Here is a 230,686-nt window from a genome sequence, read left to right on the forward strand (position 1 = left end):
TACCAGATGCACCTTCTTTTAATGTTGTTGGCGAAATTAGAGGAACTGAAACTCCAGAAAACATTGTTGTAGTTGGTGGTCATTTAGATTCTTGGGATTTAGGAGATGGAGCTCATGATGATGGCACCGGAATTGTACAATCTTTAGAAGTTGCTTATTTGTTTAAAAAAAACAACATCAAACCTAAAAACACGTTGAGAGTTGTCTTTTTTATGAACGAAGAAAACGGAACGAGAGGTGCAAAAAAATACGCAGAATTAGCAAAATTCAATAAAGAAAATCATATTGGAGGGTTAGAATCTGATGCTGGAGGTCATACTCCAAGGGGATTTTCTATAGATGCAAATACGGTTAACACCAAACTATTACAAAGCTGGAAAAAACTATTATCTCCTTATGGATTGCATGATTTAGATAAAGGTGGTTCCGGTGCAGATATTGGTCCTTTAAAAGGAGATGATGTAACATTAGTAGGTTACAGACCAGATTCTCAGCGTTATTTTGATTATCATCATACTAGTACAGATACTTTTGATAAAGTCAATAAACGTGAACTAGAATTAGGAAGCGCTTCCATGGTGAGTATTATTTATTTAATGGATAAATATCTATATGCTGATGCTCCCGTAAAACCTTAATTTAATGAGTATTTTAACCCTAATTCTTAGAATTATTTTTGGAGTATTTTTTGCCTATGCCGGGTTCATGCATTTCAAAAAACCGAATTTTTTTAATGGATTTATTCCAAATTTCTTACCAAAACTCGCCGTAAACTATGTATTTGGCTTTATAGAGTTCATATTAGGAATTGGCTTATTTTTTAATCAAACAGTAAAAAACTCAGCATTAGGAATTTTTATTTTAATGATGCTATTTTTACCAATTCATATTTGGGATTTCACAAAAAAGCAACCCGTAATTGGTTCTAAAAAACTAGCTTTTATTAGAATTCCAATTCAATTTTTATTAATGTATTTATCATATTTAATATACATACACATATGAAAAACCTAGTATTACTTGTACTATTTTTAACTTCATTTTTCTCTTGTGAAAAAGAAAAAGTAGACCTCATTGTTCTCAATTCAAACACCTATACTGTTAACGAAAAATTTGATAATGCAGAATCATTTGCCATCAAAGACGGGAAATTTGTTGCAGTTGGAAGTGCTGAAGAGATACATGCTCAATATACATCAGAAAATCTAATTGACGCCAAGGAGCAGACCATTATTCCTGGTTTAATTGATGCACATTGCCATTTTTACAGAATGGGTTTACAACAGCAAAAAGTATCTTTAGAAGGAACAAAAAGTTATGAGGAGGTACTAGAGAAAATTGTCGCTTTTCAAAAAGAGAAAAATCTTACTTTTATTTCAGGGCGTGGTTGGGATCAAAATGATTGGGAAATAAAAGAATTTCCAACAAAAGAGAAATTAGACAAGTTATTTCCTACAATTCCTGTCGCAGTTGGCAGAGTTGATGGTCATGCCCTATTAGTAAATCAAGCGGCTATTGATTTATCAGGCATTACAAAAGACACGAAAATTTCAGGAGGAGAAATCATACTGAAGAATGGAAAAATGACAGGTATTTTAATTGATTCAGCAATGGATTTTATTAAGTTTCCTGAAACTTCAAGTCAAGCAGCAAAAAAAGGTTTATTGGCGGCACAAAAAATTTCTTTCTCCTATGGCTTAACAACAGTTGATGATGCCGGTTTAGATAGAAACACGATAGAATTAATTGATGATTTACAAGAATCAAACGAATTAAAAATACGTGTTTATGCAATGGTTTCCGCGGATAATCAAGCACAAATTGATTACTACATAAAAAAAGGAATTACAAAAACTAATCGCTTACATGTGCGTTCTTTTAAAGTTTATGGTGACGGAGCTTTAGGCTCAAGAGGAGCTGCAATGCGTAAACCATATTCAGATAGAGAGAATCATTTTGGAGCCTTAATTTATTCCCCTGAAAGATATCAAGAAATTGCAAGACAAATTGCTGCATCAGAATTTCAAATGAACACACATGCTATTGGAGATTCTGCAAATACTTGGTTGTTAAAAACCTATAAAGATGTTTTAAAAGATGTTAAAAATAGACGCTGGCGTATTGAACATGCTCAAATTATTTCTGATGGAGATTTTGATAAGTTTAATAATATTATTCCCTCTGTGCAACCAACTCATGCAACTTCAGATATGTATTGGGCAGAAGATAGAATTGGAAAAGAGCGGATGAAGGGAGCTTATGCTTTTAAAAAATTATTAAATAGATATGGTAAAATTGCTTTAGGAACCGATTTTCCTGTAGAACAAGTCAATCCATTTTTAACATTTTATGCAGCGACCATGAGAAAAGACATCAACAACTATCCAGAAAGTGGTTTTCAAATGGAAAATGCTCTAAGTAGAGAAGAAACCTTAAAAGGGATGACTATTTGGGCGGCATATTCCAATTTTGAAGAGAAAGAGAAAGGTTCAATAGAAGTTGGTAAGTTTGCTGATTTTGTAATCTTGAATCAAGATATAATGCAAGTTAACGGAAACGAAATTCCAAAAACAAAAGTAGTGTCAACTTATGTAAATGGAGAAAAGGTTTATTAAAATAATCAAAGTATATTCGCTTAAATTTAAAAACTACAAAATGAAATCATCCCTATATCTATTATTGTCAATATTTGCGTTTCTTTCTTGTTCTGATAATGACTCTAATTTTGAGCCTCAAAATGAAACAGATATTTTAAAATATATTAAAGATAATAACCTAGATGCGACAAAAAGTAGTTCTGGTTTATATTATGTAATCGATAATGAAGGCAATGGTGCAAGACCAACAAGCAGTTCAAATGTTACTGTGGCTTACAAAGGATATTTCCTAAACGGCAAGGTGTTTGATCAAAGTAATTCTGGAGGCATCTCTTTTGGATTAAATCGGGTAATTACTGGCTGGACAGAAGGAATAACTTACTTTAAGGAAGGTGGAAATGGTGTTTTATTAGTCCCTTCTAATTTAGGGTATGGACCAAATGGCAGTCTTTCTATTCCTGGAGGCGCAGTGCTAGTGTTCGACGTAAAACTAATTAAGGTAAACTAGAAGAATAGGTTTAAAACTAATCAAAAAGGCGAAACATATTAAGTTGCGCCTTTTGCATTTATGAAATAATTGGTTGTATAAAATCATCAATTTTATCAATACCATTTTCACCTAAATTCTTTATAAAAGCAGAACCAATAATGGCCCCACTCGCATAATTACAAGCAATATTAAAAGTAGATTTATCAGAAATACCAAAACCAACAATCAATTTACTTTTTAAATTCATTTCTTTTATTCTTTCAAAATAGGAAATTTGATTTTTAGAAATAGCACCTTTTGCTCCAGTTATTGAAGCTGAAGCGACTACATAGATAAATGCTTTGGTAAAAGAATCTATCTTTTTAATTCTATCTTCTGATGTATGAGGTGTAATTAAAAACACGTTTGTAAGTCCGTATTTATCAAATAATTCTTGATAGTGATTTTCAAATTCTACCATTGGTAAATCAGGAATTATTAAGGTATTTATTCCACAATCTACGGCTTTTTGACAAAATTTATCTTCACCGTATTTTAAAATTTGGTTTAAATACCCCATTAAAACTAAAGGTGTATTATTGGTTTTTTTAATTGACATTAACTGATCAAAAACAATATCTAAATTAATTCCGTTTTCTAATGCTCTCTGGCTACTATCTTGTATTGTTGGTCCATCTGCTAAAGGATCTGAATACGGTAAACCAACTTCAATAAAGTCTACTCCACTCTTTTCTAAAGCTGAAATTACTTTCGTTGTATCCTCCAATTTTGGGTATCCACAAGTAAAATAAATGGATAATAAGTTTTTGTCTTTTTTCTGAAATAATTCTTGCATCGAATTCATAGCCTACTCTTCTAAATGTTTGATATAAATCTCCAAATCTTTATCTCCTCTTCCAGATAAATTTACCACTACAACCTGATCTTTTTTGAACTTAATTTTTGATAAAACTGCCAAAGCATGCGCGGTTTCTAAAGCAGGAATAATTCCTTCTATCTTTGTTAATTCAAAGGCCGCATCTAACGCCTCTTTGTCTGTTGCATTCATAAACGTTGCCCTTTTACTTTCGTATAAAAAAGCATGCAAAGGTCCAACTCCTGGATAATCTAAACCTGCAGAAATAGAATATGGCTCCTTAATTTGCCCATATTTGTCTTGCATTAAAATAGTTTTACTTCCATGAATAATACCAACTTCACCTAATTGAGATGTGGCAGCACTTTCTCCTGAATTCACTCCTAAACCCGCAGCTTCAACAGCTATTAATTCAACATCTTCATCATCTAAATAATGATAAAAAGCACCAGCCGCATTGCTACCTCCGCCAACACAAGCAATAATTGTATCAGGATTTTCTTTTCCTGTTTTCTCTTTTAATTGCCATTTCATTTCTTCCGAAATAATTGCTTGCAAACGGGCAACCATATCTGGATGTGGCGCAGGACCAACAACAGAACCAATTAAATAAAACGTTTCTGGATGCTGAATCCAATATCTTATCGCTTCATTTGTAGCATCTTTTAACGTTTTAGACCCACTCGTTGCAGGAACCACTTTTGCGCCCAACATTTTCATTCTGGCAACATTTGGTGCTTGCCGCACAATGTCTTTTTCACCCATAAAAACAGTACACTCTAATCCCATTAATGCACAAACTGTAGCTGTCGCCACTCCATGTTGTCCTGCTCCAGTTTCTGCAATAATTTTAGTCTTTCCTAATTTCTTAGCAATTAAAATTTGACCAACCGTATTGTTTACTTTATGGGCTCCAGTATGATTTAAATCTTCTCTTTTTAAATAAATAGTAGCTCCGTATTTTTCTGATAAACGTTTAGCTAAATACAAAGGTGTTGGTCTACCCACATAATCTTTCAATAAAGATTTATATTCTTTTTGAAACTCTTCCGATTCAATAATTTGAATATAATTATCCGCTAATTCTTGTACGTTAGGATGCAATAATTCTGGAATAAATGCACCTCCAAATTGTCCAAAATATCCGTTTTTGTCTGGGTGAAATTTACTTTTCATTGTTTCTATTATTCTGTCAACGCTATGAACGAACCAATCTCTATTATTAAAAACAGATTAATATATTTCACAAACATAGGATGACGTTATTTTTAAATTCTTTTAATTCTTCTATTTTCTTTACTCCTGGTTCAATTTCAAATTTACTGTTCACGTCTAATGCATAAATTGGTAAATCTGAATTAATCATTTTTTGAACTTCTGGAATGTCTTTTAATCCGATACCTCCGCTTAAAAAAAATGGTTTTTCAAAAGGATATTTTTCTAAAACAGCCCAGTCAAATTGAATTCCATTTCCTCCCCTTTCTTTTCCTTTTGTATCAAACAGAAAGAAATCTACAAACTCTAAGTATGATTTTAAAGCATCGAAATTAAACTCGTCTTTAATCCCAAAAACTTTAATAATTTTAACTCCTTCATTCGAAATAAAGTGTTTGTTTTTTTTCTTCTTCTGATGTTTATTTTCTTCAATAAATAACACTCTTCTTTCCGCTAATTGGTTTTGTAATTCTTTAACATATTCCGAAGATTCATCACCATGCAATTGAATCGCATCTAACTGATATTCCTCTACCAAAGAAATTACAATCTCTGAATATTCATTTACAAAAACACCTGTTTTTTGAATAGATTTTGGAAGTTCTGGAATAATGCCTTCAAAATTTCTCTTTGATTTTTCATAAAAAATAAAACCCAAGTAGTCAGGCTGCAATGCTGCAACTTGCTCTATATTTTCTACAAATTTCATTCCGCAAACTTTCAGTTTCATGCCTATCTAATATGATTTATAAAATTTTGACAAGCTTCCCCTGGATTTTCTTCCTTCATAAAATTTTCACCAATTAAAAAACCTTGAAAACCATATTCTTTTAAACCCATAATAATTCTTGGGTCAGAGATACCGCTTTCAGATATTTTTACAGAAGTATCCGGAATTTGATCCGCTAATTTTATAGAATTATCTAAATCCACTTTAAAAGTCTTTAAATTTCTATTATTAATACCTATAATTTTATTATCCAAATCATTAATCTTGTCTAAATCCTGCTGCGAGTGCACTTCATATAGAACTTCCATTCCTAAATCTGTGGCAAGGTTTCCATAGTTTTTTAATTCTTCGGAAGTTAAACAAGATGCAATTAGTAAAATAACATCAGCACCAATCGCTTTTGCCTCTACAATTTGAAATCCATCAACAATAAAATCTTTTCTTAAAATTGGCTTTTGCTGGTTGATAATTCTTGCTTCCATCAAATCTGCCATGGTTCCCCCAAAAAACGAAGTATCTGTTAAAATAGATTGTGCTGCAATATTTGCATCTAAATATCCATTGGTAACTTCTGCGATGGTAGCTGTATCGTTTATAATACCTTTGGATGGTGACTGTCGTTTAAATTCCGCTATAATCCCTGTCGAACCAACTTCTAATAAAGATTTTTTCAAAGAAATAACTTCTCTCTTAAACAGTGGACTTTCTACTAATTTTTTTACCGGAACATCTGCTTTTATTTTCGCAATTTCCTTCTTTTTAAATGCTATTATTTTATCTAAAATTGTCATACTAAGACTTTGTTTTACTACTATTTTTATTTCTAAATTTTAAAAAAAAATAAACTATAATTCCGACAATCAAACCAATAACAGCATGTTTCGTTAAGTTTTTTGTCTGAATACCAACTGCTGCCCCCATTAATAAAAATGCGGGAATAATTGAAATTAAGTTCTTCTTTTTTTTCATTCTAAAGACGTACTAATTTTTCTAAAGTTTGTTTTGCTTTTAAACCAAAAAGCGAATCTTTTGCTTCTGAAAAAGCAGTTTCAAAACTCTTGGTTTCATCCACTATTTTTAAAGCAAACGCAGCATTTGTTAACACCACATTATTCTGAGCTTCTGTTCCGTTCCCTTCTAAAATAGTTTTAAAGATTTTAGCAGCATCGGAAACTGAATTCCCTCCAAAAATTTCTGATTGTTGTATTCTTTTCTGTCCTAAATCTTCTGGGTTTATAATTTGTTCTCCATTTTTAGTAAACAATTTAAATCCGCCTGTTAATGATATTTCATCATAACCATCTAACGCATGAACAATACCATAATTGATATTTTCTTCCTGTAAAATATAATTATACAAACGCGCAATTTCCATGTTAAAAGTTCCTAGTAGTTGATTTTTTGGTGAACTTGGGTTTACTAAAGGTCCTAACATATTAAAAAACGTTTTTAAAGCCAATGCTTTTCTAGTTGGTCCGACAGCTTTCATCGCCGGATGAAATTTTGGTGCGTGTAAAAAACAAATATTTGCTTTCTCTAAATGTGCCTTCAAAACACTTTCATCGTTCGTAAATTGATACCCAAAACTAGCTAACATATCTGAAGAACCAGATTGAGAAGACACTGAGTAATTACCGTGTTTTGCTACTTTCTGACCCGTTCCTGCTACGATAAAGGAAGTTAATGTTGAAATATTGAAAGTATCTTTTCCATCTCCTCCGGTTCCAACGATATCAATAGTACTATAATCTGATAAATCTACTTTTATAGAAAGTTCTTTTAAAGCCTCTCTAAAACCCGACAGTTCCTGAACCGTAATTGGACGCATCATAAAAACAGTCATAAATGATGCTAAATGTGCGTCATTGTATTTCTCTGCAGCAATATCTATTAATATTTGTTTTGCTTCAGATTTCGACAATCTCTCATGATTATATAATTTATTTAAAATTGCTTTCATTATGAATTCGCATTGATAAAATTAGTAACCAATTGCTCACCAACATCTGTTAAAATAGATTCTGGGTGAAATTGAACTGCTGAAATTGGAAATATTTTATGCTCAATGGCTTGAATTAACCCATCTTCATCTCTCGCTGTTACTTGTATTTCTTTAGGAAAACCTTCATCTGTTGCTGCCCAAGAATGATAACGTGCCGCCATAAACGTTTCTGGAACATCTTTAAAAATAATGGCTGAAGTGTCTGCGACCCTCATTTCTGTGGCAACTCCATGAAAAACATCTTCTAAATTAATAATATTTCCTCCGAAAACTTCTGTAATTGCCTGTAAACCTAAACAAACTCCGAATATTGGTTTTATTCCTGCGTACGTTTTAATTACATCTTTTAAAATTCCTGCTTCATCTGGAATTCCAGGTCCAGGAGACAACATAATCATATCATAGTTTCCTACATCTGCAATATTGATTTCGTCATTTCTAAAAACTGCTGGAAAATTTCCTGTGATTTTTTCCACCATATGAACTAAGTTATAGGTGAAAGAGTCGTAATTATCTAAGATTAATATTTTCATATTCTTATGTTGTGTAATCGTTTAATTGTGGATTTGTTTCATTGTAATCAAATCTCTATTAAATTTCTCAGCTTGCGTTAAGGATTGAAACGGCATCCTTTTTTTCTTTTTTGGAAAAAAGATATAGTGGAAAGCCTGTTAAAACGCCCTAAATATTCTCTGCTAAAATCAGCGCTTTCTTTAACGCTGCTAATTTATTATTTACTTCCTGTAATTCCTTTTCTTCATCGGAATGGATCACAATTCCCGCTCCCGCCTGATAATACAATACATTATTTTTACTCACAAAAGAACGAATTGCAATTGCCAAATTCACAGAACCATCTAACCCGATAATCCCGACTGCTCCGCCATAAAAACCACGAGTTTGATTTTCATATTTGTCAATCAACTTCATTGCTTTGTACTTTGGTGCTCCGCTTAAAGTCCCTGCAGGAAAAGTGTCTCCAACTATTTCAATCGGATTTCCTTTTAACTTCCCAGAAACTGTAGAAACCAAATGAATTACGTGACTGAAATATTGTACTTCTTTAAATACATCAACAGTAACATTATCGGCATGTTTACTTAAATCATTTCGAGCTAAGTCTACCAACATTACGTGTTCTGCAGTTTCCTTTTTATCTGCAGCTAATTTTTTCCCCAATTTAATATCCTCTGCCATATCACCGGTTCTTCTGAAAGTACCAGCTATTGGGTTGATGATCGCTTTTCCTTCAGAAATTTTGATCTGTGCTTCTGGTGAAGACCCCATCAACTTGAATGAACCGTAATCGAAATAAAACAAATATGGTGATGGATTTATAGAACGCAATGCTCTATAGACATTAAATTCATCTCCTTTAAATTTTTGTTGAAATTGACGGGATAAAACCAATTGAAAGACATCTCCTCTTTTACAATGCGACTTTGCTTTTCTAACGTAATCTATAAATTCTTCTCCAGTTGTATTTGAAGTTTCTTCTCCTACAATTTCAAATCTCTGTGTATTAAATGCTTGAGCATCTATAATAGTTTGAATTTCTGTAATACGCGATTCCGTTCCTTCTTCAATATTTTCTATTAAGGTCATTTCATCGTTAAAATGATTGATAGCGATAATAAAACGATAAAAACTGTATTGCATTTCTGGAATTGCAGAAGGTGCTTTCTTGTTTTTAAATTGAATATTTTCGAAATATTGAACAGAATCGTACGTTGTGTAGCCGTATAAACCATTAAATGATTTTAATTCGGCAGGACAATCTAATGCTATTGAATTTGTGAATTTATCAAATAACTCGTAAAAATTTTTATTGATGGGTTGTTCATCAATTTGTGTTCCTTTATGAGAAACCGAAAACTGATAATTATCTACTTTCAAAGAAATAATTGGTTCAATAGCGATAAAAGAAAAACTTTCTTCTTTACTATGATAATCTGAACTTTCCAAAAGCAAAGTATTTGCATATTTGTCTCTGAAACGCAAGTACAAGCCTACTGGCGTAATTGTATCGGCTATCTTGGTTTTAAAAATTGTCTTAAATTGTATTTTTTTCATTTTGATGCTGAATTGAATTCAGTATTTTTATTTGAATGATAAAAATTTATCATAAAAAAAGGCTTATCATGAGATAAGCCTTTTTTGTTATGTTGTATACATATAGGATTGTTCTCACTTATTTTCTAAGAGAGCTCCACCACCAAATGTTATGTTGTTTTTTCATTGAACTACAAATGTAGCCACCAAATTTTATTTGAACAAATTTTATGCAAGTTTTTTTCTTTAATTTCATCGATAAATAAAAAACGAGTCATAAATTAGATTTTAAACTACACTTAAAAACCATATTGTTAATATTAGTTTTAAATTATAACTAATTTAAAAAATATGATGTAAAATAACAATAAAAAAACGGTAATTTGCCCTCGAAAACAACTTGTTTGAATTGAATTTACTGAATTAATGAACGCACCAATGATTTACACCATAAATTGTTGGTGTGTTTTCTTTATTTTATACTTTAATCAGAAACAAAACTTTTGTAGTTTTGCCGCCTTAAAGTTTTAATATAAAACTAAAATAAAAAGAAAGATGAGTAAAATTATGACAGTAGACGTATTGTCTAGTATTAAAGGAGCGCAGCCATCTGAGTCTGTAAATAAATTATTTGAAGCCATTAAAAACGCCAATTCAATAAATAATAATTACTTTAATAACAATCATAATAATGCAGTTTCTTTAAATGATTTAAGAGAAGATTGTATAATCGAAAGTTCTCAAATCGAAAAAGAAATTATAATAGAAAACTTTCCAAAAGAAAAGAATGGCTATTTAGTAGTTTCTAAAGTAATAGAAGAATAGTTATGGAATCTCAAATACATAAAATTCATCAGCAATTGGTGAATAAAAAAATTACTTGTACAGCATTAGTGCAAGAAAGATTAGATTTATTAAAATTGAATACTCATAATACCGTGAATTCAATTTTAGATGAAATCGCTTTAAAATTAGCAACAAAAGTAGATGCTAAAATTAAAAACGGAGAAGAAATTGGTTTGTTAGAAGGAATCCCGTTCGGAATTAAAGACGTATTCATGCTGCAAGGCACTTACGCAACCGCAAGTTCTGATTTATTAAAAAATTACAAATCTCCATATACGGCAACGGCCATTCAAAAATTGCTAGATGCTGGCGCAATTCCATTAGTAAAAGAAAATTGCGATAGCTTTGGGCATGGTTCATCATCTGAAAACACCATTTTTGGAGCTGTGAAAAATGCCATAGACCCTACTTTAGTTGCTGGAGGCTCCAGTGGAGGCTCTGCAGTAAATGTTGCAAAAGACTTCACTGTTTTTTCTATCGGCGGAGACACAGGAGGTTCTATTCGCCAACCTGCAGGTTATAATAATGTTTTCGGTTTTAAGCCAACGTATGGTAGAATTTCACGTTTTGGATTGATGGCCTACGCATCCTCAACAGATTGTGTGGGACCGATAGCAAAATCTATAGAAGATATTAGAATTGTATTGAATGTAATGAGCGGAAAAGACTCCAAAGATCAAACTACAAATCAATCTAAAAGCATCTCACAAGAATCGATTGTGAATGCTGATGATATAAAAACAGTTGGGTATTTTAAGAACTTTATAGAAAATGATGCCATTGATTCAGAAATAAAAACAGCTTTTTTAACCTCCATAGCGAAGATAAAAGCGCAAGGAATTCAAGTAAAAGAATTAGATTTCTTTGAATCAGAGACCCTAGTTTCTGCTTATTACACATTAGCAATGGCGGAAACTGCGTCTAATTTATCAAGACTAGATGGCACAAATTACGGTCATAGAATTGAAGGTGCTAATTTAAAAGAATCGTATTCAATAACGCGTTCAGAAAATTTTTCAGAAGAAACAAAACGTAGAATTGTTGGTGGAAATCAGTTGCTATCTCAAGGTTTTTCTGATGAAATTTATTTAAAAGGATTAAACTTGAGAGATCAAATTGCTGAAAATTTTGAAAAAGATTTCAAAGAAGTAGATGTTATTTTATCACCAGTCACTCCAAACAAACCCCCAAAAATCGGAGAAAGTTTAAAAGATCCTTTGTCCATGTATTTGTCAGATGCGTTTACAGTTGGTTTTAGCTTAGGACAACTGCCAACCATAACTGTACCTCAAGGAACAGCAACAGGTTTACAAATTACAGCTGCAAAAAATAAGGATAAACTCGTTTTGAAGTTTGCTAACTTCTTAAAAGATACGATATAATGGAACTAGAGCAATTAAATAAATTACTACAAGCCCACGATCTAGAGCTAGTAATTGGACTAGAAACCCATGTTCGATTAAATACAAACTCTAAGTTATTTTGTTCTTGTGCAAATCAAGAAATAGAAAAACCTAATCAGAACATATGTTCTGTTTGTACTGGCCAAATGGGAGTTTTACCTTCCCTTAATAAAGAAGCTATTAAGAAGGCTATTTATTTTGGAAAAGCAGTGAAATCTACTTTTAATAATGAAGTGATTTCTTGGGATAGAAAACATTACGAATATCCAGACAATCCAAAGAACATTCAAATTACGCAGTTTCACAACCCCATAATTCCAGATGGTGAAGTTTCTTGTTTTAGAAATGATGGTTCTCAATTTACCGTAAATTTAACGCAAGTTCACATTGAAGAAGATGCGGCTAAATTAATACACGAAAAGAAAGTTTCTTTAGTTGATTTCAACAAAGCTGGAGTTCCGTTAATCGAGATTGTAACAGAACCGTGTATTCGTAATATTGAAGATGCTTCAACATATGCACAATACATTCAGCGAATTGTTCAGAATTTAAAAATATCTGAAGCAAACCTTGAAAAGGGAGAATTTAAGTCTGATGTTTCTGTATCACTTCGTAAAAAACATAGCTATAATTTAAATCCTCGTACAGAAATTAAAAACTTGAATTCGTTTAAGTTTATGGTGGAAGCTTTAAAGGAAGAAATTGAAAAGCAACTAAATTATTATATAGAGAATAGAGAATTTAGACCCGAACAGACTACGGTTTTGTGGGATGCTGACTTAAAGCAAACCAAAACGATGCGTACAAAAGAGTTTGAAGCTGATTATAGATTTATTTCTGAACCAGACTTACCCCTTGTAAACATTAAACAAGTTGTAGAAAATATCGAAGTTGATTTAAGCGCATTACCTTTTGCCGTTGAATCTATTTTGATAAAAGGTGGCGTTTTACCACAAGATGCAAAATTTTTTACCGCAGATTCTTTGCGTTCAAAAACTTTTGTTGCTATTAATAATGTAATTAAAGACCCTTCTTTTGTTGCAAAAACATTAGTCAATAATATTGGGGCAGAGGAATATGCAAACATTCATAGCGTAGCCCACTTAACTGAAATTTTTCAGTTATTTAAGGAAGAAAAAATTACAGCAGTTTTAGTCCAAAACGGAATTATAAGTTACTTAAAAGACAGAACTTTTGATTACAAAAAGTACTTTGAAGACAACACAATTTCTGAGGATAAAATCAAAGACGCTGTTCAAAAAGTAATTGCAAAAAATGAGATAATTGCCAACGATATTAAAGCTGGCAACCTTGGTAAAGCAGGAATTCTTGTAGGTAAAGTAATTGCTATTATTGGAAAAGGAGCTTCAGGTAAAGTTATTAGACAAGAAATTTTAAATTCTCTTTCTGATGAAGCTGCAAATGAAAAAGCATATCCTAAGAAAGAACAAACTACAACGAATGGTGCAAAGCAAAAAACAAAAATAGAAGAAGAAGCACTCCCTGAAATTCCAATTATCATAAAAGAAGAATACAGAACACACAAAATTTCTCAGTTATCAGAAAATTCAATTAACGAAGAAATAACTTTGTCAGGTTGGGTGGCAAGTGTTCGTGATCATGGAGAATTAATTTTTATTGATTTACGCGATTCAAGTAACCAAATTTTTCAAGTACGCTTAAGTAGGGAAACGTTTCCTAACTTGGATGAACTTGTAAAACTAAAACCGGAAACTGTAATAATGGTTGCGGGAATTGTAGTTCAAAGAAATGAAGATGATTACAACGCAGGTTTAAGAACTGGTAAAGTTGAATTAGAGACAGCTGCTTTAGAAATATTAAACTTATCTAAAACGCTTCCTTTTGAAATAAAAAGAGCGACTAAAACAAATGAAAATGTTCGTTTTCAATACAAATTTTTAGATCATAGAAATGATGATGTTCGAAAAGCAATTGTAAATCGTCATAAAGTAATTAAACTTTTACGAGATATCTTGGACGAAGAAGAATTCTTAGAAATTGAAACACCAATTTTAACCGCAGGTACAGATGAAGGAGCAAGAGAATTTATTGTTCCTACAAGAAAACAAGTGGGTTCTTTTTATACTTTGCCGCAAGCTCCGCAGCAGTTTAAGCAAATGCTAATGGTTGGTGGATTTGAAAAATATTTTCAAATTGCACGTTGTTTTAGAGATGAAGATTCGCGTGGAGATCGTCAACCAGAATTTACGCAATTAGACATTGAAATGGCTTACGCAAGTATGCAGCAAATCATAAATTTAAACACGAAAATGTTTAATGAAGTTGTAAAAAAAATCTATGGTAAAAAATGGATTCTACAACCTTTTGAAGTGATTACTTACAAAAATGCGATGGATAAATATGGTTGTGATAGACCAGATTTACGTTATGGATTGCAAATGCAAGATATTACAGATATTGTAAAAGACACAACATTTCAAGTTTTCAGCAAACCTATTGATGATGGAGGAATTGTAAAATGCATCAAAGTTTCTGCAAAAGAACAAGGAAACAAACGCATGTCTAAAGGTCAAATTGAAAACTTAACTGCCATTGCACAACAAAATGGCTTAGGTGGTTTGGCATATATAATTGTAAATGAAAATGATTTACAATCGCCAATTATTAAGTTTTTAGGGGAAGAAATTGCCGCCAACATTATAATAGCAACTGATGCTCAAATTGGTGATATTGTCTTTTTCTCAGCAGCAGATTATGCAACAGCAAACAAGGCTTTAGATGCTGTTCGCCAAGAAATGGGCCGCATTTTAAAACTAATCAATCCTAAAGAATTACGCCCAGCTTGGGTCGTAGATTTTCCAATGTTTGAAAAAACAGATGAGGGAAGATGGACATTTACACACAATCCATTTTCCATGCCTGCAATCTATGATTTAGAAAAGCACCTGAATGGAGATGGAGAAGAAATTGGAACCATCATTGCTCAACAATATGATTTAATATTGAATGGTTATGAAATTGGCGGAGGTTCAGTTCGTGCGCACAAAGCAGAAATTTTAGAAGCAACCTATAAAAATATGGGGTACAACAAAGAAGAAATGATGAAAAGTGTTGAAACCATGTATAAAGCATTTCAATATGGAGCACCTCCTCATGGTGGAATTGCTTGGGGTGTAGATCGTTTAATGATGATCTTAGAAAAGAAAGCCTCTATAAGAGAGGTAATGGCCTTTCCTAAAACAGGAACTTCTGAAGATTTACTTTTCAATGCTCCTTCTATTTTATCGGATAAAAAAGTAGAAGAAATGAATGTGAAAATTATTAGAAATTAGAGATCATTTCTTTGATTTTAAAAAATAACATCTTTAAAAATCTCGCAAATGCGAGATTTTTTTAATTTATGAAATTACATTCTTCATCAAAATTTAAGGAATTAAAATTAAACTCATTTTTAAGCCTTTTAAGAGCTTTTTTTGTTTTTAACAAATGTTGATAATTTTAAAACAAAATCGCTAAAAAGACTTTAAATCAATTGATAAAACCGTAAATTTGAGTTCAATAAGTTCGTTCTGTAAGACGGATTTCATCAACCTAAAAAATTAATAATTCACTTTTATAATGAGCGAAGACAAAAAAAATAATTATGATGCTTCCAGCATTCAGGCATTAGAAGGAATGGAGCATGTAAGAATGCGTCCATCTATGTATATTGGCGATGTTGGTACCAGAGGTTTACATCATTTAGTATATGAAGTTGTAGATAATTCTATTGATGAAGCAATGGGTGGTTATTGTGATACGATTAATGTTACTATTAACGAAGATAATTCTATTACCACTAAAGATAATGGACGTGGAATTCCTGTAGGAATTCACAAAAAAGAAGGCGTTTCTGCATTACAAGTTGTGATGACAAAAATTGGTGCTGGTGGTAAATTTGATAAAGATTCTTATAAAGTTTCTGGAGGATTGCATGGTGTTGGTGTAAGTTGTGTAAATGCATTATCACAACATTTAACAGCAACCGTTCATAAAGAAGGGAAAGTATGGCAACAAGAATATTCTCAAGGAAAAGCGTTGTACCCAGTGAAAACAATTGGAGAAACGGATTTTACGGGAACTATTGTTACTTTTTCACCAGATAAAACAATCTTTACACAAACCACTGACTACAACTACGATACGCTGGCAACCCGTATGCGCGAATTGTCTTATCTAAATAAAGGAATTACAATTACTTTAACGGATAGACGAAGCACTGATGATGAAGGAAATTTTACAACAGAAACTTTTCATAGTGATGAAGGTTTACCTGAATTTATTAGATACCTAGATTCAACACGTGAGCAATTAACGGCGAATGTGATTTCTATGGAAGGTGAAAAAAATGGAATACCGGTTGAAGTTGCGATGGTATATAATACGTCTTATGCAGAAAACCTACATTCTTATGTAAATAACATTAATACCCATGAAGGTGGAACGCATTTATCTGGTTTTAGACGTGGTTTAACTGGAACATTAAAAAAATATGCTGACAACTCTGGATTACTTAAAAATGTAAAATTTGAAATTGCTGGTGACGACTTTAGAGAAGGTTTAACTGCAATTATATCTGTAAAAGTTGCAGAACCACAATTTGAGGGACAAACTAAAACTAAATTAGGAAATAGAGAAGTAACTTCTGCGGTTTCGCAAGCAGTTTCAGAGATGTTAACTGATTATTTAGAAGAAAATCCTAATGATGCTAAAATAATAGTTCAAAAAGTAATTTTAGCAGCTACAGCGAGACACGCAGCGCGTAAAGCTCGTGAAATGGTGCAGCGTAAAACAGTCATGAGTATTGGTGGTTTGCCTGGTAAATTATCTGATTGTTCAGAAACAGATCCAGCACAATGTGAAATTTTCTTAGTTGAGGGAGATTCTGCAGGTGGAACAGCAAAACAAGGACGTGATAGAAATTTTCAAGCCATTCTTCCACTTCGTGGAAAAATCTTGAATGTTGAAAAAGCAATGCAACATAAGGTTTTTGAAAATGAAGAGATCAAAAATATGTTTACGGCTTTAGGTGTTTCTATCGGAACAGAAGAAGACCCAAGGGCTTTAAACTTATCTAAAGTTCGATACCATAAAGTGGTTATTATGTGTGATGCCGATGTAGATGGTTCTCACATTGCAACACTTATTTTAACCTTCTTCTTTAGATATATGAGAGAAATGGTAGAGCAAGGATATATCTACATTGCTACACCCCCTCTATATTTAGTGAAAAAAGGACAAAAAAGAGAATATGCTTGGGATGATAACCAACGCGACTTAATTGCTCAAAAATTAGGAGGTAGTGTTAACATTCAAAGATATAAAGGTCTTGGAGAGATGAACGCAGAACAACTTTGGGACACAACCATGAATCCTGAATTTAGAACCTTAAGGAAAGTTGTCATTGATAACGCAACTGAAGCAGATAGAGTTTTCTCAATGTTAATGGGAGATGAAGTTCCACCGAGAAGAGACTTTATTGAAAGAAATGCCAAGTATGCAAATATAGACGTTTAATACACTAAAACCCATACAGTTTGCGCACACTTCTATCCATGAAGTGTGTTTTTTTCTTTATATTAGCACCAGATTTAATCAAATTTTAATAATTACTAATCAAAAAACTACAATAATGAAAAAGTGTAATTTAATTTTTATGGTCGTATTTACCCTGTCATTCGCCACAAAAGCCCAAGATGGTTTTGAAGGAATTCTTCTTGCTGAAGGAAGTGATGTAAACAAATTAATGGAAGGATATTTTGCTCCGGCCATGGAAGGATTTATATATGGTATGAATAATGGATGGGCTCACACAGCAAAAGTTCATAAAGTACTTGGTTTTGATTTAACTATAGGGCTAAGTGCTTCTGCGGTTCCCTCTGAAAGAGAAATTTTTAGTTTAGCTGGTCTTTCTTCGATCTCCGGAGCTAATTCTGCACCCACTTTTGCTGGCGAAGATACTCAAACTGCATTGACAGTAACAAGAACACTAACAATTCAGGACGCCAGTTCTCCAGCATTTGGACAAACACAAACTGTAACTGCAGATTTAACAATGCCAGGAGGTATTAAAGATGATTTAATATTGAATTCTATACCAGCTCCTATTGTTCAGGTAAATGTTGGTTTACCTTGGGAAATGGAAGGTATGTTAAGATTATTACCTAAAACTGACGTTGGTGATGATGGTGGTCAAATAAACATGTTAGGATTAGGTCTTAAAAAAGAAATTACAAGCTGGTTTGGGCCAATGGAAAAAACACCTTTACATGTTTCTTTGTTAGCTGCTTATACTAAAATGAATGTTACTTATGGAATTGAAGATGTAAATTCTGGCGATTTAACTATTAACAATGGTGGTGCAGAATTTGACTTAAAAGCATTTACTGTTCAAGCTATAGCCTCTTTAAACTTTCCAATAATAAATTTATATGGTGGTTTTGGATATAATAGTGGAAGCTCTTCTTTATCTATGAAAGGAACTTACCAAGGTAATTATAACTATTCAATTAATGGTCAACAATATACAGAAACAATTGCTTTATCTACTCCAGACTTAAGCTTTAATGCAAGTGGATTGTCTACTACTGTAGGAGCTAGATTAAGTTTAGGATTCTTTAAAATATTTGGAAGCTACACTTTACAAGAATATAATACTTTAAATGCTGGTATTGCAATTAGTATTAGATAAATAAATTATAACCTTATTTTAAAAAGACATCAAAAATTGATGTCTTTTTTTATGATATATCACATTAAAATATTTTTAAAATTGTATTTTTACACCACTAAAATATCATAAAAATAAAAAACAAAAAAATTATGAAAGTTACCGTAGTTGGAGCAGGCGCAGTGGGTGCAAGTTGTGCAGAATACATAGCAATTAAAAATTTTGCTTCTGAAGTTGTTTTGTTAGACATTAAAGAAGGTTACGCAGAAGGAAAAGCAATGGACTTAATGCAGACGGCTTCTTTAAATGGTTTTGACACAAAGATTACTGGAAGTACAAATGATTATTCAAAAACCGCAAATTCTGACATTTGTGTAATTACTTCTGGAATTCCTAGAAAACCAGGAATGACTCGTGAGCAATTAATTGGTATCAATGCAGGAATTGTAAAAACAGTTTCTTCAAGCTTAATTGAACATTCTCCAAGCACAATTATCATTGTTGTTTCTAACCCTATGGACACAATGACTTATTTAGTTCATAAAACTACTGGCTTACCAAAAAACAGAATTATTGGAATGGGTGGTGCTTTAGATTCTGCTCGTTTTAAATACAGATTGGCAGAAGCTTTAGGAGCTCCTATCTCTGATGTTGACGGAATGGTTATTGGAGGTCATTCTGATAAAGGAATGGTACCTTTAACTAGATTAGCTACTCGTAACTCTGTACCTGTTTCTGAATTTATTTCTGAAGAAAGACTAGCGCAAGTTTTACAAGACACCAAAGTTGGTGGCGCAACTTTAACTGGTTTATTAGGTACTTCTGCTTGGTATGCCCCCGGAGCTGCAGTTAGCGGATTAGTGCAAGCCATAGCCTGTGACCAGAAGAAAATATTTCCATGTTCAGTTTTGTTGGAAGGTGAATATGGTTTAAATGATTTATGCATTGGAGTACCTGTTGTTTTAGGTAAAAACGGAATTGAAAGCATTGTTGAAATTAATCTGAGTAATGATGAAAAAGCTCACATGCAAGAATCAGCAGCTGGAGTTTCTAAAACAAACGACTTATTAGAATTATAAAATACCGTTAATTTTATTTCAATAAACGGACAGTAAAAAACCAGCTAAAAAGCTGGTTTTTTATTATAATCAATAATTTTATATTTCGCTTTTAATCCCGTAATTAAGACAGACCCGAAATAACACCATTATTATCAATCGTCATATTTTCTGAAGCTGGAGTAGAAGGCAAACCAGGCATTCGCATCATTTTTCCTAATATGGGTATAATAAATTGTGCGCCCGCTGCAATTTCAATTTCTCTCACCGTTACAGTAAACCCTTCAGGTCTTCCAATTAAATTCTCATTATCTGAAAAAGATTTTTGTGTTTTAGCCATACAAATAGCAAAATCATTAAATCCTAATCTATCTATTCTTCTTAAATTTAATTGTGCTTTCTTACTATACTCCACATTTTTTGCTCCGTAAATTTCCTTAGCAATCGTTTCTATTTTTTCAGTAACTGGAGATTTCCAATCGTATAAAGGTCTGTATTTAGTAGCTTTATTTTCTACTACACGTACAACCGCCTTTGCTAATTCTTTAGTTCCTTCTCCTCCTTTCGCCCAACCTTCAGATAAAACTGCCTCTACACCCAAACTGTTACATTTTTCAATTACAAAACTGACCTCTTGATCAGAATCAGAAATAAAAGAATTAATGGCTACCACGGGTTCAATATTATATTTTCTAATATTCTCTATATGCTTTTCAAGATTTCTAAAACCTTCAATAACCTTAGCTAAATTTGGCGTATTATATGCCTCAGGTTTTGCACCTCCATGATGACGTAACGCCCTAATTGTAGCCACCAAAACAACGCATTTAGGGTTCAAATTCGCAAATTGAGACTTTATATTCAAAAACTTCTCTGCACCTAAATCCGCCCCAAAACCTGCTTCTGTAACCACATAATTAGACAAAGACAATCCCATTTTAGTAGCAATAATTGTATTCGTCCCTTGGGCTATATTTGCAAATGGCCCTCCGTGAATTATTGCAGGGTTCTCTTCTAGCGTTTGTACTAAATTAGGTTTTATAGCATCCTTTAATAAGATTGCCATGGCATTTTCAGCTTTTAAATCACGCGCAAAAACTGGTGTATTATCATATCTAAAACCTATAAAAATATCACCTAACCTTTTCTTCAAATTACCTAAATCTGAAGCCATACATAAAATAGCCATCACTTCTGAAGCTGGTGTAATATTAAAACCATCTTGTCTTGGAACTCCATTTGTGGTGCCACCTAAACCAATGGTTATATCCCTTAAGGAACGATCATTCATATCTATAACCCGTTTCCAAAGAATTGTTCTAGGATCGATGTTTAGATTATTGGTTTTACTTTGTATGTTATTATCAATTAAAGCAGACAATAAATTATTAGCTTTTTCAATAGCATTAAAATCGCCAGTAAAATGTAAATTAATATCTTCCATTGGCACTACTTGCGAATATCCCCCACCAGCGGCTCCTCCTTTTATTCCAAAAACAGGACCTAAAGATGGCTCTCTTAAAACGACTGTAGCTTTTTTTCCTATTTTATTTAAACCTTCGGTTAAACCAATAGAAACAGTTGTTTTACCCTCACCTGCGGGAGTTGGCGTTAATGCAGTTACTAACACTAAATTATTTTCAGCAACCTTGGCGTCGTTAATTAAAGAAAGGGGAAGCTTCGCTTTAAACTTTCCATACATCTCTAAATCATCTTCATCAACCTTTAATTTTTTCGCAATATTTTTTATATGCTGCAGCTTTTTTGCTTGCGCAATTTTAATGTCAGATAAATGTGTCATATTTATAATTTAAGTATCGTTATATTATCAATTTCAGCAAATAAATATAGTCAATTTTTGGAGTTCATAATATATTAATATTATGCCACTATAAAATTACGAATTACACAACAAAACTATTAATTCACATCACTAAATAAGATTGTACATTTCAGAATTTAAAAGCAATATTTTTATATATTTGGCAGATGAACGCAAAATGGTACATTAGTACTTTATTTTTAATATTTTCTCTTTTCGGAGCACTTCAAGAGCAGGTGTCAATACCTAATCAAGAGATTGTGCTAGAATTTGTTGATACTAAAATCAATAGGCAAAATATTGAAAATACAATTGCTAACGTAAGAAAAAAATTACGAAATATTGGTGCTTCTAATATCACCTTAAGAGAAACTAAAAATGGCACTTTAAAAATTTCTTACTTTAGCATTGTTGACGTTGAGAATATTAAAGAAGCTATAATAAAAGGTAATAAATTTGTTTTAGATAAAAACACTGAAAACAAAGATAAAAACAATACCACTTCTGATTACAGCATTGATATTTATGAGTTAACAAAGAGCTCTGACATCTCTAATTTAGATTTCAAGTTTGTTTTTGAAATCAAACAGCATTCTGATAGATTTACAACTGATAATTATTTTGCTTTAATAAAAAAAAGAACACAATGTAAAAGAGATCAACTTTTTAAGATTACTTATAAAATACATAAAAATAATCCTTTTACTAAAGATAAAACTTCACATGAGGAGCCAGAAGTCAGAGCTGGACCAAAAAACTACAATAGCTAAAAAATGTAATCGTTTATATTTTTTCATGCCCCCTTTAAATTGATGAGTATCCCACTCATATTAACAAAAACAATCAAAAAAAATAATTGTCAGGTTCTACGAGAAGCTATATATTTGCTCGTTTTTAAAAAAACTTTGACTTTAAAATAAATACAAAATGCAAAACAAAGGACTTATAAAATTATTTGCAATCCTTTTTGGATTGGTAAGTTTATATCAATTATCATTTACTTTTTTAGCCAATAAAGTAGAAGATGATGCAACTACTTACGCTAAAAGTAAAGTAACAGAAAATGACGCAAGACAAAAAGCTACTTTTGAAAGAAAGTATTTAGACAGTGTTGCCAATAAAAACATCATAGATATTGGTGTTGCAGCGTATAGCTACAATGATGTAAAAGACAAAGAAATGAATCTTGGTCTTGATTTAAAAGGAGGTATCAATGCAATTTTACAAGTTTCTGTAAAAGAAGTTTTAAAAAGTTTAGCAAATGACTCTAAAAATGAACCTTTCAATAATGCATTAAGCGCAGCTGATGAAAGACAGAAGAATAGTAATGCAAATTACTTAGACTTATTTTTTGAGGAATTTGAAAAAATTGCAGGAACTACAAAGTTGAGTGATCCATCTATTTTTGGAACAAAAGCTTTAAGCGAAAAAATTTCTTTTGATGAAGTGAATGCCACAGTTAAAGAAACTTTACAAGAAGAAATCAACAGTTCGATTGGTACTGCTTTTGAAGTATTAAGAAGTAGAATTGATAAGTTTGGAGTTACACAACCTAATATTCAACGAATTGGAAATTCTGGTAGAATACAAATTGAATTGCCAGGAGCTAAAGATATTGAGCGTGTTACAAAGTTAATTACAAGTAAAGCTGAATTACAGTTTTGGGAGGTGCACACAAACGCAGAAGTTCAAAATTTCTTCTTTGCAGCAAATGCTAAAGTTGCTGAATTATTAAAAGACGATTCTGCATTAGAGAAAGAAAAAGATTCTGTTAAAAAAGATGATATTGACGATTTGTTAGGTGAAACTGCAGATTCTACGAAAGTTCAAAAGAATTTATTTACGTACTTATTCCCAAATGTTGCACAGTCTCAACAACAGCTGAGTTCTTTAGTTGCACAAGCTAGAGTTTTAGATACAGCAACCGTAAACAATTTACTTGCCAAAAAAGAAGTAAGATCTTTATTGCCAACTGAATTAAAGTATGCTAAATTTTTATGGGATTACAAATCTACAGATGGAAATGATGGTTCAGAATTAATTGGTTTATATGCAATTAAAGGGAATAGAAATGACAAACCGACTATTGAAGGGGATGTTATTTTAGATGCAGGTCAAGTATTTGATCAATTAAACAAACCAGAAGTAAGCATGACAATGAATAGTTCTGGAACAAAACAATGGGCTAAAATGACCGCTGATAATGTTGGTAATTTTGTTGCCGTTGTTTTAGATGATTATGTTTATACTGCTCCTTCTGTAAACCAAGCCATTACAGGTGGAAGAACTTCTATCTCTGGAGGCACCATGACCGTTGCAGAAGCAGAAGATATTTCAACAGTTTTAAAAGCAGGTAAATTACCAGCGGCAGCAAGAATAATTCAAGCAGAAGTTGTTGGACCTTCTTTAGGACAGGAATCCATTGATGCTTCAATAAATTCATTTGGTTTAGCAATTATTTTAGTTTTACTATGGATGCTTTTATACTATGGTAAAGCTGGTTTATATGCTGATATTGCTTTAGCAGTAAACATCTTATTTATATTCGGAATTTTATCATCCTTTAATGCTGTGTTAACGTTACCTGGAATTGCAGGTATCATTTTAACAATTGGTATGTCTGTAGATGCTAACGTAATTATCTTTGAAAGAATTAAAGAAGGGTTATTCAAACAAAAAGGATTAAAACAATCTGTAGAAGAAGGTTTCTCTGTAAAAGGAGCTTTATCCGCAATTATTGATGCAAATATTACTACTTTATTAACAGGTATTATTCTATACATTTTTGGTACAGGACCAATTAAAGGTTTTGCTTTAACCTTAATGATTGGTATCGCTACTTCTTTATTTACCGCTGTATTTATTACCCGTATTTTAATTGACAGATCTGTAAATAAAGGAACTAATTTAACTTTTAATACTTCAATTTCTAAAGGTTGGTTCCAAAATATAAATGTGGAGTTCCTGAAGAAACGTAAAATTGCTTACATCATTTCTGGTGCAATTATTATTTCAGGAATTGTTTCTATATTTTCTATCGGATTAAAGCAAGGAGTAGATTTTAAAGGAGGACGTTCTTATGTCGTTCGTTTTGATCAAGATATGAATGCGACAAAAGTTGCTTCAGATTTAAAAGACGCTTTCGGTACTGCTCCAGAAGTAAAAACGTATGGTTCAGATAATCAATTAAAAATAACAACAGTATATAAAATTGATGAAGAAGGTCAAGAAGTAGATGATCAAGTTCAAAGTGCTTTATTTACAGGATTAAAAGAGTATTTAGGAACTACTTCATACAACGACTTTAAACCTGGATTTGAAAAAGAAGGAGCTGGGGTTATGAGTTATATGAAAGTAGAACCAACGATTGCAGATGATATTAAAACATCAGCTTTATATGCAGTATTTGGCTCACTACTAGTAGTGTTCTTGTACATCTTATTAAGATTTAGAAAAGTATCTTTCTCAATTGGAGCAGTAATTGCAGTTTTCCATGATGTTTTAATTGTGCTAGGGGTATTCTCTATTACTTACAACATTATGCCTTTCGACATGGAAATTGGGCAATCATTTATTGCTGCGATACTGACAGTAGTTGGTTACTCTCTAAATGATACCGTGGTAATTTTTGATAGAATTAGAGAGTTTGCAGGCTTGCACCCAAATTGGAAATACAGTGACGTAGTAAACAAGGCATTAAGTTCTACCCTAGGAAGAACTATAAACACTTCTTTAACAACATTATTAGTAATGTTGGCGATCTTCACATTTGGTGGAGATTCTATTAAAGGTTTTATGTTTGCTTTAATTATTGGTGTAGCTGTAGGTACCTATTCATCATTATTTGTTGCAACACCAATTATGTATGACACTTCTAAAAAAGAAGAAAAAAAATAATTATATCTTAAACAAATTAAAACCGTTTTTAATTCCTGAATATCAGATTAAAAACGGTTTTTTCATTCAAGATATAGCGCCTATATTTGTATTCTCATGAAAATTATTAAACTTCACGACTTATACTTTAAACCTTACATCCATAAAGGTGAAATTTCTGCAATTGTAAAATTTCTAGCCCAACAAGTAAAATCAGATTTACCAAAAGATGAAGTTCCTCTATTTATTGGAATTTTAAATGGATGTTTTCTTTTTGCTGCAGATTTCATTAGAGAATTTAATGGAAACTGTGAAGTTTCATTCGTAAAACTAGCCTCCTATGAAGGCACTTCTTCTACAGAAGACGTAAAACAGCTAGTTGGTATTAATGAAGATTTAACAGGAAGAACTGTAATTATATTAGAAGATATTATAGACACTGGTAATACGCTTCAAGAAATTTACAATATATTTAGAGACAAGAACTTAAAACAATTAAAAATTGCAACGCTATTTTTTAAGCCAGATGTATTTAGAAAAGAATTACCAATAGATTATATCGGAAAAAGTATTGAAGATAAATTTATTGTTGGTTACGGTTTAGATTACAATAATTTAGGTAGAAATTACCCAGCAATATATCAATTATCAACACAACCAAAAATGAAAAATATTGTATTATTTGGTCCTCCAGGAGCAGGAAAAGGAACACAAGCAGAATTTTTAAAAGATATTTACAATTTAGTACATATCTCTACTGGTGATGTCTTCCGTTTCAACATTAAAAACAAAACTGAATTAGGTTTGTTAGCCAAAAAATATATGGATGAAGGAGATTTAGTACCTGATGAAGTTACCATTAATATGCTAAAGGCTGAAGTTGAAAAAAATGCAGATGCGAAAGGTTTTATTTTTGATGGTTTTCCAAGAACAGAATCTCAGGCAGAAGCTCTAGATGTTTTTTTAGCTCAAAAAGGTGAACAAATAAACGGAATGGTGGCTTTAGAAGTGCCGGAAGATACCTTAGTAACTCGTTTATTAGAGAGAGGAAAAACTAGCGGTAGAATAGATGATACTGATGAAGTAAAAATCAGAAATCGTTTTAACGAATACAATACTAAAACAGCTATTTTAAAAGATTATTTTGAAGCTCAAAATAAATACTATGGAATTAATGGTGTGGGTTCTATTGAAGAAATTACACAACGAATTTCAAAAGTATTTAATACTTTATAAATTGTTTTATAACTAAACTTTTATTCTTAGACAGTATAACAAACAAACGCATACACAGAAAAAATGACTGAAGGAAATTTTGTCGATTACATAAAAATATACGCTTCCTCGGGAAAAGGCGGACAAGGTTCTGTGCATCTTCACAGAGAAAAGTTTATTACCAAAGGTGGACCTGATGGTGGAGACGGCGGTCGTGGAGGACACATTATTTTGCGTGGAGATAAAAATATGTGGACGTTATTTCATCTAAAGTTTAAACGCCATTTTAGAGCTGAAGGTGGAGGAGCAGGAAGTGCAAGTAGAAGTACAGGTCATGATGCAGAAGATATTTATATTGATGTTCCTTTAGGCACAGTAATTAGAGATGCTGATACTGACGAAATTATTTTAGAAATTACGGAAGATCAAAAAGAAGTAATTTTATTAAAAGGAGGAAAAGGTGGTCTTGGAAACTGGAATTTTAAATCATCTACAAATCAAACACCTAGATATGCACAACCTGGTATTGATGGATTAGATGGTTGGTTTCGAATGGAATTAAAGTTATTGGCTGATGTTGGCTTAGTTGGTTTCCCAAATGCCGGAAAATCAACTTTATTATCCGTTTTAACAGCTGCAAAACCTAAAATTGCAGACTATGCTTTTACAACCCTAAAACCAAACTTAGGAATTGTAGAACACAGAAATCATCAAACATTTGTAATAGCAGATATTCCTGGAATTATTGAAGGTGCTGCAGAAGGAAAAGGATTAGGTCATCGTTTTTTAAGACATATAGAACGTAACTCTGCCTTGTTATTTTTAATTCCTGCGGATAGTGATGATATCAACAAAGAATATGAGATTTTGTTGAATGAACTAAAAAAACACAATCCTGAGTTATTAGATAAAGATAGATTGTTAGCCATTTCTAAAACAGATATGTTAGATGATGAATTGAAAGCAGAAATAAAAGCGGAGTTGCCAAAAGGTGTGGATGCTCTATTTATATCATCGGTAGCTGAAATTGGTTTGCAAGAATTGAAAGATAAACTTTGGGATATGTTGAACTAAGCAACACAGTTGCATTTTGTATGAGCTTGATTCTACAAATAGAACCTCATCACTTTATTGTAAAATAGCAATTAGTCTTTTAACGAAATCCGAATAGGTAATCTATACTTTGTAGTTACTGGAATTCCTCTTTTAATAGCTGGATAAATAGCAGATAATTTCTGAACACTTTGTTTAAGTATACTATCTAATTGAGGCAATTGCTGTTTTAAGTTCTCTGTGGAGGAAATTTCTTGAAGAATAATTTCTCCTTTTGAATTAATTACAACGTCCATAAAAACAACTTCATCGATAGAATCTTTTACCGTAAAAGGAAATTTCTGCAGCTCCTCTCCTATTTTTTTGTGAATGGTATTTCTAAAGCAATTGGATTTTTTAGCTTTATCAATAAGAGAATCACATACTTTAAAAGACGGAGAAAAATCAACTGAGGTAAAGTCAACAATGGTATCTAATACTTGCTTTTTATCCTTTTTTGAAAAAGGTAACTTATCGCAGGAAGTACAATAAACAACTATTAATAAAAAAGAAAAAAAACGCAAAAACATCATTTTAAATTATTATGTGAAAATAGTGAATTAAAAAATACCAAATCAATTTTTATTTTTTCTTTCTTCTTTTTTCCTTCTTACTTTTCTCCAAGTTTTTGTTCGTTCTAAATAAACATTCTATAGACCGCAGTCGAGGTAATTTTGACCCTTTATTTTCACCAATCTTCTTCTTTCTAGAATGATCCGTTGTTACTAGTTATTATTCTACTTTTTCGAAATTTTTCGGCAAATTATGCTCTTATCTGCAGTCTAAATACAAGTTCCCCAATTGATGTTTTAAAACCAGGTTTAAATATTTTATAGATATCATTTCCTATTGACCTTCACCTAAATAGTTAACTTAACAAATAGCACTAAAAAGGAAGTCTAAACTGATTTTTTAGTTTAGAAGATATAACAAAAGCCTCATAAAAGAGTTATATGAATAGAAATCGTTGTTCCTTAAGAAAAATAATTGGAATAATCTGATTAAAAATAAGTATTAAAAACAGATTACGTCGTGCCCCACAAAAATCCAGCATTCAAAACAACAAAATAAACAATGGATATTTTCTTAATACTAATAGGACTTGTATTTCTAATACTAGGGATTATTGGTTCATTCTTGCCCGTTTTACCCGGACCTTTAACAAGTTGGATAGGCCTATTGCTATTATACATGACAAAAATTATTCCTTTAGATTGGACATTTCTAGGAATCACTTTAGCCATTGCTGCATTCATATGGGGCTTTGATTATTTTATTCCTGCCATCGGAACAAAACATTTTGGAGGTACAAAATATGGGGTATATGGCACCACAATTGGTTTAATTATAGGATTGCTATCACCGATTCCTTTTGGAATGTTATTAGGTGCTTTCTTTGGTGCTTTTTTCGGAGAATTAATACACGACAGTAAAGACACCGATAGAGCTTTAAAAGCTTCATTTGGTGCCTTTGTAGGTTTTTTAGCTTCTGCTACTATTAAATTTTCAATAGCCGCAATGTATCTAGTTTTATTCTTAGGAAAGGTTTGGGAATATAAAAGTGAATTCTTTTAAACCGTTTACTCTTTTTCAGCCATTTTCTTTACATAATCAGTGATGATTACAATCTGCGTGGGACCAACTTTACCTTCTATATATTTAGCATTTTCATGATCTAAGGAAATTCTTCTTACTGCAGTTCCTTGTTTTGCAACTAAACTAGAACCTTTTACTTTTAAGTCTTTAATCAAAACCACAGAATCTCCAGCTTGTAAAATAGCGCCATTAGCATCTCTGTGAATGATTTTTTCACTATCATCTAAATGATCTCCAGATTCTTTTGCAAAACGTAAATCATCGTCTTCCATATACATCATCTCCAACAAATCTTTTGGCCAACCTTCATTTCTTAAACGAGACAACATTCTCCAAGCAACTACTTTTACAGCTCTGAACTCACTCCACATAGAATCGTTTAAACAGCGCCAATGATTTGCATCTGTATCATCAACATTATCAATTTGGATACTACAAGTTTCACACGCTAACAAACTTCCATCAACTCCACCTCCACCCGTAATTGATGGTTTTACATCGTAAATTGATAAATTATTTGTTGACGCGCACAATTCGCACTGGTTTCCACTTCTAGTTTGTAAATCTTGTTGTAAACTCATTATATTTTTTTATGTTGATGTTGGCAAAAGTAGTGTTTTAAATTAGTTTTGTCGTTCCCAAGAAGCTTGTACTAAACATAGTAAAATATCGGGAATGTCAAAATAGTTATTCTATTTCCAAAGAAGTAAATTTAAATTTGGTGCCATCAAACAATCCTTTATCACTTAACTTTAAAGACGGTATTACCAAAAGCGCCATAAAAGACAAACTCATATAAGGCGCGCGCAATGTACTTCCCATTTGTTTTGCCATTGCATCTAATGCTGCATAAGCTTTTCCAATCTCTTCAGCAGATTTATCTGACATGATTCCGGCTACTGGTAAGGAAACAATTTTTTCTTCAGATGCATTTACGGCGCAAACGCCTCCCCTATTTTCGATAATTAAATTTACAGCTTTGCAAATCGCTTCGTCAGAAACTCCAATGGCAATAATATTATGAGAATCATGCCCTACAGAACTTGCAATGGCACCTTCTTTAATTCCGAAGTTTTTAATGAAAGCAATTGCTGGTACATCATTTTTATATCGATTTACAACGGTCATTTTTAAGATATCTGTGGCCGCATTTGAAACTAAATTTCCATCTATAATTAAAGAATCTGCTGCTATCTCATTCGTCACCAATTCTCCGTCTAAAGCCTCAATGACTCTAATTTTTTCGGATGACGATGCAAATCTAAAATCTTCTACTTTCTTTGTATCAGTATCAAAATTATTCAAAACATCAAAAGGAACAGACTGCACAAAACTTTCTCCGTTTTTAGCAACTAATTCTCCGTTAATGTAGGTTTCTAAAACATTGAATTCTTTTAAATTATCAACTAAAATAAAATCGGCAGCATCTCCTTTTTGCAACAAACCAACCTCTAAATTATAATGTTTTACAGGATTTACACAAGCCGCCTGTAACACTTTAAAAACATCAATTCCTTTGGCAACTGCGCGTTCACATAATTGATTAATGTGCCCTAACAACAAATCGTCAGGATGTTTATCATCTGAACAAAACATCATATTTTCAAAATGTACTGGCAACAAATCAATTAAAGCTTCGAAGTTTTTTGCGGCACTCCCTTCACGAATTAGCACCTTCATTCCTTTTTGCAATTTTTCTAAAGCCTCTTCATAGGTAAAACACTCATGATCGGTAGAAATTCCTGCAGCAATATATTTGCTAACATCATCTCCTCTTAAGCCTGGAGCATGACCATCGATGGGTTTATTGTTGTTTTTTGCATGTTGAATTTTTTTTAATACTTCCGTATCATCAAACAAAACACCCGGGTAATTCATCATTTCTGCCAAATATTTGATATTTGGGTTTTCCATCATCAATTTAATATCATCAGCATTAATTACAGCACCAGCACTTTCAAAAGAAGTGGCAGGCACACAACTTGGCGCTCCAAAATTGAATTTTAACGGAACTTTCTTTCCGTTTTCAATCATAAAATCAACTCCTTTTACGCCCAAAACATTGGCAATTTCATGCGGATCAGAAACCGTAGCTACCGTTCCGTGTACAATAGCAATTTTTGCAAATTCAGAGGGCACTAACATGGAACTTTCAATATGAATATGAGCATCTACAAAACCCGGTAAAATATAATTTTCTACTGCGTGATTTACTTCTCGGATAGCCGAAATATTTCCATTTTCTATAATCACTTCACCTTTAAAAATTCTTTTATTAAGAATATCTACAATGTTCCCTTTTACATTCATAATCTTGCTATATTTAGAACAAATTTACAAAGAATAAAAAGGGTTTTTATTCAACTTTATCCTATTTTTAAATTATGAATTACGCTCAACAGAAAATAACCATAGCAGAAGCAGAAAAAATTCTTTTTGACTTGTTTAATATCAAAGGAACTGCATCTTCTTTACCCGGTTATGTTGATTTTAATTTTAGAATTAAAATAGAGAATGAAGAAGGCTATATTCTAAAAATTTCTAGAGTTGAAGAAAACAAAAAGTACCTAGAATACCAGCAGCACTTATTGCAATTTATTGAGCATAGTGGTGAAAAATTAATTGCTCCAAAAGCGGTTACAGATAAAAATAACAATTTAATTTCTGAAATTAAAGATCGTTTCGGCAAAACGCGTTGTGTACGTTTACTCACCTGGGTTTCTGGAAAAGTTTGGAGTGCTGTAAATCCACAATCCGCAGATTTACGCTGCAGTATTGGAACGCAATGTGGTATTTTAACAAAAGCATTGCAAGGTTTTAAGCATCCAGAAGCGCATTATAATTTTGAATGGGATATTGCCCAATCTCTTTGGACAAAAAAGCACCTACATTTATTTGAAGCTCCTGAAAAAGAAATATTAATGCTGTTTCAACATAAGTTTGAAGCCTATCAACCCTCCTATACCAGTTTAAGAAAAAGCATTATACACAATGATCCAAATGACAATAATATTATTGTTACCAATAACCTATTGCAACCAAAAGCAAAGGCAGCAATAGACTATGGAGATGCCATGCACACACAAACCATTAATGATCTAGCAATACTCTGTGCCTATGGTGCAATGGGTCATCATGATCCTTTAGAAGCGGCTCTTGCATTTATAAAAGGCTATCATAATTCTTTTCCTTTATTAGAAAAAGAGCTAGCTCATTTATTTAATGCCATTGCCATGCGGCTTGTAATTATTGTTACCAGAGCTGCTATGAGTAAAATTGAGGAACCAGACAACGATTATCTATGGATTAGCGAAAAACCAGCTTGGGAAGTATTATATAAATGGCACGAAATTTCTGACGATTTTGCCCATTTTAGTTTTAGAATTGCATGTGGTTTTTCTGCACACCCGAATGAAACTGAATTTGAAAAATGGTCACAAAACAATACGTTTAAATTATCAGAACTTTTTCCTTCAATAAATAGAAATGAAATCCATCATTTAGACTTAAGTGTTTCTAGTACTTTTCCCGGTCATCAACAAGAGTTTAATAATTTAGATTTATTTCAATTTAAAATTGATCAATTACAGAAAGAAGTTCCAAATAAAATTTTAGCGGGTGGTTATTTAGAACCAAGAAATTTATATACCTCTACAGAATATGACACGGTTGGTAATTACGGCAAACAAAGCAGAACAATTCATTTAGGAATCGATTTTTGGCTAGCAGAGAACACGCCAGTTCATGCGCTTTTTGATGGTGAAGTTGTTGTTGCTGTTGATGATGCTGGCAATAAGGAATATGGAGGTTTAGTAATTTTAAAACATCGTCAACAAAATTTTAGTTTTTACACCTTATATGGACATAATACTGTTAAAAGTGTTCTAAAACACCAAATTGGCGATACCATTAGAAAAGGAGAGCAAATATCAATTTTAGCCAATTATCCTGAAAACGGAAATTGGGCACCTCATTTACATTTTCAAGTAATGTTGTCTTTATTAGATTACAAAACAGACTTTCCTGGAGTTGGGTACTTTAACGAAACTGACGTTTGGAAGAGTCTATGTCCTAATCCGAATTTGTTATTTAAAATTGATGGTTTTAAAGAAAATTTAATTCCTGTTTCTAATGAAATTTTAGCTTTTAGAAAACAGCATTTAGGCAAAGGCATGAGTTTACAATACAAAACGCCATTACACATTGTAAAAGGTACTAATCAATATTTAATTGATGCTGTTGGACGCAAATATCTAGACACCGTAAACAATGTAGCACATGTTGGTCATGAAAATTTTAAAGTTGTAAAAGCAGGTCAGAATCAAATGGCCTTATTAAATACAAACACCCGTTATTTACATGAAAACATCAATACACTAGCGAAAGAAATTCTCAAAACTCTCCCCAAAGAATTGTCATTTTTACATTTTGTAAATTCAGGAAGTGAAGCAAATGAGCTCGCTATTAGAATGGTTAAAACGTGTACAAATTCTGATGAAATTATGGCTAGTGAACATGGGTATCATGGAAACACAAATGGTACGATAGGTATTTCTTCCTATAAATTTGATGGAAAAGGCGGAAAAGGAAAACCTAAAAACACCCATATTTTTCCAATTCCTGATGCTTTTAGAGGGAAATATAGAGGAGAACATACTGCAGATAAATACGCACGAGAAGTGCAATTTTTAATTGATGAAATTCATCAACAAAACAAAAAAGTTGGTGGTTTTATAATAGAACCTATTATCTCTTGTGGAGGACAAATTGAATTACCAAAAGAGTTTTTGCAGCAAGCGTACAAAAAAGTAAAAAAGGCGGGTGGCTTTTGTATTTCTGATGAAGTACAAACTGGCATTGGAAGAATGGGAAAAACTTTTTGGGGATTTCAGTTACACGATGTCGTGCCCGATATTGTAACTATTGGAAAACCATTAGGAAATGGGCATCCAATTGCAGCGGTTGCGTGTACAAAAGAAGTGTCTGAAAAATTTGCAAACGGCATGGAGTTTTTTAACACCTTTGGCGGAAACCCTGTTTCTTGTGCGATTGCAACTGAAGTTTTACAAGAAGTAAAAAGAGAAAAATTGCAAGAAAATGCTTTGAATGTTGGTAAATTTTTAAAGTCTGAATTAAAACAACTATCCAAAAAATTTCCAATTATTGGGGATGTTAGAGGTCAAGGTTTATTTTTAGGCCTTGAATTGGTAGATGAACATTTAAAACCGCTTGCAGAACAAACAGATTACATTATCAATAGAATGAAAAAACATGGAATTTTAATGAGTTCTGATGGTCCAGATCATAACGTCATCAAAATAAAACCTCCACTTACATTTACAAAAGAAAATGCCAAAGAGATACTTTTTTACTTAAAAAAAGTTTTTAATGAAGACTTCATAAAAAATAAACATTAAAATATAAATCATACCTTTAAAAATAAATAACAAAACCCATAAATATGCGTAAAATTCACTTAATACTTGTTCTATGTTTATTTTCACTGAGTGTTTTATCACAAAAAAAAGAAACTAAAAATTCCAAAAAATGGGATGTAAACAATCCTCATAAGGATTGGAAATACAATACTTTTAATTTAAAAACAACTGAAGGAACCTGGATGAATTTAGATGTTTCTCCAGATGGAAAAACCATTGTTTTTGATTTGCTAGGTGATATCTATACAATGCCTATTTCTGGCGGAACAAGCACCATTTTACGTTCAGGTTTATCTTATGAAGTTCAGCCCAGATTTAGCCCTAATGGAAAATATATTTCTTTTACAAGTGATGCTGAAGGTGGTAATAATATTTGGGTAATGACTGCAGATGGTAAAAACGCAAAAGCTATCACAAAAGAAAAATTCAGATTATTAAACAATGCTGTTTGGACACCAGATGGAAAATCTCTGGTTGCAAGAAAACACTTTACCTCATCACGCTCTGTGGGTGCTGGGGAGATGTGGCAATATCCACTTTCTGGATCAGCAGGGTTGCAAATCACAAAAAGAAAAAATGACCAACAAGATGTAAATGATCCCTCTGTATCTCCAGATGGTAAATTTTTATATTATGCTGAAGACATGTATCCCGGAGGATTTTTCCAATACAACAAAGATCCAAACAAACAGATTTACGTCATTAATCAATATAACTTTCAAACAGGGAAAACAGAAAGAATTACGGGCGGTCCCGGAGGAGCTGCAAGACCAGTAGTTTCAAGAGATGGTAAATTATTGGCCTTTGTAAAACGAGTAAGAACAAAGTCGGTTTTGTATATTCATGAATTAGAAACTGGTAAAGAATGGCCTATTTATGAGCATTTAAGTAAAGATCAAAGTGAAGCTTGGGCTGTTTTTGGGGTATATCCTCATTTTGCTTGGATGCCAGATAGTAAAGATTTGATTGCATGGGCACAAGGAAAAATTAATAAAATTAATATTGAAACAAAACAAATTTCAAATATTCCTTTTCAAGTAAATCAAGAAATAAAATTAGCTAAAACACATCGTGTAAAAAGAAAAGTTTTTGAAGAAAATTTCACTTCAAAAATGATTAAAAATGCACAAACTTCTGCTGATGGAAAAACGTTAATATTTACTTCTCTAGGGCATATTTATAAAAAAGAATTACCCGAAGGAATTCCTACAAGAATTACAAGTTTATCTGATTTTGAGGCAGAACCTAATTTCACTGAAGATGGCAAATCAGTGCTGTTTGTAACTTGGAATGATGAAAACTTAGGTGCAATTTACCAAGTAAACATCGATGGTTCTGATTTGAAGAAAATTACCCAAGAAAAAGGAATTTATAGAACTCCTTCTTCTAACAGTGCTGGTTCTAAAATTGTGTACAGAAAAGAATCAGGAAATGGAGACCAAGGTTTTGATTATACTAAAAAAACAGGAATTTACATTGCAAACGCAGACGGAACGTCACCAAAAAGAATATCAAAAAATGGTGAATTTCCCGCTTTTTCTTCAGATGATAAAAGAATTTTCTTTCAAACAGGAGGTTCATTTTTTGGAGGATTGACAAAAAAATTAAAAAGTGTTGATTTGAATGGTAAGGAAGAAAGAAGTCATTTTTCATCCAAATTAGCCAATAGATTAGTACCCAGCGAAGACAACAAATTCGTTGCTTTTATTCATTTACATAAATTATTCGTTGCTCCTTTTGTGATGAATGGAAGTGAAATTAACGTAGATCAAAATACAAAATCTTTCAAAGTAGAAAGTTTGTCTAAAAATGCAGGAATCAATTTGCATTGGTCCGCAAATAACAAAAAAATACACTGGACTTTGGGTGATGAATATTTCTCAAAATCTATTGTAAATAATACTACTAATCCTTTTGCAAAAACAAACTTAACGGCGGATAAAGCCACTGGCATTAAAATTAACTTAAAAGAGAAATCTGACATTCCTGAGGGAAGAATTGCTTTTAAGAATGCCCGAATTATTACGATGGATGGGAATGAAGTGATTGAGGATGGAACGATTATCATCAACAAAAACAAAATAGAAAAAGTTGGTAAAACAAGTATTATTACTATTCCTTCAGATGCAAGAGTATTTGATATGAATGGAAAAACCATTATGCCAGGAATGGTAGATGTACATGCTCATGTTGGTGCTTTTAGAAACGGATTAAGCACTCAAAAACATTGGCAGTTTTATGCAAATTTAGCTTTTGGCGTTACTACTTCTCATGATCCTTCTGTTCATACAGCAGCTGCTTTTACCTTAGAAGAATTGCAAAGAAGCGGTCAAATAGTGGGACCGAGACTATTTTCTACAGGATTTATTTTATATGGTGCAGAAGGCGATTTTAAAGCTGTTGTAAATAGTTTAGAGGATGCGCGTTTTGCAATTGCAAGAACCAAAGCTTTTGGCGCGAAATCTATTAAAAGTTATAATCAACCCAGAAGAGAACAACGTCAGCAAATTATGCAAGCTGCTAAAGAGCTAAGCGTAAATGTAGTTCCTGAAGGTGGCTCTAATTTCTACTCAAACATGAGTATGATTTTTGATGGACATACCGGAATTGAGCATAATATTCCTGTAAATCCAGTGTATAAAGATGTCTTATCACTTTGGAAAAACAGTAAAACTGGTTATACTCCTACTCTAATCGTAAATTATGGAGGAATGAATGGAGAGATGGAATGGTATCAAAAAAGTAATGTCTGGGAAAACAAAACACTTTTAAAATATACACCAAGATATGTGGTTGATGCCAGATCTAGACATAGAATTATGATTCCTGAAGAGGAATATCAAAACGGACATATTTTAACTTCGGAAACGGTTACTGCTTTGGCAGATGAAGGTGTAAAAGTAAATTTAGGTGCACATGGCCAATTGCAAGGCTTAGGCGCGCATTGGGAATTATGGATGTTACAACAAGGAGGATTGAGTAATCATGAAGCCCTAAAAGCAGCTACTATAAATGGTGCTGGCTATATTGGTGTTGCTGATGAGTTGGGTTCATTAGAAAAGGGGAAATTAGCAGATTTGATTATCATGGATAAAAATCCTTTAGAGAATATTAAAAACTCAAATTCTGTAATATACACAATGGTGAATGGACGTTTGTACGATGTAAATACCATGAATGAAATTGGAAATTACAAGACAAAAAGAAGCAAATTTTATTTTGAAATGGATGGTTATAATCAAGGAGTGCCTGTAAATATGAAAACCAATAGTTTTACAACGCCTACTTGTAGTTGTCATTAATTTGTTATTACACGGAGATACGACATGGCAATATTTTTATTTGTAGTCTTAATCTTGGGATTACCTCGGTCATGCTTTTTAGGTAGTGACGGTGTGCGTGTTTATGTGTTATCATTAATACATTGAAAATTTAATATCGATTTTTAAACTCAAAACTTTCTATCTATATGAAAAGGGCTTAAGTCTAAAGATCTTTTTTTATCTGAAATAATTTCTGAAACCAATTTACCCGTAGCTGGACCTAAACTCCAACCCATCATGGCGTGACCTGTTGCAAAAGTTACATTTTTACATTTAAATGATTTGCCTATGTATGGCAATCCATCAGGAGAACAAGGTCTTAAACCACATTTTGCCGCTTCTTTTTCCTGCTCATTAACCCTTAAATTAGGATAATAAGATTCAGCGGCTTTGGCAATTGCATCGACACGAACAGGATTTATGATATCATTTATTCCGCCAATTTCCATAGTTCCTGCAAAACGTGTAAATCCGTTCATAGGCGTTACAGCTACTTTTGCTTCCATTAAAATAGCTGGAATGGTAATATTTGTCTCACTTTTTGTGTTCACTCGGTATCCTTTTCCTGCCTGAATAGGAATATCAACGCCTAATTTCTTTGCTAAATTTTGCGACCAAGAACCTGTAGCAATTACAAATTCATCTGATTTTATATGAAGATTGGTTGTTTTAATTCCTGTTATTTTCTGATTAGCAACCATAATATCTAACACCTCTTCATTGCCTAATATACTTACTCCGTTCTTTTTTAAATAGGTTTTTAATTGCGGCATAAACTCATTGGGCGTCATATGCGCATCCGAATGATAATAGACAGCACCTTTGATATTTAAGTCTACATTTTTTTCAATTTTTTGAACTTGTTCTTTTGATAGGTTTTCTACTTTTAAACCCTCTTGAATTGCTCTCTGGCCCACTTTCCATTCTTCTTCGCCTGCTTTTTCTGTTTGATAATACATCAACAAACCTTTGTGCTGATAAAAAAAATCAAAATCACCAGAAGATTTTAAATCTTCATATAATTCTCTGCTTAATAAATTAATATCTTTTATCACAGGAATTGCTTTCTCTACTTTTTGGGCTGTTGCCGATTTTTTAAAAGCCCAACTCCACTTTAGAAAATCATAATTCAATCTTGGTTTTACATAAAACGGACTTTCTGAATTGAACATCCACTTGATGCCTTTATTAATCGTTCCTGGTGCAGCTAAAGAAATAATATGACTTGGTGTAATATAACCTGCATTTACATAAGATGCACCTGATGTAAAATCTGATTTATCAACTACAGTTACTTTATGTCCTTCTCTTTGAAGATAATAGGCTGAACATAAACCTATAATACCACCACCTATAATGATTACACTTTTTGCCATTTTATTTTTAAATTAAGATGCTCAATAGATTCTAAAATATCTTTATAATGATTTGATTTCACCCATCAAATCACCTGAAAACCCAAAGCGTAAGGATCATCTTGGGTATCAATTGTAATTATATTTTTCCCGTAGATTTTTGCCCAACCTTTTATACTGGGGATAATTGCTGATTTTCCAGCTAATAGTGTTTCTTCTTCCACTACGCCTGTAAAAGTGCTACCAATAAAGCTTTCATGAATAAATTCTTGACCAATTTTTAGTTTTCCTTGAGCATACAATTGTGCTAATCTTGCAGATGTTCCTGTTCCACAAGGACTTCTATCAATAGCTTTATCACCATAAAAAACAGCATTTCTTCCATGAGAAGTTGCATCAATTGGTGTTCCTGTCCATAATAAATGTGTTACATTTTTGATGCTTTCATGATCTGGATGTATAAATTTATCTGGATATTTTTCGTTAATCCGATCTCTAACAACTTGTGAATATTGAATAATTTTTGCGGCTGTAAAATCTTGAATACCACTAAAATTTTTCTGTGGATCTACAATGGCATAATAATTTCCACCATAAGAGACATCAAAAGTAATTTCTCCCAATTCAGGACATTCTACGCTTAAATTTTCTGCTGCTAAATAACTTTTTACATTCGTTAATTTTACCCAATCTACTTTATCATTTGTTCGCTGATATTCAATTTCTACCAACCCTGCAGGTGCTTCCATTTTTATTTTACCCGGAGTTTTTGGAATAAACAACCCCTCTTCAATGGCGATAGTAATGGTACCGATGGTTCCATGACCACACATAGGTAAACAGCCGGAAGTTTCTATAAATAAAATAGCAAAATCATTTTCTGGATTGTGAGGTGGATACAAAATTGAGCCACTCATCATATCATGACCTCTTGGTTCAAACATCAAACCTTTACGAATCCAATCATATTCTTTCAAAAAATGCAAACGTTTTTCGTTCATTGTTTCCCCAATTAGTTTTGGTCCTCCGCTTTTAATTACTCTTACAGGATTTCCACAAGTATGCGCGTCTATACAAACAAAAGTATGCTTACTCATTTTTTCTTTTGTTAATATGATTATTGACTCTACCTTCTAAAATTGCTAACGTAACTGTGCCTTGTTCTAAAACTACTTCGTGAAAATCTCTAACATCAAATTTATCTCCTAATTCTTTTTCGGCTTTTGTACGCAATTCTCTAATTTTTAATTCGCCAATTTTATAAGACAAGGCTTGTCCAGGCCAAGAAATGTATCTGTCTGTTTCTGTATTAATTTCATGTAAAGAAAGCGCTGTGTTTTCTGACATATACGTTACAACTTGTTCTCTAGTCCATCCTTTTGCATGAATTCCTGTATCTACCACTAATCTGCAAGCGCGCCACATTTCATACGTATACTTTCCAAATTGTTCGTAAGGAGTGGTGTACATTCCCATTTCATCTGCTAAAAACTCAGAATATAAACCCCACCCTTCACCATAAGCAGATAAATATAAATTTCTACGAAACTGGGGAATTGAATCTCCTAATTCGTTATTTAAACTTCCTTGTAAATGATGACCAGGAACCGCTTCATGCACGGTTAAAGAAGGCAAAGTATACAAAGTTCTGCTTGGTAAATCATACGTATTTACCCAATAATAACCGGGCTCTGTGTTATTTTTCGAAGTACCTACATAACGTCCTCCTGTATATTTTGGTGCAATTGCATCTGGCACAGGTGCAACCCCGTACGGTTTTCTTGGCAAGGTTTTAAAAAATTTTGGCAATTGCGCATCTGCTCTTTTTGCCATATCCCTGGCGATCATTAAAATTTCTTTTGGTGAAGTTGCGTAAAATTGTTTGTCGGTTCTTAAGAATTCAAAAAAGTCTGCAAAACTTCCTTTAAAGTTTAGTTCCTTGATTATTTTTTGCATTTCTGCTTTTATTCTAGCGACTTCTCTTATACCAATTTGGTGAATATCATCAGCAGAATATTGAGAACTTGTTGTGTAAAAATCAATTCTATTTTTATAATAAGCTTTTCCATTTAGGGTTTCTGAAACACCTAAAGTTGTTCTTGTTTTTGGTAAATATTCAGTTTCAAAAAAAGTTTTGATTCTTTTAAATTCAGGAACTACAATTTGCTCAATAGTATTTTTTGCAACTGTTAAAACAGAATCTCTTTGACTCTGATTCAGACTAGCTGGCAAATTTTGAAATGGTTTATAAAATGGACTTTCTTTAAAATCATTAACAATATGATCATTATATGTAGATTCATATCCTTCAAAAATCACTTTAGGCTGCGAAACCCCTCTTTCTAAACCTTCTCTTAAATTCACGAAATGCTGTTCTACAAATTCTGTTAAACTGTTTAGTTTTCTCAAGTATTCTTTTACTTCCCAATAATTATTTAAAGGTCTAATTTGATAATTTAAACTACTATGAAAACCAGAATCCGACAACAAAGGATTAAGAAACCTTTCAAATTTATAATAATCAATTTTATCTTGTAACACGAATTTTAGCAGCTTCGCTGAAATTTGATCTGTTTCAGAAAGTTCATTTATTTTAATACAACCAAAGTATTGCATTTGGTCTTCTGCATATTTTGCTTCTGCTTTGTAATATTCTCTTGTAAATAGCCCCAAAGGATACTCGTCTTTGTCATAAGATTCTCTTCCTTCATAAGATTCAATCATTATATCTAATTCTTTGACAGAACTATTACAAACTTTATCTGAACCATTACAGGAACAGAATAGCACAACCACTAAAAAAAAAAGCACTTTAAAAACTCTCATACACTAAATTTTATTTTTTACTCTTGCGCCATCAACTGACCTAAAAATTTCTAATGGATTTTCATTTTGCAATTCTTTTGGCAATAGATTATTTGGCCAATTTTGGTAGCTAAATGGTCTTACCCAACGTTTTATAGAAGTAATACCTACTGCAGAAAAACGACTATCTGTAGATGCAGGATATGGACCACCATGCACCATAGATTCGCAAACCTCAACTCCTGTTGGAACTCCGTTAAAAATAATTCTACCAACTCTATTTTGCATTGCAGCAATTACTTTTTGAAAATTAGTAATTTCATCATTATCAGAAATTATAGTACCTGTTAATTGGCCTTCTAAATTTGCAATAATGGTTTCTAATTCTTCCTTATTGGCGCATTCAACCACCATAGAAAAAGGACCAAAAACCTCTAAATGCAAAGTTGGGTTTTCTAAAAATGATTTTCCGTCAACTGAGACAACAGCCTGTTGTGCATAATTATTTTGAACATCTGATTCATAATTTGCAGTTATGGACACTTTAGCTTGAGCAACTACTTTATCTTTATTTGCATCGTATCCTTTTTTAATATTTGGATGCAACATACAAGAAGGATTTATATCCATAATTTCTTGTGATAAGTGATTTCTAAAGACACTCAAAGAATCACTTTTGATGCCTAAAATTAAACCAGGATTTGTACAAAATTGCCCTGCTCCTAAAGTAATAGAACCTGCGTATGTTTTTGCAATTTCTTCATTTCTATTATCTAAAGCTTTTGGTAAAATAACCACAGGATTGATGCTCCCCATTTCTGCAAAAACAGGTATTGGTTCTTCTCGTTTTGCTGCTATATCCAATAATGCTCTTCCTCCTTTTATACTTCCTGTAAAACCCACTGCTTTTACTTTTGAATGTGACACTAGCTCCTGACCAACTTCTATTCCGCTTGAATTTAAATTGGAGAAAACACCATTAGGCATTCCTGTTTTTTCAGCAGCTTTTATAATTGCTGATGCTACCAATTCTCCGGTTCCAGCGTGCATTGGATGTGATTTTACAATTACAGGGCAACCTGCTGCTAACGCAGCAGCAGTATCTCCACCAGCAGTGGAATAGGCTAAAGGAAAATTACTGGCTCCAAAAACTACCACGGGTCCTAAAGCGATATTCATTTTACGAAGGTCTAGTTTTGGCATTGGTTCTCTATTTGGTTGCGCTGTATCTATAGTTGCTTCTACCCAAGACCCTTCTGCAACCAACGTTGCAAAACTTCTTAATTGACCAACAGTTCTTCCTCTTTCCCCTTTTGCTCTGCCCTCAGGTAAGCCTGTTTCTGAACAATACATTTGTATTAATGTATCATCTAAAGCTAAAATTTCATCTGCAATTGTGTTTAGAAACGTTGCTTTTTTTATTCCAGAAATAGTACTGTATTCTTTAAAGGCTTCTGACGCTAAATTTACGGATTCTCTAATTTCTTCTGATGAAGCTTCTGTAAAAACAGCATCATTTTCTTTGTTTAATTCTGGATTAAAGGTTTTAAATGTATGGTCTCCTTTAGCTGATTGTAAATTGCCTATATAGTTTTTTCCTGTCATAATTTTATTTGAGATTTGCTCATTTGTGTTAGGTGTTGAAACGAAATCCTTTTTTAGCCTATTTGAAATAGCGTCATTACGAGGAACGAAGTAATCTCTTTTAATTCAGAGATTTCCAAAGTTTACAAAAAAGTAAACTTCGCAATGACAACTATAAAAAGATATAGTGAAAAACCCAACCTTTGGGTAACACCCTACTTCTTTATAAATTTTTATAATCTGGTAATGTTGGTCTTAGTGCCAAAGCATCTGTAATTATTTTTTCTATCCTCCCTCTTTCTTCACCTTGCAACACTAATCTTGGCGCTCTAACATATTCATTTCCAATACCTGTATGAACCGATGCTGTTTTAATATATTGCACTAATTTTGGATGAATATCTAACTCCAAAAGCGGCATGAACCATCTATAAATTGTAATTGCTTCTTGAATTCTGTTTGCTTTGACCAACTCATAAATAGCCACAGTTTCTGCCGGAAAAGCGTCTACCAAGCCTGCAACCCAGCCATCTGCACCTAAAACCAAACTTTCTAAGGCCAAAGTGTCCACACCTGTCATAATTGCTAATCTGTCTCCAAATTTGTTCTTAATTCTGGTAATATTAGTAGTATCTCTGGTAGATTCCTTGACTGCTTGAATATTCGGACAAGCATCTAAAAGCTCTTGAAACATGTCTAAAGTTACTAATAATTTATAATCTACTGGGTTGTTATAAATCATAATGGGCAAAGAAGTGCTATTGGCAACGGTTTTAAAATATGTTACCACTTCTGCATCACTAGCTTTGTAGCGCATAGGAGGTAACATCATTAAACCACTTGCACCATCTGCTGCTGCTGTCTGTGCCAAAGCAATTGCCGCTTTTGTAGTCTGTTCTGCAATGTTCATTAAAACAGGTACTTTTCCATCTACAAAGGCAACCGTTTCTTTTGTTAACCTTCTCCCTTCTTCATCTGTCAATGTGCTGGCTTCTCCTAAAGTTCCTCCTAAAACAATACCGTGAACTCCAGCATCTAGTTGTGCTTGGATGTTTATTTTAAACATTTCCATGTCTAACTCATCAGTAGAAGTAAACTGTGTTGTTACGGCTGGCATTACGCCTTTCCAATTAAATTTCATTTTTATACTTTTTTATATATGCTAAAATTAAAGAAATCAAGTTTTTAAAAATAGCCTTAAATTACTCTAATTTGATATTATATTATCTAAATTAATACTTAATGTAATTTATTTGAATATTTTTGTATTATATAACTTCTCATTATGAGATACTGAAACAAATTTCGTAGAGATGAAAGTTTTTCCATTTAAAATTCCGAAACCAGCAAATATTGGATTGATTTATCAGGAAGATATTGAAATTTTATTTTATGATAAACTACATCAACATGATGAAATTCAAATTAGTTTTATAGAGAGAGGAAGCGGAACTTTATTTATTGGCGATAAGATTTGTAATTATACTCAAGGCAGTGTTTTTGTAATAGGAAGTAACATTCCGCATGCTTTTAAAAGTGATAAAAATGTTGCACAAAAATCTAAAATGTTGAGTTTGTTTTTCACAAAATCTTCTTTCGGTGAAACATTTTTTGAATTAGATGAGTTTGCTGAAATTGATATTTTTTTTGAGAAATCTTCTCGCGGTTTTGTTTTAAAATCTAATATTGATGCGATCATTTTTATTTTCTTGCAAATGAAGAAGGTTTCTAAAATAAAACGATTTATGCATTTCTTAGAAATCTTACAACTATTAGCTATATCAGAAACAACCCCACTTTCTAGTTTTGTGTATCAAAAAATATATTCTGATATGGAAGGAAAACGGATGCGTACTATTTTTGAATACACCTTAGAAAATTATCATCAAAAAATAACTTTGCAAGAAGTCGCAAATAAAGCAAACATGACAAAAAATGCTTTTTGCAAATATTTTAAAAACAGAACAAATAAAACGTATTTCAATTTTTTAAATGAAATACGAATTGAAAATGCTAGTAAACTAATTATGATTAAAAAAGAAATATCTATCAATGAAATTGCTTATATTACAGGTTTTAATAACATTTCTAATTTTAATAGAAAATTTAAAGAAATTAAGAAAATGACGCCTTTAAATTTTAAAAAATTACAAATTATCTAATTCAAGTTTCAGCGCTTTAGTCAATCCCCTGAAAATCATATCATAAAAATGATTGATGAATTCTCATACTGAATCAACTGTTAAATCATTAGAATCGAAAAAACAAATCAAATAAATTTCAGTACTTTTAATAACATGATTGTTACATAACAAACTTAAAAACGAGTAATTTTTAAAAAATGATTAATCCTAGACATATTAATAAGAATAGATATAATATTACAAACATAAAACTTAAATTAGTTTTATGTTGCTTAGTGTGTATTTCCTTTTCTAAAGTGTATTCGCAACGTGATTCACTTAGAATCATTTATACAGATGTAAAACAAACGGATTCTGTGAGATTCATGGCTTTAGACACCTTGTTTTTTAAGTATTATTATAAAGAACCAGATTCTACTTTAAAAGCCATAAATTACCACAAACAGCTTGCTGAGGAAAACAATAATAAAGAAGAGATTTGTAAATCTCTAATAAGAGCGGCACTGATATACGGACCAAAGCGCGAGTATGAAAAATGCTTAAGACTATTCAATGATGCATTAGTAATTGCAAAAGAGCTTAATAAACGTAATCTTGAAGCTATAATAATTTCAAGAAAAGCACTATTATTTCAGGAAACATATAAGTATCTAGAGGCAGTTCAAAGTGGAAATGAAGCATTGGTTATTTTTAGGGAGTTAAAAATGAATAGCGAGGCAGCCTGGGTATTACAAAATTTAGGCAGTATCAATCTGTATTTAGGTAATTATGACCTAGCTTTAGAATATTTTCAGCAATATCAAACAGCTCATGATACGTATAACTTTCCAAACGACCAATCTTTTGCTTATAATCAAGAGCTAATTGGAAGGGTTTATCTTGAAAAAGAATTATACGAAGACGCTCTAATTTATTTTGAAAATGCGTTCAAACATTTTACGTCGCTCGAAATAAAGTATAAAATGAAAGATTCTTCTAAATTTTTAGCGATAATACATACAAAGTTAAACCAACTTGACAAAGCAACCAATTATGCTCAAAAAAACTTAGCACTTAGCAAAGAACTTAAATCCGAAATGGATTTAGATATGGCAGAATTCATACTTGCTGAAATTACCTTTAAAACCGATATACCTTCTGCATTAAAACAAGCAAAAGCTATTTTAAACCGTCTTCCTAATGATGGATTTTATAGTATTAAAAAAGACATATACAACCTACTTTACAAAGGCTACAAGTCACAAAATAATTCAAAGTTAGCTGTAGAAATGCTCGAACGCTCTACTGTTTATAAAGATAGTATAAACTTAGAAATAGATCGTTTAGCCGTTACGAGAGAATTGGTAAAACAAGACTATGAGCATCGAATCTCTGAAAGTAAACTAAAAAGCGAAAACGAAAAAGCAGCACTCAAAATCACACAACTTAAAAGAACGTTTGCCGTAGTCATAATTTGTGCCCTATTCATTTTTTGTGTTATTTTCTATTTTAGATCTAAAACCAAAAAAGATAAAGCAATACGAGCTGCAATGTTGGATGAAATAATGCGTCTCAAAAACAGTTCAAATCAAGTTGTAGCTGCTACTACTGTATTTGAACTGGTTAGAGAAAAAATTGAGCACTCCATTAAAAGAAAATTAAATGAAACCGATTGGAAGGTGCTAAATGTATTATTGGTAGAGCCCGTAATGACCAATAAAGAAATTGCCCAGAAAGTTTTTTTAAGTGCAGATGGCGTTGGTTCTTCGCTTCGCAGAATGTATGAGTATTTTAATATCAAAGAATCGAAGTATAAAAAAGTTTCATTGTTACTGGAGACAATCAAGCGCTCCAATAGCTAGCATAGACCGCTATAATTACAAATAATTTCTACCCAAAGCAACTTTTCACCCTTAGGCCTGAAATACTTTGAAAACAATTTTAAGAAATTTATGTAACGCTCAATGGTTGTAATTTCTATTGAATATAATTTATAGCAAAATAAAACTCTACAAGCAATCTTGTTTGTGGAGTTTTATTTTATCTGATAATCTTATTGAAACATAATGCTAAGGGCATAAAATCATAAAATTAATACACAACATGATTAATTTAAAGCACCGTCCTTACCAATAAAGAAATCTCTAATAAAGTTTATTAAAGTATTGATGGAATTGGTTCTTCTCTTCCGAGAATGTGAGAGTATTTTAATCTTAAAGAATCCAAGTATAAAAAATTTTCATTGTTACTAGTAGGAATCAAGGGCTTCAACGGCTAGTATATAAAACAGTAATTATCAATAAATTTAGACCAAATAATTTTCACTCCTAGGCGTGAAAATGGCCATATTCACGCCTAGGCGTGAAGTTCTTTTGAAACAATTTAACGTATTTTACTTTATTGTTTAAGATTAAGACAAGGATTGATATCTTTCTACCATGAAAGTTCATAATTGGATTCCAACATGACCCATGGAGAAAAAAATATAGAATTGGCAACAGTAAAAATCCAATCTGTGGGGGTTTATGATTTTGAAGTTTAGCCATTTAGTGAGCAGTCCACTTTTCAAATAAGTGGATTGTTTCACTATTCAGTTTTATCGTTTAACAGCCATAAAATTAATGATAAATTAAACAAATTTCCTCACACTTTTAATGCATGACATAAACATGAAAGTAAAAAAATATTCGAGCCAATAGCACTTATTTTTGATATTCTAAGAACAAGCCATAATAACAAAGTAACTTTAAACATGAGCAGTTATTCACCAAGATTAAGAAATTTCTAAGAATTGCATTAATCTTTCTCGGAATTTTATTCAGGCAATATTATATTTTGAGTCGGACAGGAGGTTTTAAAGTTTATAGCAATACAACATCTAATTTAACAACCTTAGAATTGAATTCTAAAAGAGTCGCTTCGAATCTAATGGAACCGAAAATTGGAGATTTTGTTTGCTACAAAGGCCTAAATGGAAGATCAGGAATAATTCAAGAACTCATAGACTTTCCGGAATGGAAAATGAAACTTTAGAACGCCCTTATCTGCTATTAACTTTGCTGCCGGCTCTATTAAAAAATATTGGACAAAGATGTAACCAATTAAAATAACACAAAAACTGAAGAGAATAGGAAATCAAGTATTACATATGACTAAATTGTTTGATGATATTTTAATTATTGGACAGACTGAAGCTAGTAAAAACAAATACAATCCATTAGAGATTAATCTAGGGGGATTTATGTGTGAAATAGTTGATGAAGTAAGTAATGCTATAAAAAACTCGCAGAAATTAATATTAATTGATCCCGAAGAATTAAAAAACGTAACTATTTTTATTGATGAAAAATTAGGACGAAATATTTTTATAAACCTACTTAGTAATGCTGTGAAATTTTCTTCTGAAGACAATTATACCATTATTTCAGTTACCGATTTTGGTATTGGAATTCCTAGAGCAGAGCTTTCAGATATATGTAAACCTTTTGCTAGAGGAAAAAACGTAGATTTAATTCAAGGCTCAGGTCTTGGATTATCGGTTGTAAAAGATGCCATAGATCTTATTGAAGGAAAAATAATTGTTCATAGAAATATTGGAAATGGAACTTTCTTTATTGTAAAAATTCCAAAAAAGCCAAACACATATTATGTATAAAATTTTAATAGTTGAAGATACATTATCCATTAGAGAAGAAATTTTTGATATTCTAACAATGGAGGGATACACCGTTTTTCAGGCTGAAAACGGAGAAATTGGTTTTGAAATGGCTTTAAAAGAAAAGCCAGATCTTATTATTTCTGATATACTCATGCCAGAAATGAACGGTTTTGAAATGTTTGAAAAACTGAATAAAGAGAAGAAAACAAAAAGTATTCCATTAATTTTTCTTTCTGCAAAAGGCGAAAAAAGGGATATTAGAATTGGTATGAATCTTGGAGCCGAAGATTATTTAACAAAACCAGTAAATATTGATGATTTGGTGAGTGTCATCAAAAATAAAATTCAATAATAATTTTGCTTTCGAATAGGTATACTCAAAAAGACAAATTTGAATTAAGATGCATAAAAGCAGGCAAAATGGAGAAAAACTCGATAGTTCAAGAAATATTCAAAGAAAATTGGAATTTAGATAATTTTGGACCTCTTAAAATACCGACTAATAAAATTTTTGTTTCAGAAGATACTAGGGACATATCAGAAGATTCAAAAATTGTTTGGAAGATTGTGCTATTAATCGTTATGATTGTGACATTCTTAATTAGTTATAAAATTTAGTTTAGCATCTGAAGAGTATAAGAATTGTTAAAATATATTCATAAAAGAATTTAATAAACAGGGAATGAAAAAAGAAATACATAAAAAAACAAAAACTCTAACCGTTATTGCAAGAGGTATTTTAATTACACTTTTTGCTGTAGTATCGTTTTTCATATTGTAATGCTTATCCCATAGGAAATTATTAATGCATACGTCTAAATTTTGTTGATAAACGAAATAAGATTTATTTTTAGATTATAAACTAAGAAAATAACCTAATGAACAAGGTGGCATTATAAACTATCTTTGACGCAACAAGTCTGAGATAGTTGAAACTGTAATCATAAAATAACGTTTTATTACTGCAGAGTATAAGAATTGTTCAAATAAACTAATAAGAGAATCTAATAAACAGGGGAATGAAAAATAACAAAAATAACAAAACAGAAACTCTAGCTGCTATTGCAGGAGGTATTTTAATTGCACTTGTTGCTACAGTCGCTTTTTTTATATTATTACCTGCGGTACTTTTTTTCGGCAAAAATATTATTAGTAATGATTATGGCTATAAAATTTGAGATAGCTGATAACGAAAAGAAACAATGAAGAACAACTAAAAGTGTGTGTGATTTTTAGCACCATGATTAGCATTACCTTTATACTTTGCTTTATGTCTTTTTTAATTGCACACAACTAGCCTAAAGAACAAATACTGCATTAGTTACAAAAATATTGCTTTTAACAATTTGCATGATTTATTGCTAGTGAACGCATACTTAATAAAATCTTGACGGCTTTTCTATTCAGTTTATCTTATATGAATTCGTTTCTGAAAGAAGTAATGAAATGATATATAAGCATGAAACATACTTTCTGTTTTTAATTTCGATAATTTATCGCTAAGGTTTAAAATTAATTGTAGATGCCAGCATATAGATGATTGGTTATCTAAAAGAATTATTATCTCCAATACTAAACTGTACGATCGCATTTGATCGAGTACAAGCATTAAAATTTGCTAAAAAACATAGTATGACATTATCTTAACCGATTTATGAATGCCACTAATGGACGGGCACGAATTAAAGACGGCAATGAACAAAATTGAAAACTATTAGTGAAGTTTATATGCTACAGGATTAAATAGCCGTTCAATTTCAATAAAGTATTTGAAAACGTTATGGATTGATACCTGGAGAACTCATTAAAAAGCTAGAAGTAGAAAAAATGAATATAAACCTAACGATTCTAGTTACGTGAACAAACTTTATGAGAAAATGTTCTGTGACTCCTTTTTTTTTGCGATACAAAAATTGCGAAATTATACTATGTGCATAAACTCTTCGTTTTAAAAATCTTTTTTTTCCAATTTAAAAAGTATCTTTATCTATCAAATTTACAACTATTTTATACGATGGAAAATGAATTTTTAGACAATACATCCCTAATTAGCTATTCTAATAATATTTATGAAAAAACTGATTTTACAGCAATTTCAGAAATTAAATTAACAGAAAACAAAGGAGTTATAAAATGGGTAAACACCTATGGCATTCATTACCAAGAAGCTTATAAAAAAGTTATTTATCAAAATAAATTAGACGATTTTTTAATAAAATTATTGAGCGATGAAGAGCATCCCAACAAGGTAATCTTGCTAGATGACTTATTATTTGTTACCACACGTGTTTTAATAACAGAAAGTCAAAAATCAGATTCTGAACAGATGATTTTTATTGTTTCTTCGGATTTTTTATGGTCTATTCAAGAAAAATCGGGTGATTATTTTAATTGGATTCGGGAGCGTTTAGAGGGAAACAAAGGTATTGTTAGAAAGAAGAAAGCTGATTATTTATTGTTTTTATTGTTAGAATCTATTGTTGATAATTATCAGGACACTTATGAAGAAAATGCAGAACTAAGTGCTGATAAGCTAAACTCTACGCACATCAAACCAACTCCAGAATTTACTTCTTTAGTAGAAAAAAGAAAGCAAGAATTATTCAATTTTAAAAAAGCAACTTTGAGCTTAAAAGATACCATTACTAAATTAGAAAAAATGGAAATTGATGGTTTTGAGGTGAAGTATTTTAGCGAATTAAAAGAACAAACTACCAACTTGATTTCTAATATTGATTTTGAATTACAAGAGTTAGAAAGCAAAATAAATTTAATTTTTAGTATACAAGGTCATCGTTTAAATGAAGTAATGAAAACATTGACTATTTTTTCCGTCATTTTTATTCCGTTAACTTTTTTAGCAGGAATTTACGGAATGAACTTTGAGAATATTCCAGAACTTAAATTTAAATACAGCTACTTTATTTTACTAGCAGCTATGGTAATTATTACCCTTATTTCTGTTTGGTATTTTAAAAGAAAGAAGTGGTTTTAGTTGATTAGTTTTGAAAAAAAGAAGAGCCTAATACTCCAAAAAACCATTCAAAGCCTCCAAACTTTCAGCTGGATTTTCTTCCATAGGCACATGACCAGAATTTTCTAAAATAACTAATTTAGAATTTGTTAGCATACGGTCCATTTGTTTGCCATTATCCAATGGAATCCAAGAATCTTGAGCTCCCCAAATTAATAATGAAGGAGTTTGTATACTTTTTAGTTTTTCTAAATTTGCTTTTGCCCCTAATTTAAAATCAGTTTTTGCTCTGTCTATAAAGGCTTGTCTGTTACCCACTCTCAAAGCCATTTTATGATACCGCGTAATTATAGCATCTGTAACCTTACTATTATCTGCATATACTTCTTCCATATTTTTTTTAATAAAAAACTTCGGTGTAACATACAAAAACAAGGAACTTAACACAGGTGTTTTTGCCATCTTAAATACAGCAGGCTGTGGTTTATTTGTTGGTAAGCCACTTGCATCAATTAAAATCAATTTTTCTATTTGTTCAGGATGTTCAGCGGCATAGTTCCACGCAATATTACCTCCTAAAGAATTACCTGCCAAATGAAATTTAGCAACATTTATTTTCATCAAAAACTGTTGTAAAAAATACGTGTAATTTTCTATGGAATAATCTGCATTTTTGTTGGGACCTGTAATTCCGAATGCTGGCAAATCCATTCTAATAACTCTATATTTTTTTTTGAGGTCTTTTGTCCAGTCATTCCAAGTATGCAAGGAAGAGGCAGTACCATGCACTAAAACGATCGGAAAACCCTGCCCTTCGTCTCTGTAATGCACTTGCATTCCATCAATTTCTATAAATTTAGAAGCTTCGTTTGTGTATTCCTTTTTTAATTCTTCTAAAGAAACATCTGAGTATATAGCGCCCTTTATTAGCATTATGGTTATTACTGCAACTGCATAGAAAATATATCTCTTTTTAAAATTTTTCATAATAAATTACTTCATAATTTTATATAGCATGGGCTTACTGGGTGTAGCATCATTTTCAAAAGGAGCAATCATTAAATTCAATAAATACTCTCCATCTTCAACAGTATTTGGAACGTATATAAGCTCTGTAATTGTGGCATCCATTCTTACTTCTCCTGCTGTATTCCAAAAAGCATTATGAGCCAATAATTTTCCTTCATCTTTTTCTTTATCTACAGAAGGGAGATCAATTAACAAGTGTTTAATTCCTTTTTCTCTTAAATAGATAGCCCCTTTTTCAGATAAATACGTTGGATTTGTATTTGAATACTGCATACTCTTTTTATCCTCTAAATTGGGCAATGTACGAATTACGATAGCATCCCGTTTCTTGTTTCGTAAGGCAGTTCTCAATTGTTTTACTCCAATTAGAAAATCTCCATTATGATGCAAAGGAGCTATTGTAACTACCTCAGCAACAAAGAAATAATGTTTTAAGTTTTTATTAATAGAATGCACTTTTTCAGTGATATGCCCTACACATTCTGTATGTGTAACATGTGCATGAGGATTAAAATGAATGGTATTAAAATTAACTACTGCACCATTTGCAACACTTACCTCATAATCATCTATTTTTTCAGGAGCAATTTTTGGATCCTCGATATACCAAGCATTTACATTTTGTTTTGAAGTATCTATAGGTATAGAAATATCTAGAGGTTTTGATACATCGATTTGTATTTTTCTTGAGTTGTATTCAATAATTGCTTTCATTTGTGGTATAAATTACTTTTTTAAATCAAGTTTATCATAAATAAATCGGATGCAATTCCATCAGATAAAAACTTTCCTTTATGGGTTGTTTTTAAAACTTTATTTTCAATATACAATAATTTTTGTTCAATGTATTTTTTCGATTGCATCTTTAAATATTTCGTGTAATTTTCTCCAAAATCTGTATCAATTTTATTGAAAGAAACTCCCCAAATTGTGCGTAAACCAGTCATAACATATTCATTATATCTATCTGTAACAGAAAGCGTTTCTCTTTGAATCGGCAAATCGTTTTGGGCAATACTTTTAATATATTTTGTGTTATTTTGTACATTCCAACTTCTCCGCTTACCATCAAAAGAATGCGCGGAGGGTCCGATACCCAAATAGCTTTTCCCTAACCAATAAGAAGAATTATTTTTGCTAAAGAAATTTTCTTTTCCAAAATTAGAAGTTTCGTAATGTATAAAATTAGCTTTGGTTAATTCATCAATTAAAATATTGAATTGTGCTTCTGCTTTATCCTCATCTACATTTTTAATAACTCCTTTCTCTATAAAACGTTCTAAAGCTGTTTCAGGCTCTACCGTAAGTGCATAACTAGAAATGTGTGACACTCCGAAACTTAAAGTAATTTTTATATTTTCACACCATTCTTGATCTGTACAATCTGGAACGCCATAAATTAAATCTACCGAAATATTATCGAAATATCGCGTTGCTATAGACAAAGATTCTCTTGCTTCTTGTGCGTTGTGCGCTCGATTCATCAATTTTAAATCTTTCTCAAAAAAAGATTGAATTCCGATACTTAGTCTATTGATCGGTGATTTCGAAAATTCAATGATTTTAACTTCTGATAAATCATCAGGATTTGCTTCTAAAGTAATTTCTGGATGATCGATAACTGCATGATTTTTATAAATAGCATCCAATAACAATTGAATTTCATTCACCGATAAAACGCTAGGAGTGCCACCTCCAAAATAAATTGTTTCAATGATTTCGTTTTGTATTTCAGCTTTTCTTAATTCGATTTCAAGAATTAAAGCAGCAATCATTTCTTCTTTCTTTTTTAGAGATGTTGAAAAATGAAAGTTGCAATAAAAACAAGCTTGCTTGCAAAATGGTATGTGAATGTAGATTCCGGCCAATATAATTTTAAGTTTACAGTTTAAGTTTGCAGTTTAAGTTTGCAGTTGCTTAACTGCCAATTCACTGGAGTTATTAATCTTCTAACTCATGAACTTACTTATTTTAAATATTATTTCTTAACTCGTTTTTCATTTTGTTTCACAAAGCTCGCCCAACCTGTGTAGCTTTTACCTCCAACTACCTTTCCTGAATTATAAAAATGACAAACTGCTGCTGCTAAACCATCTGTGGCATCCAAATTTTTGGGCAGGGTCTGTAAATTTAATAAAGATTTTAACATTAAAGCTACCTGTTCTTTACTAGCATTTCCATTTCCTGTAATTGCCATTTTAATTTTCTTTGGCAAATATTCTGTAATTGGTATTTCTCTGGACAAGCCTGCGGCCATCGCAACTCCTTGCGCTCTGCCTAACTTTAACATAGATTGCACATTTTTTCCAAAAAAAGGTGCTTCAATAGCAATTTCATCTGGATTGTAAGTGTCTATCAATTCAATTGTGCGCTCAAAAATAAGCTTTAGTTTTAGGTAATGGTCGTCATATTTTTTAAGAAGTAATTCATTCATCTGAATAAACTCCATCTTTTTACCCACTATTTTTATAAGTCCAAAACCCATAATGGTCGTTCCGGGATCAATGCCTAAAATAATTTTTTCTACTACCACGATTTCAAATTAATTTTTCTACCATTAAAACAATGCATTCATTATTTCGTCTGCCTTAAACCAAAGAACGACTACAATAACTAATAGTAAAACAAGCAATAATCCTTTTGTAGGTTTTGATTCTTTCTGTCTACCAAACTTTCTTTTAAATTCCATTTGTATCTGTAATTAATATAATAAGCAAATCTAGTCATTCTTCAAAGACCCAACTAAATTGCCATTTATAAATGAACACTGCTAAACGCCCACCACTTTTCTTGCCCTTAGCATTTCTCTTTTTCCCGGAGGACCAGGTAAACGTTCTACGACAAAACCTACAGCCTGCATGGCTCTTCTTACACTTCCTTTAGCTGAATAAGTAACTAAAATTCCGTCATTTTTTAATGCATTATACATTTTTAAAAAAATATCTTCAGTCCATAATTGTGGTTGAACACGAGCGCCAAATGCATCAAAATAAATTAAATTGAAAGTATCTTTATCATCAATATCTTCAAAAAATTGTTTTCTTTTTGTGAGTGAAAAATCATTTGTAATCTGATGTTTTTCATTCCAAGAAACATTATGTATTTTACTAAAAACTGTGCGATCTTTTTCAGCATCTAACACAGCTATAAAATTCATTTTTTCAACTTCTTCAGCAATAACAGGATAAGCTTCTACACCGACATAATCAATTAATCTTTTACTTTCTAAATACGTAATAAAACAATTTAAACCAGTACCAAAACCTATTTCTAGAATGGAAACTTCATCAGATAAAACTTCTTTTAATCCACTATTAATAAAAACATGATACGTTTCATTAATGGAACCATTTTTGGAATGATATTGTTCATTCCAATCTGGTAAATGGATGGTTGAAGAACCATCTGAAGTAATTAATATTTCTCTTTTCATACGTATTGAGTTAATATTTGTTTTAAGTCTTTATATTTTTTTCATTAAAACGCCATTCGCTTCAAAAGAAAATTCAGTTTTAGGTGCTGTAATTTTTGCAATTTCTTCTTTGGTTTTACCCGCATCTTCTGCATAATGTTGTAATTCTTTTACAGAAGTTTTTTGCACAAAAGCCTTACCTTCAACAATAACTTCTCTATCATTAGCATCTAAAGGCATAAAAAAACCATAATCTTTAAAACGCACCATGGTTTCAGTCTTATCATCTAAAAGTAATTTCATCCAACAGCCTTTTTTAGAACAAACTTCCTTTATGGTCGAAGAAAATTTCATATTAATTGTATCACCTACTTTCAAATCGTAATACTTTGCTAACATTTCATCTGAATTTAATGCTGCATCTTTTGTTATTTTAGTTCCAAAAGAATCAAACGCTATAATTTCTTGCACTAACTCTTGCTTTGTTTCATTGGCTACTTTTTCATTTTTACACCCTGTAAAAATCAACAAAGTAACTGCACAAAATTTAATCAAATTTTTCATCGTATTCAAATTTAGTAGAATTACTACAAATGTAAGAAAATTGCAAGTGCTCATAGACAATGGATAAATAAATTATGTACATTTGTTTCTGAAATTAATCAACAAAAAAGAATGAAATCGAAGATAGAAATTCAACGTGTAGAAAAATCGAAGATAGACTCTGTAGATTTTGATAATTTACCTTTCGGTAGTGTGTATTCTGATCACATGCTAGAATGTGATTTTAAGAATGGTGAATGGCAAACTCCGGTAATTAAACCATACTCGCCAATAACTTTAGATCCTTCTGCCAAAATTTTTCATTACGGACAATCTATTTTTGAAGGGATGAAAGCCTACAAAGATGCTGATGAAAATATGATGCTTTTTAGACCCTTAGAAAATTGTAAGCGTTTAAATAAATCTGCGGAACGTTTGGTTATTCCTCCAATCCCTGAAGATATTTTCATGGAAGGTTTAACGAAACTACTGGAGGTTGATAGCGATTGGATTCCTAAAAATGAGGGAAGTTCCTTATACATAAGACCATTTATATTTGCTTCAGGTAATGGTTTTCATGCTTCACCTGCAGATGCTTACAAATTTATAATTTGTACAGCTCCTTCTGGTGCTTATTTTGCTGGTAAAGTAAAAGTTTTAATTGAAGAAAAATTTGCACGTGCTGCAAATGGTGGTGTTGGTTTTGCCAAAGCTGGCGGTAATTACGCCGCACAATTTTACCCAACTCAATTGGCAATAGAAAAAGGATACAATCAGGTAATTTGGACCGATGACAATACCCACCAATTTATAGAAGAAGCAGGTGCAATGAATATTTTTATCAGAATAAATGATACTTTAATTACGAGCCCAACAAGCGATCGTATTTTAGATGGCATTACTCGTAAAAGTATTTTGCAAATTGCAAAAGACGCTGGTATTAGCACAGAGGTTCGAAAAATTTCTGTAGGAGAAGTTGTAGAAGCTGCTAAAAATGGAACGTTGAAAGAAATGTTCGGAACCGGAACTGCTGCCGTAATATCGCCAATAGCCGGTTTTGGATATCAAGAAAAAGATTATGACTTACCAGAGTTAGACAATCCTTTTGCGGCGCAACTAAAAAAACAAATAACAGATATACAAACAAACAAAGCAAAGGATTTTTATGGATGGCGAGTTTTTGTGTAGTTTTAAAAAGTATTAAAATAGTTAAAAAGCATCAATTTAATAATTGATGCTTTTTTTGTAGATTTAAAAATTATATACTGTTTCATGAAAAATATATTTTCTGCATTTTTAATTATGTTTATTTTCTCTTGTTCAAAGAAACAACCGTATTTAGAATATCAAAAAAAAGCAATAAATTTAAGGAACAATATTACCGTTTTTAACAATCGTAATGAAACCATTAGCTTTGATTTTGGAATGTGGATGTTTAATGAAAGAAAACTAGAAGTAGATGCTATTGCAAACTGGATAGGCATAAAACAAAAAGGCAAAAGTATTTTAGAACCTATTAACATAATTTGGGTCGATTACAAAGCTAATACTAAGAATGAAGCACGAGAAAATATCACCACCTTTTTAAATGCCAACGATTTTCTTATCAGAAATGGATCGTCTGTTGGTTATTACGGGTTATTTGAAAACAATAATTGGATACCGCAATACAAAGAAACATGGTCAGATAAAGAAGACCCAAAAACAATCAATAATCATGGAAGAATTTTTCCCGCACATAAAATAACAAGTAATTTAAATAACCCTGTTTTCGTGTCTACTGGAGCTTTCAGTATTGAGGACGAACTGCATTATCTTGTTTCTTTTAATGAAGCTTTAAAGAAAATGAAGGAAACTAAAGAATGGAAAGTTTTTAGAAATAGGTTTAAAGCAGCTAATATCATTCAAGAAAACAATTACACAACCTTTGACCATGAAGGCATAATAGTCTTTGTCCTAAATTAAGAATAAGGATGATAAAAAAACTAATTTATTTTAGCATTGCATTAAGTTTATTTACCTGCAATGAAAGAACAGAACTCAAACAATACATCACTATTTTAGGAGTTGCGCAAGATGGAGGTTACCCCCATATTGGTTGTCAAAAAATATGTTGTGCTGATTTTTACGATGAAAAAAAAGACAGAAAAAGTGTCGTTTCTTTGGGTTTGATTGATTTAGAGAATCAACAAAAATGGTTGTTTGAAGCTACTCCTGATATGCATACCCAATTAGCGAAGTTGGAACAAAATCATCTTAAAAAATCAGCCATTATTGATGGCGTATTTTTAACACATGCTCATATTGGACATTATACCGGCCTAATGTATTTCGGACGAGAAGCTTATGGTAAAAAAAACATTCCTGTTTTTACAATGCCAAAAATGAAAAATTTTTTAACGAATAACGGTCCATGGAGTCAGTTGGTTTCTCTTCAAAATATTGTTCTTAAAAATTTACAGCACGATTCTACCATGGTTTTAAATCAGAAACTAAAAGTAACGCCTTTTTTAGTGCCACATAGAGATGAATTTTCTGAAACTGTAGGTTACAAAATTGAAGGTTCAAAAAAAACAGCTTTGTTTATACCCGATATTGATAAATGGAAAACATGGCATAAAAATATTATTGAAGAAGTTAAAAAAATAGATTATGCTTTTTTAGATGCCACTTTTTTAAATCAGTATGAAGTAAAAAGAGCTATGTCTGAAGTTCCTCATCCATTCGTGCAAGAAACTACAACCTTATTTCAACACGAAACTTTAGCTACTAAAAATAAAATTATTTTTATTCATTTTAACCATACAAATCCTGCACTGCAAGAAAATAGCAAAGAACGAAAGCGAATTGAAAAGCTAGGTTTTCGTTTTGCCAACGAAAATGATAATTTTGACTTGTAAATAAGTCTATTTTTAATCACTATCCCACTGAAATATTGGATATATAACTTCCTAATTCATGTAAATGAGGCCATTAAGAATCTACTAAGATTATGAGTTTTACATTATTGATAGAAAATGGAATTGTTTAATTATTTCTAAGCCCAAAACACCACTCAAAGAGAATTAATAATTGAAATATTTGAACTCAATGAATTTGCGAAGACATATTCAAAAAACATATGCCAGCATTGATTAAAGAATACATTCAAAAAGACTTAAATCATAAGATATTCCATATTACAAAACACTTACTAAAAAAAGAGGCTGCAAACCGCAAATAGCTAAAAAAAAAGCTTAGGATTGTAAAAAAAAATTAAGAGCCCTAAAAAGGACTCTTAATTTTTAGTTTCTAATGATTGTGGTTTGAATGGTCATCTTCTTTCATTTCAACAGCTTGATTCATTACCATTTCGTGGTCGTATTTGCAACAACCTGGCAAACCTTCGTAAGCTTCTGCATTTCCCAAAACTTTTTCAGTATCATAACCAGACGCCGCAATTGCTTTATGAATTGCCTCTGAATTTGTTTTTGTATCATCAAAAGACACCTCAATTTTCTTTTTATCAACATTCCAAGTTGCCTTCGCAACTCCTTCAACACCATTGGCTGCTTTTTCGATGGTATTTTTACACATTCCGCAGTTTCCTCTCACTCCAAAAGACAGGTCTGTCATAGCTATTTCTTTAGATACTTCGGTAGTTGATGTTACTTCTTTTTGTTTGGTTTCGTTTTTGCAACTTATCAAACTCATCGCTATTATTACAGCTACACTCAAAATTACTTTCTTCATTATTTAAAAATTTAATTAATATTATTCTATCACTTGTTTTACTTCTCCACAGTTTAGCATTACACTCCCAAAATAAGGATTAATTACTTTTTTTTCTTTACTCAGCCAAAATGCACCATTATTATTATCTGCCATAGGACAAAATTGATGATATACCTTTTCATTAATCCCAAATACCTCAATCGCATTCGTTAAGCCTAATGAAAGACTTTTGAAATTATTTCTTTGTCGTTTTATTTTAGCTGTGTTTAAAATTGAAGTTGCTGCTATTTTTATTTCTTTTTCCAATGACATCCAGTGCTTCTGAGCTTCTTTATCTGTTACTAGTTTCATCTCAACTTTTGATAATTTATCTAATAGTCTTTTTGATTCTATAATTACATTATTTGAATCCTCTTTTACGAAAGCATCCTTCAACTTAATATAATCATCAAAAACTGCTTTCAATTGGTTTTGAAAGGCAACTGACACTTTTACGCGTTCACTCCCCTTGGAATACTTCTCAACGTTTTTTGAAGCAGTTTCTTCCATTCCAAGATGTCCCTCATGACCTGTCATCACTCTCTTGCCTTCTTTATTCATCATTGATTTTTTTCCTTGTAATTGCGCTGCTGCATCCACGGTGAACGCACCGTTTGTTACTATTTCGTCGCCATTATTCAAACCTTCTAAAACCTCATAATTATCACCAATTTGATTGCCTAGCGTAATTTCACGCATTTCAAAAACAGGCTGGTCAGGATTTGGTTTTACATACACCACAGAACGTTCACCTGTCCATAAAACCGCAGTTGATGGAATTGCTAATACTTGACCTTTATTTGATGTGATTCCTTTTATTTTTCCCTCTACAAATTGTCCTGGCTTAAATACATCAGATTTATTGTTAAGTACAACTCTTAATTTTATGGTTCTCGTTCTAGTATCTAAAACAGGATCTATAAAATCTACATTTCCTTTAAATTCTTTATTAGCGCTCGTATTGGTAGTTATGGTAATGTCTTGACCTTTTTTAAATAAGTTGATTTGATTTTCATACACATCAAAATTTGCCCAAACGGTACTTAGATTTGCAATTTTAAGTAACGATTGCCCTTGTTTGATATAATCGCCTTGTGCTACTAATTTTTCTGAAACGGTTCCAGAAACGTTTGCATACACAGGGAAGTTTTCTTTTACTTTACCCGTTTCTTCAATTTTATTTATCTGACTTTCAGACAATTTCCAAAGTTTTAGTTTATTACGCACTGCTTTGTATAATTCAGGCTGCGATTCTTTCAACGATGCTGCTATTATTAATTCCTGCTGCGCTGCATATAATTCTGGGGAATAGATGGTTGCCAGTAGTTGACCTTTCTGCACTTCTTCACCCGTGAAACTTACATTAAGTTGCTCTAGTCTCCCTGAAAAATAACTGACCTGAACGGCATTAGCTTCTTCATTTTCTACAATCTTTCCAGATAATTTAATAGTGTTATCTTCTATTTTACCATTTCCGACAACAGACGTTTGGATGTTCGCCAATGCCATTGCATTTTCAGTAAGCTTAAATTGGTCTACTCTTAATCCTTCAGAAGTACTTGTCGCAGGAATTAAGTCCATTCCACAAATAGGACAATTACCAGCTTCTTGTTGCATAATCTGTGGATGCATTGAGCACGTCCACATTTTATTCGTTTCTTGAATTGTATCGTGATTAGGATTTGTTTCATTATTAGATGAACCGCCAAAAAGGAACCAACCTAAAAGTAAGCCAATAGCTAATATTACAACATAAATTAGTATCTTTTTCATCTCTTATTTTTTATTTCGTTTAAATAACTTTTTAACTGATGGTGATGATGTAAACCAAAGCAAGAATCCGCTTAATACAGTGATCAGTCCTAAAAGCGAAAAGGCTCTTAATATAATTGTATTAAAGTTATCTCTCCCTTCATAGTCCATTGTATGTGTCATCCATAAAAAATCAAACCAACGCCAAGCTCTATATCTTACTGTTTGAAATTTTCCATCATTAATAGATACATAAGCCTTAATTGCTTCATCTGTTTTATACGAGATTACATAAGCTGGTAAAAGTTTCTCTCTATACTCGTGGTGTTTGCCTGTTTCATTAATCTGTTCAATAGACGCTACTACTAATCCACTTTTTAGATTGAGCTTTGCTATATATAAAGCTTCTTCTTTTGTGATTTTAGTTTTTAAACTCCCATCAATCGCATTATATAGCTGCTTTTTGTTAATCCAATAATATGGCAAATTATTAATGTCCCTCAATTCAATAGTTTTAACTCCTTTTGAAACATTAAGTTCTGATGGACTAATAAGGTCATTAAATGCCTTAGGTTCATATTCCAAGTTTTTAAATTGGTCTCCATGAATCTCATCAATATCTGTCCAACTAAAGTATAGACCACTAATGGTCCAAAACAAGAATTGAATCCCGAGAAACAGACCCAAATAACGATGTGTTTTTCTAATTTTTAATGCTGTATGCCTATTTACCATAATTAGTTATTAATTTTAAAAGGAAAGCTAATTGTTACCTTTTCCCAGGCTAGAGAAATAGTGCCTTCTGTTGCACTAATTTTATTTACTTTATAGTCTAAATGCTCGGTAATTTCTTCAGAAATATTTGGTGTTACTTTAAATCGAATAACATCATCATTCTGATCATAATCATCTTTACCGTGTTGATTCCAATTTTTATTAATCATTATAGTCCAATCGTCTTTCGATGGAATTGTAAAAAATCCATATTTTCCTTTTGGTAGCAGCTCTTCATTTATAACTAAATCTTTATTAGTTTCTATCCACGTGGCATTATGTGCACCAGCTTGCCACACATTGTCATAACCAACTAATCCTCCAAAAACAATTCTACCTCTAACTCCCGGTGATGAGTAATCTATATGAATATGAGCATCCCCAATCATTGCCATAGCAGATGTATGCGGACTTAATACTTTCTTTTTTGGTGCTTCTTCTTTTTTTACTGGGGTAACATGATTTTCATGTTGCTCTTTATCGGTTTGTTTTGTTTCATTTTTACAACTCAAAACTGATAGTATTACTGCAAGTACTATTATTAAATTCTTCATGATTATATAATTATATTTTAATATTTCGCAATCTTAATGCATTGGCTATTACTGATACTGAACTAAAACTCATGGCTAATGCCGCGATCATTGGAGAGAGTAATAAGCCAAAAATCGGATATAAAACACCTGCGGCAATTGGAACGCCCACCACATTATAAACAAATGCAAAAAATAAGTTCTGTTTTATATTTTTAACCACACCGTGACTTAATTTTTTAGCTTTTACAATCCCTTGTAAATCGCCTTTAACCAATGTTATTGTTGCACTTTCAATGGCTACGTCTGTGCCAGTTCCCATAGCGATACCGACGTCGGATTGTGCTAATGCGGGTGCATCATTAATACCATCGCCTGCCATCGCAACAATTTTGCCTTGTTGTTGAAGTGTTTTTATTTCCTTGAGTTTATCTTCCGGAAGACATTCGGCTTTATAGTGTTTTAAATTTAACTGTTCCGCTACCGCTTTAGCTGTATTCTTATTATCTCCAGTTAACATGATGACTTCAACACCATTATTTTGTAATTCTTTAATAGCCTTTTGACTTGTTTTTTTAATAGCATCGAAAATAGTAACATAACCTACCGCTTCATTTTCTACTGTTATGTATGATACTGTTTTTCCTTGTTCTTGTTCAGCCTTTACTTCTTTTGCTAAACTTTCAGTTATGACAATAGAGAATTGTTCTAATAGTTTGGCATTTCCTAAAGCCACTTTTTTATCACCGACTTTACCAATAACACCTTTACCTGTAATAGCTTCAAAATCGTTTACTTTACTAATTGATACTTTTTTTGATTTACCATAGTTCACGATTGCTTCGGCTAAAGGATGCTCACTATATTGGTTCAAGGATGCTATGTAATGTACTAACTTAGTTTCTTTCACAGCACTAGTTGCTATTACCTTTTCAACTGATGGCTTTCCTTCTGTAATCGTTCCTGTTTTATCTATAATTAATATGTCTACTGTATTCATTTTCTCTAATACTTCTGCATTTTTAATCAAAACACCAGATTGTGCACCTCTTCCAACTCCAACCATTACTGACATTGGTGTCGCTAAACCTAACGCACATGGACAAGCAATAATTAATACCGCAATTGCATTTATAAAAGCATAAACATAAGGTGGTTCTGGACCAAAATTCACCCAAACAGTAAAGGTTATTAACGAAACTAATAATACTATAGGAACGAAGTATTTAGAAATTCTATCCGCCAATTTTTGAATAGGGGCCTTTGAACGACTTGCTGTATTTACCATCTGAATAATTTGAGAAAGTAAAGTTTCTGAACCTACTTTTTCAGCTTTCATTATAAACGACTTTGTGCCGTTAATTGTTCCTGAACTGACTTTATCACCAATATTTTTATCTACAGGAATAGGCTCACCAGTAATCATGGACTCATCAACACTACTATACCCCTCTGTAATACTGCCATCAACGGGTATTTTTTCTCCAGGTTTTACACGTAATAAATTACCTTGTTCAATTTTATCAATAGCTATTAGTCTATCGACACCATCTGCAACCAAGGTCGCTGTTGATGGCACTAACTTTAATAATTCTTTTATAGCACCACTGGTTTGACTATGTGCTCTTGCTTCTAATAACTGGCCCAATAACACTAATGTAAGAATGACAGTAGCAGCCTCAAAATACACAAATACGTTACCATCAGATGTTTTAAAATCTTGCGGAAACACCTCAGGAAACAACATGGCAAAAACACTAAATAGCCACGCTATACCAGAACCAATTCCAATAAGCGTAAACATATTTAGATTCACTGTTTTAATAGAAGTCCAGGCACGTTTAAAAAACATCGAAGTGGCATAAAAAACCACTGGAAAAGACAATCCAAATTGAATCCAATTCCATTGCTTTTGATCTAAAATAGCATACAAAGGATTGTTATATATCATTTCGGACATTGCTATTAGAAATATCGGCACAGTAAAGGCGACTGCAATCCCAAACTTTTTTAAAAGCCTTTTATATGTTTTATCTTCTTCGGAAACATCTGCTTCCAAAGCGACTAAATCCATGCCGCAAATGGGACACGAACCTGGTTCATCCTTCATGATTTCTGGGTGCTTTGGGCAAGTGAATTCTGTGCTTTTCGAGGTTAAGCTAATTTCTTCAACCAGATCCATTCCGCATACAAGACAAACGCCTGATTTATTATAGATTTTATCGACTTCGCAATGCATTGGACAATAAAACACCCCTGTACCTTTCCCTATTAGTTGTTCTTTTTTTTCTTCTTTAGAATGTTGATGATCCTCTACTGAATTATGAATACTATATCTATCACCATCATTTTTTAAGGCTTCTTGAAAACTTTCTAATGAAATATGTGATTCCATTTCAATTGTGGCTTCTGCCTTTTCTAAATCAACCCTAGCTTTTGAAACTCCCTCTACTTGTGATAGTGTTTCTTCAACATGACTGCGACAACCCTTACAAGTCATTCCGTGTATATGATAAGTATTTGTCATTATTGCTGAGTTAGATAATTAATAATCGTGGTTTGCACATAATAGGTCTTTACCGCTTCTATTTGATTCATTTGAAACTTCAATTGTAATTCCTGAATATCTAATACATCATTAAAATCAATCGTACCTGTTTCATAGCTTTTAATGAGAATTTCTTCTGCATCTTTCGCCTGATTTAAGTTTTTTGTTTGGGTGGCATGTCGTATTCTTGATGAAACTCTATCGTTAATCGCTTTATTTAAAAGGGTTTCTAACGTATTCGATCGTTCTTGTTTTTGGAATTCAATTTCCTGCTGTTGCAAGTCGTTTTGCTTGCTTTTCGATTTGTATTTTTTGTTAAAAATAGGTATTGATAATGAAACCATTGGCATAATAATGTCTTTACCATTATCTCTAAAATCCATATTAGGACGCTTGTCTACGCTGATATAATCTAATCCAAAACCAACCATTGGACTGCTTTCGTTTTGGTTCAACAATTCAGATTGTTCTACTGAATGATAGAGCTTATCATATTTAAGTAATTCAGGATGTAATGCTAAATTTTCCAAATATATTTCAAAATCTTCTGAAGGAATATTCAATTTATATATCACATTGACTATAATAGCTTTGTCCCGATTTAAGAGTTTATTAAAAGTGGTTTGTTCAGAAAGAAATTGTTGCCTTAAAATAGCTAATGATTGTTGCATTTCATTCTGACGCATTTGTAATCGTAATACATCAACTGCTGAAGCTTTACCAACTTCAACGGAAGTCAACGCCAATGTTTCATAGGTATCCAATAATTTGATGTTTTCTTTTAATACTGCCTGTTTCGCTTTATTTGCATAGAGATTGTAATAGGATTTTGAAACTGAGGCCATTAGTTTCCGCTTAGCAATAACAATATCCTCGTATTTAGCATTTGCCAAAGCACTCACATAATTCTCTCTTGTAGTAATATTGCCAAACCAAGGCAACATTTGTTTAGCTGAAACTTTAAAGCGTTGTGCACCTGTGCGTGTTTCTGGTTCGCTTAAAAAATAACCTATACCAAATTCAGTATTTGGTAACGTATTTACCTCATTTATTTTTTCAGAAGCAATATTGTATTGCAATTCAAACTTTTGAATTTCTGGATTATTTGCTAATGCTTCTTCAATAAAGGTTTCTAATTCTTGTGCATTTCCTAAAAGACCCAAGAAACAAAAACCAAGAGCCAAGACTAATTTTATATTGAACTTGTTATGTTTCATTTTGCTGTTCTTTTAAGTTGAAATTCTTGTTTCCAGCTGTACAAAACTGGAACAACAAATAATGTAATTAAAGCGATTAGCATGCCACCAAAACTTGGGATTGCCATAGGAATCATAATATCACTTCCTCGTCCTGTTGATGTTAAAATAGGTAATAAAGCCAGTATCGTTGTTGCTGTAGTCATCAAACACGGACGAATACGTTTTTCTCCTGCCTCAACTATTGATGCTCTAATTTCTTTCTTGTTTTCTGGCGTATTTCTGGCGAAGGTTTGTTTTAAATAAGTCGCCATAACTACACCATCGTCGGTTGCTATTCCAAATAAGGCTATAAACCCAACCCAAACGGCTACACTTAAATTAATAGGGTGCATTTGAAGTAAATCTCGCATATTTTCCCCCAAGAAATTGAAGTTTAAAAACCAATCTTGACCATAGAGCCAAATCATTATAAAACCACCTGCAAATGCTACCGCGATTCCTGTAAATACCATAAGCGATGTAGTGACAGAACGGAATTGAAAGTATAAAATCAAAAAGATAATGACTAAAGCTAAGGGCACTACAACTGATAACGTTTTTTCTGCTCTTAATTGATTTTCGTAAGTTCCAGTGAACTTGTAGTTGATGCCCTTTGGCACTATTAATTCACCTGAATTAATTTTTTGCTGAATTAAAACCTGTGCATTTTCAACAACAGTCACCTCGGCAAAACCATCTAATTTATCGAATAAAACATAGCCTACTAAAAACGTGTCTTCACTTTTAATAACTTGCGGACCTTGTTCGTATCGAATGGCTGCCAATTCACTTAATGGTACTGAACTACCTTTTGCAACAGGAATATATATTTGCTTTAAATCGGTTGGATTAGCACGTAATTCTCTCGGATAGCGCACACGAACTCCGTAGCGTTCTCGACCTTCAACGGTTTGGGTTAATACCATACCACCAATAGCAACTTTTAATACATCTTGCACATCCTGTATGCTTATGCCGTAGCGCGCAATTTTGGCTCTATCAATATCGATTAGCAAATAGGGTTTACCAACGATACGGTCTGCAAAAACTGCTTCTTGTTTGACACCTTCAGCTTGTTTAAGTATGTTTTCTAATTGAACTCCAAATGCCTCAATTTGTTTTAAATCTTGCCCTTTTACTTTTATACCCATAGGTGCTCGCATTCCTGTTTGAAGCATCACTAATCTAGTTTCAATGGGCTGCAACTTTGGTGCTGACGTTACACCAGGTAATTTGGTAACTCTTACGATTTCATTCCAAATATCATCTGGTGATTTAATTTCTGGTCGCCAATTCCGATAAAACTCACCATCATTATCTGAAATGAGTTGTTCTTTTGCATTGAAAGATTGCCAAGCTTCGCGTTGTTCCGCTCGCAATGCCATTCCGTTTTTTAATACATATTCGCCATCATCATTAACTTTGTAGCGCTGGCGAACCCCTTCGGCATTCAGCATATATTCAGGTTTATACTGAATAATGTTTTCATACATCGATAATGGTGCTGGGTCTAGAGCAGATTCGGTTCTACCTGCTTTACCAACTACCGTTTTAACTTCTGGAATACTAGCTACCGCCATATCCAATTGTTGTAAAACACGCTTATTTTCTTCAACACCAGAATGTGGCATTGAGGTTGGCATTAATAAATATGAGCCTTCATTTAAAGAGGGCATAAATTCTTTACCAGTATTCTTCATGATAAAAAATCCAGCAATAACAATAGCTGTTGGCACTGACAAGAACAACAACTTGTTATCTAAACACCATCTTAAAATACGTGTATAATACCTCTGAAATAAAATAAAAACACTTAATAATCCAAAGCAAATAATACTTACAAAAATGAGATTCCAAAAGATGCTTTTATCTACACCTAAAGGTCTCCAATATTCAGCTAGAAGAAATACAATTGCAGCTACGGAAATGATGATATTGATACCATTCGTAAGCTTTTCATTTAATTTTTCTTGAAGTTTTAATGCGCCTGTAATTCCAAAACCTATCAAAATAACGCCTAACCAATAACTATAGATAACTCCTAATATTCCCGCCAAAATTAAAGCTGCGTTTATAATGTAACTGAAATTCTTTTTTATGCTTTTTCTTCGAAATAAAAAGGCAGCAAAAGGCGGAATTAAAAACAAAGCCACAATAATTGAAGCGGTTAAAGCAAAGGTTTTTGTATACGCTAATGGTCTAAATAATTTTCCTTCTGCACCAATCATCGTAAAGACTGGAATAAAACTAATGATCGTTGTCATTACTGCTGTGACTATGGCACCAGAGACTTCTGCTGTAGCATTATAAACTACCGTATTTATTGGTAGTTTACCATCGTCTTCATCGAGGTGCCTAATAATGTTTTCAGAAAGTATGACGCCTACATCGACCATTGTACCAATAGCAATAGCAATACCAGAAAGTGCTACAATATTAGCATCAACACCAAAAAGCTTCATGGCTATGAACACCATCAACACAGCAGCGGGCAAAAGACCTGATATTAATATAGAAGCTCGTAGATTAAATACCATAATGATAATCACAAGAATGGTTATTAGAATTTCTAAGGTTAATGCTTCATTTAGTGTTTCTAATGTTTCTTGAATTAATTCTGTTCTGTCATAAAAAGGAACAATCGTGACTTGAGAGGTTCTACCATCTGCTAACACTTTAGAAGGTAATCCTGCGCTTAACTCATTGATTTTTTCTTTTACATTATTAATGACTTCCATCGGATTAGCTCCATATCTGGCTACTACAACGGCGCCAACAACTTCAGCACCTTCTTTGTCTAATAAGCCTCTGCGTGCTGCAGGACCTAACGATACTTTACCTATATCTTTAATTCGTATGGATGTATAATCTTCAGAAGAAACCACTGCGTTTTCTATATCCTCAATAGATTTCACATAGCCTAACCCACGCACTAAATATTCTGCTTGGTTAATTTCTAAGGTTTGTGCACCAATGTCTTTATTACTTTCCTTGACTGCTTTTACAACTTCACTTAAATCAATATTGTATTGTTGCATCAACTCCGGATCTACATCTACTTGATATTCCTTTACGTAACCGCCAATAGAGGCTACTTCAGAAACGCCGCTTGCAGATGACAATGCATATTTTACATAGTAATCCTGTATGCTTCTTAACTCTTGTAAGTCCCAACCACCTGTAACGTTTCCGTTTTCATCACGCCCTTCAAGTGTATACCAAAAAATCTGTCCTAGTCCTGTGGCATCTGGACCCAAAGCAGGATTAACATTTTCGGGTAATAATCCGCTTGGTAATGAATTCAGTTTTTCGAGGATGCGACTACGACTCCAATAAAACTCCTTATCTTCTTCAAAAATGATATAAATACTTGAAAACCCAAACATAGAAGAACTACGAATCGTTTTTACACCAGGAATACCGAGTAAAGAAGTCGTTAGAGGATAGGTAATTTGGTCTTCTATATCTTGTGGTGAACGACCATCCCATTTTGTGAAGATAATTTGTTGGTTTTCACCAATATCTGGAATAGCATCTACGGCTACAGGATTGCTTGGTAAAAATCCTGTATCCCAATTGAAAGGTGCATTAATAGTTCCCCATCCCACAAAAAGGACGAATAGCAGCACCGCTACCAATTTATTTTCTATTAAAAATTTGATGCTTTTATTTAGCATTAGCTTTGATTATTAAACAGTTACACATTCGTGTTAGAAAAATACCGAACACAACAATTCACCCTTATAACATGCAAGTTATAGGATGATATAATCTATTGTTTAAAAATCAAATTAAATAGGTCTCGTCTAGCTTGTATAGGGGTCTTATGACGAGTGGTGGTTTGTATACTTCATAAGGCGATATATTCCTATCGAAACCTGAGAAAAGGTTATGGTAAGTATACACGAATGATGCAATAAATATCTGGTGTTCTAAAGAAATGACATCAATTTGAGATTGTAATTTATCTTGCCCTTCAAGAACTAATTGTTCATTTTTACAACAGTTCTTTTTTGCAAAGGCACAAGCTTCAGTAGAAGGCTTTTGCATTTCCATACCACATCCTTTTGCTTTTTGAAACATAGCAGTTTCTACCAAAGTATCGCCACAATAATGCATATTAATCGTAAATGACATTGTAGAAAATAACACTACAAAAGCCATTAAAATTGACATTATTTTACGGAAGACTTGTCTCATACTAAAAACAAAGTTACAAAATTTTAATAAACGAAATTTTTGTTTAACAGAATTTTAAACCTAAAAAAAGGCTATTCTTCACTTTACAACTATTTTATGCAATCTAAATCTGTGTTTTTTTACTCTAGTGGTATTTCTAGCGTGCATTTTTTAATGATTAAAAAAAAATCTTATCTCTCCTTTAAAATTTTAGTTTTTACTGTCGACCTGAACGTCAAAAACTATAACCGCCACTTTATACCGCAACCCATGCTTGGTTTTTGATTTTCTATAACAGCTCTATTTTCTATTAAATTATTTAAAGAATCTCGTAAATCATTTCCCGTAACAGGTTTTCCGTTTCCAGGTCTTGAATTGTCTATTTGACCGTGATAAACGGCTTTTAAACCTTCATCAAACACATAGATATCTGGAGTACAAGCAGCAGCATACTTTTTTGCTACTTCCTGAGTTTCATCATACAAATAAGGAAAAGGATAGTTTACATCTTTAGCCAGTTGCTTCATTAGATCTGGAGCATCTTCCGGATAATTTTCAATATCATTAGAACTTATTGCAATAAAATTAACACCCTTTTCTTGGTACTCATTTGCCATTTTCACCAATTCATCATTTACATGAATTACAAACGGACAATGATTACAAATAAACATAATAACAGTTCCTTTTTCGCCTTTTGCCTCGCTCAAAGAAAGCGCTGTGTTATCAACTGTATTCAACAAAAGAAAGTCTGGCGCTTTTCTTCCTAAAGGAAACTCATTTGATGCTGTTAATGCCATAATTTATTTTAAACTTTTAGGAACCTCGTTAATAAAATTAATTTAAATTTTTAGTCTTGTGCCAATGCATTTGCACAAATATAACCACCCGTCCAAGCATTTTGAAAATTAAAACCACCAGTAACTGCGTCAATATTTAACACTTCACCCACAAAAAAGAGGTTTGCATGTTTCTTGCTTTCAAAACGTTTAAAATTAATTTCTTTTAAATCAATTCCGCCAGCAGTTACAAATTCATCTTTAAAAGTAGTTCTTCCATTTGCATTAAAGACACCTTTTGTAAGTTGATTTGCTAAATTTTCTAATTGAGAATTATTTAAATCTGCCCAGTTTTGAGTTGGTTTAATGCCAGATGCGACTACAAAACGTTCCCACAATCTTTTAGAAACTTCTGCAAATGGCGACTTTAAAATTACGGTTTTACGAGGTTCTTTCTTTTTTAAATTTAGAAGAACATTCAATACTTTATCCTTTGGTCTAGATAACCAGTTTACTTCTACATTGTATTGATAATTTTTATCTGCTAAAATTCTTGCCCCAAAAGCTGAAAGTTTTAAAACTGCGGGACCACTCATTCCCCAATGGGTAATTAATAAAGGACCTGAAGCTTCTAATTTTGTGTTTACAATTTTTACGGTTGCATTCGGAACGGCAGTACCTAGTAGATCTAACAATCTCTTATCGTTAATATTAAACGTAAATAAAGAAGGCACCGGTGGTATAATCCCATGATCTAAGCTTTCACACAACTCCCATACTTTTTTAGAACTTCCTGCTGCAATTACTAATTTATCAGCTTCAAAAATTTGTTCTTTCGTATTAACAATCCATTTGCTTTCTTGCTGAAACACAGAATTCACTCCATGATTTGTTAACACTTTAATCTTTAATTTATCAACAGCTTTTTGAAAACAATCTATAATTGCTTGACTAGTATTTGCTTCCGGAAAAACACGACTATCATCTTCAATTTTTAAAGGCACTCCTCTATCATCAAACCACTCAAAAGTATCTCCCGTCATAAATTGATGAAAAGGACCAAGTAATTCTTTTTCTCCTCTTGGATAAAATTTCACTAATTCTTTTGGCTCAAAACACGCATGGGTTACATTACATCTTCCGCCTCCAGAAATTTTTACTTTTTGTAAAACATCTTTCCCTTTTTCTAGGATAGTAATATCTAATTCGGGATTATTTTCTTTTGCATTTATTGCTGTAAAATATCCTGCTGCTCCACCTCCAATAATTATTACTTTACTCATAAAACCATTTCTGAATATGTAAGAATTGTTTCAAATCCTTTATTTTTAAAATAAGCAGGTGTCGCTGAATTCCCTGTTGCTAAAACAAAATCTCCTCCCCATGCTCCTAAACTTTTTATTTCTCCAAAATAATCCGAAAATAATTTTTCTTTTACAGGTTTTACCTTGATAATTGAACTGATAATTCTTTCATGCTCTATAATTAACCTATCAAAATCTTCTATTAATTCTACCTTTAAAAACGCATCAGAAATAGCTGAAATCATTTTAATTTCTTTTTCAATATCCTGATTACTTTCCCTAAACTTCGCAATTCCTTCTTTAGAATCTTGCTTTTCATTTAGATGCACAAAAAACAAATTTTCTTTAAAAATTGGATTAAACGATACTTGTTCAACCATTGGTTTTTCATCCTTTATTTCATAAAAAATTGACATATCATTTTGAGCACAAGCAATATCGTAACCACTTCCATTAAAGGAATTCCAAAGTAATTTAAAAGCATCTACTTTTGCCCAAGAGGCAATCGAATTTATTAACGTTGACGAACTTCCTAAGCCCCAATTTCTGGGAAAAGTCAGTTTGGTTTTTACAACAAATCCACTTTCAGAATTCAAAAATTCAGGATTTAAGTTTCTGGCTTCTTTTAATATTTCTAAAAGTGTTTCTGCTATAAAATCTGCATTTCCCTCTGTATCAGAATTAAATGTGCAACTTACTAAACGTAACTTCTGCAAATCAAAAATAGCTTCAAACCAACATTCTCCTGTGTGTGCAAAACTTCCCCAAATTAGCTGTGTTTCTTTAATTTTTTCAACACTTAAATCTTGACCAAATTTAGTAGGGACAGCCAACGATTTTGCACCGTCTAAAACGAGGTATTCTCCTGTTAACAAAAGCTTCCCGTTGGAATAAAAGTTTTTCATTTTCTTATTTTGAAATTTAGTTTACACCAAATTAAATTGTTTAAAATGATGTGTAAAATGTTTTACTTGAAACTTCTTCCAATACTCAAAATCTAACTCACCAAAAAACGGGTGAACTACTGTTCTATTTTTATCTTCCATAAAAACGGTGGTAAATATTTCTATCTGCTTTATTAAATCATTAATTGATTCCTTAATAGAACTAAATTTTAATTTATCAGGCTCTTCTGCTAAAAAAGAAGCTTTAAAACCTATTTGCAATTCGTTTTTTGTCTCTAAAAATGGTTTTCTACGAGCGGCCTTTGTATCTGAGACAAAAACATCCACGTTCCAATTTCCGTTTGCAATCTGAGTTACATCACTTAAATGTTCTATCATTTGTTGGGCATTCATGCTCCCAAAAATAGGTTTGGTATTTTTATTTAATTTTGATAATTGAACTCTTACAAAATCTTCATCTAAAAAATTAACCCAATTAATTTGAGGCTTTCTTAAGGCATTTATTTTTTCGACCACAGCAGAATGCGTAACTGTTCTTTTATCAAAATAAGCCGTAACAATTTCTTTTTCTTCTTCATTTGCTTCAAACTGATTTAAAATATTTTGCAAATGCATTTTCATGTGTCCATGCTGAATTCCCTTTGTTGTTAAAGCTCTTAAAGCTGCAAAATTCTGCGCTAAACCAGCTGAAGCCATAATTTGCATCAAGGTTCTTGCAGATGGTTTTTGTAACATTTCTAAAGATAATTTTGCCATTGGATGCAATGCCGTTAAACCACCAACAGTTCCTATAGCTAATGGGATTTCTATCCAAAATTTAAAAATATCATTTTTAATTTCACAATGAGACAAGCTAGTATATTCTCCAGATCTTGAAGCATATGCATGAGCACCTGCTTCTATCGCTCTAAAATCATTACCTGTAGCTAACACAACAGCGTCAATTCCATTCATAATTCCTTTATTATGTGTCACTGCCCGATAAGGTTCTATTTCTGCAATTTTAACTGCTTGATAAAATTTTTCTGCAAACTTCTGAGGATTATTACCCCCTAAATCATCAATCTTACAACTTACCTCTGCTCTTACTAAACATTTTGGAATATAATTTGAAAGGATACTCATTACAATTTCTATGTCCTCTTTTTCAAATTTTGTTGCAATAGCTTCTAAACAAGAATTTATAAAATTTGCTCCCATTGAATCTTTAGTCTCAAAGGATACGTGCAATTGATAATAATTCGATAATTTATTTGTTTTGTCAACTAATTGGATATCTAAAATTCCACCTCCACGCTTTTCCATATTTTTGGTAATGGAAGCTGTTGAGGCAAATAGTTCTGTTTTATTTTGATTGAAGTAATTTTCTAAATCACTTTTATCACCAGAAAACATAAAGTGTACTTGACCAATTTTTTCAGTACCAATAACTGTCGTTTTAAAACCTCCTCTTGTACTCCAAAATTTTGCAACTAACGAAGCAGCTGCTACCACTGAACTTTCTTCTACAACCATAGGAATCGCATATTCCTTATCGTTAATTATAAAATTGGGGGCAACCCCATAAGGCATATAAAAATTAGAAATTGTATTTTCTATGAAATCATCATGAAGTTGCTGTAAATCCTTGTCACTATTCCAATATTGGGTAATAATTTTTACTGTTTCAGCTTCATTCTGAAAGTAATTTTCGGTTAACCAATTTATTTTTTCTTCCTTACTAAACTTAGAAAATCCTGAAATAAGTTTGCTCATTTATGTATCTGTAAACTATCAACAACAAATATAATTTAAACCAATCAAAAAATATGAATTAATCAAGATTTCTACTTTTTACAACTATTTTTTGCAGATTTTTACGTAAACTTGGCAAACATTTATGAAATCTAACGTTTTAAATGAAAAAAATACTCTTTTTAACAGTCATCACACTTTTAATAGGTTGTAATAAAACTCCAGAAAAATCTTCAAATTTAACATTAGGATCTAAAGAAATTACACTCGAAGAAATTTGGAATGACACGTTTTCACCGGTAAGAATGAATGCGTTAAACTCTATGAATGGCAATTTTTATTCTTTATTAAATACGGATAAGGAAACAAACGAAACAACTGTAGATAAATACAGCTATAAAACTTTAGAAAAAGTTGAAACGATTGTAAGTAGCAATGATTTAAAAGACTTAGAGAGTTTTTCTTCTTACAGTTTTAACAATGATGAAACTAAAATTATCTTAGGTACTGACTTTCAAAAAATCTTTAGACGTTCTTTTAAAGGAACATTTTATGCTTATGATATTGGATCAAAAAAACTCACATTAATAGGAAAAAATATTCAAGAACCTATTTTTTCTCCTGACAATCAAAAAGTTGCCTTTGCGAAGAATAATAATATTTTTATAAAAAATATTAAAAGAAATACCATCAGTAAAGTGACAAAAGATGGTGAAATAAATAGTATTATCAACGGAATTACTGATTGGGTTTATGAAGAAGAATTTGGTTTTGTAAGAGCTTTTGAATGGAGTAATGACAGCAAAAATTTAGCTTATTTACGCTTTGATGAAACAAATGTTCCTACCTTTTCTATGGATTTGGTTGGCACCGGAAACTATCCTAAGCAGCAAGTTTTTAAATACCCAAAAGCTGGGGAGAAAAATGCAAATGTAACGTTGCACATGTATACAGTTTCTTCAAATAACACCAAACAAGTAGCATTGGGTGATTATGAATACATTCCAAGAATTAAATGGTCTAATGATGCTAATATTTTAGTTGCAACTACTTTAAATCGTCATCAAAATAATTTAAAATTACACAAAGTAAACGCTTCAAAAGCGAACGCCACTTTGTTGTTCAATGAAACTGACAAAGCATATATCGATGTCACAAATAATCTTACTTTTTTAAATGACAATAGCTTTATTTGGACAAGTGAAAAAGACGGATTTAATCATATTTATCATTATAATTTTAAAGGAAAACTTATCAATCAAGTTACAAAAGGAAACTGGGAGGTAACACAGTATTATGGCTTTAACGAAAATAAAAATACTATCTACTATCAATCTGTAGAAAATGGATCTACAAATAGAGGTGTCTATGCTATTGGCATAGATGGCAAAAAGAAAAAGTTATTGAGCAATAAAGATGGTCAAAATACTGCTGCTTTTAGCAAAAACTTAAACTACTTTATCAATACGTTTTCATCTGCAGAAATTCCACCAATCTATGCTTTATTTTCTGGTGAAGGAGAAATGTTAAAAGTAATAAAGGACAACACTCAATTAAAAGAAGATTTATCAGCCTATAAAATGAGTCCTAAAGAGTTTTCAACGATTAACATTAATGGAAACGATTTGAATATGTGGATGTTGAAACCTGCAAATTTTGATGAAAATAAAAAATATCCAATGTTGATGTTTCAATACTCGGGTCCAGGATCACAACAAGTGGCAAACAAATGGAATGCAAGCAATGATTACTGGCACAATATGTTAGCACAAACAGGCATGATTATAGTTTGTGTAGACGGACGTGGAACTGGTTTTAAAGGCGCTGACTTTAAGAAATCTACGTATTTAAATTTAGTAAAATATGAAACAGAAGATCAAATTGCTGCAGCCAAAAAATTAGCAGAACATTCTTACATTGATCAAAATAATATTGGTATTTGGGGCTGGAGTTTTGGCGGTCATATGAGCACCAATGCGCTTTTAAAAGGAAATGATATTTTTACAACCGCCATTGCTGTTGCACCCGTAACTTCTTGGCGTTTTTATGATACCGTTTATACAGAACGATTTTTAAGAACTCCTCAAGAAAACCCGGTAGGTTATGATGAAAATTCGCCTGTAAATTATGCCGAAAAATTAAAAGGGAATTACTTATTAGTGCATGGAACAGGAGATGACAATGTACATGTACAGAATTCCTATAGAATGATAAATTCTCTAATTGAAGCTAACAAACAATTTGAAATGTTCATGGTTCCAGACAGAACACATGGAATATATATAGGAAAAAACACACGCTTAAATTTGTATACTAAAATGACAAATTTTATACAAAAAAATTTAAATAAAAAGTAAACTAAATTAATAGAAATAAAAGGATAAACTTATGTCAGATACTACTATGAAATTACCGCATCAAAAAGAGCTATTTGGGCATCCAGCAGGCTTATATGTTTTATTTTTTACAGAAATGTGGGAACGCTTTTCTTATTACGGAATGCGAGCAATATTAGTGTTATACTTGGTAGCAAAAACTCAAGGTGAAAACTCAGGGCTAGGCTGGACCAATGGTGAAGCCTTATCTTTATATGGAACGTACACTATGCTAGTATATGTTGCTTCTATTCCTGGTGGCTGGATCGCAGATAAATTTCTTGGACAAAAGAAATCTGTACTCTATGGTGGAATACTTTTAGTTGCTGGACATAGCGTTTTGGCTATTGAAGAAATGTGGGCGTTTTATTCAGGATTAGGCCTAATTATTGCTGGTGTAGGCTTGTTAAAGCCAAATATTTCTACGATGGTTGGTGGGTTATACAAGCAAGGAGATATTAGAAGAGACAAAGGTTTTACAATTTTTTATATTGGAATTAATGTAGGTGCATTTCTATCCAGTTTAATCGTTGGTACCGTAGGAGAAGTTTATGGGTGGCATTATGGGTTTGGACTAGCCGGAATAGGAATGGCAGCAGGTTTAATTCAATATCTTTTTGGACAAAAATACTTAAAAAGCGTTGGTAACTTTCTTGGAGCATCAGAGAATAGAGCTGATAAAGACCTAATGAACAAACCTTTAACTAAAATAGAAAAAGATAGAGTAGTTGTTTTATTACTTTCTTTTCTATTGGTTATTATATTTTGGGGAGCATTTGAACAAGCTGGAGGTTTGATGAATCTTTATGCATCAGATAAAACTGATAGAGTTTTATCTTTTTCTCTACCTTTTATAGGGAATGAAGTGCCAGCATCTTGGTTTCAGTCCTTAAACGCGATGTTTATTATATTTTTAGGAACTACAGTGGCAGGATATTGGGCAAATAGAAAGTTAAAGGGGAAAATTTCTACATCCTTATTTAAAATGATACTAGGTCTAATTATCATGGGAACAGGATTCTTTTTTATGACGGCTGCTGCGGCACAATATGAAACCAATGGAGCTTCCGCTATGTATTGGTTAGTTTTAGCGTATTTGTTCCACACAGTTGGTGAGCTCTGTATTTCTCCAGTTGCTTTATCTTACATTACAAAACTAGCTCCTGTAAAATACGCCTCTTTGATGATGGGAGTTTATTTTGCAATGACAGGCTTTGGTAATAAGATAGCAGGATGGTTAGGTGAAGCTTCTGAGAATTTAGGTGAATTTGTGATTTTCACAGGAATTGCTATTTTGTGTGTTATTTTTGGTTTTGTGGTAATGTTATTCCGTAAGAGATTGGAGAAATTAACGCATGGCGCTGAAGACAATGAGCATATAATTCATGACGAAACAGAAGGTTTCGAGTTGGCAGACAACTAAAATAAAAACCATTAAAACCTTCAAAAATTGAAATTTATGAGGGTTTTTACTTTTTCAAAAAATTATTATGAGCACAACAGTTACTTCAAAAGAATTTAGTTTATTAAATCATAAACCTGCCCTTTTTGTTTTGTTTTTCACAGAAATGTGGGAACGTTTTTCTTATTATGGAATGCGTGCCATTTTTGTATTATTCTTAACAGCTTCGTTCTCTGATGGTGGCTGGGAATGGACCAGAGAAAGAGCCATTGGTCTTCTAACTATTTATACTAGTTCTGTTTATTTAACACCTTTAATAGGGGGTATTATTGCTGATAAATTCTTAGGGTATCAAAAAGCTGTGGCTCTAGGTGCTTTGGCAATGACATTTGGGCATCTTGCTATGTCTTTAGAAACAGAAATTACTTTATATATTGGTATAAGTCTACTAATTATAGGAAATGGATTGTTTAAACCGAATGTTACTTCTATCGTTAGTGGTTTGTATGATAAATATCCTGAACGTAAGGACGGCGCTTTTACTATTTTCTATATGGGTGTAAATGCTGGTGGATTCCTAGGTGTTCTCTTATGTGGATTTTTAGCAAGCAACCTAAGTTATTCTTGGGGCTTTGGTTTAGCTGGTATTTTTATGTTTTTAGGAACTTTACAATTTTGGTTTGGTAGAGAAATCTTTGAAAGTATTGGAGTAACTCCCTCTAAAAAAGCTGATATTTCTAATGCAATTACTGATGCTGAAATCACTGAAGAACAAGTTCCCGAAAATATTCAAAGAGATCGATATATTGTGGTTGCTATTTTGGCTTTTTTTACAGTTTTCTTTTGGGCTGCTTTTGAACAAGCAAGTGGTTCTATGAATATTTTTGCAAGAGATTATACTCAAAGGGCATTAACCGGAAACTCAGCGCTAATATTTAAAATTGTAGATGTATTAGTTTCCACAGTTCCATTGCTTATTATTTCTTGGGTTTTATTAAAGTTATTTGGACAAACATTTAAAAAAATATCTTTATCAAACATTGTATTAGGAATTAGTTTTTTAAGTATCTGGGGTATTGTAATTTGGAAGCTTAATGTAATTATTACTCAAGAAAACACAGAAATTGAAGCTTCTTGGTTTTTAATTTTAAACTCATTATTTATCATCTTTTTAGCGCCATTATTTTCTAAATGGTGGGAAAGTAAATTCAATCCTTCTGCAGCTGTCAAGTTCGGAATTGGAATGATTCTTTTAGGAGTTGGTTTTGGAGCTTTAGCTTATGGATCTAGTGGTATTGAACAAGGAGCTAAAACAGCTTCTGTAAGTTTAATATGGTTAGTTTTGGCATATTTATTGCACACAATGGGAGAATTGTGTGTGTCGCCAGTTGGGTTATCTTATGTATCAAAATTAGTTCCAGCGAAAAAGATAGGGATGATGTTTGGTATTTGGTATTTAGTTAACTTTTTAGGAAACCTAATCGCTGGTTTAGTAGGAAGTTCTATCGATACGATAGTTGCTAAATATTCGATGTCTCATTTCTTTTTAATATTCACTGTTATTCCTGGAGTAGTCGGTTTAATCTTTTTAGTATTAAATCCACTAATCAAAAAACTAATGCATGGAATTCGATAATTTATATATTTGGCATATCAATTGCAATCAATAAAATATGAAAAAAATTATTTTTACGCTATCAATCATCGCTTTTACTATTCATCTAAAGGCACAAGAAATCAATTGGATTTCTTTAAACAAAGCTTTAGAGCTTCAGAAAAAGCAACCTAAAAAAATAATGATGGATGTTTACACCAATTGGTGCGGCCCTTGTAAGCTATTGGACAAAAAAACTTTCCAGAACGAAGATGTTGTCGCTTTTGTAAATAAAAATTATTACGCCGTTAAATTTAATGGTGAAGGAAATGATAGCATACAGTATAAAGGAAACGCTTATAGCAATCCTAATTATGATAAAACAAAAGCCAACAAAAGAAATAGCTCACACGGATTTGCAAATTATATTGGAATAAGTGCGTATCCTACAATTGCTTTTTTAAATGAAGAAGGTGACTTTATAATTCCTTTAAAAGGTTTTTATGGACCACAACAATTAGAGTTCTATCTTAAAATGTTTTTAAACGATGAGCATAAAGAATTAAAAAGTCAAGAAAAATTTGACGCTTACTACAAGACTTTTAAACCAGTATTTAAAACAGATTAATCTCTGTTTATTCGTAAAACATAAGCTCCATTTTTACCTGTATAGTAAAATGGAGTTTTTTGTTTATTACAAATAATCTCCCATCTATTTACATCACTTTTATAATTGCTACCATCAGCAATAATTAGTTTCGGTTGCATCGTTTTTATCAACCTTTCCATATTTATTTTAGGTGAATACTGCAAAACTACACTAGGGTTCTTCAAATTATTAAGTTGATAAACGCCCAAACTATCTACCAATAAAATATGTTGTTTCTCAAATTGAAAAATAGAAGAGTTATAAGCTTTAAAGTGCTGCTGTACATTTTGTCCAATTCTATAGGAAGCCATTAAATTAGACTTTTCAATTTCTAAACTATCTAAATTATGATACACTAAAAGCTTCTCACCTGCTCTAATTCCTATCACAGAACTTCTGCTTTTTTGAAAAATGATAAATTCAGATTTTACTTTCTTTTGATGCCTTTCAAATACAAAAACAGTTTGGACTATAAGTATTGAAATCAAAAAGTAGATCATTTTTTTAGGTGATTTATCAATCAGAAAACGGATAAGAAAAATGATAAAAAGATAGGAAGCTATCATCACCAAAAATGAAAATGAAATATCTTTCAATAAAAATTGTTCTTGATGAGAAACCCAACTTACAAAATTGTTCATTTCAGTAATTACAAATCCGTAAATAGTTGCTAAAGGCTGTGGTAAAAAACCAAATAATGCAAGAGAAATAATTACAATTCCACCAATTAAAATACCTCCTAAAAAAGGAATTATAATTAAATTAGACAACCAAAACAAACTTGGAAATTGATGAAAATAGTACAAACTCAATGGTAAAATTCCGGCTTGAGCGGCAAAAGAAACTGTTAGTAATTGCCAAAGTTTATCAACTATCTTAGGTTTTGGTTGGTAAATTTTATACAGTTTAGGTTGTACCCAAATAATACCGAAAACAGCCAAATAACTTAATTGAAAACCTACATCAAACAAAAACATAGGTTTTAAAACCAACAAGAAAAACATGGATGAAATTAACGAAAATTCAACCACATTCTTCCGTTGAAAAGACAACCCGATTGCTAAAAAAGTAAACATAGTAACTGCTCTCACAACCGATGCCGACAGCCCCGCAACAAAGGCGAACATCCAGAGAAATAAAACCACTAAAAGTGTTTTGAATTGTTTTCCTCTTTTTAGTCTTTCTAAAGGTTTAAAAAACCACGTTAAAATGAGTAAAATAATACCCACATGCAAACCAGAAACTGCCAAAATATGAATGGTTCCAGCTCTTGAATAATCGATAATTAATTGTTTAGAAATTTCTTTTCTTTCCCCTAACAACAGCGCATTTATTACCGCTAATTCATCTGATTTAAATTGATAATTATTCAGTGACTCTCGAACATGGTTTCTGAATTTTGCTGAAAGGCCTTGTATAGAAAAACCGTGTGAACCGATTCTTTTAAACTCCTTGTTTTCTAAAAATAACTGTTGATGAATTCCTTGTTTTGCTAAATAGTCTTTGTAGTTAAATTGATGTGGATTTATTGGTGGACTTACTTTTTGAAAGACTGACTTCACATAAAGCAAATCATCAACATCTAGCAGTTCTCCTAAACTATCTTCTTGTATATTTAACAGTACCTTACCTCTAGTTTTTATGCTATCAATCTGTATGACTTCTACTTCATATTTATCATTAAAAAGACCAGATTTTAATACTTTATCAACTCTTAAAACTATAATAGAATTCTTTTCTGCATAATTTTGATAGTAGTCTTTATAATTTACATCGTTATTAAAATAAACCGCAGAGACTCCTATCAAATAGAACAAAAGAAAAGATAAAATAGTACTTATTTTCTTGTGATTTAAAATCACCAAAAACATCAAAAGAATAGCAATTAAAATAACTATTTTTAGAAATCCAACTTTCCAAAATTGATCGTAAAATTGCGAATAAATTCCTAAAGATAGGAGTACCACAAAGTGGAAGGGTAAATAATTAAGTAACCTTTTCATAGCGAAATAAAGTTACAAAATTATTATTAGAAAAAACTAAAGCACTTTTGTCGCTTTTACAAAAGCTTTTTTCCAGTATTTTTCTAATAATGAAGAAATAATGACACCTCTAGAACTAGTAGCATGAATAAAGCGAATTTGGTCTTTTTTCTTAGAAATTATTAAACCAACATGGTTAATACTTCTTCTGCTATTGCTCGTTTTAAAAAACAACAAATCGCCTTTTTGGGTTTTACTTAAAGAAATTTTATGGCCTCTTTTTGCTATATCTCTCGAGATTCTTGGCAACTGAAAATTCTCGTCTCCAAAAGCCACATAAATTACCCCAGAACAATCCATTCCTCTCTTGGTGGTGCCTCCAAATTTATATTTTACACCTTTAAATTTCAGCGCATTTCTAACAATTTTATCTGCTTTTGAAGCATTCTTTTTATTGTTTGTTCCTGCTATTTTAGATGATGAACAAGAGCTCAAAATAACAGCAAAAATAATTGACAAAAACAGCGCTTTTTTCATTGATAAATTATGCTTTTAAATTTTTAATAATCAATTTTGCTGTTTTTTCTGAAGCGCCCTTTCCTCCTAGTTTTTCCTCTAATTCAAAATATGATAAGAATAATTTTTCACGATGCTCTTTGTCTAAAATTTTAGAAAGCTCCCTTTTTAGATTTTCCTTTGTAAAATCATTTTGGATTAACTCCGTCACTACTTCTCTATCCATGATTAAATTAACCAAAGAAATAAACTTTAATGTGATAATTCTTTTTGCAATTTGATATGAAATATTTCCTCCCTTGTAACAAACTACTTGAGGCACTTTAAACAAAGCAGTTTCTAAAGTTGCAGTGCCAGAAGCTACTATTGCCGCGTTAGCAATACTTAATAAATCGTATGTTTTATTGTTGATAAAACTCACTTTCCTATCACCAATTATTTGCTGATAAAAAGAAAAATCTTGACTTGGAGCACCCGCAATTATAAATTTATATTCAGAAAAATCAGTAACTAAAGATAACATTACAGACAACATTTTTGTAATTTCTTGCTTTCTACTCCCTGGCAATAAAGCAATAATTCGCTTATCTCCTAGATTATGTGCTGTTCTAAATTGATGCGCATCAACTTGCTTTCTATCAGCAATTGCATCAATTAAAGGATGCCCAACAAAAGCCACCTCATACTCGTGTTTTTTATAAAACGCTTGCTCAAAAGGAAGAATCACAAACATTTTATCAACATCTCTTTTAATGTCTTTAATTCTGCCTGCTCTGCTTGCCCATACTTGAGGTGAAATATAATAATTGGTTTTAAAACCATACCTTTTTGCCCATTTAGCCACCCTTAAATTAAAGCCAGAATTGTCGATGAAAATAATTACATCTGGCTGGTATTGAGCAATATCTTCTTTACAAAGTTTAATAAAACCTAGTACTTTTGTGAGGTTTTTTAATACTTCGAAAAAGCCCATAAAAGCTCTTTCTTTAAAATGACTAACTAAAGTTCCGCCAACTTTTTGCATTAAATCACCACCCCAAAACCGAATGTCAGCATTTGTATCTTCTTTAAACAATGCCTTCATTAAATTAGCACCATGTAAATCTCCTGAAGCTTCCCCTGCAATAATGTAATATTTCATTTAGAAAAACTTTAAAATTAATGTTGTTAACGCAATTAAAATTGTCGCCAATAAAACTCCTTTTGCTCTACTATCTTGTTTCTTTTTAATAAAAATAAAGAATACAAACAAATTAGGAATGGCGGCTAACGACAATACTTTTCCATATAAATCTCCTTCACCAATCATTTTTAAAGTATCATTAAAACTGTACTTGGAAAAATATTCTATGTAGAAAAAAATTCCTGCTGCAGTTGCAAACAGAGAAATTAAAAAACCAATAAGAATATTTTTTTTTAAAGTTCCCAAGAGTTTAATTTTTGAATCATATGATGCGCAGTCATATCAAATTGAACAGGAACTATTGAAACATATCCATTTTCTAACGCATATACGTCTGTATCTTGACCTTTATCTTTATTAATAAACTCGCCGGAAAGCCAATAATATTCTTTTCCAAATGGACTCTTACGTTTGTCAAAATTCTCTTTCCAAACGCCATTTGCTTGCCTGCAAATTTTGGTGCCTTTTATCTCCTCTGCTGGCAAACTAGGAATGTTTACGTTTAAAACAATTCCTTCTGGTAGACCGTTCAATAAGGTATTTAAAGTTATATTTTTAACAAATTCTTCTGCAGGTTTAAAATCTGCATGCCATTTAAAATCTAATAATGAAAAACCAATGGCAGGAATCCCCTCTATTCCCGCTTCAACAGCAGCACTCATTGTTCCTGAATAAATAACATTTATAGAAGAATTTGCGCCATGGTTTATGCCTGAAACACATAAATCTGGTTTTTTATTCAGAATCTCACTAATTGCCATTTTTACACAATCTGCAGGAGTTCCCGAACATGTATATTCTAGCTGTGGACCGTCATCAATCGTAATAGGATTACAAGTTAATACATTATCAACCGTAATTGCGTGCCCCATTCCGCTTTGTGGACTGTCAGGAGCAACCACAACAACTTCCCCAATTTTATTCATTATTTTGATGAGCGCTCTAATTCCAGGAGCCGTAATTCCATCATCATTCGTTATTAAAATTAAAGGTTTTTCTTGCATCCTTGTTGTTTTAAATACAAATGTAATTTATTTAAACGATTTTCTTTTTAACATTTTGTAAAGAATAGAACGGTCTAAAATTATGTAACATTGTAATGGTATATTATTTATCGACAGGTGTTTTTTTTTGAGAGCATTAGAAAAACTTAAAACCATAAAAAAATAATGTCGCTTTTAAAATCGTCAAAAGATTTTTTTTAAAAAAAAGAAATAAAATTTAGACATTTGGCACTATTTTAGTTCTAGAAAAAAAAATAAAAGAGAAAATAAAGGAAAAAAGATTTATGAAAATTAAAATTAAGTTTAGTATTGTATTTTTAGCACTGGCATTATTAGTAAACAGTTTTGCAATAAATGCATCTAATAAAAATAACGTTGCTGATCCTGAAAAAGATAAGGTGCTAATTTATGTATTAAAAAACATTTTAACGCGAGGTCATTTTGTGGTGAAAGACATGAATGATGATTTTTCTGAACAAGTTTTCAACTCTTTTATAGATGGTTTAGACCCTAGTAAACGTTATTTTACACAAGAAGATCTTAAAGAATTCTCTCAATATAAATATGAAATTGACAATCAATTACTGCAAGACGATTTAACTTTTTACAAATTGGTGTATAATCGATTCTTAACTAAAATTAAGAATGCTAAATCTTATTACGAAGCTTTACTTGAAGAACCTTTTAACTTTAATAATAATGAAACGATTGATTTAAATTATGAAGAAATTCCATTTGCAAAAAACGACAATGAATTAGTTGATTACTGGAGAAAACAATTGAAATTACAAACACTAGGTAGAGTTCAAGAAGAAGCAGAACTTCAGAAAGAAAAAGTAAAAAAAGACAAAAAATTCAAAGTGAAATCGCTTGCTACTTTAGAAAAAGAAGCAAGAACAGAAGTTCTAAAAAACATGGATGAATTGTACATTAGAATTGAAGAATTAGAGCACGAAGATTGGTTTTCTACTTTCTTAAACTCTGTGGTTGGTGCGTTTGATCCACATACCACTTATATGGCTCCAAGAACTAAGGAGCGTTTTGATCAAAGTATGTCTGGGAAGTTAGAAGGCATTGGAGCTCGTTTGCAGAAAAAAGGAATTTATACACATATTTTTGAATTGGTTTCTGGAGGTCCTGCTTGGAAACAAGGAGATTTAGAAGCCGGTGATATTATTTTAAAAGTTGCACAGGGAGTCAATGAACCTCTAGACATTGTTGGCATGCGTTTAGATGATGCCATAAAGTTTATCAAAGGGAAAAAAGGAACTGAAGTGCGATTAACGGTCAAGAAAAAACTAGATGGTTCTATAAAGGTAATATCAATTATAAGAGATGTTGTTCAATTAGATGAAACCTTTGTAAAATCTAGCATTGTAGAGAAAAACGGTAAGAAATATGCAGTCATAGATTTGCCAAGCTTTTATATTGATTTTCAAGACCAAGCTTCTAGAGATTCAGCGAAAGACATGGAAAAAGAAATTGAGCGGTTGAAAGCGGAAAACGTTACTGGTTTAATCGTTGATTTGAGAAATAATGGTGGTGGATCTTTAAAAACTGCCATAGAAATTTCAGGATTATTTATTGATAAAGGCCCTATTGTACAAGTAAAATACAGAGGAGAAAATCCAATTATAAAAAATGATATAGATCCGCAAATTCAATGGGAAGGCTCTTTGGTTATTTTAGTGAATGAATTTTCTGCTTCCGCTTCAGAAATTTTTGCTGCTGCAATGCAAGATTATAAAAGAGCTGTTATTTTAGGAGGAAATCAAACGTATGGAAAAGGAACTGTACAAAACATTTTACCTATCAATCAATTCTATCCAAATTACGAAGAGGATTTAGGATATTTAAAAATGACTATCCAAAAATTCTATAGAGTAAATGGCGGGTCAACCCAAAAAGAAGGCGTTTATTCAGATATTGCAATGCCAAGCAGGTATAGCTATATGAAAGTAGGTGAACGTGATTTAGAAGGTGCTTTGGCTTGGGATAAAGTGCCACAAGCAAAGTATTCTCAAACAAATTCGTACGCTAATTTTGCAGATGTTGTTTATAGTAGCAAACAAAGAATTGCTTCTAATTCCAATTTTAAGTTAGTAAATAAATACGCAAAATGGCTCAAAAAAAATCAAAAAGAAAATTCTTATTCTTTAAACTATAAAAAGTTTTATAAGGAAAGTGAAGAAAAAGAAAAAGAAGCAGACAAATTTAAATCTGTTTTCGATTACAAATCGAATCTTACCTATTTTTCTCCAAAATATGAGCAATCATTATTTAAAGACAATAAAGATTTAGCTGATAAAAGAATGGCATGGCATAAAAACTTATCAAAAGACATGTACATCTCTGAAGCTTTAAATGTTTTAAGCGAATTAAAGCTAAAAAATAAAGTAGAAATCGTTCAACATTAAAAATATAAATTATTTCAATAAAGTCCTGATATGTATGCTACACATCAGGATTTTTAATTTTTACTTATGAGTTTTCAAATAACCTTCGCCACAAAATGGTCTGACTTTGACCCTAACAGACACATGCGTCACACGGCATATAATGAGTATGCTGCAGAAGTAAGAATCCGTTATTTTGCGGCTCAAAACTTTTCTATTGAAGAATTTACCAAACACAATATTGGTCCTATTTTGTTTACGGAAGAAACCTCTTTTAGAAAAGAAATTCATTTGGGAGAAAATATAACGGTAAACATGAAACTTGCCGCGCTTTCAATGAATAATGAACGGTGGAAAATTGTGCATGAAGTTTTTAATGAAGCTGGAAAATTATCTGCGGTCATAAAAGTTTATGGCGCTTGGATTGATCTAACAAAAAGAAAACTAACTACTCCTCCAAAAGAAGCAGCCCATCTCTTTTTAAACACAGAAAAAACTTTAAATTTTGAAGAAATTCTTTTAAAATCAAAAAGTTAAATTTCCATATCAATTACAATTTTACCTTTTGTCTTTCTTTGCATCATATCTTCCAATGCTTTTGGTGCATTTTCTAAAGAATAGGTTTTATCTATATGTGGTTTTAAATCTCCTTTTGCAAACCATGCTAATAATTGTTTAATATTCTCTAGACTTTCTTTGGGTTGTTTTTGAGCAAAAGCTCCCCAAAAAACACCCACAATACTCGCCCCTTTTAATAAAGTTAAATTAATAGGAATTTTAGGGATTTCACCATTTGCAAAACCAATGACCAAATGTCTTCCTTTCCATGCAATAGCTCTTAAGGCCAATTCAGAAAAATGCCCTCCAACAGGATCATAAATTATATCAACTCCTTTTCCATTTGTCAATTCTTTTACCCTGTCTTTTAAATTTTCCTCTGTGTAATTAATGACTTCATCTGCTCCAAATTGTTTACATAAATCTAATTTTTCTCCAGAAGATGCCGCGGCAATAACATTTGCTCCCATTAATTTTGCCAATTCTGAAGCTGTTAAACCAACGCCACCTGAAGCTCCTAAAATTAAAACAGTCTCTCCTTTTTGTAAATTTGCTCTATCTTTCAACGCATGGTAAGAGGTGCCGTACGCTAATAAAAAAGCCGAAGCATTTACCATGGACATTCCTCTAGGCTTAGGAAAACAATCTTTAGCATTTACAATTGCTTTCTCTGCAAAACCGCCAAAGGGAATAAAGCCAACTACCTCATCTCCAACTTTTAAATGTTTTACATTTTTACCAACCTTTTCTACAAACCCCGCAACATCACTTCCGGGTGAAAAAGGAAATGATGGCTTAAATTGATATTTTCCTTGAATAATTAGCGTGTCAGGAAAATTTACACTGCATGCTTTTACAGCGATTAAAACCTGACCCTCATTTGGGTTTGGAATTTCAATTTCCCGATACCTTAAAGTATCTGGAGTTCCGAATTTATTGCAAACGATGGCTTTCATAAAAAAGTTTTCTCAAATATAAGTCTTTAAAATAAATACTTATTTCTAAATTCTTTTTTACGAAAGTCTATCTATGCACTAAAAACCTGCAAGAAAACAATAGTTAATAAATAAAATCACCATCACTTGTTATCTATAATAACAACCTTATTTGTTCTTATTGTCTGGATAATTTTCTTCTTTTTGTTTCCGACTTGAGTAAATAATATTCCATATGGTTAAACCCATATATATATAGAGAATATTAAACCACCTACTATAAAAAATCCTATATTCATGTTGTTCGTCTTTGTCTAATTGCTATTGCAAATAATAGTATTGTACCTGGCCAGTGAGCTGAATATTGAGCCTCAGCAGTCATGCCTAATATACCGTACCCTACAGAGTACAATAAACAAAGGAATGCTAAAATAATTGGGTACCATTTTAAAATAAATTTTTTCATCTTTTACTAATTTGTTTTATTAATTATGAACCTAATATACAAAATATGAGAAGAATGTTTTTAAAAAAGAACCTATGATTTCATTTTAAAATAAATTTTAAACCTAATACATCTTGTATTCGTTTGTTGTGAAGCTAGTATTGGCCAGGTTTTTTTTATTGAAAATAAGATACTTTCAGTAAATAAAAATTATCGCGAGGGTCTGTCTCAGGATTAAAAAAGAATAAATTCTAACTCTTGTAATTTTAAAAATAAAATTGATTTTATATACTGCTAGCTTCAAAAAAAAAAATAGATTATAATTTAATCAACTAAAATCAACTACTTATTTAATTTAGTATTAAGTCTGATCTAATTTAAGTAAAAGGAAGGGTTTTTTTTGAATTAAAAAACCTCAACTTATTGAAAATCAATATGATGAGGTTTGTATCTGTACAGGCGGAGAGACTCGAACTCTCACACCTCGCGGCACTAGATCCTAAGTCTAGCGTGTCTACCAATTCCACCACGCCTGCAACTTTCCAATTCAGCTAAATCGGGGTGCAAATATAAACAATAGTTGCAAACTTCAAAGTAGTTCGTTATTATTTTTCTATTTTTGGTATAGAAAAAAAACATACCAAATGAACACCATTCAATCGTACATAAAAGATAATAAAAAACGATTCTTAAATGAATTAATAGAGTTACTTAAAATACCTTCTGTAAGTGCTGACTCTGCTTACAAAAAAGATGTTTTACTAACTGCAGATTTTGTACTAGAAAGTCTAAAAAAAGCAGGCTGTGAGCATGTAGAAATCTGCGAAACTCCTGGATATCCAATTATTTATGGTGAAAAAATTATTGATCCAAAACTACCAACAGTATTGGTTTATGGTCATTATGATGTGCAACCTGCAGATCCTATTGATTTATGGACCTCTCCTCCTTTTGAACCTGTTATTAAAAAAACAGCAATTCATCCAGAAGGTGCAATTTTTGCGCGTGGTGCTTGTGATGATAAAGGACAAATGTATATGCACGTAAAAGCATTGGAATATATGACGTCCACAGGAAATCTACCGTGTAATGTGAAATTCATGATAGAAGGCGAAGAGGAAGTTGGCTCAGAAGGTTTAGCTTGGTTTGTGCCAAGAAACAAAGAAAAATTAGCCAATGATGTTATTTTAATTTCTGATACTGGCATGATTGCAAACGATATTCCGTCAATTACCACAGGTTTGCGTGGTTTAAGTTATGTTGAAGTAGAAGTTACAGGGCCAAATAGAGATTTACATTCTGGTTTGTATGGGGGTGCAGTTGCTAATCCAATTAATATTTTAACCAAAATGATTGCTTCTTTACTTGATGAAAATAATCGGATTACCATACCTGGTTTTTATGATGATGTAGAAGATCTGTCAACCGAAGAAAGAGCTGAAATGGCGAAAGCTCCTTTTTCTTTAGACAACTATCAAAAAGCTTTAGACATTGATACCGTTTATGGGGAAAAAGGATATTCTACCAACGAACGAAATGCTATTAGACCAACTTTAGATGTAAACGGAATTTGGGGAGGCTACACAGGTGAAGGCGCAAAAACAGTAATTGCTTCAAAAGCTTTTGCAAAAATCTCTATGCGCTTAGTACCAAATCAAGATTGGAAAAAAATTACCCAATTATTCAAAAATCATTTTGAAAGTATCGCGCCCAAAGCTGTTAAAGTAGTTGTAAAACCTCATCATGGAGGTCAAGGTTATGTTACACCAACAGACAATATTGCTTACCAAGCAGCAAGTAAAGCTTATGAAACTAGTTTTGGTAAAAAACCAATTCCGCAAAGAAGTGGCGGTAGTATTCCTATTGTAGCTTTATTTGAACAAGAATTAAAGAGCAAAACAATTTTAATGGGTTTTGGGTTAGATTCAGATGCAATTCACTCACCTAACGAACATTTTGGAGTTTGGAATTATTTAAAAGGGATTGAAACAATTCCATATTTTTATAAATATTTTACAGCGTTATCAAAATAAACAGCACATAAATAAAAAAATATTTTTAATAAATATCTCAAAGAGATAAAAGAAACATCTTTTAATTTAACTATCCCAAGGAGCATTTTATCTTAATAATTACACAGCTAAAATAATTAATTATATTTATTTTAAAAATAAGTTATAAATTTGTCGATGAAAAAACAAATAATTATGAAGAAAATATTTTTAGGAGCATTATTCTTTTGCTTTATAATGCAAGTAAATGCGCAAGAGTTTAATAAGTGGTCAGTAGATTTTGGAGCAGGAGTTCACCAAATTACAAAAAATATTTCTCCAAATTATGATTCTGGTAATTTTGGTTTTGGTCAAGCTAGTTTAGGGCTTAGATATATGCTTAATGAAAAATTTGGGTTTCGGCTTGGTCTAGGTTATAATGAGTTTGCAGAAGGTGAAAACAGTTTACCTTTTAGAGCTAATTATTACAGAATAAATATAGAAGGTATTGTAAATGCGGGTAATCTTTTAAATTTTAGTAGTTGGACAAAAAGATTTAATCTTTTATTTCACGCTGGTGTGGGTATGTCTACCTCTAGCACAATAAAACCTATAAATCAGGAAACTGATATTATGACTAATTTTATTTTGGGTTTGACGCCTCAATTTAAATTATCAAATCGTATTTCATTATTTTTCGACACATCCATTATATTTCATCAATTCCAACATTATACTTTTGACGGAGCTATCATACAAGAGCCAAGAATAATTAACCCTGCAATTATAAATACATCCTTAGGAGTAAATATTTCTATAGGGAAACAAAAAGAGAATGCAGATTTTTTAAAAAATGATGAAGTTATAGTTACTGACAAAATAGACGATATTGTAAAACGTTTAGATAAAGCTGAAACGGAAATAGCTACTTTAAAAACTAAAAAAGTAACGATTAACAAGGTAGAATTAGTCAAAGAATTAGACAACAGATATGCCTTAAAAGGAGAAGTTGCATCTAATAGATATGCAAATGTTGTAACGAGTTCTAATGTAGATTTGATAAGAAAATTATTAAATGATGGCTATATCAATGTTTACTTTGATGTAAATAAAAAAACTGTTCAAAAAGGTTCTTTAAATTCTGTAAATTACTTAACACAGTTTATGAAAGATAATCCAAATGTTTCAGCGCTATTAATTGGTTATGCAGATGAAACTGGAAAAGAAAAACAAAATCAAATTTTGTCTAAAAACAGAGCAAAGAGTGTGTTCGATATTTTAGTTTCTGCAGGAATTAGTGCTAATAGACTATCTTACGCAGGTGGTGGAGAAGATAAAAGTGTTACAACAAAAGCGAGACAATTTGCAAGAAAAGTTATTTTTAAAATCAACTAACGATTAATAATAGCTTATTTTTAAAATCATTAAAAAAAACCAACAAATTAATTTGTTGGTTTTTTTTAGTTCAAAGTAATATGCTACATAAATTATTTTATGATGTACGCCTTTTTAATATAATCTACCTTGGGAAATTTATCTTTTAAAAATTTATTTCCAAATTTGGTAATAGAGTCTTGTTTGTAACCTAATTTATCTCCATAACCGTTATAGAACTTCAACACATTTTCTTGACCAGCAATTACTTTTGCTACTACTGGAAAACCTGTTACACCTGAATAAGTGAGTTTATCTAATCTATGATTTTCTTTTAAGTTGATAAATATTTGATTCGATCTTGTCTTTACGCCTCCTCTGGCAAAAGAAATGGTCATAAAATCATTTTTAGCCAATACAGGTTCATCATCAATTCCTTTACTCCAACTTCCGTGTATGATGCTATCATTGTGAATGCCAAATTGAGCAACAAATTTTGGTACAACTCTGTAAATAGCGACATCTTGGTAATAGTCATTTTTTATCATTTGATATAATCTGTCTACCCCTTTTGGCGACCAAGCTCTTCGTGCAACGATATCAAAATTACCTTTCGTGGTTTCAAATCTCGCTTTAAAAGTATTTGGAGAATTTTCTTTTAACCATTTCTCCTTAAACTTCACTGTAGCGCAAGAACTTAGTAAAATAATACTGCCTACTAAAAATATTTTTTTCATCTTTAATTTCAATTGATTTGAAACAAATGTAAATAAAATATTTATGAACATTTCGAAGCTACATTTGTAGAATCTAATAATTACCGCAATAAAATTATATGAGATTGAATGAAATAAAAAGTAAATTAATGATGGAAGAAAAAAACTATAATTATTTTAAGCTAAAATGAGGAAAAAACTGACTAAAATAAAAAAAGCGTCCCATTTCAGGGAAGCTTTCCATTGGTTAACAAAACCACGGCACTTTTTATAAAGTGCCAAACAACACAACTAATACTGCTTTAACAAAAAACAGTGTACAAATATACGCTGTTTTTAACTATTCACAAATAAATATATTCTTTTTTACAATTATCTAAATTGTCTATTAATGCATTTGATTGTATCTTCGCAACCTTAAATAAACACCAGAAAATTTATACACCAAATGCAATTATCAGAACAAGAAGTTGTACGAAGAGAAAAGCTAGCAAAATTAAGAGATTTGGGAATAAACCCTTATCCTGCAGATTTATTTCCAATAAATTCTAATTCGAAAGAAATAAAAGAAAACTATATTGAAGGTAAACAGGTAGTTATTGCAGGCCGATTAATGGTTATAAATATTCAAGGAAAAGCCTCTTTTGGCCAATTGCAAGATGGTGAAGGTAGGATTCAACTTTATTTTAATAGAGATGAAATTTGTGAAGGAGAAGACAAATCTTTGTATAACAACGTTTTCAAAAAACTATTAGATTTAGGGGATTTTGTTGGAATTACAGGTACACTCTTCACTACACAAGTTGGCGAGAAAACAGTCATGGTAAAAAGTTTTAAAATGCTTTCTAAAGCATTAAAGCCTTTACCGATGCCAAAAGTTAAAGATGGTGTTACATACGACGCTTTTACAGATCCAGAAATGCGTTACAGACAACGTTATGCAGATTTAGTTGTAAACCCGCATGTAAAAGAAGTTTTTATAAAAAGAACAAAACTATTTAATGCTATGCGTTCGTTCTTCAACGACGCTGGTTATTTTGAAGTTGAAACACCGGTTTTGCAACCAATTCCTGGAGGTGCTGCTGCAAGGCCATTTATAACGCATCACAATTCTTTAGATATTCCTTTATATATGAGAATTGCCAATGAATTATATCTAAAAAGATTAATTGTTGGTGGTTTTGACGGGGTTTATGAATTCTCCAAAAACTTTAGAAATGAAGGAATGGATAGAACTCATAATCCTGAGTTTACAGCCATGGAAATCTATGTGTCTTACAAGGATTACAATTGGATGATGGATTTTGCTGAGCAATTGTTAGAACACTGTGCAATTGCTGTAAATGGAACATCAGAAGCTACTTTTGGGGAACATAAAATTGACTTTAAAGCGCCTTATGCAAGAGTAACGATGGCAGACTCTATAAAACATTTTACGGGCTTCGATATTATTGGAAAAACAGAAGATGAAATTAGAGAAGCTGCAAAATCAATGAATATTCCTGTTGATGAAACGATGGGAAAAGGAAAATTGATTGATGAAATTTTTGGAGAGAAATGCGAAGGAAACTACATTCAGCCAACTTTTATTACAGATTATCCGAAGGAAATGTCTCCACTTTGTAAAGAACACAGAGACAATCCAGAATTAACAGAGCGTTTCGAATTGATGGTTTGTGGTAAAGAAATTGCCAATGCATATTCTGAATTAAATGACCCAATTGATCAACGTGAGCGTTTTGAGCACCAATTAAAGTTAGCGCAAAAAGGAGATGATGAAGCTACAGAATTTATTGACGAAGATTTCTTACGTGCTTTAGAATATGGTATGCCTCCAACCTCTGGAATGGGAATTGGAATGGACAGACTAATTATGTTCTTAACCAACAATCAATCGATACAAGAAGTGCTGTTCTTCCCGCAAATGCGACCAGAGAAGCGAATCGCTTTAGATGTAGAACTCACTGTTGAGGAAAAGGACTTACTTGATATCATCACAAAAGCAGAAAAAATAGCTTTAAATTCTTTAAAAACTCAATCTGGCTTGTCTAATAAAAAATGGGATAAAACGATTAAAGGTTTAACAAAGAAAAATGTTGCAAAAGTGTCTAAAACCGATGAAGGTTTGTTTGTAGAGATTTTATAATAACTTCTAATTCTGATCTTGTTTCAGAATTTCATAATAATGAATAGTAAAAATCGGAATTACAGCAATGTAGTTCCCTTTTTTTTGAAAGCTGCTTTATGTTGTTTCTTAAAAAATTTTCTAATATGTTTGTGATAACCAATACCATAAATTATCAATGGAAAATTATAAAAAAATAATCGAAGACATTTATTTTGAAATAAAAACCATTGATGATACTGGCGAAATAGCCAATTACATACCCGAATTAGCAAATGTTTCTGATCATAATTTTGGAATACATATAACAACAATTGACAATGAATCTTTTGGAATTGGTGATTTTGACAAGAAATTTTCTATTCAAAGTGTTTCTAAAGTTTTTGCACTGACGCTAGCTTACAAATTTGAGGATGCAAAATTATGGGAAAGAGTTGGTATTGAACCTTCTGGAAATCCTTTTAATTCATTATTACAACTAGAAACAGATTATGGAAAACCACGAAATCCTTTTATAAATTCTGGTGCAATTGTAATTTGCGATGTTTTATTGAGCCATCTTAAAAATCCAAAAGAAGATTTTTTAAACTTCTGTAAAGAGCTTAGTAATAATTCTTCTTTAAATTATAATGAAAAAGTAGCGCAATCAGAAAAAAAATCTGGCTACAGAAATAGTGCCCTTTGTAATTTTATAAAATCTTTTGGAAACATAAAAAATGATGTAGATGAAGTATTAGATTTTTACTTTCATATCTGTTCTTTAGAAATGAGCTGTAAAGAACTTTCTAAAATATCTCTTTTTTTAGCGGATGATAACTTCACGAGTCATAAAGGAAATAAAATTCTTACAATGAGTCAAGCTAAAAGAGTAAATGCAATTTTACTTACTTGTGGTTTTTATGATGAATCTGGCGAGTTTGCTTTTAGAGTCGGTTTACCAGGGAAAAGTGGGGTTGGTGGCGGTATTGTAGCGGTACACCCCGATAAATATTGTATTGCAGTTTGGAGTCCAAAATTGAATAAAAAAGGAAATTCTTATAAAGGCATGCTGTTTTTAGAAACCTTTACCACAAAAACCGCTTCTTCTATTTTTTAATTCGTTACAACATTCATGATTTCTGACCATAATATGATTAATTTTCATTTAGTTGGCTGCTACCCTTTTAAAAATACAACTTTACCAAGTACTTATTAAAAGTTGTAATATTTGAATAATCTTAAACAATTACCCCTTATACTTCATACCTAAATGAACGACTTTTTTTGTTTCAAAAAAAGCTTCGTCGAAATAATTAGGTAGGTCATAAATAGTTGCTGAAGTATATATTTTTAATTCTTCAGATAAATCTCCACCTTTTAAATATAGAATTCCATTTTTTAATTCGTGATTTTGCTTTTTAGCAATTCTACCTTTTGTCCAACGAACAAAAGTTTCCATTTGGGCAACTGCTCTACTCACAATAAAATCATACGTATCTTTTACATCTTCTGCTCTGCCATGAGTAGTTTTTACATTTACTAATCCTAAGCCAGCAACAACCTCATTTACTACTTTGATCTTTTTCCCAATGGAATCAACTAGGTGAAACTGGGTTTCAGGAAATAAAATTGCCAAAGGAATACCAGGAAAACCTCCTCCTGTTCCTACATCCATTACTTTAGAGCCTGGTTTAAAAGAAATTATTTTTGCTATCCCTAATGAATGTAGTACATGACGTAAGTATAACTCATCTATATCTTTACGAGAAACTACATTTATTTTTAAGTTCCAATCTTTATATAACTCTTGAAGTTTTGAAAACTGTTCAATTTGAGTCGGTGTTAAGTCTTTAAAATATTTTTGTATAATTTCCATAAATTAAGTGTCAGCGACAAAAATAGTTATTGTTCACAAACAATTAGCAACAAAATCCTACGTTTATTACAGAAAGATATTTCAAAAACATTATTTTTGTTTATTATACATAATATATATGAAAGCAATAAACTTTTCAAGAGAAGATAAAGCTAAGTTCTTTAGAACTCTAAATAAAAGAGTGAATACATATTTCAAAGAAAATAACATTAAGAGAACAGGAAACTGGAAATTATATTCTAAAGCAATTATCATGTTTTCGCTGTTTTTAATTCCTTTTATTTTAGTATTAACGGTATCTATGCCTCAGTGGGTAATGATTTTGTTAATGGTAGTTACAGGTGTTGGTATGGCCGGTGTTGGTATGAATGTTATGCATGATGCAAATCACGAATCATTTTCTAAAAGAAAATGGGTTAATAAACTAATGGGTAGCAGTATCTATATTCTTGCTGGTAACGTTTATAATTGGAAAGTACAACATAATGTTTTACACCATACATTTACCAACGTAAAAGACCATGATGAAGATATAGATGCTGGTAGAATTATTCGTTTCTCAAAGCATTCTAAATGGTTAAAAATTCATAAACTTCAGAAATATTATTCTATATTTTTATATGGTTTGCTAACCATTAATTGGGCAATTACTACAGATATTAAGCAAATGCACCGGTATTTGAAACGAAAACTATCTTATGGTGAGTTTCCAAATCCTTCAACAGAATGGACGAAGTTGGTGATCTCTAAAATTGCATATTATGCACTTTGGATTGTTTTACCGTTATTAGCTTTAGACGTTTCATGGTGGAAAGTATTAATAGGTTTTTTTGTTATGCATTATACTGCTGGTATGATTTTAAGCTTGGTTTTTCAATTGGCGCATATTGTTCCAAATACAGAAATGCCAATTCCAAATAAAGAAGGAAATTTAGAACACACTTGGGCAGTCCATCAATTATACACTACCTCTAACTTTGCACCTAGCAACTGGTTAGTAAACTTTTATACAGGAGGTTTAAATCATCAGGTTGAACATCATATTTTTCCACATATTTCTCATGTGCATTATGAAAAATTAGCTAAAATTGTAAAAGAAACTGCCAAAGAGTTTAATTTGCCGTATAATGAATATGATACCATGCGTAAAGCAATTATAGAGCACTTTAGACATTTAGGCGTTTTAGGTAAAAACCCTGAATTAGTATAAGTAAAACAACAATTAACAGTAAAATGACACATCCATTATCGGACAGAATTAACAGCCTACCAACATCACAAACATTGGCAATGGCTGCAAAAGCTAGAGAATTAAGAGCAGAAGGAAAAGATATTATTGGTTTAAGTTTGGGAGAGCCGGACTTTAATACACCGGATTTTATTAAAGATGCGGCAATAGAAGCGATCAATGAAAATTACAATACATATACACCTGTAGATGGTTATGTAGAATTGAAAGAGGCTATTTGCACGAAGTTTAAACGTGATAATGGCCTAGACTACAAACCAAATCAAATAGTAGTGTCTACGGGCGCAAAACAATCTATCGCCAACATTGCACAAGTTTTGTTAAACCCTGGTGATGAAATTTTATTACCAGCACCTTATTGGGTAAGTTATTCTGCAATTGCTATTTTATGTGAAGCAACCTATGTCGAAATTCCTTCTTCTATTGACAACGATTTCAAAATTACACCGGCTCAGTTAGAAGCAGCAATTACGCCTAAAACTAAAATGATTTTCTTTAACTCGCCAAATAATCCAAGCGGAACTATTTATAGTGAATCAGAATATCGAGCATTAGCAGCAGTTTTAGAAAAATATCCAAAGATTTTTATATTATCAGATGAAATCTATGAACATATCAATTACGATTCAAAACCGTTTAGTTTTGCAGCTATAGAAAGCATGTATGACAGAACCATTACCGTAAACGGTTTGGCAAAAGCATTTGCCATGACTGGTTGGAGAATTGGTTATATTGGCGCACCAGAATGGATTGCAAAAGCATGTACAAAGATGCAAGGTCAAATTACCTCAGGCACAAACTGTATTGCTCAAAGAGCAGCAATTACAGCAGTATTAGCACCCGTTTCTAAAATACAATTTATGGTAGATGAGTTTAAAACTCGTAGAGATATCATTATTGGGTTATTAAGAGAAATTGATGGATTTAAAGTAAATGTTCCGGAGGGCGCTTTTTATGTTTTTCCAGATATTTCTGCTTACTTTGGTAAATCGATAGACGGAATAAAAATTGAAAATGCCAGCGATTTTTCTCTGTTCATCCTAGAAAAAGCCAATGTTGCTACTGTAACTGGAGATGCTTTCGGAGCTCCTAATTGCATCAGAATATCTTATGCAGCTTCTGAATTACAAATTCGTGAAGCTATTAAGAGAATAAAAAAAGCTTTACATTAAAAGCAAAAACATATCTATTATAAAATCCATCTTTTTTAGATGGATTTTTTTTGATGTTGTGTGTTTTTAAAACAATCTAAAATGTGTTATTTTATATATTTTAGATTTGTTCTTTCATCAAAATTTACTCAAACTGATATTTAAAAGGATATCCTTACTATCACTAAACTGGACTTATTTATAAGCTACTTTCTCTATTCAAAATCCTTTTACCTTTTAGTAAACGATCATAATAATAGCAAATGCAAACAATGAAACTTGTAAAATAGTTCCTACTTGACTTTCTATTTTTCCATGATGATTTAAAATCATAGCCTTAATTCTAGATACTGATTTAGATTTCTCTAACTTCATGTTCTTTTTAATTTCTTGTTTATACGCAGATGTTAAAATTCCTCTTTCTTCTAATGATACCGTTTTTAAATATTTCATGATGTATAGTTTAATTGATTACATAAAATAGACGACTTAAAAAAAAATATGTTACAGGCTAAATATCATGAAATCATCACTAAAATTTCATTCTCTCAGGATTGATGGTTTACGACAATCAGAAAAAAATAAAAATATATTTTAGAATTATGCATAAGAAGAAAGAAAAATCTAAGAAATAGCTAGTTTATAGAAAAGCATCACAAATGAACTAATTTAATGCAATAAATAGGTTTCGTAAATTAATTACAAAAAAAATCACACCATTTCTGGTGTGATCTTATATATAATTTAAAAAAATATTAATCTACATTATCATGTAAAAAAGAGTTATTAGATTTAAAACCTAAATCATCATTATCTTTTTTTAATGAAGTTTCTGTTTTACTTATGGATGTGTTTTTATCTAAATCCACACCCATTCTTTTATATGCCGGTTGACGTTCTATTTCATCAATATTTTTACCTAATTGATCATTAAACTTATAATTAAAACCTTTCATTTTTTTACGTCTTTCCTCTGCTCTCTTTTGTAATTCAGAAATTGTTAAGTCCAATGGGGAAACTTCCTCACTCGTGGTTTCAATCTTATTAATTTCTGATTGCGGTTTTGTTGTTTTTAATTCAAATTGAAATTCTTCTTCCTCAATTACTTTTTTCTCCACAAAACTAGAACTTTTACCTATTGTTGGTTGAGCATCAAAATCTTCTAAAATATATCTTTTTTCAACTTCTTTCTTTTCAGCCTTAATTTCTTGCGCTCCATAAACCTCAATTTCATGGATATTTAATTCTTTCTCTATATTTAAATTAAATCTAATTTCGTCTTCAGACTTTATTTCTGCATCAGGATTTAAAGGTAAATCAAACATTAAATCTGTTTGAAATTGCGTCGATACTTCTTCCACTTTTTCTTCCACTTTTGCAGCATCCGTAATGATAAAATCATCTTCAGAAACAACATCACTAGAAACCTCATCAAAAGTTACTGGCATGTTTGAAATAATTGGATTTGTAGCCACTAAATCCATTTTTGGTTTAGTATCTTCCATTTCATCTCCTAAAACGTGTATAATTTTTTGTGCTCCCGTATTAGAAATGGGAGTATTTAAAGTAGGTGATTTCGTTACTGTTTTTTCTGTAAAGTTATACGTAGCTTTTTGTTCATCCTCTAAAGTGTGAATGATTTTTTTTACCTCTGTATTTGTAATTGTACTTTGTTGATCTGCCGCAAAACCAGTAGCAACAATTGTTACTGCAATTGCATCTCCCAAGTCCGCATCTTCTCCAATACCCATAATAATGTTAGCGTCATATCCAGCTTCATCTTGAATGTAATCGTTGATTTCACCAATTTCATCTAAGGTAACTTCATTAGTCCCAGATACAATAAGTAATAATACATTTTTAGCACCTGTAATTTTATTATCATTTAATAACGGTGAATCTAATGCTTTTACAATAGCTGTTTTTGCTCTGGTTTGACCTTCTTCTTTTGCAGAGCCCATAATTGCTGTACCGCTATTAGAAAGGACCGTTTTAGCATCATGCAAGTCAATATTTTGTTTGTAGTGATGCGTAATAACTTCTGCAATTCCTTTAGAAGCAGTAGATAAAACTTCATCAGCTTTCGAAAAACCTGCTTTAAAACCTAGGTTTCCGTAAACTTCCCTTAATTTATTATTATTAATAACAATTAAAGAATCCACATTTTGGCGCAATTGATCAATTCCCAATTGAGCCTGTTTTGAGCGTCTTTTGCCTTCGAAAGCAAATGGCATTGTCACAATACCAACAGTTAAGATGTCCATGTCTTTGGCAATTTTAGCAATAATTGGTGCCGCACCAGTGCCAGTTCCACCACCCATACCCGCAGTAATAAATACCATTTTTGTTTGGGTATTTAGCATTTGCTGTATTTCTTGCATACTTTCTTTAGCTGCTTGTGCCCCAATTTCTGGATTTGCACCAGCTCCTAAACCAGATGTTAAGTTTGCTCCTAACTGTATTTTATTAGGAATTGGGCTGTTTTCTAGAGCTTGTGCATCTGTATTACAGATTACAAAATCTACTCCTTTTATGCTTTGGGTAAACATGTGATTTACTGCATTGCTTCCACCACCACCAACACCAATTACTTTTATGGTATTAGATTGTGTTTTTGGCATGTCAAATAAAATGTTATCAAATTCTGAGCTCATAATAACGTTTATCTTTTTAAATTTTTATTAATTTTATTCTTTTTAATTTTACTAATCATGCTGATTTTACTCAGCGTTGTCTAAAAAATCCTTTAAACCTTCTGTAAATTTTTCGAAAAAAGATTTCTTCGTAGGTTTTGGTTTTTCCTCACTTTTTGCTTGAATTTCTTCTTGCTCTTCTGTCTCTGCATTTGATTCAGATACAGTCTCCTCAATAATATCTTCTACTTTAATATCTTTCTCTAAACCGACCATCAACAAACCAACAGCTGTGGCGTAAGAAGGACTTGACAAGCCTTCATCAGAATCTCCGGCTAAATGCTCATTAGGAAATCCTATTCTGGCATCCATACCCGTTATATATTCAACTAACTGACGTAAATGTTTTAGTTGAGAACCACCTCCTGTTAAAACAATTCCCGCAATTAGTTTTCCTTTTGCAGTTTCATGTCCGTAATTTTTTATCTCTAAATACACATGCTCAATAATTTCTTGAACTCTTGCATGTATAATTTTTGATAAATTTTTTAATGTAATTTCTTTTGGCTCTCTTCCTCTTAAGCCCGGTATAGAAACGATTTCTGTTTCTTTATTTTCTCCTGGCCAAGCAGAACCAAACTTAATTTTCAATAATTCAGCTTGTTTTTCAATGATAGAACAACCTTCTTTAACATCATCTGTAATTACATTTCCTCCAAAAGGAATGACAGCAGTGTGTCTGATAATTCCGTCTTTAAAAATTGCTAAATCTGTAGTTCCGCCTCCTATATCAATGAGAGCGACTCCCGCTTCTTTTTCTTCCTGACTTAATACTGCTGAAGCCGAAGCTAAGGGTTCTAATGTAATTTCACTTAACCCTAAACCCGCACTTTTTACACAACGTCCAATATTTCTAATTGATGAAACTTGACCAACAACAACATGAAAATTAGCTTCCAAACGACCACCATACATACCTATTGGCTCTTTGATATCTGCTTGAGAATCTACTTTAAATTCTTGTGGTAATACGTGAATAATTTCTTCTCCCGGTAACATCACCAACTTATGAACTTGATTCACTAAGTCTTCAATATCATCTTCATCTATAACTTCATCAGCATTATTTCTTGTGATATAATCACTATGATGTAAGCTTCTTATATGCTGACCAGCAATACCAACAACAACATCTTCAATCTTTACACCAGAAACACTTTGTGCTTCATCTACCGCTTGTTGAATTGATTGAATCGTTTGTGTAATATTACTTACAACTCCACGTTTCACGCCTAGGCTTTTAGCTTTTCCGATACCAACAACCTCAATCTTGCCATATTCGTTTTTACGACCAATCATGGCAACAATCTTGGTTGTACCAATATCTAAACCAACAGCTATTTTATTGTCTTCCATTTTGATTTATTTAATGCACACAACTTGGTTGTGATATTTTAAATTTATTAAATTGTAATTTTTAATAGTTTTATCTTTAAATGTTTTGCTGTAAAAAGCTTTCAACTTCTTAAATTTTGTTTCCATTTCAGATAATTTTCCAAAATTTATTTTATAATCACCACTTCTCACAGAAAACTTATACTCATGAACGTCAGATTTTTCAATTCCAACAATCTCTTTATGTAAAAATTCATCCCCTAATATTAAAGAAATCAAAGGTAAAATCTCGTTAACAGCTTCCACATTTTCAACTCCCGAAATCAACATTACTCTTGCAGAATAATTATTGGACAAAGGGACTTTTACACCTTGTTTATCAATGTAATAAGAGCCACTTTTTAAAACAATTCTAGCAACAGGTATCCGTTGTTTAATAATTGTTTTTAGTCTGCCATCAATCGTTAAAAAAATGGTTGCATTTTCTACATATGGATTTTTGGACACTCTATTCTCTAAGCCGTATAAATTTATCACAGATTTCGCTTGGTTTTGCACTGTTTCTTTATTTTGTATTAACAATTTATTAACCATTGAATATGTTAAAAAATTATTATCCCCTTCTTCAAATTCCACAATAGGCTCTGCTATTTTTATTTGCAGATTTCTTGTTGATGAAAAACTGTACAAAAACCCTAAACCCACCATCAAAGCTGGAAATAACAAGTATTTTAAAACCTTTCTGAATTTCATTTTCTTGAATTATAAAAGTTTATTTTTACTTCATTTACCATTTCTCCAATGTCACCAGCACCTAACATTACAACTACTTTTGCTGTCGAGTTTTTAATATCTTTTATTAAATTATTTTTTTGAACCAATTTTTTATGCTTATTCTCTATTTTATGAAATAACCATTCAGAACTTACCCCAGCAATTGGTAATTCTCTTGCTGGATAAATATCTAATAATAAGATTTCATCAAATTTTGATAATGCAGTTGCAAAATCATCTATAAAATCTCTTGTTCTAGAAAATAAATGTGGTTGAAAAACAGCCAATACTTTTTCTTTGGGATACATTTCTCTTATGGAATTTTCTACTGCATTTATTTCTGTTGGATGATGTGCATAATCATCAATCAAAACAAAGTCACTAGTTTTTATTTTATAAGAAAACCTACGTTTCACCCCTTTAAAAGTTGACAAACTTAATTTAATTTTTTTTGCGGGAACACCATATACATCTGCCATTGCAAATGCAGCTAAAGCATTCATTACATTATGCTTACCTGGTAAATAGAATTCAATATTTTTTATACTTTCTGATGGTGTTTGGACATCAAAAATATACTTTCCACTTTCAATTTTTAAATTAAAGGCTCTGTAATCTGCGGCTTCGTTTACAGCATAGGTTAACCCTCTTAAAGGCAATCCTTTTGCAATGATTAATGTACCTGAAACTTTATTTGCAAACTCTACAAACGATTCTTCTAAAACTGCTGCTTCTCCATAGATATCTAAATGATCAGCATCCATAGAAGTTATACAAGCAATATTAGGACTCAATTGTAAGAAAGATCGATCAAACTCATCTGCTTCAACAACCGAAACTTTGTCTTCACCCAAAATTAAATTTGAATTGTAATTTTCAGCAATTCCACCTAAAAAAGAAGTCGCTTTTTGTTGATGCATAATATGGCCTAAAATAGAAGAAGTTGTAGTTTTCCCATGCGTTCCAGCAACAGCGAGACAAAAAGTGCTTTCTGTAATTTTACCTAAAACTTCTGCTCTTTTTAAAACCTTAAAATTATTATTTAAGAAGTAATTTAATTCTGTATGATTTTCAGCAATTGCTGGTGTATAAACAACCAAGGTTTTATCCTTATCTAAAAAAGAAATTGGTATGTTCTTTAAACTATCTTCAAAATGAATTTCAACACCCAATTCTTCTAAACTCGAAGTTATTTGAGACGGAGTTTTGTCATAACCAGCCACAAGCTTTCCATTGGATGCAAAGTAACGAGCAATTGCACTCATTCCAATACCTCCAATACCAACAAAATAAATGGTCTGTATCTTTTTTAACTTCACTTTTTTAATAGTTTTTCAATTTCATTTACAATATCTGTTGTTGCTCCTGGCAATGCTAATTCTTTTATATTCTCTGATAAATGCTCTTGCTTTCCTATATCTTTTAAAAGCGTTTCAAAAACAATAGGAAACGTTTCTAACTCACTTTCTTTTAACAAAATAGCTCCATGTTTGTCTGCTATGGACTTTGCATTTTTTGTTTGATGATCCTCAGCTACATTTGGTGACGGAATAAAAATGACAGGTTTACCAACGATACACAACTCTGAAACAGAGCTTGCTCCTGCTCTAGAGATAATAATATCCGTAGCAGCATATGCCAGATCCATTCTATTCACAAATTCATGCACTTGCACGTAACTTAAGTCATTGTATTTATTATACTCGTCAAAATAGAGCTTTCCGCATTGCCAAATAATTTGAACCTCTTGGTTTTTGAAGAATTCCAAATTACCCTCAACAAGCTGATTTATTTTTCTTGCACCTAAACTTCCGCCTAAAACCAAAATTGTTTTATTCGTTTTATGCAACTTAAAAAAATCTTTTGCTTCTTGTTCTTTGGAATAAATCGTCAACAAATCTTGACGAACAGGATTTCCTGTTTTTACCATTTTATCCAAAGGAAAAAAACGTTCTAAATGATCATAGGCCACACAAATTTTGCTGGCTCTTTTACTCAACAATTTATTAGTAATTCCTGGGAAAGAGTTCTGTTCTTGTATTAAAGTAGGAATACCCTTTCTGCTTGCCACTATTAAAGTTGGCCCACTCGCAAAACCTCCAGTGCCAATTGCTATATCAGGTTTAAATTGTTTGATAATTTTTCTTGCTTCCCACAAACTACTAATCAATTTAAAAGGAAAGGATAAATTATCTAGGGTTAGTTTTCTTTGCACTCCAGAAATCCATAAGCCTTTTATATCATAACCAGCTTGCGGAACTTTTTCCATTTCCATTCTATCTTTAGCACCTACAAAAAGAAAATTTGCATCTGGATAGCGTAATTTAAATTCGTTAGCAATGGCTATTGCAGGATAAATATGACCTCCTGTTCCTCCTCCAGAAATAAGTATATTATATGGTTTCATGTAAAATATCTAAAGGGTTATCATCTAAAATATCTTCTTCTTCTACTTCTTTTGCTGCGCTTACACTAAGAATCATTCCTAATGCAAAACATGTCATCCAAATAGAAGTACCTCCACTACTAATTAATGGCAACGTTTGTCCAGTAACTGGAAACAAGTTGGCAGCAACAGCCATATTTATGGTCGCTTGAAATATAATTGGACAACCAACACCAACAACTAACAATGTTCCAAAAATGGTAGTTGTTTTTCTAATAACCACAAAAATTCTGAAGAGCAGCAAAAAGTAAATAAAAACGATTAAAAAACCACCTAATAAACCATATTCTTCAACAATAATTGCAAAAATAAAATCTGATGAAGATTGTGGTAAAAAGTTTTTCTGAACACTTTTACCAGGACCAACTCCTACCGGACCTCCTGTTGCAATTGCAATTTTTGCCTTTTGTACTTGATACGCTTCTTTATCTTCTGAATCTGAAAAATTCTCAATTCGATTTTGCCAAGTTTGCACTCTATTTGGCATTGCGTCTGGAAAGGCTTTTGCTATTAAAACAAAAAACAATAATATTACTAATCCTGTTCCAATAATAAATCCTAAATATTTTAATGGGTATCCTCCAATAAAAGTCAGCATTAAAGTCATAGCAAAAATGATGGCGGTTGTTGAGAAATTTGCAGGCAATATTAATATTAAAACTGCAGCTACTGGCACCCAAAGCTGCCATACGCTTTCTTTAAAATTGATTTCTTTTTCTTTGTTTTTAGCTAAATATCGCGCTACATAAACCATCAACACTAAACCTGCTAAAGTAGATGTTTGAAAACCGATACCTGCAATACGAATCCATCTACTTGCATTCGCCCCTCCAATTATAGTTCCTTGCGCCAATGTAAAAACCAATAAGACAATTACAATGGGAAGCATTAATACAGATCCTCCTGAGAAGTATCTGTAAGGGATTTTATGAACTCCATAAATTATACCAAAACCCATAATTAATAAAACCATGTGTTTTAGTAAATACCCTAAAGTAGAACCAGAACCAACAACATATACTAAGTTTGTGCTTGCACTATACACAGGCATAAAAGAGAATATTGCCAAAATAGCAACAATTGCCCAAATGGTTTGATCTCCTTTTATATGTTGAAAAATAGTTTTCATTTTTAGGTTTACGGATACGTAAGTATTTAAATGTTTAGATGATTAAACCTTTTTAAAGACTTTTTACTGCTCTTTTAAATTGACGCCCTCTGTCTTCATAATTATCAAATAAATCAAAACTAGCGCAAGCAGGAGATAATAAAACCACTTCTCCTCTTTCTGCTAACTTATGAGAAACTTTTACCGCTTCTTCGGCCCCGGCAGTTTCAACAATAATATCTACTACATTACCAAACGTATTTTTAATTTTTTCATTATCAAGACCTAAACAAACAATTGCCTTTACTTTTTCTCTAACCAAAGGCAATAAATCATTATAATCATTCCCCTTGTCTACACCTCCAACGATCCAAACTGTGGTTTTATCCATGCATTCTAATGCATAAAAAGTTGCATTTACGTTCGTTGCTTTAGAATCATTTATATATTCTACATCCTTTACCTTTGCAACATTTTCTAAACGATGTTCTACACCCTCAAAATCTTCTAAACTTTCTTTTATAACTTGTTTTCTAGCCTTTAATAATTGCGCAGCCATACTTGCTGCCATGGCATTTTTTGTATTATGTTTTCCCTTAATTGATAAAGTTGATAACGGCATGTTAATTGGGTCTTTATTAATGTTGATGATTATATTATTATCTTTGATATAAGCTCCATATTCTAATTTTTTTTCAAGCGAAAACGGAACTAATTTTGCACTTGTTTTATTTTCTTTTAACCAATTATTGATTACAGGATCATCTGCATCATAAATTAAATAATCAGTTTCTTTTTGATTCTTTGTGATTCTAAATTTTGAGGCAATGTATTTATCAAAATCATACTCATAGCGATCTAAATGATCTGGTGTAATATTGGTTAAAATTGCAATGTGACTTTTAAAATTTTCTATGCCATCTAACTGAAAACTACTTAATTCTAAAACATAATTCTCATACGTTTCCTCAGCAACTTGTTGTGCAAAACTATCTCCAATATTCCCGGCAATTCCAACACTTAATCCCGCTTTTTTTAAAATATGATGTGTTAATAATGTTGTGGTTGTTTTTCCATTTGAACCTGTAATCCCAATAATTGTTGCATTTGTATATTGTGCTGCAAATTCAATTTCCGAAATAACCTTTATTGAGTTCTCCATCAATTTTTGAACTATTAAAACTTTTTCCGGAATCCCTGGACTTTTTACCACTGCATCAGCATTTAAAATCTTACTTTCTGTATGCTGATTTTCCTCAAAATCAATTTCATTATTTAAAAGAACTTTTTTATATTTATTTAATATTTTGTTGTTATCTGAAACAAAAACTTCGTACCCTTTTCGTTTTCCTAAAATTGCAGTCCCTACTCCACTTTCTCCTCCTCCTAAAATCACTAACCTTTTCATCTATCTCAATTTCAAAGTAACAATTGCGAAAACCGCTAAAAGAATTCCAACAATCCAAAAACGAACAACAATCTTACTTTCATGATAACTCAACTTCTGATAATGATGATGTAAAGGCGCCATTTTAAAAATACGTCTACCTACTCCAAATTTCTTCTTTGTGTATTTAAACCAAGAAACCTGCATTATTACTGAGAGATTTTCTACAACAAAAATTCCTGCTAAAATCGGCAACAATAACTCTTTACGAATTGAAATTGCGATTACCGCTATAATCCCTCCAATTGTTAAACTTCCTGTATCTCCCATAAAAACTTGAGCAGGATATGTATTGTACCACAAAAACCCAATTAAAGCTCCTGCAAATGCCAAAATAAAAACAGTCATTTCTCCAGAATTTGGGATATACATTACATCTAAGTAATCAGCAAAAATTATGTTACCAGAAACCCAAGCAAAAACAGCTAATGTTATTACAATTATTGCTGATGAACCTGCTGCTAAACCATCGATTCCGTCCGTTAAATTTGCTCCATTGGAGACTCCTGTAACAATAAAAACAGTGATAAAAATGAAAACGATCCATCCATATTTTTCATAACCTTCACCCAAAAAACGCAACGCTTTTGAATAATCTAATTCGTTATCTTTTAAAAACGGAACGGTAGTTTTGGTAGATTTGTGAGCCTCACCAAAAACTTTTTTTCTTCCATTCTCTTGCATAACTTGCTGCTGCACTGGTAATTGCTCTTTAATCGTAACTCCATCATTAAAATATAACATTGACCCTACAATCAGCCCTAGACCAACCTGACCTAAAATTTTAAACTTCCCTTTTAAACCATCTTTATCTTTTTTAAACACTTTGATATAATCATCTAAAAAACCAATAAAACCCATCCAAAATGTAGTGATTATCAAAATCACAATGTAAATATTATCTAATTTTGTTAATAAAATTACAGGAATTAACGTTGCTAGAATAATGATTATTCCTCCCATAGTTGGAGTTCCAGATTTTTGTTTCTGCCCCTCTAAGCCTAAATCTCTAACCGTTTCTCCTACTTGTTGTTTTTGCAAAAATTTAATAATTCTTTTACCAAAAATTGCTGAAATCAATAAAGACAAAATAAAAGCTGCTGCTGCTCTAAATGTGATAAATTGAAACACACTTGCACCTGGAAAACTAAATTGACTTTCTAAATATTCGAATAAATAATACAGCATTTTAGTTCTTTTTTAATTGATTAAAACAGTTTGTTACTTCTTCTAAATCATCAAAATGAGAGCGAACTCCATTCACTTCCTGATAATTTTCATGTCCTTTTCCAGCAATTAATATAATGTCCCCAGTTTCTGACAGTTTACAAGCTGTTTTTATTGCTTGTCTTCTATCTAAGACGGTTAATGTTTTTCTATAGTTTTCAGGCGAAACACCATCTTCCATTTCATCTAAAATAGTTTGAGGGTTTTCGGACCTAGGATTATCTGAAGTAAAAATTGCCTGAGTGCTTAATTGAGATGCAATATGCGCCATTTTTGGTCTTTTTGTTGCATCTCTATCACCTCCGCAACCGACTACAGTGATCACTTTTTCGTTTCCTGTTCTAATATCATTAATCGTTTCTAATACGTTTTTCAAGGCATCAGGAGTGTGAGCATAATCAATAATTGCCGTGTTACCTTCTTCAGAAATTACATATTGAAAACGACCACTTACACTTTCTAATTGACTTACAATAGTTAGAATTTCTAATTTTTCTAACCCTAATAAATCTGCAGTTGCAATAATTGCAGTTAAATTATAAATATTAAAAACGCCAATTAATTTAGTCCAAACTTCAGTTCCATCGACAGAAATTAAAGTTCCAGAAATTTGCTTTTCTAAAATTTTCACTTTATAATCTCCTACTGTTTTTAGAGCATATGTTTTCTTTTTTGCTTTGGTGTTTTGCAACATAAAGTTGCCATTTTTATCATCAATATTTGTCAAAGCAAAAGCCGATTTTGGCAAAGAATCGAAAAATGATTTTTTCACATTTCTATATTCGGCAAATGTGTCGTGATAATCTAAATGATCATGAGAAAGGTTTGTGAAAATTCCACCAGCAAATTTTAAGCCTTCTGTTCTTTTTTGATGAATTCCATGAGAACTCACTTCCATAAAACAGAATTCTACACCAGCATCTAGCATCATATCTAAATACTTGTTAATCGCTACTGAATCTGGAGTTGTATGCGTCGCTTTAAACTCAACTTTATCAACTAAAACTTTAACAGTAGAAAGCAATCCAACTTTATAACCAGCTTTATAAAATAACTGATACAATAGCGATGCAATTGTTGTTTTCCCATTGGTCCCTGTAACTCCAACTAAAGGAAATTTAGTTGAAGGATTTTCATAAAAGTTAGAAGCCATAACCGCCAGAGCAACATTCGCATCATCAACTTGCACATACGTAATTCCTTCTTTTATATCCGAAGGAAAAACTTCACAGATAATTGCAATTGCACCTAAAGAAATCACTTTATTTATAAACAAATGACCGTCAACAGAAAAACCTTTTTGAGCAATAAAAACATCATTTTTTTCAATTTTCCTAGAATCGAAAACAAGTTGATTTACATCAATATTTGTAACCCCAAATACTTGGTTGATTGCAACCTTATATAATATGTCTTTTAAATTTTTCAGTTTACGATAATTTTAAAATAATGGTGGTTCCTTTCACTAATGTTTCTCCCTTTTTTATCGATTGATATTTTACTTTTCCCACTCCAGTAATCTTTACTTTCAAACCAATATTTTCTAATAGAGAAACGGCATCCATACCAGACATTCCTTGAACATTTGGTATATATGTATGTTCTTTATTAATAACTTTAGTATATTTTTTATATTGATTTACTATACTTTCAAATTCAACTTTATCTTTTACAGATTGATTATCTATAGGTGTTGTGGTGTAAATTTTTTGAGCAATCTCTTTAAAGATTGGCGCTGCAACCGTAGCTCCATAATAACCTTTCTTTTTATTGGGATCATGCACAACTACAATACAAGAATATTTAGGTGCTTCCGCCGGAAAAAAACCTGCAAAAGAGGCCACATAACGTTTTGTTGAATAATGACCAGAAATAGTCTCTCCTTTTTCATTTTTATGTCTTGGAATATATTTTTTTGCAGTCCCTGTTTTTCCTGCCATAGAGAAATTAGAAGAATAGATATTCTTTGCAGTTCCTCTAATAACAACATTTTCCATCACTTTTCGAATCTTTTTTAAAGTTTGATCAGAAGCAATTTTAGAATTTACAATTTCAGTTTGAAAAATTTTCTCTATTTTATCTTGTCTTCTTAATTCTTTTACAAAGCGTGGTTTTACCATCACTCCATTATTTGCAACTGCATTATAAAACATCAATGTCTGCATAGGCGTAACAGAAACTCCATACCCCCAAGACATCCATGCCAGAGAAATTTTACTCCATCTTTTTTTATCTTTAGGGTTAGGGATATAGGGTAATCCCTCACCTTTTATTTGAAAACCAATTGGTTTTTTAAATCCGTATTTTTCTAGTTTACTAATAAATTTTCCTGGGTTCTGGTCATAATGTTCCCTTATTAATTTTACGATTCCGACATTGGATGAAACCTCAAAAACTCTCGCGGCAGAAATTTTCCCATAACCTCCTCTTTTAGAGTCTTCAACCTTTCTATTATAAATGTAAACTTTACCTTTCTCTGTATCCACCACTGTAGATGTATCAATTACTTTATCATCTAAAGCAGCCATTAAACTTGCTAATTTAAAAGTAGAACCCGGTTCATGACTTTCCCAAAGAGCATAATTCCTTTTTTCAAAATATTTTCCTTTTGAGGTTCTCCCTAAATTAGAGATTGCTTTTATTTCGCCCGTTGCAGTTTCCATAACCACAGCACAACCATGATCTGCTTCAAAATATTCTAATTGACGTAACAAGGCGTGATGCGTAATGTCTTGAATATTTACGTCTATTGTTGTAATGACATCGTGACCATCGATAGGCTCTTTTTCATTGACATCTGAAATTGGTTTCCATTGATTTTTTGCAATCTTCTGTTTCCAACGCAAACCATTTTCACCTTCCATAAAATCAGCAAAAGCACCTTCTATTCCAGCTTCACCTCTAAAATCATCATAACCAATTGTACGTTCTGCAATTTTACCAATAGGATGCGCACGAACAGTTTTATGTTCTGCAATAAATCCTCCCCTATAAACTCCCAATTTAAAAATTGGAAATTTTTTCATTTTTAGATAATCATTATAACCTACATTTCTAGCAATTAATAAATACCTATTTCGGCGTTTTTTTGCTTTTCTTAATTTGTTTTGATAATACTCTGGAGAATTGCCAAACATCTGAAACAATTCTTCTGATAAAGCCATAAAATTATTCTCGAAGACATTACTGTTTACAGCAACAACATCCATCCTTATTGTATATTTAGACATTGAAGTCGCCAACAAATTACCGTCAGCTGCGTACACATTTCCTTTATTCGCTTTGATGGTATCTTGCTTTATAGTAAGTTCTGTTGCAAGTTTTTTATACTTTGCTCCTTGAGCATATTGAATATTTACAACCCTAAAAATAATAGCCAATAAAAAAAGCGTCATAAAACCAGCTACTATGTAGAATCTGGTAAGTATGCTTTTTTTGTGAGTTGCCAATATATTAATCTTTATAGGTTACTTTTATTTTTTTTGGTGGTGTTTCGGATGGTTTTAAACCTCTATCCTTCGCTTTTTTTCTGATGCTAGACTCCATTTTCATTCGCATTAAAACGGTACCTGTATCTACATACTCTGCTCTTAATTCTCTTTTCCTCTTATTTAATTCTGATATTTTAATCACTTTTTTATCAGCATTATGAGCACTCGAAATCATAATTAACAGCAGTGCTACAACAAAAATTATAATTCGCCAGTTTTTGAAAGCTGATTCATCTGTAAGGAAACTTCCTCTAAAAAAATCATAAACTCCTTTTTTAACCTTTGACATAACTAACTTTTTGCTTTGGACCTATAACTTCTCAAAGTCGCTATTCTTAATTTCGCACTTCTAGCTCTATTGTTTATTTTAATTTCAGCCGCATTTGGAACAATTAATTTTCCTACTTTTTGCATAGGTTCGTTAGAATTACCAAAAACATCTTTCTCTAACTCACCACTGAACAAACCTGTTCTAATAAACCTTTTTACCAATCTATCCTCTAGAGAATGATATGAGATTACACTTAACCTTCCTTCCTCTTTTAATAGGTTAGGCATCTGTCCTAAAAATTCTTTTAAAACATATAACTCTTCATTGACTTCAATTCTAATGGCTTGAAATATTTGTGCTAAAATTTTATGCTCTTTTGCATTTGGCAAATACTTTTTCAAAACTTTTTTCAACTGAAAACTAGTTTCAATTTTTTCTTCCTCTCTTTCTTCGACAATAGTCTTTGCGATATTTCTGGAGTTTCTTAACTCTCCATATAAAAACAATATCTCCGCTAACTTCTCTTCAGAATATTTATTTATAATTTCTTTTGCTGAAGTTTTAGATTTTTGATTCATTCTCATATCTAAATCTCCGTCAAAACGAGTTGAAAACCCTCTTTCGGCCTCATCAAATTGATGAGAGGAAACACCTAAATCTGCCAAAACTCCATCAACTTTTCTAATTCCATGAAACCTTAAAAAGCGAGAGATAAATCTAAAATTTTCAGGAATCAATACAAAACGTTCATCATCAATTAAGTTTCCTAAAGCATCTGGATCTTGATCAAATGCAAACAATTTCCCTTCATTTCCAAGTCTTTTTAAAATTTCCCTTGAATGTCCTCCACCTCCAAAAGTAACATCCACATAAACACCATCTTCTTTAATGGCTAGCGCATCTATACTTTCTTGCAATAAAACTGGATTATGATAATTCATTTTCATCCGTATTTCCCATTACCTCTTCAGCCAAATCTGCAAAATCTAAAGCTGCAGCATCAATTGCTTTTTCATATTTATCTTTATCCCAGATTTCAACAATATTTACTGATGATGACATGACTACTTGTTTTTGTATTCCTGCAAAATCACATAAATCTTTAGGAATTAAAATTCTACCGGTAGCATCTAACTCAACCATTCTAACCCCTGCTGTAAACCTTCTTATAAAATCGTTATTTTTCTTTTTAAATCTGTTCAGTTTATTAACCTTCTCCATCATCAAATTCCACTCTTGCATTGGATACAATTCTAAACAAGGCTGAAAAACAGCTCTCTTAATAACGAAACCATCTTGTAACACCGAAGACAATTGCTTCTTGAAAGCTGATGAAAACATCACTCTTCCCTTGGCATCTGCCTTACATTCATATGTTCCAATTAAATTTATCACTCAAAAAAATTATCAATATCAAAAATATATAAAAATTACCACTTTTTACCACATTTTACCACATTGTTAATAAGTATTAAAAATCCTCTATATTTACACTCCTTTGAAAATTGTAAAAAGCCTTAGTAAACTGATATTGAAATCAATTATATATTATAAAAAAAAACTATCTTTGCGTTTACAATAAATCAAACATAAATCAATGACGGATAAGTTAAAAACTGAAGGTGGTTTCACCTATGCTGAAGCTGGAGAAGGACCTACAATCATTGTTTTACACGGACTAATGGGGGCTTTAAGTAATTTTGGCGCAACACTTAATTATTTCTCCAATAATGGATTCAAAGTTTTAATTCCTGAATTACCACTGTATTCTCTGCCTCTTATAAAAACAAATGTCAAAAATTTAGCCGCATTTTTAAAAGATTTTTTAGAATATAAAGAAATAGATAACGCCATTCTTTTAGGAAACTCATTAGGAGGTCATATAGCCTTATATTTCACCAAACATTATCCTGAAAAAGTAAAAGCACTTATACTTACTGGAAGTTCTGGTTTATATGAAAAAGCAATGGGTGATAGTTTTCCTAAACGAGGAAATTATGAATACATTGAACAAAAAGCACAGCAAGTTTTTTACGACCCAAAAACTGCCACTAAAGAATTGGTAGATGACGTCTATGAGACTGTAAACGACAGAATGAAAGCCTTAAAAACTTTATCTATTGCCAAAAGTGCCATCAGACACAATATGGCCAATGACCTGCTACATATGCAACAACCTGCTTGTTTAATTTGGGGAAAACAAGACGGGGTTACACCTCCTGAGGTTGCTGAAGATTTTAATAAATTATTACCAAATTCAGATTTGTTTTGGATTGACAAATGTGGCCATGCTGCAATGATGGAAAAACCAGAAGAGTTTAATACTATTCTCCATAATTGGTTAACTTCTGGTAATATTTAAACTTTTGCAGTAAAGAATTTCAACAGCGAAGAACTTTTTATAATGAAAATAAAATCTGCAGAATTTGTGATGAGTAACAGTAATGTTACAAAGGCACCTAAAGACAGAATTCCTGAATACGCTTTTATTGGACGCTCTAATGTTGGCAAATCCTCATTAATAAATATGCTAATGGAGCGAAAAGATTTAGCAAAAATATCAGGAAAACCAGGAAAAACTCAGCTCATCAATCATTTTAGAATAAATGATGAATGGTTTTTAGTAGATTTACCAGGTTATGGGTATGCTCAAATCTCTAAAAAGAAAAGAACTATTTTTCAATATTTTATAGAGAACTACTTTAAAGAAAGAGAACAATTAGTTTGTACCTTTGTTTTGATTGATAGCAGACATGATCCGCAAAAAATCGATTTGGAATTCATGCACTTTTTAGGCGAAAACCAAATTCCTTTTTGCCTTGTCTTTACCAAAGCAGATAAACTAGGTAGCTCTAAATTAAATAAACAAATTACTTCCTATAAAAAGAAATTACTAAATTCTTGGGAAACTTTACCGATGACATTTCTTACTTCTTCTTCCACTAGATTAGGTCGTAAAGAATTTTTAGATTTTATTGATAGCGTAAATGAGGATGTTGCAAAAGATTTTAAATAATCGTTCATGCATTCTACAAAAGAAAACTTACACGTTTTATTTGAAGACAATCATATAATTATTGTTAACAAACGTTCTGGAGATATCACACAAGGCGATAAGACGGGTGATAAACCTTTAAGCGATGTTGTAAAAGAATATGTTAAAGTCAAATACAACAAAGCTGGAAATGTTTTTTTAGGAGTTGTTCATAGATTGGACAGACCCACTTCTGGTGTTATTATTTTTGCAAGAACATCTAAAGCTTTAGAACGTTTAAACAAAATGTTACGTGATAAAACAATTCGTAAAACATATTGGGCTATTGTAAAAGGCACTCCAAAAAAAGAAAAAGATACTTTAATAAATTTCCTGAAAAAGAATCCTAAGAACAACAAATCTTCTGTTTACAGCAAAGAAATTACGGATTCTAAAAAAGCAATTTTACATTACAATGTCATCAAAAAATTAGATAATTATTCCTTAATAGAAATTGATCTAGAAACTGGAAGACATCATCAAATTAGAGCTCAATTATCATTTATTGGCTTTCCTATTAAAGGAGATTTAAAATATGGCTTTAATAGAAGTAATAAAGACGGAAGCATACACTTGCATGCTAGAAAAATAGTGTTTACTCACCCTGTTTCTAAAGAAGAGATTTCTGTTATTGCACCTAGTCCTAACGAAGTAATTTGGAACGCTTGCAAGTAATTGGTATATTTAGAAAATAATTCTTCTTTAAATAATGAAAGCTTTCAAATATTTTTCAATATTCGTCGTTCCTTTTTTTGTATTCATCTCTTTCACCTGTAAAGGCTGGCTTACCTATATACCCGCTATTATTTTGTTTGGTTTAGTCCCTCTTATAGAATTTATGATAAAACCCAACAAGGTTAACTTCAACAAAGAAGAAGAAAAAATTGAAAAAGAAAACAAATTGTATACCTATCTCTTATATGCTACTGTATTTGTACAAGTGCCCTGTTTAATATTTTTTTTATACGCAATACAAGAAGCAAATTTAACAAATTTAGAAATTTTTGGACGTATATTTTCTATGGGAATCATGTGTACAATTATTGGTATAAATGTGGGCCATGAATTAGGGCACAGAAACAATAGAATTGATCAATTTATTGGTGAAATTTTATTACTCACTTCGTTAAATACTCATTTTTTACCTTACCATAATGGAGGGCATCATTATAATGTTGCAACTCCAAATGATGCTGCAACTGCAAGAAAAAACGAGGTATTATTCACGTTCTGGATTCGCTCTCATTTCTCAAGTTACATTGAAGCATGGAAACTAGAAAACAAAAGAATGATTCAAGAACAAAGAAGCTGGTTTCATCATCAAAATAGAATGGTTATTTATTCAATTTGTAATGTTGTACTTTTAAGTTTGATTTACTTTTTCTTTGGAAAAACAGTCCTACTGTATTTTATAGCTGCTGCGGTTATTGGAATTGCTTTCCTTGAAACTGTGAACTACATAGAACATTATGGCTTGCTCAGAAAAAAGAATGAAAATGGTCGTTATGAAAAAGTAAAAAGAAATCATTCTTGGAATTCAGATCATCAAGTTGGACAAATTTTGTTGTTCAATTTATCACGTCATTCAGACCATCATTATAATGGATCAAAACATTATCAACTTTTAAAAACAGTACCAGAAAGTCCCCAAATGCCAACAGGATACCCAGGAATGATGTTACTTTCATTCTTTCCACCTCTTTGGTTTTGGTTGATGAATAAAAAAATACAAAAACTCTCATAAATTTTATGTCCCAAGAAAAAACAGTATCTGAGGCTATACACTATAGACGTTCAGTAAGAATTTACGACAATGAAAAATCAATAGATAAAACCATTGTTAAAAAATGTATTGAACAGGCTTCTTTAGCCCCGAACAGTAGCAACATGCAATTATGGGAATTTTATCATATTACATCCAAAGATATTATAGATAAGATTGCGCCATTTTGTTTTAATCAAAATGCAGCAAAAACAGCTCAACAATTAGTAGTTTTTGTTGTTCGAAAAGATTTATGGAAAAAGAGAGCCAAAGCTAATTTAAGCTTTATGGATGCTAATTTTGGCGCAAATAATCCGAAAACAAAACAAAGTAGTAGAGAAAAAGTAGCAAGAAATTATTATGGAAAAATAATCCCTTTTGCATATGCAGATTTTTTAGGAATTTTGGGTTATTTTAAATTCTTAATGACTCTTATTATCGGCCTTTTTAAACCTATTTACAGGGAGGTTAGAAAAAGTGACATGAGAATTGTTGCTCATAAAACTTGTGGTTTAGCCGCCCAAAACTTTATGCTCTCAATGGCGGCAGAAGGTTATGATACTTGCCCAATGGAAGGATCAGATACTTGGCGAATAAAAAATTTACTTGGCTTACCATTTGCCTCAGAGGTAAATATGATTGTTTCTTGCGGAATTAGAAAACCTGAAGGTGTTTATGGTGATCGATTTAGAATTCCTTTTGACGAAGTTTATAAGGAAGTATAGAAAAAATGAGAAGCTAAAACAACTTTAGCTTCTCATTAAATCAATCATTTTTTAGGCTTCAAAACCAGCAAATTTTTACTTCTTTCGATTTCAGATTGATTAATTTTCATTTTCACAAACTCACCATTCAAATATTTTTGAGCTTGGTCTTTATAATGTTTACTAAAGACCCTGCCAGATTGACCTGTAGGCACAATTGCGAAACTATTTTCTACATCTGAGAAATCCACAACCCGTCTGGTTGAAGGCCCCGCTTTCACTTTATAAACACCCGTAGAATCAATATCGTAAATTTGATTATTAATTACTTGATCTCCTCCAGCGGTTACAAAAGGACCTACATTAAAATATTTTCTTAAACCTGCAACTTCACCAACTGCATGTTTATATTCTACAGAAATAACTCTTTTCCATGTCCAATCTTCAACGTTCCCTCCTAATTGGTTTTGTAAGAAAGCAAACGCATTTTTAAAAGATGTATTGATAATATCTTCTTTATTTTCAATTTTATCCTTGGTCATAATATTGTCCCACCAAATAGAATTTACTCTTTTTGCTTGCACTGGTAATATCTTCTCTATGAAAGGCGTATTCGCAAACTGACTGTAAGATTTTCCCATTTCATCTGCAAAAGTGTTTTTCTGAAACTCATATACCATTCGATTATAAATTACAGGTCCAACTTCTTCTATCTCAAAATTACCTTTCCAGTTTTTTAAAAAATAAATTGCTTTTTTCTCACTCACAGACAAATCTCTCTGATTTATTGATTTTATAAAATCAGCAATAATAATTGGTGCATTTGGAGAAGTAACATCGAACATCATTTTTGCAACATCTTCCTTGGTCCAATCATTTTTTGACTCTAACAAATTGACAATTCTTTTACCTCTATCTTCATTTAAATAATATCCAGGATATAGCATTCCTGCAACAGAATCTGGCTGATTGTTTGCAGAATACACATAATTCCACCTTGGATTTACCGCTTGCGGATTTTCTTCAAAATCTAAATACCCTAGAATTTCATCCTTTCCAGAAGCTCCATCTAAATAGGTTTTTGTGTATAAAGAATCTCTATAAGTATATAATTTTCCGGAAGCAAACCAGGCAATATTATTTTCCGCATCACCATACATCATATTTAAACCTGGTGCATGTAATTTACTGGCTCCTTTTTTAAATTCTGATAAATTATTAGCATGAGAAATCTCATAAGCTACATCCAAAATTTGATTTTTACCTTTAGTATAAATCCATTGCATCGCAATTGAACGCTCATCATCTAAATGATCAATAATTCCATTCATTACAGGTCCATGCTTACTTACTTTTATCTTATAAACACTGTCTTTTCTATCTTTAATTTTAATACGTTTTTCAATTAATTTATAATCTATAAATCTATTTTCTGATTTGTATTGATTTCTGTTTTCGGGATTTTCTTGTTCCACATAAAAATCTACATCATCATTTTCAAACATCGTTAAACCATAAGCGTAGTCTTTATTATGCCCTAAAAGTGGAAAAGGAATTAGTGCCAAATGAAATCCATACATTTCATAATCCGGAGTTGTTACATGCGCTTGATACCAAACTGATGGTTGGGAAAAACCAATATGAGGATCATTAGCAAAAATCACCTTTCCATTCTTCGTTTTGTCTGCTCCAATAACCCAAGAATTACTTCCTATAAAAGGTGATATTGGCAAAACATCATACAAATCATTTATAGCTTTTGCAAAACGCCCTGTTAATGCTGCATTTTTCTCATTTTTAATAATAGTCAGGTTTTCAGATTCTCCTCCTATTAATTCTTTAAAGTAAGTTTCTCCTAATTTCTCTTTCACTTCTGTTAAAAGCGGATCTGTTTTGTGCGCTATTGCAAAACTAAAAGCCATATAACCAAATACGTTATACATATCTTTTAATGTATAATTTTCTTTTTCTACACCAACTAAAGTAAACTCTAAAGGTGTTTTCCCTTCTTCTATGTATTGATTTAACCCATCTAAATAGGCTATTGCTAATTTATATTTTGGCGAATTTTTATCCAAATTAGCGATGGTTTTCTCTGACGCTTCTTCAATTCCTAAACCAGAAAAAAGTTTGTCTGTCCTTACCAATTTTTCTCCAAAAATTTCTGACAATCGTCCAGAAGCAATTCTTCTAATCAATTCCATTTGCCACAACCTGTCCTGAGCATGCACATATCCTAGCGCCATATAAGCATCTTTTTGATTTTTAGCATAAATATGCGGAACACCAATATCATCAAAATAAATACTTACTTCTTCAGATAAATTTTTAATTTTAATCTCATCATTATAATTTGGGTGATATGTTTTTGAAAACAACCAAACTCCAACTATGAACAGTACTAATAATCCAATAATAATTTTTAGAAGTTTTTTAAAAAATTTCATTTGAAAACATTTTATATAACCAAAGATAAAAGAATAATATCGTATTTTTGTTTTGTTCATAGAAATCTGACTCATGAAAAAAATTCAAATGGTTGACTTACAAAGTCAATATCAAGAAATAAAACAAACTGTAGACAATTCTATACAAGAAGTTCTTAACTCATCTACTTATATAAATGGACCTTTAGTTAAAGAGTTTCAAAAAGATTTAGAAGAATACCTAGATGTAAAACATGTAATTCCTTGTGCAAATGGAACCGATGCTTTGCAAATTGCAATGATGGGTCTTGGCCTAGAACAAGGAGATGAAGTTATTACCGTAGATTTCACGTTTGCAGCCACAGTAGAAGTAATAGCACTTTTAAAACTGACTCCTGTTTTGGTTGATGTTGATGAAAAAACGTTCAATATTAATATTGATGCTTTAAAAAGAGTGATTACTCCAAAAACTAAAGCAATTGTTCCTGTTCATTTATTTGGACAAGTTGCAAATATGGATGCTATTTTAGAAATTGCAAAAGAGCACAATCTATTTATAATTGAAGACAATGCACAAGCCATTGGGGCAGATTATACTTTTAAAAACGGAACAAAACAGAAAGCTGGAACGATAGGACATGTAGGAACAACCTCTTTTTTTCCATCAAAAAACTTAGGTTGTTATGGAGATGGTGGAGCAATTTTTACAAATGATGATGAGCTTGCTCACACGTTAAGAGGCATTGTAAATCATGGAATGTATACACGTTACTATCATGATGTTGTTGGTGTAAATTCTAGATTAGATTCTATTCAAGCAGGCGTTTTAAAAGCCAAACTACCTTTATTAGATACTTATTGTGAAGCCAGAAGAAATGCTGCGCGTTTTTACAATACAGCTTTTGCTAACAATACCAATATAATTACACCCACAACAAATGCTTGTGGAAAAATTTGTGCTACTTGTAATTGCCACGTTTTTCATCAATACACATTGCAAATCACCAATGGTAAACGTGATGAATTACACAAGCATTTATTAGAAAATGAGATTCCAAATGCCATTTATTATCCTGTCGCTTTGCATTCTCAAAAAGCCTATGTTGACGACAGGTACAAAGAAGAAGATTTTCCTGTAACCAATAAATTGATAAAAACGGTAATTTCTTTGCCTATGCATACAGAATTAGATAAAGAACAACTAAGTTTTATTACACGAACAATTACAAATTTCTTAAAATAAAAAAAAAAACACACCCCTAAAATGAAAAAAATATTGGTAACAGGAGGCTTAGGCTTTATAGGTTCTCATACTGTAGTAGAACTACAAAACAAAGGTTTTGAAGTAGTAATTATAGATAATTTATCTAATACCACAATTGATGTATTAGGTCAAATTACAGAAATTACTGGAACAAAGCCAGACTTTCATCAGATAGATCTGCGGATTAAAAACGATGTAAAAGATTTTTTTAAGAACAATCATGTTGATGGTATTATACATTTTGCTGCTTATAAAGCTGTTGGTGAAAGTATGGGCGAACCTTTAGAATATTATGAAAATAATTTTAACTCATTAATTTATTTATTGCAAGAAATGAGAGACAGAAAATTAGATAATTTTATTTTCTCTTCTTCTTGCACAGTATACGGACAAGCAGATAAACTACCTATAACAGAAGAGGCACCAGTAAAAGCAGCAGAATCTGTTTATGGAAATACAAAACAAGTTGGTGAGGAAATTATTAAAGATACAAGCAAAGCACATAATATCAATGCAATTGCTTTGCGCTATTTTAATCCAATAGGTGGTCATCCATCTATAAAAATTGGAGAATTACCTCTTGGAGTTCCTCAAAATTTAATCCCATTTATCACACAAACTGCAGCAGGAATGCGTGAAGAATTATCTGTTTTCGGTAATGATTATCCTACAAAAGATGGAACTGCAGTTCGCGATTATATCGATGTTGTAGATTTAGCCAGGGCACATATTGCAGCTTTAAGAAGGCTTATCGATAAAAAAAATAAAAAATCTTTTGAATATTTTAATGTTGGTTCAGGTAATGGAAGTTCTGTTTTAGAAATTATTAATACTTTCGAAAAAGTAAATAATATAAAACTAAATTATAAAATTGTTGGAAGACGTGAAGGTGATGTAGTAGTTGCTTTTGCTGATACTGCAATTGCAAATAAAGAATTGAATTGGAAAACAGAAATAAGCCTAGAGAAAACTTTAGAAACTGCTTGGAAATGGCAACTAAAGCAAACTGTTTAAGATTTTAAATTCTTTTTAATGAATTCATTTAATACCTCAAAAGTCATTCAGCTTTTGAGGTATTAAATTTTTTAACAATCTAATTTTAACCCTTTACAGGAACAGAAACAATTGTATTTCCCCAACCTAAATACATAGTTGTACTATCTCCTTCACCATCAAAAACAATAGAAAATGCTTCAATTAATTTTTCTGATTTTGAGAATTTACCACTAACCCTTGCTACATCTTGTTCTTGTTTATAAAAATAAGAACCCCAAATATTTTTATGGTTGCTTAAAATAACCGTCCAATCTCCATCTGTAGGAATCGTAAACAGTGTATATGTACCCGCTTTTACTTCTTTATCTCCAAAAGTTACGTCTTTATAAAATGTAATTTCTGCCGCTTCATTTGCACCTGTTCTCCAAACTTTATCATTTGGAGCCAATTTATCTAAAGACCTGCCTTTTAATTGAGGCCTACTATAAACTACTTTTACAAGTTTATTAGCTTCTCTCCAATTATTAGGATGAGCAGCAGCATCCATAGGACTTACATCGATTTTTGAAAATCCCTGTGCTGTAAATTCTGTTGATGAAATTAAAGTAATCGTAAAAATTATAATTGATAAAATAGCTTTTTGCATGGGACTAAATATTTAAGTTTTTATTTGTATTCAGATTAGGAACCAAAGTTAAAAAACCTATCATTTAAAGATTACTAATATTCTGTTAAGGTTTTAATGACAGCCACAATCAGTATTGCAATTTTTGTCTTTCTTTGTAGGAAAAACATATTTCTTTATTAAAAAAACAATAGCTAAAGCAACTACAAAATAAACAACAACTTCTTGCATTAACTTAAAATTTGATAGGTTAAAAATGATGAAATATAAGCCAACAAAGCCATCCCAAATAACTGGATTAGTGGCCATTTCCATGTTTTAGTTTCACGCTTTACAATCGCAAAAGTTGCCATACATTGCATTGCAAAAGCATAAAAAACCATTAACGACATGCCAACAGGAAAATTAAAACGCTTCTTGCCTGTATCAGGATTTATTTCTGATGCCATTTTTTGTTTAATAGTGGTTGTATCTTCATCATCTGCTTCCACACTGTATATTGTTGCTAACGTACCTATAAATACTTCCCGTGCTGCAAATGATGTTATTAATGCAATTCCTATTTTCCAATCATATCCTAAAGGCCTTATAACTGGTTCTATTGTTTTTCCAAGAGTTCCTATATAAGAATTTTCTAATTTTACAGAAGCTATTTTTTGTTGAATTTCATCTTCATTTAAATTCTGATTGTCACTATTTTCAATAACCGATTCTTCGGCATTTTGATAATCTGAACCTCCATTTGAAGCCAAAAACCATAAAACAATTGACAATGCTAAAATAATTTTTCCTGCTCCGAAAACAAAAGCTTTTGTTTTTTCTACAACCTCAAAAAACACATTTTTTATAGATGGTAATTTATAGTTTGGCATTTCTACTACGAAAAATGATTTTGATTCTACCTTTAAAGTTTTATGCAAAATATACGCAGCCAATATGGCCGACAGAAAACCTAAAGCATATAAAGAAAGTAGCACTAATCCTTGTAAGTTTAAAAATCCAAAAATTTTTTCATCTGGAATTATCAATGCAATTAAAATAGCATAAACTGGCAATCTTGCAGAGCATGTTGTAAAAGGAACTACTAAAATAGTAATCAATCTTTCTTTCCAACTAGAAATAGTTCTAGTTGCCATAATTGCGGGAATTGCACAAGCTGTTCCAGAAATTAACGGAATTACACTTTTACCGTTCATTCCAAAACGCCTCATTATTTTGTCCATTAAAAAGACTACTCTGCTCATATACCCGGTTTCTTCTAGAATGGCAATAAATAAAAATAAAATGGCAATTTGTGGTATAAATATGATTACTCCTCCTATTCCAGGAATAATTCCTTCTGTCAATAAATCTGTAAACACACCACTAGGTAAATTACTTTTTGTAAAGTCTGATAGTTGCGCAAAAGTAGCATCAATAAAATCCATTGGCACGGAAGCCAAATCGAAAATAGATTGAAAAATTACCAATAAAATCAAACTAAATAATACATAACCAAAAATTCTGTGTGTGAAAATTTTATCTAATCTACCACGCAAATCTGTTGCCTTCGTCTTGTCTATTATATAGGTTTTCTTTAAAATTTTATTGATTTCTTGGTAGCGGTAAATGGTTTCTTTATGCTGATATTTCTTTAGTTTAGAAACATCTTGTTTAAATGCTAAAAGCTTCTCTTTTTCCTCTTTAGTTATGGTTTCTGGAAAATTATTTTGAGTAACCATCAGCCATAATTCATACAAAGTGTAATTAGGACTTATTTCTTTTAACTTATTAAAATAATCAGGATCAATTTTATGATTCACACCGCATAAAGGTGATGCCTTTGCTGCTACATGACAGCGTATAATTGCTTCTTTTACTTCTTTTATTCCTTCGTTTTTTCTGGCACTTATTAAAATTACTTCTGTATTTAGTTCCTTTTTTAACAGAGACAAATCAATAGAGATTCCTTTTCTATGCATTTGATCTACCATATTAATTGCCAAAACAGTAGGAATTTCTAAATCTTTTATTTGAGAGAACAACAATAGATTTCTCTTCAAATTCTCTACATCTGCAACAACTAAGATTACGTCCGGAGATTCTTTAATATCCTTTTTAAGTAAAGTTTTTAAGACAATACTTTCATCTATAGAAGTAGGATTTATACTGTAGGTTCCTGGCAAATCTGTAATAATTGCATTTTGTTTTGAAGACAATTTACTAGTTCCTTCTTTTTTATCTACCGTAACTCCTGGATAATTTCCTACTTTTTGATTTAAACCAGTCAACTGATTAAAAAGAGATGTTTTTCCTGTATTCGGATTTCCTATTAAAGCAACTTTTATATCTTTTCTAGACATTAACTATTCTCTTTTAGAATTTGAATTTTACCCGCAGTTTCTTTTCGAATCGCTAAATGACTTCCGTTAACACAGATGTATAAAGGATCTTGCAGAGGTGCTAATTGAATTAGCTTAACTTCTGCTCCGGGCAAACACCCCATTTCTAATAATTTTAGAGGAATAAAATCTAATGACTCTTCAGAAATATATCCTATTTCACCAATATGTAAAGATGCAATTGTACTCAAAGGTTTAAATTTTGGATAGCAAAGATAAGAATTTAGAATGATTCTAAACAAGTTATTTGTTGGTATATTCTTCTTTTAAAAGAGCTATATCTTTCTTTAATTTTTCCATATCTTTTTTCTCTGTGCCATCGTAATATCCGCGTAAACGTCTTTCTTTATCAACTAATACAAATTGCTCTGTATGAATAAAATCATTTTCACCTCCGTCACCATCTTCAAGAACGGCAAAATAACTTTTTCTCGCCAACTCATATATATGTTTTTTTGAGCCTGTAGTTACATTCCATTTTCCATCTATAACACCTTTGTTTTCTGCGTATGTTTTTAATACAGAAACACTATCAATAACCGGAGTTACAGAATGTGATAAAAACATAATGTCATTATCATTTTTATAATATTCTTGTAATTCACTCATGTTATAAGCCATGGCAATACAAATATTTGTACAACGTGTAAAAAAGAAATCCGCTACGTAAATTTTATCTTTATAGTTTTTATTGGTAATGGTTTCTCCATTTTGATTTGTCAATTCGAAATTTGAAATTGTATGATCTTTTGTAATATGTTTTAAAGAAACATCAACCAAACTTGGATTTACATCTGCAGGATTATAAACTTTTAATTTTTTATCAACTTTTAATAAATGATAAAAAACAGGAATTGAAATAGTGGAAAAGACTATTAAAAAAATGACTGTTAGTTTGCTTTTTTTAAAAAAATTTAAATCCATTAAAAAGTATATTTGTGCAAATTTACAGCTTAAAAAACCCACAGAAAAGACAAGTAAAAGATATTTGATGTAAAACTTTTGTTAAAATAAATATCTACTTAGAATAGTTCTTTTCAAACTCTCTTTAAAAACGTACATTTGACCGTTTTTAAATTATGATTTAACGCTGAATGGAAATATTAATAAAAGCATCGCAATTTATACTGAGTTTATCTTTACTAATTGTTTTGCACGAATTGGGGCATTTTATCCCTGCAAAATTATTTAAAACTAGAGTTGAAAAATTCTACTTATTCTTCGATTATAAATTCTCAATTTTCAAGAAAAAAATTGGTGAAACTGTTTATGGTATTGGTTGGATTCCTTTAGGAGGTTACGTAAAAATCTCTGGAATGATCGATGAAAGCATGGATACTGAACAAATGGCCTTACCTCCACAACCTTGGGAGTTTCGTTCTAAACCTGCATGGCAACGTCTCATTATTATGCTAGGAGGAGTTTTTGTGAATTTTGTTTTAGGAATTTTCATTTATATCTGTTTAATGTGGGCATATGGTGAAAAATATTTGCCAAATGAAAATGTAAAAGATGGTGTTTGGGTGCAAGACTCTTTAGCCATGAATTTAGGAATACAAACGGGTGATAAAATTTTAACGATTGATGGAGAAAAAATTAAAAAATTCTCTGAGTTAACCATAGGATTTGTCAACGGAAATGAGTTTCAAATTGAAAGAAACGGACAAGTTGAAGATAAACAAATTCCTGAAGATTTTATATCTCAATTAGTAGAGAGAGGTAAAAATGCAGGCCCAGTTTTATTACCGCGTTACCCATTTGTAATTGCAGGTATTTCAGAAGGTTCTCCAAATAAAACATCAGATTTAAAAGCGAAAGACATAGTAATTGGGATCAATGGAAATGCTATTAAATATTTTGATGAAGCTAAAACTCAACTTGATAAATTTAAAAATGAAAACATTACAGTTACTGTAAAAAGAGGCAATGAGATTAAAGAAATTGCTGTAGAAGTAACAAACGATGGTAAATTAGGTGTTGGTCTTGGTCAATTATCTTTTAAAGATTTAGAAAAACTTGAGTATTATAAATTAGCCAGTTTTGAGTATTCTTTTGCCCAGGCAATTCCTGCTGGATGGAATAAATCTTGGAAAACCTTAACGGACTATGTAAAGCAATTAAAAAAGATTTTTAATCCAAGTACTGGGGCCTATAAAGGGTTAGGCGGTTTTATTTCTATTGGAAGTATTTTCCCTGCCGAATGGAGTGCAGAATCATTTTGGACTATTACAGCTTTCTTATCTATTATGCTTGGGTTTATGAACTTGTTGCCAATTCCTGCTTTAGATGGTGGACACGTTGTTTTTACACTTTGGGAAATGATTACCGGTAAAAAACCAGGAGATAAATTTTTAGAATATGCTCAAGTAGTTGGTTTTATTCTACTAATTGCCTTATTGATTTTTGCCAATGGAAATGATATTTTTAGGTTATTTAAGTAAAAAATTCAAACACAAACTACAAAAAGCACTTATAATTCACTAAGTACTTTTTTTTTAGATCTTAAAAGACGAATTAAGCCAAGAGACCCAAGTGTATTGGGTATTGCATACATCGCATCCATATGTTTTGGTGCCTGGAATTATTTTAGTGAAGGGCTTTCTTTTTAATCTGTGCCTAGAAACAGATTTACATTTTGGACATTTTTTCATAGCTGCGAATAATATGTAGAAAACAAATATATTCATTAAACCAACTTACATTAATTTATGTCTTGATTTTATTTACGAAAAGGATTGATATTTTTCTAATGAAATAAACTTTTAAAAGGCTGAAGATGTTGTCAAATTTAGATTGTAAGAAACTTACAACCAACTTATTGTTGTTGTTTTTAATAATATTTAAAAAAGGAAGCCTTGATAAAAATATATCAAGGCTTCCTTTAATTTAGATAAATTTCTTCTTTAAAAATTATACCGTAAACCAAATAAAATATTGCTTGACGGCATTGGCACAAAACCAGATTCTATATATTCTGCATCAAAAATATTATTAGCAGTTACTGTAAAACTAAACTTATTAACATCTACAATTACAGAAGCATCCCAAACATTATAACTTGAGCCAATCGCACGTTCTGCATGCTTATAAATAATATTTTGCTTTATGTTTTTAAACAATTTACTTGCAAAACGAGTTATAAATTGATGTTTTAGCGTGTTTAAAGAATAACGAGACAAATCTTTATTTTGATCTAAAATATCATCATTTAAGTACGTGTAACCAAATGTTACTGTTTGCTTATAGTCCTTTAAATTGAAACTATAAGCTCCTTCAAATTCAAATCCTTGTGTATTTACCTCTGCAATATTTGTTGCTGTAAAAATACTTACGGTCGTATTCGGTCGAATATAATCTATTAAATTATCTGAATCTCTATTAAAAAAAGCAACAGAACCAGAGAAATTGTTAGTATTAAATTTGATTCCTAATTCTTGTGCAAATGCATTTTCTGGCTCTAAATTTGGGTTTCCAGAAGTTCCAGGATCTTTGTAATACAAATCTGTAAAAGTTGGCACTCTAAACGTATAACCAATATTTCCGTATGCTTTTAAGTTATCTGTTAATTGCACACCAACATCTAAACCAGGAAAAGCATTAAATTTAAAATCAGAAAAATAAGTAACTGCAACTCCTGGAGTAACATCTACATTATCCCATACAGTAAAACGATGCTCTAAAAATAAGTTCGCCATGGTTCTATTTCTATTACCTAAATTATTACTACTAATAAAAAATCTAGAAATATCTATACCAAAACCAGTAATCCCCATTTCTGAGGTATAAGAAACATTCGCTTCTACACCCACTTTATTCGTAATGTGTAAATTCCTAAAAAAACTAGGATCGTCTCTTTTCAACAAAAATATATCTTGCCCTCTTCTCCAATAAATTCTTGGAGAAATCTTAAACTTTTCTGTTCTGAAAGTAGTTGAAACTCCTAATAAACTATTTTGAGTTTCTTCATATTCATTCCAAGCAGGATTTGTAGTGTAAAAATTTTCTGCACCAATTTTTTTGTCGAAAAAAGTAGCAAGTACTTCTATTGGTTGGTTTTTCTTGTTGAAAATTCCTTTTAAGAAATAATTGTTGTTTTCATAATCAGAATTCGCACGATAACCATCCGAGGTGAGTGACCCTGCGTGCGCAATAATTGATGTATTTTGATATTCCTTACCAACCGTTGCGGAATAATTTAATTGTCCAAAAGAACCAGCCTCTAAATTAATAGAAACTTTATTTGATAATTTCTTTTTGGTCACAATATTTATTGCACCTGTATATGCATTTTGCCCAAAAACTCTTGCTGCAGGACCTTTTATAATTTCTATTCTTTCAATAACTTCAAGTGGCAAAGCTGCATTCATTGTGTGATGACCTGTCTGCGCGTCATCCATTTTAATTCCATCAATCAACAACAATGTCTGGTCGAAACCTCCTCCTCGAATATATAAGTCTGATTGACTCCCGGCAGTTCCTCTTCTTCTAATATCTACTCCTGCAACTTGTTGCAAAAGATCTGCTACATTTGTTGCTGCGCTGTTTTTTATTGCTGCCGATGTAACAACATTTATTGTGCGTGAATTTTCTTTAAAAGGTAAGTCTATTCTAGTCGATTTTATTAAAATTGTATCTAGTTCTTGCACTTTTTTATTCTCTTGTGCAAACAAGGTCGTTTGCATCAATGCAAATGATAAAATCAATAATTTATTACGTGTCATTTTTAAAAATTATTTTAATTTAAAACGATGCAAAAGTAGTAACTTTCCGGACTATTAAACTAGTCCAGTATATAAATGATAAATAGTCCGGTTAATGCCCTTTTTAAACAACTAATTGTTTTTGACAAATCTTTGTCCACACCTGTTTATCTGCAAGTTTCACAACAAATTGTAAATGCCATACAACGTGGCTATTTACTCAAAGGCACAATTCTACCAGGAACTCGTGTTTTAGGAGAGCTATTGAAGGTTCATAGAAATACAGCAGTGGCTATCTACGAAGAACTGGCCTCTCAGGGTTGGGTAGAAATAATACCGAATAAAGGCACATTTGTTTTAGAACCAGCCCTAAAAAAAGCAAAAATAAAAGCTCATTTCCAAAAAATAAATCAGGCATATACTTATGCGAAAGCAACAGGTTTTCCCTTTCAAAAATCATTTCATTTAGCATCAACTGTTCAGTTAACTAATGCAAAATATACTATTAACGATGGTAAACCCGATTTACGCTTGCACCCAGTGCATCAGTTTACGAGGTGGTATAGTGCTAGCATGAAACGAAAAACATTAATTAAAAAATGGAACAGACCCAATGAATGTTCATATTCCATATTTCAAACTCAGCTATGTAATTATTTAAATGCAACCCGCGGTTTTCATATAAGACCAGATAACATCATTAGCACACGTAGTGCAGAAATGAGTTTGTACATCGTCTCTCAATTACTAATAAAACAAAACGATTTAGTATTAGTAGGTCATTTAAGTAATTATGCCTCTAACATGATTTTTCAACAAGCAGGTGCAACCATCAAAACAATTCCTGGGGATACGAATGGTTTGGATATTGGATATATAAAAAAACATTTCATAAAAAAAAGTATTCGGTGTGTGTATATATGTGCCAATAGAGATTATCCAACGGGAGTAAAATTAAGCGTAGAACGTCGCTTACAGTTGTTACAGCTTGCTAAAGAGTTTGGATTTGCTATTATTGAAGATGATTACGATTATGATTTTCAGTTTGAAGGCTCTGCAATGTTGCCAATAGCGAGTGCAGATGCGAACGGTATGGTTATTTATTTAGGAAGACTTGGGCAATCATTATTTCCAAGTTTTCAAACAGGTTTTGTAGTAGCTCCAGAAAATCTGATATCAGAAGCAAATAATTATCTACAATTGCTAGACCAACAAGGCGACTTAATACAAGAACAGATGCTGTCGGAGTTAATTAATGAAGGTGAAATTTATCGCCTCATGAAAAAGAACATTGTAATTTATAAACAAAGGCGCGATTGTCTATGCAAGCTCTTAACTGAATATTTTGGAGCGGTTGCAGAATGGGACATACCCTCGGGTGGGTTGGCTATTTGGTTAAAATTTAAACCTAAAATATCATTAGTAAAACTGGCCGAAGAAGCCGAAAAAAATGATTTATTTCTACCACAGACTGTTTTGTATCAGGATAAAAATACCTGTGCTGTTCGTTTTGGTTTTGGACATTTAGATCTATCAGAAATGGAACCTGTAATTAAAAAACTAAAAAGTGCTTATCGTAAAGTAGTTCTACAATAAGAAATAAAGCAAGAAAATGATTTAACAATATAAATATGGCAATCATCGTACATTTAAATGGAATGCTTGCTAAACGGAAATTCTAAAATAAAAAATTGGATGAAATTTTGGCATTACCTCAGCAGATTTATCCACCTTATAATTTAGAAAAACAAAAGCAATCCATTTTTCAACGATAGCTACTATTCGTGAAGCACTTGTCTGTTCGTCAGCAGATATTCTAAAATTCATGGTAAATTAATTTAAATTTCGTTTCTCAACAAAAAAACGTTTTAAAAGCTGAGAACATTCATTTTCTAAGATCCCACTAACAACTTTGGTTGTAGGGTGTAACGTAGTTTTTAAATTTCTAAATCCTCTTTCTGGTTCTGAAGCACCGTAAACTATTTTGCCAATTTGTGTCCAATAACTTGCGCCTGCACACATTTGACATGGTTCTAAAGTAACATACAACTCACAATCTTTTAAGTATTTTCCGCCTAAAAAATCTGCAGCAGCTGTAAAAGCTTGCATTTCGGCGTGCGCAGTTACATCATTTAATGTTTCCGTTAAATTGTGAGCTCTAGCAATAATTTGATTTTTAAATACGATAATTGCTCCGACTGGAACTTCACCTTTATCAAAAGCAGTTTCCGCTTGCTGTAAGGCTCTTTTCATAAAATAAGCATCATCAAAAGGTTGAATCATGTATAATATATTAATTATGTAAATTTAAGTAATTATTTTACGATAAATTTGCATTTCTTAACAGTGTGTTTTAAAAACACAAAAATGTATATTGTATTTTTTGCGAAGACATGAAAAATTTGTTAGATAACATATCAAATCCGTCAGATTTAAGAAAATTAAATCCAGAACAATTACCGCAATTAGCAAAAGAACTACGTGCTTTTATTATTGATATTGTGGCTACAAAAGAAGGTCATTTAGGAGCAAGTTTAGGGGTTGTAGAATTAACAATTGCATTACACTTTCTATTTGATACTCCAACCGATTTATTAGTCTGGGATGTTGGTCATCAGGCATATGGACATAAAATATTAACAGGAAGAAAAGACGTTTTTCACACCAATAGACAATTCGAAGGAATTGCTGGTTTTCCATCCATAAAAGAAAGTGAATATGATGCTTTTGGGGTTGGACATTCTTCCACTTCTATTTCTGCAGCGCTAGGAATGGCAATTGCATCCAACTTAAAAGGAGAAACAGAAAAGCAACATATAGCTGTTATTGGCGATGCCTCTATTGCAAGCGGAATGGCTTTTGAAGCTTTAAATCACGCTGGTGTTTCTAAAGCTAATTTGTTAATTATTTTAAATGACAATGCAATAGGAATTGACCCCTCTGTGGGCGCTTTAAAAGAGTATTTAACGAAAGTAAAAACAGATAAAAGACTCGCAGTACAAAACAATATTATCAAAGCTTTAAATTTTGATTATTCTGGACCCATTGACGGTCATAATTTACCAAAAATAATCTCAGAATTAGAACGATTAAAGTCTGTAAAGGGTCCAAAATTTCTGCACGTAATTACTACAAAAGGTAAGGGTTTACAGCAAGCTGAAGAAGACCAAGTAACGTATCATGCTCCAGGAAAATTTAATAAATTTTCTGGTGAAAGAATTAAAAAAGAAGAAAGTTTATATACTAAATATCAAGATGTTTTTGGAAAAACTATTGTAGAGTTAGCGCAGCAAAATGATAAAATTATTGGAATTACACCCGCAATGCTAACGGGAAGTTCTCTTAAATTGATGATGGAAATATTTCCTAAAAGAACTTTTGATGTTGGTATTGCAGAGCAACATGCAGTAACATTGGCCGCAGGAATGGCAACTCAAGGTTTAATACCTTTTTGCAATATTTACTCTACATTTTTACAACGTGCTTATGATCAGGTAATTCATGATGTTGCTTTGCAAAATTTACCTGTTATTTTTTGTTTAGATAGAGCTGGTTTGGTGGGTGAAGATGGCCCTACACATCACGGCGTTTTTGATTTAGCGTATTTAAGATGTATTCCGAACCTTGTTATTTTTGCACCAAGAAATGAAATTGAATTGCGTAATATTTTATTTACTGCTCAGTTAAAGTTAAAAAACCCAATTGCAATTCGGTATCCAAGAGGTTTTGGAAATATTATAGATTGGCAAAAACCTTTTACATCCATAGAAATTGGCAAAGGAGTTTGTTTAAAAGAAGGAAAAAGTATTGCGGTTTTGTCTATTGGAACAATTGCAAAAAATGTTTCTGAGGCTATGGAACTGTCAGAAAATAAAAACAAAATTGCCCATTACGATATGCGTTTTGTTAAACCTTTGGATGAAAAATTATTGCATCAAATTTTTGACCGTTATCAAACCATCATCACTATTGAAGATGGAACCTTAAAAGGCGGGCTTGGAAGTGCTATTCTAGAGTTTGCATGTCAACATAATTATACAAATAAAGTTAAAACCTTAGGCATTCCGGATGTATTTATAGAGCATGGTTCTATCTCTCAATTGCAAGAGAAAATTGGTTTAGACGCTAAAAGTTTAGCAAAACTCTTTTCTAAAACATAAAAAAGACGCTAAAATTAGCGTCTTTTTTATGTTTATTAATTTATTTGAAAATTATTCAATCACAATCTTTTTTGAAGATTTATTATTGTTTTCATCCATAATATTTACAATATAAATACCTGAACTTACCTGCAAAGAAACTGCATGTTTTTCATTTTCAGCAAAATCTAGATTAGATTTGTAAACTTGTCTTCCTGAAATATCAAAAATATTTACATTAGTTTTTCCTGCAGAGCTCTTAGCTTGCATCGTAAAATTACCATTCGATATTGTTGGATAAATTGTAAATGCTTTTGTTCCTGCTAAAACGTCATCTACAGAAGCAACTTCAGCTGTAAATTTACCAGAGAAAACACCTCTACCATAAGTAGATGCAAAAACAGTATTATCGTCTCGTAAATCTAAATCATTAACTTTAACATTACTCATTCCATTATAAGATTGCACCCAATTAGGAGACGATGCGAAAAAATTTGAGGTTCTCCAAACCCCCAAATCTGTACCTATAATTACTTCTTCTAATCTCAAAGGGTTTTGTAAAATTGCTTTTACAGGCATGTCTGGTAAATCTCCTTCTTTTGCAGACCAATTAGTACCGCCATCATTCGTGTACCAAATATTATTAACGCCGTAATTGTGCATCGTTACAAAAATTTCGTTTTCATTAACCCCAAGTTCTATGTCAGAAACAGAACCTACAAAATTAGAACCTGTAATATCCGTCCATTCAGGATTATTTGGAAAAGTATTTGTTGTGCCTGTTATTTTAATGATTTTACCATTCTTTAATCCAATAAATAAATTAGATTGATTGGTTGTATAAGGTGAAACAGTTAATGCAGAAGGTTCTGCATCCATCGTAGAAGCAAAAGCTAGGTTTGTTTTAGTTATCACACCAGATTTTAGGTTTCTGTACATTCTTACAATGTAATTAGATCCGCTAGAATAATTAGAGTATAAAATATCTAAATTAGAATCTAACGCTTCTTGGTTGATAAAATCACCATTACTTGAACTTTCAGAATTAATCTCTCTAGAAGTACCATTTGATAAATCAAATAATACAATAGCGTTATTATACACATAATTTGCAATATAATATTGGTCTGTACCATCTTGGTCAAAGAAGCTATACGCGCCATCTCCTCCAAAAGTTTCAACAAAACCATTAACCCCCGCTGCTGCATCCTGTATTATTAATGTTCCATTGTCTTGAGCTCCTGCCAAAAAGTATTCTTTTCCAGAAAAAGCAGTGGTTGGAGCAACTCCAACGGTATAAAACTGCAGTGTATTATATCCTTTATTTCTAGGATCTATAGTAGTACCTCCATCATTTGAAAAATATACTCCTCCATCATTTGAGAATAACATTTTAGTAGATGAAGTTCCTGAAAAAGCCATTCCATGCTGATCTGCATGCACTGAAGACACATCTAAAGTTCGTAAATTATTATTATTAGACCATTTAGATATTTGACCCCAAGAGGTACCTCCGTCGGTACTTTTAAACAAATCAATCCCTCCAATATAAACTACTGTATCGTCATTAGGGTCTACTCTTAGCAACAAATCATATCCAGCTTGTCCTCTTGTAAAATCATTTGCCGGAATTCCTGTATCTGCATCATTAGGCAATGACAAATCAGTAACCGTTGCAAAATTATTCGTTGTTTTATACATTCCTACAGGATCTGAACTTAATTGTGCCAAAACATATAAGGTATTTGCATCAGATTTAGAGCAAGCTATTTCTGTTCTACGTCCATTAGGAACCGTATGTTTTAGGGTAAACGTTGTTCCGTCTGTAGATTGAAGAATTCTACCTCCACCTGCACCAAAAGTATTTGAAGTTGTAGATACATACATAGAATTATCCACAGCAATTTTTATATTGTTAGGTATATTTCCTGAATCATCTCCAAGCATTAGTTTTGTGAAATTTGTTCCATCTGTAGATTTATATAATCCTGCTTCATTATAACCTAATAAAGTAGATGGTGTTGCTGCTGAATAAAAGGTTTCTCCTGCTGCAATAAATACTTCAGAAACACCACCGTTATCTCTTACTACCACATCATTAATATGCTGTATTCCAGGAACAATTGCAAATCCAGAAGAACTTGAACCTACTTCTAAAGTTGCGTTTACACCGGCTCCAAGAGCTGCTATAATAGTATTTCCATCAGCCTTTGAAACCATAGCAGAAGGAATCGTGATATTTAATGCATTACCTTCTTCTCCAAAACCTAAACCATCACCGCCCATAGGTACAGCAGCACCATCCTGATTATTTACAACAATAACAGCAATTGCACCAGCATCTTGAGCTCTTTTTACTTTATCGTCAAAGCTACAGGCACCTCTTCTAAGTACTGCAATGTTTCCATTCATTTGGGAGGTATTCGTAATAGCAGTACAAGCATCGTCTGTTGGAGCTTCTCCATCAATGGCGAACACAAGATTTCCTGTTATGGGTGTATTCAAACTACCACCAAAAGAAGTAGTAACAACAAAAGAATAGTTTCCCGCAATAGAAGCAGGAGTATTAATTTTTAAAGCTGCAGATGTCGAAGTGTCAAGAGCTGAATCGCCTGTAACACCACCAAAAACATGGCTCCATGTAGCTCCTCCATTTGTTGTTTTCCATAGTCCGTTTCCAACAGCATCGCCACTAGTATAAGATTCTCCTGTACCCACATACCAGATATTAGAGTTATTAGGATCTACAGCAATAGAAGATACGGCTAAGTTTTCTGAAATACCAACTTGAACCCAAGCAGAATTTGGATCTGATATCTTGGTGTTTTTCCATAAACCACCACTAACACCACCAGCATAGACCGTTTCTTGAGAAGTATCATTAGGATCAAAAAGAACCACTCTTGTTCTTCCACCAATATTATCTGGCCCTCTTTCCTCCCATGCATTGTCTGTATCTCCTGGGGCTTTTTTCGCTAGTCGATTTGCATTTAATTGTTCTTGTAATTTCAGTAATTCTCTTTTATGAGTAACTCCAGTAGCTGGATTAATTTCATTTAAATATTCTTGTTCAAAATATTTATTAGGCGGAATTCCCTGTGCTTTTCTCTCGCTTTTAGTAAGTGCCAAAGTTTTATTGTACGGATGATTTTTTAAAAAAGTAGCATGTTGTTTTCTTAATTTCTCAACTTCAGACTCTTTTGATGCATACATATATACGAAGCCAATAGTTAAAATGGTTGCAATTGCAAACAGTATTTTTTTTCTCATAATATTAATTTTCAATTTAATTGTTTCATTATTTACCAAAAATAAGCATTATTAATAATATTTAAATTGTGTTTCCTGTTAATTTTTTATGTATCCTAATTGCATAACTATCAGACATTCCAGCAACATAACTGCAAATTAACATAATTCTGTTATACAGATTAGTACTTTCTATTTGATACTCTTCTGGCAATAAATTGAACACTAACTGGTCATAATTAGAGGCCATTCCATGGAACTTATTGTTTAACGAATTTACAAAAATATTTAACAAATCTGCAATAATTCTATAACCAGCAACTTCTTTTTCTAAAACTTCTTTGCTTTTGTAAATTTTAGTAACACTAATTTTAATAATGTCGTTAATCTGTGCTTCGTATTTGCATTTATCTAATAAAGATTTATCAAAAGTTCCGTTTAAAATTGCTTCTTCATTTCCTAGAAAAATGTCTACTGCTTCATTAATTAAAACACCAATTGCTAAAGCTCTTAAATAACTTACTCTGTCTTTCTTATAAGGTAAAGAGTGATATTTTTTACTATCAATTGTATCTTTCACTAACTTAATTAGGTATTCTAAAGCGAATTCTTCTTCAATTAAGCCCAAGTTAATTCCGTCTTCAAAATCGATAATTGTGTAGCAAATATCATCTGCTGCTTCTACTAAATAAGCTAGTGGATGACGATAAAAAGAAATATCACCTGAAATCGATTTTTGTTTTAAACCTAAATCTGTGGCTATATCTAAAAACGATTCTTTTTCTGACTGAAAAAAGCCATACTTTTTATCGATAATATGATTCGTTGGTTTTTTTGGCAAGCTTTCTTTAGGGTATTTTAAAAAAGCACCTAATGTTGCATAAGACAACCTCAACCCTCCAGAAACCCCTTCTCTTGATTCCGTTAAAATTTTAAATCCGTTTGCATTTCCTTCAAAATCTATTAAATCTTGATATTCTTTTGCAGATAGCTGTTCTTTATACTTTATTCCTTTCCCAGATTTAAAATACTCTCCAATTGCTTTTTCTCCAGAATGTCCAAAAGGCGGATTTCCAATATCATGTGTTACAGAGGCAGCTGCAACTATAGTGCCAAAATCATTAAAAGTATAACCAAGTTCTGCTAAATTTGGATGACGCTCTAACAACACTTTACCAACTCTTCTCCCTAAAGTTCTTCCCACCACAGATACTTCTAAACTATGTGTTAAGCGTGTGTGTACAAAATCTGTTTCGGATAACGGAATTACTTGTGTTTTATCTTGCAGGCTTCTAAATGCTGATGAAAATATGATTCTATCAAAATCTACATCAAAACCCAGTCGTGTTTCATCTTGTGCTGCTCTAGTGCGCGTTTGTCTATCGCCATAGCGTTTTAAAGAAAGGAGTTGTTCCCAGTTCATTGTTGAATTTTATTATTTATAACCGTTTCTAAAATTACATCTTTTTCTGAATATAATAATTCTGCAACCTGAATTAATTTCTTGATTAAATCATTCACGGTCACATTATCGTTTACTAAAGATGATGCCATATCTGTTGTAATTAGATTTTTTCTTATTAATCTGTCTAAAGATTTATTATCTTCTTTTAGCGCCGTTTTGGCTTCTCTCTTTAAAATCATTAATTGATTAAAATATTCATCTTTATCTTCTTTTTTTCTAAACAAATAGATCACTCTTAAAACCTTCACAACTTTTTTTCTAAACTTATTGTATTCATTTTTGATCTCTTCATTATCCGAAACTAAAAATACTGATACGTTTTTCTCTAACTCTTTTGTATCCTTTATAATTTCAACCATTCTTCTATTGGCTAATTTTAATTCTGATAATCTCTTGTTTTGCTGTTTTGTTAGTTTCAATTCTTGCTGACCTCTTGTTACAAAATTGATAATCTGACCATAAATATTTTTAACTTTACTGTAATAAAGATCTTCTATATCAATTGGAATTTTCTTGTCAGATTGTTTAATTATCTTTTTAATGTTTATATCTGATTTAATGTCATCTCTATGAATATTTAAGGCATGAGCAACAATCTCAAAAATTGCATTCTTGTAAAGATATTTAGATTCTTCTAGGACTGCCGAAATTAATGTTCCAGGAAATTTCAAAATAGCTTCATTTAAGTATTTTGGTTCATCAATTCCTTTATTTTCAATTTCTTTAAATATTCTTAATAAAAAGATTTCTAATTTACGGATAAAAGGAATCATTAATACGACTCCTAAAACATTAAAAATTGTGTGAAATAATGCTAATTTTAAAGTGTAATCTGTTTCTTTAAAATTTAAAAATTCTGATAAATAATTTACGAAATCTGCCAATGGGAAGATAAATATCAAGGCAATTAACCCTGTAGAAACATTAAAAATTAGATGTGCTACTGCTAATCTTTTACCTGCAATGTTTGAACCTAAGGATCCTAAAATCGCAGTTATCGTAGTTCCTATATTTGCGCCAATTGCCAGCGCTAAAGCATTCGCGTATTCTATTTGACCTGTAGCTAAAGCCGCTAATATTAATGCTAAAGCCGCACTACTAGATTGCAGTATTGTTGTTATAATGATTCCTATACCTGTATAAATTATAGCACCTAAAAATCCTGAAACTGCAAACTGAGATAAGTCGATGAATTCTTTAAAAACATCAAAACCTTCTTTCATATAATAAATCCCTAAAAAAAAGAAACCTAATCCTCCTAAAACATTTCCAATTCCTTTAAAAATAAGATTCTTTTTAAAGGAAAAAATAAGTCCAAAAATTAGCATTGGCATTGCCAAAGAAGCTATTTTAATTCTTAGACCAAAACCAGCCACTAACCAAGCGGTTGCAGTAGTACCAATATTTGCTCCAAAAATTAAACCTAAACCTCCTGAAAGACTTATTAAGCCCGCACTTATAAAAGAAATTGTAATAACAGAAACTAAAGAACTAGACTGTATAAAAGCAGTTACAAAAGCCCCAGCGGTAATGCTCTTATACAACTTATCAGTCGTCTGTTTTAAAAAAAACTGTAATGGCCCTTTTGTAAAAACTTTAAATCCTTCCTCAAGTAAGATAACACCAAAAAGTAAAACTGCAACACCCGCTGCAATTGTCTTGAAATTTGGATTGAAATATAGAATTATAGCGAGTATAACTAAGAAAGTAGGAAATAATATTTTTTTAATCATCAAAAAAAAGTGTTCATGTAATAAAATTTTTTAGAGATAAAGATATTATTTATAAATAAAAAAGAGAAGCATTTCTGCTTCTCTTTTTATCTATTTTTTATTTTAATGGATTCCCTTTTTCGAGGGAGTAATATATGTGATTTTAAGAACCACACATCAAACAATCATCATCTGGTGTTCCATTTTTAGAAGCATCTACCATGGCTTTAAATTCCGCAGGACTCATTGGTTTCTCTTCTTCTATAACAGCTGCTTTCTTTTCTTTAGAAACTGTAAACTGAGTTGCATTTACTGCTGATTTTGTTCTTAAGTAATACATTCCTGTTTTTAAACCAGATTTCCATCCATAAAAATGCATTGAAGTTAATTTTCCAAAATCAGGATCTTTCATGAATAAGTTTAAAGACTGAGATTGATCGATAAAATACCCTCTATGGCGTGCCATATCAATAATATCTTTCATACTCATTTCCCAAACTGTTTTATACAATTCTCGTAATTCAGCAGGAATCTCTTCAATGTGTTGAATAGACCCATTTGCACGCATAATGCTTTCTTTCATATCATTATCCCACAAATTTAGCTCTACTAAATCTTCAAGTAAATGTTTATTTACCACAATAAATTCTCCTGATAATACTCTTCTTGTATAAATATTAGATGTGTATGGTTCAAAAGCTTCATTGTTTCCTAAAATTTGGGAAGTTGATGCAGTAGGCATTGGTGCCACCAATAAAGAGTTTCTAACTCCATGTTGGATTACATCTTTACGTAATTTACCCCAATTCCAATTTCCACTTAATTCATCATCTTTGATTCCCCACATATTAAATTGAAATTCTCCTTCAGACATCGGAGAACCTTTAAATGTAGAATACGCTCCTTTTGCTTTCGAAATTTCCATTGAAGAAGTTACAGCTGCAAAGTACATTGTTTCAAAAATTTCTTGATTTAATTTTTGAGCCTCTTCCGAAGTAAAAGGTAAACGCAACATAATAAAAGCATCTGCTAAACCTTGAATACCTAGACCAATTGGTCTATGTCTAAAGTTAGAATTTTCTGCTTCAATTACAGGATAAAAATTAGCATCGATTACAGTATCTAAATTACGAGTTACTTTTTTAGTAACATCGAATAATTTTTTATGATTGAAGAATTTTTCTCCATTTTCTTTTTCAGAAATAAACATTGGTAAAGCAATAGAAGCTAAGTTACAAACTGCAACTTCGTCTTTTGCAGTGTATTCCATAATTTCTGTACATAAGTTTGAAGAACGAATTGTACCTAAATTCTTCTGATTCGTTTTACGGTTTACAGCATCTTTATACAACATATAAGGAGTACCTGTCTCAATTTGAGATTCTAATATTTTCTCCCAAAGTTCACGAGCTTTTATAGTTTTTCTACCTTTACCTGCGGCTTCATAACTTGTATATAGACGTTCAAATTCTTCCCCATAAGAGTCATATAAATGTGGACATTCATGAGGACACATTAAAGTCCAATCAGCATCTTCTTGAACACGTTCCATAAAAAGATCCGAAATCCACATTGCATAGAATAAATCTCTTGCACGCATTTCTTCTTTTCCGTGATTTTTCTTTAAATCTAAAAAATCAAAAATATCAGCATGCCAAGGCTCTAAGTACATCGCAAAAGATCCCTTACGTTTTCCTCCTCCTTGATCTACATAACGTGCTGTGTCATTAAAAACCTTTAACATTGGTACAATTCCATTAGAGGTTCCGTTAGTGCCTGCAATGTAAGAACCTGTTGCTCTAATGTTGTGTAATGACAAACCGATACCTCCTGCAGATTGTGAAATTTTTGCTGTTTGTTTTAAAGTATCATAAATTCCTTCAATACTATCATCTTGCATCTGTAGCAAAAAACAAGAGGACATTTGTGGTTTTGGAGTACCTGCATTGAATAATGTTGGTGTTGCATGTGTAAAGTACTTTTTACTCATTAATTCATAAGTAGCTATTGCTTCATCAATATCATTCTTATGAATACCTATAGAGACACGCATTAACATATGTTGTGGACGTTCTGCAATTTGACCATTCAATTTTAACAGATAAGAACGTTCCAAAGTTTTAAAACCAAAATAATCGTAATTAAAGTCTCTATTGTAAATAATAGTAGAATCTAATTTTTCCGCATTGTCTTTGATGATTTTATACACATCATCAGCCAATAATGGTGCTTTTTTCTCTGTACGTGGATTTACATAATAATATAAATCATCCATAGTATCTGAAAATGACTTTTTAGTGTTTTTATGTAAATTAGAAACGGCTATTCTTGCAGCTAATTTAGCATAATCTGGATGTGCTGTAGTCATTGTAGCTGCAGTTTCAGCAGCTAAGTTATCTAATTCTGAAGTAGTTACTCCATCATACAAACCTTCAATTACACGCATTGCAACTTTTACTGGATCTACTATTTTGTTCAATCCGTAACACATTTTTTTAACTCTTGATGTGATTTTATCGAACATCACTGGTTCTTTCTTGCCGTCTCTTTTAGCTACATACATTGGTTTACTGGTTTTATTTAAAAGTTATTATTAAAGCCGCCAAAACATCCACTTTTTGGCAGTTTATTTTTAGTAATTCTGAGGTACTCAGAATGGTAATTTAATTTATACGGTATTTACTCGTAATTCAGGGGATTTGATTAAATCTAAAAATCTGAATCAAAACTAATGCTTCCTGTTCCTCCAGATTTTACTCCGGCTTTTTGGTATTCAGATACTCTTTTTTCGAAGAAATTAGTCTTCCCTTCTAAAGAAATCATCTCCATAAAGTCAAAAGGATTTGTTGCTTCGTATTCTTTTTCACAGCCAAACTCTAGTAATAATCTGTCTGCTACAAACTCTAAATATTGTGTCATTAATTTTGAATTCATACCAATTAAACTTACTGGTAAAGATTCTGTAATAAACTCACGTTCTATATTTAATGCATCAATTATAATTTCTCTAATACGTTCTGGAGAGACTCTATTTACAATATGATTATTATGCAAATGCACTGCGAAATCAGCATGCATACCCTCATCTCTTGAAATTAACTCGTTAGAAAAAGTTAACCCAGGTAATAATCCTCTTTTCTTTAACCAGAATATAGAACAAAATGCTCCTGAAAAGAAGATTCCTTCTACTGCAGCAAATGCAATTAATCTTTCTGCAAAAGAATCAGACTCAATCCATTTTAAAGCCCAATCTGCTTTTTTCCTAATTGCAGGAAAAACTTCAATAGCTCTAAATAATCTATCTTTTTCTACCTCGTCCTTTACATAGGTGTCAATCAATAAAGAATAGGTCTCTGAATGAACATTTTCCATCATAATTTGAAAACCATAGAAAAACTTAGCTTCCGAATATTGAACTTCATTTACAAAATTCTCTGCTAAATTTTCATTAACAATTCCATCAGAAGCAGCAAAAAACGCTAAAATATGTTTTATAAAATAACGTTCGTCATCTGTTAACTTAGTCGTCCAATCAATCACATCAGATTGTAAATCAATTTCTTCTGCTGTCCAAAAACAGGCTTGTTGTTTCTTGTACCATTCCCACAAATCATTATGTTGAATTGGAAAAATTACAAATCGATTATCATTAGGTTGTAAAATTGGTTCTTTAGAAGACATTTATGTTAAAAATTTGAGAGTTATGTAATATTATTAAATCGTAAAAACGACCCTTACAAAGATTGAATTTTTTGTTCCAAAATGAAAGTTATACTTATTCACAAAACCCTTAAAGTTTTTAACAATATAGTTCTTTTTTGATTTTTTTGAACTTTTTACGATATCCTCAATTATCTGATTTTTAGATTTTTAAAATTAAAAAAAAACCTGAAGCCCTAATTCTATTGACTTCCTTTCAAAATTCATTTTTATTTCTTTTTTGGGTTATTTTTTTTTAAAAAAAATCTTAATAATTTATTTAAAGGCTATCCATCAAAAATTATTTTTAATTCAAAATAGATAAAAATGTTATTGCTCAGCATTATATTGTATCTTTGCTCTATTATTAACACTTATAATATATTATTTTGAAAAAAGGAACAGTAAAATTCTTCAACGAATCAAAAGGATTTGGATTTGTAACAGAAGACGATTCAAATACAGAGTACTTTGTACATGTATCTGGATTAATTGATGAAATTAGAGAAGGCGACACAGTAGAGTTTGACCTAAAAGAAGGTAGAAAAGGTTTAAATGCAGTAGATGTTAGAGTACTTTAATCACTGTCTTTAAATTTTTACAAAAAAATCGTCTAAAATATTTTAGACGATTTTTTTTTTGCTTTATTTTTTTATTCGAAAATATAAGTTTTTGAAAATTATACCACTAGCTAAAAAAGTAAACTCTTTAACGATGCCAAACGATTTAGAATCGAAGATAAATTTTTAAACCTATAAAAATTAATATAAAATTACAGAAAGTTATTTTATACATCTGACTTATTGAAAAAAAACCTAGTAGATATTAAAAAACCTATTTAATATTATTTAGATTTTATTTATATAAGAACAAGTCGTTTAAAATATTTCAAACGACTTGTTTTTGCAGTATTTTTGTGAAAATATTTATTACTAATGAAAAGTAGATTTCCGAAAATTGTACAAATTGCAATTATTTCTGTGTATTTAATTTTTTTAGCAGGTTCTATTGTTAGAATGACTGGCTCTGGAATGGGTTGCCCTGATTGGCCAAAATGTTTTGGATATTACATTCCACCAACTTCTGAGGAACAAATTAGTTGGAAACCAAATACAGAATTCAAAAAAGGTTTTATCATCATTAAAGACGAAGTTCTATTTGTTGCTGAAAGTGATGTCAAAACTTCATCAGAATTCAATAAAAATAATTGGAAAAACTATACAAAGCATGATTATGCTAAGTTTAATAAATATCACACTTGGACAGAATATATAAACAGATTGGCCTCTGTTTTATCAGGTTTTGTTTTCTTATTTCTAATCTATGGAGCAGCTAAGTTCTGGAAAACAAAAAAGATAATTCCGTTATTATCATTTGCGGCTTTCTTTTTAATGTTGTTTGAAGCTTGGTTAGGAAAAACTGTTGTAGACACCAATCTAAAACCTACAATTATTACTATTCATATGGTTGTTGGATTAGTTATAATTGCTCTTTTACTACAATTAAAATTTATTATTTCGGACAAAAAAAAGGTGTTCAAATATAATTCTATCTTTAATAAATTACTGCTTTTTTCTGTTATTTTCTCTTTGATTCAAATTGCGATGGGTACCCAAGTAAGACAATTTATAGATGAACAAGTAAAACTCTTTGGTTTTGAAAACAAAGAATATAGCTTAATGAATCCGAGTTTTAAATTCTACTTTCATAGATCCTTTACGATAGCGATTGTCTTGGTTAACTTTGGAATGTTCTATCTGAATCAAATTAAAAACTTAGGCTATAAGCTCGTAAATTGGATTGTCTTTTTAATCTTTCTTGAAACCATTACAGGAATTTTAATGTATTATGCAGAATTTCCTCTAGGAACACAAGCTATACATTTATTATCTGGTGCAATTTTATTTGGTTTACAATTTTACTTGTGGTTGCAGAGCCGCTCAGTGAAGAATATTCAACAATAAGCTTCGGTCAATAAAGCCAAATATTAATAGGCTCAGTTTAAAAAATGCCAAGAACTTATTAAGGCATGAACGATAAGAAGATAAAAACTAAGGATGCGCATTTACCCACACATCGCCATCAGAGAAATGTTCCTTTTTCCAAATAGGCACACTTTCTTTTAGAGTGTCAATAGCGAATTCACAAGCCCTAAAAGCCGCTTTTCTGTGTTTCGCTGAAGCCGTGATAATAACAGGAATAGCGCCAATTTGCAACATGCCTTCTGCGTGATGAATGGCTATTTTATGAATGTCAAATTTTACTAAAGCCAAGTCTGCAATTTTTTGCATTTCCTTAATTGCCATTGGTTTATAGGTAGAAAAATCTAACTGTATTACTTCTTTTCCCTGTGTATCATTTCTAACTACACCAATAAAAGCTGATATTCCGCCACAAGAAGCATCCTCTACAAAACTGTAACATTCCTGTAAGTCTAATTTTTTTCCTGTAATTTTTATTGAAGTTCTTTTCATTGATGAACAAAAATAATGATTCAAAATGTATCTTTGCAACCTAATTTTCAATACTTCATAAAAATGAAAAGTATCTTTAGAGTTGTTAGTTTTTTAGAAGGAGTTTCTTACTTATTATTAATGAGCTTAGGCCTATATTATAAATACGCTTTAAAAGATCCAAGTTTTGTAAAAATGTTTGGAATGCCTCACGGAATTCTATTTATACTCTATATTATTTTAGCGATTATGCTCAAGAAACAGATGAAATGGAAAAATATAACTTTAGCAATAGTATTATTAGCTTCTATTTTACCTTTTGGAACTTTTTATATTGATAAGAAATATTTGAGATAGCTTTAACCCCCGCTCACGGGAGGAATTACAGCAACTGTATCATTTCCATTTAGAATCAAATCACCCGTTGCATAACTTTCATTTACTGCAATTGCATAAGAATCCAAATTTTCTAACTGAGGATAATCTTTCTTCAACAAATTTTTAAAATCTTCAACAGTTGAGGCTTCGGAAAGCTCTAAGTCTAAATTTGAAGTACCTACTAGATCTGTTGTAATTCCAAAAAAAAGTGTTTTTATTTTCATCATAAACAAAGATAAAAGTATTAATTTAATATATTCAATCTTAATAAGAATCCATCATTCTTAATTCCGGCATGAAAAGATTTTACATAATCAATTCTTAAGAATCGCCATTTACCAAAACCAATATTATCTAATCCAAGAGAGTATTCTGAGTAAGGTTTTTTATCCGCCATAAACAAACTTTTTACCCCTCCAACTAAATGAAAGTTTAGGTTATTAATTAAAGGAATTTTACCCAAAACCGATCCTTTAAAATTATGTTCTAGATGTGCTTCTGCATATCTATCATTCGTGTAAAACTTATAATACTCTAACAAGCCAAAACTACTTAATTGATTATCTGTGATAAATAGCAGCTGATTTCCATTGGCTTGCAAATTATCCATGAAAGCAATGTTTTTCTTTTTCAAAAAGAGTCCTCCTCCAATATTGTAAGCTAGTTTCCCATAATTTCCAGCATCAATATTTTGTCTTATGTTGGCTACAAATACATCAGAATTTAATTCAGAATTTGAGGCTCCAAAATTTTTCCTGTATGTTAAACTCAAAGATGGGTATTTTGTATTTCCAATATTAAATTTCCTATGAGGGTAGGATAAATATTTTTGATTGAAGATAAAAGTTGCACCTACTTTTAATGAAGCTATGCTATGCTCTGTAAATACCGTATTTATATAATCTGTTGGGTCTAAAGGATTATTAGAAGTATAAGGCTTTGTTTTACTTTGACGTGCAAAAGAATAATTATTGGTGTTAAAAAGTGGTTTTCTATTTGCATATTCTAAAGATGATGAAAAGTAAATACCATTTTTAATCTCTTCGGAATACATAATTTTAGCAAACTCTTTCTCAAAAATTTTCAAATAATTTTCTCTTCTTAATAAAGAGCGTACTAAATTATCCATTTTAGAAATCGGATTTCTTCCATTAAATTGGGCAGTTGTTACCCCAACAGAAATAGACATTCTTGGTCTAGAAATATTATTCCATTTTTTATTGAAAAAGAATGTTGGCCTTGCTATTTTTTCTGAAAAACCATAATTAACATTTACACCTGCACTCCACCAATTTCCCTTGTCGTTAATATTTTTAGAATAACTAACACCCATAGAAGTATTAAAACCCTGCACAGTATTAAATCCTAAATCTTTTATGAGGCCATCATAAGACAAAGACCATTTTTCGAAAGAATTCTTATAGGTATAACCGGTAATTGGAGAGAGAAAACTAACCTTATTCTGCTTTTTATTTACTGAGTCTAAATACTTTTTTGATTTACGAACTACTTTTAAACTATCTTTAACTTCATAATCTTTCACCTCTTCTGTGGTTAACGGAACAGGCCTTAAAGTAATCCAATAAGAAGAATCTTTTTCAGTAGCTTCTTTCTCAAAAGTTAAAACCTCATTTGTAAATGTTTTTTCATTAAAATTAGGTATAAAATCATAATTAGAAAAAGCAGAAGAAAAGCGTCCATCGAACTTAAAGCCTAAAGCATTTACTCTAAAATCTATACTTTGACTGATTAAAACCCAAGCATCATTCTTATCAGAATAATTATAATTTTGTTTTAGTTTTAAAACATCAACCACAGGAATATTTACTTGTGCTCCAGTAACTGAAACATCCGCGCCATAAAGCGCCCAATCGTCTTCTACAATATATAATGACCCATTAAAAACAGGATCATTTTTACGTTTTGGAAGGATCTTTATTTTATTGATAAGCCTTCCGTTTTTATCATAAAAAGTTCCCTCTAATTTAAATTTATAGTAACTAAAAGCGTTTGTAGAAAGAGGTGAAACCAAATTATTACCAAACTCGACACTGTTTTCATAAAAATTGATATTTGCATCTTCTGCCCTATTAAAACTGATACCGTTGTCTTGTCCGCTAACTTTAGACGCAATAATATTCTCTTTAAAATTTTTAGGTTTTTTCTGAAATTTAATGTCAGAAATAGTTTCAGAGAGATAAATAATACCACTCCTTGTTGAATCTAAACCTCCACCAAAATCGCCCAAAGTTTGACCTAAAAATTTCTTTGGCGCATCTTTGATTCGATACAATCCACGTGAATAAAACTTGGCTGTATAATTTGCAAACTTATCTGTGTTCTTATCTTTATTCGCAATTACATTTCTAATAATCCTATTCGCAGGATTGTCTTTAGTTGAAATAGAAATTTCACTTAACTGCACACTTTCTTCCTCTAACTTAACATTTAGATAAAAAGGAAATGAAGAAATTTCCACTTCTTTTTTTACCGTTTTAAAACCTAAAAACTGAAAAACAATAGTATATTTTCCTTTCCTAATAAGATCTAAAATATAATCGCCATTATCATTAGAAGTTGTACCCGTAACTGTATTATCTAGATAGACACTCACGAATGAAAGAGGATTGTTTTTCATATCTGTAATTTTCCCTTTTACTTGCCCAATAAAAGTTACTGAAACAAAAAGAAAAAATAAGGTAATAATTTTTTTCATGGCTGATTTTACTTAACAGACGTAAAAATAAAGTTTATGTTACAATCAAATCTTTAAAATTTGTTAAACAACCTATAATAGTTTCTTCGATTATGTGATGTTGTTAAAAACGAGTGACTTAAAAGATATTGATAATAATTTATTAGTTTCTAAAAGTAATAAAATTTCATTTGCTCTTTGACTGAAAAGCCTATATTTGTCGACTACAATATAGTATACAACAATTTATGAGCGATTCTAGAAAAAGACACGAAGCTTTACTGTACCACGCAAAACCAAAACCAGGGAAAATCGAGGTTGTTCCCACTAAAAAATATGCTACTCAGCACGATTTAGCGCTCGCGTATTCTCCCGGTGTGGCAGAGCCTTGTTTAGAAATTGCCAAAAACAAAGAAAATGTTTACAAATACACTTCTAAAGGAAATTTAGTAGCCGTAATTTCTAACGGAACTGCGGTTTTAGGTTTGGGTGATATCGGTCCCGAAGCGTCAAAACCAGTAATGGAAGGAAAGGGATTACTTTTTAAAATATTTGCTGATATTGATGTTTTTGATATTGAAGTAGACGCAACTGATGTAGAGCTTTTTATACAAACCGTAAAAGCAATTGCACCAACTTTTGGAGGTATAAATTTAGAGGACATCAAAGCTCCCGAAGCTTTTGAGATCGAAAGAAGGTTAAAAGAAGAATTAGATATTCCTGTAATGCATGATGACCAGCATGGAACCGCTATTATTTCTGCAGCAGCTTTAAAAAATGCTGTTGAAATTACAGAAAAGGATATTTCTAAAATAAAAATGGTTGTGAATGGCGCAGGTGCTGCCGCAATTTCTTGCACACGTTTGTATCTAAAATTAGGGGCAAAAAGAGAAAATATTGTCATGTGCGACAGCAAAGGTGTTATCCGAAAAGATAGGGAAAATCTCACTTCTCAAAAAGCAGAGTTTGCAACGAATCAAGATATAAATACATTAGAGGAAGCAATGCAAAATGCAGATGTTTTTATTGGACTTTCTATGGGAAATATAGTTTCTCCAGAAATGTTATTATCGATGGCAAAAGACCCTATTGTTTTTGCAATGGCAAATCCTGTTCCTGAAATCAATTATGATTTAGCAATTGCTACTAGAGATGATATTTTAATGGCTACTGGTAGATCAGATCATCCTAATCAAGTAAATAATGTACTTGGTTTTCCGTTTATTTTTAGAGGTGCTTTAGATGTAAGAGCTACCAAAATTAATGAAGAAATGAAAATGGCTGCAGTGCATGCTTTAGCTGATTTAGCGAAGCAATCTGTACCCGAACAAGTAAATATTGTGTATGACGAAGTAAGTTTAACTTACGGAAGAGAATATATCATTCCAAAACCATTTGATCCAAGATTAATTTATGAAATTCCTCCAGCAATTGCCAAAGCGGCCATGGATTCTGGAGTTGCTTTAGAACCAATTTCTGATTGGAAAAAGTACAGAGAAGAACTAATGGAAAGATCTGGCTCTGGAAGTAAAGAAATTAGAATGATTCATAATAGAGCAAAAAGCAATTTAAAACGAATTGTTTTTGCTGAGGCTGATCATTTAGATGTCTTAAAAGCGGCACAAAGAGTCCATGAAGAAAAACTCGGAAAACCTATTTTACTCGGACGTAAAGAATTAATTTTAGCGCTAAAGGAAGAAATTGGCTTCACTGCCGATGTACCAATTTTTGACCCTAAAACTGATGAAGAAAAAGAGCGTAGAGATCGATTTGGAGAAGCTTATTGGAAAAGAAGACAGCGTAAAGGACGAACTTTATCTGAAGCAAAAAAATTAATGCGTGAGCGTAATTATTTTGGAGCTATGTTGGTCAATGAAAATGAAGCTGACGCCTTAATTACTGGCTACTCTAGACCCTATCCCACTGTTGTAAAACCAATGCTTGAGTTAATTGAAAAAGAAAAAGGCATTTCTAAAATTGCTGCTTGTAACCTAATGCTTACTAAACAAGGTCCTTTGTTTTTAGCAGATACCACTATCAATATCAATCCTTCAGCAAAAGATTTGGTAAAGATTACGCAAATGACCTCAAATTTGGTGAAAATGTTTGGTATGAAACCAAATATTGCCATGTTGTCTTTTTCTAATTTTGGATCTATTAACACCGAAACATCTATAAAAATTAAAGAAGCAGTTACTTTTATTCATCGTCATTACCCTGATGCAATTGTTGATGGAGAAATTCAAGCAGATTTTGCATTGAACCCTGAAATGCTAGCAAAAGAGTTTCCATTTTCTAAATTGAATGGTAAAAAAGTAAATGTTTTAATTTTTCCGAATTTAGAATCTGCAAATATCACCTACAAACTACTTAAACAAGTTCAAGGAGCAGAATCTATCGGTCCAGTAATTTTAGGTTTAAGCAAGGCAGTGCATGTTTTGCAACTAGGTGCAAGTGTTGATGAAATGGTAAATATGGCAGCTTTAGCATGTGTTGACGCTCAACAAAGAGAAAAGAATAAATAATTGATTACTTTAGACCGATAAAAGAAATTCATGATTACACAAGTTAGAGGTAGATTGGTAGAGAAAAACCCAACAGAAGTTGTTATCGATTGCAATGGTGTTGGTTATTTGTTACACATTTCTTTAAATACTTTTTCTAGTTTACCTGATAGTGAAAATGTGGTTTTATTTACGCATTTATCTATAAGAGAAGATGCACACACGCTTTTTGGCTTTATCAATAAAACAGAAAGAGAAATTTTTAAATTATTAATTTCTGTTTCAGGTGTTGGTCCGAGTATTGCACGAACAATGCTGTCATCAATGACATCAGAAGAAATACAAAATGCAATAGCTTCAGAAAATGTACCACTAATACAAGCTGTAAAAGGAATTGGAATAAAGACTGCCCAAAGAGTAATTGTAGATTTAAAAGATAAAATCATGAAAACGTTTAATATTGACGAAATTTCTATAAACTCAAGCAATACTAATAAAGATGAAGCGTTATCTGCTTTAGAAGTTTTAGGCTTTAATAGAAAACAATCTGAAAAAGTTGTGAGTGCAGTTTTAAAAGAAAACCATGAAGCTTCTGTGGAACAAATTATTAAATCAGCTTTAAAAAACTTATAATAAATTGATCAGATTATTAAAAAATATACTTTTATTAGTCCTTTTTACTTTTTTAGTAAACTTATCTTCTTCCGCTCAAACCAAAAAGGTAAAAGATTCAACTAACCTAAAAATTGATACTTTACAGTTAAAATACAATTTTAATCACACACAAAGAGGAGACCTTTTTTTAGATGATTTAGCGGAAAAAGAAATTATTTTTGACAAAGAATTAAACAGGTACATTATTTTAGAGAAAATAGGTGAATTTTATACAAGTACGCCAATTTTCTTAACTCAAAAAGAATATCAACAATATCGTTTAAAACGAGATATGTTGGAATATTTTAAAAATAAAGTAAGTGCTGCAGACGGTAAAAAGAAAGGTGCTGCAGCTGCACAAAAAGACTTGTTACCAACTTATTACACAGACTCTAAATTTTTTGAATCTATCTTCGGCGGAAATACAGTAAAAGTAACACCAACAGGGAATTTAAATCTAAAACTTGGTTTTATCTATCAAAATACTGATAACCCTCAAATATCTGAAGAAAACAGAAGTAGTCTTACCTTTGATTTTGATCAACAAATTAATGCGAGTATTCGTGCAAAGGTTGGTGAACGTTTAGAATTTACTGCAAATTATGACACACAATCTACTTTCGATTTTCAGAATCTTGTAAAGATAGATTATACCCCAACAGAAGATGACATCTTGCAAGGTATTGAAGCGGGTAATGTAGAAATGCCAATTAAAAACTCTTTAATAAATGGTGCTCAAAGTTTGTTTGGTGTAAAAACTCAATTAAAATTTGGTAACACAAACATAACAGCTGTTTTTTCTCAACAAAACTCTGAAAGCAAGACTATCGTCGCAGAAGCAGGTGCATCAATTCAACCCTTTGAGTTAAGAACTACAGACTATGATAATGATAGACACTTTTTCTTATCACAATTTTTTATAGATAATTATGCAAATTCTTTAAAAAACTATCCTTTAATAAGCAGTCAAGTTAATATCACAAGAATAGAAGTTTGGGTGACTAACAGAAATGCGAGCACTGAAGATTTTAGAAGTATCGTTGCTTTTGCAGATATTGGAGAATCTAACAATATTAATAACACTTACAAAAATCTTGTAAATAGCAATGGAACTGTGCAAAGCACGAACCCGGTTAGCATAAATATTAATTTAAACAATGTATCAACCACCATAAATCTGCCTCAAAACAATGCAAATAATATTTATGATACGAATGTTTTAGCAGGAATTAGGGATGTTTCTAATGTTGAAAACACATTAAATCGTGAATTTCAAATGGAGCAAGGAACAGATTATTCGATGCTCGAAAATGCTCGAAAACTAGATTTAAATGAATATACCTTAAATCCACAATTAGGTTATATTTCCTTAAATAGAAGATTAAATGATGGAGAAGTTTTAGCCGTTGCTTACGAATATACTGTTGCAGGAACTGTTAATGGAAGTGCTGAAAAATCTTTTAAAGTGGGTGAGTTTTCTAACGACGGAATTCAAGCACCACAAAATCTAGCTGTAAAATTGTTACGTAGTGAAATATTAACTACAAAAAGAGATAATGGAAATGGTGGAGAAGAATCTTTTCCTACTTGGCGTTTAATGATGAAAAATGTGTACGCATTAGGTGCATATCCATTAACCCAAGATGGCTTTCGTTTTGAAATACAGTATAGAGACGATGCGACTGGTATACCTTCAAATGTATTACAAAATGCACAAACTACAGATATTGCTAACACTCCATTAATTCAGGTATTAAAACTAGACCAATTAGACCAAAGTCAGTTTAGAACTGCGGATGGCTTCTTTGATTATGTAGAAGGAATTACTGTAAACTCTCAAAATGGATATATTATTTTTCCAGATCCAGAACCTTTTGGTAATGGTTTGGCTAACAAATTAACAAATGCTGCAGATGACGTTTATTTATTTAAAGATTTATATTTAAATACAAAAATAAACATCAAAAACAACTTTCAGAATAAAGATAAATATTTCTTAAAAGGGTATTTTAAATCAGAAAACTCTGGAGGGATTCCAATTGGTGCTTTCAATGTTCCAAGAGGTTCTGTGAAAGTTTCTGCTGGCGGAAGACAATTGGTAGAAGGTGTTGATTTTGTGGTTGATTATCAATTAGGGAGAGTGCAAATTATAGATCCAGGCCTACAAGCTTCTGGAACTCCTATAAATGTATCAACCGAAAATAATGCTGTTTTTAATCAACAAAGAAAAACCTATATGGGCGTTGATATTGAGCATAAATTTTCTGAAGATTTTGTAGTGGGTGCAACTATTTTAAATGTAAATGAAAGACCTTTAACTCCTAAAGTTAATTTTGGTGCTGAGCCTATCGATAATACCATGTTTGGTGTAAACATAGATTATTCTACTGAGGTTCCTTATTTTACAAAATTAGCAAACAAATTACCCTTTGTAGATACAGATGTTCCTTCCAATTTATCTGTTAGAGCAGATATGGCATATTTATTACCGGGAACGCCAAGTGGAATAGATGTAGCTGGCGCTGCCACTTCATATATAGATGATTTTGAAGCATCACAAATACCTATTAGTTTATTATCTCCTTTAGATTGGTACGAAGCAAGTACTCCAAAATATTTTAATGGCTTTAACGGAGATCAAAATAATTTATCATACAATTATAAAAGAGGAAAATTAGCATGGTATAATGTAGATCAAATTTTTTACGGCATTGGACAAACTCCGCCAAGTATAGATGCTGATGAATTATCTAGAGCGGAAACAAGACAAATTAATTATAGAGAATTATTCCCAAATGTACAATTAGACATTACTCAAAATTCTTTAGTTAGAACGTTAGATTTAGCCTACTTTCCTCAAGAAAGAGGCTCTTACAACTTTAACACTTTAGACAGCGATGTTAATAATGACGGAACTTTTAAGAATCCTAATGAGAACTGGGGTGGAATTATGCGTCCTTTAACTACGAATAATTTTGATCAAGCGAATGTTGAATTTATTCAATTTTGGGTGATGGATCCTTATCAAAATTATTCTATTACAAATGAAGAAGGTTTGCCACAAGGCATAAACCCGAATGATTTATCAAATCAAGTTGGAGATTTATATATCAATTTAGGAAACATATCTGAAGACATTGTTAAGGATAATCGTAAGATGTTTGAAAACGGCTTGCCCGAAAATGGTTTAAAGGTTGATGGCTCTAATGTGAATAGAACGACTTGGGGAGATGTGCCAAGAAGCCCGTCAATTATTTATGCTTTCAGTGAAGAAGATGGTGCAAGAACAAATCAAGATTTAGGGTTTGATGGGTTAACTGACATTGAGGAAGAAGAACATTTAAAGCAACTTTCTGATTCTTTAAACTTAAATATAAATTTCTCTAAATTAAAATCTAATGATATTTCATCTGATAATTTTCAATTTTTCAGAGGAGCAGAATTAGACGCTATTAATGCCTCTATTGTAAGAAGATACAAAGACTACAACAATACACAAGGCAACTCGCCAACATTAAATCAATCGCCAGAATCGTATCCAACTTCATCTTCAACATACCCCGACGTAGAGGACATCAATAGAGATCAAACAATGAATACTGTTGAGAGCTATTATGAGTATAAGGTATCTATTAATCAAGCAGATTTAGTAAAAGGTAGAAATTATATTGTTGACGAAAAAATAACTTCTGTTTCTTTAGAAAACGGGAATACACAGCAAACAAAATGGTATCAATTTAGAGTACCCGTTAGAAATGGAACACCAATAAATGGAATTTCTAATTTTAACAGTATTCGTTTTATAAGAATGTTCCTAACAAAATTTAAAATGCCTGTTGTCATTAGATTTGGTGAACTCGATTTAGTACGTGGTGATTGGAGACGATATACAAAAACGATAGATCCTGCAATAGATCCTGACAGAGAATTAACGCAGGCTGAATTAGAAGGTTTTGAAGTTGGCGTTGTTAGTATAGAACAAAATAATGGAAGTTATATTGAACCTCCAGGGATTGAAAGAGAACGTTTACAAGGAAGTACCACGGTGCAATTACAAAATGAACAATCTGTCACCTTAAAAGTTAACGATTTAGAAACTAAAAAAACTAGGGCCATTTATAAAAATATAAGTGTAGATTTAAGACGTTTTAAAAATTTGAAAATGTTTATGCATTTGCAAGAAAATGAAGGAGGAGGTTCTTTAAGTGATGATGATTTTTCAGCAGTTATAAGATTAGGAACAGACTTAAATGATAATTTTTATCAAATCGAAGTTCCTTTAAAAGTAACAAGAAATGGCAGTTCTGCACTCGACATTTGGCCGGAAGCAAATAATCTAGATGCTATTTTGGAATCCTTTGGAAAACTAAAAGTAGAAAGAGATGGTTCTGGATTCTTGGTGAATGATATCTATCCATCTGAAAATCCAAATGATATTCCTGAATTTAAAATTCGAGTAAAAGGAAATCCTACACTGGCGCAATTAAGAACAATAACTTTAGGTTTAAGAAATAATACTACTTCAAATAAAAGTGGAGAAATCTGGTTTAATGAATTGCGTTCATCAGGTTTTGACAACAAAGGAGGTTGGGCTGCGGTTATGAATGCTGATGCAAATTTTGCTGATGTTGCGAATGTATCCCTTTCAGGAAGCGTAAAAACCATTGGTTTTGGAAATGTAGAAGATCGCGTAAATCAGCGTAGTTTAGACGAAACAAAACAATACGATGTTTCTACAACTATTAATTTAGGTAAAGTTTTAACACCACAAAAATGGGGTATTCAATTACCGATGAGCTACAGCGTTGGTGAAAAATTCGTTGATCCAAAGTTTGATCCTCAATATCAAGATGTAAAATTAGAAGATGCTTTGGAGCAGAATCCAAATAGTGAATTTTCTCGAGATTACACAAAAAGAACAAGTATCAGTTTTATCAATGTCAAAAAGAATAGAAACCCAAATTCTACGAAAAAACCAAAGTTTTATGATGTAGAAAACTTAGCAGTTTCTTATTCCCATAATAAAGAATTCCATAGGGATTACAATATAGAAAAGTATATTAATGAGAATGTATCAGCTTCTGCTGCTTATAACTTCAACTTTAATTCAAAACCTATAGAATTCTTTAAAAATTCAGAAAAATTTAGAAGCAAATACTGGAAGTTTATAAAAGATTTAAACTTTAATCCTGTGCCAAAAACCTTCGCTTTAAACTCTAGAATTAATAGAAGTTATAACGAACAACAATCCAGAAATTTAGTAGAGGGTTTAACTGCTCAACCAGAATTAAAACAACGTAGATTTTTATTTGACTGGGATTATACAGTTGGTTTTGATTTAACAAAATCGATACAACTAAACTTTAACGCAACTAATAGTTATATTTATGATGCCTTTGGAAATGGAGAAGATTTACAAATTTTTGATGATTTCTTTAATACAGGTAGACCAAACCATTACCATCAAAAACTAAATACAACTTATAATTTACCTTTAGATAAGTTTCCATTCCTAAGCTTTATGAAAGCAGATTACGCTTACACAGCAGATTTTGATTGGCAAGTGTCGTCGCAAGACAATACTATCTTAGAACAAATTGGTAATGTAATTCAAAACGCAAATACACATAATATAAATACCACTCTTTCCTTTGATAAGTTGTATAAGAAAGTTGGTTTTGAAAAGCTCTTATTAACAAAAACGCAACGTAAAAACGCAAAAGGAAAAAATTCTGCTAGAATAAAACAAAAGAAAAAATTACCCATTGGAAAGCAAATTTTAAAAGGAACTTGGAATATTCTTACCTCTGTAAAACAAGGTAAAATAAGTTATACAGAAAACAATGGTCAATACTTGCAAGGTTATACAGAAAATATTGGATTTTTAGGCGGAGCACCTACCTCATTTGCTTTTGGTAGTCAAGTAGATATTAGAAATAAGGCCTTAGAGAATGGTTGGTTAGTTACAAGAATTGATGGTGGAGAATATTTTAACAAAACTTACAGCAGAACTCATTATAACAAATTAGATTACACTTTTACGGTTAAGCCTTTTAAAGATTTAAATATTGATGTTCGAGGAAATAAAATTCAAACCAAAGATATTTCTCAACAAATAGATTTAATAGAAGGCAAAAGTGCATTTGAAGATACTCCTGTTTTTGAAACTGGTAACTTTAGTACAAGTCATTCTATGTTTTCAACAGCATTTACAAATGGCGATGCTCTGTTCCAGAAAATGAAAGATTACAGAAGTATTATTTCTAATAGATTATCTTCAGAAACAGGAGCGCTAATTGATGGTTTTGGTCAAAACAGTCAACAAGTCTTACTTCCGGCATTTATGGCCGCTTATTCTGGTAAAAGTCCAAATAAAGTAAGCACAGGACTGTTTAGAGATATTCCAATTCCAAACTGGACTCTGAGATATAATGGTTTAATGAAATTCAAATGGTTTAAAAAGAACTTTTCAACCTTTGTACTTTCTCATGGATATAGATCTTCATATACCATTTCTAGCTTTACAAACAACTTACAATACGACGATGCCACTGCATATACTAAAACAAATATAGCAGGTAATTACGAATCTGAAAGACTAATTGCCAGTGCTACTCTTGTGGATGAATTTTCACCCTTGGTAAAAGTGGATTTAAAAATGAAAAACTCCTTTTCTTTGAGAGGAGAAATTAAAAAAGACAGAACTTTAACCATGAATTTTAATAACAGTACTATAACAGACATTGCTGGTACTGAATATGTTTTTGGTTTTGGATATGTCTTTAAAGACGTAAAAATGAACACACGTTTTACAGGTAAAAAGACAACCCTTAAAGGTGATATTAACTTAAGAGCAGATGTATCATTAAGAGATAATTTGACCCAAATTAGATATGTTGATGAAGATAATGATCAAATTAGTGGGGGACAAAAATTATTTTCAATTAAATTTACAGCAGATTACAAATTGAATAGTAATTTAACAGCATCTTTTTATTACAATCATCAAACATCTAAATATGCTATTTCTACCACTTTTCCAAGACAATCAATTAATGGTGGATTTAATATAGTTTATAACTTAGGAGGAAATTAAACCAAATCAATAAAAATAAAAATAAAATGAATATTCCAGCTGAATTAAAATACACCAAAGATCATGAGTGGATTCAAATTGAAGGAAACATCGCAACTGTAGGAATTACAGATTTTGCGCAGGGAGAATTAGGAGATATTGTATATGTAGATGTAGATACATTAGATGACAATGTAGAAGAGGGAGAAGTTTTTGGTTCTGTAGAAGCCGTAAAAACAGTTTCAGATTTGTTTATGCCTTTGTCAGGTGAAGTAGTTGAATTTAATGAAGGACTAGAAGATGATCCAGAATTGGTAAACACTGACCCTTATGAAAAAGGATGGATGATTAAAATAGCGATTTCTGACAGCTCACAAATAGAAAATTTACTAGATGCTAAAGAATATCAAGACCTTATTAAGAAATAACAGTTTTATAATAGCTTTTGTAACTACAATTATTATTGTGTGCTTGAGCCTTATAAGAGTGCCAAACGCGCCTATTAAGCTTACTTTTACTAATATTGATAAAATTTTTCATGGTTTTGCATACTTTATGTTAGCGCTTTCATGGTTAATAGCATATTACAAGAAACCTAATAAAAAATATTGGATCGTAATTCTTTGCATTGTTTTTGGCATAATTATTGAACTATTACAGAGTAAAATAACCCTATACAGATCAGGAGATTACTTAGATGTGATTGCAAACTCTGTAGGAGCACTCTCGGCTTTGTTGATTTTTAATATAATTTCAAAAAAAAAATAGATTAATTAACAATAAGACTTGTATTTAAAACAATAATTTAATTAAATTAGCCACCTATTAATAAATCTTTAAAATGGAAATTAAGAAAAGTCCTAAATCAAATTTAGAAAATTTCAGCAAAATTTTTATGCAAATTGGTCTTGTACTAGCCCTTTTTATAACTTATGTTGCAATAGAAAAGAAAACATTCGATAAAACCTACGGAGATTTAGGTTCTGCTGTTATGAACGCAGATATGGAAGAAGAAATTCCTATTACAGAAAGAGTTGAACCGGTAAAACCTAAAACACCACCACCACCAGCTCCAGAAAAAATTGAAATCGTCGAAGATGAAAAAGAAATTGAAGAGACTGTAATAGAATCAACAGAAACTGATGAAAGTGAAGCGGTTGAAGTTGAAGAAATTGAAGAAGTTGAAGAAGTTGAGGAAATTGAGGAAGATGTAAGTTTCATGATTATTGAAGATGTACCCGTATTTCCTGGCTGTAAAGGAAATAAGGCTGAATTAAAAAAATGTTTTAGTGAAAAAGTACAAAAGCACTTTGGTAGAAAATTTGATAGTGAGTTACCTAACGAGTTAGGTTTATCACCAGGAAGAAAAAGAGTATTTATTGGTTTTAAAATTGATAAAAAAGGTAATATCGTCAACATACAAGCGAGAGCACCACATCCAAAAATTAAAGCTGAAGTTGTAAAAGTAATGAAGCAATTGCCAAAAATGAAGCCAGGTAGACAAAGAGGAAAACCAGTGGGAGTAAAATATAGTATTCCTTTTACTTTAATAGTAGAGTAAAAAAAATACAAAAAGTTTTAAAAAAGCGTTCAGAGAATCTCTAAACGCTTTTTTTTAGCTCCAATAAATCAGTAATAACGCTGTTTTAATTATATATTCATAATCTTGTATCATTAGCCAACGAAGCCCAATATCGCTTAATTAAACTACTATCACATATAAAACAATAAACTTTTTGCTAACAACTAATTAAAACATAATTTATAAGCAATAAAAAACTCATTAGAATTTTAAAATACTAATGAGTTTTTTCTATTAAATTTTAGGTATTATTATTTGTTTTTAACTACAACATTAGATTCCGACTTCCAAGAATTTACTGAAGCGATAGAATTATTTACATAATTAATCTCTTTTAAAGCCGATTTAGACCAAACAAACCATTTCCCAACTTTTTTACCATTACTATAATAACCCAATTGAGTTTTATTACCTGCTTTATCAAAACGTGCCCATTCTCCAGTTAATTTTTTATCTTTAAAAAAGCCTTGTGTTTTTAAAGCTCCATTTTCATAATAATAAGTAACTTTTACTAAATCCCCTTCCGCCATGTAAGTTGGTCTGTTTTCTTGTGAATATCCTACAGTTCCAAGCATAAATATGAATATTACAATAATTTTTCTCATATTAATTTCTTTTAAGATTAACATTATTTTTACAAATATAAATATTTTGTAACCATTAAAAAACATTTACATAACATTAAATTTACATTGAAATCTGTATATAACCCTATTTTGAACAAAAAAAATTATATTTACAATAAATAAAACTTAATAAACTGAAAATATTATGGCGGTAATGAAAGTGATTGAAATATTAGCTAACTCTGAAAAAAGTTGGGAAGAGGCTACGAGGAAAGCTGTAAAGCATGCAGCGGAATCTGTGAAAAATATTAAATCTGTATTTGTACAATCACAAAGTGCTGTTGTTAATGGCAGTAATGTTACTGAATTTAGAGTGAATCTAAAAATTACTTTTGAAGTAAACTAAAATTTCCATTCAAACTCCGTTAAAGTGATTTGATACCATATTAAATCACTTTATTTTTCAAATATTATGAATATAATTCAAATTATACTTATTGGTCTCGTGGCCGTAATCCACGCATACATTGTCTATCTAGAAATGTTTCTTTGGACCACACGAAAAGGGATAAAAGCTTTTGGCTTAAAAAGCAAAGAATTTGCTGAAGAAACAAAGGTATTAGCAGCGAACCAAGGTTTATATAATGGCTTTTTAGCTGCTGGTTTAATCTGGTCTATCGTCATAAAAAATACCAATACAGCTTTATTCTTTCTAATATGTGTTTTTATTGCAGGTATTTATGGTGCATACTCAACAAAGAAAAAAAGCATCTTGTATATTCAATCCATTCCTGCATTAATATCAGTGATTGTTTTATTAAAATTTTAAACCATGAACAGTTAGACTAAAACCTAACTTATTTCCATCATCTTTATTCCTTAGATTTTAAATATTCGCTTACTTTTGCCTTTTATTTATAATAAAAGCAAAATGGAAAAATATCTAGAAAAAATAAAAGAACTTTTAATTGAATACACCCCTAATGTAATAACTGCTTTAATCATTTTAATAGTTGGTTTATTTCTAATTAATATCGTTATAAAATCATCTAAAAAAATAATGATTAAAAGAGGTGTCGATCTTACGCTTCAAAAATTTTTAGGAAATCTTAGCAGCTGGGTTTTAAAAATATTATTATTCATTACAGTAATTTCAAAATTAGGAGTTGCAACAACATCTTTTGCTGCCATTGTAGCTTCTGCCGGTTTAGCTATCGGTTTAGCCTTGCAAGGCTCTTTAGCTAATTTTGCTGGCGGAGTTTTAATCATGATCTTTAGACCTTTTAAAATTGGTGATTTAGTTGAAGCTCAGGGTGAAATTGGTGCTGTAAAAGAAATTGAAATCTTTACAACAAAACTCACCGGTTTATCAAATAAAGAAATTATTATTCCTAATGGAAGCTTGTCCAATGGAACTATTATAAATTATACCGTAGAAGGCACAAGGCGTGTAGATTTAATATTTGGCGTTTCTTATGATACGGACATCAAGAAAACAAAAGAAGTTTTAATGCATGTTTTAATGCAGCATCCAAAAGTATTAAAAGATCCGGCGCCAGCCGTTATGGTCTCTGAATTAGCCGATAGCTCAGTAAATTTTGCAGTGAGACCTTGGTGTGCATCTGCTGATTATTGGAGTGTTTATTTTGATATTACTGAAAATACTAAAATAGCCTTAGACGAGGCAGGAATAGAAATACCTTATCCTCATATAGTAGAAATTAAAAAGTAGGTTTCTTTTTCTTTTCTGGAATAACAATAAAATCTTTTAAATAAAAAGGTTCAAAATAAGCGACATTTTCTATGTCGCTTATTTTATATTTCTCATAAGAAAGTTTTGCCATTTCTTGTGCCGAAGGAAACTTAGCATCTATAAAAATCGCATTTTTATGCGTAATAATTTCTTTACATTTCTGAGATCCATCACCTAAAAAATAAACTTTACTCCTTTCTAAATATTCACAAAAAGAATTTTCATCTATAATCTCAGCTTTAATTTCTCTTATTTTTTGATGCTTCTCATTAAAAACTGATGCATAAACTTCCAATCTTCTTGCATCTAACATCGGCACAATAATTCCTTCTTCAATAGTAATTGAAAAAGACAAAGAAGTAAGAGTATCAATAGATATTAAAGGTTTATCAAGGGCAAAACACAGCCCTTTTGCGGCAGAAACTCCAATTCTTAACCCAGTATAAGACCCAGGACCTTTACTTACTGCTACAGCATCTATTCTATTAGAGGTAAGATTTGCTTCTTTTAAAACATCTAAAATAAAAGGGTGCAAAACTTCTGCATGAGAGTAATTACCATTATTTAATTCTTTGATGGCTAAAATTTCACCTTTTTCTGCAATGCTTACAGAACAATTTTTAGTGGTAGTCTCAATATTTAAAATGATGCTCAAAATCTATAATTCTTTTTTGTAAAGATAAATTAAAAAGAAAACCTCACAGTAATCTACTCACTATGAGGTTTAAACTATTTTTTGAAGTAAATTATTCTAAAATTAATTCTCCAGAATAAAATTGCAATACTTTAGTTTTAAAAACATAATTGTATTTAGAACGAATTAATGCAGCTTCAGCATTTACTAAACGTGTTCTTACTTGATCAAAATCAAACTGCGTCATTGCTCCAAAATTATAGCGCTCTTGTGCATTTTTAAATGCTTCTTCTTGCGCTCCTAAAGAAATTTTTGCGGTTTCATATGTTTTTAAAGCCGATTTCACATCCAAAAAAGCCTGTTCTATAGTTTGTTTTAAAGCTACTTTCTCGCTCTCTAATCTTATTTCAAAAACTTCTTTATTTATCACGGATTGTGCAACTCTATTCCTAGTTTGAAAACGATTAAAAATTGGAACACTTACGTTAAAACCAACACCATAACCAAAATTATCATTTAATTGATTTGACAAACGAGGATTAGAAAGTCCCTCCGGAAGCTTTAAATTAAATCCATAATTTGTCGATAATCCTGCAGAAGCTGTAACTGAAGGTAAAAAAGAAGCTTTAGATATTTCTATACCTAAACTTGCGCTTTCAATCGCTATTTTAGCTCTAGCAATTTCTGGCATTGTTTCTAAGGATTTATTATATACTATTGATGAACTTTTATATAACAAGTTTGAAGATGGAGTGCCTACATCAATAGAAGCTATATCAAAACCTTCAACAGGAACCTGTAATAACTGTGCCAAATTTAACAATGCTAAATCTAAAGCATTTTCTTGCGTAATTACTGTTTGTAAATTTGTAGCTGCTGTAGATTGTGCGTTTAATAAATCTCCTTTTGGTATAACTCCAGAATTAAATCTACTTTCTGCTGCTTCAATTTGTTTTTTGCTTATTTCATGCTGAACCTTGGCTGCATTTAAATTTTCCTTAGCAAATAGAATATTCAAATAACCATTAACTACAAATAAAGAAATGTCATTTTCAATTTTCTTTAAATCTAACATGCTTGTTTCCACACCTAATTGCGCTTGTTTGTATGTATTTGTATTTCTATACCCATTAAATACAGTAATACCTGAATTTACGTTAATTGAGCCTCCAAAAAAAGTTGTGTTCACCCTATTTTGAGAAACTGGATCAAAACCAGTACCAAAATTCAAATTACCTCCAGTATTACCAGTTAGATTTGGTAAAAAATTTCCTTTCGCAATCTCTACATCTTTTTCTGCTAACTCTAAACTAAGTCTGTTTTGTTGGATAGAAATATTTTTCACTAACGCTTCATCTACACATTCCCTTAAATCCCACTTTTTCTGTGAAAAAGTAGTTATTGAAGTTAAAAAAGCTACTATTACTATAAATTTAATTTTCACAACGTCTTTTGTTTTTTGTTTGTTTATTACTTTTATTCACTACACTTCGAAAGCAAAAAAATATTCCTTTGATTGTGCATATAAGACGACTAAAACTATAAAATGTTACAGATTTTCACTCTTATTGAAATGTTAAATTTTTGCTTGTTTTTTATATCTGTAAATTGTATAAAACAACACACCAATAAGTAAGTATGGAAATACCATTAAATAAGTAATTCCGTTATTAACACCTTCTGCCATAGAAACATCACCATTTTCTACAACAGCTTTGCACATTGCACACTGGGAGTAAGTTGATTTTACAGTAAAAAAAATTAAAAGAAAAAAGGTATATATTCTTTTTTTAAGCATAATAAGGAGATATCATTATATAAACTATTACCCCGGTTACAGCTACATATAGCCATAACGGAAATGTAATTTTTGCTATTTTTTTGTGTTGTGCAAAATTACCTAATTTCGCTCTCAAGTAGGTGGTTAATACAAAAGGTATTACAATTATAGACAATACAATGTGTGTAAATAAAATAAAATAATAAACGAATTTAATGGCTCCTTCACCACCAAATTTAGTAGAATCAGATGTCATATGATACGCTATATACATCAACAGAAAAGCTAAAGAACAAATAATTGCAAGAGTGTTTAATTGTTCATGTAATTTCTTATTTCCGTTTTTAATAGCGAGAACAGCTGCTATTAATACAATAGCTGTTAATCCATTTATAGATGCATAAATTGGTGGTAAAAAAGTAAAAGGCTCTACATCAAAACCTAAGTCTCTTAAATTAACTCCAAATAATGCTGCAACAGCTATTGGAATTATAATAGACAACCCTGTGATTATTTTTCTGTACTTTCGTTCTTGTGCTAGCTTACTCATTTAATAACAATTTAATATCTTCTTTTAATTCATTTATTTGATCAGGAAAAGTTTGTTCTTGCAACGCTCTGTAATACATAATAGGATTGCCAAACTTATCTTTTCTAGATCTAATATAACCATCTTTATCCACCAACGCGAACAAACCTGAATGTTCAAATCCCCCATGCTCTTCATCTCCTTTTCCTGCATATAATTTAAACCCTTTGTTAGACAAAGCATACACAATCTCTTCGGATTTACCTGTAAGCAAGTGCCAATTTTTATGCTTAATTCCTTTGTTTATTGCGAACTCTTTTAAGATTTTTGGAGAATCAATTTCTGGAGTAATAGAAATAGAAGCTATTCCGAAATCCGGATTTCCAAGAAATGAATCTTGGATGCTCAACATCTTCTGATTCATTAAAGGACAAATTGTTGGACAAGTAGAAAAGAAAAATTCTACAACAAACACCTTACCCTCGTAAGTTTTATTCGTGATTATATTTCCTTCTTGATTTGTAAATTCGAAATCTGGAACTTTATTAAATTTAAATAAACTATTTGTACTTCCTGATTTATTATCAACTTTATTCAATCTATCATCTTGAACAAAATCATTGTCATTTAGCCTTCTATCTATATTTCTAACAACATAAATTCCGAATAAAAGTATAATAAAAGAAACACCTATGTAAGAATATTTTTTGTTCATAGCCCAACCTCTTTTCGATCTGCTTTGTTTTTATTCTTTTCCTTAAAAGCAGCGTAATACTCGTAATAGAGTACTTTTACATCATCTTTTAATTTTGCATTCAATTCTGAAACAGAATTCATATTATACCCATAAAGTTTTCCATCTTTACTATCTGAATCTTTTAGTCTTCCTCTTAAATTTACATTTTTATCAATTAAAAATGCTTTTGAAGAAGCTAAATTTGTCAGAGGCTCATCAAAAGAAAAACTGCTATACAAAGCTTCTATCTCTTCTTTAGAACTTGCCATGAAAACCCATTTTTGCATATCCGTAAAAGCACCAATTTCTCCTTTTAATTTCTCTGCTTCAGTTTCTTTTCCATTAGGATAAATCGCTACAATCTGAAATTTCTTATAATCTGTAAACTTCTTATACACCTTTTCATTTAAGTTGAAGAGGCCAGATTTATTCGTATTTACATCATTTCCTAAAAAACAAATAATGGAAACATTATCTTTTAATTGAACTTTTTTGGTCCCATCAATTTTTGAAATATCAGGAATATTTTCAGTTACAATTGGTAGTTTTGTGAAATTATTTTTTCCTGTAGAAAGAATTAAAAAACAAATTAAAGGAAAAATAAAAAGCAAAAATAGTACTACTCTTTTTTTTGTGATAAATTTCATTTCTAAATAGTTAATACAATTTTAAGAATACTAAAAAACATCAACTTGTTTAAGATGACATATTTTGAATATAAAAAAAAGGTGGTTAACACCACCTTTATAATTTTCTAATTACCATTTTACAAGTGGCGCCAATGTGTCATATAAGTAGCCACCTTCAATTAAAAGTAAAGTTACAAGGAAACAGATTAGAAAAACTGCAGTCCAAACTGCAGCACGTCTAAACCATTTTTTTTCTCCTTCCATGTGCATGAAAGTCCAAGTAATATAATATGCTTTATAAAGTGTTAGAATAATAAAAATCCAGTTCAACGGACTTGTTCCTAAAAAATTAGTTAAATATAAAACTTCTGGTTTTATAATACCTAAAGCAACTTCTATAATAGTTACAACGGATAGTAAACCAAATACCATCCATATTCTTTTTACATTAGATTCGTGTGCGTGTGCCATTTTTATTTTGCTATTATTTTATAATTAAACCAAGTAGAAGAAGGTAAAAACAAATACCCAAACTAAATCTACAAAGTGCCAATATAATCCTACTTTTTCTACCATTTCGTAATGCCCTCTTTTTTCATATGTACCAAGGATAACATTAAAGAAAATGATAATATTAATTACGATTCCAGAGAATACGTGAAATCCGTGAAAACCTGTAATGAAGAAAAAGAAATCTGCAAAAATTGTATTTCCATACTCATTTACTTTTAAATTTGCTCCTTCTACAACAAGTTTTCCTTTTGCTAATTCCGAAGCACCTTTTTCTCTTGAGAAAATAATTTTTTGCTTTTTCTCTAAATCAATTTGTTCACTTCTAATTTGTATTGAAGGATCTGCTTTATAAGAGGCCATTATTTGAGCAACGGAGTAAGCTCCTACAGATTCTCCAGATTCAAACCATAGTCCATTTTTTTTGGTATTAGATTCTCTATGATCCATTCGATCACCAACAACAAAATCTGACAAAGCTATTTGGTGACCGTCTTTTACAAATTGTAAAAGTCTACCATCCGTGGTCTTCACAGCTCCATAAGAGCCCTTAATAAAAGTATTCCATTCCCATGCTTGAGAACCTACAAATATTAAACCTCCAATAATTGTTGCGAACATATACCATGCTACCTTATTTTTTTGCATTTTATGACCAGCATCAACAGCCATTACCATTGTTACTGATGAGAAAATAAGTATAAATGTCATAAAAGCAACATAATACATAGGGTAATTACCATGTATAAATGGCACGTGAGTAAACACTTCATCTGCAATTGGCCATGAATCTATAAATTTAAAACGTGTTAAGCCGTAAGCCGCTAAAAATCCCGAAAAGGTTAATGCATCAGAAACGATAAAAAACCACATCATCATTTTACCATAACTTGCTCCGAATGGCTTTACTCCGCCACCATTCCAAGTTTTCTTACTATCAGAAGGTATAGCAATATTTGCTTCCATAAATCTTATCTGTTAATTATTTCTTAATTAGTTCGCCAAAAATAACTATTTTTAATCACCTAATAAAATAGAAAAAGAAAAATAGGTAAATCCAAAGTATATCTACAAAATGCCAAAAGATTGCACCTAGTTCAAAACCAAGCATATCATCCGATTTATATTTGTATTTAAAATGATTATAAATAACAACTAAAAGCACAGCGATCCCTGCGAACAAGTGTAATACATGGATAAAAGTAATTCCGATTATAAAGGATGTTGACACCGTGCTCTCTGGTCCTGTAAAAAACAATCCGATACTTTTAAGTTGATTAAATCCAGCATATTGTTGCCAAATAAATCCAATTCCCAAAAATAAGGTAACAAGCACCATTATTAATGATAACTGTCTTTTGTTTTGTTTTAAAAATCTTTGTGAAAAAAATAGTGTAATACTACTAGCCACTATTAGAACCGTACTTACGTAAAAGGCATCAGGTAAGTCAAAAGAAACCCAATCATCACGCTTCATACTTATTACATAAGCACTTGTTAATCCTGCAAAAAACATAACCATGCTAATCATAGAAATCCACAACATTGGCTTTGCTGATTTCTTTTTAGCGACTGTATATTCTTGTTTTAAAGCTTGTTCTCCTATCATTTTTTAATGTAAAAATTTATCAACTACATATATAATTTGCACAACAGTAATATACAAAACACTAGACAACATTAATTTTCTTGCATCTGTATTTTCTTCTGATTTATGCAATTGAAGTGCATAAAATAACATAATAACTCCTAAGAAAGCAACGATTATTGCAGTTATCGGGTATATGTAAAAGTTTCCAGACAACTTTAAAACTGGAGCTACAGAAACTAAAATCATGATAACCGTATAAAATATAATTTGTTTTACCGCTCCTTTATCTTTGGTATTCATGGGCAACATATTAAACCCTGCTTTTTTGTATTCTTCAAATTGCAACCATCCAATTGCCCAAAAATGTGGAAACTGCCAAAAAAACTGAATCATAAATAACATCCCTGCTTCTACTCCAAATTGGTCTGTTGCTGCTACCCATCCTAACATAAAGGGAATTGCACCAGGAATTGCACCCACAAAAACTGCTAAAGGTGTTACCGATTTTAGAGGCGTGTAAGCACAAGTATATAAAAAAATTGAAATAGCCCCAAATAAAGCGGTCTTTGGGTTGATACTATATAAAATAGAAATTCCTAAAACTGTAAACAAAATGGCAATGATCATTGCAAAAGTCACAGACATTCTTTTTGTTGGGAGAGGTCTATCTTTGGTTCTTTGCATCAAAGCATCTGTATCTTTCTCTATAATTTGATTAAATGCATTAGATGCACCCACCATAAAGAAACCTCCTAATGCTAATAATACAACTGTAGTAAAGTTTATGACATCTACTGCTAACAAATATCCTGCAACAGAAGAAAACACCACACTTAAAGACAAGCCAACTTTTGTAAGTTGTTTTAAGTCTGATAAAAGTATATTCATTGAAGTTTTTGTCTCTGAAATTACTATTGAATTCATTATTAAACCAATTGAATGCAAAGATATTTTATAAATATCAATTTACCATAGAATTTGTAAAATATTGTTTTGTAAATTAAAAAACCCACTCAATAAATTGAGTGGGAAAATTGCTATGAAAAAGAAAAAGTGTGCTTTACTTAAAAAGCACACACAAATGTAAATATAATTTTATGATATAAAAATATAAAAATTACATTTTTTTTACATTTAATGTAATTATTTATATTTTTCGTTTTGTTTAATTGCGAAGTCTTTGAAATACAACTAATTATTTATTTCAACCTAAAATTAAAAAAATCAAGTTTTAACAAACTCGGTATACTTTTTCTTTCATTAAGTCAATAAACATGGGTATAAAAAAAGAATGTATTTTTAGAATTACATTCTTTTTTCTATTTTCTTTCTGGCTAATAAATCTGCAATGGTTGGATTTTCGGAACAACTTTTTATTTGAACAAACGCATCTCCAGTTTTCACAAAACCCGTTTGTAATACTTTAAAATATACACCGCAAAAAGTAGTATTCCAAAATTGTTTTACAATGTTCATATCTTCAAAACGAATGCCTAGTTTATAACAAGGATTTCTTTGAAGGGTGACTTCTAAAACAGCCTCGCCTACTTTAAAGGTATCTCCAACATGAATATTACATTCATCGAGATTATCAATGGTTAAATTCTCTCCAAACATTCCTAAACTCCAATCTAAATTGGGGTACAAAGGCTTCCAATACTCATAATGTTTTAAAGAATATCCATAAATTGCTTGATTGATTCCTCCATGATTTTCCCGATCACAAATTGCATCTCCTTTCACATCCTCAGTATCTAAAAAAACAGGTTTATCCATTGGAAATTTAAAAATACCTGTGAACACTTGTATATTTTCCCAAATAACCTCCTTTCGTTCGCCAATATTTGTCGACACAATTTTCATTCAATTACTTTTTAGAAAATTTAGATAACGCCTTTTTTGTGAAGTCCGATAGCACTAATTTTCCTGAAACCAAAGCTCTTTCAGCCAATAATTCATTCCAATTTTGGGTATTTCCCCATAAAACTTTCTTCATTTCACACAAAGCTGATGGATTGTAGGACGCTAATTTTGATGCTAAAATTTCTACTTCTTCATCTAATTCTTTAACGGTTTCAAAGACTTTTGCATACAACCCTTTTTCTTTTGCCCAATAAGCTGTTTTCCAATTGGTCGCATCTAACGTTAATTCGGATAACGCAGCTAACCCTATTTTTCTTTTAACTACTGGCTCAATGACAAAAGGACCGATACCAATTGTGAGTTCTGATAATTTAATAGCGGCATTTTCTGTAGCCAAAACATAATCGCAGGCTGAGGCCAAACCAACTCCTCCTCCAACAGTTTTTCCTTGAACACGTCCAATAATAATCTTACCACAAGTTCTCATGGCGTTAATCACATTTGCAAAACCAGTAAAGAATTTTTCTCCTTCCTGTAGATTAGAAATAGCAACTAACTCATCGAAAGAAGCACCTGCACAAAAAGCTTTCTCCCCTTCAGATTTTAAAATGACAACTGAAATAGCATCATTTTCTGAGATTGAATTCAATTCTTTTGTTAACCTATTTAACAATTCACTTGGAAAAGAATTACTGGCAGGATGCCCAAATTCTATCGTTGCAATATTATTTTGAAGGCTGGTATATAAACTTCCATTTTGCCTTGTAGTCGTCATAAAATATAAGTTTTACCAAAAATAGGTTTTTATAACAAGAATGTCAATGTTAAATTGAGGAAGAATTATAGCGCAAAAAAGAGAATTAATTATAATGTGACAAACTTGTTTCATTCTAAAAAATAAATATTTATTTGTACTTCAACTTCATTATTACCAAAAATAATGATGAAATTGCTGTAATTGAATTTGCTAAAATCATTGGTAAACTTTTTAAATGAATACCATAAATTAACCATAAAACAATCCCAACAAAAAAAGTGAGATACATGGTTAAAGAAAGTCCTGAGGTATCTTTTGTTTTGTAAGTTTTAAAAACTTGTGGCAAAAATGATGCTGTTGTAATAAAGGCAGCTACTAAACCAATAATTTCATAAAAATCAATCACTTTTTCTTTCGTTTATTTTGATAAATTCTGAACTCAAAAAGAATGACAAAAAACATCTTTATATGTCTTTCTTTACTAATAGCTGAATAACAGATGTACTCTGAGCATGCTATCCAACTATATTTACAATTTTACCTGGTACAATAATTACTTTTTTAGGAGTTCTACCTTCTAATTGCGCAATTGTTTTTTCGTTTTCCAAAACAGTTTTTTCTATCTCTTCTTTCGATAAATCAAGAGAAAGCTCCAATGTAAAACGCATTTTTCCGTTAAAGGAAATCGGATAATTCTTAGTGCTTTCTATCAAATGTTTTGCATCAAAAAGAGGAAAATCAGCAGTAGAAATACTTTCTTTATTCCCTAACAAACTCCATAATTCTTCTGCAATATGGGGTGCATACGGAGAAACCAAAATTACTAACGGTTGCAATACTGCGCGTTTATTACATTTTAAAACAGTTAATTCGTTTACAGCGATCATAAAGGTAGAAACAGAAGTATTAAAAGAGAAGTTCTCGATATCCTCTTCAACTTTCTTAATGGTTTTGTGTAAAACCTTTAACTCATCTTTTGTTGCCTCTTCTTCTGAAATCTCAAATGTTTCTTCGTTAAAATACAGTTTCCATAATTTCTTTAAGAACGAGGAGACTCCAGAAATACCTGAAGTACTCCAAGGTTTTGCCTGTTCTAAAGGACCTAAAAACATTTCAAACAAACGCAATGCATCTGCGCCATATGCTGCACAAATAGCGTCAGGATTCACAACATTGTATTTAGACTTTGACATTTTCTCTACTTCACGTCCAGTTTTATAAACTCCATCTTCTAAAATAAATTCAGCATTTTTATGATCAGCGTTCAAAGAATGGTTCTTAAACGCTTCAATATCTAGTTCATCAGAGGAATTTACTAGAGAAACATCTGCATGCAAAGCTGACTTTACAATCATAATGCTATCCGCATCATTAGCATTTAAAAATCCTTTATCAATTATATGATTCTTTACAATCGTTTCAAATTCATTATCAGAATTAAAAAGGTTTTTAGAAACAAGTATTGCAGGAATTTTATTCATGATTGCTTCACTAGCGTGTGCCGTAAAACAATCTGATTTTATAAACGGCGTTGCTTTGTAAACAAAAGCAGAAGTCCCTAAAATCATTCCCTGATTAATCAGTTTTTTTGCAAACTCATCTACAGGAACAATTCCTTTATCAAACAAGAACTTTTGCCAAAAACGAGCATATAATAAATGCCCGGTTGCATGTTCTGAACCTCCAATATATAAATCTACTTCTTTCCAATATTCTAAAGATTCTTTACTTGCAAATTCACCTGAATTTGCAGCGTCCATGTATCTGTTAAAATACCAAGAACTTCCTGCCCAACCAGGCATTGTATTTAATTCTAAAGGAAAAACTGTTTTGTTTTTCAACTTCTCATTAGACACTACTTTCTTTCCACGAGAATCCCAAGCCCATACTGTTGCATTTCCTAAAGGCGGTTTTCCATCTTCCGTTGGCAAGTATTTTTCAACTTCTGGCAACACAATTGGCAAATGTTTTACATCAATCATTTGTGGCATTCCGTCTTTATAATACACCGGAAAAGGTTCTCCCCAATAACGTTGTCTGCTAAAAACAGCATCACGCAAACGGTAGTTTATTTTTCCATAACCAAAACCACGTTTCTCCATTTCAAAAATGGATAATTTTAATGCTTTCTTATATTTTAATCCTGATAAAAAATCTGAGTTCGCGATTTTTGTTCCGTCTTTACCTGTATGTGCTTCTTCAGAGATATCGACGTCTTCAAAAATATTCGGAATCGGAATGTCAAAATGTTTTGCGAAATCAAAATCACGCTGATCTCCACAAGGAACAGCCATCACAGCTCCTGTTCCGTAATTTGCTAATACATAATCTCCAATCCAAATTTGTACTTTTTCACCAGAAAAAGGATGAATTGCATACGCACCTGTAAAAGCACCAGAAATGGTTTTTACATCTGCCATTCTATCGCGTTCTGACCTTTTAGCAGTTGCCTTTATGTAAGCTTCAACTTCTGCTTTTTGAGCATCTGTTGTTATTTTTGACACCAACTCATGTTCTGGAGCTAGCGTCATAAAGCTTACTCCGTAAATAGTATCTGGTCTTGTTGTGAAAACATCAATTTTATATTGATTTTCTTCTTTTGAAACCGTTTTATTTTCTATTTCCTTTTTATTTTTTTTTGGAAATTGAATTGCAGAATTAATCTTAGAAACAACTTTCAGCACGTTATCAGAGACTTCTTCGTTTGTAAAACGAATAACGTTAAATCCTTCTTTTGCAAAGTAAATAGTTCTCGCGGCTTCATCTTCTTTGCCGGAAAACTCAACAATTATATTTTTTGCTAAGCACACATAATCTACTAAAAATGCACCTATTGTATATTTTTTTCTAAATTTTGAAACTCCTTTTTTATTTTTCAATTCATTCCAAAGCGTCATTTCTGCTTTTGATAAATTTTGACGTAATTCTTTTAAAACTTCTAATTCTTTGTAAGATAATTTCACTTCAGAAGTGGTGCTTTCAAAATCTCCAGCAACTTTAAACGAAACCATTGCACCTTGACTTCTACCGATCCAATTAGTTTGAGAATCTTTTAAAGGTTGAGGCCAATCAATAGTATTTAAACCATCTAATAAACGCTGCGCATATGCAGAAATTCGCATAGACCATTGTGTCATTTTTTTACGAACAACAGGATGACCTCCACGTTCTGAAACTCCGTTTACAATTTCATCATTTGCTAGAACAGTTCCTAAACCAGGACACCAATTTACTTCAGTATCCGACAAAAATGTTAAACGATATTTTAATAAAATTTCTTCTTGTTCTTTTGTTGAAAAGGCATTCCATTCATCCGCAGAAAAAGAAATAATATCTTCATCACAAACCGCATTTATTGAAGTGTTTCCTGATTTTTTAAAGATGTTTTCTAAAGAAGAAACATCTTCTGCTTTGTCTGTTTCTTTATTATACCAAGAATTAAAGAGTTGGATAAAAATCCATTGTGTCCATTTATAATACTCAGGATTGGAAGTTCGTACTTCTCTACTCCAATCAAAAGAGAAGCCAATTTGATCTAATTGTCTTCGATAGGTTGTAATATTTTCTTCCGTTGTTTTTGCTGGATGCTGCCCAGTTTGAATTGCGTATTGTTCTGCTGGCAATCCAAAAGAATCATATCCTTGCGGATGCAAAACATTAAAACCTTTGTGGCGTTTGTAACGCGCATAAATATCACTTGCAATATAACCTAAAGGATGTCCTACATGTAAACCTGCTCCAGAAGGATAAGGAAACATATCTAGAACATAATATTTAGGTTTCTCAGATTCATTACTGGCTTTAAAAGTTTGGTTTTCTGACCAAAATTTTTGCCATTTCTTTTCTATATCTAGGTGATTATATTGCATTTGATTCTTTTATTAAAGTGTGCAAATTTACGCTTATTGTTTGGAAGTGAAAAACGTAAATACCTTAAATTAAAAAAGGCTTTCAAATTGATTTTGAAAGCCTTTTTTAATTATTTTAAATATTTTTTTTATAAACACTCCTCATAATTAGAACCACGTTTATAAAGTGTGGTATTTAACTCTCCATCTCGATAAAACTCTATAATATTAGAATCACAAGAAGCTTTAATTTCAAAAGTGTAAACATGACCAAAATGAAAATCCATAGTTAATAAACTCCCGTCAATTACGTAGTCTACAGTTCCAGGAATTGCCTCGTCAAAGAAAATATGATCTGTTCCATAATAAGTAAAACGTTCTCCATTTGCAAAAGTATGCATAGTATTATGTTCAAAACCTTTTAAAAGCCATTCACTACTTTCAAGTAATAGTACTTTTTCTAGGATACTTAATTCTTTTTGAATTTCGTTTGATGAATCTTCACAACTTGAAAAAAATAATACACTAGATAATGTGAAGATTGTAAAAACTATTTTAATTAAGGACTTCATAATTTTTGATTTTTAAGTTTTTGCTAATTCTTCCCAAATAAATAACTATTCATAGTTTCTTCACCTATTAATATGACTGAAAAGGAAAAAAAAGCGTTAAAAAAGAAAAAAAGCTTTTAAAATAAATAATTTATGCTCCTAAAAATGCTCCACTAGCAGTAACACTTCTATCAATTTTACGCATTAAACCTTGTAATACTTTACCTGGCCCAACTTCAATAAACTCAGTTCCACCGTCAGCAATCATTGCTTGTATAGATTGCGTCCATCTAACAGGCGCCGTTAACTGAATCATTAAATTTTTCTTGATCTCATCAGGGTTTGTAACCGCACTCGCCGTGACATTCTGATACACAGGACAAGAGGGATTACCAAATGCTGTTGCTTCAATTGCCGCTGCTAATTCTTCTCTTGCAGGTTCCATCATTGGTGAATGAAACGCGCCACCAACAGGTAATAACAAAGCTCTTCTAGCTCCTTTTTCAGTTAAAACCTCACATGCTTTTTCAATAGCTGAAATTTCACCAGAAATCACTAATTGACCAGGGCAATTGTAATTTGCCGCCACCACTACTCCTTCAATTTCGGCACATGTTTCTTCAACAATATTATCTGCTAAACCTAAAACAGCAGCCATGGCAGAAGGTACAACCTCACAGGCTTTTTGCATTGCCAAAGCACGTTTAGAGACCAATTTCAATCCATCTTCAAATGTTAAAACTCCATTTGCAACCAAAGCAGATAATTCTCCTAAAGAATGGCCTGCAACCATTTCAGGCTGAAAATCATCACCTAAAACCTTTGCTAAAATTACTGAATGTAAAAAAACTGCAGGTTGTGTAACTTTTGTTTCTTTTAGCTGTTCTGCTGTTCCTTCGAACATAATATCAGTGATTGAGAACCCTAAAATTTTATTTGCTTTTTCAAATAACTCTTGCGCTAAGGCAGATTTCTCGTACAAATCCAAACCCATTCCTGTAAATTGTGCTCCTTGCCCTGGAAAAATATATGCTTTCATAAAGTATTTATCTATGTAACTGTTTATTCATTTAATTTTGGACAAAAATAATAATTTTTATTTGAAGGTATTTACTACTTTATATGATATCTTTTTTGCTTCTCATCTCCAAATAAAATTGGTCAATTTTAATTACTTTATTGAAACTAAAGACAAAAAACAATACCCTTTCGAGCTTTTAAAAATTTTCAATTAACAAAGAGCTTTTTAGAAAGTGATAGAATATTTAGTAAATTCGTTCAATGAAAATTAAAGACAAACAATTAGCAGATAGCATCTATTTAATTCTAGCGGCATTATTTATTGCTTCTTTAGTGGCCTCTAATTTAATTTTTCAAAAATTCTTTTATTGGGAACCTTTTGGTTTATATCGCTTTGAAATTTCAGTAGGTATTTTGCCGTATCCAATTACTTTTCTAATCACAGATATTTTATCAGAGATCTACGGAAAAAAGAAAGCAAATCAAGTAGTTATTGCTGGTATTTTCGCATCTTTCTTTTCAATGCTAATCATTTTAATTGCAGATTTTGCTCCAGCAATAGACAATTCTCCAATTAACGATATTATTTTTCATCAAGTTTTTGGCTTATCGCCTTTGGCTGTTTTTGCTTCGATGATAGCATATTTATGTGCGCAATTTATAGATATTAGAATTTTCCATTTTTGGAAAAAACTAACGCATGGTAAACATTTATGGTTGCGTAATAATTTTTCTACTTTTGCGTCGCAATTTATTGACACTTTTACAGTTCTTTTTTTATTATGCTCTTTTAAAATTTTGCCTTGGACCATTTTTACAAGTTTACTAATAAGTGGCTTCCTTTTTAAAGTCATTATAGCAGCTTTGGATACTCCTATTTTATATGGATCTGTATTTCTTTTTAGAAAAAAATTCAACTTAAAAATTGGAGAGGAAATTTTGGAGTAATTTTTGTAATTAATATAAAATGGCTTCGTCTATATATTTAGAAAAAACAAAGAATGAAAAAAATAGGCTTATTATTTGTTACCATTTTATTTGTAGCACAGGTAAATGCACAAACATCAATTTTTAACGATTTACTGCATAAACATGTGACCGAAGAGGGAATTGTAGATTATAAATCTTTTAAGAAAGACGCCCTTAAGTTAGATAATTACATCTCTTATTTAGAGAGAACATCTCCAGAAAAATCATGGTCACAAGATCAACAAAAAGCTTTTTGGGTTAATGCGTATAACGCATATACAATCAAACTCATTTTAGAAAACCATCCTCTAAAAAGTATCATGGACATTAAACGAGAAGGACAAACTGCTTGGAAAATTCCTTTTGCTAAAATTGGTGGTAAAACATATACGCTAGACCATATTGAACACGAAATCCTGCGTAAAACCTTATTTGATGCTAGAATTCATGCGGGAGTAAACTGTGCCTCAGGTTCTTGTCCTAAATTATCAAATATCGCTTTTACAGAGGATAACATTGATGCAGAATTAGAACGTTTAATGAAAGATTTTGTGAATGATTCTTCAAGAAATAAAATTTCTAACAAGAAAATTCAGATTTCTTCTGTCTTTGATTGGTTTCAAGACGATTTTACAAAAAAAGGTTCCTTAATAAGTTATTTAAGTAAGTATTCAGAAACAAAAATTAGTCCTAAAGCAAAAATTAGTTATTTAAAATATGACTGGACTTTAAACGGTAAATAAATATTATCTTTCCCTTTCAAATAAAATTTTATGTCTAAAAACTATTATGATGCTGCTGATTTAAGAAAATTCGGCAAAATTACAGAATGGAGCGAAGAGCTTGGAAACAAGTTTTTTGATTATTATGGAAAAGTATTTGAGGAAGGCGCTTTAACGGCCCGCGAAAAATCTTTAATTGCATTGGCTGTTGCGCATACAGAACAGTGTCCTTATTGCATAGACGCCTACACAAAAGATGGTTTACAGCGTGGAATTACAAAAGAGCAAATGATGGAGGCAATTCATGTTGGTGCTGCAATAAAAAGTGGCGCTACTTTAGTTCATGGAGTTCAAATGATGAATAAAGTTAATAAATTAGAAATGTAAGTAGTTTATACTTTTTAAAAAATACTTTTATTAGATAAGTGTTTCCTATATAATTCTAAATTTATCATACAGAATCATCTCAAAATTATCAACAGCTGAAAAAAGTTCAGCTCAACAAAATATATGGCTACAAAATCATTAAAAGCAAGAAATAACGACATTGCAAATACTTCTCGTCAAATGGAAATTCTTTCAGAAGGAATTTTTGCAAATGGAGAGTTACCCACTTTTGCTTCTAAAATTAAAGAAACAAATCAGTTTCCTTTGCGTCCTAAAAAATTAGAAGTTTTACAAATAAACTTAGGGTATATGTGCAACCAAGTTTGTGAACATTGCCATGTAGATGCGGGTCCTGATCGTAAAGAAATTATGACACTTGACACAATGCATCAATGTTTAGAAGTAATCAAAAAAACAGAAGCACATACTTTAGATTTAACAGGTGGAGCACCAGAAATGAATCCTAATTTTAGATGGTTCGTAGAAGAAGCATCCAAAGCAGGAATTAAAGATTTTATTGTTCGCTCTAACCTAACAATTATAAGGGCCAACAAAAAATATTATGATTTACCAGAATTTTTCAAAAAACACAATGTTCACATAGTTTCTTCGATGCCACATTGGACGAGGGGAAAAACAGATAAACAACGTGGCAATGGAGTTTTTGATAAATCCATAAAAGCATTACAAGAATTAAATGCTATTGGTTATGGAATAGAGGGATCAGATTTGAAATTAGATTTAGTGTACAATCCTTCAGGAGCATTTTTACCTGGAAACCAAATGGCATTAGAAAATGATTTCAAAAAAGCATTAAAAGCAGATTTTAATATCGCTTTTCATAGTTTATTTGCGATTACAAATTTACCAATTAGTAGGTTTTTAGATTATTTAATCGCATCCGAAAACTATGAAGATTATATGTATAATTTGGTAGAAGCTTATAATCCTTCTGCAGTAGAAAATGTAATGTGTACGAACACACTTTCTGTAAGTTGGGATGGAAATTTATATGACTGCGATTTTAATCAGATGTTAAATTTAAAGGTCGCTAGTGCAATAAAACACATTTCGGATTACAACGAAAAAATATTACAAGACAGAAATATTATTGTTAATCAACATTGTTATGGATGCACAGCAGGAGCTGGAAGTAGCTGTCAAGGAGTTGTTGCTTAATTTATTAGTAAAAAAATAATCACGAATCATTCATGAATTCGTATCAAAGAATAAAAAATATGAGTTATTTAGAAACCACACACAATGTATACAAAGAAGCTGCTTTAACACCAGATGTTGGTTTGTGCTGCACCACCAATCCTATCTGGGAATTACCAGGGCTAAAAATTCCACGAATTATGCAAGAAATGAACTACGGTTGTGGTTCTACGGTGCATGCAAGAGATTTAACCAACAATCCAAAAATGCTATATGTTGGTGTTGGTGGCGGAATGGAATTACTGCAATTTGCGTATTTCAACAGAAATAAAGGTGGTGTTATTGGTTTAGATGTTGTTGACGAAATGCTAGAAGCTTCTCATAAAAACTTTAAAATTGCTGAAGAACAAAATGAATGGTTTAAAAGTAATTTTGTTGATTTAAGAAAAGGGGATGCAATGGATTTACCTGTAGAAGATAATTCTATAGATGTTGCAGCTCAAAACTGTTTGTTCAATATTTTTAAATCGGATGATTTAAAGAAAGCAATTGCAGAAATGTACAGAGTTTTAAAACCTCATGGAAAACTAGTGATGAGCGATCCAACCTGTGAGCAACCTATGAATGACGAATTGCGAAATGACGCTCGTTTGCGTGCTTTATGTTTAAGCGGAAGTTTGTCAATTGCAGATTATGTAAAAGCATTAACTGATGCTGGATTTGGAACGATTGAAATAAGAGCCAGAAAACCCTACAGAATTTTAGATCCAAAGAACTATCCAACTGATGAGCTTATCTATATTGAATCTATAGAAGTGGCTGCAATTAAAGATCCAATGCCTGCAGACGGACCGTGTATTTTCACCGGAAGAGCGGCCATTTATTTCGGTGATGAAGATTATTTTGATGACGGTTTAGGACATACTTTATTAAAAAATCAACCCTTAGCAATTTGTGATAAAACAACGGCTGCTTTACAAGCTTTAGGAAGAGACGATATTTTCTTTTCAGAATCTACCTTCCATTATGATGGTGGCGGATGTTGCTAGCCATCTTAGATTGATTTTATAAAACGTAAATTATGGAAAAAATTTTCATACTTTTTTTAGTAATTAGTTCTGCTGCTTTTGGTCAAAAAAAGTTAGATAAACTATTAAATAAATTCAATAATAACAACGTCCCTTATATTTATGTTGATTCTCTTGCAACAACAAATGCTATTTTATTAGACGCAAGAGAAACAAAAGAGTATGAAGTAAGTCATATTAAAGAGGCTATTTGTGTTGGTTATGATGATTTTAAATTAAAAGAAACCCTCAAAAAATTACCTAAAGAAAAAGATATAAAAATTGTAGTGTATTGTTCTATCGGTATTCGTTCAGAAACAATTGCATATCAACTTATCAAAGAGGGTTATACCAATGTTTATAATTTATATGGAGGTATTTTTGAATGGAAAAACAATAATTTTCAAGTAATTGACTCTTTGGGAAATTATACTGACAAAATCCATACTTTCGATAGCGATTGGAGTAAATGGCTTACAAAAGGAGAAAAAGTATATGAATAAAAACTTGTTATTAATCTTTACCCGAAATCCTGAATTAGGAAAAGTAAAAACACGTTTAGCCAAAACAGTTGGTAACGAAACTGCGTTAGAAATCTATAAATACTTACTTCAAAAAACGAGAGATATTTCGTTACAAGTATCTTCCGATAGAGAAGTGTATTATTCCGTAAAAATTAGGTCTAATGATATTTGGGATTCAAAAAACTATCAAAAAAACCAACAAGTTGGAGAAGATCTCGGCATCAGAATGCAAAATGCTTTTAAAAATGGATTTGATGCTGGATATAAAAAAGTAGTGATTATAGGCAGTGACCTTTATGATTTAACATCCGAAAACATAGAAAAAGCGTTTACTGAATTAGATAATAATGATGTAGTTCTTGGACCTGCAGAAGATGGTGGTTATTATTTACTGGGTATGAATTTGTTGCATTCAACAATCTTCAAAAACAAAAAGTGGGGCACACAGACTGTTAGAAAAGATACTTTAACAGATTTAAAAGATAAAAAAGTACATTTGTTAGAGGAACTGAACGATATAGACATCTTTGAAGATATAAAATATCATCCCTCCTTTCAGCAATTTTTATAAGTATGAAACAGCAACAATTAAAAGAAACAATCGATTTTTTAATATCGGAAGGAATTACAAATCCAGAAATAGGAATTGTCTTAGGTACAGGATTAGGAAAACTAGTCGATGAAATTTCAATTACAAAAGAAATTACCTATTCTAAGATTCCAAATTTTCCTATTGCTACTGTAGAGTTTCATTCTGGCAAATTAATTTACGGAGAATTGTCAGGCAAGAAAGTGCTAGTGATGGCAGGTCGTTTTCATTTATATGAAGGATACAATCCTTGGGAAGTAACTTACGGTATTAGGACCATGCATGGTTTAGGAATTAAAAACTTGTTAGTTTCAAATGCCGCAGGGGCCATAAATTTATGCTATAATAAAGGGGACTTAATGCTAATTGAAGACCACATTAATTTACAAGGAAGCTCTCCTCTTGCATTTAAGGGCGCTAATAATTTTGGGAATATTTTTGCAGACATGCTAGCACCCTACTCTCAAGAAATCAATGCTAAAATTATTGCCATCGCGAAACAGCAAAACATTCTGCTGCATAAAGGTATTTATGCAAGTGTTCTAGGACCTCAATTAGAGACTAGAGCAGAATACAGAATGTTACAAATTTTAGAAACAGACGCTGTAGGTATGAGCACTACACCAGAAGTTATCGTTGCCAAACAACTCAATTTACCTTGTGCTGCTATTTCTGTTTTAACCGATGAATGTGACCCTAAAAACTTACAGCCAGTCGATATTAATGAAATTATTTCAATTGCTGGTAAAGCTGAACCTAAACTGATTACACTCTTTAAGGAAGTTATTAAAATGATTTAATTTTTTTAAAAATCTATATTATAGTATTGAATAAAACTTTTAGCCTATTTACCTCTTTCATCATAAGATCTTTTACAAAAGACTATCTTCTTTTTAACTTTTAAACGATCATCTATTATATCTGGATTTACAAGAATTGATTTAAAATCAAAATATTTTAGCCTAATTTTATGAAATGAAAAAAGAGCTAAATTAACAGCTCTTCTCCTTCAAAACAATTGAATACATAAGCTGCTTTTCCCTACAAAATGCAGCTTAATTTTTTGAATAAATACAATTGATATTATTTTATACTATCTAAACATAATTTTAGAAACTCCATAATTAACTTTTTTACTATTCACCTTTAAGAATAAAACACCAGGCTTCACTTTTACATTGAAGTCTATTTCATTCTTACCGTTTATTAATTGCACCGGAGCTACATAGATTTCTTTTCCAGTTACATCAAATAAAGAGATAGTTGCATTGGTATCCACTTTACTAAATATCATAACATTTACACTTCCTTTAGAAGGATTTGGGTATGCCATAAAGTTATTTTCAAACTTCTCAATTTTATTTACTATCTGATCTTCAATAGCCGTTTTAGTGAATTTCACGTTAGAAATAAATAAATCTAAGTCTTTAGTATTCGCTTCTACAGGCAAGAAAGTAAATGCTAGAGTAGTTAAGTCATCTGCAGTTATTTTATTCGTTGTACCTGTAGAAGAAAATATATCAAAAGGCACATAGTACGTTTGCTCTTCTTCAGATAAATCGACCATCACTCTGTATTGTTGTTTCCAATTTTCAACAGAAGATTTAATCAATCCTAATTCCATTAAACCAGATCCTTTAGCAGTAAATGATAAGTACTTGTACTTAGAGTAATCAGCAGACAATGTACCAGGTAATAATGATTTGTAAACCGTTAAGTAATCATACTCACTAGTTGCTTTGATCTCAACATTTCTGTTTATTGAATATTCATCATCTTGATATGTTCTATCAAAATCATTCCATACAAAGTAGTTTAGTATCTCTGTATAATCCGAATCATAATCTAAGCCCCAGTTACCATCTGCATGATAAAATGCATCTTCTACTTCATCCTCTACTGTTACAAGACCATCATACTCATATCCATCAGCAATGTCTAATCTTAACGATTGCTGTATTTCAGTATCTAAAGAATTGTATCTGTGTTTGATGTTATTTGCAGTTTCCGAATATAACTCTACCATAGAAACTTCAGCAGTATTACCAACTTCAGTACTTCTTAAATTCACCACTAATTCCCCTTTTTCTCTGTAAATTTTAGAAGCATAGGTTTCAGGGAATTTCTGAATTTCTGTTTGTTGTACAGGAATATAAGATTTCAAGTTATCTAAAATATCTTGTACTAATTTTTGAGTATCCGCTGGCTTTGTAGACCATACTTGGAAGTTATAGGCATCGTTAAACTTGATATAGTTATTTACATACCAGTTTGTCTGAATTGTATACTTATCATCATTGTTGTTCTTAGAAACCGCAAATGAGATCGCATACTCTACAACACCGTTTCTTTGCTTAATTCCTTGCATCAAGAAATTATAACCTTCCAATCGAACCTTTTGCACATTCAATATTTCAGCACCTCTTAAACGATCACAAGATGCTTTGGTGTGATTGTAAATCTTATCTGAAGTTTTAATTCCTAATACAACTCCTTTTGTTTCTCCATTTATAGAGAAATCTACAGATAATACTTCATCTGCAATGGTATAATCTAAAATATCAGTTGGTGAAGTTACATTAGCTACATTTCCAGCTACTAATTCGGTAGGGAACATGTCTAATAAAGTTTGTCCTTTTCCTTGATAAGGCTGTATGGATTTTAACTTCACTTTATTGTACAAGTTCTCACTTGATTTCACAAATTCAGTTGGCATAGAATTCTTCTTTCTACCTACGTAAATCTTAGAAATTGCATCTCCTAAAGATTCTGACTCAACTCCACCGTTATTACCTGTTCCCGTGTTTCCTGAAGAAACTCCATAAGCAAAATCTTGATCTAGATTGTTTTGACCTGAAGGTAAATTAATCGCGCTGTTATTTGGAGTACCTACACTATCAAAATCATATGTTTGTATCAAGTCTGAAGGTGTTTTACCCACTGGAATTCCAGAAGTTACTGCGCTTACATCTACACTTATTATGTAATGTCCTGGTGGTAAATTGTTAAATAAATAGTTTCCATTTACATCGGTTGTCGCTGTTGTATCATCGCTAGGATCTCCTGGTGTACCTGGGTCTAAAGTAACAGTTGCACCTCCTAATCCATCTTCATTTGCATCTTTTATAGCATCTCCATCAGTATCAAACCAAACTGTATCTCCGATACTTCCTAAACCTGTTGTTACTGTAAAAGTAACATCATCAGTTGTAGCAGCACAATCACCATCAGCAGCAATTGTATAACGAATTACGATTGTTGTATCAGTATTGATATCATCAGGCGTATATGTTGATCCAGTAATAGAACCACTTCCAGCAACAATTGACCAAGTACCTCCTGAAGGTGCACCTGTCAATGTTTTAGTTTCTCCTTCAGTAATAGCAGCAGTTGAAGTCGTATTGTTTGCAACTACATCACAGACAGGAGTTACATCAAAAGTAACATCTGAAGTTGTTGCAGCACAATCACCATCAGCAGCAATTGTATATCGAATCGTTACCGTTGTATCTGTATTGATATCTGTAGGAGTGTAGGTAGTTCCTGTAATAGATCCGCCTCCAGAAACGATTGACCAAGTTCCTCCAGCAGGAGTACCAGTTAATGTTTTCGTTTGTCCTTCAGTAATATCAGCAGTTGAAGTAGTATTGTTAGCAACTACATCACAGACAGGAGTTACATCAAAAGTAACATCTGAAGTTGTTGCAGCACAGTCTCCATCAGCAGCAATTGTATATCTAATTACGATTGTTGTATCAGTATTGATATCATCAGGCGTATACGTTGATCCAGTAATAGATCCGCCTCCAGAAACGATTGACCAAGTTCCTCCAGCAGGAGTACCAGTTAATGTTTTCGTTTGTCCTTCAGTAATATCAGCAGTTGAAGTAGTATTATTAGCAACTACATCACAGACAGGAGTTACATCAAAAGTAACATCTGAAGTTGTTGCAGCACAGTCTCCATCAGCAGCAATTGTATAACGAATTACGATTGTTGTATCAGTATTGATATCATCAGGCGTATACGTTGATCCAGTAATAGAACCACTTCCAGAAACGATTGACCAAGTTCCTCCAGCAGGAGTACCAGTTAATGTTTTGGTTTGTCCTTCAGTAATATCAGCAGTTGAAGTCGTATTATTAGCAACTACATCACAGACAGGTGTTACATCAAAAGTAACATCCGAAGTTGTTGCAGCACAATCACCATCAGCAGCAATTGTATAACGAATTACGATTGTTGTATCAGTATTGATATCTGCAGGAGTGTAGGTAGTTCCTGTAATACTTCCACTTCCAGAAACGATTGACCAAGTTCCTCCTGTAGGAGTTGCTATCAATGTTTTAGTTTGTCCTTCCGTAATATTAGCAGTTGAAGTCGTATTATTAGCAACTACATCACAGACAGGAGTTACATCAAAAGTAACATCTGAAGTTGTTGCAGCACAATCACCATCAGCAGCACTTGTATATCGAATCGTTACCGTTGTATCTGTATTGATATCTGCAGGAGTGTAGGTAGTTCCTGTAATAGATCCGCCTCCAGAAACGATTGACCAAGTTCCTCCAGCAGGAGTACCAGTTAATGTTTTGGTTTGTCCTTCAGTAATATCAGCAGTTGAAGTCGTATTATTAGCAACTACATCACAGACAGGAGTTACATCAAAAGTAACATCATCAGTTGTTGCAGCACAATCACCATCTGCAGCAATTGTATATCGAATCGTTACCGTTGTATCTGTATTGATATCTGCAGGAGTGTAGGTAGTTCCTGTAATAGATCCGCCTCCAGAAACGATTGACCAAGTTCCTCCAGCAGGAGTACCAGTTAATGTTTTCGTTTGTCCTTCAGTAATAGCAGCAGTTGAAGTCGTATTGTTTGCAACTACATCACAGACAGGAGTTACATCAAAAGTAACATCTGAAGTTGTTGCAGCACAATCACCATCAGCAGCAATTGTATAACGAATTACGATTGTTGTATCAGTATTGATATCATCAGGCGTATATGTTGTTCCAGTAATAGACCCGCCTCCAGAAACGATTGACCAAGTTCCTCCAGCAGGAGTACCAGTTAATGTTTTCGTTTGTCCTTCAGTAATATCAGCAGTTGAAGTCGTATTATTAGCAACTACATCACAGACAGGAGTTACATCAAAAGTAACATCATCAGTTGTTGCAGCACAATCACCATCTGCAGCAATTGTATATCGAATCGTTACCGTTGTATCTGTATTGATATCTGCAGGAGTGTAGGTAGTTCCTGTAATAGATCCGCCTCCAGAAACGATTGACCAAGTTCCTCCAGCAGGAGTTGCTATCAATGTTTTCGTTTGTCCTTCAGTAATATCAGCAGTTGAAGTCGTATTGTTTGCAACTACATCACAGACAGGAGTTACATCAAAAGTAACATCATCAGTTGTTGCAGCACAATCACCAGCAGCAGCAATTGTATATCGAATCGTTACCGTTGTATCTGTATTGATATCTGCAGGAGTGTAGGTAGTTCCTGTAATAGATCCGCCTCCAGAAACGATTGACCAAGTTCCTCCAGCAGGAGTTGCTATCAATGTTTTCGTTTGTCCTTCAGTAATATCAGCAGTTGAAGTCGTATTATTTGCCGTTATACTACAAACAGGAGTTACTGTAAACGTAACATCATCAGATGTAGCAGCACAACCATTATCAGCAGCAATGGTATATCTAATAGTCACATCAGTATCGGTGTTGATATCATCAGGAGTATAAGTTGTTCCATTGATAGATCCACCACCAGAAATAATAGACCAAGATCCACTATTACAACTTGTAGGACCTTCATGAACTGTTCCGTTATTTGTAAACGATCCTATAAAGCCTAATGCACTTGTTTTCCAATAATGACCTCCATTGTCTACAGCAACAGCACCATAAATAGTTACAGCACCACAAACAATTATATGTGCACCATTTCTTACTGTTATTGTACCAGTGTAATAACCATTACCAGTAATTTTTAGTACTTGACCAGCTTGTAAGACTATTGCAGGTTGTGGATTAACACCTAAAGTATTGCCATCTACATTTACTAAAATTGTTGCATCTGGTGCAGATTCTGGCGTAGCTGTTAATGTTTTCGTTTCGTCTTCAGTAATATTAGCAGTTGAAGTAGTATTGTTAGCAACTACATCACAGACAGGTGTTACATCAAAAGTAACATCCGAAGTTGTTGCAGCACAATCACCATCAGCAGCAATTGTATATCTAATTACGATTGTTGTATCAGTGTTGATATCATCAGGTGTATACGTTGATCCAGTAATAGAACCACTTCCAGAAACGATTGACCAAGTTCCTCCTGCTGGAGTAGCTGTTAATGTTTTCGTTTGTCCTTCAGTAATATTAGCAGTTGAAGTAGTATTATTAGCAACTACATCACAGACAGGTGTTACATCAAAAGTAACATCTGAAGTTGTTGCAGCACAATCACCATCAGCAGCAATTGTATATCTAATTACGATTGTTGTATCAGTATTGATATCTGCAGGCGTGTATGTAGTTCCTGTAATACTTCCGCCTCCAGAAACGATAGACCAAGTTCCTCCTGCTGGAGTACCTGTTAATGCTTTGGTTTGATTTTCATTAATTGACGCAGTTGCTGTCGTATTATTTGCTGTTGTACAAACTGGTGTTACAGTAAAAGTAACATCATCAGATGTAGCAGCACAAGATCCGTCAGCAGGAATTGTATACCTAAGTGTAACATCAGAGTTAGTGTTGCTATTACTTGGAGAATATGTTGCTGTAACATATAATCTCTTTGGAGTACCTCCACATGGATCACCAAAAACAGTATTTGTTGCTGGTATTGTTACTGAATTATTACCAATTGCGTAATTTTCAACTATACTAAGACTATTTGTTGCATGACAATTAGAAGTTGCATAATTACCATTTGATCCAGTTGGAGTTCCATAACTTGCGAAGGTGATGGAATTAATTACTGAACCAACGGGTGCTTGTAATACTAAATTTTGATTTTCGTTAGCAGTAGCATAAATAACGTTGTTATTACTTGTATTTGCGGGCGTGTATGTGTTTCCTGTAATAGATCCACCTCCAGATACAATGCTCCATGCACCTCCTGAAGGAGTTCCTGTTAATAACTTCGTTTGATCTCCTGTAATGTCAGCAGTTGAAGTTGTATTATTTGCCGTTATACTACAAACAGGAGTTACTGTAAACGTAACATCATCCGAAGTCGCTGGACAACTTCCGTTTGCTGCAATTGTATATCGAATCTTAACAGTAGTATTTGTATTTATATTAGCAGGTGTATACGTTGAACCATTAATAGTTCCGCCACCTGATACAATACTCCAAGAACCTCCAGAAGGAGCGCCTGTTAATGTTTTGGTTTGATTTTCATTAATTGATGCAGTTGCTGTTGTATTATTTGCAGGGTTTGGACATACTACATTAACTGTAATATTTTTTGAGCCAGTGCATCCATTGCTATCTGTTGCTATAACCGTGTATGTTCCTGACATAGCTGTAGTAACAGAATTTGAAAGTAGAATATCTCCACCATTATTTCCGCTACCTGAAAAATTATTTGGACCTGTCCAAGAATATGACGACAAATAATTTGGATTTGTAGAAAGCTCCAGTTTTTGTCCTTGTGTTAGAGTAATCGAACAATTATTTGTAATCCAACCGCCATTATCGATTTTATACTCACAGGTTAAGCTTAAATTATTATTTACAACAGTTTTTGTAACTGGATTTGAGTATATGTAATTTATAGTACAGTCTGGAGCTGTTCTTCTAGCTCCTCTTCTATATTGTGTTGTTTGGTTAATTGTTCCAGGATTGTATTTCCATTGATTTTCATTAGGAATTACTATCCAACCTCCTGTTGTTTTATATTCCCATCTATATTCAATTGTAGCATTGTTTGGAGCCCCACCAGAAGGTCCTGTGGAATTTGAAATATTATTTGGATCGTAAGAACCGCATCTACTTTCATTTCCAGAAATTTCGCCTGGATCTTGAAAATTTTCAACAATCCAATAATATTCATAACCAGAATAAATCCAACTAGTTTGGCATGTCCTTCTAGCTTTTCTTCTCCAATAATTTTCTCCGATCCTCCAACCATTTGAACTATTAGCTGCATTATCCGGGTTATAATCTTTACTATTTGCTCCAGGAATATCTTGCCAAGACGAACTACCAGAATATCTAATTTCCCATTGATATTCTATATCACCGCCTTCTCCACCACTCGCCACTGGCATCGTAATATTAGGAATTGTTAAAGGGTTGCTTGCATTACTTGTACATAAATCATTATTCCTATCAGAAGTTCTACCAGCGTTTGTAACATTATTGCAAGGTGTAAAATTTCCTTCTGTGCATGAAACGCCACCCATACCACTTACTAAAGGCATTTCTATCGCCAAAACTTTGAAATGTCCGTTAATAGTATGACCAACATCTAAATTTGTAGAACAAGAGGTGTGATATGAGACGGCAGAGCCCGCTATAGAATACCAAGTATTAGTTTCGAGTCCTTCTTGACCGTGTTTATTTACCATACCCGAACCATCAACTATTAAGGACTGACCATTTGAAACATTGCCCTGAAAATGAACTGCTCCGCCAGAATTTTTAAATCTAAAAACGATCCAGGGGTTTCCACTTCCTATATATTCTAGTTTTAATCTCTTTGGATGCATGTGACCTTGAGGCTGTTCCTTATAACAACAGCCTTGATTGTTATCAGGTTGATAAGTTTTATCCATGGCAATTTCTAGCATACTTTCAGAAAAATTGATAGCATCTACTGCAGGTAAAGCGCTTGTACAATCATCTACTTCAGGTGCAGGTGCACTTATCGCTGTAAACTGCTTACTTGCAAAAGCACTCTGATTGAATTCAGTATTAAAATTTTCTAGATTTTTCCAGTTAGCTTCATAATTACTGAAAAAGTTTTCTGTAAAAGAATTCTTAGCATCTTTTTTTGAGATAGCGTTTGCAATTTCATTGGTATTAATTACGTTAGATCCATAATTAAACTGAATAATTGATAATAGCGCAATTGCAAGTGAAAGTGTCTTTTTTCTGGAGTACTTTGTATTCAATGAATTCATTTTTATACTTAATTTGTAAAAAAGAATACTCAAAAACTTATTTTGGATATGAGTTTATGATTTTCTTTTCCTATCTTTTTTTTACAAAAATAATTAACAAATAAATTTTAAAAAAGAAAAAAAGTTGCTTAGCCAATTGATATCGATGAATAGTGATTAATATCCGTTAAGTTGATAAAAAACATAAACAAAGAGATAATTGAGCCTTAGCAATTTTAATAAAACAACTGCTGCATTATCTACTTTCAGAAGAGACGACCTTTTTATTTTCAGATTCTATATTATGATGGTTGTGGATGTTGCTAACTATTAATTTTTAACCAAATGAGAAAAATACTTTTACCTTTCTAATTGATTAGCGTAATAATTTTTGAAAAGGGAAAAAGAAAATGAGTGCTACATTTTTCTAGATACCTCAATATTGACAGTTTAGGAATGACACACAACTTCAATATTTCTTTTAGATAGAAAAGTATAAACGACGAGAAAAAATCACTTAAACATAAAAAAAACTAACTTAATACTAATTCAATTTTATTTATTTCTCCCTTTTTCATCCGGGTACAAATCTGGCAAATGATCACTTTGAGAGCACACTTTTGTATCAATATTTATTCCGGTTACTTTTCCTTTAAAGGCAGCTCCGGTATCAATATTCCAAACATTTGCAATGTTTATTGGTAAAGATTCATTATACTTTGTAGTGGGCGTATGACCAATATAAATTTCTTTATAATGTTGTATTCTTTTAGGATAATACATCGAGTCTTTTTCTATTCGGTTGTCCATCACCAAAAGCATTTCCCACAGAGATCTATCTGTATAAAAAAGCTCTTTAAAGGGTTCTTTTTCTACACCATGTAAAGAAGTAAAACCGGCATGCAAAAACAATCTATTTTCAGCATCTATATGATATAAAGGTAGCTTCTCAAAAAAGACCAAATGTTGTTTTTTTTCTTCTTCGGAAAAGCCCTCATAACTTTCCATGGTTTCTTTACCACCATGCATATACCAAGAGGCATTTACCGTTGCTGTTTTTAACCAATCTTGACACCAAACATCATGATTTCCTTTTATAAAGACGCACTTAAATTTCTGCGACACATCTATTAAAAACTGAACAACTTGAGCAGATTCACTCCAACCATCGACATAATCTCCCATGAAGATCAGTTTATCTCCCTCTTTAATTTCTAGTTTATTTAAAACCTGAATTAACGCTTTTAAGCCTCCATGAATATCTCCTATTGCAAAAGTTCTCATCTTCCTTTTATTTTTCACAAAACTACTATTTTCTATAAAAAAAAGATGAAAGGAATCTTAATTTAATTAAAAATACTGTCCAATTCCAAAAACCAAACCTCCTTCAGAATTGTTTTTAACAGTGTTTACTCTAAACCCATAATCGATTCTAAAAGTAGCATTGTATATTTTTTTACTGATAAAACGCAAACCAAAACCCGAATATATATGAATGTTTTTGCTACTCAAAAAATCATTTAAGTTTCCGCCAGGGTTTCTCCAAGACCCAATATCTGTAAAGAAATTTGTTTGAATTGCCAACCAATTTTTATCATAGATCGTGTGCCTGTATTCTGTGTTCCAAACAACACTACCTGTACCTCTATCTACTAAAATACCTACTCCACGTAAATTTATATTGTTATCTAAAGCAAAGGGTGCAAAGGGTGTTTTTTCATTTGATGACAAACCAATTCTTAATCTGTTTGCCCAGTTTCCTTTTTCAGTAATTCGGGTGTAATAGAAAAAATCATTCCAAAAAATACAAAAATCGTTCTGGAAATCATTTTCTGTAATTACATACTGTGCATACAGTACACTTTTAAATCCGTTTATATATTGATAAAAATAATCTAAATTATTATAAACATATACTAGTTTAAAAAGTGTCTTTTTTAGGCTTAACCTTTTTGGAATTGAGGGGTCTATAGCTCCTGAAATATATTGATATTGCTCTGTAAAAAAATTAAAGCCAAAATTAATTTGATTTTTAAAATTGATTTGATGAATCCCTAAAACTTCAAAAGAAGTATTATTGTAAACATAATTAGCCGTTTTATCTCCAAAATAAAGAGGCTCTTCACTCTTCCAATCTTGATGATTTACAGATAGCCCCCACTTTTTAGAAAACAAATTCGGCGCTCTAAAATTAATACCATACGAATTGAACCCGTTGTTTTGGTAATATCCGCCAAAGGCAATATTTTTTCCTAAAAAATTATAATCATACAAACCTAGTTTGTATGAAAACTGCTGATTTGTAGTAGTCCAAAAATTAACTTCTGGAAACAAGGTTAAATTTTCTTCAACGGTAATAAAAACAGTGCAGAAATTAGTATTAGCATTTAGTACTTGATAATACGCATGCCTTATTGCTGGCAATCTTTTCAATTCAATAATATCTTTCTCTAAGGCAATAGAATCTAAAACAAGGTCTTTCTTGGTACTTAAAAATTTCTTTAAAAAAGAAATTTTAGTCTTCCTTGCTCCTTTAATTTTAAGATCTAAAATTATTCTTTCTTGTGAAAAAAGAGAAAAAGAGATCCCTAAAAATAAAAAAGTAAAAATCCAGATTTTAAGTTTCATTATTCTGCAACAAAAGATTTTTGTATTCGTAAATTTACCCAATTATCTGCACTTACCGCCATTAAGGTAAAATTATAGGTGTCGTCTACCACCAAATCCTTTGGAGTTGCAGTGTTTATATTTAAAACAATATTGGTTGTGTTATAGTATTGAAAAAAATGATCATAGCTATACGTTCCAGAAATAGAATCATCATCTCTATCAGAAATTACTTGAAAATAAAATTCATTATCTGTAATATCAAAATCTGACCATGTAAATTTTGGTTTTAAAGTTGTTGGATATTCGATTTTAACTTCATTTGTCCAATTTATAGGTTTGGTCTCATTTTTTAATCGAATGGGATTTGACTTGTGCATTTTTCCATGAGTTAAATAGGTTACCACACACCAAAATTCTTCCGAATTTAATTGTGAAAATCGGCTTAATTTTTGGGTAAAAACAGCTGTTTCAGCTAAAACTATTCTTTTGTAATTCGTAAAATCATTTTCATCTATATTTAAACTGTCTGCTTCATAATAAAGCACTTACAAAGCACCTTCAACTGGATAATAAAAAATATAAGATAGGCTTTCATTTGCATCCGCAGTTGCTGCACAAGCAATAATTTTATTTAACTCTCTATTAGAGTTTCCTTCAAAATAATCTTGCAAATTTCTTGGAATTGTAATGTCATTATCTTCTGAACATAAAAAAAAGAAAATAGAAAAAGGAACAAAAAGTAGCAACTGTTTTAGTTTCATTCATCAATTTATATTTTAAACGTCATAATTGGTAAAGCAGAATGGTTTGAAACATCTTCAGAAATACTTCCTGAAAAAACGTGAGACAATCCTTTTCTACCATGTGTGATTAATGCAATTAAGTCTGCACCAACTGCATTCGAAAAGTCTAAAATACCATCTTCTATTGATTTGGCACAAACAAAATTAACATTTACTAACCGATTTGTATGGCCCTCTGCTTTCATTAAAAAGTTGTTTGCTAAAGCATCCATTTCTGGCGTCGTTTTAAATAGTTCGTTTGGTGAATTCACAAATAAAAGATGTTTTTTAGCACCCAAAAAATCTAATGAATCTAACATTTTATTGAAAGCGGGTATTGTTTCTTCTGAAAAATCTGTTGTAAAAACGATATCAGAAAAATCTACATCATTCAATTCATTTTTAAGTATTAAAACAGGAATCTCTGCATATCTAATAACTTTTTCCGTGTTTGATCCTGTAAAAAATTCTTTTAATCCACTAGCTCCATGAGATCCCATAATTATTAAATCTGCATTTATTTCTTTCGCAATAGCATTTACTTCGCTAAAAACTTTATAATGCTTAATAATTGGCACAAGTTTCACCTCTTTTAAAAAGTCTTTTTGTAGGAATTTTTCAAATCTTTTTTCTGCTAATTTTAAAAAGAAAACTCCTTTTTCTTGGCTAAATTCTGAGCTTTGACTAAAGTTAACCTCCTGAAGATCTAACATATGTAAAGCATAAATTTCAACATCCATTTTTTTTGACAAAAGTGCTGCCGCTTTTAACGCATACTCTGAATGCTCTGAGAAATCTATAGGCACAATAATTTTTTTCATCTAAAATATTTTTATATTCTAGCACAAATTTAAAAACAATTAATGTTCTATTTCAAGATATTTATCATGTTTAAAAACATGTTATTGTTTATATAGTTTTCTAATTAATTGCTCTGCTGGTTTATTTTGGGGTGTAAATCTGTTGTTATTTTCACCTCCAACTTCCTCATGTTTATGAAACCATTTCCAAATAAAACCACCAGCAAACCAATCTTCTTTCCAAAATTGATTGTGTATCGCTTGCAAACCGTTAACTTGTGCTTGCAAATTTACATTGCCTTCTACTCTATTCGATTCCCAAGGTTTTTTGGCGTTAAAATCTACACTTCTATATCCAAATTCTGTAAACAAAACGGGCTTATTGTATTTTTTCTGAATTTTAATAACTTCGTTTTTGTGAGGTTCCCAGCCAATTTCTAATTCTTGTACCGTTGGTGATTTTTCATCACTCAAAGGAAAATACGCATCAACTCCAATAAAATCGATTTCACCCCAAAAAGAAACTCTTTTAAATTCATCCCAATTTGCAGCATAAGTTAACTTTCCTTTATATATTTTTCTGATTTCCTTTATTAATTTTTGCCAATATTGTGGCCTAGTCATTACAAATTTTTCTAATTCTGTTCCAATACAAAGAATATCTGCATTAATTTCTTGTGCCGCTTTTGCATAGGTTAAAATAAATTCTGAGTAGGAATTCTCTAAAATAGTCCATTTTTCTTCAGAATCCATTTCTATGTTCCCTGTAAATTCTCCGCGCCAAACCCAAATTTGAGGTTTTACCATAACGTTTACAGCATTCTTTTGAAACTCTTTTGCATATTGTAACAGTCCACTTTTGGTTTCACCAAACCATTGTCTATTTGTATTGTGTGTTATTTTTGGCGAAGACAATTCTTTTATGAAACCAAAAGGCATCAATGCAACATAATTGCTTTGTGCATTTAAAACTGCATTTGTGTGTGTGATATCAATTTTATCTCTGGAAGCTACAAAGCTTAATCCGTTTACTTTTTTGGTTTGACTGTTACAGGGTAACTCTAAAAAAAGAAGCAGTAAAAAAAAGAGTTTTGTTGTTTTCATAATTCCCTCTAAAATAGTTCTTTTTACTAAAACAATGCTCTTAATCCAATATTAAAACTTTGTCCTAAACCGGTATCACTCCCTCTTACAAATTTGCTGTATAAAATTTCTAAGTTTAAAGTACTGTTTAATTGATATTTTCCTCCAAAACCTAATGCCGTAAAATTTTGTGTAAAATCTCCAAAACGCTGATAATGTTGCACGAAACCTAAAATAGTTGTTGTATTACTTGGAAAATAACTCATAAATACACCCGGAGCTAACACAATTGTGTTGTTTGCAAAACTAGTGGAATCACCAAAATTATACTCCGTATTTAATTCTGTAAACAATTGCCAATTTCCATTTTCGACCGTATAATCATAAAAAAAACGGTTTTGAAATGTATATGCTGTCTGATCTAAATACACACCATTTGCATCAGATTCATTTGAAATTATAGGAATATGAAAAGCAGATTGAATCGAGAAGTTTCCAATATTTTCTATCGGCTGCCATTTTAAAGCTGGTGCAAAAGAAGATAATCCATTTCTTGAATTTTCATCATTCTTAAAATCAAAAGCAGCAGTAGCACTTTTTCCATTAATAACATTTGAACGGTATTCTAACAACAACCCAATGTTTAATCTGTTATTATCTGAAACACCTGTAAAAAAATCTAAAGTTGATGTGAAATAAGTTTCTCTTTCTTTATCAGATGTAATCCCATTATAGCTGCCCTTGGTTTCTGTATACAAATTGTTAAAAAACTTAACATCCCATTGACCTTTGTCTAATAATTTTGATGGCGTATATGTTTGAATATTACTTTTAACAGGCTCTCTTTCTTGCGCAGAAGCGGTAAAACTGACAACAAATGTGGTAAGAAATAGAATTTTTGAAAATCTCTTTTTCATTTTTCTAGTTGGTTTTATTTCTAAAAGTTTAATTACGAAGTAAGTCATTAAAATTATCGAATGCTTACAATTTAGACTTATGCTTTTTTATTTATAATAAATCTAAATTAAATTTCAGGTTTAAGTTCTTAACTTAGTCTTCGACTCAAAAGTAAGAATCAATCAACTATGGAGCATATTGTTATTATTGGTAATGGAATTTCTGGAGTAACTGCCGCAAGACATATCAGAAAGAATTCTGATAAAAAAATTACCCTAGTTTCTGCTGAAACTAAATACTTTTTTTCGAGAACTGCACTTATGTATGTTTATATGGGGCACATGAAATTTGAACACACACAACCTTATGAAAATTGGTTTTGGGATAAAAATAAAATCGAATTAAAAGAGGGTTTTGTTAATAAGATAAACACTGATAAAAAAACATTAAAATTTAAAGATTCTTCTATACTTTATTACGATAAATTAATTATTGCAACAGGTTCTAAACCTAATAAATTTGGCTGGCCAGGGCAAGATTTAAAAGGTGTTATGGGCATGTATCACAAACAAGATTTAGAGAATTTAGAAAAATTTGCCCCAAATAAAGAAAAATGCAAAAGAGCTGTAATTGTTGGTGGTGGGTTGATTGGAATTGAATTGGCAGAAATGTTGAGAAGTAGAAAAATTCCGGTTACTTTTTTAGTGCGTGAAGCTAGTTTTTGGAATGGGGTTTTACCAACGCAAGAATCAGAAATGATTAATAATCATATTAAAGAACATCACATAGATTTAAGACTCAGCACTAATTTAAAAGAAATCAAAGCAGATAAAAACGGCAATGTAAAATCAGTAATTATTGAAGAAACCGGTGAAGAAATTTTCTGCAATGTAGTGGGATTAACAGCCGGTGTTACACCAAATATTGATTTTATAAAAGATTCTGGAATCGCATTAGGACGTGGTGTAAAAGTGAATCGCTTTTTAGAAACAAACATAAAAAATGTTTATGCAATTGGTGATTGTGCAGAGCAACATGAAGCTATCGGACAAAGAAGAAATATTGAAGCCGTTTGGTATACAGGAAGAATGATGGGAGAAACGCTTGCGCAAACTATTTGTGGTAATAAAACGGAATACAAACCTGGACATTGGTTTAATTCTGCCAAATTTTTAGACATTGAATACCAAACGTATGGTTGGGTTTTTAGTGAACGAAGTAAAAAAGAAAATGAAGCTTATTTTCAATGGCAACATACAAAAGATCATAAATGTATTACCATTTCTTATGATATCGATTCTCGCCAATTTTTAGGAATAAATACCTTTGGAATTAGAATGCGTCATGAAATTTTTGATACGTGGCTAACCCAAAATAAATCTGTAGAATTTGTTTTAGAATATTTAGCGGATGCCAATTTTGATCCTGAGTTTTATAAATTGCATGAAGCTGAAATTGTAACGAAATTTAATACAGAGCAGATGACCAACATCAATTTAAAAAAGAAAAGTTGGAAACGAATTTTTACCAATTAATTGGGGTTTAGCAATCATAAAACTCTTTCAATCCAAACTTATAACGTAAAATTATTATTGTGAAATTTATAAAACAAACAGGTTTAGTTGTCTTTTTAACAGGATTAGCCTTTTTTATAGGAACTATTTTTACAGGTTCATTTAGTTTAACCCCCCAAGAATTAGATACTTTTATTAGCGAAAAAGGGTACAAAAGCGAAGTCATCAAAGACGAACTTTCTAGAGCAATTGTCAACAAAAAAGATTTAAACATTTTTGCTTTTTCTACTAAAGTAATTACTGCCTTCGAAACATCTAATAATTATTATGATACCTTAATTACAAAATACAATGCTGAAAAAAATTGGACTAAAAAAGGAGCACAGTATCAATATAAAATCTCAGGAAAACTAAGAAGCACAAGTTTTGCACTTGCAAAAAAAGCGGGTAAGGGTTTAGCTGCTGACAAAACTGGTTTCATGTGGTTTCTAACTTTTGGTTTGGGTATTATTGGTGCACTGTTGTATATCGTGCCCGATGTTGTTTTATTAGGTAAGCCAGGAATTAAAAACGATGGGATATTTTTAAACGCAGCCACAAATCGTGGTTGGATTGGTTGGTTTGCTTTTATCTTTTTAGTGACTTTTTACAGCCTACTCTATTTCTACCCAGATTTAATCGTTAACTGGGTCTATTTAGTAGATCCGATAAGTAAATCTATTAGCGGAAATCCTGCAAGTCAGTGGTTTTTATATGGTTTTTTATATTGTACAGTAATGAGTGTTATGGCTGTGAGAATGTATATAAAATACCGTCATAATAAATACCAAATTTTAAGAACAACATCTGTTTTATTCTTTCAAATTGTATTCGCTTTTTTAATTCCTGAAATTTTAGTTCGTTTTGATAAACCTTGGTATGACTTTAAAAATGCGTTTCCTTTAGACTATGATTTTTTCTTTAGATGGAATTTAGACGAGCTGCTTGCTAGTGGAACATTTGGTCTATTTATTTTAGTCTGGGGCGTTGTTTTAACAATAGTAGTTGTTCCTGTAATGGTCTATTTCTTTGGAAAAAGATGGTACTGTTCTTGGGTTTGTGGTTGTGGTGGATTGGCAGAAACATTAGGAGATCCTTACCGACAACTATCGAGCAAAACGCTACTTTCCTGGAGAGTAGAACGTATTGTAATTCATTCGGTATTAATTTTTGTTTTGGTCATGACGGGGTTTGCTTTGTACACTTTCTTCTCTGGAGAGAGTCAAGTAATTGGTATTAAAACACAAACAATTCAAGATATTTATGGTTTTTTAATTGGTTCTATTTTTGCGGGTGTTATTGGTACTGGATTCTATCCTATTTTTGGAAACCGTGTTTGGTGTAGATTTGGTTGTCCTTTAGCAGCCTATTTAGGTTTTATTCAACGTTTTAAATCAAGATTTAGAATTACTACGAATGGCGGACAGTGTATCTCATGTGGAAACTGCTCTACCTATTGTGAACAAGGAATTGATGTAAGAGCGTATGCACAAAAAGGAGAAAATATTGTACGTTCTAGTTGTGTGGGTTGTGGAGTTTGTTCTGCAGTTTGCCCTCGAGGTGTTTTAAAATTAGAAAATGGTCCTGAAGATGGAAGAATAAATCCTACAGAAATTCTACTTGGAAATGATGTAGATTTAATGGATCTCGTAAATAGAAAGTAATGTTTCAGAAAACATTCTTCCTTTTCTCTTACTATCATTGAGTTTTGCTTCTTTCTGTCAAAAAAATATCACAAAGAGTATTATAAGAATGGACAACGTAAGGAAAAAGACTAGCTTATAACTAGTAAAAATAGAGCATTTTGGAGATTCTATTACAAAAGTGGGCACCTGAAAAAAGAAGGTCATTTTATAGATAATTTAGAAACGAATTATTGGTACTTTTATAGCCAAGATTCTTAGAAAGAAAAAGAAGGTCATTTTTGAAAAGAAACTAAAAATAATTGGAGGTTATTTTATGATGGCCTAAGGTTGCGTGCATCATAAATGTCAATTAAAAAACAATCAAAAAAACAAATATTGCTTAATTTACAATAGGAGAAAATTGATAAAAACATCCAAATATAAAAAAGGTAAAATAATAAAAGTATGGACAGACTTTTCATCCTTACAGATGAAAACGGCGTCCCAGATTTAAGATAAAATGACACCAACCATAAAAGTAATTATACCTGCATATAACGAACAAGACTCGATTGCAAATGTTATCAACGACATTCCTAAAATCGTTGACGAAGTAATTGTTGTAAGCAATAATTCTACTGACCATACAGAAATCAATGCAAAAAATGCTGGTGCTACGGTTTTAAAAGAAAGTAAAAAGGGTTATGGTTATGCTTGCTTAAAAGGAATGGAGTACATCAGTAAACAAAACAAAAAACCAGAAATCATTGTTTTTTTAGATGGAGATTATTCTGATTATCCAGAACAATTAACAAAAATTATTGCTCCAATTATCCATGATCATATTGATTTTGTAATTGGTTCTCGTGTAAAAAAATTGCGTGAAAGTGGTTCTATGACACCGCAACAAGTTTTTGGTAATTGGTTAGCAACCTTTTTAATGAAATTATTTTTTGGCGCGAAATTTACAGACTTAGGTCCTTTTAGGGCCATAAAATATGACAAATTATTAGCACTAAAAATGCAAGACAAAACATATGGCTGGACGGTTGAAATGCAATTAAAAGCACTAAAACAAAAACTGACCTATGCAGAAATACCTGTAAAATATAGAAATAGAATTGGTGTTTCAAAAGTTTCAGGTACCATAAAAGGTTCTATCTTTGCAGGAATAAAGATTTTAGGTTGGATTTTTAAATATAGTTTTAAATAATGGTTTTAGAATACATCATCATAGCTGTTTATACTATTTGCTTATTGCTTATTTTCATGTATGCAATAGCGCAATTAAACCTACTCTTTAATTATTTGAAGTATAGAAACAAAGAAGACAACTCTCCTAAATTTAATTTCTCAAATCCTGATGAAATCCCTTTTGTAACCATACAACTGCCAGTATTTAATGAATTATATGTAATGAAGCGTTTGTTAAAAAACATCGCAAAATTAGAATATCCTTTAGATAAATTAGAAATACAAGTTTTAGATGACTCCACAGATGAATCTATAGAAATGACTGCAAAACATATTAAAAAAATTCAAGAAAAAGGAATTGATATACAGCATATTAGGAGAACCAATAGAAAGGGTTTTAAAGCAGGTGCTTTAAAGGAAGGGTTAAAAACCGCTAAAGGTGAATTTATTGCTATTTTTGATGCAGATTTTCTACCTCAAAAAGATTGGTTATACCAGACTGTTCCTTATTTTAAAAACTCAGAAATCGGAGTTGTGCAAACACGCTGGGGACATATCAATAGAAATTATTCGACGCTTACAAAAATTCAAGCATTTGCTCTAGACGCTCATTTTACTCTGGAACAAGTTGGTAGAAATAGCAAAGGTCATTTTATAAATTTTAACGGAACTGCAGGGATTTGGCGAAAAAAATGTATTTATGATGCAGGTAATTGGGAAGGTGATACTCTAACAGAAGATTTAGATTTAAGTTATAGAGCCCAGTTAAAAAAATGGAAATTTAAATACCTTGAAAAGGTAGTTACTCCTGCAGAATTACCAATAATAATTAGTGCAGCAAGGTCTCAACAATTTAGATGGAATAAAGGCGGTGCGGAGAATTTTCAAAAAATGATGAGACGTGTAATAACGAGTAAAAACGTTCCTTTCAGGAGTAAGATACATAGTTTATTGCATTTATTGAACAGTTCAATGTTTACCTGTATTTTTTTAGTAGCTATTTTAAGTGTTCCCATGCTCTACATTAAAAATGAATATGCCCATTTAAAAAATTACTTTTATGTAATGAGTTTCTTTGTCCTTAGTTCTTTAATATTTTTTGTTTGCTATTGGTATATGTACAAAAATATTTATGGTAGTGGATTTAAGAATTTCTTTAAATATATAGGTGCATTTTTTACTTTTTTCTCCATAGCAATGGGCTTTTCTTTGCACAATACGATAGCAGTTTTGGAAGGGCATTTGGGTAAAAAAAGTGAATTTGTTAGAACACCAAAATTCAATATTAAGAATATAAAAGATGGTTGGAAAACAAATAAATATATCAAGAAAAAACCATCCATTCATGTTGTTTTAGAAGGCTTGCTAGCAATCTACTTTATTTTTGGAATGTATAGTGCATTCATTGTAGGAAATCAAGGTGGGGATTTCGGATTATTCCCCTTTCACTTTATGCTTTTTATAGGCTTCTCATATGTCTTTTTTAAATCAATTTTTTCTAAAGCATAATGTCTTTTTTTACAAAAAATAAAGACGCGCTATTTATTTCTATAAGTGCTATTCTATTCTTCTTATTTGCTTATTTCTTAGAAAGAATTGCATTCTATAGACTTCTTTTTTTATGGCTTTCTCTCTTTGGATGTTTTTATCTAATCATAAAAAGTAAAAGCCTAACATTCTCTAATTTAATCGGAATCTCCATTCTTTTTAGGTTGATATTTATATTTGCAACACCTAATTTATCTCAAGATTTTTATCGATTTATTTGGGATGGAAGAATGATTCTTGAGGGACTAAATCCATATCTATCTATACCACAAAGTTTTATTCAACAGGGATTACAGCCTATTGCAGAAACAACAGAATTATACAAAGGAATGGGTGAAATGAATGGAAGCCATTATACAAATTACCCACCACTAAATCAGTTGTGTTTTTTAATAGCTGCATTATTTTCTAGTAAAAGTATTTTTGGATCTATTATCGTTTTAAGATTGCTTATTATACTTGCCGATATTGGAATCTTATATTTTGGCAAAAAGCTTTTAGAAAAACTTCAGCTACCTGTAAAAAATATTTTTTGGTATGCTTTAAATCCTTTTATCATTATAGAAATGACAGGGAATTTACATTTTGAACCTGTAATGCTGTTCTTTCTTATTTGGGGATTGCACAAACTATACGAACAAAAATGGATTTTAGCTGCCGTTTTAATTGCTTGCTCTGTTTCTGTAAAATTGATTCCTCTTTTATTTTTGCCTCTTTTTTATCAATGGTTTATGAAGCAGAACGTGTCTATTAATGAAGAGAAAAAATTGAAAAGTTATACAAAAAAATGGATTCCTACTTTCGAAGGAATGATCAGATTAATAAGTTTTTACACAATTGTTTTAGCAACTACTATCATTTTATTTCTTCCATTTTACACTTCAGAATTAATCGAAAACTATATAAATTCAGTCGGTTTATGGTTTGGTAATTTTGAATTTAATGCCAGTTTTTACTACTTATTTAGAGAAATCGGCTATCTTTTTAGAGGTTGGAATGAAATTGCAATTATTGGAAAAATAACCCCTATTTTCACTGTCATTTTTTTAATAATTCTTACATTTCTAAAGAAAAACAATACCATGATTCAATTAATAACAGCATTATTATTTGGCTTGTGTTTTTATTATTTAATGGCAACCACTGTGCACCCCTGGTATTTAGCCACTCCTATAATTTTATCAGTTTTTACCAAATATAAATTCCCCGTTGTCTGGAGTTTGGTGGTGATTTTAAGTTATCAAGCCTATTCAAATTCTCCTTGGAAAGAAAATTTATGGTTAGTTCTTCTTGAATATTTGATTGTATTTTCCTTTTTAATTTATGAAATAAAAAGTTCAAACTTAAAAAAACTGATAATTTAATAATTTATTAAAAAAGGAATCCCTATAATTTTATATATTAGTGCTTAATTATTGTTTATATGAAGAAGCTTACCATAAAAGATATTGCAAAAGAATTTAATGTTTCTATCTCCACCGTTTCTAAAGCGCTGAATGACAGCTACGAAATTAGTGCAGCGACCAAAGATAAGATCCAAAAATATGCGAAAGCAAAAAACTATAAGCCTAACTTTAATGCACTAAGTTTAAAAAACAGAAGCACCAAAACAATTGGAATAATCATTCCAACAATGCTTAAATATTTCTTTGCACAAGTATTTAAAGGAATAGAAAAAACTGCTTTAGAAAGAGGTTACAAAGTTATTGCTTGCATTTCTAATGAGTCATACAACAAGGAAGTTGAAATTATAGAAATGCTTTCTAATGGAAGTATCGATGGTTTTATTCTTTCCATGTCTAAAGAGACTGAAATTAAGCAAGAATTTAATCATTTTAAAGAAACCATAGAAAACGGTACTCCAATTGTAATGTTTGATCGGGTTGCAAAAACCATAGAATGTGACAAAATTATTACGGATGATTTTAATGGTGCTTTGAATACGGTTGAATATTTACACAAAACTGGTCATAGAAATATTGCTTTTGTTTCTACTTTAAGCAATTTACATATTGGTGAACAACGCTTTTTAGGTTATAAGAAAGGATTAGAAAATGTAGGTTTACCTTTTAATGAAAATCTTATTGTCAATATTTTAAACCAAGACTATAAAGAATATGAATCTATTTTGATTCCGCTCTTTAAAAATAATAAAATTGATAGTGTAATAGCTACTGGCGAATCTGCTGCAATTGCTGCAATGAAAGCTGGCTTAAAAAGCGGTCTTGAAATACCTAAAAATTTATCTGTAATTGCATTTTCAAATGGAATTTTAGCAAGACACTCAAGTCCTAAAATGACAACAATTAGTCAACATGGAGAGCAAATGGGAGAGGCCGCTGCACAGATATTAATTGATAAATTAGAAAAAAAACATAATGACACGGTTACCAAAGTAATTAAGACTGATTTAGTTATTAGAGATTCTGCTAAGTTATAATGACCGATTTCACTAAAGTAAAATTGGTAGTTTCTGATATGGACGGAACTTTACTAAACTCTCAGGGACAAGTTAGTTCACAATTTTTCAATCTTTTTAAAGAACTTAAAAAAAGAAATATTACTTTTTGCGCAGCAAGTGGAAGACAACACAATAGTATTATTGATAAACTTTCTACTATAAAAGATGATATTTATATCATTGCAGAAAATGGTGGAGTTGTCAAAAAAAGAGATGAAGTTTTACTTTCCAATTATCTACAGCAAGAAAAAGTATTAAAATTAATTCCTATTTTAAGAAAAATTAAAGGAGCAAACATGGTTCTTTGTTGCAATAATGCTGCCTTTATAGAAAGCACAGATAAACTTTTCATTGAGCTCTTTCAAGAATATTATCACAGTTTTAAATTGGTAGATGATTTGTTAGAAATTCCAAAAACAACGCCTGTGTTTAAAATTGCAGTCTATCATTTTGATTCTTCTGAAGAATTTATTTATCCCGTAATCAAACACCTAAAAGAAGAGGTTTTACTAAAAATTTCTGGTGAAAATTGGTTAGATATCTCTGACGAAAAAGCCAACAAAGGAAATGCTTTAAGAGAAGTTCAGAAACTTTTAGATGTTACCAAAGGAGCTACTATGGTTTTTGGAGATTATCATAATGACATAGAAATGATGCAAGAGGCACATTTTAGTTTTTCAATGAAAAATGCACATGCTGATATTACAGAACTAGCAAACTTTTCAACAGAAAGTAATGATGATTTTGGTGTTGAACGTATTTTAGAGGAGTTACTTAAAATTAGAACTTAATCCTCATAAGAAACGGTGCTTTGCCTTTCTCTATTTACATGTAATTTAGTCACATCAGGTCTCGAATAATGACCTACACAATCAAAGTTTTGTCTTTCTTCTAAAACACGATTAAAATCTAAAGTTTCTATAATCAAACCTTCTTTATTAACAATAGGCGCTACTAACCATTCTCCGTCAGGAGAAGCAATACAAGAGCCACCATTTGCTAAAACCTTTGGAGCATCTTTGATAATTTTTTCATAATGAGGAATATCGCTTGGAAAATCAGATTTAGTCATTAAGCAAGAAACAGAAATCACAAAAGAACGAGATTCTCTTGCAATGAAGCGGGTAATATCCTTGGTATTATGGTCACTCCCTGGCCAAACAGCAATGTGCAAATTTTCTCCTAAACCATATAAAGCAGTTCTTGGCAAAGGCATCCAATTTTCCCAACAATTTAAGCCCCCAACCGTAAATTCTTTAAGAGGATGAACTTGCAAACCATTTCCGTCTCCAGGAGCCCAGGTCAAGCGCTCATCAAAGGTTGGTTGAAGTTTGCGATGAACAGATTTTATTTCTCCTTCTTGATTGATATACACTAATGAAGCATAAATACTATGTCCTCCTCTATTTTTTGCGCGCTCCATAATCCCTAAATAAATAGCAATGTTATGTTCTTTTGCTAATTTACAAATGGAATCTAACTCACCTTTTTCTATCGTTATAGAATTACGAACATAATGCGCATGAATTTCTTTCTGAGTTTGAGAATTCCATTCTGCACCATTCGTTAAACCAATCCAGAACGGATAGCCTGGCAGAAGGGCCTCCCCAAAAACAATCAATTCGCAATTTTCTTTTGCTGCCCCTTCAATTGAGTTTTTAATTTTTTCAATTGTTTTTTCTTTATTTAACCAAACAGGAGAGATTTGTGCTAAGGCTACTTTTAGTAAATTATTTTTCATAATTAATCTTCTATTATCATCAGACTAGGAGGTGGTGATATTATATTTCTATCGAAACTACCAAACCTTCATTAGATCTTACATTAAAAACAGTTTCATCTTCAAAGATTAAATACTGTCCTTTTATTCCAACTAGCTTTCCTTTAAAAGTTGGTGTTTTAATCAAATTTAAGCTTTTTGGTTTCTCAGGATATTTTAAAACAGGAAAGCTTAAGTGGGTTTCTGAATTGTTTTCAATAAAATACTCTTTTGCTTCTTCTGGAATAAAGACTTTTAACTTATCTCTCCATTCTACTAAATTTTCATCTTCAATATCATTCTTCAGCATTTTACGCCAATTAGTTTTATCAGCAACATATTCCTTTAAAGCGACTTCTGTAATTCCCGCTAAATACCTGTTAGGAACTTCCACAATTTCTAGAGCCTCGTGTGCTCCTTGATCGATCCATCTAGTAGGTACTTGCTGCTTTCTTGTAACGCCCACTTTAACATTGCTAGAATTTGCTAAATACACAATATGTGGTTTTAATTGTACAGATTTTTCATAAGCTAAATCCCGATCTTCAATATTTAAATGCGCTTTGCTTAATTCTGGTTTCATGATCCAATCTGCAGCATTTGGTATTTCAAAAAAACAAGATTTACAATATCCTTGTCTAAAAACTTTTTTTTCTAAATGACAGTTTAGACATTCATAAGTCACAAAACTAATTACTATCTCCTTGTCTAACAACTGATTCATATTTAAAAAATCAGAATTCATATCCAAATAATACTGAATTTGTGATGAATTTTCAGTTTTCATTTTTTTTAGTACTCCTTGATATTTCATGACCAAATTTTAGTATTTTTAGCTTATAACAAACTTACACAAAAAACGTAACTTTATCCATGGCTTTACCAATTGTAAATTCAATAATTTCTTGGTTTTTAAAAAAGAGAGTGCATCAAATAGAATTATTTTTAAAATATCCTATTGATGTGCAAGAAGAACTTTTAATGAAATTAATTGCTACTGCAAAAAGAACTGAGCTTGGCAAAGAGTATCATTTTTCATCTATCAAAAATTATGAAGATTTTACGAAAAACGTACCTATTCAAAAATATGAAAGCATAGAACCATTAATTGAGCGTTGCAGAAAAGGTGAACAAAATTTATTTTGGCCAACTCCAATAAAATGGTTTGCAAAATCAAGCGGAACTACAAACGCTAAAAGTAAATTTATTCCTGTGAGTGATGAAGCATTGGAATATTGTCACTTAAAAGCGGGTAAAGACATGTTATGCTTATACATCAATAACAATGATGAAACCCAATTGTTTACAGGTAAAGGTTTAAAATTAGGAGGAAGTTCTGAAATTTACAAAGACAACAATTCATACTTTGGAGATTTGTCGGCAATTATAACCGAGAACTTGCCTTTTTGGGCAGATTATAGTTCTGCCCCAAGTCAAGAAGTGGCTTTAATGGCAGAATGGGAAACCAAAATGGAAGCTATTATCGACGAAACAATACATGAAGATATTACTAGTTTAGTAGGTGTGCCCAGTTGGATGCTCGTACTCTTAAATAGAGTTTTAGAGCGCACAGGTAAAGATACTATTTTAGAGGTTTGGCCAAATTTGGAAGTGTATTTTCATGGAGGTGTTAATTTTAATCCTTATCGAGAGCAGTATAAAAAATTAATTCCTAAAAAGGATTTTCAATATTATGAAACCTACAACGCCTCCGAAGGTTTTTTTGCTATTCAAGACAGAAATGGTTCAAAAGAATTATTGTTGATGTTAGATTATGGAATTTTCTATGAATTTATTCCGATGACCTCTTATAAAGGAGAAAATTCTAAAACAATTCCTTTATCAAAAGTGAAAAAAGATATTGATTACGCTTTAATTATTACCACAAATAGTGGTTTGTGGCGCTATTTAATAGGAGACACAATACGATTTACTTCTTTAGATCCTTATAGAATTAAAATTACGGGAAGAACAAGACATTACATCAATGTTTTCGGTGAAGAAGTAAATATTGAAAATGCCGAAGATGCTTTAAAATTAGCTTGCAAGAAAACAAATGCAACTATCATCGATTATACAGTGGGCCCTATTTTTATGAAAGGTAAAAAAAGTGGGGGTCATGAATGGGTCATTGAGTTTAACAAAGCTCCAGAAAATATGAACTATTTTACAGAACTGTTAGACAATGCATTAAAATCTATCAATTCTGATTATGAGGCCAAGCGTTACAATTCTCTAACACTTGCAATGCCAATAATTCATGTGGCTAAAAAGGGCTTATTTTACACTTGGTTAAAGAGTAAAGACAAATTGGGAGGGCAACATAAAATACCAAGACTATCAAACTCAAGAGCATTCATAGAGGAATTGTTGATATTATAAAAAAACAGGTTTCACAATATATTTTTGTACTAGATTCATTTTTCAATACTAGAAAAGTAACATGTTCTTATAGCGACGGATACAACAATTTATAGCTATTGGCCTGTGTTAAAGTTTTAAATACAAAGTATGCCAAAAGGGGAATACTATTTCAGTGTAAGAAAGAGAAATTATATACACTAATATCAGTGAATTAAAGAAACTATATTTTACGTTCTACAACGTAGTCAATCATTTCTAACAAAGAATTTTTATAAGGTGAAGTTGGGTAGTTTTCTAGAATGGCTATAGCTCTGTCTCTGTAATCGAGCATTTTATTTGTTGTGTATTCAATACCTCCATTTTCTTTTACAAAAGCAATTACTTTTTTAACCCGTTTTTTATCTTTATTGTGTTTCTTTATAGAATTAATAATCCAATTTTTATCTTTTTTTGAACAGGTATTTAATGAATGAATTAATGGCAAGGTCATTTTTTGCTCCTTAATATCTATCCCTGTTGGTTTTCCAATTTTTTCATCAGAGTAATCAAATAAATCATCTTTAATTTGAAACGCGATTCCAATATATTCTCCAAATTTTCGCATTTGTCGAATTGTTTCTTGGTTAGCTCCTACTGAAGCTGCTCCAATTCCACAGCAAGCTGCAATTAATGTGGCAGTTTTCTGACGAATTATATCAAAGTAAATATCTTCTGTAATGTCTAATTTTCTTGCTTTTTCTATCTGCAGTAATTCACCTTCACTCATTTCACGAACAGCAATAGAAATTAATTTCAGTAAATCAAAATCTTGATTATCTATGGATAAAAGCAATCCTTTTGAAAGTAAAAAATCCCCCACTAAAACTGCAATTTTATTTTTCCATAACGCGTTTATAGAGAAAAAACCACGTCTTCTATTACTATCATCTACCACATCATCATGCACTAAAGTTGCGGTATGAATCAGTTCTACCACAGAAGCCCCTCTATAAGTTCGTTCATCAAAACCACCATCAGAAACCATTTTTGCCACCAAAAAAACAAACATTGGCCGCATTTGTTTTCCTTTTCTACGGACAATATAATAGGTAATTCTGTTTAAAAGAGGCACTTTAGAAAGCATCGAATCTTTGAACTTTTTTTCAAAAGTTTCCATTTCTGATAAAATAGGCAATTTTATTTGTTCGATAGGATTCATTAAGGATTCATTTATCAAGGCAATTTCAATTCAAAAGTAGTGAAAATAATGAGATTTTGCAGCAAAATATATAGACTGTATCACTTAAGATTTATTTGCTAATTGCCCGCAAGCAGCATCAATATCTTTACCTCTACTTCTTCTTACATTTATTGTAATATCGTGCATTTCTAAATTAGAAATATAATTATTTATGGCAGATGAACTTGCTTGTTGAAACTCCCCATCATCAATAGGATTGTATTCTATTAAATTAACTTTACACGGCACCGCTTTGCAAAATTCAACTAACGCCTTTATATCTTCCTTTCTATCGTTAATTCCGTCCCAAACAATATACTCATAGGTAATTGCACGGTTTGTCTTTTCGTACCAATATTCTAAAGATTCTCGTAAATCTTTTAACGGAAAAGTTGTATTAAACGGCATTATTGATGTTCTAACTTCATCAATAGCCGAATGTAAAGAAACAGCTAAATTAAATTTAACCTCTTCATCTGCCATCTTTTTTATCATTTTTGGCACGCCAGAAGTAGAAACTGTTATTCTTTTTGACGACATACCCAGACCTTCAGGAGATGTAATCATTTCTATAGATTTTAAAACGTTTTTATAGTTCATTAGCGGTTCTCCCATTCCCATAAAAACAATATTTGTTAGTTTGTGATTAAAATATAATCTACTTTGCCTGTCTATAACAACAACTTGATCATAAATTTCATCGGGATTTAAATTACGCATTCTTTTTAAACGGGAAGTTGCACAGAATTTGCAATCTAAACTACAACCAACTTGACTAGAAACACAAGCTGTTGTTCTTTTTTCTGTAGGTATTAAAACAGATTCAACAATTAAACCATCGTGCAATCTAATACCGTTTTTAATAGTTCCATCGTTACTTTTTTGCATAGAATCAACCTTAATATGATTGATAACAAAGTTTGATTCTAACATTTCTCTGGTTTGTTTAGAAATATTGGTCATGGCTTCAAAAGTATGCAAAGACTTGCTCCAAAGCCATTCATAAACTTGATTTCCACGAAAAGCTTTATCGCCATTTTCTGCAAAAAAATCACGCAATTGTTCTTTGGTTAAGGCTCTTATATCTTTCTTTTTTACTTCCATATTGTACAAAAATACAAAACCTCACAAGAAACTTGTGAGGTTTTAAGTTTTCAATAAAAAAATTGAATTATATTATTAACATCGCATCTCCGTAAGTAGAGAATTTATACTGCTCTTTGATTGCTACTTTATATGCTTCCATTAAAAAATCATACCCGGCAAAAGCGGCTGCCTGCATCATTAAGGTAGATTTAGGCGCATGGAAATTTGTGATCATACTATTCGCAATACTAAAGTCAAAAGGAGGAAAAATAAACTTATTTGTCCAACCTTCAAAAGCATTTAATTCCTGTTTAGATGAAACTGAAGATTCTACAGTTCTCATTACAGTTGTACCCACTGCACAAATTCTTCTTTTTGCTTTTTTGGCTTTATTAATTTTATCTGCAGTAGCAGCAGAAATCACAATTTGTTCAGAATCCATTTTGTGCTTAGATAAATCTTCTACTTCTACAGGACTAAAAGTTCCTAATCCAACGTGCAACGTCATTTCTGAAAAATCAACTCCTTTAATTTCTAAACGTTTTAGTAAGTGCTTAGAAAAATGCAAACCTGCTGATGGAGCTGCAACTGCACCTTCATGCTTTGCATATATAGTTTGGTAACGTTCTTCATCTGAAGCTTCTACTTCTCTATTAATTGCTTTTGGCAAAGGAGTTTCTCCTAATTCCAATAATTTTTCTCTAAAAGCTTCGTAACTCCCGTCATACAAAAAGCGTAAAGTTCTTCCCCTAGAAGTTGTATTATCTATAACTTCTGCAACTAAACTATCGTCTTCTCCAAAAAATAATTTATTTCCAATTCTAATTTTTCTTGCAGGATCTACTAAAACATCCCAAAGTCTATTCTCAGCATTTAATTCTCTTAATAAGAAAACTTCGATTCTAGCACCTGTTTTTTCTTTATTTCCGAACATTCTCGCAGGAAAAACCTTGGTGTTGTTTAACATCATAACATCACCTTCCTCAAAGTAATTTATAACATCTTTAAACGTTTTATGTTCTATGGTTTGCTCTTTTCTATTTAAAACCATTAAACGAGATTCATCTCTATGTTCCGCAGGATAAATTGCTAACAATTCTTCTGGCAATTCAAATTCAAAGTGTGATAATTTCATATGTCTATTTTGCTGTAAAGGAGGCAAATATACGACATCGAAATAGGCGTTGTCAAGTGTTTGACCGTTTATATTTAAAGTTCGTTAATTACAATGCCTATTTGCTGCATGTCCTCCCAAAATTTTTGATATGATTTTGTGACAACTTCAGCATTTAATATTTTAATTGGAACTAACAAAGCTAAGGGTGCAAACGCCATTGCCATTCTATGATCACTGTACGTTTTTATGGCAATATTCTTCTTGATTTCTGATGATTTCTCTAAATGTAAACTTTTATCTGTCACAGAAATTAAAGCACCTAATTTAGATAATTCATCGTGTAAAGCTTCTAATCTATCTGTTTCCTTAATTTTTAAGGTATGTAAACCCGATAAATTACACGCAATTTTTTCAGCAAAACAAGTAACTGCAATCGTTTGTGCAATATCCGGAGCATTTTTTAAATCAATCTCTAAGATCTCCTTATTGCTTACTTTTATCTTTTTTAAAATGATACTATGTTCATCAAAAACAGTTTCTACTCCAAAATGTTGGTAAATTTCTGCCAAACAAGAATCTCCTTGTAAACTTTCTTTTTTATACGCTGATAAAGTAATTTCTGAACCAATTTTCGACAAGGCGACTATTGAATAAAAATAACTTGCAGAAGACCAATCTGATTCGACAACAATGGTTTGTTTTTGGATTTCTGTCTTTGAAAAAACCTTGATGAAATTACCTTCAAATTTGTTTTCAATTCCAAGTTGGGTCAGCAAACTTAAAGTCATTTTAATATAAGGAACAGAGGTGATTTTCCCAATCAATTCAATTTCTAAACCATTCTCTAATTTTGAAGCGATTAATAGCAGTGAAGAAATATACTGACTGCTTACATTTCCATTTATTTGAACTTTATCTTTTGTTATTTTTGTTCCTTTAATTCTTATCGGTGGATACCCAACTTTCTCCAAATAATCAATACTTGCACCCAAATTATTTAATGCATTTACTAAAATTTCGATCGGTCTGTTTTGCATTCTTTGAGAACCAGTTAAAACAGTATCTCTGCCATCATTAACGGCAAAATACGATGTTAAAAAACGCATTGCAGTTCCTGCATGACCAATATCTACCCTCTCATCTTCGGTAGAAAGTGCATGTTGCATGTGCACGGAATCATCAGAGTCTGATAAATTTTGAATTAAAATTTCTGGAAATAATTTTTGTAGAATTAAGAGTCTATTAGATTCACTTTTAGAACCAGAAATGGTAATTTTCTCTTTTATCTTTTTATTCTCTAGATGATTTAACAGTATATCCATTCCAAAAATGATTTTAATTCTTATTTTTAACATTCAAACTTACAACTACCATCATGAAAAAAATCTATTTTCTAGTAATTTGCTTGTTTATATCAGCAAATGTCAAAGTTAATGCACAAAAAAAATCTACCAAAGTTTCTGACGAATATTTTAGCGCCGTAAAATGGCGAAATATTGGACCTTTTAGAGGAGGTAGAAGTGCCGCAGTTACAGGTGTTTCTGGCAAAGCAAATCTTTTTTATATGGGTTCTACTGGAGGTGGCGTATGGAAAACTACAGATGCCGGTAACACATGGCAAAATATTTCTGACGGATTTTTCGGTGGTTCTGTTGGCGCAATTGCTGTTTCAGAATCTGATAATAATGTGATGTATGCCGGAATGGGAGAAAAAACAGTTCGTGGAAATGTTTCTTCTGGCGATGGAATTTGGAAAACCGAAAATGCTGGAAAAACATGGAAGCATGTGGGCTTAAAAAACTCAAGACACATTCCTAGAATGAGAATTCACCCTAAAAATGCTGATATTGTTTTTGCAGGCGTTATGGGCGATTTATATAAACCGACCCAAGAAAGAGGTGTTTATAAATCTGCTGATGGTGGCGAAAACTGGAAACGCGTATTATTTTCTGATGAAAATTCTGGGGTTGTTGATTTAATCATTGACCCAAATAATGCAAGAATTTTATATGCAACAACTTGGGATGTTCGCAGAACTCCTTACAGTTTGTCTTCTGGCGGAAAAGGTTCTGCTTTATGGAAAAGTGTAGATCAAGGTGAAACTTGGACTAACATTTCAACAAATAAAGGGTTACCATCTGGAATTTGGGGAATTGCTGGAGTTACAGTTTCACCAATAAACTCTGATATTGTTTGGGCTTTAATTGAGAATGAAAAAGGTGGAATTTATAAATCTACGGATGCAGGAAAGACTTTTAAACTCATAAACTCTGAACGTAAATTGCGTCAAAGAGCTTGGTATTATACCCGTATTTATGCAGATACACAAGATGAAAATATTTTGTACGTATTAAATGTTCGTTACCATAAATCAACAGATGGTGGGAAAACTTACAAAACGTATAATGCACCACATGGAGATCATCATGATTTATGGATTGCACCCGAAGACAACCAAAGAATGATTATTGGCGATGACGGTGGTGCACAAATTTCTTTTGATGCTGGCGATAACTGGAGCACGTATATGAATCAGCCTACTTCGCAATTTTATAGAGTTACCACAGACAATTATTTTCCATATCGAATTTTGGCAGCGCAACAAGATAATTCTACAGTAAGAATTTCACATAGAACTTCAGGAAGATTTATAACCGAATCTGATTGGACCTCAACTGCTGGTGGAGAAAGTGCACATATTGCCGTAGACCCTTTAAATGATGATATTGTTTATGGAGGAAGTTATGGTGGTTTATTAACTAGAAAAAATCATAAAACAAATGAAACTCGCGCTATAAATGTCTGGCCAGATGACCCAATGGGTCACGGTGCTGAAGATTTTAAATATCGTTTTCAATGGAACTTTCCAATTTTCTTTTCACCCAATAATGAAAAAAAATTATATGCTGCTTCTAATCATTTACATGTTACAGAAAATGAAGGGCAATCTTGGAAAATCATTAGTCCTGATTTAACTAGAAATGATCCTAAAACTTTGAAATCTTCCGGCGGACCAATTACACAAGATAATACAGGTGTAGAATATTATGGAACTATTTTCGCAGCGACAGAATCTACTTTTGAACCTGGTTTAATTTGGACAGGTTCTGACGATGGTTTAGTGCATATTTCTAAAAATAATGGTGAAACTTGGAACAATGTAACTCCTAAAAAGATGCCAGAATGGATGATGATCAATTGTATTGAGATTGATCCGTTTACAAAAGGTGGCGCTTATATCGTAGGTACAAAATATAAATCTGGAGATTACAAGCCTTACATCTACAAAACAGAAAATTATGGAAAATCTTGGAAATTAATTGTGGAGGGAATTTCTGATGAAGATTTTACAAGAGCTCTAAGAGCAGATCCAAAAAGAAAAGGGTTGTTATATGCCGGAACAGAAAGAGGAATGTATATTTCTTTTGATGATGGTAAAAACTGGCAATCTTTCAAACAAAATCTACCTATTGTTCCCATTACTGATTTAACGATTAAAGACGATAATTTAATAGCTGCAACCCAAGGGCGTTCTCTTTGGATTATTGACGATTTAACGCCTTTACATCAATTAAACGAATCTACCTTAAAGAAAGAGATCGTTTTATACAAACCTAAAAATGCTTATAATTTATCTGGCGGAAATGGACGAACTTCTAGAACTGCTGGTACAAATCATTCAGGTGGCGTTTCTGTAAATTATTATATTAAAAAAGTGGCTGAAAAAGATGTGGTTTCAATTTCCTTTTTTGACTCAAATGACCATCTTATTAAAAAATATACGACTAAACCGGATAAAGAAAAAAAGGAGGAAAAACTAAAAGTGGCCGATGGAAACAATATTTTTAATTGGAACATGATGCATTCTGGAGCAGAATCTGTAAAAGGCATGATATTATGGTGGGCTTCTTTAAGTGGACCAATGGCCTTGCCAGGCAACTATAAAGTGGAGTTGGCGGTCAATGAAACAAAACAAACACAACGTTTTAATATCATAAGAAACCCAGCTTCTGAAGCTACAGAAAGAGATATGAAAACTCAGTTTGATTTTATAAACGAGATCAATACAAAAATGACAGAGATTCATAAAGCTTTAAAAAATGTACAAAAAGTAAGAGGTCAAGTTGGTCTTTTAAAGAAGTCCATCAAAGATAAAGAAACGCACAAAGCGTTATTAGAATACGCAGATACACTCGTAAAAGATATGACAACAATTGAGGAAACCTTGTATCAAACAAAATCTAAAAGTGGTCAGGATCCTTTAAATTTTCCTATTAGATTGAATAATAAATTAGCGCATCTAAATTCGTTGACAAGAATTGGAAACTACGCTCCTACGCAACAAGCATTTGATTTTAAAAATGATATTGTAAAGGATATAGATATTGAATTGAAAAAATTGTATTCGTTATTTGATGCTAGATTAAAAGAATTGAATCAGAAAGTAAAAGAAAGTAATATCGATTTAATTCAGTTGGATTAATTTCCATAAAACAGTATGTAAAAAAAGCGACTTAAGAGTCGCTTTTTTTTTATTTCATGTTCTTATTGGTAATATATAGCCCATAAAAAACGGTAATAAATATTTTTATACCCCAAAAGTTCTTCCATTTTCCATCATTAAAATTTGTTTCTGCCACTGCAGTAAAATCACCAGCAAAAATTTCTCTCCAACTATTCATAAATAATGAAAATAAAGTAACTATGATAAAAAAGGGAACGACAACTCTAACAAAGTTAGACCAAAAAACTGGATTTTTAATTTTCTCTATAAAACTCATTATTTTAATTTTTTATTATTGTGATGACGATCGTGATCGCGTTTTGTTTTAACATCTAATTTCTTTTCAAAAGCATCTTGTAAATCAATGCCTGTTTGGTTTGCCAAACACAAAACTACAAATAGTACATCTGCTAACTCTTCCCCTAAATCTTTATTTTTATCAGATTCTTTTTCACTTTGCTCTCCATAACGTCTTGCGATAATTCTAGCAACTTCACCAACTTCTTCGGTTAACTGCGCCATGTTTGTAAGCTCATTAAAGTAACGAACTCCATGATTTTTAATCCAATCGTCTACTTGTTGCTGTGCGTTTTCTATGTTCATATTTCATTTATTAAAAAATCAAAGATAAAGTTTCGTATGCAATCTGTTTATCAAAAATTCATTACCACACCAAAAGTTTGTGGTGTAACTTTTAAATCCCAAACTACTTTTTGTTCTTTTTTTATAGGGTTGTATTTTTGATCGTACTTATTATCCAAAAATCTATCAACAGCTTCAACGATAAAAATACTTAACGCAGTAGAAAAGGCAACATCAGAAAACCAATGAAAACGATCAATAATTCTACTTAATCCAGGTATAGAACCTATTGTATATAGACCCGCTTTTACCCATGGACTTTTAAATTGTTTCGCAATTGCATACGCATTTGTAAAGCCAAGCATTACATGACCAGAAGGAAAAGAGTCGTAATCATAAACTCTATCGAAATGCAAAGGATCAAAAACATCTTTACCAACGTTAGCTTTAGGTCTAGCTCTACCAATAATTCTTTTTGTTATTTGTTGCATCAACCCAGCCGCAGAAGCTGAGGAGATTAACAAAACTCCAGTTCTTCTTAATTTTGGATTTTCAGTAAACAAACCTGCTAAATAGACTGCTCCTGTTAACATGAAGTTATTATTTGGACTCCCAACATCGTTTCCATAGTTTACCAACCAACGTGGCACATCACCTCTCCAACCATCTGCCCACCTATCAACATTATCATCTATAAAATATAGTGACGTTGTACCCGCAGCAATATATCCAAAATGAGTAAATTGTTTCTTTTTCCAGTATAAAGGTCTGCTGTAAGCATACCCCATTCCGCCAGCCATATTACCTAAATCATAGGTAAAATTTTGCCATAAATTTTTATTTGTATTTAAATTTAGAGAAATTTTTTGAATTTGGCTAAACGTTTTCCCAAAACAACTTAACAAAAAAAGTAATAATAATATTTTTTTCATAATTAGAAATAATATGTAGTAAAGATAAAGTTTATTGACTTCATTCTCTGATTCTAATATTAGAAGTTAATTTAAAAAAAGGAAACCAATTATGTTACAAATCGGTCAAAAGATTAACCCAAAAACTCAGCAACTTCTCTATAAAAATCTTTCGGATTCTCGGCATGCAACCAATGGCCAGCATTTGCAATTTTTATAATTTTTGAGTTTGGAAAATGAGCTTCTATAATGGGCCTTTCATTTTCAGTAATATAGTCTGATTTTTCTCCTTTTAAAAATAACGTATCCTTTTCAAAAACTGCAAAAGAAGTTAAGGGTGCACCAACTTCTGGATTATTTTCTGTTAAAGATTGTAGATTGAATCTATATCCTAATTGTCCTTTTTCTTTCCAATAAATATTCTTCATCAAAAACTGTCTAACTCCAAAATCAGGAATATATTTTGATAATTTTTCATCGACCAAATTTCTAGAATTTTGTAAAGAAAAATCAATCGAATTTAGACCTGCTAAAATTGCATTATGATGAGGTTTATAGTTTCTTGGAGAAATATCTACAATTACCAATTTATTCAATAACTCTGGATATGTAACAGCAAACAGCATCGCCGTTTTACCCCCCATAGAATGACCAATTAAATTCACTTTTTCTAATTGATGATGCAGTAAATAGTTGTGTAAATCATCCACTAATAATTTATAAGAAAATTCATCTGCATGAAAACTTCGTCCATGATTTCTTTGATCTATTAGATGAACTTGATACTTTTTAGCAAATTGATTTCCTAATGACTTCCAATTATCACCCATTCCAAAATAACCATGTAAAATTAGTAATGGCTCCCCTTCTCCTTTTATCGTTGCGTGAAGTATTGGATTTTTAGACATTTAAATTTCTGATTTTTTTAGAGTACTCATTCGCTTCAAAAGCTAGATTAGAAATGATCAATTTTAAGGGTCTTACTTTGTACTTTGCAACCTATGCAAATACATGCTCACCACATTTTCTAAACCTAAATACAAACTTTCGGTAATAAGTGCATGCCCGATAGAAACTTCAGCTAAATTAGGAATGTTCTCTTTAAAAAATTGGATGTTTTCTAAACTTAAATCATGACCAGCATTAATTCCTAATCCTAATTTATGTGCTAAGATTGCAGCTTCTGTATATGGTTTTATAGCTCTTTTATTTCCTAAATCAAATTGAGTTGCAAATTCTTCAGTATACAATTCTATTCTATCTGTACCTGTTTTTGCAGCAGCTTCAATCAACTTTAAATCAGTATCAATAAAAATTGAAGTTCTAATGCCATTTTTTTTAAATTCCGAAATAACTTCTTTTAAAAAGGATTGATGTTTAATGGTGTCCCATCCTGCATTTGATGTGATTGCATTTAATTCATCTGGCACTAGAGTAACTTGCGTTGGTTTTACTTCTAAAACCAAATCCATAAAAGATGTAATAGGGTTTCCTTCTATATTGTATTCTGTGGTAACAATAGTTTTTAAATCCCTTGCATCTTGATACCTTATATGTCTTTCATCTGGTCTTGGATGAATGGTAATCCCTTCTGCCCCAAAGGCTTCAATATCAGCAGCAACTTTCAATAAATTAGGCACATTACCACCTCGAGAATTACGTAAAGTTGCAATTTTATTAATATTTACGCTTAACTTTGTCATTGTATAAAATTAGGTTGCAAATGTAACTCATTAAATCATTTTATCCTATATTCGTAAAGAATGAACATGAATGATTACATATTAAAAGATATTAAGCCACTTCGCTTACAAGACAATGTAAAAAGTGCGCAAAAGCTATTCAAAAACTATCCAATAACACATTTTCCATTAGTAGAAAAAGGCAGATTATTAGGCTCTTTTTCAGAAGACGACATGCACACTATTGAAAATAAAGAGGCTGTTTTAGAGCGCTATACTCATTTAGTGAATTATTTTTTTTCTGATGAAAAAGCAACAGTCTTAGAGTTGTTAAAAACTTTCTCTGAGAATGACACAAACATAATTCCTGTTGTAAATACTGATAAACATTACATAGGTTATTATGACTTACGCGACGTTTTAGATGCTTTTTCCACGAGTCCTTTTATGCTTGAAGAAAGTGAAACCGTAATCGTAGAAAAATTAGAAAATGACTATTCTATGAGTGAGGCAAGTCAAATTGCAGAAGCCAATGGGGGCAAATTACTAGGAATTTATATTTCTGAAAAACACAACAATTTTGTGCAAGTTACCCTAAAGATCATCACCGAGGATATAAATGAAATTACACAAGCTTTCAGAAGGTATAATTATAAAATCATCTCTTCACATGAAAATGATAAGTATTTAGAGGATTTAAAATATAGATCTGAATATTTACAAAAATATCTAGAGATGTAGCCATCAAAGATGGTTTTATAGAAAATTAAGTTTTTGTGTGTGTTCTAAGATAATGAATTAAAAAAATGAAGAAAGTAGCAATTTACGGTCAGTCTTATTCAATTTCTGCGGAAAAAGAAATTCAAGTTTTATTGAGTGTCCTCCAAGAAAATAAAATTATCTGTTTTATAGAAAAACATTTTTATGACTTATTGAATGAAGGAAATATTTTAGAAAAAAAATATCCAACTTTTTCTCATTTCTCTGATTTAGATACTTCTTTTGACGCCTTATTTACTTTGGGAGGAGATGGTACTATCTTAAGAGCTGTTACCTATATAAGAGATTTAGGAGTCCCTATTTTGGGGATTAATACCGGGAGATTGGGATTTTTAGCAACCATCAACAAAAAAAACATTAAAGATAGTGTTGAACTCATTTTAAAAGGGAAATACACAATTCAGGAAAGAACACTATTATCAATAAAAACATCACCAAAAACTGATGAATTCTCAGAACTTAACTTTGCTTTAAATGAAGTTACCATCGCCCGAAAAAACACTACTTCTATGATAGGTGTTAGAACTAGTTTAAATAATGAGTATTTAACTAACTATTGGGCAGATGGTTTAATAATTGCAACACCTACAGGCTCTACAGGTTATTCTTTAAGCTGCAATGGACCCGTAATTTCGCCAGATTCTAAAAACCTAGTAATTACTCCTATTGCACCTCATAATTTAAGCGCAAGATCGATGGTTATTTCAGATGAAACTAACATCGCGTTAACTATAGATTCAAGAGAAAAAGATTTTTTAATTTCTTTAGATTCAAGAATTACTTCTGTTCCAAAAAACACTGAAGTTTTTATAGAAAAAGCGTCATTTACGATTAAAAGTATCATCCCAAATAATCAATCTTTTTTACAAACTTTACGAAGTAAGTTATTGTGGGGAGAAGATACTAGAAACGAGACAAACCTTTAACAATATTTTTACAATAAATGACTAAAATAGTAGTTATTCAAAAAAGACTGAATATTAACTTTACAAAGCAAATTGAAATACCTATATTTGCACGCTATTTTTAGGATGAAAAAAAGTATATTATTAATTATTTTTACAGGCATTTCTGGTGTTTTATTAGGGCAAATGTATGAAGTGGGAATATCTATTGGAGGCTCTAATTACGTTGGAGATATAGGAAGAACCAACTATATATACCCCAACAAAATTGCAGGTGCAGCTTTTTTTAAATATAATTTAAATCCTAGAATGGCACTAAGAGCAACTTATAGTTATTTGCCTATTGAAGCAAGTGATTTAGATGCAGACACAGATCTTAGAAGATATAGAGGGTTGAATTTTTCTAATACAATAAACGAATTGGCAGTAGGTTTGGAATATAATTTTTATGAGTACGATATATCATCTGATGATAAAACGTGGACTCCATATATTTTATTAGAATTAGCCAGTTTTAATTACAAATATGTGGTTTCTGAGCCGCAACCCAATCAATATCAATACAATTCTAAAAACTCACTTGCAATTCCTTTTGGCGTTGGATTTAAATCAAAATTAGCAGGTCCTTTAGCGTTTTCTTTAGAAGCAAAATTCAGATATACTTTTGAAGATGATTTAGATTATAATACGGATAAAGTTGCCAAACTTAATTTTGGAGGTACAAGTAATGATTGGTACATGTTTACAGGTTTTTCTTTAATTTACACTTTTGGAAGACCCGCTTGCTACAGAAAAGGATTATAACATGGATAAAAAACTACGCATCGATTTACAGAAAGTTCCAAAACACGTT

The 230,686-nt window shown here is 31.7% G+C and carries 191 protein-coding genes, 1 tRNA gene and 1 pseudogene (2 of these 193 running past the window's edge); 83 read left to right on the plus strand and 110 right to left on the minus strand.

The genetic code is table 11. The annotated features are described in order from the left end of the window. The 4 genes in view from ATE90_RS09825 to ATE90_RS09840 are tightly spaced (at most 40 nt apart) and all read left to right on the plus strand, a layout consistent with a single transcriptional unit that may run on beyond the window. Nucleotides 1–638: the 3' portion of a M20/M25/M40 family metallo-hydrolase gene (locus ATE90_RS09825; RefSeq protein WP_036787348.1), read on the plus strand. 796 nt of this gene lie to the left of the window's left edge; 638 of the gene's 1,434 nt are visible here — the last part of the coding sequence; the start codon falls outside the window, past its left edge; the stop codon is at nucleotides 636–638. A 4-nt stretch (nucleotides 639–642) separates the two neighbouring features. Then, nucleotides 643–1,005: a MauE/DoxX family redox-associated membrane protein gene (locus ATE90_RS09830; protein ID WP_036787349.1), complete on the plus strand. Its 363-nt coding sequence runs from the start codon at nucleotides 643–645 to the stop codon at nucleotides 1,003–1,005. After that, on the plus strand, nucleotides 1,002–2,615 hold the full coding sequence (locus ATE90_RS09835) for an amidohydrolase (RefSeq protein ID WP_052107578.1): 1,614 nt from the start codon (nucleotides 1,002–1,004) through the stop codon (nucleotides 2,613–2,615). The genes ATE90_RS09830 and ATE90_RS09835 overlap by 4 nt, the downstream gene beginning before the upstream one ends. 40 nt (nucleotides 2,616–2,655) lie before the next feature. Next, nucleotides 2,656–3,105 (plus strand): FKBP-type peptidyl-prolyl cis-trans isomerase, encoded by a 450-nt coding sequence (locus tag ATE90_RS09840; RefSeq protein ID WP_101451346.1) that lies wholly within the window; start codon nucleotides 2,656–2,658, stop codon nucleotides 3,103–3,105. A 58-nt stretch (nucleotides 3,106–3,163) separates the two neighbouring features. On the opposite strand, the gene trpA is transcribed toward ATE90_RS09840, so the two are convergent. From trpA to ATE90_RS09875, 8 genes are all read right to left on the minus strand, one after another. Further along, nucleotides 3,164–3,931, minus strand: a complete 768-nt coding sequence (trpA, locus tag ATE90_RS09845; RefSeq protein WP_036787355.1) for a tryptophan synthase subunit alpha — start codon at nucleotides 3,929–3,931, stop codon at nucleotides 3,164–3,166. A gap of 3 nt (nucleotides 3,932–3,934) precedes the next feature. After that, entirely contained in the window at nucleotides 3,935–5,119 is a 1,185-nt protein-coding gene (gene trpB / locus ATE90_RS09850) for a tryptophan synthase subunit beta (RefSeq protein ID WP_036787358.1), read from the minus strand. A gap of 67 nt (nucleotides 5,120–5,186) precedes the next feature. Then, entirely contained in the window at nucleotides 5,187–5,867 is a 681-nt protein-coding gene (locus ATE90_RS09855; RefSeq protein WP_180335219.1) for a phosphoribosylanthranilate isomerase, read from the minus strand. Nucleotides 5,868–5,890: 23 nt separating this feature from the next. Then, complete coding sequence (trpC, locus tag ATE90_RS09860; protein WP_036787362.1) at nucleotides 5,891–6,679, minus strand: indole-3-glycerol phosphate synthase TrpC; 789 nt, start codon at nucleotides 6,677–6,679, stop codon at nucleotides 5,891–5,893. 1 nt (nucleotide 6,680) lies between these two features. Then, on the minus strand, nucleotides 6,681–6,857 hold the full coding sequence (locus tag ATE90_RS13580; RefSeq protein WP_172824240.1) for a hypothetical protein: 177 nt from the start codon (nucleotides 6,855–6,857) through the stop codon (nucleotides 6,681–6,683). Nucleotide 6,858: 1 nt separating this feature from the next. Beyond that, a complete protein-coding gene (gene trpD, locus ATE90_RS09865) occupies nucleotides 6,859–7,848 on the minus strand; it encodes an anthranilate phosphoribosyltransferase (protein WP_036787365.1) in 990 nt (329 codons plus the stop codon). Next, a complete protein-coding gene (locus ATE90_RS09870; protein ID WP_036787367.1) occupies nucleotides 7,848–8,423 on the minus strand; it encodes an anthranilate synthase component II in 576 nt (191 codons plus the stop codon). The genes trpD and ATE90_RS09870 overlap by 1 nt, the downstream gene beginning before the upstream one ends. A gap of 148 nt (nucleotides 8,424–8,571) precedes the next feature. Next, complete coding sequence (locus tag ATE90_RS09875; protein WP_101451348.1) at nucleotides 8,572–9,963, minus strand: anthranilate synthase component I family protein; 1,392 nt, start codon at nucleotides 9,961–9,963, stop codon at nucleotides 8,572–8,574. Nucleotides 9,964–10,497: 534 nt separating this feature from the next. Between ATE90_RS09875 and ATE90_RS09880 the strand changes: the two genes are divergently transcribed. From ATE90_RS09880 to mdh, 6 genes are all read left to right on the plus strand, one after another. Further along, on the plus strand, nucleotides 10,498–10,767 hold the full coding sequence (locus tag ATE90_RS09880) for a hypothetical protein (protein WP_036787374.1): 270 nt from the start codon (nucleotides 10,498–10,500) through the stop codon (nucleotides 10,765–10,767). Between the two features lie 2 nt (nucleotides 10,768–10,769). Then, a complete protein-coding gene (locus ATE90_RS09885; protein ID WP_036787376.1) occupies nucleotides 10,770–12,170 on the plus strand; it encodes an amidase family protein in 1,401 nt (466 codons plus the stop codon). After that, nucleotides 12,170–15,505 carry a bifunctional amidotransferase subunit GatB/aspartate--tRNA ligase AspS gene (gatB/aspS, locus tag ATE90_RS09890; protein WP_101451349.1) on the plus strand — a complete coding sequence of 1,112 codons (3,336 nt, stop codon included), beginning with the start codon at nucleotides 12,170–12,172 and terminating at the stop codon, nucleotides 15,503–15,505. The genes ATE90_RS09885 and gatB/aspS overlap by 1 nt, the downstream gene beginning before the upstream one ends. A gap of 286 nt (nucleotides 15,506–15,791) precedes the next feature. Continuing rightward, a complete protein-coding gene (gene gyrB / locus ATE90_RS09895; protein ID WP_036787382.1) occupies nucleotides 15,792–17,729 on the plus strand; it encodes a DNA topoisomerase (ATP-hydrolyzing) subunit B in 1,938 nt (645 codons plus the stop codon). Between the two features lie 115 nt (nucleotides 17,730–17,844). Next, nucleotides 17,845–18,903, plus strand: a complete 1,059-nt coding sequence (locus tag ATE90_RS09900; protein ID WP_036787384.1) for a DUF6588 family protein — start codon at nucleotides 17,845–17,847, stop codon at nucleotides 18,901–18,903. Between the two features lie 131 nt (nucleotides 18,904–19,034). Next, on the plus strand, nucleotides 19,035–19,961 hold the full coding sequence (gene mdh, locus ATE90_RS09905; RefSeq protein WP_036787386.1) for a malate dehydrogenase: 927 nt from the start codon (nucleotides 19,035–19,037) through the stop codon (nucleotides 19,959–19,961). Nucleotides 19,962–20,064: 103 nt separating this feature from the next. On the opposite strand, the gene ATE90_RS09910 is transcribed toward mdh, so the two are convergent. Further along, the gene (locus tag ATE90_RS09910; protein ID WP_036787388.1) at nucleotides 20,065–21,741 is read right to left on the minus strand and encodes a formate--tetrahydrofolate ligase; all 1,677 of its coding nucleotides are present in this window, start codon (nucleotides 21,739–21,741) and stop codon (nucleotides 20,065–20,067) included. 188 nt (nucleotides 21,742–21,929) lie between these two features. Here ATE90_RS09910 and ATE90_RS09915 point away from each other — a divergent pair, with 188 nt between their 5' ends. From ATE90_RS09915 to obgE, 4 genes are all read left to right on the plus strand, one after another. Beyond that, nucleotides 21,930–22,532 carry a hypothetical protein gene (locus ATE90_RS09915; RefSeq protein WP_036787390.1) on the plus strand — a complete coding sequence of 201 codons (603 nt, stop codon included), beginning with the start codon at nucleotides 21,930–21,932 and terminating at the stop codon, nucleotides 22,530–22,532. 157 nt (nucleotides 22,533–22,689) lie between these two features. After that, nucleotides 22,690–25,659 (plus strand): protein translocase subunit SecDF, encoded by a 2,970-nt coding sequence (secDF, locus tag ATE90_RS09920; RefSeq protein ID WP_036787394.1) that lies wholly within the window; start codon nucleotides 22,690–22,692, stop codon nucleotides 25,657–25,659. Nucleotides 25,660–25,755: 96 nt separating this feature from the next. Then, entirely contained in the window at nucleotides 25,756–26,874 is a 1,119-nt protein-coding gene (locus ATE90_RS09925; protein ID WP_081958188.1) for an adenylate kinase, read from the plus strand. A 63-nt stretch (nucleotides 26,875–26,937) separates the two neighbouring features. Beyond that, entirely contained in the window at nucleotides 26,938–27,927 is a 990-nt protein-coding gene (obgE, locus tag ATE90_RS09930; RefSeq protein ID WP_036787396.1) for a GTPase ObgE, read from the plus strand. A gap of 71 nt (nucleotides 27,928–27,998) precedes the next feature. On the opposite strand, the gene ATE90_RS09935 is transcribed toward obgE, so the two are convergent. Continuing rightward, complete coding sequence (locus tag ATE90_RS09935; RefSeq protein ID WP_036787399.1) at nucleotides 27,999–28,475, minus strand: hypothetical protein; 477 nt, start codon at nucleotides 28,473–28,475, stop codon at nucleotides 27,999–28,001. A gap of 544 nt (nucleotides 28,476–29,019) precedes the next feature. On the opposite strand from ATE90_RS09935, the gene ATE90_RS09940 reads away from it, so the two are divergent. Next, entirely contained in the window at nucleotides 29,020–29,520 is a 501-nt protein-coding gene (locus tag ATE90_RS09940; RefSeq protein WP_036787401.1) for a DUF456 domain-containing protein, read from the plus strand. 5 nt (nucleotides 29,521–29,525) lie between these two features. Here ATE90_RS09940 and ATE90_RS09945 read toward each other — a convergent pair whose 3' ends face one another. After that, nucleotides 29,526–30,122 carry a PhnA domain-containing protein gene (locus ATE90_RS09945; protein ID WP_101451350.1) on the minus strand — a complete coding sequence of 199 codons (597 nt, stop codon included), beginning with the start codon at nucleotides 30,120–30,122 and terminating at the stop codon, nucleotides 29,526–29,528. Between the two features lie 106 nt (nucleotides 30,123–30,228). Then, a complete protein-coding gene (gene ade / locus ATE90_RS09950; protein WP_036787407.1) occupies nucleotides 30,229–31,851 on the minus strand; it encodes an adenine deaminase in 1,623 nt (540 codons plus the stop codon). Nucleotides 31,852–31,925: 74 nt separating this feature from the next. On the opposite strand from ade, the gene ATE90_RS09955 reads away from it, so the two are divergent. Both ATE90_RS09955 and ATE90_RS09960 read left to right on the plus strand, forming a co-directional pair. Then, nucleotides 31,926–34,958, plus strand: a complete 3,033-nt coding sequence (locus tag ATE90_RS09955) for an aminotransferase class III-fold pyridoxal phosphate-dependent enzyme (protein WP_101451351.1) — start codon at nucleotides 31,926–31,928, stop codon at nucleotides 34,956–34,958. A gap of 44 nt (nucleotides 34,959–35,002) precedes the next feature. Continuing rightward, nucleotides 35,003–38,281 (plus strand): amidohydrolase family protein, encoded by a 3,279-nt coding sequence (locus ATE90_RS09960; RefSeq protein WP_101451352.1) that lies wholly within the window; start codon nucleotides 35,003–35,005, stop codon nucleotides 38,279–38,281. Nucleotides 38,282–38,430: 149 nt separating this feature from the next. Here the strand turns inward: ATE90_RS09960 and ATE90_RS09965 are convergent, their stop codons facing one another. From ATE90_RS09965 to ATE90_RS09985, 5 genes are all read right to left on the minus strand, one after another. Then, entirely contained in the window at nucleotides 38,431–39,678 is a 1,248-nt protein-coding gene (locus tag ATE90_RS09965) for an NAD(P)/FAD-dependent oxidoreductase (protein ID WP_101451353.1), read from the minus strand. Nucleotides 39,679–39,743: 65 nt separating this feature from the next. Further along, on the minus strand, nucleotides 39,744–40,754 hold the full coding sequence (locus ATE90_RS09970; RefSeq protein WP_036787420.1) for a 4-hydroxyproline epimerase: 1,011 nt from the start codon (nucleotides 40,752–40,754) through the stop codon (nucleotides 39,744–39,746). After that, entirely contained in the window at nucleotides 40,747–42,483 is a 1,737-nt protein-coding gene (locus tag ATE90_RS09975; RefSeq protein WP_101451354.1) for a DUF885 domain-containing protein, read from the minus strand. Before ATE90_RS09975 ends, ATE90_RS09970 begins: the two co-directional genes overlap by 8 nt. Before the next feature lie 3 nt (nucleotides 42,484–42,486). After that, the gene (locus ATE90_RS09980; RefSeq protein WP_036787425.1) at nucleotides 42,487–44,070 is read right to left on the minus strand and encodes an aldehyde dehydrogenase (NADP(+)); all 1,584 of its coding nucleotides are present in this window, start codon (nucleotides 44,068–44,070) and stop codon (nucleotides 42,487–42,489) included. Nucleotides 44,071–44,269: 199 nt separating this feature from the next. Continuing rightward, nucleotides 44,270–45,187: a dihydrodipicolinate synthase family protein gene (locus tag ATE90_RS09985; RefSeq protein WP_036787428.1), complete on the minus strand. Its 918-nt coding sequence runs from the start codon at nucleotides 45,185–45,187 to the stop codon at nucleotides 44,270–44,272. A 172-nt stretch (nucleotides 45,188–45,359) separates the two neighbouring features. On the opposite strand from ATE90_RS09985, the gene ATE90_RS09990 reads away from it, so the two are divergent. The 8 genes from ATE90_RS09990 (at nucleotide 45,360) to ATE90_RS10020 (ending at nucleotide 52,822) form a co-directional block, all read left to right on the plus strand. After that, nucleotides 45,360–46,208 carry an AraC family transcriptional regulator gene (locus ATE90_RS09990; RefSeq protein WP_036787431.1) on the plus strand — a complete coding sequence of 283 codons (849 nt, stop codon included), beginning with the start codon at nucleotides 45,360–45,362 and terminating at the stop codon, nucleotides 46,206–46,208. A gap of 347 nt (nucleotides 46,209–46,555) precedes the next feature. Then, nucleotides 46,556–48,031 (plus strand): tetratricopeptide repeat protein, encoded by a 1,476-nt coding sequence (locus tag ATE90_RS09995; RefSeq protein WP_036787434.1) that lies wholly within the window; start codon nucleotides 46,556–46,558, stop codon nucleotides 48,029–48,031. A gap of 973 nt (nucleotides 48,032–49,004) precedes the next feature. After that, entirely contained in the window at nucleotides 49,005–49,202 is a 198-nt protein-coding gene (locus tag ATE90_RS10000; protein ID WP_036787437.1) for a hypothetical protein, read from the plus strand. Between the two features lie 115 nt (nucleotides 49,203–49,317). After that, nucleotides 49,318–49,824 (plus strand): sensor histidine kinase, encoded by a 507-nt coding sequence (locus tag ATE90_RS10005; protein ID WP_036787439.1) that lies wholly within the window; start codon nucleotides 49,318–49,320, stop codon nucleotides 49,822–49,824. Next, complete coding sequence (locus ATE90_RS10010) at nucleotides 49,817–50,179, plus strand: response regulator transcription factor (protein ID WP_036787442.1); 363 nt, start codon at nucleotides 49,817–49,819, stop codon at nucleotides 50,177–50,179. The genes ATE90_RS10005 and ATE90_RS10010 overlap by 8 nt, the downstream gene beginning before the upstream one ends. Before the next feature lie 68 nt (nucleotides 50,180–50,247). Next, nucleotides 50,248–50,445: a hypothetical protein gene (locus ATE90_RS10015; protein WP_036787445.1), complete on the plus strand. Its 198-nt coding sequence runs from the start codon at nucleotides 50,248–50,250 to the stop codon at nucleotides 50,443–50,445. Nucleotides 50,446–50,846: 401 nt separating this feature from the next. After that, a complete protein-coding gene (locus ATE90_RS13585) occupies nucleotides 50,847–51,005 on the plus strand; it encodes a hypothetical protein (protein WP_156105389.1) in 159 nt (52 codons plus the stop codon). Between the two features lie 836 nt (nucleotides 51,006–51,841). Then, nucleotides 51,842–52,822 carry a magnesium and cobalt transport protein CorA gene (locus ATE90_RS10020; RefSeq protein ID WP_036787448.1) on the plus strand — a complete coding sequence of 327 codons (981 nt, stop codon included), beginning with the start codon at nucleotides 51,842–51,844 and terminating at the stop codon, nucleotides 52,820–52,822. A 27-nt stretch (nucleotides 52,823–52,849) separates the two neighbouring features. Here ATE90_RS10020 and ATE90_RS10025 read toward each other — a convergent pair whose 3' ends face one another. The 6 genes from ATE90_RS10025 to ATE90_RS10050 form a co-directional block, all read right to left on the minus strand. Continuing rightward, nucleotides 52,850–53,788 carry an alpha/beta fold hydrolase gene (locus tag ATE90_RS10025; protein ID WP_052107579.1) on the minus strand — a complete coding sequence of 313 codons (939 nt, stop codon included), beginning with the start codon at nucleotides 53,786–53,788 and terminating at the stop codon, nucleotides 52,850–52,852. Between the two features lie 6 nt (nucleotides 53,789–53,794). Next, a complete protein-coding gene (locus tag ATE90_RS10030; RefSeq protein ID WP_036787451.1) occupies nucleotides 53,795–54,544 on the minus strand; it encodes a cyclase family protein in 750 nt (249 codons plus the stop codon). A 20-nt stretch (nucleotides 54,545–54,564) separates the two neighbouring features. Then, nucleotides 54,565–55,698: a radical SAM family heme chaperone HemW gene (gene hemW, locus ATE90_RS10035; protein ID WP_036787454.1), complete on the minus strand. Its 1,134-nt coding sequence runs from the start codon at nucleotides 55,696–55,698 to the stop codon at nucleotides 54,565–54,567. A gap of 110 nt (nucleotides 55,699–55,808) precedes the next feature. Beyond that, nucleotides 55,809–56,363: a crossover junction endodeoxyribonuclease RuvC gene (ruvC, locus tag ATE90_RS10040; RefSeq protein ID WP_036787456.1), complete on the minus strand. Its 555-nt coding sequence runs from the start codon at nucleotides 56,361–56,363 to the stop codon at nucleotides 55,809–55,811. A 237-nt stretch (nucleotides 56,364–56,600) separates the two neighbouring features. Next, nucleotides 56,601–57,263 carry a tRNA (5-methylaminomethyl-2-thiouridine)(34)-methyltransferase MnmD gene (gene mnmD, locus ATE90_RS10045; RefSeq protein ID WP_101451355.1) on the minus strand — a complete coding sequence of 221 codons (663 nt, stop codon included), beginning with the start codon at nucleotides 57,261–57,263 and terminating at the stop codon, nucleotides 56,601–56,603. Between the two features lie 30 nt (nucleotides 57,264–57,293). Then, a complete protein-coding gene (locus ATE90_RS10050) occupies nucleotides 57,294–57,806 on the minus strand; it encodes a DUF4920 domain-containing protein (RefSeq protein WP_036787460.1) in 513 nt (170 codons plus the stop codon). A 111-nt stretch (nucleotides 57,807–57,917) separates the two neighbouring features. Between ATE90_RS10050 and ATE90_RS10055 the strand changes: the two genes are divergently transcribed. The 3 genes from ATE90_RS10055 (at nucleotide 57,918) to ATE90_RS10065 (ending at nucleotide 60,685) form a co-directional block, all read left to right on the plus strand. Continuing rightward, nucleotides 57,918–58,973: a branched-chain amino acid aminotransferase gene (locus ATE90_RS10055; protein ID WP_036787463.1), complete on the plus strand. Its 1,056-nt coding sequence runs from the start codon at nucleotides 57,918–57,920 to the stop codon at nucleotides 58,971–58,973. Nucleotides 58,974–59,057: 84 nt separating this feature from the next. Continuing rightward, nucleotides 59,058–59,750, plus strand: a complete 693-nt coding sequence (locus ATE90_RS10060) for a hypothetical protein (protein WP_036787466.1) — start codon at nucleotides 59,058–59,060, stop codon at nucleotides 59,748–59,750. Nucleotides 59,751–59,758: 8 nt separating this feature from the next. Beyond that, nucleotides 59,759–60,685: an MBL fold metallo-hydrolase gene (locus ATE90_RS10065; protein ID WP_036787470.1), complete on the plus strand. Its 927-nt coding sequence runs from the start codon at nucleotides 59,759–59,761 to the stop codon at nucleotides 60,683–60,685. Nucleotides 60,686–61,076: 391 nt separating this feature from the next. Here the strand turns inward: ATE90_RS10065 and ATE90_RS10070 are convergent, their stop codons facing one another. From ATE90_RS10070 to ATE90_RS10125, 12 genes and pseudogenes are all read right to left on the minus strand, one after another. Beyond that, the gene (locus tag ATE90_RS10070) at nucleotides 61,077–61,517 is read right to left on the minus strand and encodes a heavy-metal-associated domain-containing protein (protein ID WP_036787473.1); all 441 of its coding nucleotides are present in this window, start codon (nucleotides 61,515–61,517) and stop codon (nucleotides 61,077–61,079) included. Nucleotides 61,518–61,538: 21 nt separating this feature from the next. Next, on the minus strand, nucleotides 61,539–63,311 hold the full coding sequence (locus ATE90_RS10075; RefSeq protein WP_036787476.1) for an efflux RND transporter periplasmic adaptor subunit: 1,773 nt from the start codon (nucleotides 63,309–63,311) through the stop codon (nucleotides 61,539–61,541). A 3-nt stretch (nucleotides 63,312–63,314) separates the two neighbouring features. After that, nucleotides 63,315–64,025, minus strand: a complete 711-nt coding sequence (locus ATE90_RS10080; RefSeq protein ID WP_036787478.1) for a PepSY domain-containing protein — start codon at nucleotides 64,023–64,025, stop codon at nucleotides 63,315–63,317. Between the two features lie 2 nt (nucleotides 64,026–64,027). Continuing rightward, on the minus strand, nucleotides 64,028–64,618 hold the full coding sequence (locus ATE90_RS10085; RefSeq protein ID WP_036787480.1) for a DUF2911 domain-containing protein: 591 nt from the start codon (nucleotides 64,616–64,618) through the stop codon (nucleotides 64,028–64,030). A gap of 10 nt (nucleotides 64,619–64,628) precedes the next feature. Next, nucleotides 64,629–67,124 (minus strand): heavy metal translocating P-type ATPase, encoded by a 2,496-nt coding sequence (locus ATE90_RS10090; RefSeq protein ID WP_101451356.1) that lies wholly within the window; start codon nucleotides 67,122–67,124, stop codon nucleotides 64,629–64,631. After that, a complete protein-coding gene (locus tag ATE90_RS10095; RefSeq protein WP_036787485.1) occupies nucleotides 67,124–68,362 on the minus strand; it encodes a TolC family protein in 1,239 nt (412 codons plus the stop codon). The genes ATE90_RS10090 and ATE90_RS10095 overlap by 1 nt, the downstream gene beginning before the upstream one ends. Then, a complete protein-coding gene (locus ATE90_RS10100; protein ID WP_101451357.1) occupies nucleotides 68,359–72,060 on the minus strand; it encodes an efflux RND transporter permease subunit in 3,702 nt (1,233 codons plus the stop codon). The genes ATE90_RS10095 and ATE90_RS10100 overlap by 4 nt, the downstream gene beginning before the upstream one ends. 109 nt (nucleotides 72,061–72,169) lie before the next feature. Continuing rightward, nucleotides 72,170–72,583 (minus strand): HYC_CC_PP family protein, encoded by a 414-nt coding sequence (locus ATE90_RS10105; RefSeq protein WP_297801438.1) that lies wholly within the window; start codon nucleotides 72,581–72,583, stop codon nucleotides 72,170–72,172. A 221-nt stretch (nucleotides 72,584–72,804) separates the two neighbouring features. Continuing rightward, on the minus strand, nucleotides 72,805–73,362 hold the full coding sequence (locus ATE90_RS10110) for a thioredoxin family protein (protein ID WP_036787492.1): 558 nt from the start codon (nucleotides 73,360–73,362) through the stop codon (nucleotides 72,805–72,807). Nucleotides 73,363–73,412: 50 nt separating this feature from the next. After that, complete coding sequence (locus ATE90_RS10115) at nucleotides 73,413–74,624, minus strand: NAD(P)/FAD-dependent oxidoreductase (RefSeq protein ID WP_036787495.1); 1,212 nt, start codon at nucleotides 74,622–74,624, stop codon at nucleotides 73,413–73,415. Continuing rightward, a complete protein-coding gene (locus tag ATE90_RS10120) occupies nucleotides 74,621–75,550 on the minus strand; it encodes a GYDIA family GHMP kinase (RefSeq protein WP_101451358.1) in 930 nt (309 codons plus the stop codon). The genes ATE90_RS10115 and ATE90_RS10120 overlap by 4 nt, the downstream gene beginning before the upstream one ends. Nucleotides 75,551–76,036: 486 nt before the next feature. Next, nucleotides 76,037–77,305: pseudogene (locus ATE90_RS10125) on the minus strand (hydroxymethylglutaryl-CoA reductase, degradative); the annotation flags it as partial. Between the two features lie 143 nt (nucleotides 77,306–77,448). On the opposite strand from ATE90_RS10125, the gene ATE90_RS10130 reads away from it, so the two are divergent. The 4 genes from ATE90_RS10130 (at nucleotide 77,449) to ATE90_RS10145 (ending at nucleotide 83,283) form a co-directional block, all read left to right on the plus strand. Next, on the plus strand, nucleotides 77,449–79,641 hold the full coding sequence (locus tag ATE90_RS10130) for a S9 family peptidase (protein WP_101451359.1): 2,193 nt from the start codon (nucleotides 77,449–77,451) through the stop codon (nucleotides 79,639–79,641). Between the two features lie 31 nt (nucleotides 79,642–79,672). Further along, nucleotides 79,673–81,082: a peptide MFS transporter gene (locus ATE90_RS10135; RefSeq protein WP_036787506.1), complete on the plus strand. Its 1,410-nt coding sequence runs from the start codon at nucleotides 79,673–79,675 to the stop codon at nucleotides 81,080–81,082. 67 nt (nucleotides 81,083–81,149) lie between these two features. Beyond that, a complete protein-coding gene (locus tag ATE90_RS10140; protein ID WP_101451360.1) occupies nucleotides 81,150–82,697 on the plus strand; it encodes a peptide MFS transporter in 1,548 nt (515 codons plus the stop codon). Between the two features lie 37 nt (nucleotides 82,698–82,734). Continuing rightward, on the plus strand, nucleotides 82,735–83,283 hold the full coding sequence (locus tag ATE90_RS10145) for a thioredoxin family protein (RefSeq protein WP_036787510.1): 549 nt from the start codon (nucleotides 82,735–82,737) through the stop codon (nucleotides 83,281–83,283). Here the strand turns inward: ATE90_RS10145 and ATE90_RS10150 are convergent. The 5 genes from ATE90_RS10150 to surE are packed head-to-tail and all read right to left on the minus strand — an operon-like array spanning nucleotide 83,280 to nucleotide 87,989. Then, entirely contained in the window at nucleotides 83,280–85,307 is a 2,028-nt protein-coding gene (locus ATE90_RS10150) for a ComEC/Rec2 family competence protein (protein ID WP_101451361.1), read from the minus strand. The two genes, ATE90_RS10145 and ATE90_RS10150, sit on opposite strands and share 4 nt — an antisense overlap. Before the next feature lie 36 nt (nucleotides 85,308–85,343). Then, nucleotides 85,344–85,805 (minus strand): C40 family peptidase, encoded by a 462-nt coding sequence (locus tag ATE90_RS10155; RefSeq protein ID WP_235317754.1) that lies wholly within the window; start codon nucleotides 85,803–85,805, stop codon nucleotides 85,344–85,346. Between the two features lie 25 nt (nucleotides 85,806–85,830). Then, nucleotides 85,831–86,943 (minus strand): lipid-A-disaccharide synthase, encoded by a 1,113-nt coding sequence (gene lpxB, locus ATE90_RS10160; RefSeq protein ID WP_036787516.1) that lies wholly within the window; start codon nucleotides 86,941–86,943, stop codon nucleotides 85,831–85,833. Beyond that, on the minus strand, nucleotides 86,944–87,231 hold the full coding sequence (locus ATE90_RS10165) for a hypothetical protein (protein WP_036787518.1): 288 nt from the start codon (nucleotides 87,229–87,231) through the stop codon (nucleotides 86,944–86,946). Continuing rightward, a complete protein-coding gene (gene surE, locus ATE90_RS10170; RefSeq protein WP_036787520.1) occupies nucleotides 87,219–87,989 on the minus strand; it encodes a 5'/3'-nucleotidase SurE in 771 nt (256 codons plus the stop codon). The genes ATE90_RS10165 and surE overlap by 13 nt, the downstream gene beginning before the upstream one ends. A 284-nt stretch (nucleotides 87,990–88,273) precedes the next feature. Here surE and ATE90_RS10175 point away from each other — a divergent pair, with 284 nt between their 5' ends. Both ATE90_RS10175 and ATE90_RS10180 read left to right on the plus strand, forming a co-directional pair. Then, nucleotides 88,274–90,406, plus strand: a complete 2,133-nt coding sequence (locus tag ATE90_RS10175) for a carboxy terminal-processing peptidase (RefSeq protein ID WP_036787522.1) — start codon at nucleotides 88,274–88,276, stop codon at nucleotides 90,404–90,406. A gap of 66 nt (nucleotides 90,407–90,472) precedes the next feature. Further along, nucleotides 90,473–90,922, plus strand: coding sequence for an acyl-CoA thioesterase (locus ATE90_RS10180; RefSeq protein WP_036787524.1), 450 nt, complete (start codon nucleotides 90,473–90,475; stop codon nucleotides 90,920–90,922). Here ATE90_RS10180 and ATE90_RS10185 read toward each other — a convergent pair. Then, nucleotides 90,919–91,899 (minus strand): NADPH:quinone oxidoreductase family protein, encoded by a 981-nt coding sequence (locus tag ATE90_RS10185; protein WP_036787526.1) that lies wholly within the window; start codon nucleotides 91,897–91,899, stop codon nucleotides 90,919–90,921. The genes ATE90_RS10180 and ATE90_RS10185 overlap by 4 nt on opposite strands. 878 nt (nucleotides 91,900–92,777) lie before the next feature. Beyond that, nucleotides 92,778–92,859, minus strand: a tRNA-Leu gene (locus ATE90_RS10190). Nucleotides 92,860–92,967: 108 nt separating this feature from the next. Between ATE90_RS10190 and ATE90_RS10195 the strand changes: the two genes are divergently transcribed. Further along, nucleotides 92,968–94,356 (plus strand): dipeptidase, encoded by a 1,389-nt coding sequence (locus ATE90_RS10195; protein WP_036787528.1) that lies wholly within the window; start codon nucleotides 92,968–92,970, stop codon nucleotides 94,354–94,356. Between the two features lie 174 nt (nucleotides 94,357–94,530). Further along, nucleotides 94,531–95,709 carry an OmpA family protein gene (locus ATE90_RS10200; RefSeq protein ID WP_180335199.1) on the plus strand — a complete coding sequence of 393 codons (1,179 nt, stop codon included), beginning with the start codon at nucleotides 94,531–94,533 and terminating at the stop codon, nucleotides 95,707–95,709. Between the two features lie 92 nt (nucleotides 95,710–95,801). Here ATE90_RS10200 and ATE90_RS10205 read toward each other — a convergent pair whose 3' ends face one another. Then, nucleotides 95,802–96,425: a peptidylprolyl isomerase gene (locus tag ATE90_RS10205; RefSeq protein WP_101451363.1), complete on the minus strand. Its 624-nt coding sequence runs from the start codon at nucleotides 96,423–96,425 to the stop codon at nucleotides 95,802–95,804. A 427-nt stretch (nucleotides 96,426–96,852) separates the two neighbouring features. On the opposite strand from ATE90_RS10205, the gene lysS reads away from it, so the two are divergent. Continuing rightward, nucleotides 96,853–98,550 (plus strand): lysine--tRNA ligase, encoded by a 1,698-nt coding sequence (gene lysS / locus ATE90_RS10210; protein ID WP_101451364.1) that lies wholly within the window; start codon nucleotides 96,853–96,855, stop codon nucleotides 98,548–98,550. 157 nt (nucleotides 98,551–98,707) lie between these two features. Beyond that, on the plus strand, nucleotides 98,708–99,625 hold the full coding sequence (locus ATE90_RS10215; RefSeq protein ID WP_101451365.1) for a glutaminase: 918 nt from the start codon (nucleotides 98,708–98,710) through the stop codon (nucleotides 99,623–99,625). A gap of 129 nt (nucleotides 99,626–99,754) precedes the next feature. Here the strand turns inward: ATE90_RS10215 and rsmG are convergent, their stop codons facing one another. Continuing rightward, on the minus strand, nucleotides 99,755–100,384 hold the full coding sequence (gene rsmG / locus ATE90_RS10220; protein ID WP_101451366.1) for a 16S rRNA (guanine(527)-N(7))-methyltransferase RsmG: 630 nt from the start codon (nucleotides 100,382–100,384) through the stop codon (nucleotides 99,755–99,757). Nucleotides 100,385–100,502: 118 nt separating this feature from the next. Here rsmG and ATE90_RS10225 point away from each other — a divergent pair, with 118 nt between their 5' ends. Together ATE90_RS10225 and ATE90_RS10230 are read left to right on the plus strand one after the other, a co-directional pair. Further along, the gene (locus ATE90_RS10225; RefSeq protein WP_101451367.1) at nucleotides 100,503–101,594 is read left to right on the plus strand and encodes a fatty acid desaturase family protein; all 1,092 of its coding nucleotides are present in this window, start codon (nucleotides 100,503–100,505) and stop codon (nucleotides 101,592–101,594) included. Between the two features lie 23 nt (nucleotides 101,595–101,617). Next, the gene (locus ATE90_RS10230; protein WP_180335200.1) at nucleotides 101,618–102,805 is read left to right on the plus strand and encodes a pyridoxal phosphate-dependent aminotransferase; all 1,188 of its coding nucleotides are present in this window, start codon (nucleotides 101,618–101,620) and stop codon (nucleotides 102,803–102,805) included. Nucleotides 102,806–103,021: 216 nt separating this feature from the next. Here the strand turns inward: ATE90_RS10230 and ATE90_RS10235 are convergent, their stop codons facing one another. The 14 genes from ATE90_RS10235 to mraZ form a co-directional block, all read right to left on the minus strand. Beyond that, on the minus strand, nucleotides 103,022–103,237 hold the full coding sequence (locus ATE90_RS10235) for a hypothetical protein (RefSeq protein WP_036787540.1): 216 nt from the start codon (nucleotides 103,235–103,237) through the stop codon (nucleotides 103,022–103,024). Nucleotides 103,238–103,539: 302 nt separating this feature from the next. Beyond that, nucleotides 103,540–105,438, minus strand: a complete 1,899-nt coding sequence (ftsZ, locus tag ATE90_RS10240; RefSeq protein WP_036787542.1) for a cell division protein FtsZ — start codon at nucleotides 105,436–105,438, stop codon at nucleotides 103,540–103,542. A 66-nt stretch (nucleotides 105,439–105,504) separates the two neighbouring features. Further along, nucleotides 105,505–106,833: a cell division protein FtsA gene (gene ftsA, locus ATE90_RS10245; RefSeq protein WP_036787545.1), complete on the minus strand. Its 1,329-nt coding sequence runs from the start codon at nucleotides 106,831–106,833 to the stop codon at nucleotides 105,505–105,507. Between the two features lie 6 nt (nucleotides 106,834–106,839). Next, nucleotides 106,840–107,565, minus strand: coding sequence for a cell division protein FtsQ/DivIB (locus ATE90_RS10250; protein WP_036787547.1), 726 nt, complete (start codon nucleotides 107,563–107,565; stop codon nucleotides 106,840–106,842). After that, nucleotides 107,562–108,905 (minus strand): UDP-N-acetylmuramate--L-alanine ligase, encoded by a 1,344-nt coding sequence (gene murC, locus ATE90_RS10255; protein ID WP_036787549.1) that lies wholly within the window; start codon nucleotides 108,903–108,905, stop codon nucleotides 107,562–107,564. Before murC ends, ATE90_RS10250 begins: the two co-directional genes overlap by 4 nt. Next, entirely contained in the window at nucleotides 108,902–109,993 is a 1,092-nt protein-coding gene (gene murG, locus ATE90_RS10260; protein ID WP_036787551.1) for an undecaprenyldiphospho-muramoylpentapeptide beta-N-acetylglucosaminyltransferase, read from the minus strand. Before murG ends, murC begins: the two co-directional genes overlap by 4 nt. Next, nucleotides 109,980–111,161: an FtsW/RodA/SpoVE family cell cycle protein gene (locus ATE90_RS10265; protein ID WP_036787553.1), complete on the minus strand. Its 1,182-nt coding sequence runs from the start codon at nucleotides 111,159–111,161 to the stop codon at nucleotides 109,980–109,982. The genes murG and ATE90_RS10265 overlap by 14 nt, the downstream gene beginning before the upstream one ends. A gap of 52 nt (nucleotides 111,162–111,213) precedes the next feature. Continuing rightward, entirely contained in the window at nucleotides 111,214–112,548 is a 1,335-nt protein-coding gene (murD, locus tag ATE90_RS10270; RefSeq protein WP_036787556.1) for a UDP-N-acetylmuramoyl-L-alanine--D-glutamate ligase, read from the minus strand. After that, on the minus strand, nucleotides 112,549–113,775 hold the full coding sequence (mraY, locus tag ATE90_RS10275; protein WP_036787560.1) for a phospho-N-acetylmuramoyl-pentapeptide-transferase: 1,227 nt from the start codon (nucleotides 113,773–113,775) through the stop codon (nucleotides 112,549–112,551). It abuts the gene before it with no gap. Nucleotide 113,776: 1 nt separating this feature from the next. Beyond that, nucleotides 113,777–115,243, minus strand: coding sequence for a UDP-N-acetylmuramoyl-L-alanyl-D-glutamate--2,6-diaminopimelate ligase (locus ATE90_RS10280; RefSeq protein WP_036787563.1), 1,467 nt, complete (start codon nucleotides 115,241–115,243; stop codon nucleotides 113,777–113,779). Between the two features lies 1 nt (nucleotide 115,244). Further along, the gene (locus ATE90_RS10285) at nucleotides 115,245–117,209 is read right to left on the minus strand and encodes a penicillin-binding protein (protein ID WP_101451368.1); all 1,965 of its coding nucleotides are present in this window, start codon (nucleotides 117,207–117,209) and stop codon (nucleotides 115,245–115,247) included. Between the two features lie 58 nt (nucleotides 117,210–117,267). Beyond that, entirely contained in the window at nucleotides 117,268–117,594 is a 327-nt protein-coding gene (locus ATE90_RS10290; protein WP_036787568.1) for an FtsL-like putative cell division protein, read from the minus strand. Nucleotides 117,595–117,596: 2 nt separating this feature from the next. Then, nucleotides 117,597–118,517 (minus strand): 16S rRNA (cytosine(1402)-N(4))-methyltransferase RsmH, encoded by a 921-nt coding sequence (rsmH, locus tag ATE90_RS10295; RefSeq protein ID WP_036788343.1) that lies wholly within the window; start codon nucleotides 118,515–118,517, stop codon nucleotides 117,597–117,599. After that, on the minus strand, nucleotides 118,504–118,971 hold the full coding sequence (mraZ, locus tag ATE90_RS10300) for a division/cell wall cluster transcriptional repressor MraZ (protein ID WP_036787570.1): 468 nt from the start codon (nucleotides 118,969–118,971) through the stop codon (nucleotides 118,504–118,506). Before mraZ ends, rsmH begins: the two co-directional genes overlap by 14 nt. A 202-nt stretch (nucleotides 118,972–119,173) precedes the next feature. On the opposite strand from mraZ, the gene ATE90_RS10305 reads away from it, so the two are divergent. Genes ATE90_RS10305 through ATE90_RS10325 form a run of 5 tightly spaced genes read left to right on the plus strand, consistent with a single transcriptional unit; the run spans nucleotide 119,174 to nucleotide 123,097 of the window. Continuing rightward, nucleotides 119,174–119,938 (plus strand): alpha/beta fold hydrolase, encoded by a 765-nt coding sequence (locus ATE90_RS10305; protein WP_101451369.1) that lies wholly within the window; start codon nucleotides 119,174–119,176, stop codon nucleotides 119,936–119,938. A gap of 42 nt (nucleotides 119,939–119,980) precedes the next feature. Next, entirely contained in the window at nucleotides 119,981–120,592 is a 612-nt protein-coding gene (yihA, locus tag ATE90_RS10310) for a ribosome biogenesis GTP-binding protein YihA/YsxC (RefSeq protein ID WP_036787574.1), read from the plus strand. A gap of 6 nt (nucleotides 120,593–120,598) precedes the next feature. Continuing rightward, entirely contained in the window at nucleotides 120,599–121,285 is a 687-nt protein-coding gene (locus ATE90_RS10315; protein WP_036787577.1) for an RluA family pseudouridine synthase, read from the plus strand. A gap of 34 nt (nucleotides 121,286–121,319) precedes the next feature. Further along, complete coding sequence (locus ATE90_RS10320) at nucleotides 121,320–122,354, plus strand: alkane 1-monooxygenase (protein ID WP_036787579.1); 1,035 nt, start codon at nucleotides 121,320–121,322, stop codon at nucleotides 122,352–122,354. 5 nt (nucleotides 122,355–122,359) lie between these two features. Further along, nucleotides 122,360–123,097 (plus strand): nitroreductase family protein, encoded by a 738-nt coding sequence (locus ATE90_RS10325; protein WP_036787582.1) that lies wholly within the window; start codon nucleotides 122,360–122,362, stop codon nucleotides 123,095–123,097. 44 nt (nucleotides 123,098–123,141) lie between these two features. Here the strand turns inward: ATE90_RS10325 and ATE90_RS10330 are convergent, their stop codons facing one another. Next, a complete protein-coding gene (locus ATE90_RS10330) occupies nucleotides 123,142–125,523 on the minus strand; it encodes a penicillin acylase family protein (protein WP_036788345.1) in 2,382 nt (793 codons plus the stop codon). A gap of 73 nt (nucleotides 125,524–125,596) precedes the next feature. On the opposite strand from ATE90_RS10330, the gene ATE90_RS10335 reads away from it, so the two are divergent. Next, on the plus strand, nucleotides 125,597–126,745 hold the full coding sequence (locus tag ATE90_RS10335; protein WP_036787585.1) for a DegT/DnrJ/EryC1/StrS family aminotransferase: 1,149 nt from the start codon (nucleotides 125,597–125,599) through the stop codon (nucleotides 126,743–126,745). Between the two features lie 21 nt (nucleotides 126,746–126,766). Beyond that, nucleotides 126,767–127,780 carry a UDP-glucose 4-epimerase GalE gene (galE, locus tag ATE90_RS10340; RefSeq protein WP_036787586.1) on the plus strand — a complete coding sequence of 338 codons (1,014 nt, stop codon included), beginning with the start codon at nucleotides 126,767–126,769 and terminating at the stop codon, nucleotides 127,778–127,780. An 85-nt stretch (nucleotides 127,781–127,865) separates the two neighbouring features. Here the strand turns inward: galE and ATE90_RS10345 are convergent, their stop codons facing one another. The 4 genes from ATE90_RS10345 to ATE90_RS10365 form a co-directional block, all read right to left on the minus strand. After that, complete coding sequence (locus ATE90_RS10345; protein WP_101451370.1) at nucleotides 127,866–128,408, minus strand: DUF2911 domain-containing protein; 543 nt, start codon at nucleotides 128,406–128,408, stop codon at nucleotides 127,866–127,868. A 209-nt stretch (nucleotides 128,409–128,617) separates the two neighbouring features. Further along, on the minus strand, nucleotides 128,618–130,729 hold the full coding sequence (feoB, locus tag ATE90_RS10355; RefSeq protein WP_101451371.1) for a ferrous iron transport protein B: 2,112 nt from the start codon (nucleotides 130,727–130,729) through the stop codon (nucleotides 128,618–128,620). Then, complete coding sequence (locus ATE90_RS10360; protein WP_036787590.1) at nucleotides 130,729–130,959, minus strand: FeoA family protein; 231 nt, start codon at nucleotides 130,957–130,959, stop codon at nucleotides 130,729–130,731. The genes feoB and ATE90_RS10360 overlap by 1 nt, the downstream gene beginning before the upstream one ends. 52 nt (nucleotides 130,960–131,011) lie before the next feature. After that, nucleotides 131,012–131,692 (minus strand): SCO family protein, encoded by a 681-nt coding sequence (locus ATE90_RS10365; protein WP_036787593.1) that lies wholly within the window; start codon nucleotides 131,690–131,692, stop codon nucleotides 131,012–131,014. A 170-nt stretch (nucleotides 131,693–131,862) separates the two neighbouring features. On the opposite strand from ATE90_RS10365, the gene rseP reads away from it, so the two are divergent. After that, on the plus strand, nucleotides 131,863–133,209 hold the full coding sequence (rseP, locus tag ATE90_RS10370) for an RIP metalloprotease RseP (protein ID WP_036787594.1): 1,347 nt from the start codon (nucleotides 131,863–131,865) through the stop codon (nucleotides 133,207–133,209). A 462-nt stretch (nucleotides 133,210–133,671) separates the two neighbouring features. Here rseP and ATE90_RS10375 read toward each other — a convergent pair whose 3' ends face one another. Next, the gene (locus tag ATE90_RS10375; RefSeq protein WP_036787596.1) at nucleotides 133,672–135,489 is read right to left on the minus strand and encodes a TonB-dependent receptor plug domain-containing protein; all 1,818 of its coding nucleotides are present in this window, start codon (nucleotides 135,487–135,489) and stop codon (nucleotides 133,672–133,674) included. A gap of 75 nt (nucleotides 135,490–135,564) precedes the next feature. Between ATE90_RS10375 and ATE90_RS10380 the strand changes: the two genes are divergently transcribed. Beyond that, a complete protein-coding gene (locus ATE90_RS10380; RefSeq protein WP_036787598.1) occupies nucleotides 135,565–137,064 on the plus strand; it encodes an aminotransferase-like domain-containing protein in 1,500 nt (499 codons plus the stop codon). A 69-nt stretch (nucleotides 137,065–137,133) separates the two neighbouring features. Here ATE90_RS10380 and ATE90_RS13590 read toward each other — a convergent pair whose 3' ends face one another. Both ATE90_RS13590 and ATE90_RS10385 read right to left on the minus strand, forming a co-directional pair. Beyond that, nucleotides 137,134–137,295 carry a hypothetical protein gene (locus ATE90_RS13590; protein WP_156105390.1) on the minus strand — a complete coding sequence of 54 codons (162 nt, stop codon included), beginning with the start codon at nucleotides 137,293–137,295 and terminating at the stop codon, nucleotides 137,134–137,136. A gap of 6 nt (nucleotides 137,296–137,301) precedes the next feature. Further along, nucleotides 137,302–137,751 (minus strand): nucleoside deaminase, encoded by a 450-nt coding sequence (locus tag ATE90_RS10385; protein ID WP_036787600.1) that lies wholly within the window; start codon nucleotides 137,749–137,751, stop codon nucleotides 137,302–137,304. A gap of 110 nt (nucleotides 137,752–137,861) precedes the next feature. Between ATE90_RS10385 and dxs the strand changes: the two genes are divergently transcribed. Continuing rightward, nucleotides 137,862–139,628, plus strand: coding sequence for a 1-deoxy-D-xylulose-5-phosphate synthase (dxs, locus tag ATE90_RS10390; protein ID WP_036787602.1), 1,767 nt, complete (start codon nucleotides 137,862–137,864; stop codon nucleotides 139,626–139,628). Between the two features lie 51 nt (nucleotides 139,629–139,679). Here the strand turns inward: dxs and ATE90_RS10395 are convergent, their stop codons facing one another. The 5 genes from ATE90_RS10395 to ATE90_RS10415 form a co-directional block, all read right to left on the minus strand. Further along, nucleotides 139,680–142,877: a T9SS type A sorting domain-containing protein gene (locus ATE90_RS10395; RefSeq protein WP_143741115.1), complete on the minus strand. Its 3,198-nt coding sequence runs from the start codon at nucleotides 142,875–142,877 to the stop codon at nucleotides 139,680–139,682. A gap of 61 nt (nucleotides 142,878–142,938) precedes the next feature. Beyond that, on the minus strand, nucleotides 142,939–144,279 hold the full coding sequence (locus ATE90_RS10400) for a deoxyguanosinetriphosphate triphosphohydrolase (RefSeq protein ID WP_036787605.1): 1,341 nt from the start codon (nucleotides 144,277–144,279) through the stop codon (nucleotides 142,939–142,941). Continuing rightward, nucleotides 144,276–146,054, minus strand: coding sequence for a Na/Pi cotransporter family protein (locus tag ATE90_RS10405; RefSeq protein ID WP_101451372.1), 1,779 nt, complete (start codon nucleotides 146,052–146,054; stop codon nucleotides 144,276–144,278). The genes ATE90_RS10400 and ATE90_RS10405 overlap by 4 nt, the downstream gene beginning before the upstream one ends. A gap of 142 nt (nucleotides 146,055–146,196) precedes the next feature. Continuing rightward, entirely contained in the window at nucleotides 146,197–148,596 is a 2,400-nt protein-coding gene (locus ATE90_RS10410) for a ribonucleoside-diphosphate reductase subunit alpha (protein WP_036787610.1), read from the minus strand. A 146-nt stretch (nucleotides 148,597–148,742) separates the two neighbouring features. Beyond that, nucleotides 148,743–149,714 (minus strand): ribonucleotide-diphosphate reductase subunit beta, encoded by a 972-nt coding sequence (locus ATE90_RS10415; RefSeq protein ID WP_036787613.1) that lies wholly within the window; start codon nucleotides 149,712–149,714, stop codon nucleotides 148,743–148,745. Nucleotides 149,715–150,121: 407 nt separating this feature from the next. On the opposite strand from ATE90_RS10415, the gene ATE90_RS10420 reads away from it, so the two are divergent. Then, the gene (locus ATE90_RS10420) at nucleotides 150,122–150,313 is read left to right on the plus strand and encodes a cold-shock protein (protein ID WP_036787616.1); all 192 of its coding nucleotides are present in this window, start codon (nucleotides 150,122–150,124) and stop codon (nucleotides 150,311–150,313) included. 354 nt (nucleotides 150,314–150,667) lie between these two features. Beyond that, the gene (locus tag ATE90_RS10425) at nucleotides 150,668–151,696 is read left to right on the plus strand and encodes a COX15/CtaA family protein (RefSeq protein ID WP_036787618.1); all 1,029 of its coding nucleotides are present in this window, start codon (nucleotides 150,668–150,670) and stop codon (nucleotides 151,694–151,696) included. Between the two features lie 87 nt (nucleotides 151,697–151,783). On the opposite strand, the gene ATE90_RS10430 is transcribed toward ATE90_RS10425, so the two are convergent. Further along, nucleotides 151,784–152,206 (minus strand): molybdenum cofactor biosynthesis protein MoaE, encoded by a 423-nt coding sequence (locus ATE90_RS10430; protein ID WP_036787620.1) that lies wholly within the window; start codon nucleotides 152,204–152,206, stop codon nucleotides 151,784–151,786. Nucleotides 152,207–152,269: 63 nt separating this feature from the next. On the opposite strand from ATE90_RS10430, the gene ATE90_RS10435 reads away from it, so the two are divergent. Then, the gene (locus tag ATE90_RS10435) at nucleotides 152,270–152,542 is read left to right on the plus strand and encodes a DUF3817 domain-containing protein (RefSeq protein ID WP_036788349.1); all 273 of its coding nucleotides are present in this window, start codon (nucleotides 152,270–152,272) and stop codon (nucleotides 152,540–152,542) included. A 2-nt stretch (nucleotides 152,543–152,544) separates the two neighbouring features. On the opposite strand, the gene moaD is transcribed toward ATE90_RS10435, so the two are convergent. Further along, a complete protein-coding gene (gene moaD, locus ATE90_RS10440) occupies nucleotides 152,545–152,790 on the minus strand; it encodes a molybdopterin converting factor subunit 1 (RefSeq protein WP_366132470.1) in 246 nt (81 codons plus the stop codon). 17 nt (nucleotides 152,791–152,807) lie between these two features. Beyond that, a complete protein-coding gene (locus tag ATE90_RS10445; RefSeq protein ID WP_101451373.1) occupies nucleotides 152,808–155,279 on the minus strand; it encodes a DUF5686 and carboxypeptidase regulatory-like domain-containing protein in 2,472 nt (823 codons plus the stop codon). A 227-nt stretch (nucleotides 155,280–155,506) separates the two neighbouring features. Here ATE90_RS10445 and ATE90_RS10450 point away from each other — a divergent pair, with 227 nt between their 5' ends. From ATE90_RS10450 to ATE90_RS10475, 6 genes are all read left to right on the plus strand, one after another. Further along, entirely contained in the window at nucleotides 155,507–157,783 is a 2,277-nt protein-coding gene (locus tag ATE90_RS10450) for an NADP-dependent malic enzyme (protein WP_036787627.1), read from the plus strand. A 30-nt stretch (nucleotides 157,784–157,813) separates the two neighbouring features. Then, entirely contained in the window at nucleotides 157,814–158,395 is a 582-nt protein-coding gene (gene ruvA, locus ATE90_RS10455) for a Holliday junction branch migration protein RuvA (protein WP_036787630.1), read from the plus strand. 4 nt (nucleotides 158,396–158,399) lie between these two features. Further along, nucleotides 158,400–165,512 (plus strand): T9SS outer membrane translocon Sov/SprA, encoded by a 7,113-nt coding sequence (gene sprA, locus ATE90_RS10460; protein ID WP_036787632.1) that lies wholly within the window; start codon nucleotides 158,400–158,402, stop codon nucleotides 165,510–165,512. Nucleotides 165,513–165,538: 26 nt separating this feature from the next. Then, nucleotides 165,539–165,919, plus strand: a complete 381-nt coding sequence (gcvH, locus tag ATE90_RS10465) for a glycine cleavage system protein GcvH (RefSeq protein WP_036787634.1) — start codon at nucleotides 165,539–165,541, stop codon at nucleotides 165,917–165,919. Then, nucleotides 165,885–166,259 carry a VanZ family protein gene (locus tag ATE90_RS13785; protein ID WP_036787637.1) on the plus strand — a complete coding sequence of 125 codons (375 nt, stop codon included), beginning with the start codon at nucleotides 165,885–165,887 and terminating at the stop codon, nucleotides 166,257–166,259. Before gcvH ends, ATE90_RS13785 begins: the two co-directional genes overlap by 35 nt. A 73-nt stretch (nucleotides 166,260–166,332) precedes the next feature. Then, nucleotides 166,333–167,052, plus strand: coding sequence for an energy transducer TonB (locus ATE90_RS10475; protein WP_036787642.1), 720 nt, complete (start codon nucleotides 166,333–166,335; stop codon nucleotides 167,050–167,052). Nucleotides 167,053–167,324: 272 nt separating this feature from the next. Here the strand turns inward: ATE90_RS10475 and ATE90_RS10480 are convergent, their stop codons facing one another. Then, entirely contained in the window at nucleotides 167,325–167,678 is a 354-nt protein-coding gene (locus ATE90_RS10480) for a toxin-antitoxin system YwqK family antitoxin (protein WP_101451534.1), read from the minus strand. Nucleotides 167,679–167,844: 166 nt separating this feature from the next. Between ATE90_RS10480 and ATE90_RS10485 the strand changes: the two genes are divergently transcribed. The 3 genes from ATE90_RS10485 (at nucleotide 167,845) to ATE90_RS10495 (ending at nucleotide 169,371) form a co-directional block, all read left to right on the plus strand. Further along, complete coding sequence (locus ATE90_RS10485) at nucleotides 167,845–168,045, plus strand: dodecin family protein (RefSeq protein WP_036787645.1); 201 nt, start codon at nucleotides 167,845–167,847, stop codon at nucleotides 168,043–168,045. Nucleotides 168,046–168,111: 66 nt separating this feature from the next. Further along, nucleotides 168,112–168,468: a DUF1304 domain-containing protein gene (locus ATE90_RS10490; protein WP_036787648.1), complete on the plus strand. Its 357-nt coding sequence runs from the start codon at nucleotides 168,112–168,114 to the stop codon at nucleotides 168,466–168,468. 102 nt (nucleotides 168,469–168,570) lie between these two features. Further along, nucleotides 168,571–169,371 (plus strand): mechanosensitive ion channel family protein, encoded by an 801-nt coding sequence (locus ATE90_RS10495; RefSeq protein WP_036787652.1) that lies wholly within the window; start codon nucleotides 168,571–168,573, stop codon nucleotides 169,369–169,371. Here ATE90_RS10495 and tsaB read toward each other — a convergent pair. The 16 genes from tsaB to fabD form a co-directional block, all read right to left on the minus strand. Continuing rightward, nucleotides 169,361–170,047 carry a tRNA (adenosine(37)-N6)-threonylcarbamoyltransferase complex dimerization subunit type 1 TsaB gene (gene tsaB, locus ATE90_RS10500; protein WP_101451374.1) on the minus strand — a complete coding sequence of 229 codons (687 nt, stop codon included), beginning with the start codon at nucleotides 170,045–170,047 and terminating at the stop codon, nucleotides 169,361–169,363. The two genes, ATE90_RS10495 and tsaB, sit on opposite strands and share 11 nt — an antisense overlap. Before the next feature lie 91 nt (nucleotides 170,048–170,138). Next, a complete protein-coding gene (locus ATE90_RS10505; protein WP_036787658.1) occupies nucleotides 170,139–171,470 on the minus strand; it encodes a TolC family protein in 1,332 nt (443 codons plus the stop codon). Between the two features lie 132 nt (nucleotides 171,471–171,602). After that, nucleotides 171,603–171,749 carry a hypothetical protein gene (locus ATE90_RS10510; protein ID WP_235317756.1) on the minus strand — a complete coding sequence of 49 codons (147 nt, stop codon included), beginning with the start codon at nucleotides 171,747–171,749 and terminating at the stop codon, nucleotides 171,603–171,605. Between the two features lie 67 nt (nucleotides 171,750–171,816). Next, nucleotides 171,817–172,356 (minus strand): DUF420 domain-containing protein, encoded by a 540-nt coding sequence (locus ATE90_RS10515; RefSeq protein WP_036787663.1) that lies wholly within the window; start codon nucleotides 172,354–172,356, stop codon nucleotides 171,817–171,819. Continuing rightward, on the minus strand, nucleotides 172,349–173,050 hold the full coding sequence (locus tag ATE90_RS10520) for an SCO family protein (RefSeq protein WP_036787666.1): 702 nt from the start codon (nucleotides 173,048–173,050) through the stop codon (nucleotides 172,349–172,351). Before ATE90_RS10520 ends, ATE90_RS10515 begins: the two co-directional genes overlap by 8 nt. Next, nucleotides 173,047–173,718, minus strand: coding sequence for a hypothetical protein (locus tag ATE90_RS10525; RefSeq protein ID WP_036787669.1), 672 nt, complete (start codon nucleotides 173,716–173,718; stop codon nucleotides 173,047–173,049). Before ATE90_RS10525 ends, ATE90_RS10520 begins: the two co-directional genes overlap by 4 nt. Before the next feature lie 111 nt (nucleotides 173,719–173,829). After that, on the minus strand, nucleotides 173,830–174,171 hold the full coding sequence (locus ATE90_RS10530) for a cytochrome C oxidase subunit IV family protein (RefSeq protein WP_036787673.1): 342 nt from the start codon (nucleotides 174,169–174,171) through the stop codon (nucleotides 173,830–173,832). A gap of 24 nt (nucleotides 174,172–174,195) precedes the next feature. After that, nucleotides 174,196–175,176, minus strand: a complete 981-nt coding sequence (locus tag ATE90_RS10535) for a cytochrome c oxidase subunit 3 (RefSeq protein ID WP_101451375.1) — start codon at nucleotides 175,174–175,176, stop codon at nucleotides 174,196–174,198. 55 nt (nucleotides 175,177–175,231) lie between these two features. Beyond that, nucleotides 175,232–175,819, minus strand: a complete 588-nt coding sequence (locus tag ATE90_RS10540) for a cytochrome c oxidase subunit 3 (protein ID WP_180335201.1) — start codon at nucleotides 175,817–175,819, stop codon at nucleotides 175,232–175,234. A gap of 3 nt (nucleotides 175,820–175,822) precedes the next feature. Beyond that, nucleotides 175,823–176,725 (minus strand): heme o synthase, encoded by a 903-nt coding sequence (gene cyoE / locus ATE90_RS10545; protein ID WP_036787679.1) that lies wholly within the window; start codon nucleotides 176,723–176,725, stop codon nucleotides 175,823–175,825. 381 nt (nucleotides 176,726–177,106) lie between these two features. After that, entirely contained in the window at nucleotides 177,107–177,664 is a 558-nt protein-coding gene (locus ATE90_RS10550) for an MOSC domain-containing protein (RefSeq protein ID WP_036787682.1), read from the minus strand. 4 nt (nucleotides 177,665–177,668) lie between these two features. Then, entirely contained in the window at nucleotides 177,669–178,439 is a 771-nt protein-coding gene (locus ATE90_RS10555) for an enoyl-CoA hydratase/isomerase family protein (protein WP_101451376.1), read from the minus strand. 130 nt (nucleotides 178,440–178,569) lie between these two features. Next, nucleotides 178,570–178,827 carry a SemiSWEET family sugar transporter gene (locus ATE90_RS10560; RefSeq protein WP_366132479.1) on the minus strand — a complete coding sequence of 86 codons (258 nt, stop codon included), beginning with the start codon at nucleotides 178,825–178,827 and terminating at the stop codon, nucleotides 178,570–178,572. Nucleotides 178,828–178,936: 109 nt separating this feature from the next. Next, on the minus strand, nucleotides 178,937–182,290 hold the full coding sequence (locus ATE90_RS10565) for a leucine--tRNA ligase (RefSeq protein WP_101451377.1): 3,354 nt from the start codon (nucleotides 182,288–182,290) through the stop codon (nucleotides 178,937–178,939). A gap of 128 nt (nucleotides 182,291–182,418) precedes the next feature. Further along, entirely contained in the window at nucleotides 182,419–182,841 is a 423-nt protein-coding gene (locus ATE90_RS10570; RefSeq protein ID WP_036787691.1) for a hypothetical protein, read from the minus strand. Nucleotides 182,842–182,971: 130 nt separating this feature from the next. After that, nucleotides 182,972–183,859, minus strand: a complete 888-nt coding sequence (fabD, locus tag ATE90_RS10575; protein ID WP_036787694.1) for an ACP S-malonyltransferase — start codon at nucleotides 183,857–183,859, stop codon at nucleotides 182,972–182,974. Between the two features lie 242 nt (nucleotides 183,860–184,101). On the opposite strand from fabD, the gene ATE90_RS10580 reads away from it, so the two are divergent. The 8 genes from ATE90_RS10580 to ATE90_RS10615 all read left to right on the plus strand — a co-directional run bounded on the left by ATE90_RS10580 (nucleotide 184,102) and on the right by ATE90_RS10615 (nucleotide 190,056). Further along, a complete protein-coding gene (locus tag ATE90_RS10580; protein WP_036787697.1) occupies nucleotides 184,102–184,788 on the plus strand; it encodes a queuosine precursor transporter in 687 nt (228 codons plus the stop codon). Between the two features lie 53 nt (nucleotides 184,789–184,841). Beyond that, on the plus strand, nucleotides 184,842–185,552 hold the full coding sequence (locus tag ATE90_RS10585; protein WP_101451378.1) for a DUF547 domain-containing protein: 711 nt from the start codon (nucleotides 184,842–184,844) through the stop codon (nucleotides 185,550–185,552). 30 nt (nucleotides 185,553–185,582) lie between these two features. Further along, the gene (locus ATE90_RS10590) at nucleotides 185,583–185,918 is read left to right on the plus strand and encodes an arsenosugar biosynthesis-associated peroxidase-like protein (protein WP_036787703.1); all 336 of its coding nucleotides are present in this window, start codon (nucleotides 185,583–185,585) and stop codon (nucleotides 185,916–185,918) included. Nucleotides 185,919–186,041: 123 nt separating this feature from the next. Continuing rightward, on the plus strand, nucleotides 186,042–187,097 hold the full coding sequence (gene arsS, locus ATE90_RS10595; protein WP_101451379.1) for an arsenosugar biosynthesis radical SAM (seleno)protein ArsS: 1,056 nt from the start codon (nucleotides 186,042–186,044) through the stop codon (nucleotides 187,095–187,097). Nucleotides 187,098–187,156: 59 nt separating this feature from the next. Continuing rightward, entirely contained in the window at nucleotides 187,157–188,125 is a 969-nt protein-coding gene (gene arsM / locus ATE90_RS10600; protein WP_036788356.1) for an arsenosugar biosynthesis arsenite methyltransferase ArsM, read from the plus strand. A gap of 32 nt (nucleotides 188,126–188,157) precedes the next feature. Continuing rightward, nucleotides 188,158–188,646, plus strand: coding sequence for a rhodanese-like domain-containing protein (locus ATE90_RS10605; protein ID WP_036787709.1), 489 nt, complete (start codon nucleotides 188,158–188,160; stop codon nucleotides 188,644–188,646). Then, entirely contained in the window at nucleotides 188,639–189,238 is a 600-nt protein-coding gene (locus ATE90_RS10610) for a TIGR04282 family arsenosugar biosynthesis glycosyltransferase (RefSeq protein WP_036787712.1), read from the plus strand. Before ATE90_RS10605 ends, ATE90_RS10610 begins: the two co-directional genes overlap by 8 nt. Before the next feature lie 2 nt (nucleotides 189,239–189,240). After that, nucleotides 189,241–190,056 (plus strand): purine-nucleoside phosphorylase, encoded by an 816-nt coding sequence (locus tag ATE90_RS10615; protein ID WP_036787714.1) that lies wholly within the window; start codon nucleotides 189,241–189,243, stop codon nucleotides 190,054–190,056. Between the two features lie 293 nt (nucleotides 190,057–190,349). Here ATE90_RS10615 and ATE90_RS10620 read toward each other — a convergent pair whose 3' ends face one another. The 8 genes from ATE90_RS10620 to ATE90_RS10655 form a co-directional block, all read right to left on the minus strand. Beyond that, complete coding sequence (locus ATE90_RS10620; RefSeq protein ID WP_101451380.1) at nucleotides 190,350–198,392, minus strand: SdrD B-like domain-containing protein; 8,043 nt, start codon at nucleotides 198,390–198,392, stop codon at nucleotides 190,350–190,352. 534 nt (nucleotides 198,393–198,926) lie between these two features. Beyond that, nucleotides 198,927–199,655, minus strand: a complete 729-nt coding sequence (locus ATE90_RS10625; RefSeq protein ID WP_036783909.1) for a metallophosphoesterase family protein — start codon at nucleotides 199,653–199,655, stop codon at nucleotides 198,927–198,929. A gap of 66 nt (nucleotides 199,656–199,721) precedes the next feature. Beyond that, the gene (locus ATE90_RS10630; protein WP_036783912.1) at nucleotides 199,722–200,999 is read right to left on the minus strand and encodes a hypothetical protein; all 1,278 of its coding nucleotides are present in this window, start codon (nucleotides 200,997–200,999) and stop codon (nucleotides 199,722–199,724) included. Then, nucleotides 200,999–201,526 (minus strand): hypothetical protein, encoded by a 528-nt coding sequence (locus ATE90_RS10635; protein ID WP_101451381.1) that lies wholly within the window; start codon nucleotides 201,524–201,526, stop codon nucleotides 200,999–201,001. The genes ATE90_RS10630 and ATE90_RS10635 overlap by 1 nt, the downstream gene beginning before the upstream one ends. Further along, complete coding sequence (locus ATE90_RS10640) at nucleotides 201,527–201,742, minus strand: hypothetical protein (RefSeq protein WP_101451382.1); 216 nt, start codon at nucleotides 201,740–201,742, stop codon at nucleotides 201,527–201,529. Nucleotides 201,743–201,750: 8 nt separating this feature from the next. Further along, nucleotides 201,751–202,584, minus strand: a complete 834-nt coding sequence (locus ATE90_RS10645) for a universal stress protein (protein ID WP_101451383.1) — start codon at nucleotides 202,582–202,584, stop codon at nucleotides 201,751–201,753. Nucleotides 202,585–202,665: 81 nt separating this feature from the next. After that, nucleotides 202,666–203,667 carry a glycoside hydrolase family 113 gene (locus tag ATE90_RS10650; RefSeq protein WP_172824231.1) on the minus strand — a complete coding sequence of 334 codons (1,002 nt, stop codon included), beginning with the start codon at nucleotides 203,665–203,667 and terminating at the stop codon, nucleotides 202,666–202,668. A 26-nt stretch (nucleotides 203,668–203,693) separates the two neighbouring features. Further along, complete coding sequence (locus ATE90_RS10655) at nucleotides 203,694–204,563, minus strand: hypothetical protein (protein WP_036788051.1); 870 nt, start codon at nucleotides 204,561–204,563, stop codon at nucleotides 203,694–203,696. Between the two features lie 168 nt (nucleotides 204,564–204,731). On the opposite strand from ATE90_RS10655, the gene ATE90_RS10660 reads away from it, so the two are divergent. The 7 genes from ATE90_RS10660 to ATE90_RS10690 all read left to right on the plus strand — a co-directional run bounded on the left by ATE90_RS10660 (nucleotide 204,732) and on the right by ATE90_RS10690 (nucleotide 213,715). Further along, nucleotides 204,732–206,078: an NAD(P)/FAD-dependent oxidoreductase gene (locus ATE90_RS10660; RefSeq protein ID WP_036783921.1), complete on the plus strand. Its 1,347-nt coding sequence runs from the start codon at nucleotides 204,732–204,734 to the stop codon at nucleotides 206,076–206,078. Nucleotides 206,079–206,137: 59 nt separating this feature from the next. Then, nucleotides 206,138–207,760, plus strand: a complete 1,623-nt coding sequence (locus ATE90_RS10665) for a 4Fe-4S binding protein (RefSeq protein ID WP_036783924.1) — start codon at nucleotides 206,138–206,140, stop codon at nucleotides 207,758–207,760. A 481-nt stretch (nucleotides 207,761–208,241) separates the two neighbouring features. Beyond that, on the plus strand, nucleotides 208,242–208,934 hold the full coding sequence (locus ATE90_RS10670) for a glycosyltransferase family 2 protein (RefSeq protein WP_036783926.1): 693 nt from the start codon (nucleotides 208,242–208,244) through the stop codon (nucleotides 208,932–208,934). Continuing rightward, a complete protein-coding gene (locus ATE90_RS10675) occupies nucleotides 208,934–210,424 on the plus strand; it encodes a cellulose synthase family protein (protein WP_036783929.1) in 1,491 nt (496 codons plus the stop codon). The genes ATE90_RS10670 and ATE90_RS10675 overlap by 1 nt, the downstream gene beginning before the upstream one ends. After that, nucleotides 210,424–211,827: a hypothetical protein gene (locus ATE90_RS10680; RefSeq protein WP_036783932.1), complete on the plus strand. Its 1,404-nt coding sequence runs from the start codon at nucleotides 210,424–210,426 to the stop codon at nucleotides 211,825–211,827. Before ATE90_RS10675 ends, ATE90_RS10680 begins: the two co-directional genes overlap by 1 nt. 59 nt (nucleotides 211,828–211,886) lie before the next feature. Further along, nucleotides 211,887–212,903: a LacI family DNA-binding transcriptional regulator gene (locus ATE90_RS10685; RefSeq protein ID WP_036783934.1), complete on the plus strand. Its 1,017-nt coding sequence runs from the start codon at nucleotides 211,887–211,889 to the stop codon at nucleotides 212,901–212,903. Next, complete coding sequence (locus ATE90_RS10690; RefSeq protein WP_036783937.1) at nucleotides 212,903–213,715, plus strand: Cof-type HAD-IIB family hydrolase; 813 nt, start codon at nucleotides 212,903–212,905, stop codon at nucleotides 213,713–213,715. The genes ATE90_RS10685 and ATE90_RS10690 overlap by 1 nt, the downstream gene beginning before the upstream one ends. Here ATE90_RS10690 and ATE90_RS10695 read toward each other — a convergent pair. Both ATE90_RS10695 and ATE90_RS10700 read right to left on the minus strand, forming a co-directional pair. Then, nucleotides 213,712–214,665, minus strand: coding sequence for a carbon-nitrogen hydrolase family protein (locus ATE90_RS10695; RefSeq protein ID WP_036783939.1), 954 nt, complete (start codon nucleotides 214,663–214,665; stop codon nucleotides 213,712–213,714). The two genes, ATE90_RS10690 and ATE90_RS10695, sit on opposite strands and share 4 nt — an antisense overlap. Before the next feature lie 40 nt (nucleotides 214,666–214,705). Beyond that, nucleotides 214,706–215,497 carry a DUF2797 domain-containing protein gene (locus tag ATE90_RS10700; RefSeq protein WP_036783942.1) on the minus strand — a complete coding sequence of 264 codons (792 nt, stop codon included), beginning with the start codon at nucleotides 215,495–215,497 and terminating at the stop codon, nucleotides 214,706–214,708. A 59-nt stretch (nucleotides 215,498–215,556) separates the two neighbouring features. Here ATE90_RS10700 and ATE90_RS10705 point away from each other — a divergent pair, with 59 nt between their 5' ends. Continuing rightward, nucleotides 215,557–217,065, plus strand: coding sequence for a GH3 auxin-responsive promoter family protein (locus ATE90_RS10705; RefSeq protein WP_036783944.1), 1,509 nt, complete (start codon nucleotides 215,557–215,559; stop codon nucleotides 217,063–217,065). Nucleotides 217,066–217,267: 202 nt separating this feature from the next. Here ATE90_RS10705 and ATE90_RS10710 read toward each other — a convergent pair whose 3' ends face one another. The 4 genes from ATE90_RS10710 to ATE90_RS10725 all read right to left on the minus strand — a co-directional run bounded on the left by ATE90_RS10710 (nucleotide 217,268) and on the right by ATE90_RS10725 (nucleotide 221,791). Then, nucleotides 217,268–218,245, minus strand: a complete 978-nt coding sequence (locus ATE90_RS10710) for a polyprenyl synthetase family protein (RefSeq protein WP_036783946.1) — start codon at nucleotides 218,243–218,245, stop codon at nucleotides 217,268–217,270. A gap of 84 nt (nucleotides 218,246–218,329) precedes the next feature. Beyond that, entirely contained in the window at nucleotides 218,330–219,370 is a 1,041-nt protein-coding gene (gene rlmN, locus ATE90_RS10715) for a 23S rRNA (adenine(2503)-C(2))-methyltransferase RlmN (protein ID WP_036783948.1), read from the minus strand. 67 nt (nucleotides 219,371–219,437) lie between these two features. Further along, nucleotides 219,438–220,487 carry a tRNA preQ1(34) S-adenosylmethionine ribosyltransferase-isomerase QueA gene (queA, locus tag ATE90_RS10720; RefSeq protein ID WP_036783950.1) on the minus strand — a complete coding sequence of 350 codons (1,050 nt, stop codon included), beginning with the start codon at nucleotides 220,485–220,487 and terminating at the stop codon, nucleotides 219,438–219,440. Between the two features lie 74 nt (nucleotides 220,488–220,561). Beyond that, complete coding sequence (locus ATE90_RS10725) at nucleotides 220,562–221,791, minus strand: 3-phosphoshikimate 1-carboxyvinyltransferase (protein WP_036788052.1); 1,230 nt, start codon at nucleotides 221,789–221,791, stop codon at nucleotides 220,562–220,564. 53 nt (nucleotides 221,792–221,844) lie between these two features. On the opposite strand from ATE90_RS10725, the gene ATE90_RS10730 reads away from it, so the two are divergent. Further along, nucleotides 221,845–224,952: a WD40/YVTN/BNR-like repeat-containing protein gene (locus ATE90_RS10730; RefSeq protein ID WP_101451384.1), complete on the plus strand. Its 3,108-nt coding sequence runs from the start codon at nucleotides 221,845–221,847 to the stop codon at nucleotides 224,950–224,952. 49 nt (nucleotides 224,953–225,001) lie between these two features. Here the strand turns inward: ATE90_RS10730 and ATE90_RS10735 are convergent, their stop codons facing one another. From ATE90_RS10735 to ATE90_RS10755, 5 genes are all read right to left on the minus strand, one after another. Next, complete coding sequence (locus ATE90_RS10735) at nucleotides 225,002–225,250, minus strand: hypothetical protein (RefSeq protein ID WP_036783954.1); 249 nt, start codon at nucleotides 225,248–225,250, stop codon at nucleotides 225,002–225,004. After that, entirely contained in the window at nucleotides 225,250–225,576 is a 327-nt protein-coding gene (locus ATE90_RS10740) for a nucleotide pyrophosphohydrolase (RefSeq protein WP_036783956.1), read from the minus strand. Before ATE90_RS10740 ends, ATE90_RS10735 begins: the two co-directional genes overlap by 1 nt. 50 nt (nucleotides 225,577–225,626) lie before the next feature. Next, nucleotides 225,627–226,487, minus strand: a complete 861-nt coding sequence (locus ATE90_RS10745) for a phosphatase PAP2 family protein (protein ID WP_036783958.1) — start codon at nucleotides 226,485–226,487, stop codon at nucleotides 225,627–225,629. Nucleotides 226,488–226,600: 113 nt separating this feature from the next. Beyond that, on the minus strand, nucleotides 226,601–227,374 hold the full coding sequence (locus ATE90_RS10750) for an alpha/beta fold hydrolase (RefSeq protein ID WP_101451385.1): 774 nt from the start codon (nucleotides 227,372–227,374) through the stop codon (nucleotides 226,601–226,603). 72 nt (nucleotides 227,375–227,446) lie between these two features. Beyond that, nucleotides 227,447–228,169: a pyridoxine 5'-phosphate synthase gene (locus tag ATE90_RS10755; protein WP_036783963.1), complete on the minus strand. Its 723-nt coding sequence runs from the start codon at nucleotides 228,167–228,169 to the stop codon at nucleotides 227,447–227,449. Nucleotides 228,170–228,235: 66 nt separating this feature from the next. On the opposite strand from ATE90_RS10755, the gene ATE90_RS10760 reads away from it, so the two are divergent. From ATE90_RS10760 to ATE90_RS10775, 4 genes are all read left to right on the plus strand, one after another. Further along, a complete protein-coding gene (locus ATE90_RS10760; RefSeq protein ID WP_254712315.1) occupies nucleotides 228,236–228,889 on the plus strand; it encodes a CBS domain-containing protein in 654 nt (217 codons plus the stop codon). Between the two features lie 65 nt (nucleotides 228,890–228,954). Then, a complete protein-coding gene (locus ATE90_RS10765) occupies nucleotides 228,955–229,854 on the plus strand; it encodes an NAD kinase (RefSeq protein ID WP_101451387.1) in 900 nt (299 codons plus the stop codon). Nucleotides 229,855–229,959: 105 nt separating this feature from the next. Then, on the plus strand, nucleotides 229,960–230,637 hold the full coding sequence (locus ATE90_RS10770; protein WP_101451388.1) for a DUF6089 family protein: 678 nt from the start codon (nucleotides 229,960–229,962) through the stop codon (nucleotides 230,635–230,637). Nucleotide 230,638: 1 nt separating this feature from the next. Continuing rightward, nucleotides 230,639–230,686, plus strand: partial view of an isoprenyl transferase gene (locus ATE90_RS10775; protein WP_101451389.1) — the 5' end (the start) only. The gene runs 696 nt beyond the window's last position; only the first 48 of its 744 coding nucleotides appear in the window; its start codon is at nucleotides 230,639–230,641; the stop codon falls past the right edge of the window.

It is taken from the genome of Polaribacter sp. Hel1_33_96 (assembly GCF_002846595.1).
Taxonomy (GTDB): Bacteria; Bacteroidota; Bacteroidia; order Flavobacteriales; family Flavobacteriaceae; genus Polaribacter.

Bases quoted from the DNA above. Each gene is read 5' to 3' on its own strand.
- ATE90_RS09830 (WP_036787349.1), top strand. From the start codon at position 643: ATGAGTATTTTAACCCTAATTCTTAGAATTATTTTTGGAGTATTTTTT.
- ATE90_RS09835 (WP_052107578.1), top strand. From the start codon at position 1,002: ATGAAAAACCTAGTATTACTTGTACTATTTTTAACTTCATTTTTCTCT.
- ATE90_RS09840 (WP_101451346.1), top strand. From the start codon at position 2,656: ATGAAATCATCCCTATATCTATTATTGTCAATATTTGCGTTTCTTTCT.
- trpA (WP_036787355.1), bottom strand. From the start codon at position 3,931: ATGAATTCGATGCAAGAATTATTTCAGAAAAAAGACAAAAACTTATTA.
- trpB (WP_036787358.1), bottom strand. From the start codon at position 5,119: ATGAAAAGTAAATTTCACCCAGACAAAAACGGATATTTTGGACAATTT.
- ATE90_RS09855 (WP_180335219.1), bottom strand. From the start codon at position 5,867: ATGAAATTTGTAGAAAATATAGAGCAAGTTGCAGCATTGCAGCCTGAC.
- trpC (WP_036787362.1), bottom strand. From the start codon at position 6,679: ATGACAATTTTAGATAAAATAATAGCATTTAAAAAGAAGGAAATTGCG.
- ATE90_RS13580 (WP_172824240.1), bottom strand. From the start codon at position 6,857: ATGAAAAAAAAGAAGAACTTAATTTCAATTATTCCCGCATTTTTATTA.
- trpD (WP_036787365.1), bottom strand. From the start codon at position 7,848: ATGAAAGCAATTTTAAATAAATTATATAATCATGAGAGATTGTCGAAA.
- ATE90_RS09870 (WP_036787367.1), bottom strand. From the start codon at position 8,423: ATGAAAATATTAATCTTAGATAATTACGACTCTTTCACCTATAACTTA.
- ATE90_RS09875 (WP_101451348.1), bottom strand. From the start codon at position 9,963: ATGAAAAAAATACAATTTAAGACAATTTTTAAAACCAAGATAGCCGAT.
- ATE90_RS09880 (WP_036787374.1), top strand. From the start codon at position 10,498: ATGAGTAAAATTATGACAGTAGACGTATTGTCTAGTATTAAAGGAGCG.
- ATE90_RS09885 (WP_036787376.1), top strand. From the start codon at position 10,770: ATGGAATCTCAAATACATAAAATTCATCAGCAATTGGTGAATAAAAAA.
- gatB/aspS (WP_101451349.1), top strand. From the start codon at position 12,170: ATGGAACTAGAGCAATTAAATAAATTACTACAAGCCCACGATCTAGAG.
- gyrB (WP_036787382.1), top strand. From the start codon at position 15,792: ATGAGCGAAGACAAAAAAAATAATTATGATGCTTCCAGCATTCAGGCA.
- ATE90_RS09900 (WP_036787384.1), top strand. From the start codon at position 17,845: ATGAAAAAGTGTAATTTAATTTTTATGGTCGTATTTACCCTGTCATTC.
- mdh (WP_036787386.1), top strand. From the start codon at position 19,035: ATGAAAGTTACCGTAGTTGGAGCAGGCGCAGTGGGTGCAAGTTGTGCA.
- ATE90_RS09910 (WP_036787388.1), bottom strand. From the start codon at position 21,741: ATGACACATTTATCTGACATTAAAATTGCGCAAGCAAAAAAGCTGCAG.
- ATE90_RS09915 (WP_036787390.1), top strand. From the start codon at position 21,930: ATGAACGCAAAATGGTACATTAGTACTTTATTTTTAATATTTTCTCTT.
- secDF (WP_036787394.1), top strand. From the start codon at position 22,690: ATGCAAAACAAAGGACTTATAAAATTATTTGCAATCCTTTTTGGATTG.
- ATE90_RS09925 (WP_081958188.1), top strand. From the start codon at position 25,756: ATGAAAATTATTAAACTTCACGACTTATACTTTAAACCTTACATCCAT.
- obgE (WP_036787396.1), top strand. From the start codon at position 26,938: ATGACTGAAGGAAATTTTGTCGATTACATAAAAATATACGCTTCCTCG.
- ATE90_RS09935 (WP_036787399.1), bottom strand. From the start codon at position 28,475: ATGTTTTTGCGTTTTTTTTCTTTTTTATTAATAGTTGTTTATTGTACT.
- ATE90_RS09940 (WP_036787401.1), top strand. From the start codon at position 29,020: ATGGATATTTTCTTAATACTAATAGGACTTGTATTTCTAATACTAGGG.
- ATE90_RS09945 (WP_101451350.1), bottom strand. From the start codon at position 30,122: ATGAGTTTACAACAAGATTTACAAACTAGAAGTGGAAACCAGTGCGAA.
- ade (WP_036787407.1), bottom strand. From the start codon at position 31,851: ATGAATGTAAAAGGGAACATTGTAGATATTCTTAATAAAAGAATTTTT.
- ATE90_RS09955 (WP_101451351.1), top strand. From the start codon at position 31,926: ATGAATTACGCTCAACAGAAAATAACCATAGCAGAAGCAGAAAAAATT.
- ATE90_RS09960 (WP_101451352.1), top strand. From the start codon at position 35,003: ATGCGTAAAATTCACTTAATACTTGTTCTATGTTTATTTTCACTGAGT.
- ATE90_RS09965 (WP_101451353.1), bottom strand. From the start codon at position 39,678: ATGGCAAAAAGTGTAATCATTATAGGTGGTGGTATTATAGGTTTATGT.
- ATE90_RS09970 (WP_036787420.1), bottom strand. From the start codon at position 40,754: ATGAGTAAGCATACTTTTGTTTGTATAGACGCGCATACTTGTGGAAAT.
- ATE90_RS09975 (WP_101451354.1), bottom strand. From the start codon at position 42,483: ATGAGAGTTTTTAAAGTGCTTTTTTTTTTAGTGGTTGTGCTATTCTGT.
- ATE90_RS09985 (WP_036787428.1), bottom strand. From the start codon at position 45,187: ATGAAATTTAATTGGAAAGGCGTAATGCCAGCCGTAACAACACAGTTT.
- ATE90_RS09990 (WP_036787431.1), top strand. From the start codon at position 45,360: ATGAAAGTTTTTCCATTTAAAATTCCGAAACCAGCAAATATTGGATTG.
- ATE90_RS09995 (WP_036787434.1), top strand. From the start codon at position 46,556: ATGGCTTTAGACACCTTGTTTTTTAAGTATTATTATAAAGAACCAGAT.
- ATE90_RS10005 (WP_036787439.1), top strand. From the start codon at position 49,318: ATGACTAAATTGTTTGATGATATTTTAATTATTGGACAGACTGAAGCT.
- ATE90_RS10010 (WP_036787442.1), top strand. From the start codon at position 49,817: ATGTATAAAATTTTAATAGTTGAAGATACATTATCCATTAGAGAAGAA.
- ATE90_RS10015 (WP_036787445.1), top strand. From the start codon at position 50,248: ATGGAGAAAAACTCGATAGTTCAAGAAATATTCAAAGAAAATTGGAAT.
- ATE90_RS13585 (WP_156105389.1), top strand. From the start codon at position 50,847: ATGAAAAATAACAAAAATAACAAAACAGAAACTCTAGCTGCTATTGCA.
- ATE90_RS10020 (WP_036787448.1), top strand. From the start codon at position 51,842: ATGGAAAATGAATTTTTAGACAATACATCCCTAATTAGCTATTCTAAT.
- ATE90_RS10025 (WP_052107579.1), bottom strand. From the start codon at position 53,788: ATGAAAAATTTTAAAAAGAGATATATTTTCTATGCAGTTGCAGTAATA.
- ATE90_RS10030 (WP_036787451.1), bottom strand. From the start codon at position 54,544: ATGAAAGCAATTATTGAATACAACTCAAGAAAAATACAAATCGATGTA.
- mnmD (WP_101451355.1), bottom strand. From the start codon at position 57,263: ATGAAAAGAGAAATATTAATTACTTCAGATGGTTCTTCAACCATCCAT.
- ATE90_RS10050 (WP_036787460.1), bottom strand. From the start codon at position 57,806: ATGAAAAATTTGATTAAATTTTGTGCAGTTACTTTGTTGATTTTTACA.
- ATE90_RS10055 (WP_036787463.1), top strand. From the start codon at position 57,918: ATGAAATCGAAGATAGAAATTCAACGTGTAGAAAAATCGAAGATAGAC.
- ATE90_RS10060 (WP_036787466.1), top strand. From the start codon at position 59,058: ATGAAAAATATATTTTCTGCATTTTTAATTATGTTTATTTTCTCTTGT.
- ATE90_RS10065 (WP_036787470.1), top strand. From the start codon at position 59,759: ATGATAAAAAAACTAATTTATTTTAGCATTGCATTAAGTTTATTTACC.
- ATE90_RS10070 (WP_036787473.1), bottom strand. From the start codon at position 61,517: ATGAAGAAAGTAATTTTGAGTGTAGCTGTAATAATAGCGATGAGTTTG.
- ATE90_RS10075 (WP_036787476.1), bottom strand. From the start codon at position 63,311: ATGAAAAAGATACTAATTTATGTTGTAATATTAGCTATTGGCTTACTT.
- ATE90_RS10080 (WP_036787478.1), bottom strand. From the start codon at position 64,025: ATGGTAAATAGGCATACAGCATTAAAAATTAGAAAAACACATCGTTAT.
- ATE90_RS10085 (WP_036787480.1), bottom strand. From the start codon at position 64,618: ATGAAGAATTTAATAATAGTACTTGCAGTAATACTATCAGTTTTGAGT.
- ATE90_RS10090 (WP_101451356.1), bottom strand. From the start codon at position 67,124: ATGACAAATACTTATCATATACACGGAATGACTTGTAAGGGTTGTCGC.
- ATE90_RS10095 (WP_036787485.1), bottom strand. From the start codon at position 68,362: ATGAAACATAACAAGTTCAATATAAAATTAGTCTTGGCTCTTGGTTTT.
- ATE90_RS10100 (WP_101451357.1), bottom strand. From the start codon at position 72,060: ATGCTAAATAAAAGCATCAAATTTTTAATAGAAAATAAATTGGTAGCG.
- ATE90_RS10105 (WP_297801438.1), bottom strand. From the start codon at position 72,583: ATGAGACAAGTCTTCCGTAAAATAATGTCAATTTTAATGGCTTTTGTA.
- ATE90_RS10110 (WP_036787492.1), bottom strand. From the start codon at position 73,362: ATGGCATTAACAGCATCAAATGAGTTTCCTTTAGGAAGAAAAGCGCCA.
- ATE90_RS10115 (WP_036787495.1), bottom strand. From the start codon at position 74,624: ATGAGTAAAGTAATAATTATTGGAGGTGGAGCAGCAGGATATTTTACA.
- ATE90_RS10120 (WP_101451358.1), bottom strand. From the start codon at position 75,550: ATGAAAAACTTTTATTCCAACGGGAAGCTTTTGTTAACAGGAGAATAC.
- ATE90_RS10130 (WP_101451359.1), top strand. From the start codon at position 77,449: ATGAAAAAAATACTCTTTTTAACAGTCATCACACTTTTAATAGGTTGT.
- ATE90_RS10135 (WP_036787506.1), top strand. From the start codon at position 79,673: ATGTCAGATACTACTATGAAATTACCGCATCAAAAAGAGCTATTTGGG.
- ATE90_RS10140 (WP_101451360.1), top strand. From the start codon at position 81,150: ATGAGCACAACAGTTACTTCAAAAGAATTTAGTTTATTAAATCATAAA.
- ATE90_RS10145 (WP_036787510.1), top strand. From the start codon at position 82,735: ATGAAAAAAATTATTTTTACGCTATCAATCATCGCTTTTACTATTCAT.
- ATE90_RS10150 (WP_101451361.1), bottom strand. From the start codon at position 85,307: ATGAAAAGGTTACTTAATTATTTACCCTTCCACTTTGTGGTACTCCTA.
- lpxB (WP_036787516.1), bottom strand. From the start codon at position 86,943: ATGAAATATTACATTATTGCAGGGGAAGCTTCAGGAGATTTACATGGT.
- surE (WP_036787520.1), bottom strand. From the start codon at position 87,989: ATGCAAGAAAAACCTTTAATTTTAATAACGAATGATGATGGAATTACG.
- ATE90_RS10175 (WP_036787522.1), top strand. From the start codon at position 88,274: ATGAAAATTAAAATTAAGTTTAGTATTGTATTTTTAGCACTGGCATTA.
- ATE90_RS10180 (WP_036787524.1), top strand. From the start codon at position 90,473: ATGAGTTTTCAAATAACCTTCGCCACAAAATGGTCTGACTTTGACCCT.
- ATE90_RS10185 (WP_036787526.1), bottom strand. From the start codon at position 91,899: ATGAAAGCCATCGTTTGCAATAAATTCGGAACTCCAGATACTTTAAGG.
- ATE90_RS10195 (WP_036787528.1), top strand. From the start codon at position 92,968: ATGAACACCATTCAATCGTACATAAAAGATAATAAAAAACGATTCTTA.
- ATE90_RS10200 (WP_180335199.1), top strand. From the start codon at position 94,531: ATGAAGAAAATATTTTTAGGAGCATTATTCTTTTGCTTTATAATGCAA.
- ATE90_RS10205 (WP_101451363.1), bottom strand. From the start codon at position 96,425: ATGAAAAAAATATTTTTAGTAGGCAGTATTATTTTACTAAGTTCTTGC.
- lysS (WP_101451364.1), top strand. From the start codon at position 96,853: ATGCAATTATCAGAACAAGAAGTTGTACGAAGAGAAAAGCTAGCAAAA.
- ATE90_RS10215 (WP_101451365.1), top strand. From the start codon at position 98,708: ATGGAAAATTATAAAAAAATAATCGAAGACATTTATTTTGAAATAAAA.
- rsmG (WP_101451366.1), bottom strand. From the start codon at position 100,384: ATGGAAATTATACAAAAATATTTTAAAGACTTAACACCGACTCAAATT.
- ATE90_RS10225 (WP_101451367.1), top strand. From the start codon at position 100,503: ATGAAAGCAATAAACTTTTCAAGAGAAGATAAAGCTAAGTTCTTTAGA.
- ATE90_RS10230 (WP_180335200.1), top strand. From the start codon at position 101,618: ATGACACATCCATTATCGGACAGAATTAACAGCCTACCAACATCACAA.
- ATE90_RS10235 (WP_036787540.1), bottom strand. From the start codon at position 103,237: ATGAAATATTTAAAAACGGTATCATTAGAAGAAAGAGGAATTTTAACA.
- ftsZ (WP_036787542.1), bottom strand. From the start codon at position 105,438: ATGAGCTCAGAATTTGATAACATTTTATTTGACATGCCAAAAACACAA.
- ftsA (WP_036787545.1), bottom strand. From the start codon at position 106,833: ATGGAAGACAATAAAATAGCTGTTGGTTTAGATATTGGTACAACCAAG.
- ATE90_RS10250 (WP_036787547.1), bottom strand. From the start codon at position 107,565: ATGAAATTCAGAAAGGTTTTAAAATACTTGTTATTTCCAGCTTTGATG.
- murG (WP_036787551.1), bottom strand. From the start codon at position 109,993: ATGAAACCATATAATATACTTATTTCTGGAGGAGGAACAGGAGGTCAT.
- ATE90_RS10265 (WP_036787553.1), bottom strand. From the start codon at position 111,161: ATGAAAACTATTTTTCAACATATAAAAGGAGATCAAACCATTTGGGCA.
- murD (WP_036787556.1), bottom strand. From the start codon at position 112,548: ATGAAAAGGTTAGTGATTTTAGGAGGAGGAGAAAGTGGAGTAGGGACT.
- mraY (WP_036787560.1), bottom strand. From the start codon at position 113,775: ATGCTGTATTATTTATTCGAATATTTAGAAAGTCAATTTAGTTTTCCA.
- ATE90_RS10285 (WP_101451368.1), bottom strand. From the start codon at position 117,209: ATGACGCTTTTTTTATTGGCTATTATTTTTAGGGTTGTAAATATTCAA.
- ATE90_RS10290 (WP_036787568.1), bottom strand. From the start codon at position 117,594: ATGTCAAAGGTTAAAAAAGGAGTTTATGATTTTTTTAGAGGAAGTTTC.
- rsmH (WP_036788343.1), bottom strand. From the start codon at position 118,517: ATGAATTATCATAATCCAGTTTTATTGCAAGAAAGTATAGATGCGCTA.
- ATE90_RS10305 (WP_101451369.1), top strand. From the start codon at position 119,174: ATGACGGATAAGTTAAAAACTGAAGGTGGTTTCACCTATGCTGAAGCT.
- yihA (WP_036787574.1), top strand. From the start codon at position 119,981: ATGAAAATAAAATCTGCAGAATTTGTGATGAGTAACAGTAATGTTACA.
- ATE90_RS10315 (WP_036787577.1), top strand. From the start codon at position 120,599: ATGCATTCTACAAAAGAAAACTTACACGTTTTATTTGAAGACAATCAT.
- ATE90_RS10320 (WP_036787579.1), top strand. From the start codon at position 121,320: ATGAAAGCTTTCAAATATTTTTCAATATTCGTCGTTCCTTTTTTTGTA.
- ATE90_RS10325 (WP_036787582.1), top strand. From the start codon at position 122,360: ATGTCCCAAGAAAAAACAGTATCTGAGGCTATACACTATAGACGTTCA.
- ATE90_RS10330 (WP_036788345.1), bottom strand. From the start codon at position 125,523: ATGAAATTTTTTAAAAAACTTCTAAAAATTATTATTGGATTATTAGTA.
- ATE90_RS10335 (WP_036787585.1), top strand. From the start codon at position 125,597: ATGAAAAAAATTCAAATGGTTGACTTACAAAGTCAATATCAAGAAATA.
- galE (WP_036787586.1), top strand. From the start codon at position 126,767: ATGAAAAAAATATTGGTAACAGGAGGCTTAGGCTTTATAGGTTCTCAT.
- ATE90_RS10345 (WP_101451370.1), bottom strand. From the start codon at position 128,408: ATGCAAAAAGCTATTTTATCAATTATAATTTTTACGATTACTTTAATT.
- feoB (WP_101451371.1), bottom strand. From the start codon at position 130,729: ATGTCTAGAAAAGATATAAAAGTTGCTTTAATAGGAAATCCGAATACA.
- ATE90_RS10365 (WP_036787593.1), bottom strand. From the start codon at position 131,692: ATGGATTTAAATTTTTTTAAAAAAAGCAAACTAACAGTCATTTTTTTA.
- rseP (WP_036787594.1), top strand. From the start codon at position 131,863: ATGGAAATATTAATAAAAGCATCGCAATTTATACTGAGTTTATCTTTA.
- ATE90_RS10375 (WP_036787596.1), bottom strand. From the start codon at position 135,489: ATGACACGTAATAAATTATTGATTTTATCATTTGCATTGATGCAAACG.
- ATE90_RS10380 (WP_036787598.1), top strand. From the start codon at position 135,565: ATGATAAATAGTCCGGTTAATGCCCTTTTTAAACAACTAATTGTTTTT.
- ATE90_RS13590 (WP_156105390.1), bottom strand. From the start codon at position 137,295: ATGAATTTTAGAATATCTGCTGACGAACAGACAAGTGCTTCACGAATA.
- ATE90_RS10385 (WP_036787600.1), bottom strand. From the start codon at position 137,751: ATGATTCAACCTTTTGATGATGCTTATTTTATGAAAAGAGCCTTACAG.
- dxs (WP_036787602.1), top strand. From the start codon at position 137,862: ATGAAAAATTTGTTAGATAACATATCAAATCCGTCAGATTTAAGAAAA.
- ATE90_RS10395 (WP_143741115.1), bottom strand. From the start codon at position 142,877: ATGAGAAAAAAAATACTGTTTGCAATTGCAACCATTTTAACTATTGGC.
- ATE90_RS10400 (WP_036787605.1), bottom strand. From the start codon at position 144,279: ATGAACTGGGAACAACTCCTTTCTTTAAAACGCTATGGCGATAGACAA.
- ATE90_RS10405 (WP_101451372.1), bottom strand. From the start codon at position 146,054: ATGATTAAAAAAATATTATTTCCTACTTTCTTAGTTATACTCGCTATA.
- ATE90_RS10410 (WP_036787610.1), bottom strand. From the start codon at position 148,596: ATGTATGTAGCTAAAAGAGACGGCAAGAAAGAACCAGTGATGTTCGAT.
- ATE90_RS10415 (WP_036787613.1), bottom strand. From the start codon at position 149,714: ATGTCTTCTAAAGAACCAATTTTACAACCTAATGATAATCGATTTGTA.
- ATE90_RS10425 (WP_036787618.1), top strand. From the start codon at position 150,668: ATGAAAAGTAGATTTCCGAAAATTGTACAAATTGCAATTATTTCTGTG.
- ATE90_RS10430 (WP_036787620.1), bottom strand. From the start codon at position 152,206: ATGAAAAGAACTTCAATAAAAATTACAGGAAAAAAATTAGACTTACAG.
- ATE90_RS10435 (WP_036788349.1), top strand. From the start codon at position 152,270: ATGAAAAGTATCTTTAGAGTTGTTAGTTTTTTAGAAGGAGTTTCTTAC.
- moaD (WP_366132470.1), bottom strand. From the start codon at position 152,790: ATGATGAAAATAAAAACACTTTTTTTTGGAATTACAACAGATCTAGTA.
- ATE90_RS10445 (WP_101451373.1), bottom strand. From the start codon at position 155,279: ATGAAAAAAATTATTACCTTATTTTTTCTTTTTGTTTCAGTAACTTTT.
- ATE90_RS10450 (WP_036787627.1), top strand. From the start codon at position 155,507: ATGAGCGATTCTAGAAAAAGACACGAAGCTTTACTGTACCACGCAAAA.
- ruvA (WP_036787630.1), top strand. From the start codon at position 157,814: ATGATTACACAAGTTAGAGGTAGATTGGTAGAGAAAAACCCAACAGAA.
- gcvH (WP_036787634.1), top strand. From the start codon at position 165,539: ATGAATATTCCAGCTGAATTAAAATACACCAAAGATCATGAGTGGATT.
- ATE90_RS13785 (WP_036787637.1), top strand. From the start codon at position 165,885: ATGCTAAAGAATATCAAGACCTTATTAAGAAATAACAGTTTTATAATA.
- ATE90_RS10475 (WP_036787642.1), top strand. From the start codon at position 166,333: ATGGAAATTAAGAAAAGTCCTAAATCAAATTTAGAAAATTTCAGCAAA.
- ATE90_RS10480 (WP_101451534.1), bottom strand. From the start codon at position 167,678: ATGAGAAAAATTATTGTAATATTCATATTTATGCTTGGAACTGTAGGA.
- ATE90_RS10485 (WP_036787645.1), top strand. From the start codon at position 167,845: ATGGCGGTAATGAAAGTGATTGAAATATTAGCTAACTCTGAAAAAAGT.
- ATE90_RS10490 (WP_036787648.1), top strand. From the start codon at position 168,112: ATGAATATAATTCAAATTATACTTATTGGTCTCGTGGCCGTAATCCAC.
- ATE90_RS10495 (WP_036787652.1), top strand. From the start codon at position 168,571: ATGGAAAAATATCTAGAAAAAATAAAAGAACTTTTAATTGAATACACC.
- ATE90_RS10510 (WP_235317756.1), bottom strand. From the start codon at position 171,749: ATGTGCAAAGCTGTTGTAGAAAATGGTGATGTTTCTATGGCAGAAGGT.
- ATE90_RS10515 (WP_036787663.1), bottom strand. From the start codon at position 172,356: ATGAGTAAGCTAGCACAAGAACGAAAGTACAGAAAAATAATCACAGGG.
- ATE90_RS10520 (WP_036787666.1), bottom strand. From the start codon at position 173,050: ATGAACAAAAAATATTCTTACATAGGTGTTTCTTTTATTATACTTTTA.
- ATE90_RS10525 (WP_036787669.1), bottom strand. From the start codon at position 173,718: ATGAAATTTATCACAAAAAAAAGAGTAGTACTATTTTTGCTTTTTATT.
- ATE90_RS10530 (WP_036787673.1), bottom strand. From the start codon at position 174,171: ATGGCACACGCACACGAATCTAATGTAAAAAGAATATGGATGGTATTT.
- ATE90_RS10535 (WP_101451375.1), bottom strand. From the start codon at position 175,176: ATGGAAGCAAATATTGCTATACCTTCTGATAGTAAGAAAACTTGGAAT.
- ATE90_RS10540 (WP_180335201.1), bottom strand. From the start codon at position 175,819: ATGATAGGAGAACAAGCTTTAAAACAAGAATATACAGTCGCTAAAAAG.
- cyoE (WP_036787679.1), bottom strand. From the start codon at position 176,725: ATGAATTCAATAGTAATTTCAGAGACAAAAACTTCAATGAATATACTT.
- ATE90_RS10550 (WP_036787682.1), bottom strand. From the start codon at position 177,664: ATGAAAATTGTGTCGACAAATATTGGCGAACGAAAGGAGGTTATTTGG.
- ATE90_RS10555 (WP_101451376.1), bottom strand. From the start codon at position 178,439: ATGACGACTACAAGGCAAAATGGAAGTTTATATACCAGCCTTCAAAAT.
- ATE90_RS10565 (WP_101451377.1), bottom strand. From the start codon at position 182,290: ATGCAATATAATCACCTAGATATAGAAAAGAAATGGCAAAAATTTTGG.
- ATE90_RS10570 (WP_036787691.1), bottom strand. From the start codon at position 182,841: ATGAAGTCCTTAATTAAAATAGTTTTTACAATCTTCACATTATCTAGT.
- fabD (WP_036787694.1), bottom strand. From the start codon at position 183,859: ATGAAAGCATATATTTTTCCAGGGCAAGGAGCACAATTTACAGGAATG.
- ATE90_RS10580 (WP_036787697.1), top strand. From the start codon at position 184,102: ATGAAAATTAAAGACAAACAATTAGCAGATAGCATCTATTTAATTCTA.
- ATE90_RS10585 (WP_101451378.1), top strand. From the start codon at position 184,842: ATGAAAAAAATAGGCTTATTATTTGTTACCATTTTATTTGTAGCACAG.
- ATE90_RS10590 (WP_036787703.1), top strand. From the start codon at position 185,583: ATGTCTAAAAACTATTATGATGCTGCTGATTTAAGAAAATTCGGCAAA.
- arsS (WP_101451379.1), top strand. From the start codon at position 186,042: ATGGCTACAAAATCATTAAAAGCAAGAAATAACGACATTGCAAATACT.
- arsM (WP_036788356.1), top strand. From the start codon at position 187,157: ATGAGTTATTTAGAAACCACACACAATGTATACAAAGAAGCTGCTTTA.
- ATE90_RS10605 (WP_036787709.1), top strand. From the start codon at position 188,158: ATGGAAAAAATTTTCATACTTTTTTTAGTAATTAGTTCTGCTGCTTTT.
- ATE90_RS10610 (WP_036787712.1), top strand. From the start codon at position 188,639: ATGAATAAAAACTTGTTATTAATCTTTACCCGAAATCCTGAATTAGGA.
- ATE90_RS10615 (WP_036787714.1), top strand. From the start codon at position 189,241: ATGAAACAGCAACAATTAAAAGAAACAATCGATTTTTTAATATCGGAA.
- ATE90_RS10620 (WP_101451380.1), bottom strand. From the start codon at position 198,392: ATGAATTCATTGAATACAAAGTACTCCAGAAAAAAGACACTTTCACTT.
- ATE90_RS10625 (WP_036783909.1), bottom strand. From the start codon at position 199,655: ATGAGAACTTTTGCAATAGGAGATATTCATGGAGGCTTAAAAGCGTTA.
- ATE90_RS10630 (WP_036783912.1), bottom strand. From the start codon at position 200,999: ATGAAACTTAAAATCTGGATTTTTACTTTTTTATTTTTAGGGATCTCT.
- ATE90_RS10640 (WP_101451382.1), bottom strand. From the start codon at position 201,742: ATGAAACTAAAACAGTTGCTACTTTTTGTTCCTTTTTCTATTTTCTTT.
- ATE90_RS10645 (WP_101451383.1), bottom strand. From the start codon at position 202,584: ATGAAAAAAATTATTGTGCCTATAGATTTCTCAGAGCATTCAGAGTAT.
- ATE90_RS10650 (WP_172824231.1), bottom strand. From the start codon at position 203,667: ATGAAAACAACAAAACTCTTTTTTTTACTGCTTCTTTTTTTAGAGTTA.
- ATE90_RS10655 (WP_036788051.1), bottom strand. From the start codon at position 204,563: ATGAAAAAGAGATTTTCAAAAATTCTATTTCTTACCACATTTGTTGTC.
- ATE90_RS10660 (WP_036783921.1), top strand. From the start codon at position 204,732: ATGGAGCATATTGTTATTATTGGTAATGGAATTTCTGGAGTAACTGCC.
- ATE90_RS10670 (WP_036783926.1), top strand. From the start codon at position 208,242: ATGACACCAACCATAAAAGTAATTATACCTGCATATAACGAACAAGAC.
- ATE90_RS10675 (WP_036783929.1), top strand. From the start codon at position 208,934: ATGGTTTTAGAATACATCATCATAGCTGTTTATACTATTTGCTTATTG.
- ATE90_RS10680 (WP_036783932.1), top strand. From the start codon at position 210,424: ATGTCTTTTTTTACAAAAAATAAAGACGCGCTATTTATTTCTATAAGT.
- ATE90_RS10685 (WP_036783934.1), top strand. From the start codon at position 211,887: ATGAAGAAGCTTACCATAAAAGATATTGCAAAAGAATTTAATGTTTCT.
- ATE90_RS10690 (WP_036783937.1), top strand. From the start codon at position 212,903: ATGACCGATTTCACTAAAGTAAAATTGGTAGTTTCTGATATGGACGGA.
- ATE90_RS10695 (WP_036783939.1), bottom strand. From the start codon at position 214,665: ATGAAAAATAATTTACTAAAAGTAGCCTTAGCACAAATCTCTCCTGTT.
- ATE90_RS10700 (WP_036783942.1), bottom strand. From the start codon at position 215,497: ATGAAATATCAAGGAGTACTAAAAAAAATGAAAACTGAAAATTCATCA.
- ATE90_RS10705 (WP_036783944.1), top strand. From the start codon at position 215,557: ATGGCTTTACCAATTGTAAATTCAATAATTTCTTGGTTTTTAAAAAAG.
- ATE90_RS10710 (WP_036783946.1), bottom strand. From the start codon at position 218,245: ATGAATCCTATCGAACAAATAAAATTGCCTATTTTATCAGAAATGGAA.
- rlmN (WP_036783948.1), bottom strand. From the start codon at position 219,370: ATGGAAGTAAAAAAGAAAGATATAAGAGCCTTAACCAAAGAACAATTG.
- queA (WP_036783950.1), bottom strand. From the start codon at position 220,487: ATGAAATTATCACACTTTGAATTTGAATTGCCAGAAGAATTGTTAGCA.
- ATE90_RS10725 (WP_036788052.1), bottom strand. From the start codon at position 221,791: ATGGATATACTGTTAAATCATCTAGAGAATAAAAAGATAAAAGAGAAA.
- ATE90_RS10730 (WP_101451384.1), top strand. From the start codon at position 221,845: ATGAAAAAAATCTATTTTCTAGTAATTTGCTTGTTTATATCAGCAAAT.
- ATE90_RS10735 (WP_036783954.1), bottom strand. From the start codon at position 225,250: ATGAGTTTTATAGAGAAAATTAAAAATCCAGTTTTTTGGTCTAACTTT.
- ATE90_RS10740 (WP_036783956.1), bottom strand. From the start codon at position 225,576: ATGAACATAGAAAACGCACAGCAACAAGTAGACGATTGGATTAAAAAT.
- ATE90_RS10745 (WP_036783958.1), bottom strand. From the start codon at position 226,487: ATGAAAAAAATATTATTATTACTTTTTTTGTTAAGTTGTTTTGGGAAA.
- ATE90_RS10750 (WP_101451385.1), bottom strand. From the start codon at position 227,374: ATGTCTAAAAATCCAATACTTCACGCAACGATAAAAGGAGAAGGGGAG.
- ATE90_RS10755 (WP_036783963.1), bottom strand. From the start codon at position 228,169: ATGACAAAGTTAAGCGTAAATATTAATAAAATTGCAACTTTACGTAAT.
- ATE90_RS10760 (WP_254712315.1), top strand. From the start codon at position 228,236: ATGAATGATTACATATTAAAAGATATTAAGCCACTTCGCTTACAAGAC.
- ATE90_RS10765 (WP_101451387.1), top strand. From the start codon at position 228,955: ATGAAGAAAGTAGCAATTTACGGTCAGTCTTATTCAATTTCTGCGGAA.
- ATE90_RS10770 (WP_101451388.1), top strand. From the start codon at position 229,960: ATGAAAAAAAGTATATTATTAATTATTTTTACAGGCATTTCTGGTGTT.